Source organism: Nocardia sp. NPDC051900, assembly GCF_044452545.1.
Classification (GTDB): Bacteria; Actinomycetota; Actinomycetes; order Mycobacteriales; family Mycobacteriaceae; genus Nocardia; species Nocardia sichangensis.
On sequence record NZ_JBITBU010000002.1, the window covers coordinates 348,186 to 559,344 of the forward strand.

158 protein-coding genes and 2 pseudogenes (1 of these 160 running past the window's edge) are annotated in these 211,159 nt (G+C 68.3%); 46 read left to right on the top strand and 114 right to left on the bottom strand.

The genetic code is table 11. From position 1 onward, the window contains the following. Together ACIA5H_RS04150 and eccCa (ACIA5H_RS04155) are read right to left on the bottom strand one after the other, a co-directional pair. On the bottom strand, positions 1-446 hold the start of the coding sequence (locus ACIA5H_RS04150) for a type VII secretion-associated protein (protein ID WP_397073789.1). 982 nt of this gene lie to the left of the window's left edge; 446 of the gene's 1,428 nt are visible here — the first part of the coding sequence; the start codon lies at positions 444-446; the stop codon falls past the left edge of the window. Continuing rightward, positions 446-4,477 (bottom strand): type VII secretion protein EccCa, encoded by a 4,032-nt coding sequence (eccCa, locus tag ACIA5H_RS04155; protein ID WP_397073791.1) that lies wholly within the window; start codon positions 4,475-4,477, stop codon positions 446-448. Before eccCa (ACIA5H_RS04155) ends, ACIA5H_RS04150 begins: the two co-directional genes overlap by 1 nt. Positions 4,478-4,647: 170 nt before the next feature. Here eccCa (ACIA5H_RS04155) and eccD (ACIA5H_RS04160) point away from each other — a divergent pair, with 170 nt between their 5' ends. Together eccD (ACIA5H_RS04160) and mycP (ACIA5H_RS04165) are read left to right on the top strand one after the other, a co-directional pair. Then, the gene (gene eccD / locus ACIA5H_RS04160; protein ID WP_379252017.1) at positions 4,648-6,114 is read left to right on the top strand and encodes a type VII secretion integral membrane protein EccD; all 1,467 of its coding nucleotides are present in this window, start codon (positions 4,648-4,650) and stop codon (positions 6,112-6,114) included. A gap of 112 nt (positions 6,115-6,226) precedes the next feature. Continuing rightward, positions 6,227-7,594, top strand: coding sequence for a type VII secretion-associated serine protease mycosin (gene mycP, locus ACIA5H_RS04165; protein WP_379252177.1), 1,368 nt, complete (start codon positions 6,227-6,229; stop codon positions 7,592-7,594). 114 nt (positions 7,595-7,708) lie between these two features. Here mycP (ACIA5H_RS04165) and ACIA5H_RS04170 read toward each other — a convergent pair whose 3' ends face one another. Both ACIA5H_RS04170 and eccB (ACIA5H_RS04175) read right to left on the bottom strand, forming a co-directional pair. After that, entirely contained in the window at positions 7,709-7,942 is a 234-nt protein-coding gene (locus ACIA5H_RS04170) for a hypothetical protein (protein WP_379252016.1), read from the bottom strand. Between the two features lie 96 nt (positions 7,943-8,038). Beyond that, entirely contained in the window at positions 8,039-9,520 is a 1,482-nt protein-coding gene (eccB, locus tag ACIA5H_RS04175; RefSeq protein WP_379252015.1) for a type VII secretion protein EccB, read from the bottom strand. Between the two features lie 112 nt (positions 9,521-9,632). On the opposite strand from eccB (ACIA5H_RS04175), the gene eccE (ACIA5H_RS04180) reads away from it, so the two are divergent. Then, entirely contained in the window at positions 9,633-11,276 is a 1,644-nt protein-coding gene (gene eccE / locus ACIA5H_RS04180; RefSeq protein WP_397073795.1) for a type VII secretion protein EccE, read from the top strand. Positions 11,277-11,291: 15 nt separating this feature from the next. Here eccE (ACIA5H_RS04180) and ACIA5H_RS04185 read toward each other — a convergent pair whose 3' ends face one another. From ACIA5H_RS04185 to ACIA5H_RS04195, 3 genes are all read right to left on the bottom strand, one after another. Next, positions 11,292-11,852 (bottom strand): NADPH-dependent FMN reductase, encoded by a 561-nt coding sequence (locus ACIA5H_RS04185; RefSeq protein ID WP_379252013.1) that lies wholly within the window; start codon positions 11,850-11,852, stop codon positions 11,292-11,294. 224 nt (positions 11,853-12,076) lie between these two features. Beyond that, positions 12,077-13,066 (bottom strand): NAD-dependent epimerase/dehydratase family protein, encoded by a 990-nt coding sequence (locus ACIA5H_RS04190; protein WP_397073797.1) that lies wholly within the window; start codon positions 13,064-13,066, stop codon positions 12,077-12,079. Positions 13,067-13,071: 5 nt separating this feature from the next. Next, a complete protein-coding gene (locus tag ACIA5H_RS04195; RefSeq protein ID WP_379252010.1) occupies positions 13,072-13,881 on the bottom strand; it encodes an S-methyl-5'-thioadenosine phosphorylase in 810 nt (269 codons plus the stop codon). A gap of 197 nt (positions 13,882-14,078) precedes the next feature. On the opposite strand from ACIA5H_RS04195, the gene ACIA5H_RS04200 reads away from it, so the two are divergent. Both ACIA5H_RS04200 and ACIA5H_RS04205 read left to right on the top strand, forming a co-directional pair. Beyond that, complete coding sequence (locus tag ACIA5H_RS04200; RefSeq protein ID WP_355076219.1) at positions 14,079-14,402, top strand: metal-sensitive transcriptional regulator; 324 nt, start codon at positions 14,079-14,081, stop codon at positions 14,400-14,402. 249 nt (positions 14,403-14,651) lie between these two features. After that, positions 14,652-14,978 (top strand): hypothetical protein, encoded by a 327-nt coding sequence (locus ACIA5H_RS04205; protein WP_397073800.1) that lies wholly within the window; start codon positions 14,652-14,654, stop codon positions 14,976-14,978. Between the two features lie 86 nt (positions 14,979-15,064). Here ACIA5H_RS04205 and ACIA5H_RS04210 read toward each other — a convergent pair whose 3' ends face one another. From ACIA5H_RS04210 to ACIA5H_RS04230, 5 genes are all read right to left on the bottom strand, one after another. After that, a complete protein-coding gene (locus tag ACIA5H_RS04210) occupies positions 15,065-16,000 on the bottom strand; it encodes a TAXI family TRAP transporter solute-binding subunit (protein ID WP_397073802.1) in 936 nt (311 codons plus the stop codon). Continuing rightward, positions 15,997-17,418 (bottom strand): sensor histidine kinase, encoded by a 1,422-nt coding sequence (locus ACIA5H_RS04215; protein ID WP_397073804.1) that lies wholly within the window; start codon positions 17,416-17,418, stop codon positions 15,997-15,999. The genes ACIA5H_RS04210 and ACIA5H_RS04215 overlap by 4 nt, the downstream gene beginning before the upstream one ends. A 28-nt stretch (positions 17,419-17,446) precedes the next feature. Next, complete coding sequence (locus ACIA5H_RS04220; RefSeq protein WP_195084845.1) at positions 17,447-18,106, bottom strand: response regulator transcription factor; 660 nt, start codon at positions 18,104-18,106, stop codon at positions 17,447-17,449. 46 nt (positions 18,107-18,152) lie between these two features. Beyond that, positions 18,153-19,532 carry an MFS transporter gene (locus tag ACIA5H_RS04225; RefSeq protein ID WP_397073807.1) on the bottom strand — a complete coding sequence of 460 codons (1,380 nt, stop codon included), beginning with the start codon at positions 19,530-19,532 and terminating at the stop codon, positions 18,153-18,155. Between the two features lie 222 nt (positions 19,533-19,754). Then, entirely contained in the window at positions 19,755-20,588 is an 834-nt protein-coding gene (locus ACIA5H_RS04230; RefSeq protein ID WP_355076209.1) for an LLM class F420-dependent oxidoreductase, read from the bottom strand. Positions 20,589-20,761: 173 nt separating this feature from the next. Here ACIA5H_RS04230 and ACIA5H_RS04235 point away from each other — a divergent pair. After that, positions 20,762-21,199: pseudogene (locus ACIA5H_RS04235) on the top strand (Hsp20/alpha crystallin family protein); the annotation flags it as partial. 142 nt (positions 21,200-21,341) lie between these two features. On the opposite strand, the gene truA reads toward ACIA5H_RS04235, so the two are convergent. The 8 genes from truA to infA form a co-directional block, all read right to left on the bottom strand. Then, positions 21,342-22,217, bottom strand: a complete 876-nt coding sequence (gene truA / locus ACIA5H_RS04240) for a tRNA pseudouridine(38-40) synthase TruA (RefSeq protein ID WP_355076320.1) — start codon at positions 22,215-22,217, stop codon at positions 21,342-21,344. 106 nt (positions 22,218-22,323) lie between these two features. Then, complete coding sequence (gene rplQ, locus ACIA5H_RS04245; RefSeq protein WP_355076207.1) at positions 22,324-22,845, bottom strand: 50S ribosomal protein L17; 522 nt, start codon at positions 22,843-22,845, stop codon at positions 22,324-22,326. Positions 22,846-22,895: 50 nt separating this feature from the next. Next, a complete protein-coding gene (locus ACIA5H_RS04250; protein ID WP_039796155.1) occupies positions 22,896-23,954 on the bottom strand; it encodes a DNA-directed RNA polymerase subunit alpha in 1,059 nt (352 codons plus the stop codon). Positions 23,955-24,062: 108 nt separating this feature from the next. After that, entirely contained in the window at positions 24,063-24,668 is a 606-nt protein-coding gene (gene rpsD / locus ACIA5H_RS04255) for a 30S ribosomal protein S4 (protein ID WP_356964759.1), read from the bottom strand. A 20-nt stretch (positions 24,669-24,688) separates the two neighbouring features. Next, positions 24,689-25,102 carry a 30S ribosomal protein S11 gene (rpsK, locus tag ACIA5H_RS04260; RefSeq protein ID WP_039795647.1) on the bottom strand — a complete coding sequence of 138 codons (414 nt, stop codon included), beginning with the start codon at positions 25,100-25,102 and terminating at the stop codon, positions 24,689-24,691. Between the two features lie 9 nt (positions 25,103-25,111). Further along, entirely contained in the window at positions 25,112-25,483 is a 372-nt protein-coding gene (gene rpsM, locus ACIA5H_RS04265; RefSeq protein WP_039795645.1) for a 30S ribosomal protein S13, read from the bottom strand. A 248-nt stretch (positions 25,484-25,731) separates the two neighbouring features. Beyond that, positions 25,732-25,845, bottom strand: coding sequence for a 50S ribosomal protein L36 (gene rpmJ, locus ACIA5H_RS04270; RefSeq protein WP_011207363.1), 114 nt, complete (start codon positions 25,843-25,845; stop codon positions 25,732-25,734). 150 nt (positions 25,846-25,995) lie between these two features. Beyond that, positions 25,996-26,217 carry a translation initiation factor IF-1 gene (gene infA / locus ACIA5H_RS04275; RefSeq protein ID WP_003418601.1) on the bottom strand — a complete coding sequence of 74 codons (222 nt, stop codon included), beginning with the start codon at positions 26,215-26,217 and terminating at the stop codon, positions 25,996-25,998. A gap of 512 nt (positions 26,218-26,729) precedes the next feature. Here infA and ACIA5H_RS04280 point away from each other — a divergent pair. Further along, a complete protein-coding gene (locus ACIA5H_RS04280; protein WP_379252005.1) occupies positions 26,730-30,254 on the top strand; it encodes an AAA family ATPase in 3,525 nt (1,174 codons plus the stop codon). 50 nt (positions 30,255-30,304) lie between these two features. Here ACIA5H_RS04280 and ACIA5H_RS04285 read toward each other — a convergent pair whose 3' ends face one another. Beyond that, complete coding sequence (locus ACIA5H_RS04285; RefSeq protein ID WP_355076200.1) at positions 30,305-30,616, bottom strand: DUF4254 domain-containing protein; 312 nt, start codon at positions 30,614-30,616, stop codon at positions 30,305-30,307. A gap of 358 nt (positions 30,617-30,974) precedes the next feature. Between ACIA5H_RS04285 and ACIA5H_RS04290 the strand changes: the two genes are divergently transcribed. After that, positions 30,975-31,778, top strand: a complete 804-nt coding sequence (locus ACIA5H_RS04290) for a GntR family transcriptional regulator (protein ID WP_355076198.1) — start codon at positions 30,975-30,977, stop codon at positions 31,776-31,778. 3 nt (positions 31,779-31,781) lie between these two features. Next, a complete protein-coding gene (locus ACIA5H_RS04295) occupies positions 31,782-32,387 on the top strand; it encodes a GNAT family N-acetyltransferase (protein WP_379252004.1) in 606 nt (201 codons plus the stop codon). A 165-nt stretch (positions 32,388-32,552) separates the two neighbouring features. On the opposite strand, the gene eccCa (ACIA5H_RS04300) is transcribed toward ACIA5H_RS04295, so the two are convergent. From eccCa (ACIA5H_RS04300) to eccD (ACIA5H_RS04310), 3 genes are read right to left on the bottom strand one after another with little or no spacing between them, the layout of a single operon-like run. Next, on the bottom strand, positions 32,553-36,632 hold the full coding sequence (eccCa, locus tag ACIA5H_RS04300; protein ID WP_397073813.1) for a type VII secretion protein EccCa: 4,080 nt from the start codon (positions 36,630-36,632) through the stop codon (positions 32,553-32,555). A gap of 45 nt (positions 36,633-36,677) precedes the next feature. Next, on the bottom strand, positions 36,678-38,093 hold the full coding sequence (gene mycP / locus ACIA5H_RS04305) for a type VII secretion-associated serine protease mycosin (RefSeq protein ID WP_397073815.1): 1,416 nt from the start codon (positions 38,091-38,093) through the stop codon (positions 36,678-36,680). Then, positions 38,090-39,568 (bottom strand): type VII secretion integral membrane protein EccD, encoded by a 1,479-nt coding sequence (gene eccD / locus ACIA5H_RS04310; RefSeq protein ID WP_397073817.1) that lies wholly within the window; start codon positions 39,566-39,568, stop codon positions 38,090-38,092. The genes mycP (ACIA5H_RS04305) and eccD (ACIA5H_RS04310) overlap by 4 nt, the downstream gene beginning before the upstream one ends. Before the next feature lie 237 nt (positions 39,569-39,805). Here eccD (ACIA5H_RS04310) and eccA point away from each other — a divergent pair, with 237 nt between their 5' ends. Then, positions 39,806-41,638, top strand: a complete 1,833-nt coding sequence (gene eccA / locus ACIA5H_RS04315) for a type VII secretion AAA-ATPase EccA (protein ID WP_397073819.1) — start codon at positions 39,806-39,808, stop codon at positions 41,636-41,638. 25 nt (positions 41,639-41,663) lie between these two features. On the opposite strand, the gene eccB (ACIA5H_RS04320) is transcribed toward eccA, so the two are convergent. Next, a complete protein-coding gene (gene eccB, locus ACIA5H_RS04320) occupies positions 41,664-43,172 on the bottom strand; it encodes a type VII secretion protein EccB (protein ID WP_397073821.1) in 1,509 nt (502 codons plus the stop codon). Between the two features lie 265 nt (positions 43,173-43,437). Between eccB (ACIA5H_RS04320) and eccE (ACIA5H_RS04325) the strand changes: the two genes are divergently transcribed. Further along, complete coding sequence (gene eccE / locus ACIA5H_RS04325; RefSeq protein ID WP_397073823.1) at positions 43,438-45,090, top strand: type VII secretion protein EccE; 1,653 nt, start codon at positions 43,438-43,440, stop codon at positions 45,088-45,090. 67 nt (positions 45,091-45,157) lie between these two features. On the opposite strand, the gene ACIA5H_RS04330 is transcribed toward eccE (ACIA5H_RS04325), so the two are convergent. From ACIA5H_RS04330 to dtd, 19 genes are all read right to left on the bottom strand, one after another. Beyond that, positions 45,158-45,451: a type VII secretion protein EsxR gene (locus tag ACIA5H_RS04330; RefSeq protein WP_356964767.1), complete on the bottom strand. Its 294-nt coding sequence runs from the start codon at positions 45,449-45,451 to the stop codon at positions 45,158-45,160. A gap of 59 nt (positions 45,452-45,510) precedes the next feature. Further along, positions 45,511-45,819 carry a WXG100 family type VII secretion target gene (locus tag ACIA5H_RS04335; RefSeq protein ID WP_355076182.1) on the bottom strand — a complete coding sequence of 103 codons (309 nt, stop codon included), beginning with the start codon at positions 45,817-45,819 and terminating at the stop codon, positions 45,511-45,513. A 62-nt stretch (positions 45,820-45,881) separates the two neighbouring features. Next, positions 45,882-46,673 carry an ESX secretion-associated protein EspG gene (locus ACIA5H_RS04340; protein ID WP_397073826.1) on the bottom strand — a complete coding sequence of 264 codons (792 nt, stop codon included), beginning with the start codon at positions 46,671-46,673 and terminating at the stop codon, positions 45,882-45,884. After that, on the bottom strand, positions 46,670-47,671 hold the full coding sequence (locus tag ACIA5H_RS04345) for a PPE domain-containing protein (RefSeq protein WP_379251997.1): 1,002 nt from the start codon (positions 47,669-47,671) through the stop codon (positions 46,670-46,672). The genes ACIA5H_RS04340 and ACIA5H_RS04345 overlap by 4 nt, the downstream gene beginning before the upstream one ends. 34 nt (positions 47,672-47,705) lie before the next feature. Continuing rightward, on the bottom strand, positions 47,706-48,047 hold the full coding sequence (locus tag ACIA5H_RS04350) for a PE family protein (RefSeq protein WP_379251996.1): 342 nt from the start codon (positions 48,045-48,047) through the stop codon (positions 47,706-47,708). Positions 48,048-48,079: 32 nt separating this feature from the next. Further along, positions 48,080-49,453, bottom strand: a complete 1,374-nt coding sequence (locus tag ACIA5H_RS04355) for a hypothetical protein (protein ID WP_397073829.1) — start codon at positions 49,451-49,453, stop codon at positions 48,080-48,082. Then, entirely contained in the window at positions 49,450-49,767 is a 318-nt protein-coding gene (locus ACIA5H_RS04360; protein ID WP_397073831.1) for a type VII secretion target, read from the bottom strand. Before ACIA5H_RS04360 ends, ACIA5H_RS04355 begins: the two co-directional genes overlap by 4 nt. Positions 49,768-49,866: 99 nt before the next feature. Beyond that, positions 49,867-50,154: a YbaB/EbfC family nucleoid-associated protein gene (locus ACIA5H_RS04365; RefSeq protein ID WP_397073833.1), complete on the bottom strand. Its 288-nt coding sequence runs from the start codon at positions 50,152-50,154 to the stop codon at positions 49,867-49,869. Positions 50,155-50,192: 38 nt separating this feature from the next. Beyond that, positions 50,193-50,549: a hypothetical protein gene (locus ACIA5H_RS04370; protein WP_379251992.1), complete on the bottom strand. Its 357-nt coding sequence runs from the start codon at positions 50,547-50,549 to the stop codon at positions 50,193-50,195. A gap of 55 nt (positions 50,550-50,604) precedes the next feature. After that, positions 50,605-51,378 carry an ESX secretion-associated protein EspG gene (locus tag ACIA5H_RS04375; protein WP_355076166.1) on the bottom strand — a complete coding sequence of 258 codons (774 nt, stop codon included), beginning with the start codon at positions 51,376-51,378 and terminating at the stop codon, positions 50,605-50,607. Continuing rightward, positions 51,375-53,201 carry a hypothetical protein gene (locus ACIA5H_RS04380; RefSeq protein WP_397073836.1) on the bottom strand — a complete coding sequence of 609 codons (1,827 nt, stop codon included), beginning with the start codon at positions 53,199-53,201 and terminating at the stop codon, positions 51,375-51,377. Before ACIA5H_RS04380 ends, ACIA5H_RS04375 begins: the two co-directional genes overlap by 4 nt. A 473-nt stretch (positions 53,202-53,674) precedes the next feature. After that, a complete protein-coding gene (locus tag ACIA5H_RS04385; RefSeq protein WP_397073838.1) occupies positions 53,675-55,273 on the bottom strand; it encodes a hypothetical protein in 1,599 nt (532 codons plus the stop codon). A 105-nt stretch (positions 55,274-55,378) separates the two neighbouring features. After that, the gene (locus tag ACIA5H_RS04390; RefSeq protein WP_355076160.1) at positions 55,379-55,822 is read right to left on the bottom strand and encodes a TY-Chap domain-containing protein; all 444 of its coding nucleotides are present in this window, start codon (positions 55,820-55,822) and stop codon (positions 55,379-55,381) included. Further along, complete coding sequence (locus tag ACIA5H_RS04395) at positions 55,819-56,310, bottom strand: DUF6301 family protein (RefSeq protein ID WP_355076159.1); 492 nt, start codon at positions 56,308-56,310, stop codon at positions 55,819-55,821. The genes ACIA5H_RS04390 and ACIA5H_RS04395 overlap by 4 nt, the downstream gene beginning before the upstream one ends. A 29-nt stretch (positions 56,311-56,339) precedes the next feature. Further along, the gene (locus ACIA5H_RS04400; protein ID WP_039795825.1) at positions 56,340-56,624 is read right to left on the bottom strand and encodes a hypothetical protein; all 285 of its coding nucleotides are present in this window, start codon (positions 56,622-56,624) and stop codon (positions 56,340-56,342) included. Positions 56,625-56,669: 45 nt separating this feature from the next. Then, positions 56,670-88,484 carry a hypothetical protein gene (locus ACIA5H_RS04405; RefSeq protein WP_397073842.1) on the bottom strand — a complete coding sequence of 10,605 codons (31,815 nt, stop codon included), beginning with the start codon at positions 88,482-88,484 and terminating at the stop codon, positions 56,670-56,672. Between the two features lie 37 nt (positions 88,485-88,521). Beyond that, positions 88,522-89,022: a YbaB/EbfC family nucleoid-associated protein gene (locus ACIA5H_RS04410; protein ID WP_379251988.1), complete on the bottom strand. Its 501-nt coding sequence runs from the start codon at positions 89,020-89,022 to the stop codon at positions 88,522-88,524. Between the two features lie 18 nt (positions 89,023-89,040). Continuing rightward, positions 89,041-89,364 (bottom strand): hypothetical protein, encoded by a 324-nt coding sequence (locus ACIA5H_RS04415; protein ID WP_356964778.1) that lies wholly within the window; start codon positions 89,362-89,364, stop codon positions 89,041-89,043. A 184-nt stretch (positions 89,365-89,548) separates the two neighbouring features. Further along, positions 89,549-89,992: a D-aminoacyl-tRNA deacylase gene (dtd, locus tag ACIA5H_RS04420; RefSeq protein WP_397073846.1), complete on the bottom strand. Its 444-nt coding sequence runs from the start codon at positions 89,990-89,992 to the stop codon at positions 89,549-89,551. Between the two features lie 166 nt (positions 89,993-90,158). On the opposite strand from dtd, the gene ACIA5H_RS04425 reads away from it, so the two are divergent. From ACIA5H_RS04425 to ACIA5H_RS04440, 4 genes are all read left to right on the top strand, one after another. Beyond that, on the top strand, positions 90,159-91,682 hold the full coding sequence (locus ACIA5H_RS04425) for a hypothetical protein (protein ID WP_397073848.1): 1,524 nt from the start codon (positions 90,159-90,161) through the stop codon (positions 91,680-91,682). A gap of 348 nt (positions 91,683-92,030) precedes the next feature. After that, on the top strand, positions 92,031-92,489 hold the full coding sequence (locus ACIA5H_RS04430) for a DNA-directed RNA polymerase subunit beta (protein ID WP_356964781.1): 459 nt from the start codon (positions 92,031-92,033) through the stop codon (positions 92,487-92,489). Positions 92,490-92,545: 56 nt separating this feature from the next. Then, the gene (locus tag ACIA5H_RS04435) at positions 92,546-92,917 is read left to right on the top strand and encodes a DUF4254 domain-containing protein (RefSeq protein WP_379251985.1); all 372 of its coding nucleotides are present in this window, start codon (positions 92,546-92,548) and stop codon (positions 92,915-92,917) included. A gap of 35 nt (positions 92,918-92,952) precedes the next feature. Then, entirely contained in the window at positions 92,953-93,750 is a 798-nt protein-coding gene (locus ACIA5H_RS04440; protein ID WP_397073852.1) for a class I SAM-dependent methyltransferase, read from the top strand. Positions 93,751-94,183: 433 nt separating this feature from the next. Here ACIA5H_RS04440 and map read toward each other — a convergent pair whose 3' ends face one another. The 9 genes from map to rpsH form a co-directional block, all read right to left on the bottom strand. After that, complete coding sequence (map, locus tag ACIA5H_RS04445) at positions 94,184-94,981, bottom strand: type I methionyl aminopeptidase (RefSeq protein WP_355076141.1); 798 nt, start codon at positions 94,979-94,981, stop codon at positions 94,184-94,186. Between the two features lie 29 nt (positions 94,982-95,010). Next, entirely contained in the window at positions 95,011-95,556 is a 546-nt protein-coding gene (locus ACIA5H_RS04450; RefSeq protein WP_379251983.1) for an adenylate kinase, read from the bottom strand. Beyond that, entirely contained in the window at positions 95,553-96,875 is a 1,323-nt protein-coding gene (gene secY, locus ACIA5H_RS04455; protein ID WP_355076137.1) for a preprotein translocase subunit SecY, read from the bottom strand. Before secY ends, ACIA5H_RS04450 begins: the two co-directional genes overlap by 4 nt. A 172-nt stretch (positions 96,876-97,047) precedes the next feature. Continuing rightward, entirely contained in the window at positions 97,048-97,491 is a 444-nt protein-coding gene (gene rplO, locus ACIA5H_RS04460) for a 50S ribosomal protein L15 (protein WP_039795561.1), read from the bottom strand. A gap of 1 nt (position 97,492) precedes the next feature. Then, entirely contained in the window at positions 97,493-97,672 is a 180-nt protein-coding gene (gene rpmD / locus ACIA5H_RS04465) for a 50S ribosomal protein L30 (protein ID WP_039795559.1), read from the bottom strand. Beyond that, positions 97,672-98,331, bottom strand: a complete 660-nt coding sequence (rpsE, locus tag ACIA5H_RS04470) for a 30S ribosomal protein S5 (protein ID WP_039795557.1) — start codon at positions 98,329-98,331, stop codon at positions 97,672-97,674. The genes rpmD and rpsE overlap by 1 nt, the downstream gene beginning before the upstream one ends. A gap of 31 nt (positions 98,332-98,362) precedes the next feature. Next, positions 98,363-98,770 (bottom strand): 50S ribosomal protein L18, encoded by a 408-nt coding sequence (gene rplR, locus ACIA5H_RS04475; protein ID WP_355076134.1) that lies wholly within the window; start codon positions 98,768-98,770, stop codon positions 98,363-98,365. Between the two features lie 2 nt (positions 98,771-98,772). Then, the gene (rplF, locus tag ACIA5H_RS04480; protein ID WP_356964784.1) at positions 98,773-99,312 is read right to left on the bottom strand and encodes a 50S ribosomal protein L6; all 540 of its coding nucleotides are present in this window, start codon (positions 99,310-99,312) and stop codon (positions 98,773-98,775) included. Positions 99,313-99,326: 14 nt separating this feature from the next. Further along, complete coding sequence (gene rpsH, locus ACIA5H_RS04485) at positions 99,327-99,725, bottom strand: 30S ribosomal protein S8 (protein ID WP_039795549.1); 399 nt, start codon at positions 99,723-99,725, stop codon at positions 99,327-99,329. A 283-nt stretch (positions 99,726-100,008) separates the two neighbouring features. On the opposite strand from rpsH, the gene ACIA5H_RS04490 reads away from it, so the two are divergent. From ACIA5H_RS04490 to ACIA5H_RS04500, 3 genes are all read left to right on the top strand, one after another. Next, on the top strand, positions 100,009-100,665 hold the full coding sequence (locus ACIA5H_RS04490; protein ID WP_397073857.1) for a Uma2 family endonuclease: 657 nt from the start codon (positions 100,009-100,011) through the stop codon (positions 100,663-100,665). A 123-nt stretch (positions 100,666-100,788) separates the two neighbouring features. After that, positions 100,789-101,115, top strand: a complete 327-nt coding sequence (locus ACIA5H_RS04495) for a helix-turn-helix domain-containing protein (protein ID WP_397073859.1) — start codon at positions 100,789-100,791, stop codon at positions 101,113-101,115. 151 nt (positions 101,116-101,266) lie between these two features. Beyond that, complete coding sequence (locus ACIA5H_RS04500; RefSeq protein WP_397073861.1) at positions 101,267-101,470, top strand: hypothetical protein; 204 nt, start codon at positions 101,267-101,269, stop codon at positions 101,468-101,470. Positions 101,471-101,608: 138 nt separating this feature from the next. On the opposite strand, the gene ACIA5H_RS04505 is transcribed toward ACIA5H_RS04500, so the two are convergent. After that, the gene (locus ACIA5H_RS04505; RefSeq protein WP_397073863.1) at positions 101,609-101,818 is read right to left on the bottom strand and encodes a hypothetical protein; all 210 of its coding nucleotides are present in this window, start codon (positions 101,816-101,818) and stop codon (positions 101,609-101,611) included. Then, positions 101,815-102,354 (bottom strand): hypothetical protein, encoded by a 540-nt coding sequence (locus ACIA5H_RS04510; protein ID WP_397073864.1) that lies wholly within the window; start codon positions 102,352-102,354, stop codon positions 101,815-101,817. The genes ACIA5H_RS04505 and ACIA5H_RS04510 overlap by 4 nt, the downstream gene beginning before the upstream one ends. Before the next feature lie 755 nt (positions 102,355-103,109). On the opposite strand from ACIA5H_RS04510, the gene ACIA5H_RS04515 reads away from it, so the two are divergent. Both ACIA5H_RS04515 and ACIA5H_RS04520 read left to right on the top strand, forming a co-directional pair. Then, positions 103,110-104,009: a helix-turn-helix domain-containing protein gene (locus tag ACIA5H_RS04515; RefSeq protein ID WP_397073866.1), complete on the top strand. Its 900-nt coding sequence runs from the start codon at positions 103,110-103,112 to the stop codon at positions 104,007-104,009. Further along, positions 103,993-104,205 (top strand): DUF397 domain-containing protein, encoded by a 213-nt coding sequence (locus ACIA5H_RS04520; protein ID WP_397073868.1) that lies wholly within the window; start codon positions 103,993-103,995, stop codon positions 104,203-104,205. The genes ACIA5H_RS04515 and ACIA5H_RS04520 overlap by 17 nt, the downstream gene beginning before the upstream one ends. 157 nt (positions 104,206-104,362) lie before the next feature. Here the strand turns inward: ACIA5H_RS04520 and ACIA5H_RS04525 are convergent, their stop codons facing one another. The 6 genes and pseudogenes from ACIA5H_RS04525 to rpsN all read right to left on the bottom strand — a co-directional run. After that, positions 104,363-105,652: a Fic family protein gene (locus ACIA5H_RS04525; RefSeq protein WP_397073870.1), complete on the bottom strand. Its 1,290-nt coding sequence runs from the start codon at positions 105,650-105,652 to the stop codon at positions 104,363-104,365. A 324-nt stretch (positions 105,653-105,976) separates the two neighbouring features. Next, positions 105,977-106,390, bottom strand: coding sequence for a hypothetical protein (locus ACIA5H_RS04530; protein ID WP_397073872.1), 414 nt, complete (start codon positions 106,388-106,390; stop codon positions 105,977-105,979). Further along, positions 106,387-107,667: a hypothetical protein gene (locus ACIA5H_RS04535; RefSeq protein WP_397073874.1), complete on the bottom strand. Its 1,281-nt coding sequence runs from the start codon at positions 107,665-107,667 to the stop codon at positions 106,387-106,389. Before ACIA5H_RS04535 ends, ACIA5H_RS04530 begins: the two co-directional genes overlap by 4 nt. Further along, positions 107,664-107,963 carry a WXG100 family type VII secretion target gene (locus tag ACIA5H_RS04540; RefSeq protein WP_397073876.1) on the bottom strand — a complete coding sequence of 100 codons (300 nt, stop codon included), beginning with the start codon at positions 107,961-107,963 and terminating at the stop codon, positions 107,664-107,666. Before ACIA5H_RS04540 ends, ACIA5H_RS04535 begins: the two co-directional genes overlap by 4 nt. Before the next feature lie 10 nt (positions 107,964-107,973). After that, complete coding sequence (locus ACIA5H_RS04545) at positions 107,974-108,321, bottom strand: WXG100 family type VII secretion target (protein WP_397073878.1); 348 nt, start codon at positions 108,319-108,321, stop codon at positions 107,974-107,976. Positions 108,322-108,506: 185 nt separating this feature from the next. Continuing rightward, positions 108,507-108,605, bottom strand: a pseudogene (gene rpsN, locus ACIA5H_RS04550) (30S ribosomal protein S14); the annotation flags it as partial. 116 nt (positions 108,606-108,721) lie between these two features. Here rpsN and ACIA5H_RS04555 point away from each other — a divergent pair. Beyond that, complete coding sequence (locus tag ACIA5H_RS04555; RefSeq protein ID WP_379251974.1) at positions 108,722-109,540, top strand: alpha/beta fold hydrolase; 819 nt, start codon at positions 108,722-108,724, stop codon at positions 109,538-109,540. Positions 109,541-109,625: 85 nt separating this feature from the next. Here the strand turns inward: ACIA5H_RS04555 and ACIA5H_RS04560 are convergent, their stop codons facing one another. Together ACIA5H_RS04560 and ACIA5H_RS04565 are read right to left on the bottom strand one after the other, a co-directional pair. Further along, positions 109,626-109,757, bottom strand: a complete 132-nt coding sequence (locus ACIA5H_RS04560) for a hypothetical protein (protein ID WP_379251973.1) — start codon at positions 109,755-109,757, stop codon at positions 109,626-109,628. A 77-nt stretch (positions 109,758-109,834) separates the two neighbouring features. Next, positions 109,835-110,773 carry an AraC family transcriptional regulator gene (locus tag ACIA5H_RS04565; RefSeq protein ID WP_397073881.1) on the bottom strand — a complete coding sequence of 313 codons (939 nt, stop codon included), beginning with the start codon at positions 110,771-110,773 and terminating at the stop codon, positions 109,835-109,837. Between the two features lie 132 nt (positions 110,774-110,905). Here ACIA5H_RS04565 and ACIA5H_RS04570 point away from each other — a divergent pair, with 132 nt between their 5' ends. Beyond that, complete coding sequence (locus tag ACIA5H_RS04570) at positions 110,906-111,598, top strand: NAD(P)H oxidoreductase (protein ID WP_397073883.1); 693 nt, start codon at positions 110,906-110,908, stop codon at positions 111,596-111,598. Positions 111,599-111,867: 269 nt separating this feature from the next. Here the strand turns inward: ACIA5H_RS04570 and ACIA5H_RS04575 are convergent, their stop codons facing one another. The 5 genes from ACIA5H_RS04575 to rplN all read right to left on the bottom strand — a co-directional run bounded on the left by ACIA5H_RS04575 (position 111,868) and on the right by rplN (position 114,013). Beyond that, positions 111,868-112,449 (bottom strand): Uma2 family endonuclease, encoded by a 582-nt coding sequence (locus ACIA5H_RS04575; protein ID WP_379251970.1) that lies wholly within the window; start codon positions 112,447-112,449, stop codon positions 111,868-111,870. Positions 112,450-112,570: 121 nt separating this feature from the next. Beyond that, on the bottom strand, positions 112,571-112,756 hold the full coding sequence (locus ACIA5H_RS04580; RefSeq protein ID WP_014981705.1) for a type Z 30S ribosomal protein S14: 186 nt from the start codon (positions 112,754-112,756) through the stop codon (positions 112,571-112,573). A gap of 4 nt (positions 112,757-112,760) precedes the next feature. Next, a complete protein-coding gene (rplE, locus tag ACIA5H_RS04585) occupies positions 112,761-113,324 on the bottom strand; it encodes a 50S ribosomal protein L5 (RefSeq protein WP_355076098.1) in 564 nt (187 codons plus the stop codon). Position 113,325: 1 nt separating this feature from the next. Beyond that, positions 113,326-113,643, bottom strand: a complete 318-nt coding sequence (gene rplX / locus ACIA5H_RS04590) for a 50S ribosomal protein L24 (protein ID WP_039795507.1) — start codon at positions 113,641-113,643, stop codon at positions 113,326-113,328. Position 113,644: 1 nt separating this feature from the next. After that, positions 113,645-114,013 carry a 50S ribosomal protein L14 gene (gene rplN, locus ACIA5H_RS04595; protein WP_039795505.1) on the bottom strand — a complete coding sequence of 123 codons (369 nt, stop codon included), beginning with the start codon at positions 114,011-114,013 and terminating at the stop codon, positions 113,645-113,647. Between the two features lie 347 nt (positions 114,014-114,360). Here rplN and ACIA5H_RS04600 point away from each other — a divergent pair, with 347 nt between their 5' ends. Further along, entirely contained in the window at positions 114,361-116,409 is a 2,049-nt protein-coding gene (locus ACIA5H_RS04600) for a M13 family metallopeptidase (protein WP_397073886.1), read from the top strand. Between the two features lie 79 nt (positions 116,410-116,488). On the opposite strand, the gene ACIA5H_RS04605 is transcribed toward ACIA5H_RS04600, so the two are convergent. The 3 genes from ACIA5H_RS04605 to ACIA5H_RS04615 form a co-directional block, all read right to left on the bottom strand. Continuing rightward, positions 116,489-118,141: an ATP-binding cassette domain-containing protein gene (locus ACIA5H_RS04605; RefSeq protein ID WP_397073888.1), complete on the bottom strand. Its 1,653-nt coding sequence runs from the start codon at positions 118,139-118,141 to the stop codon at positions 116,489-116,491. 304 nt (positions 118,142-118,445) lie between these two features. Further along, positions 118,446-121,004: a class III lanthionine synthetase LanKC gene (lanKC, locus tag ACIA5H_RS04610; RefSeq protein WP_397073890.1), complete on the bottom strand. Its 2,559-nt coding sequence runs from the start codon at positions 121,002-121,004 to the stop codon at positions 118,446-118,448. A gap of 107 nt (positions 121,005-121,111) precedes the next feature. Further along, a complete protein-coding gene (locus ACIA5H_RS04615) occupies positions 121,112-121,468 on the bottom strand; it encodes a DUF6968 family protein (protein ID WP_397073892.1) in 357 nt (118 codons plus the stop codon). A gap of 1,129 nt (positions 121,469-122,597) precedes the next feature. Between ACIA5H_RS04615 and ACIA5H_RS04620 the strand changes: the two genes are divergently transcribed. Then, positions 122,598-124,664: a M13 family metallopeptidase gene (locus tag ACIA5H_RS04620; protein WP_397073894.1), complete on the top strand. Its 2,067-nt coding sequence runs from the start codon at positions 122,598-122,600 to the stop codon at positions 124,662-124,664. 58 nt (positions 124,665-124,722) lie between these two features. Here ACIA5H_RS04620 and ACIA5H_RS04625 read toward each other — a convergent pair whose 3' ends face one another. Beyond that, a complete protein-coding gene (locus tag ACIA5H_RS04625) occupies positions 124,723-125,385 on the bottom strand; it encodes a TetR/AcrR family transcriptional regulator (protein ID WP_397073896.1) in 663 nt (220 codons plus the stop codon). A gap of 69 nt (positions 125,386-125,454) precedes the next feature. On the opposite strand from ACIA5H_RS04625, the gene ACIA5H_RS04630 reads away from it, so the two are divergent. Together ACIA5H_RS04630 and ACIA5H_RS04635 are read left to right on the top strand one after the other, a co-directional pair. Further along, entirely contained in the window at positions 125,455-126,915 is a 1,461-nt protein-coding gene (locus ACIA5H_RS04630; protein WP_397073898.1) for an MFS transporter, read from the top strand. A 230-nt stretch (positions 126,916-127,145) separates the two neighbouring features. Further along, positions 127,146-127,535 (top strand): cupin domain-containing protein, encoded by a 390-nt coding sequence (locus ACIA5H_RS04635; protein ID WP_397073900.1) that lies wholly within the window; start codon positions 127,146-127,148, stop codon positions 127,533-127,535. A gap of 216 nt (positions 127,536-127,751) precedes the next feature. On the opposite strand, the gene ACIA5H_RS04640 is transcribed toward ACIA5H_RS04635, so the two are convergent. Further along, a complete protein-coding gene (locus ACIA5H_RS04640) occupies positions 127,752-128,882 on the bottom strand; it encodes an MAB_1171c family putative transporter (RefSeq protein ID WP_397073902.1) in 1,131 nt (376 codons plus the stop codon). Positions 128,883-128,946: 64 nt separating this feature from the next. Further along, positions 128,947-130,737 carry an MFS transporter gene (locus ACIA5H_RS04645; RefSeq protein WP_397073904.1) on the bottom strand — a complete coding sequence of 597 codons (1,791 nt, stop codon included), beginning with the start codon at positions 130,735-130,737 and terminating at the stop codon, positions 128,947-128,949. Positions 130,738-130,886: 149 nt separating this feature from the next. Here ACIA5H_RS04645 and ACIA5H_RS04650 point away from each other — a divergent pair, with 149 nt between their 5' ends. Continuing rightward, entirely contained in the window at positions 130,887-131,867 is a 981-nt protein-coding gene (locus ACIA5H_RS04650; protein WP_397073906.1) for an ABC transporter substrate-binding protein, read from the top strand. 49 nt (positions 131,868-131,916) lie between these two features. On the opposite strand, the gene ACIA5H_RS04655 is transcribed toward ACIA5H_RS04650, so the two are convergent. The 7 genes from ACIA5H_RS04655 to ACIA5H_RS04685 all read right to left on the bottom strand — a co-directional run bounded on the left by ACIA5H_RS04655 (position 131,917) and on the right by ACIA5H_RS04685 (position 151,432). Further along, the gene (locus ACIA5H_RS04655; RefSeq protein WP_397073908.1) at positions 131,917-135,417 is read right to left on the bottom strand and encodes an amino acid adenylation domain-containing protein; all 3,501 of its coding nucleotides are present in this window, start codon (positions 135,415-135,417) and stop codon (positions 131,917-131,919) included. A gap of 82 nt (positions 135,418-135,499) precedes the next feature. Beyond that, positions 135,500-136,561 carry an MAB_1171c family putative transporter gene (locus tag ACIA5H_RS04660; protein ID WP_397073910.1) on the bottom strand — a complete coding sequence of 354 codons (1,062 nt, stop codon included), beginning with the start codon at positions 136,559-136,561 and terminating at the stop codon, positions 135,500-135,502. Between the two features lie 109 nt (positions 136,562-136,670). Then, positions 136,671-141,680 carry an amino acid adenylation domain-containing protein gene (locus ACIA5H_RS04665; protein ID WP_397073912.1) on the bottom strand — a complete coding sequence of 1,670 codons (5,010 nt, stop codon included), beginning with the start codon at positions 141,678-141,680 and terminating at the stop codon, positions 136,671-136,673. Positions 141,681-141,732: 52 nt separating this feature from the next. Then, the gene (locus ACIA5H_RS04670; RefSeq protein ID WP_397073914.1) at positions 141,733-146,262 is read right to left on the bottom strand and encodes an amino acid adenylation domain-containing protein; all 4,530 of its coding nucleotides are present in this window, start codon (positions 146,260-146,262) and stop codon (positions 141,733-141,735) included. A gap of 35 nt (positions 146,263-146,297) precedes the next feature. Beyond that, entirely contained in the window at positions 146,298-149,330 is a 3,033-nt protein-coding gene (nbtC, locus tag ACIA5H_RS04675) for a nocobactin polyketide synthase NbtC (protein ID WP_397073916.1), read from the bottom strand. Beyond that, entirely contained in the window at positions 149,323-150,651 is a 1,329-nt protein-coding gene (locus ACIA5H_RS04680) for a polyketide synthase (RefSeq protein WP_397073918.1), read from the bottom strand. Before ACIA5H_RS04680 ends, nbtC begins: the two co-directional genes overlap by 8 nt. A gap of 7 nt (positions 150,652-150,658) precedes the next feature. Next, positions 150,659-151,432 (bottom strand): thioesterase II family protein, encoded by a 774-nt coding sequence (locus ACIA5H_RS04685; RefSeq protein ID WP_379251956.1) that lies wholly within the window; start codon positions 151,430-151,432, stop codon positions 150,659-150,661. 144 nt (positions 151,433-151,576) lie between these two features. On the opposite strand from ACIA5H_RS04685, the gene ACIA5H_RS04690 reads away from it, so the two are divergent. Further along, positions 151,577-152,242, top strand: coding sequence for a GNAT family N-acetyltransferase (locus ACIA5H_RS04690; RefSeq protein ID WP_379251955.1), 666 nt, complete (start codon positions 151,577-151,579; stop codon positions 152,240-152,242). A gap of 44 nt (positions 152,243-152,286) precedes the next feature. Here the strand turns inward: ACIA5H_RS04690 and ACIA5H_RS04695 are convergent, their stop codons facing one another. Continuing rightward, entirely contained in the window at positions 152,287-153,573 is a 1,287-nt protein-coding gene (locus ACIA5H_RS04695) for a SidA/IucD/PvdA family monooxygenase (protein ID WP_397073921.1), read from the bottom strand. A 171-nt stretch (positions 153,574-153,744) separates the two neighbouring features. On the opposite strand from ACIA5H_RS04695, the gene ACIA5H_RS04700 reads away from it, so the two are divergent. After that, complete coding sequence (locus tag ACIA5H_RS04700) at positions 153,745-154,215, top strand: hypothetical protein (RefSeq protein WP_397073923.1); 471 nt, start codon at positions 153,745-153,747, stop codon at positions 154,213-154,215. Between the two features lie 107 nt (positions 154,216-154,322). Then, positions 154,323-155,030, top strand: coding sequence for a siderophore-interacting protein (locus ACIA5H_RS04705; protein ID WP_379251952.1), 708 nt, complete (start codon positions 154,323-154,325; stop codon positions 155,028-155,030). 219 nt (positions 155,031-155,249) lie between these two features. On the opposite strand, the gene ACIA5H_RS04710 is transcribed toward ACIA5H_RS04705, so the two are convergent. After that, positions 155,250-156,986: an ABC transporter ATP-binding protein gene (locus ACIA5H_RS04710; RefSeq protein ID WP_397073925.1), complete on the bottom strand. Its 1,737-nt coding sequence runs from the start codon at positions 156,984-156,986 to the stop codon at positions 155,250-155,252. Next, positions 156,983-158,842: an ABC transporter ATP-binding protein gene (locus tag ACIA5H_RS04715; RefSeq protein ID WP_379251950.1), complete on the bottom strand. Its 1,860-nt coding sequence runs from the start codon at positions 158,840-158,842 to the stop codon at positions 156,983-156,985. Before ACIA5H_RS04715 ends, ACIA5H_RS04710 begins: the two co-directional genes overlap by 4 nt. Before the next feature lie 414 nt (positions 158,843-159,256). On the opposite strand from ACIA5H_RS04715, the gene ACIA5H_RS04720 reads away from it, so the two are divergent. From ACIA5H_RS04720 to ACIA5H_RS04740, 5 genes are all read left to right on the top strand, one after another. Then, positions 159,257-159,436, top strand: coding sequence for a hypothetical protein (locus tag ACIA5H_RS04720; protein ID WP_355076057.1), 180 nt, complete (start codon positions 159,257-159,259; stop codon positions 159,434-159,436). An 82-nt stretch (positions 159,437-159,518) separates the two neighbouring features. Continuing rightward, positions 159,519-159,962: a TIGR03667 family PPOX class F420-dependent oxidoreductase gene (locus ACIA5H_RS04725; protein ID WP_397073928.1), complete on the top strand. Its 444-nt coding sequence runs from the start codon at positions 159,519-159,521 to the stop codon at positions 159,960-159,962. Positions 159,963-159,967: 5 nt separating this feature from the next. Beyond that, positions 159,968-160,549, top strand: a complete 582-nt coding sequence (locus tag ACIA5H_RS04730; RefSeq protein ID WP_397073931.1) for a putative glycolipid-binding domain-containing protein — start codon at positions 159,968-159,970, stop codon at positions 160,547-160,549. A 182-nt stretch (positions 160,550-160,731) separates the two neighbouring features. Next, positions 160,732-161,661 (top strand): RluA family pseudouridine synthase, encoded by a 930-nt coding sequence (locus ACIA5H_RS04735; protein WP_397073933.1) that lies wholly within the window; start codon positions 160,732-160,734, stop codon positions 161,659-161,661. A 218-nt stretch (positions 161,662-161,879) separates the two neighbouring features. Next, positions 161,880-162,623: a lysostaphin resistance A-like protein gene (locus ACIA5H_RS04740; RefSeq protein WP_397073935.1), complete on the top strand. Its 744-nt coding sequence runs from the start codon at positions 161,880-161,882 to the stop codon at positions 162,621-162,623. Between the two features lie 46 nt (positions 162,624-162,669). Here ACIA5H_RS04740 and ACIA5H_RS04745 read toward each other — a convergent pair whose 3' ends face one another. Then, on the bottom strand, positions 162,670-164,025 hold the full coding sequence (locus tag ACIA5H_RS04745) for a flavin monoamine oxidase family protein (RefSeq protein ID WP_397073938.1): 1,356 nt from the start codon (positions 164,023-164,025) through the stop codon (positions 162,670-162,672). A 112-nt stretch (positions 164,026-164,137) separates the two neighbouring features. Here ACIA5H_RS04745 and ACIA5H_RS04750 point away from each other — a divergent pair, with 112 nt between their 5' ends. The 3 genes from ACIA5H_RS04750 to ACIA5H_RS04760 all read left to right on the top strand — a co-directional run bounded on the left by ACIA5H_RS04750 (position 164,138) and on the right by ACIA5H_RS04760 (position 169,530). Continuing rightward, entirely contained in the window at positions 164,138-164,791 is a 654-nt protein-coding gene (locus tag ACIA5H_RS04750; protein WP_379251945.1) for a TetR/AcrR family transcriptional regulator, read from the top strand. Positions 164,792-165,027: 236 nt separating this feature from the next. After that, the gene (locus ACIA5H_RS04755) at positions 165,028-166,392 is read left to right on the top strand and encodes a flavin monoamine oxidase family protein (RefSeq protein ID WP_397073941.1); all 1,365 of its coding nucleotides are present in this window, start codon (positions 165,028-165,030) and stop codon (positions 166,390-166,392) included. Between the two features lie 429 nt (positions 166,393-166,821). After that, positions 166,822-169,530, top strand: coding sequence for a hypothetical protein (locus tag ACIA5H_RS04760; protein ID WP_397073943.1), 2,709 nt, complete (start codon positions 166,822-166,824; stop codon positions 169,528-169,530). A 129-nt stretch (positions 169,531-169,659) separates the two neighbouring features. Here ACIA5H_RS04760 and ACIA5H_RS04765 read toward each other — a convergent pair whose 3' ends face one another. After that, entirely contained in the window at positions 169,660-170,301 is a 642-nt protein-coding gene (locus tag ACIA5H_RS04765; RefSeq protein WP_379251942.1) for a TetR/AcrR family transcriptional regulator, read from the bottom strand. Between the two features lie 105 nt (positions 170,302-170,406). On the opposite strand from ACIA5H_RS04765, the gene ACIA5H_RS04770 reads away from it, so the two are divergent. Then, entirely contained in the window at positions 170,407-171,516 is a 1,110-nt protein-coding gene (locus ACIA5H_RS04770) for an FAD-dependent oxidoreductase (RefSeq protein WP_397073946.1), read from the top strand. A 207-nt stretch (positions 171,517-171,723) separates the two neighbouring features. Here ACIA5H_RS04770 and ACIA5H_RS04775 read toward each other — a convergent pair whose 3' ends face one another. Next, entirely contained in the window at positions 171,724-171,888 is a 165-nt protein-coding gene (locus tag ACIA5H_RS04775; protein ID WP_379251940.1) for a hypothetical protein, read from the bottom strand. Between the two features lie 142 nt (positions 171,889-172,030). Between ACIA5H_RS04775 and ACIA5H_RS04780 the strand changes: the two genes are divergently transcribed. Further along, positions 172,031-173,218 carry a helix-turn-helix domain-containing protein gene (locus ACIA5H_RS04780; RefSeq protein WP_379251939.1) on the top strand — a complete coding sequence of 396 codons (1,188 nt, stop codon included), beginning with the start codon at positions 172,031-172,033 and terminating at the stop codon, positions 173,216-173,218. A 387-nt stretch (positions 173,219-173,605) separates the two neighbouring features. Here ACIA5H_RS04780 and ACIA5H_RS04785 read toward each other — a convergent pair whose 3' ends face one another. From ACIA5H_RS04785 to ACIA5H_RS04805, 5 genes are all read right to left on the bottom strand, one after another. Beyond that, complete coding sequence (locus ACIA5H_RS04785) at positions 173,606-175,756, bottom strand: MMPL family transporter (RefSeq protein WP_379251938.1); 2,151 nt, start codon at positions 175,754-175,756, stop codon at positions 173,606-173,608. A gap of 42 nt (positions 175,757-175,798) precedes the next feature. Then, the gene (locus ACIA5H_RS04790; RefSeq protein ID WP_397073950.1) at positions 175,799-176,278 is read right to left on the bottom strand and encodes an EXLDI protein; all 480 of its coding nucleotides are present in this window, start codon (positions 176,276-176,278) and stop codon (positions 175,799-175,801) included. A gap of 200 nt (positions 176,279-176,478) precedes the next feature. Next, on the bottom strand, positions 176,479-176,937 hold the full coding sequence (locus tag ACIA5H_RS04795; RefSeq protein ID WP_379252174.1) for an NUDIX domain-containing protein: 459 nt from the start codon (positions 176,935-176,937) through the stop codon (positions 176,479-176,481). Positions 176,938-177,017: 80 nt separating this feature from the next. Further along, positions 177,018-177,464, bottom strand: coding sequence for a type II toxin-antitoxin system VapC family toxin (locus tag ACIA5H_RS04800; RefSeq protein WP_397073953.1), 447 nt, complete (start codon positions 177,462-177,464; stop codon positions 177,018-177,020). Next, positions 177,461-177,685 carry a CopG family transcriptional regulator gene (locus ACIA5H_RS04805; RefSeq protein ID WP_051046219.1) on the bottom strand — a complete coding sequence of 75 codons (225 nt, stop codon included), beginning with the start codon at positions 177,683-177,685 and terminating at the stop codon, positions 177,461-177,463. The genes ACIA5H_RS04800 and ACIA5H_RS04805 overlap by 4 nt, the downstream gene beginning before the upstream one ends. Positions 177,686-177,764: 79 nt before the next feature. Here ACIA5H_RS04805 and ACIA5H_RS04810 point away from each other — a divergent pair, with 79 nt between their 5' ends. Then, positions 177,765-178,673 carry an NAD-dependent epimerase/dehydratase family protein gene (locus tag ACIA5H_RS04810; RefSeq protein WP_397073955.1) on the top strand — a complete coding sequence of 303 codons (909 nt, stop codon included), beginning with the start codon at positions 177,765-177,767 and terminating at the stop codon, positions 178,671-178,673. Here ACIA5H_RS04810 and ACIA5H_RS04815 read toward each other — a convergent pair. The 12 genes from ACIA5H_RS04815 to rpsJ all read right to left on the bottom strand — a co-directional run bounded on the left by ACIA5H_RS04815 (position 178,663) and on the right by rpsJ (position 184,944). Continuing rightward, a complete protein-coding gene (locus ACIA5H_RS04815) occupies positions 178,663-179,475 on the bottom strand; it encodes a phosphatase (protein WP_397073957.1) in 813 nt (270 codons plus the stop codon). The two genes, ACIA5H_RS04810 and ACIA5H_RS04815, sit on opposite strands and share 11 nt — an antisense overlap. Positions 179,476-179,694: 219 nt before the next feature. Further along, positions 179,695-179,967: a 30S ribosomal protein S17 gene (gene rpsQ, locus ACIA5H_RS04820; protein ID WP_355076029.1), complete on the bottom strand. Its 273-nt coding sequence runs from the start codon at positions 179,965-179,967 to the stop codon at positions 179,695-179,697. Further along, positions 179,964-180,203: a 50S ribosomal protein L29 gene (rpmC, locus tag ACIA5H_RS04825; RefSeq protein WP_040864843.1), complete on the bottom strand. Its 240-nt coding sequence runs from the start codon at positions 180,201-180,203 to the stop codon at positions 179,964-179,966. The genes rpsQ and rpmC overlap by 4 nt, the downstream gene beginning before the upstream one ends. After that, on the bottom strand, positions 180,203-180,619 hold the full coding sequence (rplP, locus tag ACIA5H_RS04830; protein WP_063021258.1) for a 50S ribosomal protein L16: 417 nt from the start codon (positions 180,617-180,619) through the stop codon (positions 180,203-180,205). Before rplP ends, rpmC begins: the two co-directional genes overlap by 1 nt. A 3-nt stretch (positions 180,620-180,622) precedes the next feature. Then, a complete protein-coding gene (rpsC, locus tag ACIA5H_RS04835) occupies positions 180,623-181,417 on the bottom strand; it encodes a 30S ribosomal protein S3 (RefSeq protein ID WP_379251934.1) in 795 nt (264 codons plus the stop codon). Then, complete coding sequence (rplV, locus tag ACIA5H_RS04840; RefSeq protein ID WP_039795443.1) at positions 181,418-181,822, bottom strand: 50S ribosomal protein L22; 405 nt, start codon at positions 181,820-181,822, stop codon at positions 181,418-181,420. It abuts the gene before it with no gap. Then, positions 181,819-182,100 carry a 30S ribosomal protein S19 gene (gene rpsS / locus ACIA5H_RS04845; protein WP_014981659.1) on the bottom strand — a complete coding sequence of 94 codons (282 nt, stop codon included), beginning with the start codon at positions 182,098-182,100 and terminating at the stop codon, positions 181,819-181,821. Before rpsS ends, rplV begins: the two co-directional genes overlap by 4 nt. A gap of 15 nt (positions 182,101-182,115) precedes the next feature. After that, positions 182,116-182,952, bottom strand: coding sequence for a 50S ribosomal protein L2 (gene rplB, locus ACIA5H_RS04850; RefSeq protein WP_039795441.1), 837 nt, complete (start codon positions 182,950-182,952; stop codon positions 182,116-182,118). Positions 182,953-182,985: 33 nt separating this feature from the next. Further along, complete coding sequence (gene rplW / locus ACIA5H_RS04855) at positions 182,986-183,291, bottom strand: 50S ribosomal protein L23 (RefSeq protein ID WP_011207266.1); 306 nt, start codon at positions 183,289-183,291, stop codon at positions 182,986-182,988. After that, positions 183,288-183,962, bottom strand: a complete 675-nt coding sequence (gene rplD / locus ACIA5H_RS04860) for a 50S ribosomal protein L4 (protein WP_039795438.1) — start codon at positions 183,960-183,962, stop codon at positions 183,288-183,290. The genes rplW and rplD overlap by 4 nt, the downstream gene beginning before the upstream one ends. Further along, the gene (gene rplC, locus ACIA5H_RS04865; protein ID WP_355076024.1) at positions 183,959-184,624 is read right to left on the bottom strand and encodes a 50S ribosomal protein L3; all 666 of its coding nucleotides are present in this window, start codon (positions 184,622-184,624) and stop codon (positions 183,959-183,961) included. The genes rplD and rplC overlap by 4 nt, the downstream gene beginning before the upstream one ends. Positions 184,625-184,638: 14 nt before the next feature. Continuing rightward, the gene (rpsJ, locus tag ACIA5H_RS04870) at positions 184,639-184,944 is read right to left on the bottom strand and encodes a 30S ribosomal protein S10 (protein WP_003938093.1); all 306 of its coding nucleotides are present in this window, start codon (positions 184,942-184,944) and stop codon (positions 184,639-184,641) included. Between the two features lie 435 nt (positions 184,945-185,379). On the opposite strand from rpsJ, the gene ACIA5H_RS04875 reads away from it, so the two are divergent. After that, positions 185,380-185,856, top strand: coding sequence for a hotdog fold domain-containing protein (locus ACIA5H_RS04875; RefSeq protein ID WP_379251933.1), 477 nt, complete (start codon positions 185,380-185,382; stop codon positions 185,854-185,856). Here the strand turns inward: ACIA5H_RS04875 and ACIA5H_RS04880 are convergent. From ACIA5H_RS04880 to ACIA5H_RS04890, 3 genes are read right to left on the bottom strand one after another with little or no spacing between them, the layout of a single operon-like run. Continuing rightward, positions 185,843-186,580 (bottom strand): ATP-binding cassette domain-containing protein, encoded by a 738-nt coding sequence (locus tag ACIA5H_RS04880; RefSeq protein WP_397073962.1) that lies wholly within the window; start codon positions 186,578-186,580, stop codon positions 185,843-185,845. The genes ACIA5H_RS04875 and ACIA5H_RS04880 overlap by 14 nt on opposite strands. 42 nt (positions 186,581-186,622) lie before the next feature. Continuing rightward, entirely contained in the window at positions 186,623-187,558 is a 936-nt protein-coding gene (locus tag ACIA5H_RS04885; RefSeq protein ID WP_397073964.1) for a lipase family alpha/beta hydrolase, read from the bottom strand. 16 nt (positions 187,559-187,574) lie between these two features. Beyond that, positions 187,575-188,582 (bottom strand): alpha/beta hydrolase, encoded by a 1,008-nt coding sequence (locus ACIA5H_RS04890; protein WP_379251930.1) that lies wholly within the window; start codon positions 188,580-188,582, stop codon positions 187,575-187,577. Positions 188,583-188,816: 234 nt separating this feature from the next. Here ACIA5H_RS04890 and ACIA5H_RS04895 point away from each other — a divergent pair, with 234 nt between their 5' ends. Beyond that, complete coding sequence (locus ACIA5H_RS04895) at positions 188,817-190,013, top strand: lycopene cyclase family protein (RefSeq protein WP_397073967.1); 1,197 nt, start codon at positions 188,817-188,819, stop codon at positions 190,011-190,013. Positions 190,014-190,044: 31 nt separating this feature from the next. Here ACIA5H_RS04895 and ACIA5H_RS04900 read toward each other — a convergent pair whose 3' ends face one another. The 3 genes from ACIA5H_RS04900 to ACIA5H_RS04910 are packed head-to-tail and all read right to left on the bottom strand — an operon-like array spanning position 190,045 to position 192,724. After that, positions 190,045-190,923 carry an ABC transporter permease gene (locus ACIA5H_RS04900; protein WP_356964876.1) on the bottom strand — a complete coding sequence of 293 codons (879 nt, stop codon included), beginning with the start codon at positions 190,921-190,923 and terminating at the stop codon, positions 190,045-190,047. Beyond that, the gene (locus ACIA5H_RS04905) at positions 190,920-191,705 is read right to left on the bottom strand and encodes an ABC transporter permease (RefSeq protein ID WP_355076316.1); all 786 of its coding nucleotides are present in this window, start codon (positions 191,703-191,705) and stop codon (positions 190,920-190,922) included. The genes ACIA5H_RS04900 and ACIA5H_RS04905 overlap by 4 nt, the downstream gene beginning before the upstream one ends. A 35-nt stretch (positions 191,706-191,740) precedes the next feature. After that, complete coding sequence (locus tag ACIA5H_RS04910) at positions 191,741-192,724, bottom strand: ATP-binding cassette domain-containing protein (protein ID WP_355076010.1); 984 nt, start codon at positions 192,722-192,724, stop codon at positions 191,741-191,743. 365 nt (positions 192,725-193,089) lie between these two features. On the opposite strand from ACIA5H_RS04910, the gene ACIA5H_RS04915 reads away from it, so the two are divergent. Then, entirely contained in the window at positions 193,090-194,616 is a 1,527-nt protein-coding gene (locus tag ACIA5H_RS04915) for an aldehyde dehydrogenase family protein (protein ID WP_356964898.1), read from the top strand. A gap of 185 nt (positions 194,617-194,801) precedes the next feature. Here the strand turns inward: ACIA5H_RS04915 and ACIA5H_RS04920 are convergent, their stop codons facing one another. Next, entirely contained in the window at positions 194,802-196,070 is a 1,269-nt protein-coding gene (locus tag ACIA5H_RS04920; protein WP_397073970.1) for a TetR/AcrR family transcriptional regulator, read from the bottom strand. A gap of 127 nt (positions 196,071-196,197) precedes the next feature. Here ACIA5H_RS04920 and ACIA5H_RS04925 point away from each other — a divergent pair, with 127 nt between their 5' ends. Both ACIA5H_RS04925 and ACIA5H_RS04930 read left to right on the top strand, forming a co-directional pair. Further along, positions 196,198-197,013, top strand: a complete 816-nt coding sequence (locus tag ACIA5H_RS04925) for an enoyl-CoA hydratase-related protein (RefSeq protein WP_397073972.1) — start codon at positions 196,198-196,200, stop codon at positions 197,011-197,013. 48 nt (positions 197,014-197,061) lie between these two features. Continuing rightward, positions 197,062-198,087, top strand: coding sequence for an SDR family oxidoreductase (locus ACIA5H_RS04930; RefSeq protein ID WP_356964880.1), 1,026 nt, complete (start codon positions 197,062-197,064; stop codon positions 198,085-198,087). Positions 198,088-198,109: 22 nt separating this feature from the next. Here the strand turns inward: ACIA5H_RS04930 and ACIA5H_RS04935 are convergent, their stop codons facing one another. The 3 genes from ACIA5H_RS04935 to ACIA5H_RS04945 form a co-directional block, all read right to left on the bottom strand. Then, positions 198,110-199,351 carry an Nramp family divalent metal transporter gene (locus tag ACIA5H_RS04935; RefSeq protein WP_355076312.1) on the bottom strand — a complete coding sequence of 414 codons (1,242 nt, stop codon included), beginning with the start codon at positions 199,349-199,351 and terminating at the stop codon, positions 198,110-198,112. A gap of 134 nt (positions 199,352-199,485) precedes the next feature. Continuing rightward, positions 199,486-200,475: an alpha/beta hydrolase family protein gene (locus ACIA5H_RS04940; RefSeq protein ID WP_355076310.1), complete on the bottom strand. Its 990-nt coding sequence runs from the start codon at positions 200,473-200,475 to the stop codon at positions 199,486-199,488. A gap of 238 nt (positions 200,476-200,713) precedes the next feature. Beyond that, positions 200,714-211,159, bottom strand: a 10,446-nt coding sequence (locus ACIA5H_RS04945) for an amino acid adenylation domain-containing protein (RefSeq protein WP_397073974.1), incomplete at its 5' end; no start/stop codon positions are given.

The window sequence follows — 211,159 nt, forward strand, 5'->3', positions numbered from 1 at the left end:
CCGAACTCCAGTACCAGCGTTCGCCGACTGTGGCTGGTGCCCTCGTCCGACCCGACCGAACGGACCGCGATGTCCTCGAACACGACATCCGAGGCCACGCGGCGCGCCGCCTGAGCGAGCACGCCACGACGGGCCGCGCCCCATTCGGTCGGGCAGACCAACGTCATCCGGGCACACGGAGTCTCGACACGAAGATGCTCGAGCACACTCGCGAAAACGGCGCTCATCGCGTCCACCACCGAGGGTGTGCGGGGTGGCAAAGCTATGGCATCGGCGGGCACGAATTGCACCACCGAACCGACGTGGGTAGGCGGACTCAGCGATTGCCCCACGACGAGGTCGAAGCCATTGCTGCCCAAAACCACCGACGGCGGCGCGTCCCAGTGCGTGTCGGCGCCACGCGCCCAGATACGCGCCTCGGTGACGACGAGCTCGACCTCGGACATCAGGGCAACGGCATCCACGCCGTCTGGACCAGGCCCTCGACATTACGGGTGACGTAGGTGCCTCGGCCCGGCGGCATCGGGCTCGGTCGCTTGGTGCCCATCAGGACGCCCTCGTCCTTGCTGCAGCTCAGGATCAGGCCCGCCGAGCCCAGATCACGCATTCGAGCCAACGTCGCCTCGAACATCGCCCTGCTCGCACCACCCGAGCGCCGGGCGATGACCACGTGGAAGCCGAGGTCTCGGGCGTGTGGCAGATGTTCGAGCAGCGCTTGGACCGGGTTGCCCGCGGAGGTGGCGACCAGATCGTAATCGTCGATGATGACGTACAACTCCGGTCCGCTCCACCACGACCGATCCCGCAACTGCTGCGGCGTGACATCCGAGCCCGGCGTGCGCTTGCCGACATACGCGGCCAGGTCGTTCATGTTCTGGGTGAACTGCGGCGCCGTGGAACCATAGCCCGCGAGATAGCCCTCCGGAACCAGTCCGAGCATGCCGCGGCGGTAGTCGCCGATGATGAAGCGAGCCTGATCGGGGGTGTTCGACGCGGCGATGCCCTCGATCAGCGAACGCAGCAGCGTCGTCTTTCCCGATTCGGTGTCGCCGATGATGATGAAGTGCGGGCTCTCCACGAAGTCGATGTAGACCGGCGCGAGCTCGGACTCATTGATGCCGAACGGGATTCGCAGGCACTTCGCATTCGGGTCGACCTGGGCGGGCCAATCGCCCGCCAGATACAGCAGCTGCTCGCGCGGCAGCTGTTCGGGCAGCATGCGGACCTGCGGCGCGTGCCGGCCCGGCGTCAGCCTGGCGATGGCGGCGACCGCGTCCGCGACGGCCTGGGTGAGGTCGGTCGGGTCGGAGCTGCCGTCGATGCGGGGCAAGCCGGTCAGCATGTGCAGGCACTCCGGGGTCATACCGCGGCCCGGCCGCCCCTGGGGAACCAGTGAGGCGAACTTGCGGCCCAGATCGGAGTCCATCGGATCACCGAGGCGCAACTCGATCCTGGTGCCGATCTGATCCTTGAGCGCGGGCCGCGCCTCCGCCCAGCGGTTCAGCGCGATGACCACGTGCACACCGTAGGACAGACCCTGCACGGCGAGGTTCATGATGGTCTGCTCGAGCATCTCGAAGTCCTGGCGGATCGAGCTGAAACCGTCGATCACCAGGAAGACGTCGCCGAACGGATCCTCGTGCGCGCCCGCGGCGCCCGGGCTGGCGGCCGGGTCCATCGCGCGCAGCCTGCGGAAATCGGTCATCGATTCGATGCCGAGCTGGCGGAAGCGCGCCTCGCGCTGCCGGACGATGGTGGTCATCTCCGCGATGGTGCGGCGGACCTGGTCCTCGTCCAACCGGCTGGCCACCGAGCCGACGTGCGGCAGCCCTTGCAGGCTCGCCAGGGTGCCGCCACCGAAGTCGAGGCAGTAGAACTGCACCTGTTCGGCGGTGTGCGTCAACGACATCGCCATGATGAGTGTGCGCAGCGCCGTCGACTTGCCGGACTGCGGGCCACCGACGATGGCGACATTGCCGCGGGCGCCGGACAGGTCGATGACCATCGGGTCGCGACGCTGGTCGTAGGGTCGGTCGACGATGCCGATCGGCGCACGCAGCGTGGACACCGGGGAGTATTCGCCGGTGAGAACGGAGCGCGGGACGAGCTGGTCGAGCGTCGGCGCCTCGTCCAGCGGCGGCAGCCAGATCTCGTGCGCCGGGCGGCCGTGGCCGCGGATCCGGGCGACCAGCATGTTCAGGTTGGACAGCTGCTCGCCGTCCTCGTCCTGTTCCGGTTCCAGGCTCGGTTCGGGCGGCAGCGGAACGCGGTCCGCCGCCCGGAAGTCGACATGGGTAGCGGTGAACGCGCGTGCCCTGACATCGATTTCACCGGACTGCGTGGCGACGGTCATGTCGCGCTGCGAGCCACCGCCGACATACGCGCCGGAGACATAGGAAGCCTGGAAGCGCTGGATCTCTCCGGAGTCGGCCTTCAAGTAGCCGCCACCGGGATTGTTCGGCAGGTTGTAGGCGTCCGGCACACCGAGCACCTGACGAGATTCGTTGGCGGAGAACGTTTTCAGGCCGATCCGATAGGACAGGTGGGATTCCAGGCCCTTGAGCTTGCCTTCCTCCAGTCGCTGCGAGGCGAGCAGCAGATGCACGTGCAGCGAGCGGCCGAGGCGGCCGATCATCACGAACAACTCCGCGAAATCCGGGTGCTGAGTGAGCAGTTCGGAGAACTCGTCGAGCACCACGAACAGTGCGGGCAGCGGGTCCAGGTCGGCGCCCGCGGCCCTGGCCTTCTCGTACTCCAAGACATTGGCGAAGTTGCCCGCCGCGCGCAGCACTTCCTGGCGGCGGTTCATCTCACCGGCCAGGGCGTCCTTCATGCGGTCGACGAGATCGGCCTCTTCCTCCAAGTTGGTGATGACGGCGGCGACGTGCGGAACGCCCTCCAAACCGAGGAACGTCGCGCCGCCTTTGAAGTCGACCAGCACCAGGTTCAGCTGGTCTGGCGAGTGCGTGGCCAGCAAGCTGAGCACGAGGGTGCGCAGGAACTCCGACTTACCGGAGCCGGTGGCGCCGATGCACAGGCCGTGCGGGCCCATGCCGTTCTCGGCGGCCTCCTTGATGTCCAGTTCCACCGGAAGGCCATCGGCGCCCACACCGAACGGGACGCGCAGGCGTTCCCTTCCGTAGCGCGGCCGCCACGCGTGCTCCGGGTTGAAAGTGCCGATGTCACCGAGGCCCATCAGCTGCGCCCACGTCGAGATCACGTCGGCGTCATCGGTTTCCACGTCGCTGCTGCGCTGCGTGGCGGCACGGTACGGGGCCAGCCTGCGCGCAACCTGCTGCGCCTGCTCGGGGCTGATCCGGTCGATCAGCGCGAACCGCTCCTGATTGCCGGTCGCGCCGCGGCCGACGCACTCGCCGTTCTCGACGATCATCTTGATGCCGCGCGACACCGCCAGGCGCGGCGCGTAGCCGCACAGGTCGATGATGGTGACGCCCTCGTAGCCGGATTCGCGCAACTGATCGTCCTCGGCCTCGAGCAGACCGCCGTCGACCACGATGACGATATGCACCATGTTCGCGTTGGCGGGCTGGTTGCGCGAATATCGGACCCGGTTGCCGAGCAACGGATGCAACCCCGCCATCGCCTCCCGGATCGAGCCGTAGAACATGCGCTGGGTACCGATGCCGTCCTGCGCGTCGGGGTGCTGGGTGTGCGGGAGCCACTTGGTCCACTCCCACTCCGGCGCGGTGTCCGGCCCGCAGACGACCGCGACGAGCACCTGGTCGGGAGCCTGGAACATGCACAGCTGCACCAGCATCGCGCGGGTCATGTCGCGCGCCTGGCCGCGGTCGCCGTCCAGCGCGATGGTGGCGAAGCCCTTGACCGCGATGGCGGTCGGCAGATCGGGCACGGTCGAATGAGCGCGCACGAAGCGGCGCAGCGAGACCGCGGCGATCGGCTCGAGCTCCTCGACCGGACCGGTCTCAGGAGCGACCAGTCTGGTGGCAAGGCGCTGGCCGCCGAGACCGATGCGCGCGTGGCAGAAGTCCTTGTCCCCCGCGCGGCGTTCCCACATGCGGCTGGTGCCCGCGAGCATCCAGACCAGTTCCGGCTCCGGGTGGCTCCATTCGACGGAAGCGCGCTGCTGAGCGGCGGTCTCGTCGACGTCCTTGCGCACTTGGTCGAGGTAGCGCAGATAGTCCTTGCGATCCTCGTTGGCCTCGGCGGCCTTCTGCCCCTTGCCCCCGCCCTGGCCCGCGAACATGCCGACCATCGAGAACACCATCATGAGCGGGAACATCATGCTCATCGGGTTGGAGGCGATGCCGCCGCCCTGGGTGAACATCAGGGCCATCATGCCGACCATGCCGATCACCATCACGGCGGGCATGAGCTTCAGGACGAGGTTTCCCGGTGTGACCCGGGGGATTTCGGGCGGGGGTTGCAGCGTGACCTCGCCGCCGGGCGTCCTTGGCATCTCGCGGCGCGCACGGCGCTGGAAGCGGACAGTGCTCATCGACGAGATTCCCCCTTCGGCCAGCTGTGATTCGGCCTCAGTGTAGAGGTCACAGCCGACATGTCGTACAGTTCGACCAGCATTCTGCTGCCCGGACCGAGGGTTCGCAAGCTCGCCCCCGGCCCGCCGAGTCGTGGAATCACGAGGTAGAAGACCGAGTTGGGGGAAGCTTGACGCACGCGCGACTTGACCACATCGACGAAGAATCCTCGCGCGGGATCGTCCGCGCCCCCGACCTCGCCCGGGTGACGATTCTGGCCAAGCACACTCAGGTCGACATGGCCATACCGGTCGACGTGCCGGTCGCGCTGGTGATTCCGAGCGTGGTCGACATGGTCGCCCAGCACAGCCGCTCCAACGACTTCGACAACGAGGGCGAGCGTTACGAGCCCGCGGAGTGGGTGCTCGCCCGGATCGGCCATCCGCCGTTCTCCAACTCGCTCAGCCTCGGCGAGCACGGCGTCCGCGACGGCGAACTGCTGATGCTGGAGAGCGCTTCGCACACCGCGCCGACACCGCTGTTCGACGACATCATGTACAACGTCGCGATCGCCGACGCCGACCATTACCGCAGCTGGACTCCTCGGGTCGCGCGGATCACCGGCTCGGTGCTCGCGGCGCTCACCATGATCGTCGGCTGTCTCGGGCTGCTGCTGTCCCCCGGCTCGCTGCCGATCGGGGTCGGCGGCTCGATCGCGCTGGTGGTCGCGATCCTGCTCGTCGTCACCGCGATGGTGCTGAGCAGGATGTACGGCGACAACGGCACCGCGCTTGTGCTCGGCGGCTGCGCGCTGCCCGCGGCGTTCAGCGCGGGAATGCTCTACGTGCCGGACGATTACGGCTGGGCGCACATCCTGCTCGGATCGGTCCTGGCCGGGGCGACGGCGATTCTGGCGTGGCGGGTCACCGGCGTCGGGCTCGCGTTGTTCATCGGCGGGGCCGCGCTCGCCACCTACGCGGTGCCCGCGGCGCTGGTCGGCCTGCTCACCGACCAGCCGGAGCGGGCGATCGGCGCCGGCGCGGCGGCGCTCGGGCTCGGCGGCCTGTCCCTGGCCCCGCGAGTCTCCATGCTGCTGGCGAAATTGCCACTGCCACCGGTGCCTTCGCCGGGCACACCCATCGATCCGACCGAGGACGACCCGGACGATCACCGCGCGCTGCCGACCATGGAGGTGCTGCGGGTGAAGTCGGAACGCGCCCGCATGTACCTCGCGGGCCTGGTGGCGGCGACCACGCTGGTCACCGTCGTCGGCGCGCTCGGCGCCACCGACCCGGCCTCCGCCGACCCGTACTGGCCGGGCATAGCGCTCGCCCTGGTCTGCGCCGTGGTGCTGATGTTCCGCAGCCGCACCTACGCGGGCGCGGAACAGGCCGTCGTGCTCATCTCCGGTGGCGCGGGCATCGTGCTGATCATGTTGGTCGGCGCCGGTTTCGCGATGCACCAGCCGTTGGCCGTGTTCGGCGCGGCGATGGTGGTCCTGATCGCTGCGCTGATCCTCGGCATCATCATCCCGAACCAGTCGGCCACCCCACCGATGCGTCGCGGCGTCGAACTGCTCGAGTACACATTCGTCGCCACGGTCCTGCCATTGGTCTTCTGGGTGGCGGACCTCTACGCACTCGTTCGCGGGCTGTGAGCTCGGAGCGATGAGTTCGAAACAGCGGGTCGACAGTTGTTTCCGAGCGGTTCGGTTGAGCACGGCGGTCTGCGTGCTGGCGCTCAGCGTCTCCGTCGGGCTCGGAGCAACCATGGGAATCCCTCCTGCGCAAGCGGAGAAGCCCACCGTGAGCCCGAACACGGCACCGCCACCGGGCGAGCCGGCCGCTCCGCCGGACAAGACCGAGCGGGCGTCCAATACTCCGTGCGTCAGTACCGGTTCGGGAGGCAACGGACCCTCGACGCCGGACGCACAACGCTCCCTCGACTTGCAGCACGCCTGGCGATTCTCCAAGGGCGCAGGTCAACTCGTGGCAGTCATCGACACCGGTGTCGCACGCCATCCGCGCCTGCCGGGGTTGATCGCGGGCGGCGACTATGTGAGCAATAGCGACGGAACCGAGGATTGCGATGCACATGGGACGTTGGTCGCGGGGCTGATCGCCGCGACAGAGGTCGACGGTCAGGGTTTCTCCGGGGTAGCCCCGCAGGCTCGAATACTTACCATCCGCCAGACCAGCAAGCTGTACCAGAAGGAAGGAGCAAATCGGGACAAAGGGCCCGATGCGCTACCCCAGGGATACGGCACCACTCGCACCATGGCGTCGGCGATCCGTCGCGCGGCGGACATGGGAGCTACCGTCATCAATATCTCCGAGGTCGCGTGCAGGCCGACTTCTGCGCCTTTCGAAGATACCGAGCTGGGTGCCGCGGTCCGGTACGCCGCGATCGAGAAGGACGTGGTCGTGGTGGTCGCAGCAGGCAACCTCGATGAGAGTACAGACTGCAAGGGCACCAATCCGGTGATCGACCCGCTCGACCCAGCGGCCGACCCATGGAGCAAGGTGAACCTGAACGTATCACCGGCCCGCTATGACGATTATGTGCTCTCTGTCGGTTCCATCAACGGAAACGGCCAGCCATCTACGTTCACCGTGCCCGGGCCATGGCTCGGCGTGGCGGCTCCCGGCGAGAACATCACTTCCCTCGATCCACTCTTCAATGACCCGAACAGCAAAGGAACCGCGGTCCAACTCGGCAGCGTCCAACAAGCGGGAAAGCTCGGGCCGATTCAAGGCACCAGTTTCGCCACCCCGCTGGTTTCAGGGGTAGCCGCCCTCGTGCGAGCCCGTTTCCCGGAGCTGAGCGCCCTGGAGGTCATCAAGCGCATCGAGGCCACCGCCCATGCCCCGGCGGAGGGGTGGAACCCTTACATCGGCTACGGTGCCGTCGATCCGATCGCCGCCCTGACCGCCGAAGTGCCGAAAACGCTGCCGCCCAAGCGGCCCTCGGCAGCCTCGAGGGTGCAATTGCAGGTTCCGGCACCGGCCCCACCACCCGACAATCGGGCGCGAAACGTAGCGCTGATCGGCAGCGGCAGCGTCGCGATACTACTGGTGTTGGGCATGCTCGCCTCGTTCCCGATCCGCCGCAGATTCGGCGTCCGCGAGGACCAGTGAGAAAGACTCGATATACCGCACGACGAAACAATTGTGGCCCGTCGAACGACGGGCCACAATTATCAGTTCTCCACCATGCTTCAACGATCTCGAAAACGAGATGACGCCGCGGAGTTACTGACCGCGCGCGGGCTCCAGTTTGTAGTACCCGTAGCCGTCTTCGACGCAGACCGCTTCCTTGCCGTACATCCGCCGGAAACTGTCCTTGCCGGTGGTCATGCATTCCTTGTAGGTCATGCCGTGTTTGGTACGCATCGGTTCAGCGGTTGCGGCAGTCGACGCGGCGACGGTGCCGACCACGAATGCGGCAGTGATAGCGATCGCCAGTTTGTATGCGACGTGTTTCATTCCAGTGAATCCCTCCCTTTCTGCGGCGAGACTCCCTCTCGCCGGATCGGAGAGTACCGGAAGCGACATCAATAGCAAACTCAGGCGCGCCCGAACTCAATTCGCATTTTTGACAAGCTCTTTCGCCGGGTTGGCGTCCGGCGCGACGCCGTCGTGGGCCACCATCGCGTCTTGACGGCTGAGAGTCGGCCCGGAGGCAAGCAGGCCGACGATGGGCCATGGCGCCGGTTCGGGTTGCCGCACGCCGGAATCCGAACTCATGCCGAGCGCTTTGACCGCCTCCGCATCCTTGATGCCGTAGCGGACGCCGGTATCGGCGACGTAGAACATGCTGTCCTTGCGCTGACTGTCCGGCTCGATGCCGGTGCCCTGAACGAAGGCGCCGGAACCTGGCTTGAAGTAGACCGAGTCCACGTTGGGGCCGTCACCGTCGGCTTGGGCCAGCGGCACCAGGCGAGCGTCCTCCCGCATCGGCAGACTCACGCCGGTGATCAGCGAAAGCTCGGCATGATTGCCACCACCGCCCTCCGCGGCAGCGATCGGCTTCCACGACAGACAGCTGACCGGCCGATCCTTGATCTGCACGAGCGCGGGCGCGGTGGCCGGATAGTCCTTCACCGGCAGCGTCGTCGATATGGGCGAATAGGTCTTCTCGTACGGGACGATCGTCGGATTGCGGCCCGCCGCCGGGTCGGAGTTGAGAATGATATTGGCGGTCAGCTGCGAGATTTCCTGCCTGCCATCGTGCAGCACCACGAAATACTGCTTCGTCGCGGCATCTTGCACCACCTCGCCGATCCGATGATCACCGATGGTGTATGTCGGCTGCGCGCCTCGATCGTCGATGTGCGGCACTTCGATTCGCTGCACCTCGGGTATCGCATTGAGCAAGCCTTCGCTGATCGGCCGCGGTGCCACATTGCGAATGCCCAGCGCCTCGGTCACCGCGTTGTTGTTCATGTCGACGCGGGCGCGCTTGTTGTCGTAAACGAGGTAGGTGGCGTCCTTGCCCTTGACGAGCAGAGCGTTACCCGACTCCATTGCGGAAGCCTTGGCGCCGAGTTCCAGGTCCCCGATGAGCACCGAAGTGGTTGCCTTGTTGGTGCCGTCGAGCTGCAGGGTGTCGCACACCGTCCACGCGCGCCCCTTCCCCTCCTTGTCGAAGGGCAGCGAGCCGGGAGCGCCCGGGATGCCGATCAATTGGCCGCGCGGCTTCTTCCCGAGTTCGGAATCCTTTACGGTGGCCGGCTTGGCGGCTTCGCCCGCGGCCAGGCGGGCGGAGGCGAGGTTGAGGGCCGGGTGCACCACGTCGTCGATTCGCACGTAGACCGCGCCGGAGTCCTTGCCGATCAGGATCTTGGCGTCACCGATCTTGTCCTGCGGGCGCAGCAACGCGAGCACGCCGCATCCGGCCAGTGCGACACACGCCAGGATCAGACCGGCCGCGTACGCGCGGGACTGGGAACGCATGGGGTCGTGCAGCATTCGCACATCCCTGCGCACCAAGGCGTGCTCCATCCGCCGGACCAGAAAGCGGTAACCGCTGACCTGCCAGCGAGTGGTGGGTTTCGAAGCCATTATTCCTCCCCCGAACAGTGCTCGCGTTCGCCGAACACAGTACAGTTCCCGGGGACTGTTGTTCAGATCGGCCGCGGCGAACCGGCCGATATCGGGTACTTGGGGGACGACGATGGCGGAACCGGCCGGTGCGGGACCACGACCGCTTTTCGGGCGCGTCTCGATGCGGAACCTGTTGATCGCCCAGATCATCGGGCTGATCGCCGCGGTCGTCGCACTGTTCGCCGGTTTGCCGGGGCTCCCCACGCTCGGCGTGGCGGTGGTCGTCGCGCTTATTCCGCTGATTCCGGTCGCCGGACGCACTGTGCTGGACTGGATCGCGACCTGGTGGCGCTATCTCACGCACCGGGACTACGAACTCGGCGACACCGTCGATTTCCGCGGCACCGATGGTCGCTCGCTCGGCCTGTACTGGGACGGCAGCCGCGTGGTGACGGTGGTGGAGGTACTGCCTCCCCCCGGCGGGCTGACCAGGATCGCCCGCACCACGGTGCACGCCTCGCACCTGCTTCCGCTGGCGGAGCTGGCGAAATGCTTGAACCAGCACGACATCCTGCTCAGCGGCATCGACATCATCAGCCACGGGCATCGCAGCCGTTCCGGCACGCCCGCGGGCAAGATCTACGAATCGCTGCTGGGCCCGCTGCCCGCCACCGCGCACCGCACGGTGTGGCTGGCGATCGGTTTCGACGCGGTGGCCTGCCCGGAGGCCACCGACCGGCGCGGCGGCGGAGCCGAAGGCGCGTCGCGCGCGGTCACCATCGCCACCCAGCGCATCATGCGCACGCTCGAGGATGCCGACTGCAACGCGCGCATCCTCACCGCGCCCGAGATCCGCAAGGCGGTCCTGCAGATCACCGGCGGCTACGATCCGCGCACGCTCGAACACGGCTGGCGCTACGCGGAAATCGGCAACAGCGTGAACATCGGCAGCGCCTTGGATCCCAAGCGACTCGAATCGGACCTGCTCGCCCAGCTCTGGGTGGCCCCATCACGCGGCACGACGGTGGCGGTTCGGCTGCGCCCCGGCAGTTCCGCCGACTCGGTGAGCATCGGCGCCGCCTGGCGGCTGACCGCACGGGAACTGCCCGAACGCTCCGAGCTGCCGGGCATGATCTCGATGAACGGACGCCACCGCGACGGGCTGCTGGCCCACCTGCCGCTCGCGGTTCCCGGCGTGGACGACACCATTCCGATGATCGAGCACCTGATCGACATCGTCGACGATCTGCACCTGCCCTCCTCCGGCTGCGGCCAGCTGATCGGTTCCGATGACGAAGGCAACGGCGTGGCGGCTCGCATCGTCGGCGCGGGCATCTCCACGGTGTATGTCGCCGGCGAGCTGTACCTGGCGCAACAGCTGGTTTTCCGGGCGCTCGCGGTAGGAGAACGGATCCTCATCCGCACCGACCGAGCACGGGCCTGGGAGAACCTGGTCACCACCATCGGCAATCCGGAGCGCCTGACCATCGCGATCGAAACCCACCAGTCCGACGCGGGATTCAGCGCCACGGTGGTGGACGGGGTGCTCGCGCCTGCCCCGCACGCGGGCGTCACCACCATCTACGTCACGGGCGATCCGATGGGCTGGCCCGCCGCCCGCCCCGACCTCGCCATCCACCAGCCCGGCGCGATCGGCAACCACGTGGTGCTGCGCACCGGCACGGCACAGGTCGACCTGACGCTGGTGTCCATCCCGAGCGAGGCGACCTACATCGGTCAGCCGCGCGGCCGACGCGCAATGCAACCGCAGTAAGCGAGCGCGATAGCGCTAACCGGGGTACGGATCGGTCGTACGCGCTGCTCGCAAAGTACGTGCCCACCAGGCCAATTGACGCAACATTCGTTCCGCGGCGTCGATGGCGGCCCCGTCGCGGGTGTCGCCTGTCTCGTCGAACCGCTTCTTGGCCTGGTGGAAACTGACCGTCTCGCGAACCGACACCATATGGATCTCGGCGACCACTTGCCGCAACTGCTCCACCGCACGCAAGCCACCGGAAAGGCCGCCGTAGGAGACGAAAGCGATGGGCTTCGCGCGCCACTCGTGCTTCGCGGTGTCGAACGCCGTCTTCAGTGACGCCGGATAACCGTGGTTGTACTCCGAAGTGACGACGACGAACGCGTCCGCGTCCCGCAATCGCGTGCGATAGGCCGCGGTCTCCTCGTTGTCGGTGAGTTCGACCGGCAACGGTGTATGCGCGAGATCGATCACGCCGACGTCGAATTCGGGACGAGCGCGCACGGTGCGTAGAAACCAGTCCGCGACCACCGGCGCGAACCGCTCCGGACGCACACTGGCCACGATGACCTCGAGCCGCAACGGGGTATCCACCGCGCGAGCCTAACTCGGGCTCCTCCCGCCCCCGCGTACCGGCGCGCTCCAGAGCATCTCCCGCCGTTGACGAGTGCCGGATACCAGGCTGGACGATGCGACGCTCTATCCGACCGTCGAGCAGGTGACCGGCTGATCTCCGCGCACCTTCGAGCAATGGGCGACCGCCCACGCGGAGGCATTCGCGCCGCACCGAGCCGCATCCGGCGATCCGGATGCCTGATTCAGTCGGTGACCGCGAACTCGGCCAGACCCTGCGCCGGCGCCACCGAGGCAGTGAAATCCAATACCCGTCTCGCCTTATCCGGGTCCGCGGCGAGATGCCGGACGTCGCCGATGCGGTATCGGCCGGTTACCACCGGCGCGGGGCCACTGCGGGCGCGCGACATGATCGAGGCCACTTCCCACACCGTGATCGGCTGCCCCGAGGCGATGTTCAGAGCGACGAAACCGGGCAGCGCACGCTCGACCGCCGCGACGGTGGCCGCGACCGCGTCGCGCACGTGCACGAAATCCCGGATCTGTCCGCCGTCTTCGAACACCTGTGGCGCGCGGCCCTGTACCAGCTCGGCGTGCAACCACCCCACCAGCCCGGCCCGCGCTCCCGCGCCGTACACGTTGTGCATTCGCAGGGCGGTCACCGCACCACCGGTCGCCAATCCCCAGGCGAGCGCGTAATTCTCTTGCGCGACTTTGCTCGCCGCATAGGAACCGCGCGGACGCAGCGGCGCGTCCTCGCCGACCGGCTCCCACGTCAAGATCTCGCCGGTGTGCGGAGCGCGGTGATCGAACATGCCTCGGTCGAGGTCGGCCCTGCGACGCAGGTTGGGGAAGAACGGGCCGCTCCGCACGCCGCGATAGCGGCCTTCGCCGTAGACCGCGACGGACGAGGCGAGCACCAAGCGGCCGACTCGCGCCCGCTCCATGGCACCGAGCAGCACGGCGGTCCCGACATCGTTGTGCGAGGCGAAGTCGGCGGCCCGCGCGCCCGCGGTGACACCCGCGAAGTGGCAGACCACGTCCACTCCGTCCAAGAGGGGTGCGAGCCCTTCGGCGTCGCGCACGTCCACCCGCTCGATCCCTTCCGGTGCTCGTGCGTCCGGCCCGTGGTCGCGTAGCAGGTCCACCCCGGTCACCTGGTGTCCCGCGGCGAGCAGCGCACGGCGCAGGTGCCCGCCGAGGAACCCGGCCGCTCCGGTGACCAGCACCCGCATCGGACTCAGGGCAATTCGAATGGCAGCGACACGTCCGCGTGGACACGGCACCGGTCGCAGGTGTCGGTGCCGTCCACCGCGGCAACCGCGCGACGGACGAGCTCCTTGAAGGGCACGAGGTTACGCTTGAACTCGGCGAAGACGTCGACGGCGCGCACTCCCTCGCCCTCCTCCAGACCGGCGTCCAGATCGGTGACGAGGGCGACGGCGGCGTAGCACATCTCGAGTTCGCGGGCGAGCACCGCCTCCGGGTGGCCGGTCATGTTCACCAGCTCCCAGCCCTGGGCGGCGAACCACCGGCTCTCGGCGCGGGTGGAGAAGCGCGGTCCCTCGACCACGACCATCGTGGCCGCGTGCATCATGTGCAGTTCGTCGGACTCGGCCTTGATGGCCGCGGCCCGCAGTTCCTCGCAGTACGGGTCGGCGAAGGACACGTGGATGCCGCCGCCGTCGAAGTAGGTCTGCGGACGACCGGAGGTCCGGTCGACCAGCTGATCGGGCACCGCGACCGTGCCGGGGCCCCAGTCCGCCCGCAGGCTGCCGACGGCACAAGGCGCGAAGATACGGCGCACGCCCAGCGAACGCAGGGCCCACAGATTGGCCCGGTAGGGCAAGGTGTGCGGCGCGAATTCGTGGTTCTTGCCGTGGCGCGGCAGGAACGCCACCGGCCGCCCCTCCACCTCTCCGACGGCGATGCCCGCGCTCGGTGCACCATAGGGGGTGTCGACCTCGACGATGGTCGCCTCGTTGTCGAAGAAATCGTAGAAGCCGCTGCCGCCGATGACGGCGAGCGCGGGCCGGGGGTGCGAACTCATAACTCAATTGTCTCGTCCCTGGGTGGCCGTCGCGCGCCGGGATCCGCGTTACCCTGCTTTCCTGCGGAACACGGACCGTTCCGACCGAGCGGGGTCTGCCGCACCATGCGGCCCGACCTGACAAGACGCCCCAGGAACTGTACCCTAGGGGGGTATTGATCCGGTTCCGGCGACCGGCAGGCAGCGAGGAGACATCGGTGGCAGCTTCCCCCCACGACCACACGGCGGCCGACCACGCCGCGCACGGCTACATCACCGCCAAGGACGACTACCTCAAGCGGCTGCGGCGCATCGAGGGTCAAGCGCGCGGCCTGCAGCGGATGGTCGAGGAGGAGAAGTACTGCATCGACATCCTCACTCAGGTGTCCGCCATGACCAAAGCCCTGCAAGCGGTCGCGATGGGCCTGCTGGAGGATCACATCAGCCACTGCGTCGTGGACGCGGCCGTCGCGGGTGGCCCGGAGGCCGAGGCCAAGATCAAGGAAGCGACCGACGCCATCGCCCGCTTGGTCAGGTCCTGAGGCCGCCGAAGCGACCAGCAGCTCCTCCGATCGCGGCGAACGTGATGCTCGATCGTCAAGCAACTCTGTTGACCAGTTCGCGACGGATTGCAATACTGAACGCGCTCAACAGCTTTCATATTCGGATGGAGGAGGTTGGGCCGAGCCGCGCGGGCGGTGACTCGGGGGGTTTCAGATGAGCCGCCGAAGTTGCCACATCATCGAACCGCGCCCGCACACCATGTTCGTGAGCAAGGGGAGGGATCCATCATGCAGAATCGCCTACGACTGACGGTGGCTGTCAGCGCCGCAATGGGCGCACTCATCGTTCCTGTATCATCGGCTGCCGCCGCACCGGCCACCGGCTATCAGGCGACGTCCACACCATGTGGGTTCCGAGAAGAAGCTGGCATCCCGACAGCACTGTGGTGGAAGAACTGCAGCGACCAGAGCGAGTTGATCGAAATCCACCGTCCCGCGTCGCCAAACGGACAGTACTGCGTGCCCGCGCACAAGGACGAGTGGGTGGCCAGCTTCGATTACGACAACCCTCTTGGCAGCGCCACCAAGTTGACTCTCATCCGTAAGGGTTGCTGAACGAGTTCATCTACCCTTCGGCCAAGCCGTCTGTCCGACCGTGGCCAGACGGCCCTAGGCAATCCCAAAGCAGCATCGCCAGCTGGTCACCCGTGCCAGCGGCGGTAGACCGCCGCTGCGCCCGGGTGCAGCGGAATCGGGCCGGTGCTGATCAGCGACCGGCCGTCGAGGAATTGGGTGCCCGCCGCCTCGGTGGGCACCAGCGCGTCGGCGTGCCACACCAGTAGTTCGACGATGGCCGCGGCCACCTCCTCAGGCATGCTGCCCGCGGCCAGCAAGAGATTCGCCACGCCGATGGTGTGCACCGAGACGCCGCCCGGATAGGCGTCCGCGGGGATCGCGACCCGGTCGTACACCGGCCCGAACCGGTCCCGCATCGGCGCGGCCAGGTCGCCCATGTCCACCAGCCGCATCCGGCTCGGCACGGCCAGCCGCGCCGTCGGCACGCCGCCCGCCCACAACAGAGCATCCGCCTCGCCCGCGGTCAAGGCGGCCACCGCCTGGGCCAACGGGCGATGGGCGATCGTCACGTCGACGGTCGGGTCGAGTCCCACGACGCGCAGTATCCGTTCGCCGGTCAGGGCCGCGCCCGATCCCTCCGCGCCCAGACTCACCCGCGTTCCGCGCAGACCCGCGACCGAACCGATCGGGCTGTCCGCGCGCACGACCAACTGCAGGTAGTTCTCGTACACCCGGCCCAGCGCGAACACCTGATCGGCGCTGTCGCGCACCGAATCCGCGAGCGCGAGCGCGGCATCGACCTCACCGCGCGCCAGCAACGCCAGATTGTCCTGCGAACCCGAGGTGGTGACCCGCTCGATTCGCACCTCCCCGACGTCCTCGGCGGCCAGGCCGAGCAACCCCGCGAAGGCGTGATAGAAGCCGCCGACCTCGCCGGACGCCAGCCGCGCGGTGGCGCCCCGGCCGCCCGGCCCACAAGCCGCGAGCCCCGCCGCGACGGCCAGCGCGAGGAAGCCGCGCCGACCGACGCCGCGCCGGACGATCGGCTCCCGGCCGGTCATCGGGCCTCCGCCTCGGGTAGGCGCACCGAGACCGCCAAACCATGCGGACGCACCGCGGCCACGGTGAGCACGCCGCCGCGCGCCTGCGCCAATGCGGCGGCGATCGGCAGGCCCAGCCCGGAGCCACCGGCCCGCGCGGCCGAACCGCGGAAGAAACGGGTGGTCAGCTTGTCGAGCTCAGCGGGAGGAACACCGCTGCCGTCGTCGCGGACGGTCACCGTGACCCAGCCCCGCTCGGTCGCGACGACCAGATCGATGTGCGCGCCCGCGCCCGCATAGCGCGTCGCGTTGCTCAGCGGTACGTCGAGTATCTGCGCGAGCACGTCGGCCGGAACCGCGACATCGGCGTGCCCCGCCACCGGCGTCACGCGCAACTCCTGTCCGGCCGCCTCGAATGCCGAGCACCAGGCGTCGAATCGGTCGGCGATCACTTGCACGGCGTCGCACTGGTCGTCGCCCTCGGCCGTGCGGGCGACGTCGAAGGCCGCCGGGGTCTCGGCGACGGCCAAGCTGAGCAGGCCGTCGAGCAACGCGGTGAGCCGCTCCACCTCGGCGCCCGCGTTGTGGAAGATGCTCGCCGCGCTCGCCGGGATCGCTGGTTCCAGGGAATCGAGGCGAATGGTCAGAGCGGCCAGTGGATTGCGCATCGCGTGTGCGGTGTCGGCGACCAGCTGACGCTGCGCGTCCGCCGAATCGGCCACGGCCAGCGCCATCGCGTCGAACGACTCGGCCAGCGCCCGCATCTCCGGCGGCCCGCCGTAGCGGCCCGCGATCGATACCGGCGCGACGGTGTCGGCGCGCGGCTTGGGCAGCGTCGCGGTCAACTCGGCCACACCGTGCGACAGCGCCGCGAGCGGCCGCAGCACCCAGCGGCCGATCGTCACCGCCAGCAGCACGAACAGCGCCATCGCGACCACGCCGCCCAGCACGATCACCGCCCAGTCCCGCGCGATGTCACCGCGAGCACGGGCCGTCGACGCCTCGATCACCACGGCCCCGTTCACCTGCACGCCGGTGCCGACCGGCCGCGCGACCAACATGCTCGGCGCGCCCCACGGCGTCAGCTTGTCCACCGCGTGCGGACGCTGATTGCGGCGCGCGGCCGCCACCGCCGCGACGATGCCGGGATCGTCCATGTCCGCGCCCGCGTTCACCGTCGGCGCACCCCTGGCGTCGACCACGAGCACGTTCTCGCCGTACAGCTCGTGATAGCGCAGCACCTCGTCGGCCAGCGCACGGCTGTCCCCCGCGGTGACCGCGTCGTCGGCGAGGGTGGCGAAGCGGTCGGCGTCCCCCGAGCGCGCGAGCACGAGCTGCTGGGTGCGGCTGGTGGCGATGGTCAGCGACAGCGGCACCGCGAACGCCAGCACCGCGATGGCCGCGAACAGCGTCAGCGCGACCAGCAAGCGACGCCGCATGGCACACCTCCGGCCCGCCGGTCCGCGCTCACTGCCCCCACCGATACCCGTACCCGCGGATGGTGGTGATCAGGCCGGGCCGGTTGAGTTTCGCTCGCAGGCCCGTCATGTGCACGTCCAGCGAACGCGAGACCGCGACGAAGGCGTCACCCCAGATGCGGTCCATCAACTGCTGACGGCTCACCGCGGCCCCCGGCCGTTCCACCAGCGCCTCGACCAGCTCGAATTCCTTCTGGGTCAGCGACACGGGCTCCCCGGCCACCTCGACAACGCGGGCGCCGAGATCGACCCGCACGTCACCGGTGACGATCACCGACTGCGCCTGTCGCGCCGCCGCGGCCGCCCGCCTGGTGACCGTCTCCAGCCGCGCGACGAGTTCCGCGATGCGCGGCGGCTTCACCAGATAGTCGTCGGCGCCACCGCGCAAGCCTCGCACGATCGAGCGTTCGTCACTGCGCGCGGTCAGGATCAGCACCGGAACCGAACTCACCTCGCGCAGTCGCCGCAACACCTGCAGACCATCGCCGTCGGGCAGTCCGAGATCCAGAATCACCGCGTCGTAGTCGCGGTGTGCGATCAGCAGATCCGCGCCGCGGCGCTTGCGTTCGGCGCGGTAGCCACGGGCGTTGAGCGCCTCGACCAGCGCGTCTCCCACGCCGTCGTCGTCCTCGACCACCGCAAGCCGCACGCGCCGATCCTCCCACAGTGGGCGGACCGGCGCGTGTGCCGGTCGGTCAGTCACGCACGGTGACCATCGGCCGACCCGGCTCGGCCCCCGCGGCGCCGGACCCGGTGTCGGCGCTCGCGGTGGGCTCGGCCGCGTCGATCGTCGACGAGGCCGAGGTCTCCCGCATGAAGTAGTAGGTGATCAGCGAGACGGCGATGCAGCCAGCGACATAGAAGAAGAACACCGCCTCCATGTCCGCCTTCTTCAGCGCGAGCGCGATCAGTTCTGCAGTACCGCCGAAAATAGCGACAGTCAGCGCATATGGCAGCCCGACGCCGAGTGCGCGAATATTCGTCGGAAACAGCTCTGCTTTTACGATCGCATTGATCGACGTGTATCCGGTGACGATCACCAACGCCGTCATCATCAGGCCCCAAGCGGCGATCGGATTGGTTGTGTGCGCGAGCAGCCCCATGATCGGCACCGTCAGCAAAGTTCCTGTCACACCAAAGAAGATCAGCAACTTGCGGCGGCCGATGCGGTCGGACAAGGCCCCCGACAGCGGCTGCAGCACCACGAAGACCAACAGGGCGAGGAAGTTGATCCACGCCACCGTCGGCTTGGCGATGCCACTGGTGTAGACCATGAACTTTTGAATGTAGGTAGTGAAGGTATAGAACGCCACGGTCCCCCCGAGGGTCAGCCCGACAACCAACAGGCACTCGCGGGGATACTGCAGCAGAACGCGGAACGAGCCACGTGTTTCACCAGCCGTCTCTCCACGCGCTGCCTGTGCACGGAACGATTCCGACTCGTCCATACTCCGTCGCAGCACCATGACCACGATCGCGCCGCCCGCACCGATCAAGAACGGGATCCGCCATCCCCAAGCGTGCATCTGGTCCGAGGTCAGCACGAGTTGCAAGACGATCTGTACGCCGAGGGCGGTGAGCTGCCCAGCTACCAGCGTCACGTACTGGAAACTGGAATAGAACCCGCGCCGTCCCGCCGAAGCCACTTCGGATAGATAGGTGGCGCTGGTCGCGTACTCGCCGCCGACCGACAGCCCCTGTAGCAATCGCGCGACCAACAGGACGATCGGCGCCGCCAAACCGATCGTTTGATATCCGGGTGTCGCGGCGATCAGCAGCGACCCAGCCGCCATCACTGTCACCGAAAGCGTCAGCGCTGAGCGCCGCCCGCACCGGTCCGCGTACCATCCGAGTGCCCACCCGCCGAGGGGGCGCATCAGGAAGCCGACCGAGAACACCGCCGCAGTCGACAACAATTGCGCTACCGGATCCCCTTTCGGAAAGAACACTTGGGCGAAATACACGCCGAACGCCGTGTAGACATACCAGTCGTACCACTCGACGAGATTGCCGATGGATCCGCGCAGAACATTCGCGACCACCCGGCGCTCGCCGACGGGCTGTGTCGTAGTCACAACATCTCCTTCTCCGACGCCTCATCACGTCGTCGCAGATCAGTGTGTCGACAGTCACACACGCGCGAAATGGCTCTCGAAGCTTCCTAACAGTCCCTTAGGACGATCGCCGGAAACAAAACCGGCCCCCGGCGCAGCGCCAGGGGCCGGAGACGGGCGGTCAGGAGCCCGCGGCCAACAGCGCAGCAAAGGTGTGCAGCGCCGGGGGCCGGAGACGGGCGGTCAGGATCGCCCGGTGAGCAGCGGAGCGAGGGTGCGCAGCGCCGGGAGGTAGTTGTCGCCGAGGATCTGCACCGCGACGTGGTCGGCGCCCGCGTCGGCGTGTTCGGACAGCTGGGCGGCGATCCGCTCGGGCGTGCCGTGCGCGATGACGGCGTCGAACAGCGCCTCGCTCGGCGGCACGGTGAGGTCGGCGTCGGTGAAACCGAATCGGCGCAGGTTCGACGCGTAGTTGGTCAGGCCGACATAGAACTTGACGGTCTCATCGGCGACCGCGTGCGCCGTGCCTGCGTCGTCGGTCAGCACCACCTTGTGCTCGGTCGCCAGCAGCGCGTCCGGGCCGACGATCTCGCGGGCCTTCGCGGTGTGCGCCGCGGGCACGAAATAGGGCAGCGCGCCCAGCGACCGCTCGGCGGCCAGCTTCAGCACGCGCGGGCCCAGTGCGGCCACCGCGCGACGTTCGGCGGGTACTCCCGCGGCGTCGAGGTCGTCGAGATACTCGACAAGCGCGTCGTACGGCTTGCGGTACTCACCGGTGTGCTCCGGGTGTCCCGCACCGATGCCGAGCAGGAACCGGCCCGGGAAGCGGGCCTCGATCCGGTGGAACGAGTCGGCCACCTCCTTCGCGGGCGCCGCCCAGATGTTCACGATGCTGGTGGCGACGGTGATCGTTTCGGTCGCCTCCAGCAGCGGTTCGACCGTCGCCAGATCCGCCGGAGGCGAAGCCCCCAACCAGAGCGCGCCGTATCCGAGCCGCTCCAATTCTCGCGCGTCTTCCGGGCTGAACCCGTTGTACGCCCGCCACACTCCGAACCGTCCGAGACTGTCGAATGCCATGTCCCGACCCAACACACGCCCGGAGGGCGCTATTCCGGCCGGGCCCGTGCACTGCCAGGACGGCCCCGTCGGGTCGATGCCGTCCCGATTACAGAGGGCTACTGTGGCTATTGCACAGCTATCGGCGCCCGGCGCCTGGCCGGCGCCACCACTAGGAGATGGAGGTGATTGCTGTGCTTCGATTCGATCCATTCCATGACATCGACACCGTTGCCCGCCAACTGCTCGGTGAGACTGCCGGAACCGGTCGCGCACCGCGATTCATGCCGATGGATCTGTTCAAAGCGGGAGATCACTACGTTCTGAACGCGGATCTGCCCGGCGTCGACCCCGGCTCGATCGACGTCAGCGTCGACAACGGCACGCTCACCTTGCGGGCGCAACGCACCGTGCCGAGCGAAGAAGGCGTCCAGTGGATCGCCTCGGAACGTTTCGCGGGCACCTTCATGCGCCAGATGTCCCTCGGCGAGAACGTCGACGTCGAGAACATCAGCGCGACCTACAACAACGGCGTGCTGTCGGTGACGATCCCCATCGCGGAGCGCGCGAAGCCGCGCCGCATCCAGATTTCCGGGGCGTCCCACGAGCCGAGGACCATCGAAGCGCAATCCGGCCGGTCCACACCGATGTCGCCGACCCAGCAGGAGCAGGCTCAGCAGTCGGCACAGTCGCAGCAGCAATACCCGCGGTCATCGAAGTGACCGCGTCCGCTACCCGCACCCGAGCACGGGTGCGGGTAGTGCGCGGACATTCTCACTCGCCGCAGCAGCCTCCGCCAGGTACCGGGACCGACCGCATCTCCCGCGTCTGCGCGTTGCGGGCCGCGAGTTCCTCGTCGGCCGGGTAGTCCACGCCTATCAAGCTCAAACCATGTGCGGGAGCGACGGTGACCGAACTGGAGCGCTCGGTCTCCCGCAACAGATCGGCCACCCATTCCGGCGTCCGCCGCCCTTCGCCGACGGCGAGGACCGCACCGACCAGACTGCGGACCATCGACCAGCAGAACGCGTCCGCGCTGACGTAGGCGATCAGCAGGTCACCATCGCGCACCCAGTCGAACCGCTGCAGCTCCCGTACCGTCGTCGCACCCTCCCTGCGGCGGCAGAAGGCGGCGAAGTTGTGCAGTCCGAGCAACTTTCGCGAAGCCGCCCGCATCGCGTCGACATCGACGTCGGATCGGCAGGCGACCACGCTGCGGGCCTGGAGCGGCTCCGCACCGTACGGCGCGGTGGTCAGCCGGTAGGCGTAATGGCGGCGGATGGCGGAGAACCGGGCGTCGAACTCCGGTGCGGCCGGGCGCGCGTGCCTGATCCGCACGTCCTTCGGCAGGAAGCGCGCCATCCGGTGCACCAGTTTCGCCGCGTCCAGTTCACCGGCGGTGTCGAAATGCGTGACCTGTCCCTCGGCGTGCACGCCCGCGTCCGTACGGCCCGCCACGGTCAGCTGGATCGGCTCGCGGAACACCTTGCTCAGCGCGTCCTCCAGCACCCCCTGCACGGTGCGCAGACCAGGCTGACGCGCCCAGCCGACGAAATCCGTGCCGTCGTAGGCGATGTCCAACCGGACCCGGGTACGTGGCACGTCGATACCGGGCACGCCCGGTGCGTCCTCGCCCGGTCGACCCGACAACGATCCCACCGATTCCTCCACGGTCACATGATCCTCTGGTCGAAACGAACGAGCCCGCCGACCCAGTGCGGGTGGCGGGCTCGTGCGCGAACTCCGACGCGAAGCGTCAGGCGTCCTTCTTGTCCTCGGCGGCCTCGTCGGCAGCCGGAGCCTCGGCGGTCTCGGCGACGGCCTCGTCGGCCTCCTCCTCGACGACCTCGGCGGCCGGAGCCTCCTCCGCCTTCTTCGAGGCGGCCACGCGACGGGCGCGATCGGCCTCGTTGGTCACGGTCTTCTCGCGAACCAGCTCGATGATCGCCATCGGCGCGTTGTCACCCTTGCGCGGCAGCGTCTTGGTGATGCGGGTGTAGCCACCCTCGCGCCCCTCGAACGACGGGCCGATCTCCGCGAAGAGCTCGTGCACGACATCCTTGTTGCGGATCACCTTCAGCACCTCGCGACGGTCGGCCAGGGTGCCGCCCTTCGCCTTGGTGATCAGCTTCTCCGCGTAGGGACGCACGGCCTTGGCCTTGGCCTCGGTGGTGGTGATCCGGCCGTGCTCGAAGAGCGCCGTGGCCAGATTGGCGAAGATCGCCTTCTGGTGCGACGCCGACCCGCCGAAGCGGGCACCCTTCTTGGGCTTGGGCATTGTGGTGTTCTCCTTGTATGAGGCCGGGCCGGGGCGCCTACCCCGGCGGCCTAGAGCTGTTCGGTCTCGGCGTAGTCCTGCTCGCCGCCGTCGGTGTCGCTGAACGTGCCGCTGTCGCTCCACGTGCCGGTGCTCGCGTCGTAGCCGACCACGCTGGACGGATCGAACGACGCGGGGCTGTCCTTCAGCGAGAGGCCGAGCGCGTGCAGCTTGACCTTGACCTCGTCGATGGACTTCTGACCGAAGTTGCGAATGTCCAGCAGATCCGACTCGGTGCGGGCGACCAGCTCGCCCACGGTGTGCACACCCTCGCGCTTGAGGCAGTTGTAGGACCGGACGGTGAGGTCCAGATCCTCGATCGGCAGGCCGAACGAGGCGATGTGATCCGCCTCGGCCGGCGAGGGGCCGATCTCGATGCCCTCTGCTTCGACGTTCAGCTCACGGGCCAGGCCGAAGAGCTCGACCAGGGTCTTGCCCGCCGAGGCGAGCGCGTCCCGCGCGCTGATGGAGTTCTTGGTCTCCACGTCCAGGATCAGCCGGTCGAAGTCGGTGCGCTGCTCGACGCGGGTCGCCTCGACCTTGTAGGTCACCTTCAGCACCGGCGAGTAGATCGAATCCACCGGAATCCGGCCGATTTCCGCGCCGGACGCCTTGTTCTGCACGGCGGGGACGTAGCCGCGACCGCGCTCGACGACGAGCTCGATCTCCAGCTTGCCCTTGTCGTTCAGGGTCGCGATGTGCATGTCCGGGTTGTGCACCACCACGCCGCTGGGCGGGACGATGTCACCGGCGGTTACGGTGCCCGGACCCTGCTTGCGCACGTACATCGTGACCGGCTCGTCCTCCTCAGAGGACACGACCAGGCCCTTGAGGTTCAGGATGATGTCGGTGACATCCTCCTTCACGCCCGGAACGGTGGTGAACTCGTGCAGGACGCCGTCGATGCGGATGCTCGTGACCGCCGCCCCCGGAATCGAGGACAGCAGGGTACGCCGCAGCGAGTTGCCGAGGGTGTAACCGAAGCCCGGCTCGAGCGGTTCGATGGTGAACTTCGAGCGGTTCTCGGCGACGACCTCTTCGGTCAGCGTCGGACGCTGTGAAATCAGCATGTGGATCATCCTCCTTTTTGGGCGCCCGCTATTTGACGCCTCGTCTCAGGGGTTGTGCCTGGCCGCCCATCGGGGCGGCCACGCACCAGCGGCACGTAGTGCCAAGTGTTACTTCGAGTAGTACTCGACGATCAGCTGTTCCTGCAGCGGCACATCGATCTGGGCGCGCTCGGGCAACTGGTGGACCAGGATCCGCAGCCGGCCGGGGAGCACCTGCAGCCAGCCCGGAACCGGACGGTCGCCGAGGGTCTCACGCGCCACCTGGAACGGCAGGGTGCCCAGCGACTTCTCCTTGACATCGATGATGTCGTACTGGGTGACCTGGAAGCTGGGAACGTCGACCTTCTTGTTGTTCACCAGGAAGTGGCCGTGCGAGACCAGCTGGCGAGCCTGGCGGCGGGTACGGGCCAGGCCGGCGCGGTACACGACGTTGTCCAGGCGGGTCTCGAGCAGACGCAGCAGGTTGTCACCGGTCTTGCCCTTGAGGCGGTTGGCCTCTTCGTAGTACCGGCGGAACTGCTTCTCCATGACGCCGTAGGAGAAGCGGGCCTTCTGCTTCTCCTGCAGCTGGAGCAGGTACTCGCTCTCCTTGATCCGCGCGCGGCCGTGCTGGCCGGGCGGGTAGGGGCGACGCTCGAACGCCTGGTCGCCGCCGACGAGGTCGACGCGCAGACGACGCGACTTGCGGGTGATAGGGCCTGTGTAACGAGCCATTGTTCGTTATTCCTTTCCCGCTAGACGCGACGCCGCTTGGGCGGACGGCAGCCGTTGTGCGGCTGCGGGGTGACATCGGAGATCGTGCCCACCTCGAGGCCGGCGGCCTGCAGCGAGCGGATCGCGGTCTCGCGGCCCGAACCGGGGCCCTTCACGAACACGTCGACCTTCTTGACACCGTGTTCCTGCGCCTTGCGGGCGGCGTTCTCGGCGGCGAGCTGCGCGGCGAACGGGGTCGACTTGCGCGAGCCCTTGAAGCCGACGTGACCCGACGACGCCCAGGAGATGACGTTGCCGTTCGGGTCGGTGATCGACACGATCGTGTTGTTGAACGTGCTCTTGATGTGCGCGTTGCCGTGCGGGACGTTCTTCTTGTCCCTGCGACGCGACTTCTGGGTCTTCTTCGGGCCCGCGGCCCGACTCTTCGGAGGCATCGGTTATCCCTACTTCTTCTTGCCGGCGACGGTGCGCTTCGGGCCCTTGCGGGTGCGCGCGTTGGTCTTGGTGCGCTGGCCACGCACGGGCAGGCCACGACGGTGGCGCAGGCCCTGGTAGCAGCCGATCTCGATCTTGCGGCGAATATCGGCCTGCACCTCGCGGCGCAGGTCACCCTCGACCTTGAACTCCGAAGCCTCGATGTAGTCACGCAGCTTCGTCAGATCGTCGTCGCTGAGATCCTTCGAGCGCAGGTCCGGGCTGACGCCGGTGGCCTCGAGGATCTCCTTGGAGCGGGTACGGCCAATGCCGAAAATGTAGGTCAGTGCGATCTCCATGCGCTTCTCGCGCGGGAGGTCGACGCCCATGAGACGTGCCATCTGGCAGTTTCCTTAATCGTTGCGGAGGTCTGCTCCCTGTCCGTCCCCTCGTCTTGGCGGGGCACCGGCCTCCGAACCGGTGGTAGGCGCGCACGCCCAGGGCGAACCCTGATTTCCGCAGCGTGCGGCTGGTGCTGGGAGTTCTTCTTGCCAATCCGAACTGCGGTTCGGTGCTTGGCTGGTGTCGCGTCGAGCGTTCGCCGTCGGCAAGCCTCGGGCGGGTGGTGCGAGGTCTCCCTCGCCTCCGCTCAGCCCTGGCGCTGCTTGTGGCGCAGGTTGTCGCAGATCACCATGACCCGGCCGTGACGGCGGATCACCTTGCACTTCTCGCAGATCTTCTTGACGCTCGGCTGAACCTTCACGTCCGTCCAATCTGTTGTGGTTCACAGGGGTGTGAACACAGTTTTTCCCCAGTCGGCGACTGGGGAAGCTCTGGTGTGAGTCTTTCGACTCGGCCCCGGCTCACGCCGGGACTGCCGGCTCGCAACCGACGCCGATCGCGCCGGGCACGATCACTTGTAGCGGTATACGATCCGGCCACGCGACAGGTCGTAGGGCGAGAGCTCGACGACCACACGGTCCTCGGGGAGGATGCGAATGTAGTGCTGCCGCATCTTCCCGCTGATGTGCGCGAGAACCTTGTGTCCGTTCTCGAGCTCGATCCGGAACATCGCATTGGGCAGCGGTTCGACAACTCGACCCTCGACCTCGATGGCCCCGTCTTTCTTCGCCATGTCCTCCGCGATCCCGGTTACGCTCAACCTGGTTTGTTTGCTGGTTCTGCTCGAATGGGACCGATCGCCGGAGCGAACCGCTCGCACACAAACAGGCGGCGCCTAGGTGCACCGCCGCTCCAGCTTACCGATCCGTTCCGGATCGGGCAAAAATGCCTCCCTGTATACCCGTGTCGCCAGCGGTTTCGCAGCCGTCTTCCCACTCGTGGCGGGCCTCGGACGCTGCGCCGCGACGGGACCGGGTTGTCGCGTAAACTGGCCGCTGTCCAGGTATTTGGGTCGAACGGATCGAGGGGGACGCGTGAGCCGGCGCAGCGTGCGAGCCACCGGCGTGGGCGCTCTCGGTCGCGGCCGAAGCGAGCGGCAGGGAGGCGAGGCCGTGAGTAATCGTAGCGAGCGAGTCAACGGCAGAGCGTCCCTGGCCACGACCGAGCCGAGCGGGCAGCGAGGGCAGTCGTGACCGAGCGCAGCGAGCGAGAGATCGGCACGCCGAACATCGGCGAGGCGCAGTCGTGAGCCGTAGCAATGACGGCCTGCCCATGCTGCCGCCGTGGCTGTCGGAGAGCGACGTCAGCCAGAGCGGCTACGAAGCGCCGGTACAGAACCTTCCGCACGACGACCTCATCGAGGACTCCCCCAGCCGCAGGCGCGGCCGTCTGCGCAACCGCGCGCCCGAGGCGGAACGCCCGGATGCCGCACGGCCGGAGAAGCGCCGTAAGGGCTGGCGCCGCGACAAGCACGAGGGGAATGCCGAGGAGGAGCAGCGGCAGGGCGACGCGAGTCGCGCGCCCGCGCCGGTTCCGGAGGAGCCCGCACCGGCTCGTGCCCCGCACGAGTCGTGGCAGCAGCCGCAAGAGTCGTGGAAACAGCCACAGGAGTCCCGGCAACAGCCGCAAGATTCTCGGCAGCAGCCGCAAGATTCTCTGCAGCAGCCACAGGAGTCCCGGCAACAGCCTCCGCAAGAGTCCCTCCGGCAACAGGCATACGAGGCCTGGCAGCAGCCGCAAGAGTCTCGGCAACAGCCATACGAGGCCTGGCAGCAACCGCACGAGTCGTGGCAGCAGTCGCAAGAGTCTCGGCAACAGCCACAGGAGTCCCGGCAACAGCCGCAAGAGTCTTGGCCCCACCCACAGGAGTCCCAGCAGCCGCAGGAGTCCTGGCAGCAGCCGGGCTACGACCGCACTCCACCGGCGCAGGACAATTCGTGGCAAGCGCCGCCGGAGCGCACCGGCGTTCCGCAGCACAGCCTGCCCACGCGCAATCCGTCGCAGCCCTCACCCGGTTTCCAGCCGCTGGGGAGCAGGTCCGCGAACCCGCCCGCGCCGAACGAACAGCAGGCGCACCGGTCGGAGCTCCCGCCGCCGCCCCGGCAATCAGCCGACGAGCGGCCCGCTCCGCCCGGGAACGACGAGCATGCCCCGCCATCGCACGGCCAGAGCTCGCCGGGCCAGGCCGTCGGCGGCCGACCTCCGCTCGGGCCGCAGCACGGTGGATGGCCGTCCACCGGCAACCCTCGCCTCGATGCCGCCCTGTCGGCCGTGGCTCCGAGCCTGTGGCCGAACTCGGCTCCGCCCAATCGGACCATCCCTCCGATCGGCCCGAGCCCGACCGGAAACGAGGCGACTCAGCGCGGCGAGCCTCGCGAGACCCCACCCGCCGGTCCGAACCAGAGCTGGCCTACCTCGACATCGACCGGCCGCGAACCGGCCGCGCAACCGCCCCAAGCCGGATATCCCGCCGCGCCTCCGTCCGCTCCGGACCAGGCGGCGTGGCAGGACGGACACTCCTCGACACCGACCAGCACACAACCCGCACCGCAGCAGCCCATCGACCCGGCGACGTCGCCTCCCGACCGAAGCACGGCCGACCACACGGCGCGGCAGAACGCTCAGGCACCGACCGGCGTGCCATCCGCTCCACCGTCGGCAGGCCCGACCAGCGGCGGGACCTCGGCCGTAACCGGCCCGGAGGACGCGTCGCGGCAGGGCGGACACCCGTCGGCCCCGATCGCCACGCCAGTATCCAGCGCGTGGCAGGCCCCCGACCCGCTGAGCGAAAATGCGCAGTCACCGCACGGCGAGCAATCCGGGCCGTCAGCGGACGAGCACGCAGGCGCTCCGACAGCGGCACGTTCCGCTGAGGATCCCGTTTCCGGGAGAGCGGACGCTGTTCGGCAGGCCGAGAGCCGAGAAGCGACGCCGACCGGCGCCGACACCGGCACGTCATCCACCGGCGCAAGCCCGGCCGAACCGCACAGCGCGAACACCACTGCCGGGGTGAACCGGAGCGCGGCAGCGGCTCAGGCCCTGACAACGTCGGCAGGTGCGGGATCCGAGCATGGCTCCACGCCGAGCACCGGCGACATCACGCCGTCGAGCGATGCCCACCGGACACCGCCCATTACCGAGCATCCGGCGCAAGCCCCGCAGACCGCCGCACCCGCTCCCACGGCGGTGATTCCCGATGGTCCGCCGCCGTGGCTCGCGGCTCCTCGGCCCGAGCAGGCCGCCGCGCCCGCGACCGACGCGCCGCGCCGACTCCCACCGCTGCCCGACCCGCCCGCGCCGCACAACAGTGCATCCGGTACCGCGCCGGAGGCCCCCGTGCAGCCCGACTCGGCGGAGTCGGTCGATGCGACTCGCGCACAAAGGGACTCGAGCGCACCGGCGTCGAACCGCGCTGGCGCGACCGACATCGGCCCGGTGGCGGCGCGACCTGTCGCCGGTGGCGGACGCCACCGGCTGTCCGCGGAGCCGAACGAACCTTCGGCGTCCCAGCCGCCGGTCGGACAGGCGCCGAACTCCGACCAGCAGCCTGCACCTCAGCCCCGTCCGGACGCGGCTTACGACGCGGGCGCGCCACAGCCGCACCCCTACGCCTCGAGCGGCGTACCCGCCGGTCACCCGACGCAGTCCGCGGGCGATCAGGCAGCGGGCAGCGCACCGCAGGTCCCCGTCGACCAGTGGCGCAATGCTGCCGCGCCCGAATCCGGCCCGGCATCACCGCATTCCGTGCCGCCGCACCAAGCCACTGGTCACCCCGCCCCGCAGTGGGGCACGCCTCCCGGCTACCCACAGCCGCCCGCCCGGCAGCAGGGCGCCCCGTTCCAGCAGCCTTCACTCGACGACGTGCCGCTGCGCCGGGCCAAGAAAGCTCCGGGAACCGGGTGGCGCAAGGCCGTGCACCACGTGTCCGGCGGCGCGATCAACCCCGGTATGTCCGCCGAGGAACGCAGGTTGCAGGAACTGGTCGCGCGGATCAGGCAGCCCGTCCGCGGCGACTACCGGATCGCGGTGCTGTCGCTCAAGGGCGGTGTCGGAAAGACCACCACCACAATGGGTCTCGGCTCCACCTTCGCCTCGATCCGGGGCGACCGGGTGATCGCCGTCGACGCCAATCCTGACTTCGGCACGCTCTCGCAGCGGGTGCCCCTGCAGACCAGGTCCACCGTGCGCGACCTGCTCCTCGATTCGACCATCCAGCGCTATTCGGATGTGCGCAGGCACACCTCGCAGGCGACGAGCCGCCTGGAAGTGCTCGCCAGCGAACGTGATCCGGCCGCGTCGGAGGCGTTCAGCGAAGAGGAGTACCGCGCGGTCGCCCGAATCCTGCAGCGGTTCTACAACATCATCCTCACCGACTGCGGTACCGGGCTCATGCATTCGGCCATGTCCGGTGTGCTCGACCTGGCGCACTCGCTGGTACTGATCTCCTCCCCCGCGATCGACGGAGCCCGCAGTGCCGCAGCCACATTGGACTGGTTGTCGCTGCACGGCCACGACCATTTGGTGCGCAACGCGGTGGTGGTGATCAACTCCCCGCGGGCCGGATCGCCGAACGTCGGTATCCAGCAGCTACGGGAGTACTTCCTGTCCCGGTGCCGCGCCGTGCACATCATCCCGTTCGACGCGCACATGTCCGAGGGTGCCGAAATCGATTTGCACCGCTTGCACAAGCAGACCAAACGGGCCTATGTCGAGCTGGCCGCGACCGTCGCGGACGACTTCGCCACCGATCATCGTCGTTACCACCCGTGACACCCGCCGGGCGGTGGCCCGGCGGGGCGAAGGGCGAACGGATCAGCCGCTCACCACTCGGGCAGACGCCGCCTGCCCGCCATGACGTCGCGCACCAGATCGTCATAGGCGTCCGCGAGTTCGGCGAGATGATGCCACGCGTTGTGCAGCAAATCGTCGTGCGCGTTCAGAGTCATCAACGCGTGGTGTGCGCGCACCGACGACTCGGCGAGGCGATCGATCACCGCACCCACCGTTTCGGTGTGCAGAGTGGCGCCGAGCCGATGCTGCGGCACACTTCGCATCACCCAGTCGTCGATGGCCATCACCAATTCGACTCTGCGACGCTCGATTTCGCGAACCACCGCCACGGAGGTGTCCACCGAACCACCGCGGCCGACCAGGCGGCGCTCATGTAGCACTGCCAGATCACGAGCGAACCACAAGAGCGGACCACCGACCACGCGGTGTCCGCGACACGCCCGAACCAATAGGTCGGACGTGGGAAGCAATCCCGGTGCCGAAGAGCGCACCGAAGGATCGACACACCTAGGTGTGCCAGGGAGGGCCATTACGACCGTTGTATCCGAACCTGCCACGTTGCCTCGCCGTCATCGCCGCACAACACCGGATCAGGACTTCATTACAATAAACCTCTGAAGGCACCTGTCAAGCGTTAACGGGCCGTAGGGAGTCACGGAGAGTACACTTCGTTACCTGCATGACCAACCGAGGAGCAAGATGGCGGACGGTCCGACGTATCACCGGATCGCAGACCTCCTCCGCGAGGAGATCCGCGCAGCCAAGTGGAAACCGGGCGATCGACTGCCCAGTCACTCGGAGCTTGCCGATCAAATGCAGGTCTCGATTACCACGGCCCGCAACGCGATCCAGGTGCTGGTGACCGAAAATCTCGTCTATACAGCTACTTCCCGCGGAACGATCGTTCGAAACCAGGAAATCCTGGAATCCGTTGTCACCGATTCCATCCGCCCCGACCGGCCGCAGACCCCGCACGACATCTTCGAGGAGATCGCGCGGGCCGCGCACCGGGAGCCGTCGAAGGAGTTCAGCGCGAAGATGGAGCCCGCCAGCCCCGAAGTCGCGTCTTGGTTGGGGATACCGCCGGATTCGTGGGTGCTGGCCAGGACGGTGGTCCAGTATCTCGACCATGAGCCGTGGTCGTGGGAGGTCAGCTTCTATCCCCGTGATCTGGCGGAGGCCACCGGAATCGATTCACCGCACGATATTCCGGAGGGCACCACCCGCCGCCTCGCCGACCGGGGCCATGCCGAGACCGCGCACCGCGACACGCTCGTCGCCCGGCCTGCCACCGCGGAGGAAGCCTTGGTGCTCGGCGTCGCCACCGGCACCATCCTGCTCGACCACCTGCGCATCGGCGCCAACCACGAGCGCGTCACCCGTGCCACGCGGCAACGTTCGCTCGCCTCCGGCAATCGGCTCGCCTACGAGCTCGGCGACGCCGAAGGCACCGCAGTCATCCGGACCACGCTTGCCGATTCGCACGGGACCGGCCGGGCCTAGCCCATGACGATCGCGCTGCGCCAGGCGACATGGGGCGATCTCGGCATGATCTGCCGCCTGCGCGTACAGCGCACGGCGTGGCTCACCGCGCGCGGCTCCGACCAGTGGACGGTCGCCGGACGCGGCCTGCCCATCGAGATCTTCGCTCGCGCCGTGGGACGGTCGCTGGACGCGGGCGAGACCTGGATCGCCGAGGTCGCGGGCGAACCGGCGGGAACAATCACGGTCAACGACCGCGCCGACGCCGGTCTGTGGTCGGCGTGGGAACTCGACGACGCGGTGATCGCCCATTACATGATCGTGGATCTGCGTTTCGCGGGCCGCCGCGTGGGCCATCACCTGCTGGCGCACGCGGGACTGCTCGCCCGCTCGCAGGGCCGCGCCTGGGTCCGGCTCGACGCGTGGACCACCAATACCCACCTGCACGCCTACTACCGTTCGGCGGGATTCCGTTTGGTGCGCATCGCGGGCCCGCTCGCGCTGGGACCGTCGCGCGCGCTGTTCGAGCGAAGAGCCGATAGCTGGGATCCCGCACTTCCCGTGCCGGTCCCCGCTGTCGGGCGAGTGGCCGCGCCTGCGCTTTTGCGCCCACCGCCGCCGAACAACTGATCCCACGCGGCGACAACTGAACGATCCGCGCTGTCCGGGGCTGCCCGCCGCGCGCGACGGGCACGGTGTAACCGAATATCGCAGGACGCCTTGTGCGCGATCGTGCCGCGCACTCACGAGCCGCTCCGCGCACGCCGGAATATCCGGCGCACGACGGCGAACCGATCAGATGGGCGGCAAGTGCGCGATGTGCACCATCTCGATACCCCTGCTGCGCGAGACCAGTGTTCCACGGCCGGGCGGCAGCTTGCTCGGCCGCACGTCGCCGATCAGCTTGCCCTCGTCACGCGACCCGCTCATGATCAGCGTCTCCACCGAAAGGTTCTTCATGGTGCCCAGAATCGGGTCGTACAGCGCACGGGACACACCGCCGCTGCGGCGGGTTACCACGAAATGCATGCCGATATCCCGCGCCTGGGGCAGGTATTCCAACAGCGGCGCGAACGGATTCATGCCGGTACCGGCCGCCACCATGTCGTAGTCGTCGACCACGATGTAGATCTCCGGGCCGCTCCACCAACTGCGTTCGCGCAGTTGCTGCGGTGTGATGTCCGAGCCGGGAATCCGCTTGGCGAGATACCCGGCCACCTCTTGGATCATCGGACCGCAGGTCTGCGACGACGTCGAGTATCCGGCCAGGTGGTCGCCCTCGACCACGCCGAGCATGGTCCGGCGGTAGTCCACCATGATGATCCGGGCCTGCTCGGTGGTCGACTGTTCCACCACGCCCATCACGATGTTGCGCAACAGGGTGGTCTTGCCGCATTCCACGTCCGCGAAGGCCATGAAGTGCGGTTCTACGCCGAAATCCAGCACCAGCGGCTGCAATTCGGACTCGCCGCGACCGACGACCACCCGGGTGGGGCTGAGCTCGACGCCTTCCGCCTTCGCCGAGGCCATCAGCTCGTCCCTGCCGAAGCGCAGCGGCAGCATGCGCACTTCGGGCGCGCGGCGGTTCGGGTACTGCTGTTCGAGTCCGGCCCGCGCCTGCGCGACACCGTCGGCCAGGCTGCCCTGGTCGGAGTCGGAGTCCAGGCGCGGCAGGGCGATCAGCATGTGCAGCTGGTCCGCGGTCAGACCGCGCCCCGGGCGTCCGACCGGAACCTGGTGCGCGGTGCGCCTGCCCATCTCCGAGTCGGACGGATCGCCGAGCCGCAGCTCGACGCGGGTGCCGATCTGGTCCTTGACCACCGGGCGGATCTCGGCCCAGCGCGCGGCGCCGATCATCAGGTGGATGCCGAACGACAAGCCCTGCGCCGCGATGGCGTTGATCTGCGGCTCCAGCAGGTCGAACTCTTCGCGGATCGCGGCCCAGCCGTCGATCACCAGGAACACGTCGCCGAACTTGTCGTCGGCCAAGGGGTCGGCGGGACCGGCTGTGCCATCCGGAACGCGACGGCCCTCGCCGAACTTGCGGCGCCGGAACTCGGCCATCGATTCGATGCCCAGCGCGGCGAACCGCTCCTCGCGCTGACGCATCAGCGTGGTGAGCTCGGCGACGGTGCGGCGCACCCGATCGCCGTCGAGGCGACCGGCCACCGAGCCCACGTGCGGCACGCCGGACAAGCCCGCCATGCTGCCGCCGCCGAAGTCGAGGCAGTAGAACTGCGCCTGTTCGGGAGTGTGCGTGGCCGCGGTCGCCATGATGATGGTGCGCAGGGTCGTCGACTTGCCCGACTGCGGGCCGCCGACGACCGCGACATTGCCCTGGGCGCCAGCCAGATTGATGGTGAGCACATCGCGGCGCTGCTCGTAGGGCTTGTCGATGACGCCGATCGGCATCCACAGTTGGCCGTGCCGGTTGACCGGCGAACGCCAGTCCGGGTCCGGCAGCAGCATGTCCACCGTCGGGGATTCGTCCAGCGGCGGCAACCACACCTCGTGCGCCGGTCGGCCGTGCCCGGTGAGCCGCTTGACGACCACGTCGAGCAACGTGTCCGGGATGCCCTCGTCGGCGCCGGGCACGGCCCCAGCGGCCGACGGTGGCGGCGGCAGCTCCAGCAGCGGGTTCGACGGCGCGACCGGTTCCACTTCGGTATCCGCATCGATCGGGTCGGGTATCTCCACCGGCACGGCGGTGAACAACGCGGGCCGCCTGCCCGCGACCGGGCTGCCGTCCTCGCCGGTCACCGCGCCCTGCGGCGCGACGTACGGACCGGACACGTAACTGGCGTTGAACCGCAACGGATCCGACGCGTCGCTCTTCAGATATCCCGATCCGGGCACGCTCGGCAGATGATAGGCGTCGGTGATGCCGAGCACCGCACGCGACTCGTTCGCCGAGAACGTGCGCAGGCCGATGCGATAGGACAGATGCGATTCCAGTCCGCGCAGCTTGTTCTCCTCCAGGCGCTGCGACGCCAGCAGCAGGTGCACGTGCAGCGACCGGCCGAGGCGGCCGATCATCACGAACAGCTCCGCGAAATCCGGCTTCTGCGAGAGCAGTTCGGAGAACTCGTCGACCACGATGAACAGCGCGGGCAGCGGATCGAGCGGCACTCCCGCGGCGCGCGCCTTCTCGTAGTCGGTGACGTTGGCGTAGTTGCCCGCCGAACGCAGCAGCTCCTGGCGGCGGTTCATCTCGCCCGCGAGCGCGTCCTTCATGCGATCGACCAGCGAGAGTTCCTCTTCCAGGTTGGTGATCACGGCGGCGACGTGCGGCAGCGAGTCGAGGCCGAGGAAGGTCGCGCCGCCCTTGAAGTCGACGAGCACCAGGTTCAGCGCGTCCGGCGAATGCGTGGTGACCAGCGAGAGCACCAGAGTGCGCAGGAATTCCGACTTTCCGGAGCCGGTGGCGCCGATGCACAGGCCGTGCGGGCCCATGCCGTTCTCGGCCGACTCCTTGATGTCGATCTCCACCGGAGTGCCGTCGGGGGTGATGCCGATCGGCACCCGCAGCCGCTCCCTGCCGGTGCGCGGACGCCACACTCGCGCCGGATCGATCTGGGCCGCGTCCGGGATCTTCAGTAGCGCCATCAGTCCCGGATCGGCCGTGGTTCCCTCACCGAGACTCACGATCTGCGCGGCCGTCGCGAGCCGGTACCTGGCCAGCGCCCGAGCGAAGGACTCGGACTCCGCCGTGCTCACCTCGTCGGCGGTGGCGAACTTCTCCACGCCGGCCGCACTGCGCGCGGCCACCTCGCCGTCGCCGACGACCAGTTGCAGTCCGCGCCGCGCCGCGAGCCCGCCTTCCGGCGCGGTGAGGTCGAGCACCGTCACCGAATCCAGGCCCGATTCGCTGACCAGCCGTTCGCTGCCGCTGACGTAGCCGTCGTCGATGACGACGACCAGATGTAGTCGCCCCTGGGTCGGCTGTGGGTTGCGCATGAACCGGCCGCGCTCGAGCAGCTCGGCCGCAAGCGCCGTTTCCAGTTCACCGAGCGAGTGGTACATCATCCGGGCCGAGCCCATGCCGTCGCGCTGGGTCGGATGCTGCAGTTGCGGTAGCCATTTCGCCCAGGACCAGGCCTGGCCGTCCGGGTCCGAGCAGACGATCGCGATGGCGAGATGGTCGGGACCGTGGAATGCGGCCAGCTCCATCAGCATCGCCCGCGCCAGCATGCGCGCGTCCTCGACCGGGCCGCCGATGTTGATCGCGGGGAACGCGCGCAGCGACACGGCGGTCGGCAGGCGGTGCACCACCGAATGGGTGCGCACGAATCGGCGCAGGGCCACGGTGGACACCGGTTCCAGATCCTCCAGCGGCCCCGTCTCGGGGCGCGCCAGTTTGGTCGCCAGCCGGTGGCTGCCGACCCCGACGCGCACGTGTCCGAAGTCCGGGTCGTTGGGCCTGCGCTCCCACATTCGCCTCGTCCCGATCAGGGACGGCAGGTCGGCGGGTTCGGGGTGACTCCACCGGAGCGTCTCCAGCTGCTTGCCGCCGGTGCGGCGCACCTCGTTGCGGACCTGGTCCAGATAGCGGAAGTAGTCCTTGCGCTCCTCGTTGAGTTCCACCGCGCGCTTGGGGCCGCCGCCACGGAAGCCCGCCATCATGCCGACCATCGACATGAGCATCATCATCGGGAACATCATCATGAACGGATTGGCCAGCAGGTTGCGGCCCATCATCGCCATCATGGCGATCATGCCGACCACCGCGACCACCATGACGACCGGCATCAGCTTCATCATCAGCGGCGCGGGCAGGGCGCGCGCGATCTCCGGCGGAGCGGTCAGCGCCACCTCACCACCGGGCGCCCGGGGCGGCGCGATACGGGGGCGGCGCACAAAGCCTTCGGTAGCCATGATTCCTTCGTTCGGTCGGCGGCGAGCGGTCGAGCTGCGCCCGCGCTACGGATCGAATTCCGCGTTCAGGTCCTGCCTGGTCCGCCGGAACGGGAACGCCACGGCCACACCGATGGCGAGGCAGGCCAGGGAGACGATGGAGCCGATCACCGCGATCCGGCGCGGCCGCGGGTCGGGGCCCGGCGGGATCACCGGCGCGGCGACGGCTCGTGCGGCGTCGGCGCCCGCGCTCACGGGTTTCTCCGGCAGCTGCGCGGTGAGCGCGGCGAGCGGATCGATCAGGCCGTGGCCGATCCGGTCGTCGCGGCCGGTGCCCGGTCCGTGTGCGGTGCGGATGATGCGGTCCATAACCTGCTGCGCGCTGAGTTCCGGAAAGCGGGCCCGCACCAGCGCGGCCAGCCCGGCCACGTAGGGGGCCGCGAAGCTGGTGCCCTCCACGGCCCGGATTCCATCGGTGGTCTGGACGCCGTCGACCAGGCCGGTGGCGCCCGGTTTGCTGTCCAGCGACACGATATTGCGGCCGATCGCGGCGACGCCCACCCATGGGCCGTGCAGCGACAGCTCCGACACCTGGCCCGTCGAGTCCACCGAGCCCACCGAGAGCACGTAGGGCGTGAACCAGGCCGGACTCGCGACCGTGGCCACCGAACTCCAGCCGGAACCCTCGTTCTGTTTCGAGCAGGCGCCGTCGGGCTGCAGATTGCCCGCGGCCGCGACCACGACGACATTGCGGTCGTAGGCGTACTTCACCGCCGCGCCGAGCGAGGCGTCGGCGGTGTCCGAACCGGCTGCGGTGCAAGCTACTTCGGAGATGTTGATGACGGTGGCGCCGAGATCGACGGCGCGGACCACGGCCGCCGCCAGGGTGAGCACGCTGCCGTAGCCGTCGCTGCTGATCTTGCCCGGCGGATCGCCACGGCCGCCGCGGTCCTTCGGCTCGTAGGCCAGGCTCAGCTGCCGGATGGTGAGCAGGTCCGCGTCGGGCGCGACGCCTGCGAAGGCGTCGCCGGGGCTGGGCTGGGCCGCGATGATTCCGGCGACCAGGGTGCCGTGGCCGTCGCAATCGACTGTGCCGTCGCTGTCGGAGACGAAGTCACCGCCAGGTTGCAAAGACCGTAACCGCGGGTGCGGATTCACCCCGGTATCGATGACGGCCACCTTCTGCCCTGCGCCGCGGCTGAACTGCCACGCCGACGGCAGATCCAGCACGCGCTGGGCCATCGGAGGCTCGCCCGGCGGCGCGCCGGTGAGCAGGGGTTCGGCGCAGACGGCGCGCTGTTCGGTCGGCTCCAACGGCGCGGGCCGCGCGCTCAAACCTTGTGCGGCGCCGAGGGCGCCGGGGTCGATGCCGGGTGGGGCGATCGCCTGGGCACTCGGCCACGGCACGCCGATTCCGGCGCCGGCAACCGTTGCCGCGCAGGCCATCCGCATGACGATCCGGCGGAAGGCGCTGCCGGTCATATGTTCCGGGCCATCGAGTAGATGTTCATCACCCACAGCACGAGCGGAATCACCGCCACGATCAGCAAGTACTCGAAGATCTCGATCATCCGCCGGGTCACCGGGGTGACCTCGATGTGCGGACCGATCACCCCGAACCCGACCACGCCCGCGGCGAACGCGAGCAGGATGCCTGCCGCGAGCAAGGTGTAATCCGAATCCCCGACGGCGAATCCGACGGCCAGGGCCACGACAGTCAGGCACCCACCGCCGATCATCGTCGCGGCTTGGGTGAGATCGGCGAACGAGCGGCCGCGCAGCGCGAGGATGATCGCGGTCACGACCGCCAGCGTGATGCCCTGCCAGCGTCCGGAACCCAGCGGATCGGCCACGCCGAACGCGCCGACGACCGCGCTCGCGGTGCACGCTGCGACCAGGCCGGACTGGAACCGGTTGGCCGTTCGTGCCCGTACCCCTAGTCCCGCGGCCGAGGGCAGTGCGCTGGCGCCGATGGCGCCGATGCCCTCGATGGTCGGTCGCGGCTCGTGGTCGGCCGGGTCGATCGCGCCGCCCGCGGTGGGAACCGGCGGAATCGGCAGCCGCGCGAGCACGGCCGCCAGCCGCGGCACCGCCGAGATGATCACGATGCCCGCCACCAGCAGACCGGCCGACAATTTCGGCAGGCCCGGATGCCAGATCAGGTGGATCGCCGCGGCGACGCCCGCGATCACGGCGAGCGCGGCGGCGCAGGAGAACAGCGTCGCGCCGGTGCCGGTTATCCGGTAGCCCAGCAGCGCCGCGATCAGCAGCACCGAACTGCCCAGCAGCAGATGGGGACTGCCGAGCGTGCCCGGCACCAGCAGCGCGGCGCCGCCGAAGAGCAGTAGCAGTCCGTCCAGGGACAACCAGGTCGCGGTCGCCGTGTCGGCGTATCTGTGCGCGGCGATACCCGCTGTGACGAATCCCGCTGTGCCACAGCCGAGCAGCGCGAGAGCGGGTGCGACCGGATCGCCGTGCCCGCGCGAGATCACCAGCACGACCAGCGTGATCAGCACGCTGAGCGCCGACACGACCAGGCCCATCCAGCGCGCGGCTGCCCCGGACCAGCTCAGGAATTCCTCGGCGGTCAGCCGTGATACCGCGTCGATGACGTCATCGAACAGCGCGGGCGCTTCCTTCGCGGCCACCGACCGCAGCACCAGCAACTCACCGTCGTAGACCTCGGCCTCGGTGAGCGTGCGGCTCGGCGCGATCGCCTCCCGGCCGAGCCGGGCCAGGGTCCAGTGCCGCGCGTCCAGCGGCGCCGACTCCTCCTCGGCCTCGGTCCGCTCCGGGTTACGCGATTCGATGAGCGCCACCAGATCACCGATGAATGTGGCGATCGGCACGGTGGCCGGCAATCCGACATCGACCTGAGTGTTCCCACCGATGACCGAAACACGACTCAATACGGGTTCGGTGGCACGTATACCGCTCGCCGACTCGATCAACGGCAACCTTCCCCAGCCCTCATCCGGAACAATGATTCACGCATCGACAACATTTGCTGGAACCCGTCCCGAGTGCCCGACTTCACCACATCGAGCACTCGCACACATAGCCGACTCTTGCGTTGCGACCTCCCGGCAGCTGAACCTAATGTAACGGACGAACCGGGCCACGCGCGATCGGTAGTCTGGTATCCAGATGAACGTCTCTACTACGAGAAACGAAGATTTCGGGGTTCGACAGCAATGACCGGCAACCGTCAAGCACAACGCGCATTCGATGCCGGAATCCTGTCGCTCGGATTGTCCATCGAGGGGCAAGAATCCGCACGTGATCTCGACTACGCGAAACTGGCTTTTCAACGCGCCACGGAGTGGGATCCCACGATGTGCGACGCGTGGCTCGGCCGCGCCGCCGCGGGCGAGCTGACCAAGGACGTTCTGTTCAATCTGCACAAGACCAGCGCGAGCACGCTCTACCGCGAGCAGCGCAGGCTCGGATTGCGTCCACGCGAACTCGCGGGCCGCTTCCTGCCCGGTCTGTACATCGACTACCCGCTGGCCAACCACACCGAGGTCACGCTGGCCTGGGCGGCACAGCTGATCGCCGACAAGGAGTACGACGAGGCCGAGCGGGTGCTCGACGAACTCGACACGTTCCGCGGTGGACAGCTGAGCAACCCCGAAGGCGAGATCGACAGCCGCATCTGCGCGTACGTCCGTGGCGTGCTGCACTACAACACCCAGCGCTGGCCCGACGTGATGGCGGTGCTCGCCGGTTCGGCGGACTGGGAGGATCCGTACCTGGCGGCGGGCGCGCACGTGATGGTCGGCACCGCGTGCGCCCAGCTCGGCTTGTTCGGCGAGGCGATCCGGCGGATGCAGCAGGCCGAGGCGGGCCCGATCCCGGCGGCGCGGTCGACCGCGATGTTCTGCCGCGGCTTGTGCCTGCGGGAATCGGGCAACGAGGAGGAAGCCCAAGCCCTGTTCGAGAAGGTGTACTCGCAGGCACCGGATTTCGAGGCGAACGCGGCCGCGATGCGTGACCGCACCTACCGGATCACCGTCACCAGCCGCGAGGTGATCGATGCGCGCACCGACAAGTGGGACCCGGCGTCCTCGCCGTCGATGGAGCAGATGGAACAGGCCGAGAGCCAGGACCGGGCGAAGAAGATCCTGGTCGAGGCCAGAGCCGAACTGGACTCGCAGATCGGCTTGGCCTCGGTGAAAACCCAGGTGGCGAAGCTCCAGTCGTCGGCGCAACTGGCGAAGATCCGGGCCGAGAAGGGCTTGGCGAGTCAGCCGCGCGGCCAGCACCTGGCCTTCACCGGGCCGCCCGGCACCGGTAAGACGACCATCGCGCGGGTGGTCGCGAAGATCTACTGCGGCGTCGGCCTGTTGAAGACCGACAAGGTGGTCGAAGCCAAGCGCGTCGACTTCGTCAGCCAGAACCTGGGCGGCACCGCGATCAAGACCGAGAAGCTGATCGACACCGCCATGGACGGCGTGCTGTTCATCGACGAGGCGTACACGCTGATCCAGACCGGTCTGCAAGGCGGCGACGCGTTCGGCCGGGAAGCGGTGGACACGCTGCTGGCGCGCATGGAGAACGACCGTGATCGCCTCGTGGTGATCATCGCGGGCTACGACGGCGAGATCGACCGGCTGCTCACCGCCAACGACGGCCTGGCCTCGCGCTTTTCGAAGCGGTTGCAGTTCCCGTCCTACACGGCGGACGAACTGGGGCGGATCGGCCAGGTGATCGCCAGGAAACGCGATTCGGACCTGTCCGAAGAAGCGCTCGAGCAGCTGGTCCGGGCCTGCGAGCGCCTGTACGCGATGCAGAGCACCGACCAGAGCGGTCAGCCGCGCCGCGGCGTCGACCTCGCTGGCAACGGTCGGTTCGTCCGCAACGTGATCGAAGCGGCCGAGGAAGAGCGCGAATTCCGGCTGGCCAACGACGAATCGCTGGACCTGACCGACATCGATGAGGCGGTGCTGCGCCGCATCGAGGCGTCGGACATGGAGCTGGCCTTGTCCAGCCTGCTCACCTCGCTGAACGTCGGCTGGACGGACTGAGTCCGGTCGGGCGGCCCGGCGAGCGCTATTTCGTGGGCAGCGAATCGTGGCTGACCAGCGCTTCTCGCGCCGACAGCGTGGGCCCGGGGACCATCTGACCGACGATCGCCCATGGCGCGAGGCGCGAGGCGCCGCCCAGTCCGAGCACGTTCGCGGTGGCCGCGTCCGGAATGCCGTAGCGCACGCCGGTATCGGCGATGTAGAACAGGCTGTCGCGGCGCGGGCTACCCGGCTCCATGCCGGTCACCTGCACGAACTCTCCTGAACCCGGCGGGATGTAGGCCGCGTCGACCCGGTCGCCCGCGCCGTCGGAGGTGGACACCTCGACGGGTTTCGCGGACTCCGCGATCGGCAAACGGGTGCCGACCAGCAGGCTGACCGCCGCGCGCTCGCCGGGGCCGTCGCCCGTGTTGTCCTGGCCCTGCCCTGGAGCGGCGCCCGGCGACTTCGCCCAGGCCACGCAGGCGACGGGCGCGTCCTCGGCGGGCAGAATCCTCGGGGCACGCACCGGGAAGTCGTCGACCGGCAGTTGCCGGACCACCGGAACCCGTTCCAGCACATCGGGAGGCATGGTCGCGATCTCCCGCATGCCGTGCGAATCGGCGTACCTGATCACCTGCGCGGTGAACGGCGACACCGGCTGCAAACCGTCGGCGAGCACGACGTACAGCGCGGCACCGCCGTCCGGCCCCACGCCGGACACCGAGATGACGCCGCCGACCGGGATCTCCGACAGCGGGCCCGGCCCCCGCTCCCCCGCCCGGGGGATCTGCGGCGGAGCCAGCGCGGGAACCTGCGTCGTCGCGCCGAGCAACCCGGTGCCGACCGGACGGGGCCGCTGGGGGCGCAGGTCCAATGCCCTCGCCATCACCGAATTGGCGGGGTCCACCTCGGCGCGTTTGCCGTCGTAGACCAGGTAGGTCTTGTTGTCGCGCCGGACGAGCAGCGCCTCGTCGTGATTCGAGGTCCGGATGCGGTCCGCGAGCGCGGGGTGGCCTGCGATCACCGTCGTCGTGCCACCCGATGATGCGGCGGCGCTACCGCCTTCGGACAACGGAATGGTCTCGCACAGCGACCACTCCGAATTCTTGCCCTGCGTGGAACCGGGCAGCGCGCTCGGCGCGCCGGGAATGCCGAGCAGCGGCCCGCGCGGCAGATCGCCGAGCTTGTCGTCCTTCACCGCGTGCGGCTCGGCGTCGGCGCCGGTGATCAACCGCGCGGACGCGAGATTCAGCACCGGGTGCAGGGTCTTGTTGCCGTCCTGGCCCTGTACCACCACGTACAGCGCGCCGCTCTGCTTCCCGGAGACGATCACGGCGTCGCCGATCGCGCCCTGCGGACGCAGGAAGGCCAGGATCGCGGCGCCCGCCACCACGAGCACGCCGAGCACCGCGCCGACGAACAGCGAGCGGATCTGCGAACGCATCGGATCGTGCAACATGCGCACGTCGCGACGGACCAGCGCGTGATCGAGCCTGCGCAACAGGAATCGGTATCCATTGACCTGAGCGCGGGTGGTCAGCTGTGCAGGCACATGGTCTCCATCGAGCTATCGATCACCATTCTCTTCGACACGGTACCGTAATTCACCGACGGCCCTGAACCGATGGAATCCGAAGCCGATCAACGGCGGCCGTACCGAGGCGAAGCAGGGACAAACAACTGTGCACGAAACGATGAACGGCGAGGCAACCGATAGTGAAATAACGGATGCGCCTGCGCCGAGAAATCAACGCCGATCGGACTATGACACACTGCGCGATCCGGAATTCTGGTTGTTTCGCATTTTTCCCTTGCGCGTGACAGTTCCCGTCTCGATATCGGCCGCCGCGGTCGCGTGGATCGTTCTCGCCGTCAGCCATTCGATCTGGGGTGCGATCGCCGCGGGCGCGGTGGTCGCGCTGGCCGTTCTCGCGCCGCTGCGCGGACACACGCCCGCCGAACGCCTCGGTAGCGCGATCGCCCGCAGACGTCCCGGACTGCGCCCGGCCGAACGCCTCACACAGGCTCCCGCCCTCGACGTTCCGCTCGCCGAGGGCGGCGGTTACGGCGTGCGCTGGGACGGCGATCTGCTGCTCACCATGCTCCGGATCGATCCGCCGCCGGACACGCTGACGCTGCTGGACCGTGGTTCGCTCAGCACCGACCAACTGCTCCCGCTCGCCGAGATCGCCCGCTGCCTCGATCAATTCGATCTGACCCTGGCCGGCATCGACGTGGTGAGCACGGGCGCGCGCACGGCGGGCACCGGCGTAGCCGCGCAACTCTACGACCGCATCCTCGGCCCTCTGCCCGCCATCGCGCACCGCACTTGCTGGCTGGTGCTGCGGATGGATCCGCTGGCCAACGCCGAGGCGGTCGACAATCGCGGCGGCGGTGGCAGCGGCGCGCTGCGCACCGCGATCATCGCCACCCGCCGGGTCGCCAACCGGCTCGCCGCACACGACATCGCCGCGTCCGTGCTGACCGCCACCGAGATGAACACAGCCGTGCGCCAGCTCACCCACGGCTTCGACGTCGACCAACTCGCCGAGTCCCCGAAAACGTTGGAGTACCAAGGCCGTTACCTCACCCAGTACCAGATCGCGGCCGACATGATCGGCCCACGCGGACTGGCCGACATCTGGGCGGTGCCCAGCTTGTCCACCACGGTGACGTTGCGCTTGCGGCCGGGAGCGGGCCGCCACGATCGGCGCACCGATTTCGCCGACACCGTTGTGCTCAACGCCGTCGTCCGCTTCGACACCGTCGCACCGCCCGAGCAACCACCCCTGCCAGGGTTGCGCGAGCTGATCGGCAACCAGCTGCGAATCCTGTTGGACACCTTGCCCATCGGTTACGCAGGCCGTTGGGGCAGCGACATCGCCTATCGCGGCACGCTGGCCGCGCTCACCGAGTTCGCGGTGCCGACGGCGGGCTGCGGCCAGCTCATCGGCGCCGACGAGCGCGGGCAGGGCATCGCGGTGCCGTTGATCGGCGAGGGCACCAGGCACCTGGAGGTGATCGGCAACCTGGATCTCGCTCAGCAGGTGATCCTGCGCGCCACCGCGCTCGGCGCGCATGCCATCGTGCACACCGCCAGGCCCGAGGCGTGGCACACCATGGTGGCGAATCTCGGTGCACCGCATGTGCTCTCGATCGCTCCGCGGGCCGCGGGCGCCAGCTACCATCCCCCCGCTCCCCCGCCGCCTCCCGCCGCTCCCTATCCGAGCACGACGGTGCTGGTGTTCGACGGAATTCCGCCGATCGCACACGCGGGCGGCGCGACGATCGTGCACGTGCGGCGGCCGGACGATACCGGCAGGTCGGTCGACGCGGACGTCACGCTCATCCAGGATCCGGACGCGCCCAATCGGATCACGGTGCGCACCGCCGCGCGCAGCGCGACCGTGCTGATGGTCACCACACCGGACGAGATGCACTACATCGGCGAGTCGCTCGCGGCCCGCTGACCGCACACGAAACGGCCGGCTGGAACCCTTACCGTTCCAGCCGGCCGCTGTTCGTCGCTACCCGCGATCAGAAGGCGGCGAAACCGTCGCCGACCTTGCCGTCGGCCTCGATGGCGCGGTTCAGCGCGTTCTCCACCTTGACGCCCAGGTTGTCCAGCTTCTGGAGGGTGTCCTCCAGCTCGCCGGTCAGATCCTTGTGCGCCTTGGTGAAGTTCGCGACCGCCTGCTCACCCTGCAGGTTCTGCTGGAACGCGGCTGCGGCGCCGTTGAGTTCGTCGATCTGCGCCTTCATGTTGGAACCGTACTGGTTCAGGTCACTGACCATCTCGGTGATGGCCGGGGAGTTGTACTTGATGGTCATGGTTGTCTCCTTCTGCTGAGAGGTTGGTGATCCGGCTGGACGGCATCACCGTCCAGCGGTCACGCCAGACCGGCCTGGTCGGAGCCGACGATGGTGTTCTTGCCGGAGGTCACGGCCTGCGAGAGCCGGTCCAGCTTGCCGTTGAGCGCGGTGACCTCGTCGTGCCAGTCGTGGGCCGCGGTGTTGAACTCGCGGTGGGCGTCGCCCTGCCAGCCGCGCGCGACGGCCTGCACCGACTCGTCGATCTGGTTGATCGAGGTGCGCAGCGTCGAGATCGAGTCCTCCATGCGGCTGACGACGCTGTCGATGCCGCCTGCCTCGACACCGTAGGTGTTCCCCGAGCCGTCGCCGAGAGATGTGTAAGCCATTTCGTTGATCCTTTCGTCAGAACTTGTATGGGTGCGGAGATCCGGACGATCTCACCGAGCAGCTACTGAGGCAGCCACCTCCCCCCGGGCAGCCCTTCCAGCAACGTGGCGACCGCCTGAGTCACCCGGTGGTCGGTGCCCGTCGTGACCGTCGACCAGAGCTGCTGATCCGGCGCGACCATCGGGGCGACGACGATGCGGCCGCGGCCGGTGTCGTACACCACCACCGCGCCGGGCGCCCGGCTGGTCAGCCCGTCTCGATGGGCGTAGGCCACGATCTCGGCGTAGGCGCGGCAGGAGCCGAAGGCGAGGCCGAGCACGGCGGCGTCGCGCTCACCGACGCCAAGGGCGTACACCGCGTCGGCGTAATCGCCGGAGCCCTCGGCCGCGTCCATCCGGTCGGCCAATTCGCTCGCGAGCGTACTGAATCCGGCGATCTGCGCGGGTTCGCACGAGCCGAGCGCGGCAAGCAGTGGACGAGTCAGTGCGGCGTCCGAGCCGTCGGCCCAGGTCGACGTCACCTCGAAGCTGTCGCCCGAGCGGACGGCGAGCGCGTGCTGTTCGCCCCGGCGCGCCAGGCAGAAGCGGCGAGCGCCGTCCTCGGTGTAGACGCGGGCGACGAGTTCGCGGTCCGGCTGCGCCAGGACGAACAGCGCACCGGCCAGGTCGGATTCGACTTCCCCCTCGGCGTCGAGCAGGCCGTCACCGATCAGGCCGGACAGCGCACGCTCCCGCGCGGCGCGATACTCCTCGATCGAATCCTGTTGCGGCCCGACCGAAAGCACCAACGGCAAGGTTTGCACACCGAGCCGCTCGGCGACGACGAGCAGCGCGTCGTTCGTCAGCGACGTCACGGCGCACCTCCCGTCTCGGCACCGGTCTCGCTCGGCGCGACGGCGTGCGTCGCGGGTTCGGCGCCACCAAGTACCGCGGGCGCGGCTTGGATGCCACCCTCGAAGCCGATCTGATCGCTCGTCTCCGTGGGAAGGCCGGCGCGCGGGAATCGTGCCGCGTCTTGTGCGGGCCCGGCTTGCCCCAGCGCACCGGGAACGAGCGGAGCGGGCTGCCCACCCGCGTTCACCGTGGCCGGGGTGGCGCGCGGGACGACCTCGGCCGTGGCGGCCGACTGCGCGTACACCGGCGCCTGGTACGCGGTGGGCACCCGCGGCATCGCCGGGATGGGCGCCGTCCCGATCGGCATCGCACCGATCGGCGCCGCACCGCGCGGCATCCTGGCCGAATTCGCGGCCTCGGCCGATCCCGCGGCCTGTTCGGCGGCCAGCGCCTGCTCCGACGCCACGACGGGCGGTTCCTGGTGCTGCCACGGCAAGGCCAGTGGCTCGGTGGCCATCTCGTAGTTCCGCATGACCCGCGAGGCCATCGCCTTCGCCGCGTCCTGCTCGGCGTCGGTGTCCGCCGCGATCGCGCGGATCGGCGTACCGAGCATCCCGGTCATCGACTCCAGCATCCGTTGGACCTGCTGAAGGGTTTCCAAATCGGCGGTGTTCGGCATCGCCAGCCGGGCGATCTCGTACGCGGCGACCTGGGCCTGGAACCGCGTGGCGTTGGCCGCCGCCGCGGCGGCGGCGTCGGACAGCCAGTCCCGCAGAGTCGTGATCTGTCGCAGCACTTCGTCGCTGCGTCCCGACTGCCAGGCCCCGCGCACGTCCGCGAGAACCTTCTCGTACTCGACCACAGCGGCGCCGAACGACGCGGCGAGGCGCGACCACGCGGCGACGGCCTCGGCCATCGGCACGGCGCCCGGCCCCGTGGTGAGGTCGCGCGCGAGCCGCTCGGGCGGGCGCGCGGTCCACACCACGCCGGTGAAACCTGGCTGCGGTGGTTCGATCATTGCCGCGGAAGACCTTTCGGTTGCTCGACGACGGTCAGGCCGACCGGCCGCCCGTGGTGTCGAAATCGGCCGTGTTGGCCGATTCCATGCCGTCGAACTGGTTCGAGTGCAGCCGCAACGTGGCCGCCAGCTTGCGCAGTTCGTGCACGCTGGCCTGTGCGCCGGCCAGGTACGACGACGCCACGTCGTTCGCCGTCCGCGCGGCCCGGCCGGACACCTCGTCGGCGCCGGCGGGGACGACGGTCAGCGCTTCCTCCGCGGAGCGCAGATCCGACGCCAACCGGTCGGCCAGCGCGTCCAGCCCGGACGACGCCTTGGCCGCCGTGACCGAGTCGAATCGCACGCTGTCGTACACCTGACCCCGCCCGTCACTCATAAGACCCTCCTGTGTACTGCTCGGCACTCGCGTCAGAGCGTGAGTTCCTTATCCGGCGGTGGTTCCGATGTCGCGTCGGCCGCGCCGACCACCGGCAGCGAGACCCCCTCGATCCGGCCGACCACTTCGTCGCCGTGCTGACCGGTGACCATCTGGCCGCGCAGCGCGTCGGTGGTCGATTCGCCGTCGCGGGCCAGGCCCGCTCCCGCCATGCCCGCGCCGCCCATCGGCATATATCCGGCCCCGGTTCCGGTCCCCGCCGCGGCGGTACCCGCGACGGTGGTCGACACCTCGGACGACGTTCCGGTACCAGCGGCGCTCGCACCGCCGATGCTGCCGAGCGACCCACCGGCCACCCGGGTCCCCGGCCAGGGGTTCAGCGGGGCGGCGGCCGCGGCGATCGCACCCGGGCCGCCACCGCCGATGCCACCCGCGCCGCCTGCGTGCTCGCCTTCCTCGCCTTCCTTGCCTTCCCCGGGTTCACCCGCGCCTTCGCGCGCGCCGGGGGCGCTGATCGGTTTCGGCGCCAGCAGCGAAGGATTGGCGGCCGCCAACTGCCCGAGCGACTGCGCTACCTGACCGGCCGTGCTGACCAGCGGCGTGATCATGCTCATAAGCTGGGTCAGCTGTTCGGTCGACTTCACTCCCGTCGGCGCGTTCGTGATCGGCACCTTCTGACCGGCCTGCGTCATGCTCGCACTGTGGCCGACCATCTCGGCCTTGGTCTTGGCGGTGATCGCCAGCGCCTCGGTCATCGCCTCGATCGCGGACGCGACGAGGAAACCCTGCCCGCCCGGCGAAGCCGCGAGCAGCGGCGCGAAGGCCATGGTGGTGGAGAACTTCGCCAGCACCGCCGACATCAGGCCCGCGCCGGTGAAGACGCTGCCCGCCGCGCTGCCGAGCACCGACTTCTCCTGGGTGCTCTGCGCCGCGAGCTCGTTCGCGTCGGTCTGCGCCGCACCGGCCTTCTTCGCTGCCTCCATCGCCGCCATGCCCTGCCAGACCGACATCAAGGTCTGCACCAGCGACGAGCCGACCTGCATCACCGTCTGCATCACGGTGGACACGTTCTGCAGCAACTGCGTCGGGTCGGCCGGAGGCGCGGGCGCGGCGGTGGCACCGGCCGGTGCGGGCGCGGGCGCGCCGAGTTGACCGGTGCCGAACGCGGAGGCGAGATCGGTCAGCGGGCGCATGAGCGCGCCGAGATCGATCGTCGGCAGCGGCGGCAGCTCCGGCAGCTGCACGAAGGCAGGCATCTCCGGCAGATTCGGTAAACCCATGCTGCGCAGAACGTCGTTCACCGGCAGGTCGAGCATGGGCGCGAGAGCGCTGCCCCGCAGCAATTCCAGGATCGTGGGATCCAGTGGATCGGCGCCGGATGGCGGAATGGCTCCCGGCGTGGTCATGACTGCGTGCGGATGGCTCCGATGGCCGCGCCCGACGCAGTGTCCGTGCCCTCGTAGGTGGCGGCGGCCTGATGCGCCGTCAACGCCGTACCCGCGTGCACGGCGGCGAGCTGCGCCACCGACGACAGGTGGTTGGCCTGGGCGAAAGCGTACGAGACAAGGAACTCCTGGCCGATCAGGCCGAACACCGGGACCACCGCGGCGACCGTCGCGGCTTGGTCGGTCGCGGCGATCGCCCCTACTCCGGCGGCCATGGCCGCCGATTCGCTTCCGTACACACGCAGCGCATCCGGGACTACTTCAATGTGGCTCATGATCATCGTCCAATCCCGAAACATCCCCCGACGTTTCGTATTCAACTTTACCTAGCGAAGACCGCGTATCACGATCCCGTCGTGGTTAACATCCGGTGACTACCCGGTGGCCTCCTCATTGAATGCGGTGATAAGTGCGCCGCGCTTCGCAAAAGCCTTGTGCGCGGCCGCTCGCGCGGTGTCGACGACCGTTTTCTCGAACTCATCCGGTGAAAGTTTCGACACCGCGGCGGAAAAGCTGAGTCCGATCAACGCGGCGTTGCCGTCCACCTCCGCGGTCACCGCGCCGTCGGGCGATGTCTCTGCTACCCGGATCCCATTCATGGCGTCATTGAGATCGGTGAGCCGGTAGAGCTGATTCTGTACCCGAGCGATGAGCTCGTCCATTGTTTCGACCATGCCGACCTCACGAATTCCGTTGCCGCTCAAACCGATCGCAGCCAGCTCTGCGGTTCGGTGTCGTACTCTTGCTCGTCGATGATCTCCTGCGTCGCCACCTGCTGTTCGGTGGGCAACCCGGTCAGCGCCAGCATCTCCGAGGTGAATCCCAGTTGCCGCAATTGCGCCCGCCGCGCCAGGCCCGCGCGGTTCGCCGCCTGTTTGCACAATCGCAGGACCTCGCCCGCCAGCGCCTCCGGGTCGCGGCGCAATTGATCGGCGTCGACCTTGACGCCCAGCGGCAGACCCATTTCGGTGGTGCGCACCGAAATCGAGCCGGTGAGCGAAGTAGCCACGAATTCGGCAGGAAAATCGCCCGGGTTCCCCTGCTGCGATGCGGTCATCGAAAACCCCCTCGGAGAATCGAGATCGAAAACGGAACGGCGCGCATACGACCGATCACATCCGCTCGTCTTTGATGGCTTGGACGACTTCGGCGATCCGCGCGTTGATCAATTCGGTCAGTCGCCGGACGTCCGCCGCGAGCACTGTCGGCGGGCTGCCCGGCACGATCGCGTAACGCCCGTCGTCGACGAGATCGCGCCAGGCCAGGTGCGCCCGGGTGATACCGCGCGGACCGAACCGTGAATGCCCTTGCTCCACCACGATGGTGCCCACCGTGGCGGCGGGCGCGCGATCGAAGGACTCGCTGCGGCCAGCCGTGCGGTCTTCGACGTCGTTCACCAGGGACCGGCCATAGGAATAGTCCAGCCCGTCGCCGCCCGGCTCGATGAGATCGAAGGCGGACCCGCGCCCGGCGTCGACCTTCGGCAATGCCTCGGCCACGCTGTGGCCGAGCGACAGGACGTCGTGTTCGGCGACCGTGAATCCCTCGGTTCGGCGTTCCGTTCCCGGCTTCTGGGTCACCAGGAACGCGCGATCGCCCTTGCGGCCGGCGAGCATGCGGATGGCGCCCTTCGGGTTCCGCGCGTCCCGGCCGTCGATCCCGCGGATCACCAGCCGGATGTCGGGAACCGTGAGCACGTCCATCAACTCCTCCAGCGCCCGGCCCCAGCGGGCCTGGATCCGCTGCCACGCTTCGGCTTTCTGCCTGCGCGCGTCGTCGTAATATGTCGTGCCGCTGAGGTAGAAGAACGGATCCGGCAGGCTCTCCTTCGCCGCGTGCCATGCCGCGGCGAATTCGAGACCGGAGAACTCCCACGTGTCGTTCATTGCTCGACAACGGGTTTCGCTACCACGGGCGCGTCGCCGAGCGCCTCTTCCAGATGCTCGGTGGAATCCAGGTAGTCGGCGCGCTTGTGCTCCTTCTGCTGGCCGCCCTGGGCGGCGCCGGGACCGCCCATCGGCATGCCGGGGCCGCCCATCATGCCCTGGCCCGCCGCCAGACCCGCGCGCCCAGTGGCCGCCGCGGCGACCGCGTTCGTCGCCCGCGGGAACAACTTCGAGGCCTTCTCCAGGTTCTGGTTCGCGGCCGACTTCGGTGCGCCGGGACCGCCCGCCGAACCACCGGGGCCGCCCGCACCCTTCGCCAGGGCCGACTCGAGTTTCTTCGTCGCGTCGGACAGATTCGGCATGCCCGGCAGGCCCGCCAGCGCAGCCTGTTGCGCCGCTTGCTGCGCGGCGCCGGCAGCCTGCTGCCCCATCTGCTGCGCCTGTTGCGCGATCTGCTGGGCTGCCTGCTGCGCCTGTTGCGCCAGCTGCTGGGCGGCCTGCTGGGCGGCTTGCTGCGCGGCCTGCTGTTGCTGTTGTTGTTGCTGTTGCTGCTGTTCGGCGGCGCGGCGCTGAGCGTCCAATTGCGCTTGACGCTGCGCGTCTTCCAGTGCCTTCTGCTGCTGTTCGGCCTGCCGTTGCGCGTTCTGCATCGACGCCAGTTGCGCGGCGCTGGTCCCCGGCCCCGGTGCGGCGCCCGGCCCGGGACCGCCCGGTCCTGGCCCCGGCCCCGGCACTCGGCCGGTGGTCGGCGGGATCGGATCCGGCAGTACCGCGATGACCTTGTCGGTCTCCTCTACGCCGGGGACGTAGGCCGCTTGCATCGCCCTGACGTAATTCCGGACCGCGGCCTCTTCCTTCCGCTGCCGGTACGCGTCGTCGGTCTCACCCGAGGTTCGTGTGGGCGGATAGTCGTCACCCTGCTGGAGCAGCACCCCGGTGGTATACAGCCATTCCGACACGTATTCGAGGCTGTCGCCGATCAGCTTCATATTCGTATTCAGCTGATCCGTGCCGGTGCCATAGGCGGTGATCGCTTGGCGCGCTCGGTCCGCACCGCCATTGTTGTTCGGACTCGTCCAGCTCGACCTACTGGTCGTCATCTGGTTGGTGAGGATGTCGAACGTTTCCTTGAGTTCTCCGGCCAGCCACCGCCAATCCGACGCGGCTTGAGCGACCTTGATCGGCATGGTCGGACTGCCCCCGGTGATCGACGAAATGATCGTCTGATATTGGGAATACGTGAAGTTCTCCGGGTCGTCCGCACGCACGCCCCGCGGTTCGAATTTCACATCGCCCGGATCGGCCAGACTCGTCGGCAATCCGTGGTTCTCCTCGGGCTTTCGGTTCCCGACCTCATTCCAATCCGGATGCGCGTAGGTGTTTCCGCTGCCGTCGCCAGCGGTGGTCAAACCGGCGGGATCCCAGCGCTTCGAGAGGTTTTCGGTGATTCCCCTGTGTTCACCCACGCGGCGCTCCAGCGCGGCGAAATCGACCCTGTTGTCTTCCTCGGTGCCCCGGTAGTGCCTGGCCGCCGCGAAGAAGGTATCGGTCAGATCGTCGAGGATGGTGATGTGGTCGTCCAGAATGCTGCCGAGTTCTTTTCCCTTTTCCGAGAAGCGAGAGGCGAGCGCCTGGGCCGATAGCAACACATCGGCGAACGGCGGCAGCGAATCGATCTTGGATAGCTCCTTTTTCACCGAGGCGACGCGGACGCGAACTCCGTTCGCCGCGTTGATCAGAGCTTCGAGTGTGCCGGGCCGCAGCTCCAAGGTGCCGTTCTGTGCCTCGCGGGACAGGCTGCTCCATGGATTCGTCTCAGACATGCCGCGCTCTTTCCGTCTCGACGATTCGGAAGGCTCCCGCACCTGTTGTCATCGCTGGGAAGCGCACTGGATGAGCGCCGACGCTCCCGGGAGATACGATGCCGAAGTCCGATCCCGGAGGCAGAGACTCCGACCCGCACAACTGAATACCTCCCCGACGTGGGCGTCGACGATATGCGCGCCACGGCGCGGCGTCCCGTTCGCCCCCGCGTACGGGATCACTCTCCTGCGCCCGGCAACTCATACGCTGACGACCCTCCTCATCGCTGGCGTGCCGTGAACGGCTGTGCGCCACACGTCAATATGGCAGCCGGTTCTTACGGCAGACCGAATATTGTCTTACGACGCACCAACGATTCTATGGTGAGTCGGTTCGCCGACGCATGTACAGACCCGAATCCTGGTGGCCCCTTCGCGCCGCTCCCCGCCCCGGACCAGCCGGTTTCCGCTGCGGCGCAGACGAGACACGAAGATCAGGACGCTCCGACCGCGCCGTGCCGATTCCGGAACCGCCGCTCGAACTCCGCGCGGTAGACCGATGGCGCCACCGAGGACGAAGACCGTTCCAGCACACCGTCGTCGGCGATGTAGTAGATCGCCCGGCCGATCGCGATCTCACCCGGCTCGACCGGGACGTACACCATCCAGCCCACGCTGATCCGATCGGCGCGCAGGTCCTCCAGCGAATAGTTCGCGAGATCGGCCCCGCTGTCCCGGATGAACCGCTCGACCCGGGCGAGCGCGTCCTCTCGCGACATCGGCCCCGGCGCCGTCATGGTCACCCCGGCCATGGTCAGCTGGAAGAAAGCGCCGTCCACGTCGAATCGTTCGTCGTCATCGAAGACACCGGCGAGGGTGTCCCGCGTGACCACACCGGCCTCCGCGGCGGACACCAGCGCGCCGACGGCCGCGCGCCGACGCGCGTTCGCGTCGTCGCCGAGCAGGCTGCCGACGATGTCCACGACCGTCTCCGAACTCCACACACCCGGCATCGCCTCGGCGAACCGGGCGGGTCCCGGTGACGCACCGCGGTACCAGCGGCCGTTCTCCCACCAGTAGCAGAACGACAGCAGACCGCTGGTGCAGCGGTGGTTCAACACCTGTCCCGCCACCCATTCCGGCGCGCCCGCGTACAGATCGGGCAACTGGAGGCCGTCGTTGTAGGCCGCCGCCAGTTCCGGGGCATTCCACACCCCGCCGGACAGCACGGCCCGCCCGCCGGGCAGCGCGTACAGCGAACAACCGCTGCGCTTGGCTCCCTCGAACCAGCTCACGGAAGGTAGCAGCCTTGGGCCCCATGGTGATTCGGCCGCGACGAACGCCGCGGCGAGCACGGCCCACCGGGCGGCCATGATGGGGAACGGAGGCAGCTCGTCCTCGGACGGCACAGCCCGCACGCCCGCCTCCCGATCCGCCCGCGCCTGCGCCGCCGCCACCTGCGGCGGTCGCGACTGACGGTCACCGTGACCGACGTAGGCGCCGAGCCAGACCGGCAGCGAATCCCGGGGAAACGCCGTGAGATCAGCGAGATAGACCTCCGGGGGGAACAACTGCTCGTCCGGAAACGGCTCGTCGCCGTAGTCGTAGTCGACCTCCATCCGGCCGTCGCTGGTCAGCGTGAAGAGCAAACGCCACCAGGGCCCGTCCTCGAGCCCGGCCGCCAGCTCCCGATGCTCGCGGACCAGCGCCACGATCCCGGGTTCGGGAGTCACCCGCGCGGCGCGCTCTCGATCGTCGGAGTAGACGGCCAGCGCGACCTCCGCGGCCACCGTCAGCGCGAACACCGCGTCGACCCGCCGCCAGCCCTGCGGACCGCCCGCGGCCAGCTCCCGGGCGACCTGGTGCATGAGCGCCTTGGCCCGTTCGGCGACATCTTCGACCGGCGCCGCCTCGGAGAGGGTGAAGCCGACATCGGGCTCCTCCGTAGCGACCTCGTGGCCCTCCGTGGACTGGTGGGCTACCGCTTCGGCCGGCACCTCGACCGCGGACGGCGACAGGTGCGGCTCGTCAGCACCGTGTTCTGGAGCAGCACCGAGCTCGTCGCCGGTCGCCTGGCCGCCTGGTCTGGTCACGTCGCGGAAATCCCCTCATCCACCGCATCGGAGCCGGCGTACACGCCGCGATGCCTGCTCTGCTCGTCGTTCATCCTCATACAGCGCCGGTCCGCGCGGTGCTCGTCACGGCTCCTGCCGCAGGCCCAGTAGCGGCAGGTCGAGCTTGCGATTCCCCGAACGCTCGTTCCACCCCGTATAGGCCAGGGCAGTGGGGGCGTCGATGCCGAACCCGTCGCGCAACCCGGTGACGACCATGTCCGCCAGGCGGCGGTATTCGGTCGTGGGACTCGGCCACGGCAGCTCGGTCCACCAGTTGTTGTGGCTCGTGTCGCGTTCGCGCCAACCCGATTCGGCGATCAACGCACGTCCCGCGGCGCCCGCGCGCAAGGCGGGGTCGAGCCATTCGTCATCGACCAATTCGGCCTCGAGCGCGTCATCGAGCTGGAGGAACTGGGCGTATCGCCGCCGCGGTCCGGTATCGGACTCGACCAGCTTCACGATGGAACCGGCGCGCAGCGCGGCCAGTTCCACGGCCAGACCAGCGGCGAAATCTCCCCACCCGGTCAACTCTGCTCCTGCTGCTCCAGCTCGACGGCCTGATCGTGCAGTTCGAGCCAGGAATTGGCGGTCGAGGACAGCTGAACCGAGCGGCCCAGGTCCGCCACCACCAGTGTCGTTTCCGGCCCCGCCCAGCGGACCTCCGCCGTGGCGCCAGGAACCCGGGTGGTCGGTTCGCCCAGTGCGCCGGTCAGCGCCGCGACCATCGCCACGAACGCGTCCCTCGACCGTGCCCTTCCGTCCGCGTCGTCCGGGGCGAAATCGGTGACGCGCAGCTTGATGTCGACGATCAGGCCGGCACGTCCGTGAATCTTTCCGCTGGCCATCCCGAATCCGGCGTCCAGCATCGCCCGGTCCGGATGGGCGGTCAGCACTTTCCAGCCGAACGCCTCGGCCAGCCGCGGCACCGCGTCCATCGGCTGGGAGCCGTCCAGCGACCGCAGGCCGGTCGCCAGGTCGACGATCTCGCTGTCGGTCAGCGCGCGCCATTCGGTCATGGGCCCACCTTAGGTCGTGACATCGGTGCTCACCGGGCCGACCGCCGACGATTGATCTCCTCGATCTTGCGGGCCAGCGCCTCCTTCCGCTCGCGCGCGTTGGAGCCGTCGAGCTGGCCCGCGAACGCCGAGCGGGCCGCGTCGACCAGCGCGTCCGGCACGTCGGGATAGGCGCGGGCGATCGCCCACAGCGCGTCCTCGGTCTTCATGTCGAGGCCCGTCTCCGTGCGGATGCCACCGCCGGTCAGCACGGAGCGGAGCATCTCGTCGAAGTTCTCTCGCAGTTCGTCATCGGTCGGATGGTCGATCCGCATCACTACTCCTCACGTCGATGGTTACCTTGTCGCATCGCCGTCCGGTCATCCGGCGAAGATCTCGGCGCGGCGCACCGGGTCGTCGACCACGGCTCGGACCAGCGCGCCGATGTCCATCTCCTCCGGCACCGAGCGATAGGTCAGCTCGCAGAAGACGGCACCGCCGATGGCCACCGCGAACCGGGTGGTACGCCATCCCACCGTGCCCCATTCGACGCCGACGGGCCCGTCGAGCTCGACCTTGCGGTCACCGACACGAAGGACGAGTCTGCCGTCGTGTCGATAGAACACCACCGAGACTCCACCGAGCTCACCGTAGACGCCGTCGTGCGTGGCCGCCTCGGACGGGTTGGCGCGCAGCGCGCCGGTGATCGGGTCGAACTCCGCGGGTACCCCGAAGCCTGCGAACGGGCGGACGAAGATACCGCGTTCCGGGTCCTGGCCGCGGCGCCCGTTCCCCTGCGGCCCGCGGCCGTTGGTCCGTGCGCCACCGTTCACCGCTGGCGCCATCGGCATGCCGGGCGGCATCGGGGGCATGGGCATACCCGGCGGGACCGTGCCGTCGGGGCGGCCGGGGTCGTTCGTGTTGCCAGGCCACGTCGGTGACGTGGGTGGATACGGTACGGACGGTCCCGCGTATGGCGGTGCGGACGGTCCGGGGGTCGGCATAGTCGGGTATGAGGGTGGAGTCGACGGGTATGGGGGCAGTGTTCCCGGTGGCGTCGACGGGTACGGAGGCGTCGGCTGGCCGGGTGTCGGCCCGCCGGGCGGGAAGGGAGGCGTCGGCGGGTACGGAGGTTGCGTGGGCGGAACCGTAGGTGTGGGCGGCTCCGGGGGTGTCGGCGGAACCGGCGGCTCCGTGGGTGTCGGCGGAACCGGCGGCTCCGTGGGTATGGGCGGCTCTGTGGGTATAGGCGGAACCGGCGGCGTGGGAGGAACCGGCGGTGGCGTCGGCGGAACCGGAGTCGGCGGTGGCGTCGGCGGAACCGGAGTCGGCGGAGTCGGCGGGAGCGGCGGAACCGGTGGCGTCGGCGGAACCGGCGGTGCCGGTGGCGTCGGCGGAACCGGCGGTGTCGGCGGTGCCGGTGGCTTCGGCGGAACCGGCGGTGCCGGCGGGAGCGGCGGAACCGGCGGCGTGGGTGGCTGGGGTGGGTTCGGCGGCTTCGGGGGTTCCGGTTGCGGCATAGGGACGGGCCACCGCTCCACTTCGTTCAGGAACGGCCCCGGCATTTCGAACTCGTAGTCCCTCGGCGGATGCGGAATGTGCGAGCGCAGCGCCCAGTTCGGCGGCATCCGGCGGGAACGCACCGGCCCCGGACCCGACGGACCCGCGGGCGGCTCCGAATCACCGTCGCGGTTCGAGCGAGCACCGCCCGACGACTCGTCAGCACCGTCGCGGTGAAGGCGAGTTCCGCTCTCCGGCGAATCCTCGCCACCGTCACGCTCCCGGCGCGACGTCTCCCCATTCCTCTCCCCGCCACCGCGCGCAACCCGAGAAGCGGATGCACCCTCCTGGGGGGAACGATGCGCGGAGCGCTCCGAATGATGCTGGCGCACAGTGTCTTCGGCCCGCGCGAGCTCGTCCTCGGCATCGATCACACGCCGAGCCGCATCCTCGAGCCGCGCAACCCGCTCCTGCCACGGGCCCTGCTCATCCACCCGCATGGTCCGCCCGCGTAGACCATCGAGCGCGTCATCCAACGCATCCCGCGTCAGATCCTCGTCATTCACCGGAAGACCACGCCGCGCATCCGCGAGACCGGCCTGCGCATCAGCCAACTCCCGCTCCGCCGCAGCACGCTGCGCGGACAGACGCGCCCGCTCCGCTTCCGCCTCGGCACGAGCGGACTCTTCCGCTGCCCGCGAAACCGATTCTTCCGGTCCGTCGGGCGAGAGCGGCTCGATGGCTCCAGCGGCCTGCTCGAGTGTCTCGTCCAACCGCGCGAGCTCGTCTTCGGCGTCGAATACGCGGCGGGCCGCACGCTCCAACTCCGTGACTCGGTCCTGCCACGGGCCCTGCTCATCCACCCGCATGGTCCGCCCACGCAGACCATCAAGCGCGTCATCCAACGCATCCCGCGTCAGATCCTCGTCGTTCACCGGCAGTCCGCGACGAGCATCCGCGAGTACGGCTTGTGCATCGGTCAACTCACGGGCGGCCGCAGCACGCTGCGCGGACAGACGCTCGCGCTCGGTATCCGCCTCGGCACGGGCCGATTTCGCTGCCGCGTCTGGAGCTGGTTCTTCTGCTGGAACGTTCGGCGACCGGTCGGATGGCTGGGGTGTCTGGGCGAGAGCGTCGTCCAGGCGGGCCACCTCCGCTTCGGCGTCGAAGACGTGGCGGGCGGCCTGCTCGAGTCCGGTCAGCCGGTCCTGCCACTGCTGTTGCTCGTCCACTCGCATCGTCCGCGAGCGCAGGTTTTCCAGTGCGTCATCCAGGGCTTGCGGCGTCAGATCCGCGTCGTCGACCGGTAATCCACGGCGAGCCGCCGCGAGATCGGCCCGGGCGTCCGCCAATTCCCGCGCCGCCGCGTCCCGCTGGTCGGACAGCCGCGCCCGCTCGGTATCGGCACGTGGGCTTTCGACCGCGTGACCGCTGTCCGGCGCCTCCGGCTGATGCGCTCGGTCGTGCGAGGTCGCCTCGGCCGCTCGATCGGCCTGCTCGAGGGCGTCGTCCAAACGGGCCAGTTCCGCATCGGCGTCGAAGACGCGGCGTGCCGCGCGCTCCAACGCTCCGACCCGCTCCTGCCACGGGCCCTGCTCCTCCACCCGCAACGTGCGCCCACGCAGGTTGTCGAGCGCATCGTCCAACGCATCGCGCGTCAGATCCTCGTCATTCACCGGAAGACCGCGGCGGGCATCCGAAAGATCGGCCTGCGCGTCCGCCAACTCCCGAACCACCGCGGCGCGCTGCGCGGACAGGCGTTCCACATCGGTGCGCGCGGCACGTTGGACGAGATCGGAGAGGGCGGCGATGTCGTCGGCGCGCCCGACGACCTCGGCGCGCAGCTCGGCCTGCACTTCGGCGAGCTGACCGGGGGTCAGTCGCTCGTTCTGGTCGAGCTTGCCGTCGCGGTAGACCTCGTAGACCTCGGCCCACCGTTCCGGACCCGCGTCGGTCAGGTCCACGCCGACCAGGCGCGCGAAGTCCCGCCCGGCCCCGCGATCGGGGCCGGGCGCGGCGCTGGTGTCGCCGTCCAGCATGCCGAGCCGGCCGGGAGCCTCGGTGAGGTGGGCGACGTCGCCGATGACCTCCAGCAGGTGGCGAACGGCTTTGTCGTGCACCGGGAACTCGACATCGGACACGCGGGGATCGAGCGCTCGGTCACCGTGGGCGCGCGGGTCGAATACATCGACCGCGGCGAGCGCGTCGGCGTAGTCGGTGAGCGCGTCGACCAGGTCGGGGTGCAGGTTCGGCCGATGTGACTGGTTGGCGATCACCTCGCCCAGCTGCTCGAGGCCGGTGATCCGCACTGTTCCCGGCAAGGCGTCGAGACGCCGGACCAGCCGGTCGTTGGCCGCATCGATCGCGGCCGGGTCCATGCCGCGCAACAGCTTCGCGTATTTGACCAGCGCCTCGGCCCGTTGCTGCCGCAAGGCGTTGCGGATATCCGGGTCCGCCATCGCCTCGGCCAGGCGCCGCGGTGTCATGTCCGCGGCGTCCAGGCCGAGCCGGTGGGCCAGCACATGCCGCGCGTCGCCGACCTCGTGATAGGTGTCGATGTCCCAGGCGGTGCGCGCGTAGTCGATGATCGCCTCGATCTGTCCCGCGCGAATGGCGTTCTCGTCGCGCAGCACCGCGAGCCGCTCGGCGAGCAGTTCCGGGGAAGCCAGCTCCGCTTCGGTGATGGCGAGGCGCTGCGCGAGTTCGCTGATGGCCTCGCCGATTTCCTCCCGCGACAACGGTTCCGGCGCCTCGTCCGCGACAGGAAGCGTGTCGGAGTTCACGACAGCGTCCGGCACGACACGCCAGCCGTCGCCGTCGTTCACCACGGTGACGTCGAGGCTGCGTCCCTCGACCTCGCCGGTGAAGTGACGCACCTGCGTCGCCCCGCCGTCGGCGATCGCGATCCGGTCCGGACGCACGTCGGTGACCAGGTAGTGGACCTCGACTATGCCCTCGTTGACGGCCTCGGCGAGCCTCGGGTGCGCCGCGAGGGCGTCGGCGAGGACGCGGTCGTGGCCGAGCGTGCCGTCCACGACCACCAACCGCATCGGCCCGCCGGGCTCGCCGGGGACCAGACCGAGACCGGTGCCGTCTTCCAGCATCGCGCCGCCCCGCGCGAGTACCCAGTCCCGCCCGGCCATGTCGCCGATCAGGTCCGTGAGTTCGTCGGCCGCGGCATCGGCCCGCAGGAACTCGTCGGCGTCGGCGCGGAAGGCCGTCATGCCGCGCGCGTGCTCGCGGATCCGGTCCATCTCGTCGGCGAGCGCGTTCGCGAGCTGATGCGCGTCGAGCGCGTGCAGATCGGTGCCGAGCAGCTGCGCCCACACGGAACGCTCGTCCTTGATCTGGTCGCGGCGCAGCGCATTCTCGAAGAAGGAGCGCAGGCCCTGGTCCTGGCCCGGCTGGTCGGTGTCGTAGAGGTCACCCCACTCGCGGCTCGGCTCACCGCCGTTGTTGACGCCCTGCCAGTCCAACAGAGTGGGGTTGCCGCCGAAGGCGCGCACTACCTCACCGAGGAAACGGTTCATCGGGTTGGCGTCGAAGAAGCCGACCTCGTCGCTGTACGGGATCCGCTCGTGCTCGGCGTTGTACCGGCGGGACGCCTCGGCGAGGCCGGTGAGCGCGCCGATCCGACGGATCTGCTGATACCGCAGCAGATCGACGACCCGACGGACGTTCTCGGGGGTCGGTTCACCGAGGTCGACGCCCAGCGCATCGGCCGCGGCCACCAGGGCGTCGGCCAGTTCCTGCCGCCGGACCGTCGCCTCGGACAACTCGTGCAGCCAGTCGGCGAGTTCACCGGTGCTCGCGGGCAGCTCCTCGCCCGACCGCAGGGCCGGTTCCGGTGTGGCGTCGGGCGTCTCGCCGTCGGTCGGCTCCGGCCTGGACTCCGGCGCGGCGATCGCGCGGGCGGCGTCCTCGGCCTGTCGCTTCAGCTCCTCGAGTTCCACCCCGAGTTCCCTGCGCACCAGCTCCGGATCGGCCTCCTCCAGCCAGTACCGGTACTCCTCGCCGTCGCGGGCGACCGGTGTGCCGTATTCGGCCGCCGAGTCGGCGACCCGGGAGGTCAGGCGTTTCAGGAACGGGACGAGTTCCCGCTTGCGCCACATGGTGACGGCTTCTTTGAGGATGCGGACCGGACTGAACTTGGTCTGCATCACCTCGTATTCGTCGCCGGGCGCGGGAGTCGGGTCATAGTGCTTGGTGAGCGGCAGCCCCGCTTCGTGCGCGATCAGCGATTGGCCCGCGCTGTCGATGCCGGAGCCGGACGGGTACTTCGGGCTCTCGCCGAGGTATCCCGCCGTCAGTGCCTCCCACAGGCGACGCAGCCGCGACTTCGGCCGCTCCGGTTGCCGCGGTGCGGGCACGTCGGTGTCCGCCGGTCCGGGTGCGTCGAGACGTTCGGGTGTCTCCACCCGCCAGCCGCCGTTCTCGTCGGCGACCAGCCGCGCTGGCACGCGCTCACCATCGACCTCGAGGGTGTACCGGCGGGTCTCCCCAGGCTGGGGCTCGGCGCCGGTCTGGCCGCGGGCCGCTTGGACGGCGTCGGCGAGGTCTGCGATGGCTTGCGCGTCGCGGCGCACCGCGGCACGGGCCTGCTCCACCGTCCCGGCCGGATCGCGATCGAGATCGGCCGGATCGATGCGGAGCCGCCGTGCCCAGGCGTCGCGGGTCTCGCACACCTGCGCGCGCAAGTCCGGATGACGCGTGCCGCGCGCCCGCTCGGTCGCTGCCGCGAGCGCCTCGACCATGCCCGCCTGCAACAGGTTTCGGTAACGCAGGTCGGCGATGGTGGCGCCGAGATGCTCCGGGGACAGATCGTCCTCGTCGAGGGCGAATCGGCGTGCGAGCCGATCGCGAGTCCGGTCGATCGGTTCAGGACGCGGAGCGCGGGACGACTCGTGCGCATCCCCGGCACGCTCTCGGTTCGCATCATTCGAGTGCGGCTCGGCTGCCCGAGTGGCCTGTGCGCGGGCATCGTCCAGCCGAGCGACTTCCGCTTCGGCATCGAAGACACGGCGGGCAGCGCGCTCCAACTCCGTGACACGGTCCTGCCACGGACCTTGTTCGTCCAACCGCAGCGTGCGTCCGCGCAGTCCGTCGAGCGCGTCGTCCAATGCGTCCCGTGTCAGATCCTCGTCATCGACCGGAAGACCACGCCGCGCATCCGCGAGACCGGCGCGCGCGTCGGCCAATTCGCGGACCGCCGCGTCCCGCTGCGCGGACAGGCGTTCCGAGTCGGCGACCGTGCGGCCCGGGTCGGCAGGTGGCAGGGCATCCGGGCTCGTGGCAGCCGCGGGCAGTCGCGGCTGCTCGATCGGCAGGCCCGCGCGGCGCAAGTCGTCCTGTACGTCGCGCAGACCGTCGTCGGGCGCCTCGGCCAGCCAGAACTGCTCGTCTCCGTAGCGTTCCGCGCTGGTGAGCGGCTCGAAATCGTCCGGGTAGCGCATGCGCGGGCCGTCGGCATCGTCGAGGAAGCCCCGCGCCCGCGCGATTTCGGCGAGTTCGGCCAGAGCGGCCAGCGGATCGCGCAGCGCGGCGAATCTCTCGTCGAGACCCAATGCCTCGGCGAGCAGGCGAACGTGCTCGGCCTCGGCATCGGTGAGCGGGTCGGCATCGCGCTGATCGGTCCAATCACGCTGTTCGCGAAGGAATTCGAGCACGTCGCGGACGGGATTGCCGGTGCGACGAGCACCATCCGGACGGCCATCGGCCGGTGGCTCGGCATTCGTGGGCGGCGTCGGCGGCCCGGATGGCGGCTCACCATTCGCACCTGCGGCCCCCGCCCGCGGTTCGGCGGCGTCAGGCAGCCCAGCGACCGGGCGATCCTGGTCGGCGTCGGCACGCACCGGTTCTTCGGCCTCGACCTCACGTGTGACCGGCTCTGCGCCTGAGTCTTCCGATGTCGATCCGGTGTCGGCAGCCCGAGCCGCTTGTGCGCGAGCGTATTCGGCCCGCGCCAATTCGTCCTCGGCGTCGAACACGCGCCGCGCGGCACGCTCCAACTCCGCAATCCGCTCGTGCCACGGCCCCTGCTCGTCCACCCGCGATGTGCGGCCACGCAAGGCTTCGAGCGTATCGTCCAACGCATCCCGCGTCAGATCCTCGTCGTTCACCGGCAACCCACGGCGAGCATCCGCGAGGTCGGCCCGCGCATCCGCCAACTTCTGTGCCGCCGCATCACGCTCAGCCGACAGATGCTCGGCGTCAACACCCGTATGCCTTTCGCCGCCAGGCGCACCTAGGTCGTCGGCTCGTGTTTTCCGCGCGACAGGCCCTCTGGTTTCCCGAGCTTCTCCGGGTGAAGCCGGGTCGCCGACGCGCGCACTTCCCGCGACGGGTCTCCTGGGAGACCGGTCGCCGTCACCCGGAGCCCGATCGCCCACGCGCGTAGTTCCCGCCACTGGTTCCCCCGGCGCGGGCGGTGGCGTGGGCTCTGTGCCCGAGGGGAATCCGTCGAGCTCGCGTTCGAGTGCTTCGAGGCGGTCCATGGCGCGGCGATGGATCTCGTCCAGTTCGTCCAGCAGGCGCGTGTGCGACTCGTCCAGCGCCTGGGCCTCCGGAGACGGGTGTACCGCCTCGTCCGGTCCGCCCGCGAGCCGGTCGAGCCGGGCGACGGCGGCGTCGAAGTGCTGATCGAGGTCCGCCGCGATCCCGTCGAGCTGGGCGAAGGTGTCGCGAAGGAGCTCGTCGAATCGTTCGTCGGTGCGCCGGGCCGCGTCGTCGAACTCCGCGCGGATGCGCTCCAGCGCCGCCTCGGCCGAGTTCTCCGCGCCCGGGCGGGCCGTGGGCGCTATGAGCGGCGGGACCTCGGCGGCGGCCGGGACGCCCTGGTCGGGCCGAGCGGACAGCTCGTCGAACCGTGCGGCGATCTCGGCTTCGATGTCGGCCAGGCGGTCGAGAGCGCGCTGCTCGATCCGGTCCAGATCCGTACTCGCGCGGCGCAACAGGTCGTCGAGCTGCTGGTCGATTCGGCGGTGCAGCTCGTCGAGGTCGGCGAGCGCTCGGTGCGCATCCTCGCGCGCGGTGACGGATGGGGAGTGCGGCGCGGCGTTCCGCGGGTCGTCCGACGCACTTTCACCGGACTCATCCGGACGCACGGTGCGCGGCGACGCCGCATCCGGCTCGCTCCCGGGACGGTCGGTCGACGGCACGGCTAGTTCACCGTCACCCGAATCATCGGACGCGCCCAGACGCGTGGTGCGCGACGTCTCCGCCGCATCCGGTTCGCGCTCAGGACGGTCGGTCCGCGGCACACCCTGCCCACCGTCACCCGAACCATCGGACTCATCCGGACGAGCGGTGCGTGGCGACGCCGCATCCGGTTCGTCCTCGGGACTATCGGTCCGCGGCGCACCCTGCTCACCGTCACCCGAACCATCGGGCTCGTCGGGCTCGTCCGGACGCGCGGGTGCGGGTGGATCCTCCGGGGGCTTCTGCGCACCGCCGTCGGCGTTCGGCGCCGACGATTCGTCCTCTTCGCGTGGACGCGACGGCTCGTCTCCGGCGGGCGGGCGGCGATCGCCGCCTCGGGGTCCTTCGCCGGGGCCGTCGGTCGGGCCGTGAGGCCGCGACGGCGTCGCACCCGATGCGGGCGGCAGGTAGCCCGGGTCCGGTGCGAGCGGAGCGGGAGCGTACGGGATGCCCGCGCGCCAATCGGTCAACGGCGGGCGGTCGGCGTCCCAGTGATAACCGAGCGTGATCGCGTGCGCGTTGGCCTGCTGCCAGGTCGAAAGCGGATTTTCATCCAGGAATCGCGCTTCGGCCAGCATGTCGTTGAGCAGCACGAAGTCTTGTGACAGCGGGACGCCGTCGATCAGTCGCTGCCACGCCTCCGCTACATCGGCGAGGCGGTCCATCTTCTCGTCGGTGTACCGGCCGGCCGGATCGCTGTGTTCGCGTACCCGATGCTCGTCGACCATCAGGTGGTCCTTGATGCGCGCCAGTTCCTGGCGGGTGAACACGGGAACGTCGTCGCGCATGTGCTCGGCGAGCGCGGTGGCGATGTCGTCGGGATCGCCACCGCCCGCGAGCAGCTCGCGGATGTCCTCCACCGTGTCGCGAATCGCGTCGGGGTCCTCGGCGGCGAACCGGTCCGCGAGGTCGGCCGCCATCCGGTCGATCTCGTCGTGGATGCGTCCGAGTTGCGCGTCGACGTCGCCGAGCGGATCGATACCCGGCTGCCGCCGGACCAGCCGTGCGACGGCGTCCACCACCTCACGCGCCCGGGTTTCCTGCTCGGCGCGCCGATGCCGGTCCAGGCCGTCGGCGATCCGGTCGATGTCGGTGTCGTCGGCGAGGAAGCGCTGGTATTCCCCGTCCGCCCAGTCCTGGACCCGCTGCCAGGCAGCGACGTCACGATCCCACTCGCGCCGCAGGCCCTCCGGGATGTCGACCCGGTCGCCCGGCGGCACATGGTCGGCCGCATTCCACGGCCGGTGCATCGGCTGGATGTTGCGCTGCGGCGGGGCGAACCATTCGTAGTTGCGGAACACCGTGCCGAACGGCGGCACATGCCGCAGCCACGGCCGCGCCTGCACCCACTCGCCGATCTCCGGATGACGCTGGATCCACGCCTTCACCGCCGGATGCTTGGGCACCTGCGCCGCCATCAGCAGCAGGCGCACCACGTTGTACGAATCGCCGCCCCAGTGCTGGGTGTACACGTCGTGCTCGTCGACGCCCGAGGTGTCGTACCGCGAAGGCGCCTGCGGCATGTGCAGCGGAAGGGTGCTCTCCGGGATCATCCCCGGCGGGACGTCGTCGGTCGGCAGGGTGATGTCGTTGACGACGTCCTCCATCGCCCACCCGCTGACACCGTCCGGCAGTTCCTTCCGCGAGTACTTCTTCGGCAGTTCGCTGCGATCGCGCCCGAATTCCCAGTCCGGACGGGTCGGATCGACGCGGTGCCAGACGCCGTCGGCGTCGCGCCACGAGGTGATGTCCAGGCGGCGGCCGCCGATCCACCCGGTGCTCAACCGCTCGATCTCGGGCGGGTCCATGTGCTGCGTCCGCACGTTGTCTTCGCGGTCGGCGAGCACGTGACGGTAGTCGACCGTGGTCTCCGGGCGCACGATCGCCTGTGCCACATCGGAACTGCGACGCAGGGCGTCGGTCAGAGCGGCGTCGTGATCGGCGCGCGGGGCGGACGGGTCGGGCCGGGCGCCGAACACAATGATGCGCGGGCGCTCGCCGTCGATGATGCCGACCCGGTCGGTCACCATCCGGCCGCCGACGCGTTCGATGAAATCCCGATACGCGCCCGCAACCCTGGCCATGTCGTCCTGGATGCGGCCGATCGCGTTGTGCGCGTCGTTCACCTCGCGTGCGACGGCGTCGAGCGCGTCGATGTCCCGGCGGCGAGCGTCGGCCTCCGCCTCGGAGAGCGTGCCGTCGGCGAGCCCGTCCCGGACCGCCGCGCGCAGGTCGGCCACGGTCCGGTCCAGCCGCTCCGGCTCGCAGGCCGCCTGATCGACTCGGCCTTCGGGATCCAGCAGGCCCAGGCGCGCCGCCAGGTCGTCGCGCTCGTGCCGCAGCGGCTTGACCCCGCGCAGCGCGTCGGCCCGCTGTTGGGCCAGCCCTTCCAGCGCGTCGATCACGTCCTGCGGCCGGGACCGCTGCGCTCCGACGCCTGCCCTGCGCAACTCATCGATTCGGCGGTCCACCTGCTGGATCCGCTCGTCGAGCTGGTTGACCTGCTCGGCGGCCGCGGCGAGCTTCTCGATCGTCCGCCTGCGATGCTCGAGTTCCAGCGGCTCCGGCGCGACCCGGTCGGTGTGCGGCGCGTCGTCGGGGCCGCCGACGTCGTCGACCGTCCGGACGTTCGCGGCCTCGTACAGCCGCAGCACAGTGGTCTCCAGCTGATCCCCGCGCAACGCCGACTCGTCCAGAACGACGCTGTCACCCCAGGATTCGCAGCGCGCGGCGCGGTCCTCACGTTTGGCCCGCCAGAACTCGCGTTCACGGGTCAGGGCCTGGCGCTGCTGGACGAGCCGGTCGTATTCGCCCACCGGAGTGGTGGACAGTTCGAGATCCGCGAGTTGCGTCTCCAGGCGAGCGGTTTCCACGTCGGCGTCGGCGAAGTCCCGCGCGGTCTGTTCCAGTTCGTCGATCCGGGCGAGACGTTCCGGCATCTCGCTGACCGGCATGGTCCGTCCGCGCAGCTCCTCCAGCGTCCGGTCCAGGCCTTCCGGTCCGGGTCGCAGGGCCGCCCAGTCGTCGGCGTCATCGATCGGCAGCCGTCCCGCCAGTTCGTCGCGCCGCGAGCGTAATTCGTCGCGCCGGTCTCGCGCCTGCTCGAGTTCGGTTGCGAGTCGGTCGTATTCCGCCCGCGTCTCGGGTGACATCCGAGCGCGCGGGTCGTCATCGGCGCCACCGGTCCGCGACTCGACCGCGCCGAGCGGTGGTGTGTCCGTCTCCGGAGTAGCGGCGGACGGCGGCGCGGAGTCGGTCCGTGTCGACGCCGCCGAGTCCGGTGTGGCCGAATCGGCGTGTGGTTCGCTCCCGATCGGCGCGTAGAGCCTGCGCAACCACTGCGCCCGGTCCTCCGCCATCCGGGCGTTCCATTCCGCTTGTTGCGCGTGGAGTTCCGCCCATGGGTCGTCCGGATCGGCGTCGGCGATGCGCCGCATCCGGTCCGCTTGGAGCGTGGCGGACGAGGCCTCGTTTTCCGCCTGCTCCAGTCGCAACCAGGCCGCGCGGTCGGCGGCCATGCGGGCGTTCCATTCCGCCTGTTCGGCGCGCAACCGTGCCCAGCGGTCGTCCGGGTTCGCGTCGGCCAGCTCGCGCAACCAAGCGGCGTGGTCGGCGGCCATGTCCGCCTCCCAGTCGGCCTGCTCGATCCGCATCCGGAAGTACCAGTCGGATGGCGGGCCGGGCTCGTCGCCGGGTTCGTCCGCGGAGCGCGGTGTGGTCGGCGGCTTTTCGGCACCGCCGTCACCCGAAGCGGGCTGCGCGGGACCGGCATCGCCGTCGCCGGAGCCGGGCTTCACTGAATCAGCATCACCCTCGCCCGGGCCGGGCTTCACTGAATCAGCATCACCCTCGCCCGGGCCGGACTTCACGGAATCAGCATCACCCTCGCCCGCGCCAGGCTTCACGGAATCAGCATCGCCATCGCCCGGGCCGGACTTCACATCGGCGTCACCCTCGCCGGAGCCGAGCCGCACGGTCTCGCCATCGCCATCGCCGAGGTTGGCGGAATCGGCTCCATCCTCGCCGGAATCGGGTTTCGCGGTTCCGGATTCACCCGGCTCGGCCGGGTCATCGGATCGCTGCCCGGCCACGCTGTGCCGCGACTCTCCGCCTGCGGCCACATCCGCGCGAGGGGCGATCGGCACGACCCGGATGGTGCCGTCGGGGTCGACCCGCAGCTCGCGCGGCCGTGCGCCTCGCGCGAGGGCGTCCGCCACCTCGGGATACCCTGCGGCCGTTTCGGCCAGCGCGTGAGCCGGATCCGTCCCGCCGAGATTCACCACCAGAACCAGCGGAGGCTCGCCCGCCAGGATGCCGACGCGATCGGTGACCGGCCGGGCATCCGCGCGCAGCAACGCGTCACGTTCCAGGGCGGTCGCCATCGCCCGGTCCAGGCGCTCGACGCGCTCCTCGGCCCTTGCGAGCCGTTCCGGATCGTCCGCCGCCCGCGCGGCGTCGCGTTCGCGCACCGCGTCGTGGTTCTGCGCGGCAAGCCGGTCCAGCACCGCCTGCCGCCGGTCGGCCTCGGCGCGGCGGTCCTGATCCGGGTCGGGCGTGCGCGGCCGGTCGAATTGCGGCGGGTTGTGCTCGGTCTCGCCCGCGTCGATCGAGCGCGGGGCGTCGTCGCGCGATACGAAGGACAGCCGGTCGGCCATGCGCCGCAGCGCTCCCCTTGGTTCGCGCCGGACCAGATCGGACCCGCCGTCGCCGAGCAACCGGGAGATCCGCTTGACCAGCTTCTTGACACTGCCGTCGGACATGCCGTGGAAGAGCCTGCCGAAGGCGTCGTCCAAACCACCGTCGCCGGTCGGGGCCGGCACACGCCACCCGCCGTTGCCATCGGCCTCCAGCACGATGCCGAACGAGTAATCGGCGATCTCGATGCTGCCGACCGTGGTCCGCGGCCACGACACGCCCGGTCCGCTCCCCGGCTCGGGCAGCGGCACCTGCCTGGTGGCCAGCCGGTGGGCCACCACCGCCGGATGCGGTTCGCCGACCTCCGGTTCCGTACGGAAGTTCGTCAGCGCGTCGTGGCGCAGCGAGCCCTTGTTCTGGCGGCCCTCGTAGGCTTCGTGTGCGTCCGCTTCCCGCTGATGCTGCTTGGTGTGGAACATTTCCGGACCGAGCTGACGCAGCCACGCCTCGAAGCCGAGACCGGTGCGGCCTGCCTCGCGATAGCGCAGATAGTGCGCCAAGAACTGTTGCATCGTCTCGTAGCGGTCGGGCGCGCGATACGGCCCCTCCGCCACCCCCGCGGGCAGCCAGCGGGTGCCACCGTCGTCCGGCGAGACGGCGAGGTAGTCGAGGCGATGCGTTCCGCTCCACAACACCTCGGCATATGCCGAATTCCGCACCGCCAGTTCACGCAACGCGTCGATATGCCCGCCGGGCTGCGCCACGATGACCAGGCGGTGCACACCCCGCTCACCGGTGAACAGCGCGATGCGTTCGGTCAGGCGGACACCGGCGGGATCCCGGTCGAGCAGGGCGTTGACCGTGCGCCGCGCCACCGCCGAGTCGTCGGCCTCGACGGGAGCGTGCCGCGCCGGCTCCGCCGCATCATCGGCCATCGGCCACGGCTGGTAGCGGCCGTGGTTGTCCGCGGCGGAACGGGCGACTTCCATCGTGATCTCGGCCTCGGGCAGCCCCACCTTGTCGACGTACTTGCGCAGCGCCGTCAGCCCGGCGTCCAGCGCGCGACGCTCGGGCGGCACGCCGTCGTCGGCGTGCGACGCCTTCCGGTAGGCCCGATCGTAGGCCTGCGTGTAGGCGGTCTCGGCGGGGCCGACGGGCACGAAGCGTCCCGATTCCCGCAGCACGCGCAGGGTTTCGATCTCGACAGCGAAGTCACCGGTGCGCATCCGCCGAAGTTCGGGCGAGTCCGCCTTGTGCGGGCTGGGCGCGTGGTCGAGGTCGGCGGCGGTGAATCCGTTGGCCCGGTCCCATTCCGCGGCGTAGTGCGTGGCGTAGTCGACGCCGTCGATCAGCGGCCCGCGTTCGACCAGCGCGGCGCGCACCTCGCGCACCGCCGCCCGGTAGGCCGCCGCGTCGAGCATCGATGGCCGGACCGACGAGTTGTCGCGATACGCGCGTGCGGCGATCTTGCGTGCCTTCTTGCGTGCCTCGTCGAACGTCTCGCGCAGTCGGTCGTCGTGTTCGACGGTGCGCGGTTCGTCCGGGGTGCGTTCCCGCTCGCTCTGGTACTTCGCGCGTTCCTCGCGGACCCGGGCGAACTCGAAGGCCCTGGCGTGCGCCTCGGCCTGGCGGTCGAGCATCGTGCCGACGTACTCGTCACGCGACAGCGTGAGCCGTTCCAGCGGACCGTCGCCCACCCGCGTCTGCTCGGCCATGGCGGCGGCGTGCACCCACGCTTCGGCGAGCTCGAGCGCCGACGAATTCAGGTGCAGCACAATGCTGTCGGCCGACGGCACGTAGCCGCTGTCGGACCGCAGCTGCTGCCTGCCGTCACGCGCGGCCGGTGGGTCGTCGAACGTGAACCGGATATCGACGCCGAGCCGGTCGACGGTGCTCATGGCCCACCGGCCGACGGAATTGCCGTCGCCGCGCACCCGCTCCCCGCGCATGTTCTGGTAGACGCGCAGGTTGTCGCCGTCCAGCTCGCGCATCACGCGGTCGAGCCGGTTGGCCAGGTGGTCGGCCGGTACCGGCTCCTCGGCCGCGGGCCGCTCCGATCGAGCGACATCGTCGGGCGGATTCGGCGTCCGCTCGCGCATCCAGTGGCCGTCGTCCCCGGACCGGACCGCGGAAGGATCGGTCTGCTCGTGCCGCAACCGCACCGCGCCGGAGTCGTCGACGTCCACCCACACCCGGTCCGCGACGACATCCTCCACCACCAATGTGTGCCGCAGTGACGTGTCGGGCGCCTCGTCGCCGGTCACCCTGGTGAACCGGTCACCGTTCTCCGCGACGAACACCTTCGGCGGCCGTCCGGGCAGCCACGCCACCCGGTCGGTGAGCCAGCTGCCACCGGCCTCGCGAACCTGCCGATCCATCAGGTCGTGCCCGACTCGCGCCGCGAGTTCGAGGGCGACGTCGTCCCGGGCCGCTACCGCGCGCACGCGATCGGCGGCGAGTTCGCTGAGGATCCGCAGCTGAGCGTCGAAGTCGGCCAGCTGGTCGTCGCCGAGCTCGCGCCGCGTGCGGGCGAGTTCGCGCAGGTGGGCGAGCACATCCGCCCGATCCTGTGCCAGCGCGCTGCGGTCGAGCGCGTTGTGCTCGGGATCGAATCCGTCGAGCTTGCGTACCAGTTCATCCCGCATCGCGTCGATGCGGCCGATCTCCCTGGTGTGAGCCGCGTGCCTGCGCACGAGGTCCTGCGTCTCGCGCGCGGCCTCCGCTGTCGCCGGCCGGTATTCAGCGGCCGAGCGCTCGTGGTGCTGGGCGGCGTCCCAGTCCCGGCCGTGCGTGCTGCGGGCACTGGCGCTCTCCTCGGCGGACCACGGCGGGTCGAACAGGTCACCGGCGAGCAGCGCCTCGACGCCCGCCTCTCGTCCCCGTTCGCGCAACCGGTCGGCATCCATCGCCGGGTCGGCCTCTTGCGCCCGGGCCACGGCCGCGTCGTAGGCGTCGAGGTACTGCCTGCGTACCGCGCGCTGGTACTCGACCTCGACCGGCGCCAGCGCGGTGGGCCGGCCGGGATACCCGGCGTTCTCCAGTTCGCGCAGGAATTCCGCCTGCCTGCCGGTCGCGACGGCATCGGCGCGCAATTGCGCCGTGACGTAGTCCTCCCGTGACATGCCCCGGATCCGGGACGGCGTGACCTCCACCTGCCCTGCTCGGATCGCCTCGGTCAGCGCGGCCACACGCACGAGTTCGCCGGCCAGCTCCACCTGTCCGCGGTCATGGGTGTCGAGCCGGATGTCCATGGTGCGGCGGTCGAAGGCGTCGGCCGCGCCGATCTCGTCGCCGAGGTCGGCGAACCGCACCCGGGCGCCCTCCGCGCGGAGCAGTTCCGCCGCCTCGCGACCGACGGCGGACTCTTCGAGCACCTGCCACACTTGGGCCGATTCGGCGTCGACCCGGCTCAGCTGCCACAGGTCGTCGGCGCGGACTTCGCTGTCGGCGCGCTCCGGCTGGTCGGCCGCGTCGTCCGCCGCCGGTTCCCGCTGGTTGTCGTCGACCCGCTCGCGCGATCCGGTGGCGTCCGGCGTCGAGTGCGTGTCCGCGTCGGCGAACTCCGGCTCGCTGAAACGCACTGTCGGCGCGGGATCGCCTGCTTCGACACGTATTTCGGTGAAGCCGTGCTCGGCCGCCAGCTCGCCGAGGAGGGAGTCGCGCATCGTTTCCTCTGGCGTCCGGTAGAGGTCCGGGTCGTGGCCCGGGCCACCGTCCCGGTGCCATTCGCCCCGGATCTCGGTCACCAGGTGCCCGAATTCGGACATCGCGCTGCGGAAAAGGCCCGCGCCGTCGGCCGGTCTGGTGGCGGGCTGTATATGGACGCGCAGCACCCCCTCGGTGTCGACGGTGACGTGGATGCCGCCTTTGCCGTTGGGGTAGAGCCAGGTGTTGCGTCGGTCGTATTCGCGGACCACGGTGTGGTCGTCGCCGACCGGCGTGATGGCGTCGGGCGGCGGCACAGGGGCGATGTCGCGCGCGTGCTCGCGTACCCGCGCCAGCCGCTGCATGGCCAGGTCGTGCCAGTCGGTGCGGCCGTAGCGCTCGAACTGCGGCCGCAGCGCGGCGACCCGTTCGATGAGGATGTCGACGGCCTCGCGGGTCAGCTCGTTGTCGCGGTAGCGGACGCTTCCGTCGGCGTCGCGGGCGAGGAATCCTTCGGCGAACGGGCTCACCGCGTCGCGGGCCTCGGCGCTGTTCTCGAAGGCACGGCTGTGGTCGATGCCCGCGAGTTGCCGGTCCGGCCCGGCGAGCCAGCCGAAACGATCCCGGTCCGGGGGCCGGACCACGGTGTCGAGCAGGCCGAGGGCGCGGCCGGGAATCGAATCGGCGTAGCCGAGTTCGTGCGGATCGGTGAAATCGCGGTGCCGGTCCCCGGCCGGTTCACCTGGCATCACCTGCTGGTAGACGACGTTGGGCTCGTGCAGTACCGACTCGGGCACGGGGGCGTCGACGGCCCGGCCGAGCGCCCCGGTGAGTACCTCGGCGACGGCGTGCCGCGGATTGACGACGATCTTGCGGATCAGTTCGGTGCCGTTGGCGAACCGGACCAACTCGACGCTCCGGGCGCTGTGCGCCGAATCGCCCTCGCGCAGTATCGTCGCGCCGATCTCGCCGGAAGCCAGCGCATCCGCCACGACCTGGTCGAACGAGCGGGTGCCGTGCGCGGCGTCCCAGGCGTCGCCGTAGAAATCGGCGTGGGTCCGGTCCGGGCCGACGGTCTCGGCGTCCATCAGCGGGCGCAGCGCCTCGAACGCGGCCTCGCGGGCCTTGTCCTGCAGATCCTCGGGCCAGGCGTCCGGCTCCGCCGCCCGCGCGGCCGCGTGCGCGGCGTCGTACGCCTGGATGTACACCCGCTCGAGTTCGGTCTCGGGGATCTCGTGCCGCGCCGCGCGCAGTTCGCCGATCGCCGCGAATTGCATGATGCGCGCGGCCGTCTCCAGGTCGAGCATCGCGCCGACGTACGCGCGGCGCGACGACTGCGTCCGGAGCCGGGCGGCGTCGGGCATGTCCGGCGCGTGGGCCAGATCGGCGAGCGTGCCGCCGCGCACCAGGGCGAGTATCTGCTGGGTGTCGGTCAGGCCCGGATCGAGAACCAATCGCCGTTGCGCGGGGTAGTAGCGATCCGGCGCGCCCGATTCGTACTCGACCCGCACCTTGTGCTCGGTCAGCGCCCGATCGATCTGCCTGCCGATCTCGGTCCGGGCCAGTTCCGCACGGAGACGGGCGGTCCGCTCCGCTGCCGCGGTCCCGGCGAGATCGCGCGGCGTGACCGCACCGACCGGGTCGCTCGGCGCGATCGGCCCTGGCTCGTCGACGGATCGGACGCGCACGCGGCCGAAGTCGTCGATCTCCACTTCGAGGAACCGGCGGTCGACATCGTCGCGGCCGAGCAGCGCGGCCGCGAACGGGTCGCGCTCGGCTTCCCGCATGACTCGCTCGTGGTCACCGGCTTCCGCGGCGATCACCAGCCGGTCCGGCTCGCCCGGCACATGAGCGACGTGATCGGTGAGCACCCGGGCGCCCGACTCACCGCGGATGGCCGCGCCGAGCACGCCCCGCGCGGCCGATGCGGCGAGACTGTGCTGTTGCCCTTCGAGCCGGGTCCCGGCCTGGTCCCGCAGATCCGCCGCGTCGCTCAGCACACGCAGATCGTCCTGCCTGCGCAGCGATTCGGCATCGTGGTCCGACCGGGTGGCCGCGTCCTCCGCCTCCCGCAGCGCCCGATCGATCGTCGATCGGGAGACGTCGCGGGTGCCGAAGAGCGCCTCCGCCCGGCGGGCGAATTCCGCGGCGGCCTCCCGCGCCCGCAGCCTGGCGTCCTGGCGGGTCAGCGCGCCGTGCCACAGTTCGTCCGCGGTGGTCGGCGAGAACGGATGGTGCCTGCCCGCCTCCGCCGCGCCGTCGCGGCCGACGTTGGCCTCGTCCCAGATGTTTCCGTAGTAGTCGGCGTAGTTGCGCCCGTTGTTCCATTCCGTCCGGCGCAGCGGCTCGCGCAGCGCCGCGACGCCGAGATCGTGGGCCTCGGTGCGGGTTCCCGCGTTGTCCCAGCGCCGCCGGGACAGCTCGCGGTCGAACGCTGCCCGGTAGTGCTCTTCGAGCGGATGTTCGGCGATCTCGTAGCCGAGCGCGCGCAGTTCGGCCGCGAGCCGGAAGTGCCTGCCGCTGGCGGCGGCTTCCTCGTCGACCATCGCGTCGACGAATTCATCGCGCGACATCGCGCGGATGCGCTCGGGTGTGTTCGCTGTGGTGCGCTGGAGATGACGTTGCGCGTGCAGCGATTCGTGCGCCAGAGCCAGCGCCTGGCGCACGTGCGAATTGCCCGCGGTGAACGCCAGCGCCGACAGTTCGCGACGCCGGAACTCGCCGGTCCGCCCGTCCGGCGCGGTGTCTTCGTAGCCGGTGCGGATCGGGCCGCTGTCCAAGCTCGCCAGAATCTGTTTGCCGTAGTCGGTCTGCCGGAGCAGGGCGCGGACCTGGTCGTCGTGGGTGTCGAGAACCAGGCGGTCGTTCGTCGGCGCGTCGACGGCACGGCCGATTCCGCCCTGCTCCGCGTGGTGCAGCAACAGATCGTGCAGCGCGCGTACGGGTTTGCTCGCCGGACCGAGATCGCCGAAGTGGTCGCGCAGCACGACTTCGGCGAAAGCTTCGGCCACCGCCTCGTGGTCATCGAGCAGGCCGTCCTCGTCGAGGCTGTACCCGCTGAGTTCCCGCAGCCACTCGCCGAAATCACCGTCGGGGTCCGCGGCGGCCAGCTCGAGCAGATGGCGCTCCGCCCGCATCCGCGCGGCGAGACCACCGGCGTGGTCGAGCACGTGACCGTATTCGTGCACCGCGACGGCGAAAACGGGCCGCCGCGACATCATCGGCTTCAGTTGGTCGTTGCCTACGGCGTTGTGCACCGCCGCACGGAAGTCGCGTGCGCTCGTAGCGTGCTCGTGACTGAGGACGATCGCCTTGGTGAAGACCTTCTTGGTGACGTCGTCGATCTGACCGTCGGCCCACCCGAGCTCGCCCCGCTTCAACTCGCCGATGCCGACGCCGCGCAGGTCGACGTGCGGGAACCGCTGGTGCATTTCGACCACGGCCCTGGCGTATTCGCGCACCACCTCGGGGTTCAGGCCCGGCCGGTCGAACCCGAACACCTCGAACCCTGGGTTGCCCGTGGCCTCGCGCAGCCGGTCCCGCAACAGCTCGCCGACCTCGTGCGGACTCAGCTGCGACCACTCGTCCGCGGTCGCGGCGCCGAGCACCTCCGTATCGGGCGCGTCCGCCGCGATGTCCTCGGGCGGATGGGAACCGCGCGGGGACTCGTCCGCCATGCGGTCCCGATCGACGTGCGGATCGTCATTCCCGGACCGCTCGACGCGGTGCGGCTGTTCGCCTTCCGGCGTGCTCGCCCTGCCCGGCGTCAACCGATCGATGAACCGGCCGAACCTGCCGCGCGGCGCGGCGCGATCCGCCAAGTCGGTGGAGCCGTCGCCGAGCAGCTCGATGATCCGCGCGACCAGCTTCTTCCGGTCGGGCGCGGACAGGCCCCGCAGATGCGTGGACAGAACATCGGATTCCGATCGGTTCGACAGCGGAGCGGGCACCCGCCAGCCGCCGTTGCCGTCGGGTTCCAGATGGATGCTCAGCACCGTCGACCCGACTCGGAAGATTTCCAGTTCGTGATGCGACGGGCGTGGTATTCCCGAGTCGCTGGGCAGCGCTATCCGGCGGGTGTACAACCGGTGCGCTACCTCGGCCGGATGCGGCGGCGTCAACGGCGGATCGGCGGCGGCAGCGGTGCGGTGCCCCGCCTCGTGGAAGCCCTCGGTCAGCCTGCCCGGCACGTGGAAACCCTGGCGGCTGGTACCGCGGGCCTTCTCGGCGTCTTCGGCGGTGTAGAACGCGTCGGGTCCGAGTTGTCTCAGCCACTCCTCGAACCCGAGATGCGTGCGGCCCTCCGCCCGGTAGCGCAGATAGTGCGCCAGCATCTCCGTGAGCGCTTCGGTCCTGCTGGGGTGACGGTACGGCCCCTCCGCCGCCGTGACGGTGATGTGGTGCATGGTCGGCAGGCCGCCTGCCCCGCGCACCGCCTCGCGGTAGTCGAGATAGTGCGACCGGTCCCAGAGCACGTCGGCGAGTTCCGGGTGGGTCGCCGCCAGTTCGCGCAGGGCGTCGATGTGCTGTCCGGGTTCTGCGACGACCACCAGGCGCGGCCGCCTCCCCGGCTCGGAATCGGCCGGGTAGCGCGCGACGCGATCGGTGAGCCGCTCCGGATGCGGCTCACCGTCGAATTCCTGATCCAGAACGCGCCGGGCGAGTTCGGCGTCGTCGTCGCGCCCGATCTCGCGCGTCGCGGGGTCTTCGGAGCGCGGCGCGATCCCGTCCTCGCGCGCCTGCGGATGACCCCACCGCGACTCGTCCTCGTTGCCCGCCGCGCGGACGACGTCGAGGGCGATCTCGGCCCGGTCCAAGCCGACCCGGTCGAGATAGCGCCGTACCGCCTCGCGTCCCGCCCGGTGGGCGGCCTGCTCCGGCGGCGGAGCCTCGGGGTTGCGGCGATGCGCCTTCTCCGCCTTGGGGTACGCCTTGTCGTAGGCCTCGGTGTACGCGCGTTCGGCCGGGCTTACCGGGACGTATTCGCCCAGATCGCGCAGCATGCGCAGGCTTTCGATCTCCAGCGCGACATGCGTGGCGCGCTCCCCGACCCTGGCACGGCTGTCGCGCGCCTGCGCGTCGGCATCGACGACGCGTTCGGTCGGCGCGATGCCGTGCGCCCGATCCCATGCCGCCCCGAAGTGATCGCCGTAGTCGCGCCAGTCGACGTGCGGCCCGAGGTGGTTCAGGTGCTCACGCACGGCGCGCACACCGGCGCGGAAGGCGGCCCGGTGGTATAGCGGGAAGGACCGGACGACGCCGGACTTCCAGTACGTCTTCTCGGCGTACCGCAGCGCGTCGTCGTAGGCCTTGCCGTAGGCGCGTTCCAGGTCGTCGACGCCGATCCGGTTCGGATCGATCATGCCGGTGTCGTCGGCGTTGCCCGCGTACATCAGGGCGTACGCCTCGGCCATCCGGTCCAGCATCAGGTCGACGTATTCGTCGCGGGAGAGCGTCAGCCGCGCCAGCGGTTCGCCCGCTGCCTCGTTCACTTGCTCGGCCAGCCGCGCCGCGCGCACCAATTCCGCTGCGTGCCGCCGAGATCCGGCGTCGGATTCCAGCACGACGGTATTGGTGACCGGGTTGTAGCCCGCGTCCGGCCGCAGTCCGTAGCGCCCGCTGTCCATGCGACGGATGCTCGCCTCGGACTCGGCGCTGAACCGGATGTCCACCCCGAGCCGCTCGAGCACGGCCGCCGCCCATCTGCCCTGTCGACTGCCGCTGAGTTCGACCAGTGCCTCGTTCCGCAATGCGGCCGCGTGCTCGGTGATCGTCCGCTGGTGCGTCCCCTCGTCCACCCGGTGCCGGGGCGGATCGGCCGGCGCGGGCGCGTCGGCGGCGTCTCGGAGGACGTGCAGGTCACCGGATTCGTCGAGGTGCACCCGGATGTCACTGGGTGGCGGTTCTCCGGCCAGGGCGGCGCGGTCGGACAGGTCCCGCCGCACGATGTCGGTGATCTCGCCCAGTACGCGGGCATGCTCCGTGGTCGCCCGCGTGTGCTGCGCGGTCAGATCCGCGAGCAGCAGCACGTAGCTGGTGCCATTCCAGATGTCGATACGCTCGGACCGTTCCCGGACCAGGTCGAACTTCTCCTGCCGGGTGGACGGGATCTCGTCGTCGGGAAGGTTGAATCCGTCCTGCAGCCGCCGGAACGCGCGATCCCAATCCGCCTCGATGCGCGCCAGCTCGCGCCTGGCCGCCGCCTCCGTCCGCTGGAGCCGATCCAGTTCGCGGGCCGTCGCGAGATCGGAGGGAGCGTATTCCGCCGCCCCCTCGGGTGAGCGGTGCGCGGCGTCCCACTCCTCGCCCGCCTCGTGCCGTCCGCTGACGCCCTTGCGTGGATCCTCCGGTGCGTCGAATCGCGGATCGGCCAGCAACTCGGCCACGCCCGCCGCGCGCCGTCGCTCGCTGTCCACGCCCGAATCCGATCGCGGTTCCCTGGCATCCAGGTCCAGCACCTGACGCAGGTCCGCGTCGGCGCGGTTGCGCACCTCCTCGAGATCGATCACCCGCAGCGACGCCCGCTCCAGTTCCGACAACCGGTCTCGCCAGGCGCTCGCCTGGTCGATCCGGATCCTCCGGCCGTGCAACTGCTCCATGGTGTCGGCCAGTGCGACGCGAGTGCTCAGTTGCCCGTCGTCCGCCAGGCCGCGAGCCGCCTCCGCGCGCAGCGCCCGCGCCGCGTCGACCGCCGCGGCCGCGGCGTCACGCCGGGCGGTCAGCCGAGCCGCCTCCGCATCCCGGATCGCCCGGCGCGCCGGGTCGTCCACGAGGCCATCCGGCTCGACGGCCCGGTCGAAGACATCCAGATAGGCCGATTCCAGCGCGCTGCGCTGCGCGGCATCGATCACATCGCGCACCGGCCCGCCGTACGGGTCGTAACCGGCCTCGCGCATCTCCCGGTGGAATTCGGCTTGGCGGCCGAGCGCTTCGGCCTCCACCCGCACCCGCGCGGCGACGTGATCGGCGCGGTCCAGCGCGCGGATCCGGGCCGGGTTCACCTCGAGTCTGCCCTCGGCGACCGCACCGGCCAGCTCCGCCGCCCGCACGACCGCCGCCGCCTGCGCCAGCTGGTCGCGGCCACGGGTGCCGACGAACACTTCCATCGTCCGCCCGTCGAACCCGTCCGGCTGTCCGGGACCGTCGCCGGGTTCCTCGAACCGGATGGCGGCGCCGAGGTCGCGCAGCCGGGTGAGCGCTTGCCTGCCGATCTCGCTGCGCACCAGCACTTCACGTACTTCCGTCGCGGCCACATCGGTCGGGCGATGGTGCCAGCCTGCCGGTTGCGCCTCGTCCGGGCGGACCAGATCACGCGCGCCGTTCGCGTCGCTACCGGCGGTGACGGGTTCGGTGAGGTCGGCGGGCTGTGCATCGGTTCGGCGGCGCGGCTCGTCCCCGTCCCGGGGGTCCTCTGCCCGAACCGCGTGTCGCTCGGAGTTCTGCGGCGCTTCGACGGCGTCGCGTTCGAACCCGCCCGGCTCATCGCGCGAGATGAACCGCTCCAGCCGCAGCCCGTCCATGAACCGGCCGAGCCACCCGCGGCGGCCACCGCGGTCGACCGCTTCGTGCAGCAGGCTGTAGGCCACCCGCGTTGGCTCGCTGACCTGGAACAGGCCACGCGACTGCACTTCGGCGAACGCCTCGGCCAGCGCCTCCGCCGGGTTGAGCTGCCCGGTCTTGTCGAAGCTGTATCCGCTGAGGTTGTCCTTCAGCCACGCCAGGTAGCCCTCGGTCGTCGGTTCGCCCAGATGCTTGGACATGTAGTGGTTCAGCAACGCGGCGTCGAGCTTGCGCCGGGCGTAGCCACCGCTGCTGATGTCGAGGATGTGGCCGAACTCGTGGACCGCCAGCGCATGGACGGGCCTGCGGGTGGCGCTCGAATGCAACCATCCCGATTCGACGCTCTCTTCGACGGCCTTCCGGAACTCCGTCGCGCTCGCGGCATAGCGCTCGTTGATCAGCAGGTCGTCCGCGTATACCCGCCGGGTGCCGTGCTCGATCAACTGCCCGGTTTCGGCGAAGACGCCGCGCGGCAGCTCGCCGACGACGATTCGGCGCAGGTTCGCCTGCGGGTTCCGCTCGAACATCTCGACCATCGACCGGGCGTATTCCCGCAGCACCTCCCCGTTGAGGCCGGCCCGGTCGAAGCCCGTCACCTCGAACTCGGCATTGCCCGTGATCCGCCGCATCGTGTCGCGCAGCTTCTCCCCGACCTCCGCCGGACCCAGCCGCGACCACTCGTCGTCGAACGGCGCACCGAGCAGCTTCGCATCGCCCTCGACCGCATCGATCAACCGGTCGTACAGCATCCGGACCGGCTCGGCCACGTTGTCGCGGCCGTGGGCGACCACCTGGACCAACGCCTCGGCCATCGCCTCCGACGGTTCGATCCCTTGGGACGTCAGGCTGTAGCCGCTGAGGTTGTCGCGCAACCATTCCGTGAAGCCGTCCATCGTCCGGTTGTCCGGATGGTTGTCCATGTAGTGGTCGAGCAGCTGGTCCTCGGCTCCGCGCCTGGCGGCGTTGTCACCCGCGAATTCCAGCGCGTGCCCGAACTCGTGCACGGCGATCGAATACGCGGGCCGCCGCAGCACCGCCCGGTCGTACAACCCGTCGCCGACCCGGTCGGTCATCGTCTGCCGCAGGTCCCGCGCGCTCGCGACGTATTTCGGGCTCACCGTGATCGACTCGGTGTAGTGGTGCCCGTCCTCGTACCCGGAACGCGCCTCCGCGATCGCCTTGTCCGGCAAGTCGCCGATGCCGATGCGGCGGATGTCGACCTGCGGGAAGCGCGAGTGCAGGTCGACCATCGCGCGGGCGATCTCGCGCACCGCCTCCGGGTTGAGACCGTCGCGGTCGAAGCCGAACACCTCGAACTGCGGGTTGTCCGTCATCCGGCGCAGGTCATCGCGTAGTTTCTCGCCGACCTCCGCCGGGCTCAGGCGCGACCATTCGTCATCGGTCGGTGCGCTGAGCAGTTCGGTGTCGAGAGCATGCGCCGCAGGCTCGTCATCCGGCGTGCGTGGCGGCGTCGGGTCGCCCGCCGGTTGCCCCGGGTGCTCCCCGACCGCGAGATCGGGATGCGCGTCCGCGGCGACGAACCTGGTCGCGCGCGCGTCGTGCAGCGTCCCCTGGATCAGCACCTGGGAGAACTGGTCCGGCAGATCGAAGATCGGCTTGTACTTCCAGGACGCGCCCTCCGGCGGCGCCCCGGTCCGCCATTCCAGGATCACCCCGTCGCCGTCGGCGAATGCCTCGGCGGCACTGCGCGTACGCGACCACGACGTGGTGTCGCTCTCGGCGGCGCGGCGCTGGGAGATGTGCTCTTCGGCGGACAAGTCCACGGTTCCGCGTGGCACCGCGCGTCCCGAAATCGCCTCGCGATACGACGGATTCGCCGACCCGTCGGGCAGCAACCGGGGGATGCCGCGATACAGCGGCGTCCCGTCCTCCGGCAGGTCGCCCTCGAATAGGACGTCCCCGTCGCGACCGAACGAGTCGTCGGGGTCACGCGCTCGCGAACCGTCGTTCGGAAGGTCGATGTGGTCGGCGTCGAGCGAGAGCGGCGCGTCGCTGTTCTCCGGCGGCTCGGCGGCCAGCCGGGTCAGCAGGTCGTGCAGCGCTCGGGCGGGCGCGCTGACCGGTTCGTCGTCGCCACGGAGCACGTGATCGGCGAACGCCTCGGGCAGCGCCTCTTCCGGCCGCAGGTTGCCGTCGCGGTCGAAGCTGTGGCCGCTGAGCTGGTGCAGCCAATCCTCGAAAGCGAGACCGGGGTCGCGGGTGTCGTCGTCGAGATAGCGCTCGTACAGGTGTTCCTCGGCGCGATGGCGTGCGCTCTGCTGGCTCGCGTGGTCGAGCGCGTGCCCGTATTCGTGCGCCACGACGGCACGGACGGGACGGCCCAGAACTTCCGCGGAGAACCGGCCGTTGTCCACACCGATCCGCATCCGGTCCCGGAAGGTCTGCGCACCGGTCGCGTGGTCGTAACTGAGGACGATCGATTCGGTGAACATGCGGCCGGACGCGTCCAGCCGTGGCTGCGCCATGCCGATCACCTCGGGCGGCAGCCCGCCGATACCGATGCTGCGCAGGTCGGCGGACGGGAACCGATCGACCAGATCGACCATTGCCCTGGCGTATTCCCGCACCACCTCGGGGTTCAGACCGTCGAGGTCGAACCCGAAGACTTCGAAGTCGGGATTCCGCATGGCGTCGCGCAGATGCTCCTGCAGCCGCTCGCCGACCTCCTCCGGACTCAGGTGCGACCATTCGTCCTCGCCCGGAACGCCGAGCAGCTCCGCATCGCGGGCGGCGGCCACGTCGCTGTCGCCGTCCTGCGGAGGGACCGACGAATCGTCGGCGTCCCGCGCCGGAGTGCCGGTGTCGCGCGCCGAGGCGCCGGTATCGCGTACCGGAGCGCCGGCATCAGGTACCGAGGCGTCGGCGAGCGGCGCTCGAGCCGGTGTTCGCGCCAGCGCGGGCGATTCGATGCCGCCGATGACATCGACCCGCACCAGCGCGCCGTCCCGATGAAGGTTGAACTCGCGCGAGGTGACAACGCCATTCTTGGTGGCGTGCACCAGGTGGTACTCGACCTCCAGCGTCCCGTTCCGGTGCGCCTCCAGCAGTTGCTCGCGCGCCTTCGACAGCGCCCGCCCCGCAGCGCTGTCCGGGTCGACGCCGCGCGCCGCCATCTCCTCGGGCGTCTCGGTCAGAATCCGCCGCAAGTTCTTGTCGATCGCGGCCGTGCGGCGCAGATACTCCGGCGAACCCTGTTGCGCTTCAGCTACTTTCGAACCGCCAAGGTCCCAGTGGACACCTTTGGCCTCGATCACCACCAGTTTCGGCGGACCACCGTCGGCGCCGGGAACCAGCACCGCTATGTCGACGGTATCGGCGCCATCGATCGCGCCATCGAACGGCGACAGCAGTATCGCCCCCGGCCGCGCTTCCGAGTCGAGCCCGAACGCCCTGCCCGTCAGTTCGCCGAGCGTCTTGGACGCCTTCACCAGCAACGGACCCAGCCGGTTGAACTCCGCGGCGTTGCGCTCCATCTCGCCGAGGCGATCCAGCTTCGCCTGCTTCTCCTCGTCGGAGAGGTCGGACTCGAGAATCTCGATCTCGAGTTTCTCCACGCGCCCGGGGAGCTTCTCCTCGGCCAGATCGCTGATCTTCTTGATCTCGAACTCCGCCATGTGCCGCTTGACCGCGTCATTGGCCTTGTTGCGCTGCGCCTCCACCGTCGCCCGCTCGGTGACCGTTTCCGCGATCTGGGCTGCGATCTTCGCGTCGACCACGGTGTACGGCTGCTTGTCGCCGGGATCGGCCATGAACCGGTAGGGGCGGTTCGTCAGCGGATCGCTGAGATATTCCTTGGTCAGCTCGTCGTGCAACCGGAAGCTGTCGTCGCGGTAGGTGCCCGCAGCGTCGTCTTCGTGATGCCACGTTCCGTCCGGATCCCGGTAGGAGTCGGGCCGATCACCGAACTTGTGCAGCACCCCGTCGGCGTCGCGGTACATACCGGTGGGCACATCGTCGTCGCCGTGCTCCGACCGGTGCTCGGCGTCGTCGGATTCACCGAGGAAGTCGGGCGACTCGTCGAGCGCCGGAGTGCGGTCGCGTGTGGGCCGCGCGCCGTCGCCCTCCGCATCACCACGATCCAGCGGCGCCACCTTCCGATCACCCGGTTCCGGCACTCCCTCGCTGTCGCGCGGCGGACCCGCCAGATCGGATGGCCGATTCGCTTCGTCAGTGGTGTCCGGGTCGCGGTTGCCCGGCGGAACACGCTCCGGGTCAGATGCATTCGAGTCGTTGCGCGAGCGCGCCGGGTCCGGCATCGGGTTCGATGCCGAGCGCGGCGGTATCGGGGCATCGTCCGCGGGACGCCCACCGGCGACCCTCCACCAAGTGTCGGCGTTCTTGCGGAACTCGCGGGCATGCCATTCGGCCTGTCCCGCCTTGATCCGCAGCGAGCGTTTCGTCACCCCTTCGGGCAGATCCGCCTCATCGATTCGGTCGATCAGGTCACGCAGCCGCCGCGCTTGCTCGGCGGCCCGCCTGGAGTGCATGTCGGCCATCTCGGCGCGCAACCGCGCGCGGAACTGCTTCGGCGTCTCGCCATCGCGCTGACCCGCGATCTCGCCCTCGGGACCATAGATCGGCCGTTCGTCGGCCGGTCGCACCCGCGGGTCGGAACCGCTCGGCGGCACCACCTTTCCCGCACCGTCGAACAGGATCGCCGAAACCGAGCGGAGGTCCGACGGCACGTCCGGCGGGAACCCCTTGCGGCTCTCCGCTCCCGGGTCGGACACCTCGATGCGGAACTCGCCGGTGTCCGGATGCATGCGCACGGTCAAGGTGTAGGCGTGCGCGCCGACCCCGTGCTCGTCGACCGGACCGGTGTATTCGTCCACCACGAGGGCGCGCGGTCCACGGCCTTCGGCGACATCGCGCGGGTCCATCCCCGCCGCCATCCGCAGCAATTCGTCGGCGATGCCCTGGTGACGAGACTCGTCCGGCCCGCCGTCCGGGTAGTCCCAGAGACGCCCGCCCGCGGCCTCCTCGATTTCACGCAGGGACATGCCGCGCTCGCCGACCGGCTCGTCCGGAGGCCGGATGGTATCGCTACCGGTGGCCTCCTGGAGTTCCGCGAGCGACAGCCTGGCGCACTCCCCGCGATTCTTCGGATGATTTTGTTGCGCATCGGAATCCGGATCGTCCCGCGTCGTCTCGTCGGTGTCCCGGCGAGCCTGGCCGTCGGTGTCCGCACTCCGGCGGCGGGTCGGGCCATCAGCATCCCCGCCCGGGCGGCGGGCCGGGCCATCGGTATTCCCGCCGGGGCGGCGCGCCGGTCTGGACTCACCTGCGTCACCGGCGAGCGGCAGCACAACCGGTTCCGCGGTATCGCGCCTGCCGTGGTCGGATTCCGAGGTATCGCGTGATCGCGACGCCTCGCCCGGTCGATCCGCATTCGCCTGACGCGTCTCTCCGGCCGGGCGCGTCCCGCCGTCCTGGCGCGTCTCCCCGACCTGACGGGTCGCCCCCGCCTCCCGCCTGGCTTCGGCTCGCGGCGCCTCGGAGTCGGCCTTGCCCGCACGCACCCCGGCCTCGTCGCGACCGGAACCGGCGGCGCGATCGGCCACACCGGCCCGGCCCCTGTCGGCGGCCGCCCTGCTGTCCGGGTCGGCGGCCTGGGCGCGCGAATCGGCGGACGACGCGGGCCGTGCGTCGCTCGATCCCGGCGAAGCAGGAGACGCGTGCGTCGCGCCCGGCGCGACACCAGTGGACGGCGGCGTGCTCGCGATACTCGGTCCGGCGTGTGGCGACGCCGGGTGGCCGGTCAGCGGAGCGCCCACGACCGGTGCCGCGCCCGTCGGCGCCGTGTCCGATACCGATCGCGTCTCCGTGTTCTGCACGCCGTCGACGGTGCCGCGCTGGGCGACCCCCGGTTCGGTAGCCCTATCATGCTGACCAGCGGCGATATTCGGCTCTTCGGACCGACCGGCTCCGGCGCCGCGGTCCTGTCTTCCTTCGTCGGCGAGCCCCGCGCCGGTGTCGGACGCCGACCGCTCACCGGTGGACCGTTCCCCCGACGACGAGTGCTCGCCCGACGTAGACCGCTCACCCGACGACGACTGTTCACCCGACGTGGACCGCTCACCCGACGACGACTGTTCACCCGACGTAGTCCGCTCACCAGCCGACGACTGCTCGCCCGACGTAGTCCGCTCACCAGCCGACGACTGTTCACCCGACGTGGACCGCTCACCAGCCGAAGACTGCTCACCAGCCGACGACTGCTCCCCCGACGACGCGCGCTCTCCAGACGACGCGCGCTCGCCGGACGTGCCCTGCGCCCCGGTCTGCGCCGGAGTGCCGGGCTCACCACTCCGCCCGGCGTCGTTGCCCTCCGACCTCGCGCCATCGGAGGCCGCGCCCGAAACCCGATCTCCCCCGGACGCGGTGGCGCGCGACGTATCCGTGCCGCCGGAGTTCGATGAACTATTGCCGGCCGCGGGCATTCCGGCGCGCGGTGCGCCCGCACCGTTCGTCGCCCCGGACGTGTCCGACGCACCGGAAGTGTTCCCAGCGCCTGGAGCCAGACTGCCGTCGCCCGCGCCGGTCGTTCCCGCGCCGTCGGGCCGGTAGCCCACCCGCGCCCCGCCCGCGTCGGCGAAGAGATTGTTCAGGCGGGTTCCCAAGTCGGGACGACTCATCGTGGTCGGCATCATCTTGTTCCATATGTGCGCGGAACCGACCTTCGCGACGCTGGTCATCGCGCCGTTGGAGGCGCCCGCGGTGAACATCCGCCAGTCGACCGGCGTGTTCCCCAGGTTCTGTAGCGCCTGGTCCAACCCGTCGGTCGCGACATCGAAGCCGAACTGCGTCGCGGTCGCGCCGACGAAACCCGCACCCGCGCCGACCAATCCCGCCGTCGTCCCGGTGATGATGCCGTGCAGGAACGGATTGAACTCCGGGCCGAACCGCCGGGTCAGCGCGTGGCCGAGTCTCTCGCCCAACGGCCCCGCCGCGGCGCCGCCCGCCGCGGAGCTGACGGCGGTGACGACGACCTGTTCGGCGTTGATGTTCTTGCGGTGCCCCTGCTCGACCTGATAGGCCTGCACGCCGAGTTCCTGCATGGTGCCGAGGATCGTGTCGATCGCGATGTGCCGGAGCAGGAAACTCACGAACCGGTTCGCCACGATCCGGCCCACGCGCTGGATCACCGCCTGCACCAACCGCTGACCGATGATGCGGACCGCGATCCGGGTGGCCGCGATCGCCGCCGCGTCCACCGCGGGCTTGAACGGGCCGGACGCGAACGACGCCGCCAGTTCCCCCGCCAGCAACGCCAGCGACGACCAGTACATCAGCTTGCCGTACTCGATCTCGGTGCCGACGTCGTAAGCGGAGTCGCCGATCTCCTTGAAGTAGTCGGCCAGCTTCGACAGCGTCTGGTCGTCCTGCGGGTTGCCGCCGCCGAATGTCAGGAAGCTGTCGAAGGCCTTGACCATCTCCTCGTAGCCGTCGCCCGAGGGATAGGCGGTCATCGACGCGCTCTTGGCCGCCACGATGTCGGGGATGACCGAGCGCAACTCGGACGCGGCGGTCCGCCAGTCCCCGCCCAAGGCCCACATCTGATCCTCGTTGCCCTCGGGCCACTCCATGCCGACGATCGGCTCGAGGTATTTCAGCGCGCCGGGCAGCTCGATGGCCATGCTCAGCTACCTCGACGGCCCGGTGCGGCCACCGAGCTCACCAGCTGGAATCGGTGACCGATCCACCACGATCGCGTTCTACCGTCTCGGTATCGGTGAAGCGCATGCCGCTGCCGTCGGAGAACTCCCTGCGCTCCCGCGCGTTCGGCGGCGCCGTCGGAGCCGGGACGGGTTCCGGAGCGCGCACCTCGGGCATGCCCTCGACCAGATCGGACAGCTTCGGCATCCGGGCCCGATGAGTGTCCAAAGGGGCCATGAGATCTCGTGTCTTGCGGGCCACATCGGCGCTGGCCTGCTGCGCGGCCTCGGTGACCGCTTTGGCGATCTCGGCATGGCTGAGATCCTCGATATTCGGCCCGAACTGGGTATCGATCACCGTGTTGTCGGCGTTCACGACCACCGTCACCCGCTTGCCGCGCACCGTCGCGCGGCCGGTCAGTTCGGCGCGCTCCTGCTGCAACCGTGCGATGATCCGCATCTGTTCTTGGACGCCGTCGAGGATGTCGGCCAAGTCCGCCTTGGCTTGCTCGTTCGTCATCGGTCGGTGAACCCCGGGTCAGCGGATGCCGTCGCGGTTGCCGTGCTCCATGTCGCGCAGCAGATTCGCGGTCTTCGTCTGTCCTTTGCTGAAGTTCTCGAACGTGCCCGCCATGTTTCGCGCGCCCTTGATCAGGTTGTCCCTGGTCGTGGTGTAACCGCCCGAGCCGTCCGGGCCGTTGGCGAAGTTACGGCCGATACTGTCGTTGCCCCAGCAGTTCCCCCGCGCCGCGATCGACGTGCTCAATCTGTCTATGATGCCGGTGATCCGGTCCTGGACATGCCCCGTCTTCTGGGCCGCCTTGCGGAACAGATGCTCATCGAATTCGACATTGTCCGCCATCGCGTCCGCTCCTCCACCCTCGAGTCCTTCCCACCCACGGTAACAGCGGATGACTAATCACCAGTGACGTCAACGTGAACGGGAAATTCCTCGATGTTTGCGGGCAGACTCCGCGCCCAGGTCGAGCGAGGCGCGGATCACCAGATACGCTCGGAGCCCCCGATTTTCGGGGCAAGACAACAGCTCACAGCTCCACCATAAGGGTGACCGGACCGTCGTTCACCAGGTCGATGTGCATGTGCGCGCCGAACCGCCCGGTGGCCACGGTTGCGCCGAGTTCGCGCAACGCCTCCGCGAAGTGCTCGATGAGTGGTTCGGCGACAGCGCCGGGCGCGGCCGCCGACCACGACGGACGCCTGCCCTTCTTCGTGTCCGCGTACAGCGTGAACTGGCTGACCACCAGAATCGGCGCGCCCAGGTCCGCCGCCGAGCGCTCCCCGTCGAGGATTCGCAACCGCCATACTTTGTCGGCCAATGCCCGCGCGGTCGCCTCGGTGTCGGAGTGCGTCACGCCGACCAGGGCGACCAGGCCGTGCGGGAGGCCGTCGACCACCGGATCGATGCTTCCGACGACCTGCTCGCCGAGCGTCACCCGGGCCGATCTCACGCGCTGTAGAAGGGCTCGCACAACCCTCGATCATGCCTTCCGCCATCGCGTCGGCCGCCGGGCGGGTCGCCGACCGCCGAACGACCCGGTCTGCCTGGCGGGATACAGGTGCGCGCGGGCGGCAAGCGTGACAAACTCGGTGCGCAGAAGAATGTGTTGCGCGGTTGCCGCGCGTTGGCGGAGGATCATGCTGGAAACGAGGAGCGCGATGGATCTGGACGCGATGGAGCGTCAGATCGCGGCGGATCGGTATGCGGCCCTCGACCGGACGGTCGAATCCGAATTGCGCTTGGCCACCTCGCTCGGCGAACTCGCCAAGGGGCTGATCGCCACCAAGAACAACGGCTCGACGCGCGACCGCACGAGGGAAGCGCTGGCGCCCGCCGAAGAAGCGGTGGCGATCCGCCTGCGCCTGCTGTCCAGGGGCCAAGTGCTCACCGCCCGTCTGGCCGGGGAACTGAACGACGCGCTGCGCTCCTTCGAGCAGGCGGCACGGCACAGCGGGCGCAGGGAACTGGCCACCACGACGATCCGGCGCGCCTGTGATGTCTACCGGCAAGTGGCGCGGGCGCATCCGGAAGTCGCGGGCCCGTGCGCCGACGGCCTGTCCAAGTGCGGTGTCTGGCTGGGCAGGCTCGACCAGGACGCCGCCGTGGCCGCGACCGAGGAGGCGGCCCGCATCCGCGCCGGCCTGGCCGCGGCGAACCCGGAGTTGTCCGGCAAGTACCTGGCCAGCTTGAGCACGCTGCTGCGCACGCTCATGGTCGGCCGGTCGCGCAAGCAGGCCATCGCCATGTACCGGGAGCGGTACGCCGCGTTCACCTCCACCAGCATGTCCATCCGGTTGCGCGCCTGCGGCATCCAGGACCTGGATCTCACTCCCAAGTCGCACCGGGCGCTGGTCGAACTGGGCTGCCGCACCCTGGAGGGAGCCGGACGGCTCACCCAGCAGCAGATCATGTTCAAATCCTCCGGCGACCTGTCGACCGTCGAGGAGATCAACTGGAAGCTGGCCCTCGTCGGCCTGCGACCGCTCGCGCCGGGCACCGAGCAGGATCAGCCGTCGACGCCCGTCCAGATCGGCTCCACCTTCGGCGCGCTCAGCGTCTACGTGCCGGAACGGGACGCCATCGCCCAGGTGCGCGCCGCGATCATCGCGGCCTACGCCGTCGACGACGCCTATCCCCTCGACCGCGAGAGCTATCTCGGTACGCCCGAGTCGAAGTGGAAGATCCGCGAGCCGAAGCTGAACACCTCCGCCACCCTCGGCGACGACATCGTGCTGATCGACCAGCCCTACGGCGGCTGGGTGACGGTCATGAGCCTGAACTGGGAACTCACCCCGGTGGCGAAACATCCGCTGGCACTGCGCCTCTCCCAGGACTGGCCGGTCGCGGCGATCACGGTCACGGAGGACGTGGCCTACGAGTTGTGCTGGTACGAGCGCGGTACGGCCACCCAGTACGCCGCGCTCGGCCGTCCTGCCGGGCAGGCTCCCCTCGACAAACCGCTCGCGCCACTCGATTTCGAGACGCTGGCCTTGTACAACCCCGACCGGGCGACGGAGAGCAAGCTGCGCGCGGCCTTCGGCAACACGAAGGTGTTCGCCAACCTCACCTACCTGCCGGATTGCGGCCTGCGCCAGATCAGTGTCGACACGCCGTTGTCCGAGCACGGCGACCGCGTGCTGTACTTCCGCACGACACCCTGAGGCGCGCTGCCGCGGTATCGATTTGCGGCAAGGTAGCGCACCCGTCAGCGACGGCGCTGAACAAAACTCCCCGCGTTCTCGCCCCGCATCTGCACAGGTCGTTCGACCAGGAATTACGTACGCCGAGTTGAACGCGGGGCGTCCCCGCGCACCCTACCGGTAACCGCACCCGCCGGTAACCGGCGGGCGAACGAATTTCTCGAGAACTAATTGAACGGAATGTTTGATCCGCTCCATGGAGTGCTCTACTGAGACAACGCCCGCACGATGAACCGGATCACAAGCACTGGTGCCGCAGCGCCGTCCGGGCGGCTTGGAAAAAGTCACACGAAGCTACCCGAGGGCCCTATGGACCAACTGGCGTTGGCGGATACCCCGACCGCCCGATGCGCCTACTATCGACACACCTGCGACCTGCCCGCCGGAGTCCATCCGGAGATAGGCCGAATCGTCCTCCGCGCCGGATTCGTCGGCGCGATCACGATGCCCGCCGCGTTGGGGCAGAAAGTTCGCGACGATCTCACCCATCGCCGAATAGCGTTGGGCCCGATCGTTTCTCACGTTCGGTCCAAACGGTGGACCTTCCTCACCCGCCCCGACTTACCCGACGACGTCCGGCTGTTCGCGGAACTGTTCCGTCTCAACGTCTCCATCGTGCCCTCCGGCGGTGAGATCGCACTGCCGTCTCCCGCCGTGGCCGACGCCGACTATCGGCACTGGATCGTGGCTCCCGAGAACGGTTTCCGCCCCTCCGGCTCGTCCATCATCGACACCGTACGGTCCTGCACGAGAACGGCCGGGCGATGACCACCGGGGCGGTTCTTCCAGCGAAACATCAAGTGCTGCAGGCCTGCCGAGGCGAGATGCACGAGAGCAACCCGATGCTGCGCTGCGCACACGAACTCACCACGTTGCACGAACGTAGGCTCAGCGCGGGACCCGAATCACTCGGCGAGATAGACGCGTTGCGTGCGAGCCTGATTCACGACATCGATCGCTGGATCACCACGCAATTGCCGCCAGCCCACGGCGCGGCGCACGTGCACACCGAGACCGTCGGCGCCGTGATCGATCGCCTGGCCCAGTTCACCGCGAACGCCTACGCGGCGCTGGCCAGCAGTTCGGAATGGGATCTGTGGGACGCCTGGCAGCGCCTGGCCGAACTGGCCGTCGGTTACGACGACCTGGCCGCCGAGGTCTGCGCGGGCGTGCGGAGACTTCCCGGCGCATCTTAGGTCCGTCGCGGCTCCCCATCCGTAGAGTGAAACGGATGGGGAGTCCGGACGACTACGAAGAAAAGCTCGCCTTGCACACCAGAAGGGCGAGTTCGTTCGGCGCACATGCCGCCGCGTACGCCGAACACCGTCCCGATTATCCCGCCGCGGCCATCCGCTGGGCGCTGGCCTCCGTCGCCCACCGGCGACCGTTGACCGTCCTCGATCTCGGCGCCGGAACCGGCAAGCTGACCGAGGGTCTGCTCGAAGCAGGCGCCACCGTGATCGCCGTCGAACCGGACGAGCACATGCGCGCCGAACTCGCCCGCCGATTCCCGGACGTCGCCGCCCATGCCGGTACGGCCGAAGCCATTCCGCTCGCAGACGATTCGGTGGACGCGATCTTCGCGGGGCAGGCTTTCCACTGGTTCGACTTGGACCGTGCCTATCCGGAGTTCCTCCGAGTGCTGCGGCCCGGCGGCGTTCTCGCTGCCTTGTGGAACACCGACGACAGCTCCGTGGAGTGGGTCGCGGGGCTGAAAAAGGTGGCCGGATCCAGCGTATCCACGCCCCCGCCGCCGAGCGGACAAGTGGCGCTACCCGACCACCCGCTGTTCCGCCGGCACGTGTTCGAGCGGTCGACCTTCCCGCACCGACATCGGCGCACCGCAGAGTCCCTGACCGCGACCATCGGTACGCAATCGCACACGGTGGTGGTCTCCCCCGACGAGCGGACCGAGGTGCTCGCCCGGATCAGGGCCTATCTGCTGGCGAGGCCGGAGACGGCCGAAGGCGAATTCGATCTGCCGATAGTCACTTTGGTGCTGCGAACGACTCTGCGCCGCGCGGATTGAACGGCTACTTACGCACACGGAATAGCCAGGCCACAGCGTTGTCCGCCCCGTCGCGGTGTCCACGGAGCAGGCCGGATAGCGGCGAACTGCGGAGTGCGCCAAGCCGATTCGAGTAGCGGTCTACTCAGGTCACCGGCTACTGCCTCGCCATACGCTGACGGCATCGTTCAGAACAGTTCGAAACCAAGGAGAAAGTAACCGTTCCACCCCGCACGGGCACCGACCGGCCCACCGCTTCGGCTCGACGCGAAGGACGCGGGTGCAAGGAACGACGTCACCGATCCAGCGAACGCTGGGTATCGCCGGGTGGCGTGTCGGCGCATGGTGCCCGCACGCGGAGAAGCGGCGAGATCGACCAGGAATCCTGGCGTCGGTGCGGCTCGTTTCCTCGCCGCGCAGTGTCACCGAACCGGACCCGTCCGACGGCCGCGCACTACTCCGGACGCAACGTCAGGATCCGGGGTCCGTCCTCCGTGACGGCGACCGTGTGCTCCCAATGTGCCGCACGACTGCCGTCCACGGTGACCACGGTCCAGTCGTCGTCGAGCACCTTCGTCTGGGTGGTGCCGAGCGTGAGCATGGGCTCGATCGCGAGCACCGATCCCACCACGAGCTTCGGGCCCTTACCCGGCTCGCCCTCGTTGGCGAGGAACGGATCGAGGTGCATCTCGCGCCCGATGGCATGTCCACCGTAGCCGTCGACGATGCCGTAGCCGCGCCCGTGCTCCTTCTCGGCCGCCCGGGTGCCCAGCTCGATGGCGTGCGAGACGTCGGTCAGCCGGTTACCGGGCAACATCGCCGCGATGCCGGCCTCCATCGACGACTTGGTCGCCTCGCTGAGCAACCGATCGGCCTCGATGATGGTGCCGACGCCGAACGTCCAGGCCGAATCGCCGTGCCAGCCGTCGAGAATCGCGCCGCAGTCGATGGACACCAGGTCGCCCTCGGCGAGAATCTCCCCCGCCGTCGGAATCCCGTGCACCACGCGGTCGTTCACCGATGCGCAGATGGACGCCGGGAAGCCGTGGTAGCCCTTGAAGGAGGGCACCGCGCCCGCGTCCCGGATCACCTGCTCGGCGACCTCGTCCAGTTCCGCGGTGGACACCCCGGGCTTGGCGGCCGCGCGCACGGCCACCAAAGCGCGGCCGACGATCGCGCCCGCCGCCGCCATGGCGTCCAGTTCGCCTGCCGTCCGGAACGGCACGACCTTCTTCTTGCGGTTGAAGACCATCCGCCCTCAGCGCTCCATCGCGAGTCGGCTCAGTGGCCCAGCGCGCGCAGCGCCCGCGCATTGACGTCGTCGACCTCGCCGACGCCGTCCACCGAGACGACCAGGCCGTCGTAGTGGTCCAGCAGCGGCTCGGTCTCCTCGCGGTACACCCGCAGCCGGTTGCGGATCACGCTCTCGTTGTCGTCGGCGCGGCCGCGCGCGAGCATCCGCTCGACCACGGTGTCCTCGGGGACGACGAAGCGCAGCACCGCGTCGAGCGAGGTGTTCATGTGCTTGAGGATCTTCTCCAGCGCGTCGGCCTGGTCGACCGTGCGCGGGTAGCCGTCGAGGACGAAGCCGTTGGCGGCGTCGGGCTCGTTGACCCGCGCCTCCACCATGCGATTGGTCACGTCGCTGGGCACCAGGTCGCCCGCGTCCATGTACTTCTGCGCCTCGCGACCCAGCGGGGTCTGCTGGCTGATATTCGCGCGGAACAGGTCCCCGGTGGAGATGTGCGGAACGCCCAGCTTCTCCGACAGCAGGACGGCCTGGGTGCCTTTACCGGCGCCCGGCGGACCGAGCAGTACAACTCTCACTTGAGGAACCCTTCGTAATTTCGATTCATCAGCTGGCTCTCGATCTGCTTCACGGTGTCCAAACCGACGCTCACCATGATCAGCACCGCGGTACCGCCGAACGGAAGGTTCTGGGTACCGCCGGAGGCGCCGATGTCGAGGAACAGGTTCGGCAGCACCGCTACCAGACCGAGATAGATCGAGCCGGGGAGGGTGATACGGCTCAGGACGAAGTTGAGGTAGTCGGCCGTCGGCTTGCCGGGCCGGTAGCCCGGAATGAAGCCGCCGAACTTCTTCATCTCGTCGGCGCGCTCCTCCGGGTTGAAGGTGATCGCGACGTAGAAGTAGGTGAAGAACACGATCAAGCTGAAGTAGATCGCGATGTACACCGGGTTGCCGGGATTCACCAGGTATTTCTGGATGATCTCCTGCCACCAGCTCGGATTCTGGTTGTTCTGCGACCCCGTCAGCTGCGCCACCAGGTTCGGCAGGTACAGCAGCGACGAGGCGAAGATGACCGGGATCACGCCCGCCTGGTTCACCTTCAACGGCAGGTAGGTCGAGGAGCCGCCGTACATCTTCCGGCCGACCACGCGCTTGGCGTATTGGACCGGGATCCGGCGCTGGCCCTGCTCGACGAAGATCACGGCAGTGATGATCGCCAGCGCGGCGACACACACCAGCCCGAAGACCAGACCGCCCCGGCTGTCCAGGATCGCCTTGCCCTCGCTCGGGATGCGGGCGGCGATACCCGAGAAGATCAGCAGGGACATACCGTTGCCGATGCCGCGCTCGGTGATCTGCTCGCCGAACCACATCACCAGCGCCGCGCCCGCGGTCATCACGAGCACGATGATGATCATGCCGAAGATGCTGGTGTCGGCCAGGATGTCCTTCTGGCAGCCCTGCAGCAGCTGGCGGCGGGCCGCGAGCGCGACCAGGCCGGTGGCCTGCAGGATCGCGAGGGCGATCGACAGGTATCTGGTGTACTGCGTCATCTTGGTCTGGCCGGATTGGCCTTCCTTGCGCAGTTCCTCGAACCGCGGGATGACGACCGTGAGCAGCTGGATGATGATGCTCGCGGTGATGTAGGGCATGATGCCGATCGCGAAGACCGACAGCTGCAACAGCGCACCACCGGAGAACAGGTTGATCAGCTGGTAGATGCCGCCGGACTCACCGCCCGAGACCAGGTCGATGCACTCCTGGACCGCCTTGTAGTCGACACCGGGGGACGGCAGCGAGGCACCCAGCCGGTACAACGCGATCAACCCCAGCGTGAAGAGAATCTTCCGCCGTAAGTCCGGAGTCCGGAAGGCCGATACGAAGGCGGAAAGCACTGATCCTCCTGGCGAACGACATGGTCATGACATGGATGTTCAGCGATGTCCCTGCTCGACATAGAAGGGACGCCGAAAACCACGACGAGGCTTGGCAGACAACAATTGAACTCTAACAGTGGCACCGGACGAGCTCTCCACTCGTCCGGCGCCGCTGTAATGCAGAGTACCGTCAGCCCAGCTCGGTGACGGTGCCACCGGCGGCGGTGATCTTCTCCTTCGCCGCGCCGGTGACCTTGTCCGCGGTCACCTGGACCGCGACGCCGATCTCACCATCGCCCAGGACCTTGACCAGCTGGTTCTTGCGAACCGCACCGGCCGCCACGAGCTCGGCCTTGCCGACCTCGCCGCCCTCGGGGAACAGCTTCGCGATCTTGCCGACGTTCACGACCTGGTATTCCGTGCGGAACGGGTTCGTGAAGCCCTTGAGCTTGGGCAGCCGCATGTGGATCGGCATCTGCCCACCCTCGAAGGCGGCCGGGACGTTCTTACGCGCCTTGGTGCCCTTGGTACCACGGCCCGCCGTCTTGCCCTTGGAGCCCTCACCGCGACCCACACGGATCTTCTCGGTCTTGGCGCCGGGAGCCGGACGCAGGTGATGCAACTTGATGGTCATGTCAGACCTCCTCAACGGTCACGAGGTGGCGCACGACATTGATCAGCCCGCGGTTCTGGGCGTTGTCCTCGCGGACCACGGTCTTGCGGATACCGCGCAGACCGAGGGTCCGAAGACTGTCCCGCTGATTCTTCTTGGCGCCGATCGAACTCTTGATCTGGGTCACCTTGAGATCTGCCATTACTTGACACCTCCGGCAGCCTGAGCGCGCGCACGCAGCATGCCGGCAGGGGCGACGTCCTCGAGCGGCAGGCCACGGCGGGCCGCGACCTCTTCCGGACGCTGCAGCTGCTTGAGGGCAGTGACAGTCGCGTGCACGACGTTGATGGCGTTGTCGCTACCGAGCGACTTCGCCAGAATGTCGTGGATACCGGCGCACTCCAGCACGGCACGAGCCGCGCCACCGGCGATCACACCGGTACCCGGCGAGGCCGGACGCAGCATGACCACACCGGCGGCCGCCTCACCCTGAACCGGGTGCGTGATGGTGGAGCCGATCATCGGGACGCGGAAGAAGTTCTTGCGAGCCTCTTCGACACCCTTCTGGATGGCCGCGGGAACTTCCTTGGCCTTGCCGTAGCCGACGCCGACCAGGCCGTTGCCGTCACCGACGATCACGAGGGCGGTGAAGCTGAAGCGCCGACCACCCTTCACGACCTTGGAGACGCGGTTGATCGCGACGACCCGCTCGAGCTGGTTCTTCTCCGCGGCGTTGTCGCGACGGTCGCCACCGCCCCGACGGTCGCCGCCACCGCGACGATCGCCGCGGCCGCCCTCGGGGGCGCTGCCATTCTGTCCGGCGGGTCCGCTTCCGCCGTCACGCCTCTGACGTCCCGGCATCAGACGTTCCTTCCGTTCTTGTTATCGATCATCAGAATTTCAACCCACCTTCGCGAGCGGCATCGGCCAGTGCGGCGATCCGGCCGTGGTAGTCGTGCCCACCACGGTCGAACACGACGGCCTCGACACCGGCGGCCTTGGCACGCTCGGCCAGCAGGGCGCCGACCTTCTTGCTCTTGGCCGACTTGTCGCCGTCCACCGCGCGCACGTCGGCCTCGATGGTCGAGGCGGCGGCGATGGTCTTGCCGACCGAGTCGTCGACCAGCTGCGCGTGCAGGTGGCGCGAGGAGCGGTTGACCACCAGGCGCGGACGCTCGGTGGTACCCGCGAGCTTCTTGCGCAGGCGGAAGTGACGGCGCGTCTTCGACAGACGGCGCTGCGTCGACACGTCCTTGCCCAGGGGGATGCGCTTGGCCTTCTGGTTTTCGGTTTGCGCCATGATCACTTACCCGTCTTTCCGACCTTGCGGCGAACGACCTCGCCGGCGTAGCGGATGCCCTTGCCCTTGTACGGGTCAGGCTTGCGCAGGCCGTGGATGACCGCCGAAATCTGGCCGACCTTCTGCTTGTCGATTCCGGACACGGAGAACTTGGTGGGCGACTCCACCGCGAACGTGATCCCCTCGGGGGCCTCGATCGGCACCGGGTGGCTGTAGCCGAGGGCGAACTCGAGGTTCTGGCCCTTCAGCGCCACGCGGTAACCGACGCCGAAGATTTCCATCTTCTTCTCGTAGCCCTGGGTCACGCCGACGACCATGTTCGACACCAGAGTGCGGGTCAGGCCGTGCAGCGCGCGGCTGCGGCGCTCGTCGTCCGGACGGGCGACCTCGAGCTGGCCGTCCTCGCCCTTGGCGACGGTGATCGGCTCGGCGACGGTGAGCGACAGGGTGCCCTTGGGCCCCTTCACCGAGATGTCCTGGCCGTCGATGGTGATGTCGACGCCAGCGGGGATTGCGATGGGCTTCTTACCAATACGCGACATTGTCCTGACCTCCCTTACCAGACGTAAGCGAGGACTTCGCCGCCCACGCCCTGCTTGGCCGCCTGCTTGTCGGTCAGCAGGCCGGAGGACGTGGAGATGATCGCCACGCCGAGGCCGCCGAGCACCTTGGGCAGGTTGGTGGATTTCGCGTACACGCGCAGACCGGGCTTGGAGACGCGGCGCACGCCGGCGAGGCTGCGCTCACGGCTCGGGCCGTACTTGAGGTCGACGATGAGCGTCTTGCCCACCTGTGCGTCCTCGGTCCGGTAGTCGGCGATGTAACCCTCGCGCTTGAGGATCTCGGCGATGTTCGCCTTGAGCTTCGAGTGCGGAGCCTTCACCTGATCGTGGTACGCCGAGTTGGCGTTGCGCAGACGTGTCAGGAAGTCTGCGATCGGATCAGTCATGGTCATGGTTCGACCTAGACACCTTTCTCGCCGCGGTTCCCATACAGCGCAGCCATGCACATCGGCATGCCCAGCGGTGGGCCTACGACAATTCGGATGGTCCGGCCGACCCTTGCCGACCGGAGGAGGTTCGATCGCCCGAGCGCACGCATGCGGACATGGAGGTGCCCAGGCAACCGCTCTAGTGTAGGCAAGGGGTTCACCTGGGCAAAATCGGGGTGTGTGAGGTGCCCGCTTCGCTGGACTCATGACCAGCGGAAACAGCCCGTGACCGGGCTAACATGAACCCATGGCAAGTCCGCGCACCGAACGACCGGACCTCCCCGAGTACATGACGTGGGAGGAGCTCGAACAGCTGCCCGAAGAAATCGCCGGGCAGATCGAACTGTGGGATGGGCGTGTCGTCTGGCTACGACGGGGGCCTGCCGAACATCAGGCGTTCACATTCGCGCTGACCAGCGCCCTGAAGCGAAGCGCTCGCGAAGGCATGGCGAAGCAGCCCGAGCGCTGCTGGCGCGTCGACTTCGAAACCAATGTGTTCTTCGGCCAGGCCGGAAAATCCGACTTCGTGACACCCGATTTTCTCGTCTATCGCTGCCTGGATGCTCCTTATCAAGACATCCGAGCAGACGACGTCCTGCTGGTCGGCGAGGTCCTTTCTCCGTCGAACACCCAGACCGACATGTACGCCAAGCAGGCGCGTTATGCCAGGGCAGGCATCCCCATGTACTGGGAGGTGACGCTGGAACGCGAGAGGAGTGCCATCGAGATGGTTCGCGCTTTCGCGCTGGAGACGACCCACGGCAAGCTGCTTCCGCCCGGCGTGCACCCCTTGCGCACGGCCAACTACCTCGTAACGGACGAGTGGTCCCCGAAGAACTCCGATGCCATCACCATCGACTTCCCGTTCCCGATCCACATCCCCTGGTCGGAGTTGGAGTTCTGACCGCGCCGCCTACCGCGAGGAGGCCGAGGGCAAACCCGCTATCGAGATGCGAAGAACATGCGAGGCCGAACACGGCCCCACCCACGACGAGTTCCTTCGCACTATCGAGAAGGAAGAGCTGTGATGCCCCACAGTCGATGGCAGACGGGTAGCGACCAAGGGCTGACCGAGCCCGAGGCCGTCAGCGAAGTGCTTCATGAAATCAGACTGGCCATGGAACTCGCCGCCGCCGTATACAACCGTCGCACGGAGCTCGGACTCACCCAAGCCGAACTCGCCGACCGGGCGGGACTGACGCAGGCGAAGATCTCCCGGATCGAGGGATCCGACGCCGTCCCCACCCTTCCGCTGCTGACAAAGCTGGCACGAGCCCTGGACGCTTCGCTGCACATCACCATCGACGCCGACGACGCACGCGTCAGCTTCACACCGCACACCAGCGCGGCGTAGCGCTCGCTGCGCCCGGCTTCCGGCGTTCGTCCCCTCGCACAGAGCCGAAATGAACCGCCTCCCATATGGCTCGCGACAGCTTCGCGCACACCTCTGCCACAGTGTGCATATGCCTCTCGAGCGAATCACGGTCCACGCTGATACTGCCGACTTGGCCGTCATCGAGGACGCGGCAATGCGGACGGGCGTCAGCAGTGCGGATATCCTTCGCGACGCTATTCACCTGGCCGCGATGCGGGTCCGCCGATCGCGGCCGCTACGCCTGAATCGTTTCGCCAGCGGCGATCCCACACTCGCCGAACGCGTCGACGACATCCTCGCCGGTGACCTCAATTGCAACCCGGACCGCCGATGACACGCGGCGTCCGCGAGTGGCACACCACTGCGCCATCGGCCGAGTAAGCCTCTCGACGGTGTGCCACTCGCGGCCCCGTCGCACGGGGTGATTATGCCCGAGTCGAAGATTCGTCCGCGGCTTGTGGCGCGAGCGTCTTCACGGCTGCAAGTAGAGGCGCTCGCACGGCAAACGTGGCAGGCCTGCGGTATCACCAGGAACAACGATGAGGTCGGCAGCAGCGCGCACCGCACGCCACTCCTTGATGAACCGCACGGCTGCGGTATGGCAAGCGGCGAAGTCGAGACTCAGGCCGCCGATCAGTACGCGCAGGTGGACATCGGGCTCCTCCGGGCGCGGGGTTGTCACGCCCTCTCCTGCGGCTCGGCGGCGGCAGGCGCGGGTCCCGCGTTGCGCGGAATCTTCGGTCGCAGTCGCCCGGCGGCTACCGCTTCCACCATGGCGTTGAACCCGTCCCAGTGCCGGACGTGGTGGAGAATCTGATCCTCGGTGATGCCGCCGGGTTGCTGTTCCTCTCGGCGGCAGCGCACGAAATCCGCGGTGAGCAGGCTGACCAGCTCGCCGTAGGAGTAATGCATCTCCTGGGCGTCCGCAGCAGGCCGGTAACCCTCTCGGCTCGCCGTTTCGAGCAGGTCTTCCACATATCGGTCGATCGCCCAGATATGCAGGTCCATCAGATAGGCGGGCTGGTGGCTCATCGGGCGAGCAGGCGTGCGGCTCTCGTAGTGGCGGACCCACACGCCGAGCAGTCCGACGGCCGACACCATCAGCGCGTCCGCCGGTTCGATGCGGCCGTTGAAGATATCGAAGAATGCACGGGTGCCGGGCAGGCGCAGCTCACGAATTTGCTTCTCATCCGGGTCAATTCGCCGACCGGTTGTCACCGAACTCCCCTGGTCGGCGTTGAAGTTCCGGTAAAACCGAGCGCGGACAGGTTGGTCGCTCGCGGCGGAAGGCATCGGCTGATCGCCGCGACCACCACCATCGCCGAGGGACGAAAACCGTCCCGAGGCGGCTCGACCCAATGCCGCACCGCAGGAGGGCGATCGGCCGGCGACGGCAAGGCGATCGCCCGGCCGTGGCCGTAAACCGTGACACCAGCCCGATACAACTGGGCGCACGCAGCGGTCGAGTCCGGGAGATCGGGACGCACGAGAAAGACCCAGCAGCCCGATCTCGGGTACGACACGATCGGCCCGATAGCGCTTCCTCGCCGCCGGAGTTCCTCGCGGACCTCGTGGCCGAGATACGCCGCCATCCCCAGTCCCCATACGCTGCCAGCCGGGACCGTGATGCGGCCGGTGTGCGGGTCCACACCTGCGGCGAGTCCGCCGATACGGCGATAGAACGCGCACCTGGTGGTGGGAGTGTCTCGAAAGGAGCCTTCCTGCATGGTGTTCCCCTGCCATCGAGTGAGTCGGAAGCGCGCCCTATCGCGGAATGCTCGCCGCTTGGAATCGAGAAAGTCCTGTTCAGCGGTCTGGCGCACGCACAGCACACCAGCCGGGCACCGCCCACTTCGACCTGATTCGCGTATTCCCGGCAACTTCTTCGAAAGCCCTGGACAGCATCGAATTCTGCGGTATCAATGGATGCAGTTCAGACCGCGTGCTGGATTCATTCACCTGGGGGAAAGCCGATGACCGAAGTCGAGTCGCCGACGCTGCTGCGCCGCCAGCTCGGCAGATTTCTGCGCGAGGCGCGTGAAGGCCGGGGCCTCACGATCGCCATCGCCGCGAGGGAAGTTCAACTCAGCTTCAACGGGCTACAACGCCTGGAAACCGGACGAGCGGTGAAGCCACGCCGCCAAGACGTACGCGAGCTGTGCATGCTGTACGAGGTGAACGCCGAACAGACCGAACAAGCGGTGGGGCTGGCGTCGCGCGCGGCTACGGCGCGCGACGAGGACGGTGTCACGCCGCTCGGCGGACTGTTCTCGGATGCGTTCAACATGTACGTCGGCATGGAGCGGTCCGCCCAGCGGCTGACGTCTTACGAGGTCCAAGTGCCTGGACTGCTACAGACCGCTGACTACGCCCGCGCCTTGATCGGCGCGTTTCTGCACGACGGCTCTCCCGAGGAAATCGAACACCGCGTGCGGGTCCGCCTCAATAGGCAGGTGGCTGTCACCCGAAAGACCCGCCCCGTCGACCTTCACGTGCTTCTAGATGAAGCAGCGTTGTACCGGATGGTCGGCGGACCGAAGGTGATGGCCAACCAACATCGCTACCTGGCCGATGTCAGCACTCGGCCCAACGTCACGCTGCGCATCCACCCATATTCGGCCGGATACACCCGCGGCATCCTGCATGGCTCGTTTGTTCTCTTGGACTTCGGCACCAACAGCAAGGGATCGCCGATCGAACCCCCAGTCGTCTATCTAGACGGCGGGATGAGTAGCGATCTCTATCTCGAAAGACCAGAAATAGTCCAGCGTTACACTGAAATGGCCGAAGCCATCCGCCAGACGGCGCTGGACGAGAAGACCTCGCGAGACCTGCTCCGCCGGGTAGCAAGGAGTTATGACGGTGACCGCTGACCTATCCGAAGCACGCTGGTTCAAGAGCAGCCACAGCGCCTCCAACGGCCAGTGCGTAGAGATCGCCCATCTGAACGACGGCACGGTCGGCATGCGCGACTCCAAGAACCCGACCGGCCCGGCCCTGACGTTCACCCCCACCGCCTGGGACACCTTCATGTCCGCAACCAAAGACGGCGAATTCAACCGCCGCTGAACGTCTTCCGTGCCCTAGGATCGTCCCCTGAGCCCCGGATGATAGCCCAACAGCAGCCAACTCCATATCGAACGACGAGCCGTCCGCGATGACACTGGCGTCCCGAGAGCATGCGGGCGCTCGAATCGGGAGAGCCGGTGCCCTCGTCGGCCGCAGGTCAACCGCCAGACTGCATCTTCTTCGACGGCACCGGGCGTGCCGGGTCCGATGTTCGAGTGTCGCCCTCCGGGCTGGCAAGACGTCGTTCCAAGGCGGTGAAAGCGCTGATCGCCTCGGGCGACTCGAAGGCCCTGTTGCGTCGTCCGACGGTGAGCTGGCGCAGGATTCCGGCTTCGGCCAGGCGCTGTACGGCCGCGTTCGCGGCTGGAAAGCTGCGGCCGGTCAGCGTCGCCGCTGTGGCGACGGTGAGGATGGGAGCTCCCACCAGCTTGCCGAGCAGCAGATCCAGCGCGGAGTTCGCCCGTACCGGCGCCACTCGATCTCGCCACGATCTCTGCAAATCCGCAGCTTTCATCTCGAAAGCGGTCGCATCCTGCGCCGCGCGAGTACAGGCGGCGGCGAAGCGCGCCACCCAGATGTTCAAGTCGTCGGTGGCCTGTTGGGAATCGGGCGCACCGACGTACCGGAAGCGAGTCAGACCGTCGATATAGCTATCGCCCCACGTGGCGAGGATGAGCGAGACAGGCGCGACGACGCGTTCGGCCACGCCACGGCGGCGCAGGATCAAGTGGATCAATGCTCGACCGGTTCGGCCGTTGCCGTCGATGAATGGGTGGATCGTCTCGAACTGCGCGTGGGCGACGGCGGCTTGCGCGACAGCGGGCGGATCGTCGCTATTACAAAACACGATCAAGTCCTTCATCAGTTCGGGGACAAGCTCTGGTGGCGGCGGAACGAATACGGCCGAGCAGGGATTGAAGGAGCTGCCGCCGATCCAGTTCTGCGCGTCTCGAAAACACCCGCCATGCTGTGCGAGTCTGGTGCCGGTGAGCAGCCGCCGATGGACTTCGAGCAGAACTTCCTCGGTGATCGGCTCACCACGGCCGACCGCACTGGTGGCCAGTGCCATAGCGTCGATATTCGCCAGAACCTCGGCGGCCGTCACGTCCGATGATTCGCCCTCGAGCTGGCGCGCCGCCTCCGCGCGCAATAGCCGACGTGCGCCGACCACCAGCCCCTCGATCCGTGACGATGCGATGGCCTCGGCGCGCAGCAGCAACCGAGACAACGCTTCGGTCTCGACAAGCGCTACCGCCTCGGTATCGAGACGGGTGATCGCCACCTCAGCGTCGACGACATCGGCGGCGGTCTCGCTGGTCAAGACGATGCGGCGACCAGCAAGCAGATCGGGCAGGTACACCTGGTATGTGCCGGAGCCACGGTCTCGTCTGGACAGGCCGCCGCCATCCAGGTTGCCAGCCCACCGCCGTCGCGCAAACTTTGCCATGCCACCTCCTTATTAAAGGTTAACAGATAACCTTTAATAAGACCGGCTCGACTTTAAGGTTCCCCGCGAGACGGCAGTGCGGGACTGCATCCGGGCGGGCACGCTCCGGCCAGATCGCCGGGAGCCTCTCCAATCGCCACATCGCAGACGCTGCGCACCGGATACGGCAAGCCTGGCGTCACCACGCGGGAAGCGGCACCAGGATCGAAAGCCCAGGCCCTATAAGGAGATCACGATCCCATTCCGAACGGCCGAGCCTTCCCCTTCAACAGCAAGGACTGCGAACAACGCCACCTCAACTGTGATGGCAAGGGCATGGCCTTCTTACGCATGCAAGTAGGGATCGTCCGCCCAAGGATCACCATAGTTCTCGTACGGATCGCCCAGCTCCCGCAACCGCCGTCTGCCGCTTTCGGTTATCCGCGCCCTGAAGATCTCGCTGGAGCCGATCTCGCTATCAGCAATACTCAGATACCCCGGAACCCCGTTATAGCCATCCGAAATCCGCCTGATCGCTTCCTTTGTACCGACATTCCAGGGCTCCCACCCCCTGCCGCCTCCGGGGAAGGCGCCGAACTCGATATATCCCTCGTTCGCCAATTCTTCGACAACCCGCAGCACATACGTGCGCGAATATTCTTCCGCTGCGATTCTCTCGATCGTCCCGTCGAACTCGCCGATCGGAGCCCAATCGTCCGCTATGTTGTATAGAAGGAAGTTCTCCAGCTTCTCGATCATGGCAGATGCACCTTTACTGGCCTCTTACTTCCCGGATAAAGGATGTCGATAGTAACGCCACCCGATTCGCTTTTGTCTCTGATTCTTATCTCTGTACCGTCTTCCAAGCGAGCGCCCCTGCCGGGATAGCCACCGACATCCAGAGTATCAGCGCCCCTGGTCAAGTCCTCGTACAGCTGCCTGATTTCAGCATCGGAGTCCAATTGCCTATTCGGCTTATTTCTACCGGGCGTCGTTCTGGCATCGAGTTCGTTCCTTACTTCGTCCGCATTCTTGGGGCCCACCTTCGGTGGCGCCTTCTCGACGTTGTCAATCCTTTTCCGCAGTCGATCGCGCAGGTCGGTGACGACTTTCCTGGCCTTGACGGCGGCATCCTTCGCCTCCTGGCGGATCCCCGCGATCTGGAGGGCCTTGCGCGCACGCCAGGCGATGATGCCGTCTTTGATCTTCCCGGCCCATTTCCGCACCGAGTCCAGAGCCTTGGCGGCGGTGACCGCTCCCGCTCCGAAGCTGATCAGCGACAGGCCCACGGTGATCGCAGCGTCGATGGCGAGCTCTTGGACGAGAGAATCCAAGAAGCCCTTGATCTCATTGCGGAGTTCCGTCAGCGCGTCCTTGTATGCGAGGCAGGATTGGCTGATCTGGGTGCACGCGGTCAGCAGTTGATCGATGGAGCTCGCAAGGGATTTGAGGTCGTCTCGGATGTGGCCCGCGTCGTCGGCGGTGACGCTGTCGAACAGGCTCGCCGCGATCGTGATCTTGTCGCGGGCGTTCGTGTTCTGGTAGATCGTGCCGAGGCGATCCCAGGCGTCGGCTGCCTTGGCGAGTTTTCCAGTGTCGCCGTCGGGAACGGGGATGCCGATGTGGCTGATGATATTGATGCCCCTGTCGACGATCCCTTGGCCAGGGCCACCAGCGGAAGCCGGGACCGAGAAGGGGCCGAACACAGGCATTCCCGGGTCTGTCGGCCGGTCCGGCTGCGGCGCGCCCTTCATGGTGGCGTCGGCTTGCGCGTGCGTGAAGCCGATGTCGTTGAGGGCGCTGCCGTATGCGTACAGCGTGGAGTGGACGTCCTGGAAGAATCCCACCGCTTCGTAGGCGGAGGTGTTGTACGAACGCGCCCACTCCTGGCCGTTCTCGTCTACGCCCGCCATCGATCCGCATTCGGACAGCTCCGCGAAGATGTACAGAAAGCTGTCCCGCAGCGCGGAGGCCGCGTCGAAGCAGTTGGTGGCCGCTTGGTAGTAAGCCTTCGGATCGACAGCCAAAGCCGTCATACCCCGAGGATCCTCAAGCCCTCGGCAACAGCTCCGGTATAGCCGTCGTGGGCGAGTTTCACGGCCTCCTCCAAAGCCGTGAGCCCTTCGGCGATGTCGGTGGCTCCCGCCAACCACTCGTCGTGCGCTTCCCGGTAGGCCACCATCGCCGCACCGGCCGACGCGGCGTCGACTTCCTTGACTTTCTGGTCGATCGCCGCCAGCTGATCGGCAAGCAACCCCGCGAAGCCTCGGATCCGGGCGGCCAAGTTCTCGAGTTTCTCGAGCTCGACCGAGAAGGCCTCTGCGTCGGACATGCGGTCCCCCTCAGGGCAGATCGAGCGAGCTGACGCCCGCCGCGAATGATTGATCGGCGCCGCGCACGGTGTCCGCGGTGATTCCCAGCTTCTCCGCCAGCTCGAACAGCGCATCCCACACCTGCACCGCCCCTTGATGGAACTCTTCCCACCCGGCCGCGAAAGCGCCTGCGTTGCTACCAGTCCAGCTCTCCAGCAAGTCGCGGACATCGGTCTCCAATGCCGAATACCCGTCCCGGCACTGAGTGGCGACATCGAAGGCCAAGCGCCCCAAGGCTTTGACTGCATCGGTATCGACCGACAGCGATGGCTGCTCCCCGACCAACCCTCTGCCCCCTCTGTCATCGAACAGTCCCACCGACAAAGTACTCCGGCCATAGCGACGGGAAAAGCGCTGCCCGACAATGCCGAACGCGAAACGGCGCTCACCCGGCCTCGGAACACCGAGCGACCGCTGCCCCAAACGCAAGCGAGGGCACGGACTCGTATGGAGTCCGTGCCCTCGCTCGCGATGCAGTTGATGACGCTCAGCCGAGCGCCAGCTCACCAGGAGCTCTTGTGCACGCCCGGCAGCTCGTCGCGGCAGACGCGGAACAGGCCGAACTTGCGGTAGACCGTATGGCGGCGGCAGCGCTGGCAGCGACCACATCGAGAAATCGGCGCTCCCCGTCGTGAAGTAGGGCACTTACCCGAGAGGTAATCGACTTCATTATCAAGACCCGAGATGATGATCAGGTACCCGAGGATTGGAGAAAACGATGCCCTACTTCGAATCGCACGACGGCACCACCCTGCACTACCAGGACTGGGGTACCGGACAGCCGGTGCTCTTCCTGGCCGGTGGCTGGTTGAGCAGCACTTCGTGGGAGCTGCAAATGCTGCCGCTGTCCAAGCAGGGCCTGCGGTGCCTGTCGTACGACCGGCGTGGACACGGCAAGTCGGACTGGGTCGGGCACGGGTACGACTACGACACACTGGCCGCGGATCTGGCCGCATTCCTGGACCATCTCGATCTGCGCGACGTCACCGTGGTCGCGCATTCGATGGCAGGCGGTGAGATCGTCCGGTATCTGACCCGGTACGGCAGCGATCGGATCAGCCGGGTCGCGCTGGTATCGGTGACGATGCCGTATTTCGCGCAGGCCGAGGACAATCCGAACGGCGTGCCGAAGGCGGTCTTCGATGCGGTGAACGCGGCTCGAGCCGCGGATCGGCCGCTGTGGATGGAACAGAACGCGCAGGCATTCTTCGCGACGCACCTGGGCAACCAGGTGTCTTCGGCGCGGATCGCGTGGATGGTGCAGAAGTGCATGGACTGTTCACTTCTCGCCGCGGACGAGATCATGAATACGATCTACCACGCCGACTTCCGCGACGAGTTGCGCGCACTCACCGTGCCCACGCTGGTCATCCACGGTGACGCCGATGCCTCGGCTCCCATCGACCTCTGCGGTCGGGTGATCAAGGATCTGATTCCCAGCAACACCTACAAGGAATACCCCGCGACCGGACACGGCATCATGATCTCGCACGCCACGCAGCTCAACGCCGACATCCTCGATTTCATCAAGGCATGAGGCCGGTGCGGTAGCGGCGGATACTTGTCCTACCCCGCCGCTACCACCAGTGCTTTCGGTACCGGCAGGTTGGCCGAGCCAGCGACTACCGAACCAGGTCGGCGAAGCTGATGTCGCCGAGCACCACGTGTTCCAGGCGGACGAATCCGTCACGGTGCGGGCGGTACTCGGCGGCGTGGGCGTCGAGGCGAAATTCCCGCACCTCTTCGATGTGCATCGACGATATCGGAAGTCTTCACTCGGCTCTGCCGATCAAGAACGCGCTGGAGTCGGTCTCGAAGCGGCGGAACCGATTCACGCTCCGAGACCGGTGGTGGCAGCGCGGAAATCAGTGGGGCGGATACCTCGAAGTCGCTTGAACGCCGCGCTGAAACCGAAAGCGTCCGCATAGCCGACGGCCTTCGCCACCTGCGCCACGGTGAGACTCCGGTCAGCCAGCAGTTCCTCCGCCTCATCCATCCGGCATTCGGTGAGGTACGCCAGGGGCGACTGGCCCATGACCTCGGAGAACCGCCGTGCGAACAGCGCCCGGGATACCCCCGCCTCGGCGGCCAGCGACGCGACTGTCCAACCGGCGGAGGGCTTTCCGTGCATGGCCTCCAACGCCGGCCCGACCACCGGATCGGCCGGCCCTCGATACCACCCCGGCGCGTCAGCGTCCAGTTCGTCGAACCAGTCGCGCAGCGTGCAGACCAGCGCCCAGTCGAGCAGCCGGTCCATCATCGCCTGCGCTCCGGCCGGACGCCGGGCGGCATCGGCGGCGATCGACTCCATCCACGCGCACACCTCCACGTCGTCGGTCACCACCAGGACGGGCGGTAGCGCACGCAGCAGACGTCCGTGGCGTCGGCTGGAAGCCCGATAGGCGCCGACGATCAGAGCGGTCGCACCGGTGAGGTCGTTCTCCCAGCGACCGCGATCGAGCGCGGGATCGCATTTCGCGTCCGGCGCGAAGCAGGCGACCTCGTATTCCTCGTGCGGCAGGCCGACAGTATCGGCGCGGTCGACGAGAACGAACGGTTGCGGGCCGCGCACGATCGCGGTGTCCCCCATTGTGATCCGACGTTCCAGACCGCCCGGCAGTAGTAGTGTCCCCGCACCGCGCAGCACGGTCACCATGGTCAACGGCGCCTCGTCGGCGAACCGGATGCTCCACGGTGCTTCCAAGACCGCGGTAGTGAGCACAGCTCCCTCGGCACGTATACCGCCCAGCAGTTTGCTCAGAGGATCCACACCATCGAGATTAGACGAACTCCTATCAGATGTAGATCTTCACCCATAGATCGTCCACTGCTCGAGGTATGGAATGGAAACCGGACCGAACAACCGATCGTCCGAAACTCCGGACCAACAGTGGAGGCCACCTTGCCGCACAACCCGACCGTGGACACCGCGATCACCCGCACCGCGCTGGTCGTCGTCGCCCATCCCCGGCCCGATTCGCTGACCGCCCATATCGCCGAACTGGCCATCCGGCGGCTCACTACGGACGGCTACCGGATCGACCTGCTGGACCTGCACGCCGAGAACTTCGATCCCCGGATGACCGCCGCCGACCTTCCGGAATGGGGCAACCGGGAGAAGGCCTACTCCCCCGAGGTCGAGAGCCATATGCGGCGCATCCTCGCTGCCGACGTAATCGTCGCAGTGTTCCCGGTGTACTGGATGCAGGTCCCGGCGATTCTGAAGGGCTGGATCGATCGGGTGTGGAACTACGGATTCGCATACGGCCGCAGCAAATCCCGGCTCGCGGGCAAGCGGATGCTGTGGCTGGGACTGGCGGGCGTGGCAGACGACGACGCGCTCGTCGGACCCATGCAGGATGCGCTCAGCGCACAACTCGACGACGGCATCGCCTACTACTGCGGGCTCGCGCAGTCATCGGTGGGATTGTTGCCCGGCGCGGAAGAGAAGCGGCAGCGCCTGGATGCCGCGGGCAACCTGCTATTCGACGAAGCCCTCACCGGCGCGGCGCGCGAAGCGCACTACGCGGAGTTGGACAACCGGGCGCTGGGCTTCGTCGACGAATTCCTCGCCGCCGACCGAGTTTCGGCCTGACCCGGAGCCCGTCCGTAAACGCGGAGGCAGACATCTGCCCTCGTTGCTTCGAATGGCGGGCTTATCGACCCAACGGATGATCGCCGTCGGTAATCACGCGGACCGAGGGAGCCTTTTCCGGCGTCCCGGCGGCGGTCCCTGGAGGGAAGATTCACGCCTGGCTTCCACGAATGGCCTGTCGCCGCTGCATCCACGGGATTGTCCGCGTGTTGCCACCCGGACGGTCCTGATAGGGCTCGAGGGACTAGGGCATCGAAATGAGCCAGCGACTACCGAACCAGGTCGGCGAAGCTGATGTCGCCGAGCACGACGTGTTCCAGGCGGACGAATCCGTCACGGTGCAGACGGTGCAGACGGTACTCGGCGGCGTGGGCGTCGAGGCGGAATTCCCGCACCTCTTCGATGTCGAACTTGGTGTCGAGGACAACGACCAAGTAGAGCGGAATGCCTGCGCGCGCGTACTGAACCTTTTTATCCAGTAGGTCTTCGGCGGCGGTGGACGGTGAAGACACCTCGACGACGATCAGCGCGTCACCGGCTTCCGGCTTCGCTCCGCGCTCGGGCAAGCAGCGGTACACCGTCACGTCCGGTCGGCGGAACGTGAACTTCGGTATCCGCCAGAGGACGACATCGATATCCGTCTCGACGCGGATGCACGGTTCGGTGCTCGGTAATTCCTCCATCGAGCCTGCCAAACGGCGTGCCACGCGATTGTGCTCAGGAACCGGAGACTCGCAGACGATCACGTGTCCGTGCACAACCTCGATTTCACGCGCGACGCCCTCCGGCAGTTGGCGGTACTGCTCCTCGGTCATCTCGTGCGGCAAGTCGTCCGGTGACTGGATCGTCATGCCCGAAGCCTACCTAGTCAACCGTGGCGAAATCATGATCAAGGATGCGAGCGAGGGCACGGACTCGCATGGAGTCCGTGCCCTCGTTCAGTTTTCAGTTGGTGACGCGCAGAGCGTCAGCTCACCAGGAGCTCTTGTGCACGCCCGGGAGCTCGCCGCGGTGCGCCATTTCGCGCAGGCACACGCGGCAGAGGCCGAACTTGCGGTAGACCGCGTGGGGGCGGCCGCAGCGCTGGCAGCGGGTGTAGGCGCGGACAGCGAACTTCGGCTTGGCGTTGGCCTTGTTGACCAGTGCTTTCTTAGCCATGTGCTCAGTTCTCCTTGAACGGGAAGCCGAGGTGCTTGAGCAGGGCACGGCCTTCTTCGTTGTTGGTCGCGGTGGTCACCACGGTGATGTCCATACCACGCGGACGGTCGATCCGGTCCACGTCGATCTCGTGGAACATCGACTGCTCGCTCAGGCCGAACGTGTAGTTGCCGTTGCCGTCGAACTGCTTCGGCGACAGGCCGCGGAAGTCGCGGATACGCGGCAGCGCGATGGAGACCAGGCGGTCGAGGAACTCCCACATGCGGTCGCCGCGCAGGGTCACCTTCGCGCCGATCGGCATGCCCTCACGCAGCTTGAACTGCGCGATGGACTTGGTCGCCTTGCGGATCTGCGGCTTCTGACCGGTGATCAGGGCCAGGTCCTCGACGGCGCCGTTGATCAGCTTCGCGTCGCGGGCGGCGTCGCCGACACCCATGTTGACGACGACCTTCACCACGCCCGGGATCTGCATCACGTTGGCGTAGGAGAATTCCTTGTTCAGCGCGTCCTTGATCTCTTCGCGGTAGCGCTGCTTCAGCCGGGGCTGCACTTTTTCGGTCGTGGTCATGTCAGATGTCCTTCCCGTTCTTACGGGAGATCCGGACCCGCTTGCCGCTCTCCTCGTCGGTCCGGTAGCCGACGCGGGCCGGCTTGCCGTCGGAGTCGACGACCATCACGTTGGAGACGTGGATGGGGGCTTCCTGGGTCACGATGCCGCCCGAGGAGGCGCCGCGCTGGTTGGCGGAGTTCGCGACGTGCTTCTTGATGCGGTTCACGCCCTCGACGAGAACCCGGTTCTCCTTCGGGTAGGCCTGGATGACCTTGCCCTTGGCACCCTTGTCCTTGCCCGAGATGACGAGCACGGTGTCGCCCTTGTGCACCTTCATGTCAGAGCACCTCCGGGGCCAGCGAGACGATCTTCATGAACTTCTTGTCGCGCAGCTCGCGGCCCACCGGGCCGAAGATGCGGGTGCCGCGCGGGTCGTTGTCCGCCTTGATGAGCACGGCCGCGTTCTCGTCGAACTTGATGTAGGAACCGTCCGGACGACGGCGCTCCTTGGTGGTGCGCACGACGACGGCCTTGACGACGTCACCCCGCTTCACGTTGCCGCCGGGGATGGCGTCCTTCACGGTAGCGACGATGATGTCGCCGATACCGGCATAGCGACGCGACGAACCGCCGAGAACGCGGATGCAAAGGATCTCCTTCGCGCCCGTGTTGTCGGCGACGCGCAGTCGCGACTCCTGCTGAATCACTTCAGCGTCCTCCTTGACCTGGACGTATGTGCACGCCGGATTGCCGACCCGACGGGCATGGTCGGTCGCCCTCCGGACGCGCGCCTGCCAGCGGTTTTCTCGGTTCGAGCCAGAAACGCGGAACCAACCACTGGGGGTTCACTGCCGGATTGCGGGCACAGCTCCCGCAGGCAACCGGTCTAGTGTATGGGAATCCGCAGGTCGTTCCCAAATCGGGGGTGGTCGCCGGCCCGCACGACGACGCTCGTCCCCAATCCGGGCCGGACCGGCGCCGCGCCGGTAGCCTCGTGTCCTGCAAGGCTGCCTTCGTACACCAGCGGCACCGCCGCGTCGGGGAGAGGATTCTCGTGACATCTACCGGTCGGCCAGCGAAGCTGGATCGTCGTGCCTTCCTGATCGCCCTCGGAGCCGTCCCGGCCGCCGCCGCGCTGGTCGCCTGTTCGGACGACACCGAACCCGCGAGCAGGACGCTGACCGGCGTCGATCTCAGCGGAGCGGACGAGACGATACGGCCGCAGGACGACCTGTACCGGCACGTCAACGGGAAATGGCTGCGGGAGTACCAGCTGCCGCCGGACAAGGTCAGCTACGGCTCGGGCAGCGAGGCGGGCGAGCGCACCGAGCAGCAGTTGCGCGAGATCATCGACGGTATCCACGACCCGAAGCCCGGCTCGGAAGAACAGCAGATCAGGGATCTCTACGACGCCAGGGTGGACTGGGACGAGATCGAGCGGCTCGGCATGACGCCGCTGGCGCCGCTGTTCGCGAAGATCGATGGGGCCGCCACCAAGCCGGAGCTGGCCAAGGTGATGGCCGAGTTGCCGATCGGCGGGCTGATCGGCATCAGCATCGCGATCGACCGGAAGAATTCCAGCGCATACCTGCCTTGGGTCGGCCAGTCCGGCCTCGGACTCGGCGAGCAGTACTACCGGAAGCCGGAGTACGCGCAGGTGCTCGCGCAGTACCGGGTCTTCCTCGAACGCATCGCGGCCGGCGCCGGCATCGCCGATCCGGCCGACATGGCTCAGCGGGTGTTCGAACTGGAGAAAAGGATCGCTCCCGGGCACTGGGACAACGTCCGCACCCGCGATGTCGACGCGACCTACAACGTGTACAGCTGGGCGGACATGACCGCACTCGCGCCGGGGTTCGACTGGGACCCGTGGCTGGCCGGTAACACCGATCGTCCCCGCGAGCTGTTCGCGACCATGGTGGTCGGACAGCCGTCCTACGTCACGGCGGCTGGACAGTTGTGGTCGGAAGTCGATATCGCCACGTGGCGTGACTACCTCAAACTCAGTGTGTTGCGTGAGTTCGCGCCTTACTTGCCCAGGGCCGTCAACGACGCAAATTTCGAATTCAAAGGCAGGATTCTCAACGGGCAGGACGAGCGCCCGGAACGCTGGAAGTACGGCGTGAGCATCGTCGACGAGAAGCTGGGCGAGCAGCTCGGCAAACTGTATGTGGCCAAGCACTTTCCGCCGGAGGCCAAGGAACGGGCCAAGGAAATGCTCGACGATGTCATCGCGGCCTACCGGGAGAACTTCACCAATTCGACCTGGATGTCGCCCGCCACCAGGGCGGCATCGCTGGCGAAGCTAGACAAGATCGATCCGAAGATCGGCTATCCGGACAAGTGGGTCGACTACTCGCGACTGAAGATCACCAAGGGCAAGCTCGTCGAGTCGCTGCTCGCCATCAACCAATTCGAAGCCAAGCGCGCTTTCGCCAAACTCGGCAACCCGGTCGACAAGACCGAATGGGGAATGTCGCCTCAGACGGTGAACGCCTACTACTTGGCGACTTCCAATCAGATCGTCTTCCCCGCCGCCTACCTCCAGCCGCCGTTCTTCGACAAGGACGCCATGCCCGCCGTCAACTACGGCGCGGTCGGGTCCACCATCGGGCACGAGATCGGCCACGGCTTCGACGACCAGGGCTCCAAGTACGACGGCGACGGCAACCGCCGCGACTGGTGGACACCAGAGGATCGCGCGGCGTTCGACGCCAAGGCGAAACAGCTGGTCGACCAGTACAACGCGCTCGTCCCGGAGGGGCTCGAGCCGAGCCAGCACGTCAACGGCGAACTCACCGTGGGCGAGAATCTCGCCGATCTGCGCGGACTGCAGATCACACTGGCCGCCTTCCGCATCGCCGAAAAGCGCAGGGGCATAGACAATCCCGACTACCGCACCATGTTCCTGTCCTGGGCCCGCAGCTGGCGTGAGAAGCAGACGAAAGAACTCACCGTCCGCTATCTCAGCATTGATACGCACTCCCCCAACGAATTCCGTTGCAACCAGGTCGTGCGCAATCTAGACGAGTTCTACAAGACTTTCGACCTGAAGGAAGGCGACAAGTTGTACATGCCGCAGGATCAGCGGGTAACATTCTGATTTCCGACGCCGCGTGGGCCGGCCGGATGGCCTACGCGGCCACGGTCGGCCGAGCCGCAACGGGTACCGAACTCTGGATTCATCGGACTACCTGCGCACGCTCCCTGACCAATTCACCATCTCGGAGCTCGATCACCGAATCATAGAAGTCGAGAGTGCTCAGCCGATGGGTAACCGCGATAATTGTGCTGTTCGGCAAAAGCGCTCTGATCCGAACGAGGATCTGCTTCTCACTAGCCATGTCAAGATTCGACATGGCCTCGTCCATGATCAGCAACGCCGGGCGGCGCAGAATCGCTCGCGCGATGGCTACACGCTGCTTCTCGCCGCCGGACAGGTTGGTGTTGGAGTCGCTCAGGACACGGTCCATATCGACCGATCGCCGTCCGGCTCCACACAAACCGACAGCCCTGGCGGCTGCGATGACCTGGGATTCGTCCGCACATGGAGAGCCCAACATCAGATTCTCTTTGACCCGACCCGGGATGGTCACGGAGCCTTGCGATACCGCCATGACCAAAAGCGGTAGGTGCTGGAATTCGATGTTCCCGTAACCATCCGCATGCCACACTATATTTCCCATGCCGGGCGCGTCACCTTCCAATCCAGCCAATATATTGACAAGTGTCGTCTTGCCCGCACCGGACGGACCGATCACTGCGACATGGCTGCCCGCGGCTATATCGACAGATACGGACTTCAAAACACGATGCCCCGAAATGGCGAAACATATATCAGTCGCAGCGACTCCGATCGGCCGATTCTCGAGCGCACCAGGAAGCCGAGCATCCGACGCGGCGACACCGCCTCTTTGGCCTACACTTCCCACCATCTCGTCGATTCGGTCCCAGGCCGCCCGTCCTTCGTTCAATTGGATGATCGACCGCACGATCGCCGACGAATACGGCGTGAGATAGCCGAAGTACATCAACAGAGTCACGTACTCCGCCAAGGACACAACTCCGGATCCCACTCGCACGCCACCCACCACCGCCACGCTGACGAATGCCATTTGCAGGAGAGCATCACCGATCGGGCTGACCATGGCGACTCTGCGCGAGAAGTTTTTCGAGGATATCAGGAGAGTATCGTTTTGCTCGTGCACGGCACCGAAATACTGCTGCGTCGAATGCGTAGACGTCAGGATTCGGAAGTTACTCAGAGCGCGAGTCAATAGGGTCGAGAGTTCCGCCGTTTCAGCCTGCACTTCCGTCCGCCCCCGCGCAATCCTTCGCCCGACCAGCATGGCGAAAAATATCGCACCGAACGACAACAATATACCCACAGTTACGGTGACCCAATCCAGACACAGCAGCACGACGACAACCGCCGCCAAAACGAGCGACGAGAAGAGTATTGTCGAATGCGATGCCGCGAACAACGGCTTCACCAAACCGACGTCGGAAATCAAGGAAGACACAACAGCACCCTTATGCAATTCTTCGACCTGCCGCGTTTCCCCACCTGCTACGGTATCGATCAATTTCCTACGTAAATCGGCCGCCCCGGACTCGCCAGCCATATCGAAGATATATTTACGCAAACCCCCTAAGACGGAAAGAGTGAAACCCGCGATGAAGAGGCAGGCCAAAGCAATCGATAAACCGCCACCTGCACCTGCGGCATCGATCACCATGTTCACCAGAAATGGCTGCGCGAGCAGCAGCGCCGTCGTGAGTGCCGAACACAGTATACCCAATCCGATAGCCCGGCGGTTCTTCGAGAAATTCAACTATGCACCTCTTCGCCTAAGGCAATAGATCCCGGGGACGACGATTACGAGATCGCCGCCCCCGGTCGACCAGATGCTAGAAGCACCCAGTGCTCGCCGTGCTAAGGGTTTCGTGACAACCGGAACTCCATGTGGACCACGCTTCCTGCACGGTCTGGTCCACGCCGCCGCCATCGCCGCGCGCGTCCAGTTTCTGAAGATCTAGAACGTTTTTCATTTCACCTCCTTCCAGTTCGATCAACCGGTCCTACAACCAACGAGGTATATCGCCGGTCGAGCTTGCCGTTCTGACGATGCAGGATCGTCAAAGCCGATTCGGGTAGGCGACGGGTAGCCAACTCTGCGATGAGAGATCTTCGGTAAGCGCCGGAAGTATGCCCGCCGAACCCGTCGAGTAGTCCGCCACCAAACGGCGCGACCCGTAACCCGATGTCATTGCTCCCCCGTGCGGAGAAAGAAACGTGAAGATCTGCAATTTCGCGGGAGAGGGACGTTCGGGGAACCGCCCCTCCGATACCGCAATATGCCTTTCCGCGAGCACCAGACCCGCCATCCCATCGAACAGTCCAGGGTAGAGACAAGTGCGAACAGCACATGCCCGCCGAATCTTGGCCAGCACGGACACGAAAGATTCCTTGCACGCGATACCCGAAGACTGGCACATCGCAATGGCGAGCGCGACACCCGCCGACCCTGAGCCCAGGTAGGGGTACAGATTGCCGTGCTCACGGACTTGCAAGGAGCCGTCCGGCGCCTCGGCCAGTTGCTCCACCGCCGCATCCAGCAGCCGCGCTGTCAGGCCGCCGTGGTCCCTCTTCGCTCCGGCCGCACCCTTCGTGACGTACGCGAGAGCGATCGCCGCCCCCGCAAGTCCGTCGAGCAGCCCCGGCCGCGGCGCGGCGCTTTCGAGGGCGCGTTCGCTGGAGACCGCGAGATGCTCCACAGCCTCTGATGTCAGCGTTTTCAGCCTGTCCAGACCCGATCCTTCCATAGAGTGAAGACCGAGCACGATTCCCGCCAACCCAGCGCCCAGCCCGACATCCGACGAATCGAAAGCGATCTCCACCCCATCGAGGAGATCATCGACAAGGTCCGGGAAACGTGCCATTTCATGAAGCGCGCACGCCATGCCGACACGTCCCGACAACAGGCTGTAGTCCGATGACGCCAGGGACCCCGACACGGCCTCGCGGGATACGCGTACCGGCCCGACTCCCGTCCGTGCATGACGACTCACCATGAGCTCGACCCCCAGCGAGCCGGTCGCGATGTTGACTCCGCCGTTCTCCAAGTATTGATCCGGGCTTCCCGGGTATATACGAGCGGCATCCCGCTTCACATTGGCGGACTTGCGGATCCCCTCGATCAACGAGGCCTCCAGGTGTTCGACGGAAGGCGACTCATCGGGGGTCGAGACTGCCGAAAACAGTTGATCATGGGCGACGGACATCCGCACTGGACCACCGAGCTCATCGTCCAGCTCCTCTATCCAGTCCAGAACGGCCGCACCGAATTCCTTGGCAATATAGGTTCGCTGCCGAAGCCACATTTCGTCGGTTATCGATGGCAACGGCGTGAGCGGACTGAATACATGTATGATAGTGCGCATCAAGGCATATCTATCCTGCTGCACTCTCGCACAACGCATACGCGGCATGAAGCCCGGCGTACCCATCGTGCGGATGTTTCTTTCCCCCAAAGGGCGGGCCAACTCCAGATCGATCAAGGTGACAGAATGATCGGCGCCGATGATGATGTTCCTAGGTTGCAGATCGTTGATCGATACGCCCGCGGTGTGTACCCCCAGCACGATGTGCACCAACTGCTCGCAAATCGCCTTCGCCCGAGTCGCGTAATCGTCCGCACTCACCACTTCGGAGTACGGATAGTTGCCTGCGACCCACTTATACAGTGATGTGCCGCGCACATAGTCCATTTCCATATATCGATGACCCGCGACGGAGAACAGTCGCGATGCTCGGACCACACCGGCGACGGTACTGAGCGACCGCAGGGTTTTGTACTCGTTCTCGAGCCTCGAAATCGCATCTTCGCCGTTGACATCGAACGCTACATAGGGACGTGCCTCCTTCAATACGACCTCGAAGCGGTCGGACTCACGGAGTGCCACATAAACTCCACCACAATTGGAGAAATGCAACGCACGGTCCACAACGAATGGAAGTGGCTCGCCGCCTGAGTCCGATCTGTCCCGGATCGACCTCCGCAAGAACTCTGGAATCCGACTCTCTGCGGGAGGAACGAAGTACGGTAGGCGCTCGTCCGGTACCGATTCGCCATCCAGGTCGACGATCGACGGCACCATTCGGCCGTCGATCAGCGAGGTCCGCGGTGCGAATCCGCCGTAGCGGAGAAATACCGGAGCAGTGCGCCATCTGATGTCGGACAACACGTACGGCCCGTCGTACTCCCGCAGCCTTGCTTCGAGATCTTCGAGAGTGGCCTGCAATGACGACGAATGTGGATAGATCGTGATGAATTTACCCGATGCGCTTCTCGCCGCATACTTTGTATTGGCTCTGGAGAATGCCAAACGGCCGCGAAGATACTTGAAATAGAGGCCGTGCGTACAGCAGTATCGCGAAACTATCCGCAGAACCTCCTCACAGTGTGCGGGTACCGAGCTGATATGAATTTTCCAGCCCTGCTCCGGCGGAGGGAGAGTCCGGCCCGGCGGGGGATTGCAATACGTCCAGCTCGCCGAGTGAACTACATCCCAATCCTGGCCGACTTCGGCGGAGAACTCGATCTCGGCATCTTCCACACCGGGATTCGAGTAGTGAACCGGGTCCTGGTCCGCGCAGTAGATTTCGATATTTTGCAGATGACTTCTATTCCGCATTCCATATCCTCCCCCGGCAGCGACGGCCTCGATATGCGGATTTTTCGGTGCAGCAAGCCGGTGGCCGAATGCTCAAAGGAGAGCCCGGGCCACCGGCTACCCCTGCATCAATACTGTGGCGCCGGTAGCGTGAAGACGGACTGGAGATCTCCGTTTGGGGTCTTTGTCGTCCTCAGCAGTCCTATATCGCGGCTCCCATGAAAACTGATACCCGACAGCGCCGGGGAATCATAGAAGAACATGGATGCTGCGACCATCGCCAACATGAATGCCTCGAGAGAATCTCTACCAGAGGACGATGACTCGATGTCTTTCCTATCCGGCACGCCTTCTATCCGAAACCGGCAGTGCCAGGATGTCCCCGATGTAGTCGGCTTGAAGAAGACGAGACGCACCGAACCGGAATCTGTCTCGATGATTCGTTCGGCAACGACATCTTCACCGGCACGATCCTCTTCCGGCATAGTTCACCCTCTCAGACAGGCCTGCAGGTTTCCGAGCGCGGCGTGGTAGCACGGCGCTGGGTCTTCCCCGCGAGCGGCGATCGAATCACATGTCGCCAGCGTGCTTTCATAGAGAGAATAGCAGTGGTCTTCACGCGGTCCGGCGTAGGCCGCAGGCGCCGAGACCAATAATGCGGTAGACGCCCCGAGCGCTACTGCGATGACGCCGAGCAGTATAAACAAGGAGCTTTTGATCTTCTGGTAATACATTGCTTTTCGATTCCGATCCGTGTGCAGGGCCAGCGTTGTCGACATTGCAAATCACTATTTCGGCTGCGCCGGCCCACATCTCGCATCGATACATGCCATCATCGGATCCCTCCCTTACAGACATCCGCTCGCGCGAGCTCATGGTGTTGCAAACGTAGGATCAGCTGGTTGCGATCACAGAAGCCAACACCTCGGGCTCGGCTTTACTTCGGCGAGCGACTGGATGAATTACGTCGACGCCACTTGTCGAAATCAGATGGAACCCCCCACGGATTATGTGGCTTCCAGCCACCCCACGTGGTGCCCACGTTACCACAGCGGGCCCAATTGACAAGAGCACCAATGGATCCGAATCCCGTCTGGCGGAAGCGTGATTCTCCGGCGGGTGCCCGGCGAGGAGCCACCGGTCTCGAAGCACCTCGCGCACAGAGCCGTCCGGCTCCTACCTTCACACTCTTGCATTCTCAGGTCGCGGCGGTATGCTGCCCATGACGAAGGGGGCGGCGCGAAGCTATCTGGGGACCGCGCCGTACCGGCAATCAATCGATCACGTTGAGATGAGTCGTTCGATGGAGTCGCTCTATCGAACGGACACAACTCGGGCGCGGCGTGAAATCGGGGAGGGAAGTATGCGACGGGTCGCACACGCCATCATCGTTTCCGGTCTGGTTGGCACAGCGGCATTGCTGACCATGACTTCAGCCGATTCCGCATCGGGAGTCACACCGCACATCTGCACCAGCAACGGCGGTGAAGTGGTTCCTGGCGCGATGGGGACCCCAGGGCACTGTTCCGGCGGCGTGTACGACGGTTCGCCGATCGTTCGGGACGTCGAAGCCCTCTGAGGCGGCAAAGGACGCTTTCCACTCATGGAGGATCCATGACCGGAGTTTCTCTGTCGTGCAGCATCGATCGGCGCACCTTGCTGATCGCACTCGGCGTTGTTCCCGCCACGATCTCGATCGCAAGCGGATGCTCTGGTTCCGAGGCTGCGCTACCTGGGCCCGATCTCACCGGAGCGGATCAGCTGATACGGCCGCAGGACGACCTGTACCGTCACGTGAACGGAACGTGGCTGCGCGAGTTCCCATTACCGCCCGACAAACCTTATGTCTCGACGGACTCCGAGCTGGCGGATCGCGTGCGGCAACAGCTCCGAACGGTCCTCGAGAAGATCAGGGATCCGGCGTACGGCTCCGATGAGCAGAAACTCCAAGACTTCTACGAGGCCTGCCTGGACGTGCAGGCGATCGAGCGACTGGGCCTAGCTCCGATCGCCGACATGCTCGACGCCATCGCCAATGCCGGAACGAAGGCCCAACTCGCCGAGGTCATGGGGTCGATCTCGCTGGAGCTGCCATCGGCTGATGTGATCGGTGCGTGCGGTCTTTTCGCCTTGGTGGTCTTCCCCGACGGCAAGGACTCCGCGACCTACCGTCCACAACTCGGGCAAGCGGGCCTTCGATTCAAGGCATCCTTCTATCACCGAGCCGGCTTCGCCGAGCAACGCGATGCCTACCGCGGCTTCCTGGCACGAATCGCGACGCTGGCGGGGTTCTCCGACCCATTGCTCATGGCCGATCGCGTCCTGGGCCTGGAGAGCCGGATCGCTGCCGCCCACTGGGAGGAAGAGCGGACTCGGGATGCCGACGCTGTCTACAATCCCTACCGGTGGAGTCAGATGCCTGAACTGGCCCCGGGGTTCGACTGGGACTCCTGGCTGACTGCCTACTCCGACGACCGACGGCTGTTCGACACCGTCATAGTCGCGCAGCCCTCGTATGTTACGTCCGCGGCGCGCTTGTGGTCCGAGGTCGATATCGCGGACTGGCGTGACTATCTGCGGCTGGGGGTCATTCGGGAGCTAGCCGCTCTGTTGCCACGAGATTTCGCCGATGCGAACTTCGATTTCTTCGATCGGATTCGGAACGGACAGCAAAACCCTCCGGCGCGCATCGAGTTCACGCTCGATATGGTCAGCACCTATCTCGACGAACTGCTCGGACGGAAGTACGTGGAGGAGTACTTTTCCGCGGCGGACAAAGCTCGAGCGGAGGGCCTGGTCGCGGACATTGTCACCGCGTATCGCGAAAGTTTCGCGAAATCTGAGTGGATGTCGCCGACCACGAGAGCGGCCGCGATCGCGAAAATCGACAAGCTGGTCGTGAAGATAGGGTATCCCGCCAAGTGGCACGACCATACCGGTCTGTCGATCTCCGCAGGGCGATGCGTCGCGAACCTGCGAGCGGCGGTCCGGGACCGGTGGATGAAGATGTTCGCCAAGCTGGGTCGCCAGGTGGACCGATTCGAATGGCGCATGTCGCCACAAACCGTCAACGCCTCCTATGACGCATCCGACAACACCGTCGTGATTCCGGCGGCGATCCTGCAGCCACCGTACTTCAACGTCGACGGCTCACCTGCCGTCGACTACGGCGGTATCGGTGCGATCATCGCGCACGAGATCGGACACGGATTCGATGACCAGGGCGCGAAGTTCGATGGCGACGGGAACCTGCGGCAGTGGTGGACGGCAGAAGATCGCGCCCGGTTCGAAATACGGATCGACGCACTTATCGCACAGTACGATGCTCTGGTGCCGGAAGGGTTCGACCCCACCGATCACGTCAACGGCGCACTCACTGTCGGTGAGAATCTAGCCGATCTGCGTGGACTCTCGATGGCGCTGGCAGCCTACCGTCTCGCTGCACGCAGGCTCGGCAAGGGCAGTCCAGATCACCGGGACGTGTTCTTGTCCTACAGTCGCGTGAAGCGTGCGAAATTCCGGCCGGAACTGGTGGCCCGCCAACTGGTCGGTGAGGCGCACGCACCGGCGGAGTTCCGCTGTAACCAAGTGGTGCGAAATCTGGACGAGTTCTACGACAGTTTCGATGTACGGGCAGGCGACCAACTCTTCCTACCTGCCGACCGGCGCGTCAGACTCTGAAGCGATATACACCGCCTGCCGCACCGACGGAGCACCACGGCCGCGATTCGGTCTCCGCTCAGCGCGCCGCAAGCAGACCGTCGATGAGCGCGGCGAGGCCCAGGTCGTAGGTGTCCTGAGCGGCCAGGGACAGATAGTCGGAACCGAGGGCGGCCAAGCGGGGGAAGCTGTCGGCGTCGAGGTCGGCGAAGACTTGTGCGCGGAAGGTGGGGCGGTCCTCCGCGGCCCTGCGGGCGGATCGGGCGCGCACGATGAGGTCGCCCGCCGTGTAATGCCAGATGACGCGGTACGCCTGGGCGGCGCGGTCCAGCGGTAGGCCTCCCGCGACGAATCCGTCCACGATGGATTCGCTGACCCAGAGCGCCGAGACGCCCAAAAGGTCGTCGGCGGTGAGGATTTCGACGATCCACGGCCGTGCGGCGAGCACGTCGTGCATGGCGCGCGCCGCGACGCGGACGCGCTCGCGCGGCTCCTCCGGCAAATCCGGCCACGCCACCTGGTCGGCGTACTCGTTGAGCAGTAGGCGCAGCAGGTCTTCCTTGTCCCGGACGTGGTGGTAGAGCGCCATCGGCGTGCAGCCGAGTTCGGTGGCGAGGCGGCGCATGGTCAGCTTCGCCACGCCCTCGGCCTCGATCACCGAGTTGGCCGCCGCGAGGATCTCCGCTCGGGAGATACGCGCAGGTCGACCGGTGCGTTGTGGCTGCGACGACGAACTCGGCATCCGTCCATCTTCGCCCATCCGCAGAACCGGGTGTGGACACGGGGCGACTCGCGCGGTTACTTTCTATACATGTATAAAAACTCTCGCGGGCGGCCCGGCGTCGCTCTGACGGCGGTGGCCGTCGCGCAGTTCATGGTCGCGTTGGACATGGCGGTGGTGAACGTGGCGCTGCCGGCCATCCGCGCCGATCTGGGCTTCGCGCCGGTCGATCTGTCCTGGGTGGTGCACGTCTACGCGCTGACTTTCGGCGGGTTCCTGCTGTTGGGCGGAAAGGCGTGCGACCTGTTCGGGCGGCGCAGGTTGTTCACCGGCGGGCTCGTGCTGTTCGGCATCGCCTCGCTGGCGGGCGGATTCGCGCAGGAGCCATGGCAACTCGTCGCCGCGCGGGCCGTCCAGGGACTCGCGGCGGCGGCCGTGGCGCCCGCCGCCTTGGCCACGTTGACCACGACATTTCCGGAAGGTCCCGCCCGGGTGCGAGCGCTCGGCGTGTGGAGCGCGGTGAACGCGGCGGGCGGCGCGATCGGCGTGCTGGTGGGCGGATTGCTGACCGAGTACGCCAACTGGCGCTGGGTGATGCTCGTCAACGTCCCGATCGTGGCGATCGCATCGGTCGCGGCGGTGGCCGGTGTGGCGGCCGATCGAGTGAGCGGGCGAGCGCGGGTCGATGTGCCGGGCGCCGTCCTGGCCACCGGCGGAATAGGTTTGCTGGTGGTCGGCGTGGTGCGGACCGAACACCACGGTTGGTTCTCCGCCGCCACAGCCCTCACGCTCGGGGCGGGTGCGATGCTGCTCGCGGCTTTTCTCGCGGTCGAGGCGCGTACGTCGACACCATTGGTTCGGCTCGGACTGTTCGGCAACCGCTGGGTGGCCGGAGCGAACGTGTTCGTGTTCTTGGCCGCGGCGGGCCAATTCAGCGCGTTCTATCTGCTGTCGCTGTACCAGCAGCAGGTCCTGGGCATGAGCGCGGGCGCGGCGGGTACGGCTTTCGTACCGTTCTCGCTCAGTGTCATCGCCGGGACGGTGGTGGCCACTCGCGTGGGCGGCCGCCGGTCCCCGAAAGCGGCACTCGTCATCGGCGGTGTGCTCACCACGGCGGGTATCGGCTGGTTCGCTTTCATCAGCGCCGACGGCAGTTTCCTCGCCGATGTTCTAGGACCCTCGCTGCTGGGCGGCTTCGGCCTCGGATTATGCCTGGCTCCCGTGGCCGCCGCCGCGAACATGGGCGTCGCGCCCCACGAAGCGGGAATGGCTTCCGGGGCCTTCAACAGCGCGCGGCAGCTGGGTGGATGTGTCGGGGTGGCCGCACTCGCCACCGTCGCGGCGGCGCGCACCGGAGACAGCGTCGCGCCCGCGGCGCTGAACGACGGTTACGCCCTCGCGCTGTGCTGCGCGGCGGGATTCTTCGCCGTGGCGACCGTCGTCGCCGCGACTGTGCTGCCGAGGACGCACCGCACGATTTCCAGACCCAGAGCAGACGTGGTTCGACCAAAAGCCGAACTATCCGAGAAATTTTCCGCCGCGCGACCATAAGACAGCGCAACCGCCCCGAGAGCCAGACGGGTCGGATTGCGCCGAGTGCTCTGCACTGACCGCGCACCGAGCCGCTACCACCGGACCTCGCTGCTGCCGATCCACATTGGTGCGGCATGGATCCGATGCCGGAATCCATGCCGCGCCTGGCGATCCACTCCCCCACTTCGTTCCGGCACCGCCCTTGATCGGCCCGGAAAGTCTCAGCCAATCCGACGAGAGGAAGCATCATGAACCAGGCCCCGATCGATTTGTTCGGCCGCGCCATTCATTTCGGCCATGACGGCCACGTAGCAGCCGGCGAACGCCGGATGAGCACCGGCGACGGCGACTGGCAGCTCGCGACATTCCACGTCGAATCCGATGCCGACGTGCACGCAGACCACTGGGAAGTCCATCCCGGCAGCGACGAAGCGGTGTGCTGCCTGACCGGCGCGTTGCGTCTCTACCTGCGACCGGAGCACGCGGGCGACGACGAGACGATGGTGCGCCTCACCGCGGGCACCGCGTTCGTCGTCCCCCGCAACCGCTGGCACCGCATCGAACTCGACGAACCGTCCGACATCATGTCCGTCGGCCTGCGCAACGAGACCCGCCAGGAGCCCGTCACCGCACGGTGATCCGCACCATCGGTGCTCGCGCATGGATCGCGTGTGCGAGCACCGCGGGGTCTGATCACCGCCGGCCTTGCCCGCACCCGGCGGTCGGGCCGCGCGAGCGACCGATCCATGACGTACCGACCGGGATACATACGGTAGGAGCCGAATCCGGGAGCCGAGTGACCCGGGCGGAACGATCATGTCCGTCGATTCGCCGTGTCGCCGAGACACGTCCGGCTATCGGGACACCGCCGCGATTGTGGAAAACCGCGCCGTGTCCGACCGATATCCCACGGCCGCGACGGCTTCCGGCCATACACGCGCCAATTCGAGCAGGAACCGGAACTCCGCCGCGCGATCGCGAGCCTCCCCATGCGCCGCGCCCGCAGCCATGGAGCCGGGAGTCGGTGTGTCACCGTCGCGTTTGGCTCGCACGGCCAGCGCGACCTGGAGGGCAGAGCGACGCGCATCGTCGCGACCGGCGGGCGAGCCGGCCTCGGACAAAGCGGGTACATACGGTCTCAGGTGTAGCAGCGCATCCCAGATCTCGACGGTCATCCGATAGAGCCGGGACGTGGCTTCCCTCGGCGCGGAACCGTCCTCCGCCAGAACCACTTCCGGCACCACGGCGGTGAGATCTCGCCACAGCGGCCGCAACCTACGGCAGTCACGGCCGGTCCGATCCAAGCCCGTTCGCGCCAGCAGCGCTGTGACCAGGGGGATCATGGTCAACAGGGTGACGGCGGAGAACGTGAGAACCGCCGCGACGGCCCACACCTTGCCCGGCTGGCTCGGAGGCGTACCGGTGAGCGCGCGACCTACCATGATCGTCATCGAGATCAGCCAATAGGTCGCGAACGCCAGCAGTACCGCGAACGTCAGCTTCTCTCTGATCGAAACGCCTCCGGCGCGCAGTTCGCGAACGCAGGCGCGGGCGAAGAGCAGCCCACAGAGACCTCCAGGGAGCGCGGACATCGTCCATACGATTTCGACATAGTCCAACTGCCAGGCCCACCGCAGGATCGGCGTGGCGACGATCAGCGAAACAACGGCAGCGACCGCCGTCGCATCGTATCGCCGCTGACGCAGGTGGACGCTTGCCGCATCGGCGCCGTCGACAAGCCTGGCCAGCCCGTAGAAACTGCCGAGCGCCAGGAGACCGCAGCCGAGGTAGAGGCGCGGCCCGAACTCGGGACGGCCCACCGCGACGGTCACCTCGTACAGCAGCAGACCTAGCAGGTTCCAGCTGAACGTGCGGTTGATCAGCCGATCGGTAGCCGTCTCGTCGACGAGCACCCACCGCCCGGCGGTCATGAGCGCGACGAATACGACAACCGACAGCACCACTGGAGTCGGAACAGCGTTCATCGCGATCGACCGTATGCCGTCGCTCGGCGTGGGGCCAGCCCGGCCGCGAAACCGCCGCGGTGTTTCAGCGCACGGGCACCGCGGCGGACGCGTCCTGCGTGTCCCGATCGGCTTCGGCGAGTTCGGCGGCCTCGTCGTAGACATACTTCTCGCCGATGAACCACGACGCCACGGCCGCCAGGAGCATCATCACCGCCGCCGAGACGAACACCACGAGCAATCCGGAGTGGAACGGGCCGGTGAGCAGGTTCGGGAAGAACTCCTGGCCCGTGAGGGTTTCGGCGTTGACGCCTGGCTTGTCGAGTTCACCCGACGGTCCGAGCAGCTCCTGGATCGGGTTGTAGCCGAGGAACGCGGCGAACATGCTCGCCACCGGCGGCATGCCGGCGAGTTCGGCGGCGGCTCCGGCGGAGACGCCCTGTGCGCGCAGACCGGAGTCCAGCGCCGATGGCAGGCTCGCCGCCAGTCCGAGGACCATCAGGGAGAAGAAGATTCCCATGGACAGCGCGTTGCCGCCGTTGAAGAGGGTGCCGCGCATCCCGGAGGCCGCGCCGCGCTGGGCGGCGGGAACGCTGGACATGATGGCGGCGGTGTTCGGCGAGAAGAACAGCCCGCTGCCGATGCCGTTGAGCACGGTGATCGACGCGAACAGCCAGTAGTCGAAGTTCACCGGGATGACCAGCAGCAAGATGAAGGTCGCGCCGGTCAGCAACGCGCCTCCGGTGGTGAACAGCCGGGGCCCGTAGCGATCGGACAGCCAGCCCGAAATCGGGCCTGCGGCGAGGAAGCCGATGGTCAACGGCAGCAGGTAGATGCCTGCCCACAGCGGGGTGGACTCGAAGTCGTACCCGTGCAGCGGAAGCCAGATGCCCTGTAGCCAGATGATGAGCATGAACTGCATGCCGCCACGTCCGATCGAGACCATCAGATTGGCGAAGTTGCCGAGACCGAAGGCGCGGTGGCGGAACAGGCCCAGGTGGAACATCGGATCGGGGACCCTCGTCTCCACCACGCAGAACACGGCCAGCAGGAGAAGGCCGCCCAGTACAGCGGCCAGCACCCACGGGCTCGTCCAGCCGGTCGCGTGGCCGCCGTAGGGCTGGATGCCGTAGGTGATGCCGGTGAGCAGCGCCGTGAGTCCGAGACCGAAGGTGATGGTGCCCGCCCAGTCCAGTTTGCCCGAGGTCCGGATGCCGACCTCGTGCAGCGAACGATAGGACCAGACCGCGCCGAGAACGGCGATCGGGACACTGACCCAGAACACCGCACGCCAATCCCATTCCGACAGCACGCCACCGATGAGCAGGCCGAAGAACGAACCGGCCACCGCGGCGACCATGTTGATGCCGAGCGCGGTGCCGCGCTGGCTCGCGGGGAAGGCATCGGTGAGGATCGCCGAGGAGTTGGCCGTCAGCATCGCGCCGCCGACACCCTGGACGACGCGCCAGACGATGATCCACAACGCGCCCGCGCCCCCGTGCCACGGATCGAAGGACAAGGCGACCGCCGACAGCGCGAAGATGGTGAAGCCCAGGTTGTACACCCGCACCCGGCCGAAGATGTCGCCGAGCCGCCCGAACATCACCACCAGCACGGCGGTGGCGAGCAGGTAACCCATCAGCATCCACAGCAGGTACCCGACATTGCCCGCCTCGAGTGGGTTGAGCCCGACGCCGCGGAAGATCGCGGGCAGTGAGATCAGCACGATCGAGGAATTGATCGCCGTGAGCAGGACACCCAGCGTGGTGTTGGTCAGAACGATCCACTTGTAGCGCGGATGGTCCCGGTCGTAGCGCAACCGGCGCCGGATGGTTCGGACATCACCCGGATCGACTTCGATGGATGGATTCGTCACGGACAGCCCCTCACCAGATAGTTATCACGGCAAACTATATAGTTAGCCGATGTAACCATCAAACGGAGCCGCATCCACCGAGCACCGACACCACCTCGGAGCTACATAGGTTAGCCTTGGCTAGCTTGCTCGGAAGGAAGGTGCGGCAGATGAACTCTGTTCGGACGCGCGGCCGTTGGTCGCGGGCGGCGCTGACGGTGCTGACGGGAGTCCTCGCCCTCGGCCTGGCCGCGTGCGGATCGGCAAAGGACGACTCGGCGTCCGGCGGCGAACAGGTGACCATCCACCACGCCCGCGGCGAGACGACCGTAGAAGGCACTCCGAACAAGATCGTCGCCCTCGGCAACCAGTGGCTGGACACCACGCTCGCGCTCGGCGTAGTGCCGGTCGGATACCTCGACAATGTCGCGATCGCCTCCAAGAGCACCCCGCCGTGGGAGCCGGAGAGCCTCGCATCGGCGAAGGCGCTCACCAGCACTGGGAACCTCGCCGAACAGGTCGCCGCGCTGGAGCCGGACCTGATCCTGGTCGATCCGTTCATCGCCGACCAGAAGACCTACGACGAACTCTCCCGCGTCGCGCCCACGTTGCCCGCCCTGAGCAAAGCGGCGGTAGCGCCCTGGCAGGACCAGATCACCACCCTCGGCAAGGTGCTGCACAAGCCGGACGAGGCGAGCAAGGTGATCGCGAAGGTGGATGACAAGGTCGCCGCGATCGCCGCCGCGAACCCCGGATTGAAGGGCAAGACGTTCGCCAGTACCTGGCTGGCCGGTCCGGCACAGCTCATGGTGTTGACCGACCCCGACGACGGATCGTCGAAGGTCTTCACTCAATTGGGTCTGGGCATTCCGAAGAACCTCACCGGCCTGCCCGCCAATCAGGGCAGGCTGGCCCTGTCCCCCGAGCGGGTCGACGAATTGACCGCCGATCTCTTGCTGGCCGGCTACGCCTCCGGCTTGGACGAGAAGTTCCGGCAGCTACCCGGCTACGCCGACCTGCCCGCGGTCAAGAAGGGCTCGGTCGTGTTCCTCACCACCCAGGAGATCAGCGCCGTGAACACGCCGACGGCGCTCTCGGTGCCGTACATCCTCGACAAGCTGGAACCCGCCTTCGCCGCCGCGGCGAAATAGACGCCGCGTCAGTCGACTCGTGGACAACCGCGCTGCCGGGCAACCGCTTTCACGTCTGCGCGAGGATCTCCTCGTCCGTCATCGCGGCGACCTCGAGGTAGAGCCGGGCCACCGCGGACAGCCTGCCGTCCGCGCCGTGCCGAATCTCGCGTTCCCGCAGGCACTCGGCCAGCCGGGCGACGGTGCGTGCGGCGAACAGGTCCGCGACCAGCGCGTGCTCGGCTTGCAACCACTCGCGCACGCGGGCGATGACGGTCGTGGCGAGCACGGAATCGCCGCCGCGGCCGAAGAAGTCGTCGTGCACGCCGATCGCATCGATGCCGAGGACGGTCGCGACGATGTCGGCGAGCGCGGCCTCCACGTCGTCGCGTGGGGCGGTCTCCCGGTCCTCCCCCACCCCTGGCTCGAGCAGGGCGACCACGGCGCGGCGGTCCAATTTCCCATTGGCGGTCAACGGCATCTGCTCGAGGAGTTCGATCCGAACGGGGATCATGTAGCCGGGCAACAGGTCCGCGAGCGCCGTAGCGATGTCGCCGGTCTCGTCCAGGTCACCCGCGACGGCGGCGACCAGCTTGGGTGCGCCCGCACCGGCGACCGCCGCGACGGCGTGCCGGACGCCGGGCACCGTGCGCAACGCGGTCTCGACCTCGCCGAGTTCGACCCGGTATCCGCGGATCTGGACCTGATGGTCGGCACGGCCGAGGAATTCGATCGTGCCGTCGGGCCAGTACCTGGCCATATCGCCGGTCTTGTACCAGCGGATGCCGTCGTGTTCGACGAAGCGTTCCGCGGTGCGCTCCGGGTCGTTGCGGTAGCCGGCGGCGACACCGACGCCGCCGACCCACAGTTCGCCTGGCACCCAGTCCGGGCAGTCGCGGCCCGCGGGAGAGACGACGCGGCATCGGACGTTGCGCAACGGAACGCCGAACGGCACGGTCGCCCAGTGTGCGGGCGGTTCACCCGTCACCTCGCAGATGGTGGTGTGGATGGAGGTCTCGGTCGCGCCGCCGAGTCCGGCGAATCGGCAACCCGGCGCCTGCGCCGACAGCCTGCGAGCGAGATCGGCGCCGACCCAGTCCCCGCCGAGGATGGCCGCGCGCAGCGAATCGCCCAGCTGATCACCGCCGATCTCCAGGATCATGTCCAGCATGCTCGGCACGCAGTTGAGAATCGAGACCCGATGCGTGCGCAGCAGTTCCACCCAGCTGGACGGGTCCGCGCGCTGCTCCGGATCGACGGTCACGACCGCGCCGCCCACCGCGAACAAGCCGAAGATGTCGTAGACCGAGAGGTCGAATTCCAGGGCGGACAGGCCAAGCGAGCGGTCGGCGCCGCCGACGCCGAACCACTCGTTCAACGCGTCGATGGTGTTCATCGCGCCACGGTGTGGGATCTCGACACCCTTGGGCACGCCGGTCGATCCGGAGGTGAACAGCACATAGGCGATTTCGCCGGTGTCCGGGCAGACGGGGGCCGCGAGCGGCTCCGCATAGGCACTGGCCGCGTCGATGGACAGGCACGTGATCGGTGCGCCCAAGTCCGCGCCCTCGACCGTCAGCGCCGCGTGGACACCGCCGGTGCGGAGGATCTCCGCCCGGCGGCCTGCAGGCTGATCGAATCCGATGGGCACGTAGGTCGCCCCGGCGGCGAGCACACCGAGCACGGCGGTGACCTGGTCCGGCCCCTTCGGCAGCGCGACGGCGACCGCGTCGCCCGGCTCCACGCCCTCGGCGCGCAAGGCCCCCGCCACCGCCAGCGCGCGAGCGGCCAACTCCCCGTAGCTCCAGGCGCCTCGGCCGTCGCCCAGGCCCCAGACCACGGCGGGCGCTTCGGGATTCGCCGCCGCGTTGTCGAAGAACCCCTGGTGCAGGGACCGCCCGCTGACCGGGCCGTCGGTGGCGTTGACCGCGGCGCGCACCGCGGCCTGGTCGACCGGCAGCCGCACGGCGGCCTCCGCGTTCCACCCTGCCGCCCCGTCACCGAGCCGCCCGATCGCCGCGCGGTACCAGGCGAACATGGCGTCGATCATGCCGTCCGGGAAGGCCGACGCGCGCACGTCCCAGTTCAACAGCAGCCCGCCGCGGACCTCGGTGACCTGCGCGTCGAGCAGTACCTGCGGGCCCTGCGAGATGATCCACACGGGCTCGCCGAAGGTCTCGGTGACCGTGTCGGCGAACAGCTCGCCCAAGTTCAGCGCGCTGGTGTAGACGACCGGGGCCAGCACGGGTTCACCGCGATGCCTACCCAGATCCCGCAGCACTTCGAGCCCGGAATACGCGGTATGCGCACCGCTTTCGTGCATGCCGCGCTGTAACGTGCGGGCGCGCTCGGTGACCGACATGCTGTCGGTGACGTCCACCTCCAGCATGATCGAGGACGTGAAGTCGCCGATCACCCGATCGATGTCGGGGTGCACGGGATCCCGGTGGAACAGTGGCACGTTCAGCAGGAACCGGCTCTGTGCTGACCAACCGCCGATGGTCTCGGCGAATACCGCGGCCAGCGCCATGGCCGGTGTGATGCCGCGCTCGTGTGCGGCGGCGAGCAACCGCTGCTTGGCTTCCGGCGCCAGCCAGTGGTCGTAGCGCACGGTGCGATTCGGGTCGGTGCGCTCACTCACCGGCACGGTGGGAAGTTCCGGCGCGCCCGGCAGTTCGGGCAGCCGCTCCTGCCACCACTGCCGGTCGCGCTCGCGAGCCGTGTCGTCCCCCTGGTGCTCGGTGCGGTGCCGGCGATAGGTGTAGCCGGGGACCGGCACGGCCTTCCCGTGATACAGCTCGGCCAGATCGGCGATCAGGACCCGGTAGCTCATGGCGTCGCCCGCGAGCATGTCGACATCCAGGTGCAGTCGGCTGCGGTCCGCGTCGCGCAAGGTGAGCGTGACATCGATGACCTGACCGTCTTCGATGGCCAGACGCTGGTGGGTCTTGCGGTCACGCAGCTCGGCGAGCGCGGCCTCGGCCGCCTCGGGCGACCGATCACGCAGGTCGACGACCTCGAACACCGGCCTCCCGGGTGCGGTCATGGTCTGCTGGGTGCCATCCGGCAGGAACCTGGTGCGCAGCATGGGATGGGTGGCGACCAGATCGGCCACCGCGCGCTCCAGCCGCTCCGGATCGATACGACCGCCGTCGAATTCGATGTACAGGTGCGCCGCGACGCCGCCGAGCTCTTGTTCGTCTGAGCGGCCGATCCAGTACGCGTGCTGCATGGTGGCCAAGGGGAAGGGCGCCGCCTCGTCGTCCGCGCTCGCCACCGGCACGACGGTCACCGGGCCTGCCGCCCGCCCGACCTCACTCGCGCCGAGCAGACCGTGCCAGGAAGCCACCGTAGGGCTGGCTGCCAGCTGAGCGAAGTTGATGTCGGCGCCGCGTTTGCGCCAGCCGCCCGCGAGCTTCATGGTGCGAATCGAGTCCAGCCCCAGTTGGATGAGGTCGTCGTGATCGGCGATCTCCCTGGCGGCGAGGCCCAGTTGGTCGGCCACCGCGGACCGGATCTCCTCCCGGCCGATGTCCACCGTTCCTTCTGCCCGACGCTGTGTCGACTCCATCGCGCTGCCACTCCTTGTCTGCCGCCGGAACCGGCGGTCTGGACTGCTGGGGCACAGCTTAGCCGACCCTAAATAGGTATGCCTAACCTACATCGGCGCGCGCTTTCGGCCATTCCCGCGCCAATTCGAGTAATTGCCGCAAGCCGTTGGCACGATCGTGACCACCGGTCGCCACGGCGGCGAACGGAGCGGTCGGTGTGACCGGACGCAGCCCGGCGGCTCGGGACCGGATGGCGTGGGCGATCTGACGGGCGTAATCGCCGACGCCACGACCCGCGTCGGCGGCCTCCCGCCCCGGCGCGGGCGACGGCATATACGGCTTCAAATGCAAAAGCGCGTCTTGGATCTCCACCGTCATCCGATAGAGCCGGGACGCCGCACCGCCGTCTCCGTCGTCGGACCGACTCAACACGACTTCCGGGACGGCGGCGGTCAGGTCACACCACAGCGGACGCAGGCGGCGGCAGCGCCGACCGGTCTCATCCAGCCCCGCGCGCGTCAGCACAGCGGTGAAAAGCGGTATCGCCGTGAGCGTCGCGATGATCAATACACAGAAGAAGGACGAGTTCGCCAGCACGTTCCCCGGATGGCTCGGCGGGACGCCGAAGAGCGCGCGGACCACGGTGACCACTGCCGCCGCGGCCCAGTAGACCGCGAGGAACAGCAGCGCCGAATACGTCAGCTTCTCCTTCGTCGTCCGCGCGGCGGTGCGCAACTCTCGGAGACTGGCCTGTGCGACCAGATATCCGCTGGCCACCATGGGCAACTCCGACAACGTCCACACGATCTCGTCCAAACCGACGTGCAGCACGCTCCGTGCGACGGGCGAAAAGATCAGTGTCGAAATCGAACTCACGGCGGCGACGGCGGCGTAGATCTTCTGCCGTCGCAGCATGACCTCGGGATCAGCACCCGACGCCAGTTGCGCGAGCACCAGGACGACGGCGGTGGTCATCAGTCCGCAGCACAGGAACAGTCGCTGCCCGAGTTGCGCGGACCCCGCCGCCGCGGCGGCGACATAGAGCGCCAGACCGCACAGATTCCACGCCCACGCATGGTTGATCATGCGATCGGTGACACTGTCCGCGACCAGGAACCACCGGCCGACCGTGATCGCCGCGATAGTCAGAATGACCGGGAACATGATCCAAACAGACACCGAATCCATCGAGGTGCAACCCTAATCGTCGCTGCCCCCAGGTCCAACGGCAGTGCGCCGGTCGCGGTGCGCGACCGTGACCGGCTCACCCGAATCAGCGTTGCGCGGACCAGGATTCGCGCAGCATGGCCAACGCGTCACCGGACAGGCCCGAGGCCGACATCGGCTCGTACCGGTGCTCCTCCGGCGCAGGCGCGCCCGCCGCCTGATCGGCGGCCGCGTCGACGGCCGCCGCCAGTTCGTGCAGCGTGAAGTGCTCGAAGATCAGCTGCGGGGTGAGCGCCAGGCCCGCCTCGCCCGCTCGCGCGGCCCACTGGATCGCGATGACGCTGTCTCCGCCGAGCGCGAAGAATCCGTCCGTGCGGTCCACGTCGGTGATCTCCAGCAGTTCCTCCAACAGCGCCGCCAGAGCGCGCTCGGTCTCGGTCTGCGGCGGGCCCGCCTCGGCCTCGCCGACCGTGGCCTCGGACGCCGCGTGGCGCACAACGGTACGCGCGGTGTCCCAGCCCTGCGGCGCGAGGTTCGATTCCCGCACCGCGGTATCGGGTTTCGTGGCGAACGCGGTCAAGATCCGCACCAGCGTGTCGGCGAATTCCTCGCCGGAGGCCGGGTCGTACAGCTCCGAGTTGACCACCACCCGCACCAGTAACTCGCCATCGGGTTCCACCAGGAAATCCAGGTGGAAGTCCATGAACGCGGCGTCGTACTGCGGCGTGAGCGGGGTCAGCGTGGTCTCGGCGGTGAAGCCGACGGTCGGCGCGGTGTGCCCGAACTGCATGATCACCTGGAACAGCGGATTGCGGCCGAGTACCCGGGGCGGGTTGAGCGTTTCCACGATCCGCTCGAACGGCACGTCCTGGTGGCCGAGAGCGCCGAGCGCCGATTCGCGCACCCGCTGGAGCACGGTTCGCGGCGACGGGTCGCCCGAAAGATCGTTGCGCAGCACCATCATGTCGGCGAACAGGCCGATCAGCCGGTCCACCGACCGCCAGGGCCGATTGGCGACCGTCGCGCCGATCGGCACGTCGTCACCGCCGCCGAGGGTGTGCACCAGCACCGCGGCCGCTGCCTGGCACAGCATGAACTCGGTCGCGCCGGTCGTCTCCGCCAGCGATCGCAGTGCCTGCCACGTCTCGGCCGCGACGATCCGGGTCGCGCTGACACCCGCATGGCCCAGCCGCACGGGACGCGGGCGGTCGTGGCCGACCGCGATCTCCACCGGAAGGCCCGCCAAGGCCGCGCGCCAGTAGTCGAGTCGCGCTTTGCCGTATTCGCTCAGATCGTCGCGGCCGGGGGCGTGGTCGAAGGTATCGCGTTGCCACACCGCGAAGTCGGCGAAGTGCAGCGCCGGTTCCGGCCAGGACGGAGCCGTGCCGCTCACCCGCGCGCGGTAGGCGACGGTGAGGTCCTCGAGGAAGACCCGGCACGATTCCCGGTCGGTGACCATGTGATGGGTCAGCACCGACAGCACGTGGGTGCGCTCGTCCAGGACGAACAGGCGCAAGCGGAGCAGCGACTCCCCGGCCAGGTCGAACACATGGTTCGCCTCGGCCGCCAGCGCCTCGTCCAGGCGAGCGCCGTCGAGCGCGGTGCGGGGCAACTTCACCGGTCCCGCCGGGGCCACCCGCTGGTACGGCGTGCCCTCGTGTTCCGGGAAGCTGGTGCGCAACGACTCGTGACGGGCGATGACGTCGCCGAGCGCCGCGGTGAGCGAGGCGATGTCGAGTTCGCCGTCGAAGCGGATGGCGAACCGGAAGTTCTCCCACCCGAACGGGCCTTCCAGCTTGCGCCGCAGCCACAGCGCCCGCTGCGAGTACGACAGCGGAATACGTTCGGGGCGCGGTCGTTTCGTCGGCATCGCGGCGTTGTCACCGGAGGGTAGGCCGGTGGGAACGACCTCGTCGAGATTCTCGCCGAACCGATCGTGGTACCGGGCGACCAGATGCGCGGCGAGCCCGGCGACCGTCGGAGTGTCGAACGCCGCGCGCACGTCGATATCGATCCCGAACGTGTCGCGCACCAGGGCGACCAGCCGGGCCGCGAGCAGGGAGTGGCCGCCGAGTTCGAAGAACGAGTCGTCGGCGCCAACTCGCTCGGTGTCGAACAGCTCGCCGTACAGCGCGGCGAGCCGGATCTCGGTGGGCGATTCGGGCGCCCGGTACGTGCGTGTCTGCGTCAGCTCCGACTCCGGGAGCGCGCGGCGATCGAGCTTGCCGTGGGCGCTCAACGGCACTTCATCGATCACGGCGAAGGCCGCGGGGACCATGTGCTCGGGCAGCGTCGCCGCGACCGTCGCGCGCACCTGCTGGAGGTCGATCTCGCTTCCCGGCGCGGGCACCAGGTACGCGGCCAGGATCGGGCCGAGCCGCTCGTGCTCGGTGACGATCGCGACGCACTGCGCGACGCCGGGGTGATCGGCCACCGCGGCCTCCACCTCACCGAGTTCGATGCGGAACCCGCGCACCTTCACCTGTTCGTCGGCGCGGCCGACGAATTCGATCTCGCCGTCGGCGGTGCGCCGGGCGAGATCGCCGGTGCGGTACAGCCTTCCGCCGGGTAGGAAGGGGTCGGCGACGAACCGCTCCGCGGTCAGGGCGGGCCGATCGAGGTAACCGCGCGCGAGCTGGCGTCCGCCGAGATAGATCTCGCCGATCACGCCCGGCGGGACCAGCCGCAGCGAGTCGTCGAGCAGGTAGACGTAGACGTTGCGGTTCGGGAATCCGATCGGCACGATCCTGGTGCCCTGCGGCCCGTCGACCGGCATGGACGTCGAGCACACCACCGCTTCCGTCGGCCCGTAGTGGTTGCGCAGGTCGGCGTCGAATTGCGCGGCGAACCGGTCGGCGATCTCGCCGGGCAGCGCCTCGCCGCCGACCGGCACGTGCCGCAACGCCCGCCAGTCGTTCGCCTCGGGAAGCATGAGGAAAGTGGCCAGCAGCGAGGGCACCATGTGCAGCACGGTGATCCCGTGACGAGCGATCAGCTCGGCGACGTACGGAATATCGCGGTAGGCGTTCGGTTTCGGGACGACGATGCTCGCGCCCGCGATCAGCGGTAGGAAGATGTCGGCCAGCGACGCGTCGAAGCTCACCGAGGTGGCCTGCAACACCCGCTCCGGGACGCTGGCGTCCCAGTCGGCGGCGAAGTTCACCAGGTGATCGGCGATCGCGTCGTGCGGCACTGGCACGCCCTTGGGCTGTCCGGTGGAGCCCGAGGTGTAGATCACGTAGGCGATGTTCGACGGGCGCAGCGGCGACTCGCGTTCGGCGTCGGTGGGATTCGTGTCCGGCGCGTCGACCGCCTCGGTCATCGCCGCCGCGATCGTTTCGGCGTCGAACGACAGCGCCGGACGCGCGTCCGACAGCAGATAGTCGATGCGGTCCGGTGGATAGGCCGGATCGATCGGCAGGTACGCGCCACCCGACTTGAGTACCGCGAGACTCGCGATGATGAATTCGATGGAGTTCGCCATGCGCAGCGCGACGAGCTGCTCGGCGCCGACGCCGCGCCGGATCAGCCAGTGCGCCAATCGATTCGCCCGCCGGTTCAACTCGCCGTAGGTGAGTTCGGCTTCGTCGGATACCACCGCGACGCGATCGGGGGTCGCCGCGGCCTGCCGCTGCACCAACTCGACGAGCGTTGTCGCGGGCGCGTCGACGAGCGGACCGTGCGATGCCGCGACGATGTCCGCTCGGTCGGCGGCGCCGAGCATATCGATCGCGCGGACCGGCTGCCGTGGATCGCGCACCGCGTCGGTGAGCAATTCCAGGTAGTGGCGCAGCAATTGCGCCACCACCGACCGGTCCAGCTCGTCGACGAGGTAGGTGGCCTCCACGCGCGCGCCCGCGTCGTCGAGGACGACCATCAGCCCCAGCGGCTCCTGCGCGACCGTGCTCCCCCACGGCAGCTCGGTGGAGCGGACCCCGGCGAGATCGAACCCGTTCGCCCCGCCGCGCACGCTGAAGCTCAGCTGCACGAGCTGGGCCAGGCCGTCGCTGCCCGCGATCCGGTCCGAACTCACCTCGCGGACGACCCGTTCGACGCCGATCCCTTGATGCGCGAACGCGTCGCGGGCGGCGTCCCTCGTCACGTCGACCAGCTCGGCGAAGCTGCGCCCCGGACGGATTCGGGCGCGCAACAGCAGCGTGTTGCCGAAATAGCCGATCAGCGCCTCGGCGTCGCTACCGCGGCGGTCGGTCACCGGCACCGCGACGAGGAAGTCCGTCGCCGCGGTGTACCGCTGGACCAGCGCCTGGAAGGCGGCCAGCAACACCATGAACGGGGTGGCCGAACGGTCGCGCGCGACCTCGGTGACCCGGTCCAGCAGTTCCTGGGGCAAGGGCAGCACGCACTTGTCGGCGTTGCGGGTAGCCGCGCCACCGGCGAGCGTTCCGGGCAACTCGAGTCGCTCCGGGAGCGGAGTCAACCGCTCGCGCCAGTACGCCAGGTCGGCGTCGTCTTCGGCGGGCCGCTCGGCGAGCGACACGTCCACGTACTGCGCACGGATCTCCGCCTGCGGGTCACCGCGGTAGGCGGCATTGAGCTCGGCGAAGAAGACCGACCAGGAGTCGTCGTCCCAGGCGATGTGGTGGATCGTCAGCACGAGCACGTGTTCGGCCGGACCGGTGCGCGCCAACGTCACCCGCAGCGGCGACTCGGAGCTCAGGTCGAACGGACGCGCGAACTCCCGTCTCGCCAGAACCTCGAGTCGCCTGCCTCGGCCTTCCTCGGAGAGATCCGTGAGATCGTGCTGCTGCCACACCGGCCCCAGTTCGGCGTGTGCCGTTTGATACGGCTCGCCGTCCGCGCCGACGTGATAGGTGGTGCGCAGGATCTCGTGCCGCGCCACGACGGTGTCGAAGGCGGCGCGCAACCGTGCGCTGTCCAACGGACCGTCGAGTCGGTAGCCGACGCAGACGTTGAGCGTGGTGTCCTCCGGCGCGACCGTCTGCACGAACCACATCCGCTGCTGCGCGGACGAGAGCGGAGCCGGATCGCCAGGGCGCCTGCCGCGCGCGGGTCGCGCGGGCGCGGGCGCGAGTTGCTGTTCGCGCAGTCGCTGCTGCAGCAGCCGCTTGCGCCGCTCGAGAATCTCGTCTGACATGGTGGGTCCTTCGGACTGGGTTCGGATGGGCTGAGTGGCTCGGCGATCGCGGTCAGTCGGCGCCGACGGTCACCACGGAGATCGCGCGCGCGAGGGCCACGACGGCGTCGTGCCATAGCTCGGCGAGCCGGTCGACGTCCGCGACCGTGAACACCGCCTCGCTCCAGCGGAGCATGGTGACCAGCTGCGGCCCCTCGGTGGTGGTCCGCACCGCCGAGACGACGTCGAGCGCATAGCGCAGCGGGAAGTCGGGCTCCGCCACGAGCGGAAGGCATTCGTGCAACGCCAGATCCGGGATCGGCGCCCACGGCCGTCCCGCACCGGCCAGGTCGAACCGGCCCAGGTAGTCGAAGAGCACCTGCGGCTGCGGCGCATCGACCAGTTCGGGGGTTCGCGCGAGGTAGCGCAGCACTCCGAAGTCCACGCCGCCGTTCGGCTGTTCGGCCAGATGTGCCGCGACGTGTTCGAGCAGTGCGGCGGCGCGAACCGGATCGGTCAGCGCGGTGGCCACATCCACGCTCTCGGCGCCCGCTGCGAGCCGGGCGGGCACGATGCTGGTGAACCAGCCCACCGTGTGCGCGCTGTCGACGTCGGCGCCGAGCACCGCGTCCTCTCTGCCGTGTCCTTCCAGCGCGAGATACGCGCCCGCGGTGGGGTCCTGACCGCGTTCCAGACGCCAGCTCGCCAGCGTCATCGTCAAAGCGGCGAGCAGGAATTCGCGGACTCCCGCCGCGCCGCCGCCGAGGCTGTCCAGGATGGCCGCGCTCGTCTCGGCCGGGGTGGGCACGGGATGGACCCGGTAGGAAGCCCAGGTGTCGGTCCTGGGATCGGGCAGCCGCGCGCCCAGCACCGGGTCCGGCGCGGTGACCTGGCGCGTCCAGTAGTCGCGCTGAGCCGTGACCGCCTCGGCGCCCGCGCGTTCGCGCAACAGCCGGGCCCACTGCCGGTAGCCGGTGTGCTCGACCGCCGGGACGGGCGTCCGTCCCGCGAGCACCTCGGCCCAGTACGCGGCGAGGTCGGCGGAGATGACGTACCAGGAGACCGGGTCGACGGCCAGGTGGTGGATGGTGAGCAGCAGCACGTCCGGAGCGCCGGACCTGGTGAACCACACCGCGCGCACCAGATCTCCGGTGGACGGGTCGATCTCGTCGGTGGCCGCACGGCCGTGTGCGGCCAGCGTCGCGTAGAAGTCGTCGCCTTCCTCGACCCGGGACAGGATGTCCCGCGCTCGGACGCTGCCCGGGGCGCGCGTGTGCAGGTCGTATCCCTCGGGTGTGGTGACGAAGCGGGCCCGCAGCATGTCGTGTCCGTCGAGCAACGCCTGCAGCACCGCCGTCAGGCCGCCCTGGTCGACGCCGTCGGGCAACTCGAGCAGATTGCTGAGCGTGAGTCTGCGGTAGCCCCCGTACTCGTGCATCCACGACACGATCGGGGTCGGGCCGACCGGCCCGTAGCCCTCCGAACTCGTCGCGCGTTCGCGAACGGCTTCCGCGTCGATCCGCGCGGCGAGTTCCCGGATCGTGGCGGCGCCGAGGACCGCCTTCGGGCTGATCGAGAGGCCGTCCCGCCGCAGCCGGTTCACCAGGGAGATCGCCACGATGCTGTCCATGCCGAGGCCGATCAGGTCGTCATCGATGCTCGGGACCGGACCGCCGGACAGTTCGGCGATCGCGGCGCACAGACGGTGCTCGGTGCCGGTGCGCGCCGTCTCCGCTCCCGGTCCGGCGGCCCGGTCCTCGGCGAGCATCGCGAGCCGTTTCGCATCGAGTTTTCCGTTGCTGGTCACCGGCAACCGCTCGACGACCACGATCCGGTTCGGCACCATGTAACCGGGCAGCCGATCGGCCAGCGCGGCGCGCAGCCGCACCGCGTCGAGACCGTCGCCCACCGCGAACGCCGCCAGGCTCGGACCACCCGTACGGCGCACCACGACGACCGCCGCGGCCCGCACCCCGGGCAAGGCGAGCAGAGCTGTCTCGATATCGCCGATCTCGATCCGGTAGCCGCGAATCTTCACCTGATCGTCCGCCCGGCCGACGTAGGCGAGATCGCCCGAGGGCAAGCGGCGCACGAGATCACCCGTCCGATACATCCTTTCACCGGCACGGTGTGGATCTGCGACGAATCGGCCAACGGTGGTTCCCGGCATGCCGACGTAACCACGCGCGACCTGAGCGCCCGAGAGGTACAACTCGCCCACGACGCCGATCGGCACCTGGCGCAGCCGCGAATCCAGCACGTAGCCGGTCATTCCGGTGACCGGCGCCCCGATGGCCGGTTCGGCATCGCCATCGCGCACCGCCGCGACCACCGCCTCCACCGTCGTCTCGGTGGGGCCGTAGCAGTTGTGCACGGCGGTGCCGGGCAGGGCGCACAACTGTTTCCACAGCGGCACACCGATGGCCTCGCCGCCGAGCGCCAGCACGGACAGCGGCGTGACGCCCGCCTCGACCAGTCCGGCCGCCGCCAGCTGAGTGAACATCGACGGGGTCGTGTCGATCATGTCCAGTCCGTGCCGGACGATGCCGTCGACCAGGCGTCGCGCGTCGCGCATCTCCTCGGCGTCGAACAGGTGGATTGCATGTCCGTCGAACAGTCCGATCAGCGGCTGCCAGGAGGCGTCGAAGCTGAGCGACCAGGCGTGCGCGATCCGTAGCGGCCGCCCGAGCCGCGCCACCGCGGGCCGATACACCCGGTCGCGGTGGTCGGCGAAATACGCGGCCAGCGCGGCATGGGTGCCGACGACGCCTTTCGGTTCGCCGGTGGAGCCGGAGGTGAAGATCAGATAGGCGGCCTGGTCGGGGTGGCCGGGCGCGGGCGCGAGCTCCGGAAGCCCGTCGGAGAGACCGTTCACTACCAGCACTTCCGGGCGCTCGGCGATCTCGTCGAGCGCGGACAGCCCCGAGCTGTCGATCAGGATCGAGCGCGGCCGGGACCGGCGCACGATCGATTCGATACGGGCCGCGGGCAGCGTGACATCCACGGGCACATACGCCGCACCGGTCGCCAGCACGGCGAGAATCGCCACGATCGACTGCGCCGAACGCGGCAGCGCCAAGGCGACGACCTCTTCCGGACCGGCCCCGTGTGCGACCAGCGCGCTCGCCAATCGGCCTGCGGCATCGAAGAGTTCGCGGTAGGTGTAGCGATCGTTTTCGGTGCTGAGGGCGAGCGCGTCCGGCGTGGCGGCGACCTGGCGCGCGAACAGCTCCCACACGGTCACACCGCGCACGTCGGCGGCGATCGGCGCCGGTGGCGGAGCGGTCTCGCCCGGCAGCAGGACATCGAGCGCGTCGGGCCCCCGCTCGCCGATCGCGGGCAGTTGCCGCAGCACCGAGAGCAACCGCGCCCCGATGCCGGGTCCGGACAGGCCGCGCAGTGCCGCCTGCACCGCCTCGACCGTCACCACCAGCTGCCCTTCGTACAGGAACGAGGTCACCGCGAGCGGATAGTGCGTCAAACTCTCCGAGGTCATCGGCCGCACCCGAACGCCGTCCGCCATGTCGATGGGGCGCAGGATGTCGGACATCGGCGCGTTCTCGAACACGAACAGGGTGTCGAACAGCGTGCCGGAGCCTACCGACCGCTGGATCGCCGACAGGCTGACGTAGGCGAGATCACGCATCGGAGCCGACTCGCGCTGCGTTCGCCTGCAGTCCCGCACCACGTTCTCGGCCCCGACCGCCACCCGGACGGGGACGGTGTTGATGAACAGCCCGATCATCGTCTCGACCCCGGACAACTCGTCGGGCCGCCCCGAGACGGTGCTGCCGAAGACCACGTCGCGCCGGTCGGTCAAGCTGCCGAGGACAACGGCCCAGGCGTACTGCACGACGGTGTTCATCGTCAGGCCGTTCGACCGCGCCCACGCCGTCAACCGGCTGGTGTCGGCCGCGTCCAGGGTGACCGTGTCGACGCTGGGCACGATCGTGTTGACCGCCGAATCGCCACGGTCGGCGAGGATCAGCGGATCGACATCGCCGAGGTATCCGCGCCAGGAGCGCAACGCGGCATCGCTGTCGCGGGCCGACAGCCAGCCGATGTAGTCCCGGTAGGGTCGGGGTTCGGGCAGCGCCTCCGCCGCGCCGCCTGCCTGGTACAGGGCGAACAGTTCCCGGAAGAACACGCCGAGCGACCAGCCGTCCAGCAGGATGTGGTGCGCGGTCAGCACCAGGCGCCGAGTGCCGTCCGGCAATCTCAGCAGCAGCACGCGCAGCAGCGGGCCGCGGGTCAGGTCGAACGGCGCCCGCGTCTCGGCCGTGATGACGGCGTCGAGGTCGCCCGGGTCGACTTCGCGTTCGGCCCAGGGCAACTCGGCAGCGGTGGGGACGATCTGCACCGGCCGCGGCAGGTCGCGGTCCCAGAACGACGCGCGCAGATTCGGATGCCGCCGCAGGATGGCCGCGACGCTGCGCCGCAGCAATGCCACATCGACGGGACCGGCGATCTCGTACACGAACCGCAGTGCGTACAGATCGCCCTCGCCGGCCAGCCTGGCCAGCGAGAACAACCCCTCCTGCAACGGGCTCAATGCCAGTACGTCCTCGATCTCCGGGGTGGGCGCCTGCGTGTTCTCCGGCATCGAGCGGCCTCCTGAGCCTGTGTTCTCGGGCATCATCAGCCTCGGTTCTCGGACATGAGCAGAACGACGTCGTCCAGGGACGCGCCGCCGAGGATCGCCGCGACCGGCAACTCGCGGCGCAACATCGTCTTCAGCCGCGCGCGCAGATCCACCGCCTGCAATGAATCGAACCCGAGCGCGACCAGCGGGACGGAGCCGTCGATGTGGTCGGGGCCGTCGAGAAGCATCACCTGCCCCAGTTCGCGCCGGATGATCTCCGCGACGCTCCCCGTGGCATCGGCTTCCGGCTCGGCGGCGGCCGACTTCGGTGCGGACGGTGCGGACGGCGCGGCCGCGGACTCCGGGACCGCCGACGCGGGCGCGAAAACCCTCGCCAAGCCGACGATCTCGGCCGTATCCCGCAAGCGCTCCCAGTCCGCCGACAGCACCGCGCTGTTCCCGGTACGGTCGGCGAAACCCGCCGCGATGGCGGGCGCGGCGGGCATGGGTCGTAGACCAGCGCCGAGGATCCTGGCTTCCACGTCGGCGTGCTCCGCGCCGGGCAGACCCCACAGCCCCCATTGCACCGACACGCAATCCCTGCCCTGCGCCCGCAGCCGCACGGCGAGGCTGTCGAGCATGCGATTCGTGCCCGCGTACAGTGCCTGACCACGCCCGCCGAGGGTGGCCACGAACGAGGAGCACAACAGCACGGCGCAGTCGGCGGTCTGCGGCACCGCGCGCAGCACCTCGCCGAGCCCGAGCACCTTCGCGGCGGCCGCTTCGGTTACCGCCTCCGGTTCGAACCGCGCCCACGCGTACTGGACCGCGGCGTGCACGACCACGCTCACGGGGCGCTCGGCGAAGCGCCCCGCCAGCTCGGCGACCGCGTCGGCGTCGGTGATGTCACAGGCCACCACGTCGATTTCGGTGGAACCCGAGGCGCGGATCGCGCGCAACCGCTCCGCGAGCACGCTCGTCTCCCCGGTGCGATTCACCAGGGTGACGCGCCGTGCGCCGTCGCGGGCGAGCTGCGCGCAGAATTCCAGGCCGACGTACCCCGTGCCACCGAGAATGAGGACCTCGCGCAGATCCGGGGGCGCCGAAGTGCCCAGCGACTCGGCGCGAACGAGACGCTTGGCGTGCAATTTGCCGCCCCGCAGCGCGAGTTCCGGCTCGCCCGGCACGTGAACGGCCTCGAGGATCTTGTCCGCCAGCACCGTCGGATCCTGCTCGGCGGCATCCGAGGGCAAGTCCAGGTGCCGGAACGCGATGCCGAGATGGTCGAGGCCGAGACTGCGGTACGCGGCACTGACCGCCGAATGACTTAGGGACGGCGCATCGTCCGGGGACACCGCCTCAGCACCGGTTGTCACCAGCCAGCATTCCGTGACACCGGAGACTTCCGTGGTCAAACTTTCCGCGGCTCGCGCGAACTCGGCGAGTTCGGCCACCGCGCCTTGCTCGTCCGTGGCCGTATTCGACGGAAGCAGCAGCACCATGGTGTCGGCCTCGGTCGCGGTGTCGGCGATCGCGGCACCGTGGCGCGCGGCCCGCGCGCACAGCGCCGCTGCGAGGTCGTCCGCGCCGTCGTGCTCGGCGAGCAGTACGGTGCGGGGCGCGGCCAGCTCGAACCGGGACAACCTGGTCCACTCCTCGCGCAACCGCGCGGGGGGCACGGCGACCGGGATCGGCGCCTCGGCACCCGATTGATACGGCGCCCACAACCTCTTGGAGTTCATCACCGTGGCGGGAAAGTCACGCAGCGGCAGCGCCGGAGTGCGGTCGCCGGAGTACGTGCGGAGCGCTTGCCAGTCGTAATGCAAATCGTGCACCGCGACTTCGACCAGATTGCGGGTGAATTCACCCAACCCGTTCGCGGTGCGCAGCGATGTCCCCACGACCCGGAAGTCGCGGGCATCCCGCGCGACCGGGGACAGATTCTCCCGCAGCGCGGGCTGTAACGTCGGGTGCTCGGCGATCTCGACGAAGGTGTCCACGTCCGCGGTAGCCGCCGCCACCGCGCGATCGAAGCGCACCCGGTTGCGCAGGTTCCAGTACCAGTAGTCGTGGTGGGTCAACTCGGGAGTGATCGCCGCGCCGAGCGTCCCGCCATAACAGGTGACGTCGCCGAGCGTGAAGGTCTTGCTGCTCAATTCGCCCAGCGACGATTGGAATTCGTCGCGCAATCGCGTCATCGCGGAGGTGTGCGACGGAAACGACATCTGAATCTGCTTGGCGAACAAACCTTTCGCGGTGGCGGTCGCCACCAGCTCCGCGATCGCGGCCTCGTCGCCGGAGACACCGGTCAACTCGGGTGAGTTGACCAAGGAGACCTCCGCCCAGCCCGAATTGCGGGCCAGCAGCGCCTCGCATTCGTCGCGCCCCGCGCCGAGCACGGCCACCGCGTAGCCGTCCGAAAGGTCGCGCTCCAGAAGCCGGGCCCGGTGCGTGACGATCGACACGGCATCGCGCAGCGTGAGCACACCGGCGACCACGCAGGCCGCGAGTTCACCCTGGCTGTGACCGATGGTCGCGGTGGGGCGCACGCCCGCCGCCTGCCACATGGCGGCCAAGCCGATCAGGTGGAACATTCTGGCCGGTTGCACTTCCCACAGCGTCTCGCCGAACCCGGCGTCGGCGCCGAGCAGATAGTGCACCGGCCGTGCATGGCCGTACCGCTCCTCGTGCACCGCCGCGCACTCGTCGACGGCGGCCCGGTAGGCCGGGGAGAAGTCGTAATACGGCTTGCCCATACCCGCGTGCTGGCTGCCTTGTCCGGGAAAGACGAAGCCGACGCGACCCGCCGCGACGGCGCCGCCGGACGTCACCACCGCCGGGTGCGCGGAACCCGCCGCGATCGACCGCAACGCGTCCGTCAACTCCTCGCGCGTGACGACCATGGCCAGGGCGCGATACCTGCGGGCGATCCTGGTGCGGAAGAGCTGGCTCGCCAGTCGATCCGAGTCCAACCGAGGGTGGTCGTGCACGTAGGCCAGTATCGCCGCGGCCTCCGCACGCAAGCCTTCGGCGCTGTCCGAGGAGAGCAGGACGGGGACGGTGCCGTCCGGCAGCAGATATTCAGACATCGCTGTCCTCCTCCAGGACGGGCATCCCGACGACCGCGTGCGCGTTGGTCCCCGCGACTCCGAATGCCGACACCGCTCCGTAGCGAATGCCGTCGATCGGCTCCCATGGAACGAATTTCGTGGCCAGCCGCAGACTGGTGGCTTCCCAGTCGACCGCCTCGGTCGGGTGTTCTGCCCAGAGACTCGGCGCGACATGCCCGTGCGCGCCGCACAGCAGCATCTTGATCAGGCCGAGCATGCCCGCCGCCGCCTGCGTGTGACCGATATTCGACTTGACCGATCCCAGCAGCGCGCCCCGGACGCGCTCCGGCGCGCCGTAGGTCCGGATGAGAGCGGACAGTTCGATGGGATCGCCCACCGCCGTGCCGGTGCCGTGCCCCTCGACCAGCCCGATCTGTTCCGGGTCGACGCGGGCCGCGGTGAGCGCGGCGCGAATCAGCCGCTCCTGCGCGTCGGCGCTGGGCACGGCCAACGGGCCGCTCTTGCCGTTGTGGTTGACCCGGGAGCCGAGCAGCCGAGCGTAGATCCGATGACCGAGCCGGCGCGCTCGCGACTCGCGCTCCAGCACAACCACTCCCGCGCCCTCGCCCCACAGGGTCCCGGTGGTGCCCGCGGAATACGCGCGGCAGTGGCCGTCGGTGGAGAGCGCGTTGTTCTTCGCGAACTCCACGAACATGCCGGGTGAGCCCATCACGCACACACCACCTGCCAGGGCCCAGTCGCACTCGCCCGCGCGGACGGCCGCCGCGGCTTGATGGAGGGCGGTCAAACCCGCCGCACAGGAGGTGTCCACACTGATCGAAGGCCCGATCAGCCCGAGACTGTGCGAAATACGGCCGGATACCGCGCCGAGGGTAGTGCCGGTCATTCGATAACCGCTGTGCTCGCTGACGCTCGCCATGCGCGGGCCGTACTCCAACGGCGTGACGCCCATCCAGCACCCCGCTTCGGCACCGTCGACGGCGCCGGGATTGAGCCCGGCATCCTCGACCGCCCGCCATGCGACGCGCATCGCCACCCGCTGCTGCGGATCCATCGCGACGGCTTCGCGCGGCGTTATCCCGAAAAAGGCCGCATCGAATTCCGCTGCTTCGGTGAGGAATCCGCCCGCGTCGCGTACGTCGCTCCAGCCCTCGTTGCGGCCGAGGGTGAGCAACCCTTCGATCGGCCACTCCCGATCTCGTGGCAATGGGCCGATGAGTTCCCTGGATTCGGCCAGCGCCGTCCAGAATTCGCGTGGACTGTTTATTCCGCCGGGGGCCTCGACCCCGATTCCGACGACGACGATATGGTCTTCGTCCCCCGAAGCCGATCCTGACATGGTGAACCTAACTGGAAAGAGCGGACTGTCCGGCGTCAGCGGCGGCGGAGGCAAGCAATTCCGCGACGCCGTCGATGTGGTCGTACAAATAGAAGTGCCCGCCGTCGAAGAGCGTGACCGAGCCGCCCCGAGTGCTGTGCGCGATCCAGGGACGCAGTTCGGCGACGGTGACGAAGTCGTCGTCGGCGCCGCCGATCACCTCGATCCGCGCGCCGATCCGCACGTCCGGGTCGCACGTGTAGGCGTCGAACGCGCGATAGTCGGCCTGCAGGACGGGCAACGTCATTCGCATGATGTCGCGATCGGCCAAAACGTCCGCGCCCGTTCCGTTCAGCGCGACGAGCCGGTCGAGCAACGCCTCCTCCTCGGTCGGCAGCGGCTCGCTGTCGGCCACCAATGCGGGCGCCACCGCGCTGGAGGCGCCGAGCAGCGCTACCGGCACACCGGCGGCCTCGGCCTGACGGACGAATTCGAAGGCCACCATCGCGCCGACGCTGTGGCCGAACACAGTGATGGGAATGCCTCGGTGATAGGGCGATTCGAGGAATTCCGCAAGGGCACCCGCCGCGAGTTCGACGAGACTGTCCGGCATGGGTTCGGCGGCTCGGTCCTGGCGTCCCGGATATTGCACGAGCACGACGTCGAAATCGGCGCTGAGCCGCTTGGACATGGCGCGATAGGTGGAGGCGCCACTGCCCGCATGGGGAAACAGCACCAGGGGCGGCAGCGTTTCCGTGACGGGCTTGTGAAACTTCCGAATCCACCCGGGTCTTCTCGACATCCAACAGCTCCTACACATAACGCGGTGTGGGCGCCCGCGCGCCGTCCTTTCCGAACGGCCGGGCCTCGCCGACCACGCGAGGTTAGCATAGGGTAACCTTACATTCATCCAGCGGAGCCACTACCGAACGGAGCTCGACGACCGATGAACCCCACCCAGACGCCTCATGTCATCGCGCGCGAGCTGACCGATATCCCCGACGAACTGCGGGCCGTGCCCGCTCCGCCGCAACCGGCTCTGCCCGCCCCGTTCGACATCCGGACGGCCGACGCGGACGGTGCGGACGCGGAGCTGCTCACCGAGTGGATGAACCGGCCGCATCTGATCGAGACGTGGGAACAGCCGTGGCCCGTCGAACTGCGCAGGCAGAATCTGCGCGCGCAGCTGGACGGAAGCTATTCCCGCCCATACATCGTCGGGTACGACTTCACCGGCACCGACCGGCCGGAACTGGGCCGTCGCGACATCGCCTACCTGGAGTTGTATCGCCCCGCCAAAGACGAGATCGCCCGGATCTACCACGCCGACCCCTATGACGTGGCCTTCCACCTCGCCACCGCCGACCCGGAGGTGATCGGGCGCGGCATCATGTTCGCCTTCGTCCGCGGCCTGCTGCCCGGAATCTTCGCGGCGGAACCGAACTGCCGTCGCATCCTGATCGAACCGGATCACCGCAATGTCGCGGTGCGGCGCATGACCGAGCGGTTCGGCGTGCCCAGTCTCGGCGACTTCGACATCCGGCCGGATCGCCGGATCACGCTCTACTACCTGCCGCGCACGCCCGCGGACGTCCCGACGGCGCGGCGCTGAGGAGCGGTCCGCGCCCCCGGCCGCGACCGCGAGGGCGGGGGCGCTCACCCGAAAGCCCGCGCGACGGCGCCCGTCAACGGCACACCGGACCGTCGCGTCGCCGGTTGCAGTACCCGATCGGAAAGCTCCCCGAGGCAACTGAGATTCGGAAAACCAGGCCCCTGCGCGACCGCGGCGAGATTGGGCAGATACAGCTTGGTCTCCATCCCCGAGACCGCGAGGTCATAGCCGATCGACACTTCGATCCGCTCCTGGGACGGCCTGCCGCCGACCGCCAGTTCCAGCAGGTCGGCCGCGTCCTGATCGAAGAGGTCCAGGAACCACAGCGGCTGTCCGCCGGTGGCGTCGATGACCAGGTCGAAAGTGTGCGATTGGTCCGCGCGCCGCTCGTTGCGCAAAGTCAGCGCCACGCCGTCGCCTTGATCGACCACCCGGACGGCACGGCCCTGCAGGTGATGCACCCGGCTGTCGCCGAGCAGGCTCTCCTGCACCCGCACCGAGAAGACGCCGCGGTCGGTTCGGCGGATGACGTCACGCCGCTCCTGGACGGTGAGTCCCGCCCACTTGACCGGGTCGCTGAACAGCGAGTTCTCGAAATAACTTTCGCCGCGGGTGTAGATCGTGGCCATCGGCGAGATCACCGAAATGGACAACATGCCGTGGCGCACCAGCTCGTCCAAGGCCGAGCCCGCGGTCTCACCGCCGCCGATCACGGCGACCCGGGAGGAGACCGGCAGACTGCGCCGCCCGGCCAGATCCCAGAATTGAGCGATACTCAGCACGCGCGGATGGTCGGCGAGCGCCTTGGTGCTCGCACCGGGGCCGGTGATCATCAGCCCGGCCGCGTCCAACCGGATCGCACCACCGTCGGGATCGGTCGCGGTGACGCGCCAGCCGTCGGCGGTCGCGCCGATGGAACGCACTGTGCCGGAGACCAGTTCGAGATCGATCCGGCGAGCCACCCACTGCAGGTACTTGGCCCAGACGTGATGGGCCGGGTTCGGACGGCCCCGATCGATCCACTCCGCATAGGTGCCCTGCTCGATCAGGAAGGACGTCCAGCTGTAGGCCATCATGGCCGCGTTGATTTCCTGATTGCGCCCGCGCGCCCAGGTCGAGTGGTAAGGGAAGCCCACGTCCTTCTCCGGGCTGGTGCCCAATCGATGCCTGCCGTCGGTCCAACCGCCACTCGGCAGCCAATTGCCGCCGACCGCGTGCGCCTCGACGACGATCACCCGGGGCGCAGGAAGGTCGAGCGTGCGCAGCACATGCGCTTTCGTCGCCACCGCAAGGGCTTTCGGACCAGCTCCGATGACCAGAAGCGTTTCCACCGGTTCTCCACTCTCTCCGACATCCCGCGGCTCTCGCCGGGTGCGCGGGCCTGCCGCCGCGCCGACAACCAGAACCCGTGCGGATCATGTTTGCATAGGCTTACCTTATATTGCACACTCGTACCCGACTAGAGCGGTGACACTCACACCCTCAAAAGATTGGATGAACGAATGACCAAGACCCCGAACAAGACACTCGCCCGACTCGCCGCTACGGCGGTCGTGGTCAGCGCCGCATTCGCCGGCATGGTCGGGACGGTCACGCCCGCCGTCGCGGCGCCCTTGGTCGCGCCCTTGCACGCCCAGGCCCCGGGCGCCGGTGAGCTGACCGCCAAACTTCGCGTGGCGATCAACACCGGCGCAGCGCGCAGCACGCGAGCGGCCGAACTGGAGTCGGGCGACGCGGGCGTCGCGACGATGGACAAGATCGCTGGCCTGCTCGCGGTCTCCCCGCCGAGCCTGCGCTACAACGTGATCAACCCGTCCACGTCAGGCGACCGGGTCGACGCCCAGCTCCTGATCACCACCGAGGGCTACCCGGACTTCACCTACGACGTCTCCTGGAAGCAGATCGACGGCACCTGGAAGCTGACGCGCCAGGCGGAGTGCAGTCTCGCTTCGGCGCTCGCGCTGTCCTGCTGACCCGAAACCCCTCGCGCCCTGACCCTCTCGGACACGGTCGCCGTCGAATGTCGCGTGGTGCGTACGCACCGCGCGACATTCGACTTTCGTTAGGCTAACCTTAGTTCATGGGCAAAGGTTTGAACGGTCTGATGGTCAAGGCGTGGGGCGGCAACGACTACCGGCTGACCGTCACCTCGACCGAATACGTCACGGACAAATACGTGCGACTCGGCTTCTCCGCGGGCGGTCTGCTCGCCGATCATCCCGTACACCCCACGCAGTGGATCCGTGGCTGGTTCCCTGACGGCGACAGCGGCAAGCTGCAACAGCGCGGCTACACCCTGGTCGACCCCGACCCGGACGGCGACCGTTTCTCGATCGAGTTCGCGCTCCACGACGGGCCCGCCGCCCGATGGGCGCAGAACGCCTCGGTCGGTGACGAACTCGACGCGTCGGTGCTCGGCTCGAACTTCCAGCTGCCGGAATCCGCGCCCGGCGAATACCTCATCTTCGGCGACACCGCCTCACTGCCCGCGATCAACTCGCTGTTCGACGCCATCGGCGACACCCCGGCCCGGGTCTGGCTGGAATGGCAGTACGAGTCCGACACCACGATTCCGCTGCGCAACAAACCGCACCACCAAGTGACCTGGGTGCAGCGGATCGATGACGGCAGATTGCTGCGGGAAGCGGCCCAAGAACTCACCTGCCCGGCCGACGCCTTCGCCTGGGTCGCCTGCGATGGGCACACCACCCGCTCGGTCGTGAAGAGCTTCAAGGCGATTCACAACCTGCCCAAGACCGCGATCAAATCGCAGGCCTACTGGAAGTAGATCTTTCCCTGCTCCACGCCGCACCCGTATTCGCGCGGTGCGGCGTTTCCGGTATCGACAACGTCCCGATCGAAAACGGCGACCACAGCCGATTCGTCGGCTCCCGCCCGGCGGGACCGAGGTCATCGCCCGCGCCTGGCCGAACCACTCGCGCGAACGGATCACCGTGGGCGCCGGTTGTTCTCGGCGTCCACGGTGACCGGCTCGACGTGCGAGCCGCTAGATGGCGACCGGCTCCAGATGCCAGCCCGACGCGCGAGATCGCTCGTTCCAGAACGCGGCGTATCGGCCGTTCAGCGCGAGCAGTTCGGCGTGCGTGCCGCGCTCCACGATCCGCCCGCCGTCCACGAACAGGATCTGATCGGCGTGGGCGATGGTGGCCAGCCGGTGCGCGACCACGATCACCGTCTTGTCCTTGGTGATCTCGTGCATCCCGCGCACCACGACCGCTTCACTGTGCGGATCGAGCGCGCTGGTCACCTCGTCGAGCAGCACGATCGGCGCGTCCTTCAGCAATGCCCTGGCGATCGAGACGCGCTGCCGCTCACCGCCGGACAGCGCCGCGCCCCCCTCACCGACCCGAGTGTCGAAACCGTCCGGGAGCCGGTCGACGATCTCGTCGACGCGCGCCGCGGCCGCCGCGCGACGCACCTCGTCGTCACCGGCATCCGGCCTGCCGATCCGGATGTTGTCCGCGACCGACTGGTCGAACAGGTAGACGTTCTGGAACACCAGCGACAACTGACTCAGCAGCGTCGCCGACGGCTGATCGCGCACGTCGTGCCCGCCCACCACGACCCGGCCCGAATCCGCGTCGTAGAACCGCGCGGCCAGCCGCAGCAATGTCGTCTTACCCGCACCGCTGGGCCCGACGATGGCCGTCGTGGTGCCCGCGGGCACGCTGAACGTCACGCCCGACAGCACCGGCTCACCGGGACGGTATCCGAAACTCACGTCGTCGAAGACCACCGACGGCGCTTGCGGGGTGACGGCCGTTTCCGCCTCCGGGAGCACCGGTTCGTCGAGCAGCTCGCTGATCCGGTCCGCGGCCGCACCCGCCGAACGCAGCGCGGTGCCCAGCTGCGCGGCTTGGTTGAGCGGTTCGATGAACCGCGAGCTCACCGCGATCAGCGCGATCGCGGCGGCGGCCGAGATGGCGCCGTCGGTCACCCGCGCCACCGCGACGTACACCAGAACCAGGAACACGGCCTGCACGAACAGCGCGAACAGGATCAGGCCCGGCACGCTGGCGAACACCATGCGCGATCCGGCCGAGCGCTGCCCGGCCAACGCCGCGTCGAGCGCGCGGTTGCCCGATCCCACCGCGCCGAACGCCCGCAGCACCGGCTGCGCCTGGGCGAATTCGATGACGCGCGAATCGGCTTCGGCCGCCGCCGCGTGCATCCGCTGGTCCGCGCTGGTGTACGCGCGATCGGCCAGCCGGTTCACCAGGTAGAGCACTGGCGCGGCGAGCAGCATCGCCAGCGCGATACGCCAGTCGACCGCCAGCATGCCGACCGCGACCGCGAGCGGCACGATGACGCCGCTGAAGATCCTGGCCAGCAGATAGGCGACCAAGCCTTGCAGCTCCCGCACGTTGTCGACCATGACCCGCCCGAGCGGCCCGGCGTCATGGGTCTCGAACCAGCCGAGCGGCAGTGCGTTCAGGTGGTCGCCGAGCCGGGTCTGCAATCCACGCTGCATGCCGATGCCGACGCGCAGGCCGATCGCCGCCTGCAGGTAGCCGAAAACCACCACGCCCGCGACGGCGGCGAACATGCCGAGCGCCCAGAGCCACGCGCGGCCGAGGTCGTCGTCGAAAAGCGCCGTCAGCACCGGCACCAGCAGCAGGTACGCCACGGCCTGGCTGAGGGTCTGCGCGACTATGGCGGCGAACAGCTTCGGTGTCAGATGGGCGAATTCGCCCGGAACCAGCTCCAGCACCTTGCGAATCATCGGACACCCTCCACACTGTCGACGAGCGCCAGATCGCCGAGCGCCGCCTCGTTGATCTCCCATAGCCGCTGGTAGGCGCCGCCCGCGGTGACGAGACTCGCGTGATCGCCCTGCTCGACCAGTCGTCCCCGCTCGAGCACCAGGATTCGATCCACCGAGGTGATGGTGTGCAACCGGTGTGCGATGACCAGGACCGTGCGCCCCGCGACCAGTACGGCCAGCGCGTCCTGCACGGCCGCTTCGGATTCCGGGTCCGCGAAGGCAGTCGCTTCGTCGAGCACGAGGACCGGGGTGTCCGCGAGCAGGGCGCGCGCTATCGAGAGCCGTTGCGCCTCGCCGCCGGAGAGCGTCGCGTCGATACCGAGCTCCGAGTCGTAACCACGCGGCAGCGCCATGATGCGATCGTGGATCTGCGCGGCGCGGGCGGCCCGCTCCACCGCGGCGTCGTCGGCGTCGGGACGGGCCAGGCGCAGGTTCTCCCTGATACTGCCGCGGATCAGCCGCACATCCTGGAAGACGAACCCGACGGTGCGGTAGAGCTCGTCGCTCGGAAAGTCACGGATGTCGCGGCCGCCGATGGTGATCCGGCCCGAACCCACGTCGTAGAACCGCGGCAGCAATTTGGCCAGTGTCGATTTGCCCGATCCGCTCGGGCCGACCAGTGCCGTGATCGTGCCGGGGGCAAGCTCGAGATCGATACCTCGCAACACGTCGTGGCCGGAACGATAGCCGAAGTCGACACCTTCGAACCGGACCAGACCGGCGGGCGCGGATTCGGCTTCCGGCGCGGCGGAGGTCGGCGCACCGCCACTCAATTCGGGAGTCCGTTGCAGGTCGTGCAGGCGTTGCGCCGCCACCGCGGCGGCCCGCAGCGCCTGCGCGCCATAGCCGAGACTCAGCAATGAACTGCCCAGGCCGAGGCCGACCAGCAGGAACGGCAGCACGTCCAGCGGCTCCACCCAGTCCAGGCCCACCGCGGCCAGTCCCGCGACGACCACGACCAGCATCACGAACACCGGGGTGACGACGATGTCGGAGGCCGCCTGCACCTTGATGATCGGCGTCTTCAGCCGGTCTACGCTGCGGGCTTGGTGCTCGACGGCGTCCTGGAAGACACTGTGCGCCTTGCCCGCCTGACCGAACGCGCGCACCACCTGAATGCCGTCGACGAACTCGATGGCGGCTTGCTTGGTGGCCTGCTCGGAGCGGGTGTAGACCACGAAGCGGTCCCGTCCGTCCCGGTCCATCATCCGGCTGTAGAGCACGGCGTACGCCAGGACCGGCACCAGCAGCACCAAGGCCAGCCGCCATTCGACGGTGAGCAGATAGCCGAACGTGATCAGCGGAACGGTGACGGCGCCGACGAACTCCAGGCGGGCGTGCGCCACCAGGTAGTGCAATGCCTCCACATCGTCCTGGAGATACTTCTTCACCTCGCCGGAGGTCCGCTCGCCGAACCAGCCCAGCGGCACCCGGGTCAGCTTGGCCGCCAGCGCCCGGCGCACGGCGAGCTGATATCCGGCGTCGACCAGGTGCGTCCACGTCAACGCCGCGGCCTGGAGCAGCGCGCGGACCACCAGGACCAGCACCGCGATCGTCAGCTGACGCCACACCCGGTCGGTGTCCACCTGATCCTGGAGCAGTTCGCGGCAGGCCGCCACGATCAGCACGAAGGGCACGACCGCGCACGCCGACGCGACGGCCATGACGATGCTGGCGACGGTCAACGGGCCGCGCACGGGCGCGAGGATCTCCTTGCGCGCCTGGGCCTCCTGCTGCTTGCGTTCTTTCAGCACCGCCCTCGGCGGCCGGTTCCCCGTCTGCGCCGCAGGCAGCGGCGCGACCTCTACCGTCATCTGACCTCGTCTCTCGCGGCATCCATCACCGGAATCGCCTCATCCTCACACAGAAGCGCCCAGCAAGAAAGGTTAGCCTAAGTTATCTTTGCCTCCCGGCGCCGTGGGAGCTTCGCGAGCGGTCCATCGACCCGCGAGTACGGAGGCGGTCGTCCGGCACGGCACGGGTCGCCCGCTTCGCCGCCGAGACCACGCGTCCTGGGCGGTCCCCGCCTACCGGCCGTTGTCTTTCGTGACTCATTTCGTCAATGTTCGAAAACCGCTGCGAACTCGCTGTTTTCGAACTGTCGACGCGCTCGGGAAGCCTCCGTGAACGAACCCGCATCCTGGTCCGATAGCCCGCGTGCATCGCTAACTTCGAATGCGAGTGAAACCACCGGACCCGCAGGAGGATCGAATATGTATGGCACGGAGATGTTTTCGGTTCTGTCGAATTGCGCCAGGGATCCCGGTGAACTCACCGCGGGCCAAGCGCACCACGCCATGCAAGTGCACCTGGATTGCAGCGTCGAAATATGCCGGGTCCGGCGGCGCGCCCGCAGGACATTGGTCGAAGCCCGGCTGATGGTGCTGGACGAACGGGCCACGCCGTGACAGGAGCGCCGTGCTCGTGGCTCCCCCCGCGACGACGCGGAATCGTCACGGCGGCCGGGGTGTTGTCCCTGCCATGACCGCAATGGCATCCGATCGTTCCGCCACCCCTGTCGTCGACACCGAAACCGAATTCGGCGCCAAAGTCGCCGAACGCCTGAACCGCGAGTCCATCCTCTGGCTGACCACCGTCGGCCCCACCGGAACACCGCAGCCCAACCCCGTCTGGTTCCAGTGGCGCGACGGCGAGTTCCTGATCTTCAGCAAGCCCGGCCAACCGAAGGTGCGCAACATCCAGCGCAATCCCCGGGTCGCGCTGAACCTCAACAGCACCGCGTCCGGCGGCGACGTGGTGGTACTCACCGGCACGGCGCGGGTGGTCGAGCAACGGCCCGGTTCGACGGAGATCGACGCCTTCACCACGAAGTACGCCGACGGCCTTCGCTCGATCGGCCTGACCGACGAGCAGTTCTACGCCGAGTACTCCGTCGTGCTGCGCATCACGCCCGACCGGCTGCGCGGATTCTGAACCCGATGCAGTTCGCGCCGCCGCCGCCCACCGCCGCGTGGCGTCATCGCACCGCCCGCGAGGGGTTCGAGGTGGCGTATTTCCGGGTCACCGAGCAGGGCGTGCTGATCGACGGCTGCACGACAGCGGTCGAGGACGGCGCGGCCTGGGTGGTGGACTACCGGATCGCGCTGGACACCGAATGGCACACGCGCCGGGCACAGGTGGCCGTGCGCAGGCCAGGCGGCTGGAACACGCTGGTGCTGGAGTCCGACGGCGCGGGGTCCTGGCTGCTGGACGGCATGCCCGCGCCCCTGCTCGACGGCTGTCTGGACGTGGACCTGGAGTCCTCCGCGCTGACCAACGCGCTCCCCGTGCACCGGTCCGCGCGGGAGATCGGCGACGGCGCGGACGCGCCCGCGGCCTACGTGTACGCCTCCGGCGCCGCCGTGGCCCGGTTGGAGCAGCGCTACGTCCGCGTCGCCGACGGCTCGCACGGACCGCGGTTCCAGTACTCCGCCCCGGAGTTCGACTTCGCCTGCACGCTGGACTACGACAAGTCGGGCTTGGTGCTCGATTACCCGGGCATCGCGATCCGCGCCCACTGAGCCCGCCACCTCGGACGTCAGGCCTGCGGTCGGGCGTACCTCCGCCTTCGCTCCGGCCATGCGCGGGCTGAGGACGGACTACGCGTCCGACTGCACCTATTAGGCGTACCTCCGCCTTCGCTCCGGCCATGCGCGGGCTGAGGACGGACTACGTCCGACTGTACCTATTAGGGTCGGTATCGATGAGAAGGCGGCAACAACCGCCGTTGCCGAAACGGCACGGCTTGGACCCGGCCCGGTTGCGACTACCGGAGCAGGGGCATTGGGCGACCATCCGGGACCATCTGGTGGAGCGCCTGCCCCGGGTCTCCCCGGCGCGCATCGATGAACTGCTGCACGCGGGCGGCATCGTCGACCTGGACGGGCCGATCGCTCCGGACGCACCGTTCGTGCCCGGCGGCGCGGTCTGGTTCCATCGCGATCTGCCCGAGGAGACGGTGGTGCCGTTCGAGATCCCCGTCGTGCATCGCGACGACGACCTGCTGGTGGTGGACAAACCGCACTTCCTGGCCACGATCCCGCGCGGTCAGCACATCCTGCAGACCGCGCTGGTGCGGCTGCGCCGAGAGCTGGACCTCCCCGATCTGGTCCCGGCGCATCGGCTCGACCGCGTCACGGCGGGCCTGGTGCTTTTCGTGATCAACCCGGCTCGCCGCGGCGCGTACCAGACCATGTTCCACAAGCGCACCGTGCGCAAAGAGTACGAGGCGATCGCCCCGTTCGATCCCGGCCTCGCGCTGCCCCGCGTGGTGCGCAGCCGGATCATCAAGGAGAAGCAGGTGCTCGCGGCCCAGGAGGTCCCGGGCGAACCCAACGCGGAAACCGAGATCGAACTGCTCGAGCACCGCGACGGCCTCGGCCGCTACCGGCTGCGTCCGCACACCGGCCGGACGCACCAATTGCGCCTGCACATGAACAGCCTCGGCGTCCCGATCCTCGGCGACGATTTCTACCCGGTGCTCACCGACAAGCCGGTCGACGACTTCACCAGGCCGCTGCAACTGCTGGCCGCCGCACTCGAGTTCACCGATCCGGTCACCCACGAGCCGCGCCGTTTCGAGACCAGCCGCACGCTGCAGGCCTGGACCGACCCGCACGGGTGGGCCGGCTGACACCGCGGTCAGCGCCCGCATCGAGCAGCGTCGCCACGACACGATCACCCGGCCGAGCGCCGCGCCGTGCCTTCGCACACGGTTCCGCGACACCCGCCTCGCTTTCCGTACACACGGCGGGGACCCCGTTCGACCCCAACGGCGGCGAAAAGTGATCGATCCGGCAATAAAGCCCGCATCCGCGGCGAACGTGTTCTCGTTCCGTAGACTCGGTCGAGATGTCTGAGCCGGACCTAGCAGCACCGACCCGCCCACGCCACAAAGTGCACGCCTACGTCGACGTCGCCGTGGTGGTGATCGTCCTGGTGGGCACCAATCTCATCGCACATTTCACCACCGCGTGGGCGAGCATCGTGACGGTGCCGGTCTCGGCGCTCGTGCTGCTCGGGCTGGTCCGCAGGCGTGGTCTCGGCTGGTCGGAACTGGGCCTTTCGCCCCGGAACTGGCGGCGCGGTTCGCTCTACGCGCTCGGCGCGGTGGCGTTGGTCCTCGCGGTCGTCGCGATCGGGGCGGCACTACCGCTCACGCGGCCGTTCTTCCTAGCCGATCGCTATGCGACCATCTCCGGCGCGTTGATCGCCTCCATGATCGTCATCCCGTTGCAGACCGTGATCCCCGAGGAACTGGCCTTCCGTGGCGTGCTGTACGGCACACTCGACCGCGCGTACGGTGCGCGCGGCGTCTTCGCGGCGGGCTCCCTGCTGTTCGGCCTCTGGCACATCGCGTCGTCCCTCGGTCTCACCTCCGGCAATCGCGGCCTCAGCGCATTCGTCGGCGGCGGCGTGACCGGACAGATCGTCGGCATCCTGCTCGCCGTTCTCGCGACGGCCGCGGCGGGCGTGGTGTTCACCTGGCTGCGTCACCGCAGCGGCAGCCTGCTCGCCCCGATAGCCCTGCACTGGTCGGTCAACGGCGCGGGAGCCCTGGCCGCCGCCATCGTCTGGCACACCACGCTCAGTTGACACCTGCCGGAGAAACTGGACCGAGAGTTCGGCCAGGAATCCTTCTTCAGAAACCCAGGCAGTCGAGAACTTCGGCCGCAGCGCGATAGCCGGATCGGACGGCACCGTCCATGTAGCCGTTCCACACGTCGGATGTCTCCGCGCCTGCCCAGTGGATGCGGCCGACCGGTTCGGACAGCGCCGCTCCGAACTGTGTCCAGACACCGGCGCCCAACCGGCCGCCGTAACAGCCGCGGGTGTATTCCTCCGCCATCCAATTCTGTTCGACGTAGTCGATCGGTTCCGCGGCCTCCGGACCGAACAGCTTGGTCAGAGTCGCCACGGCGACGGTCCGGCGTTCATCCGGGCTCCAGCGCGCCGCGCTCCGAGCGTGAGCGCCTTCGAAGAAGCCGACCAGCACGCCGCACACTCCGTCGGGCGGGGAGTTGTCGAGGGTGACGCTCAGTGCGTCATCAAGGCTGAAGGCGAACCCGTTGAGACCCGAGTTCCGCCAGAACGGCGTGGGATAGGCGACCTGCACCTTGATGACCGACCCCATCGGAATCTGCTGAGTGAGTCCGTCGCGGGCAGCGGGTAAGGCCGGCTGGTAGTGCAGCCGACCCGCCAAGGTGGGCGGGATAGCCACGATCGCGTGCCCGGCGGTGAGCGTGCCGCCTGCGTAGGTCACGCTCACGCCTTCTTCATCGTGGGTGATCGAGCGCACCGGGGCGTTGAGCGTGACGACATCGTCGCCGAGTTCGGCGGCCAGCCGTTCGGAGATCTGATGGGTGCCGCCGACGACGCGCATCTCTTGTGCGCCACCGGTGACGCCCACGAGGATGTCGAGCATGCCCGCGGACTTGATATAGAACAGGAAGTGCAGCAGCGACATCTCCGAGGGCTCAGCGGAGAAGAGCGCGGGCACGACCGCGGCCCAGAACGCCAGTGCTTCGGGATTCTCCGTGTTCGCGCGCAGCCACTCGTCGACGGTCCGGCGATCGAGCTCGGCGGCGCGCGGTGACGTCCAGGGCGAGGACAGCGAAACGGTTTCGGCGATCGCTTCGAGTTCGGCCTGCAGGCGGCCCACTTCCCCGGCGGCCTCCTCGGACAAGCCGAAGGTGACGTCGCCGTAGCGTGTGACGGTGCCGTTGTAGAGCGTCACCGACTCACCGTCGTCGTAGGTCGGAACCGTCTTCAGGCCGAACTCGTCGACCAGTTTCAGGACCTCGGTCTGCGTGCGGCCGATCCATTGCCCGCCCAGCTCCACGGGAATCCCGCTCGACAGCAGGCCCCCGAGATTGCGCCCAGCCACGCGGTCTCGCGCCTCGAGCACCCGCACACTGCGCCCGGCGGCTTTGAGCGTCCTGGCCGCGGTCAAGCCGGCGAGACCGGCGCCTACCACCACAACATCGACATCGGTCATGTCCCATTCCTTACACAAAACTCGGTCGGTTGTACGACTGTAAGATAGGTCGCGCCAGTGCGGTGTGCAACAGTTGCTCGAAGTTCGTCTGCCAGCGGAGCGAGGAGAACCCGTGGTTTACGTCAAGGCGTCCGAACGCGAGGAGCAGATCGTTGCGGCGGCTATCACCGTGCTCAGCGACGTCGGCGTGCCTGCCACCACGCTGCGCGCGGTCGCCGCCGAGGCCGGCGTTCCGCTCGGCACGCTGCATTACGTGTTCCCGACCAAGGACCAGCTGCTGCGCTCGGTCATCACCACGCTCATCCGCGACATCTCCGCAGTGTTGCGAGCAGAACTCGAGCTCGACAAAGGCGTCGAGCACGCCCTGCGTCACGGCGTGACCAGTTTCTGGGAGAAGCTGGTCGACAGTCGGATCGGGCTGCAGATCATGCAGTACGAGCTGATGACCTACTCCCTGCGCAGCGAGGCCGGGGGCAACTTGGCCCAGCTGCAATACGAGCGCTACAGCTCGGTCGTCACCGAGTTCTGCGAACAGGCCGCCCAGGCCGCGGGAGAACGATGCGCCGTCGGTTTCGACACCCTCGGACGCCTTGCGCTCGCCCAGATCGACGGGCTCATCCTGCAGTACGTCGCGAAGCCCGACGCCGGTCGAGCTCGGCGAGACCTCGGCCAGGCACTGGACATGCTCGTCCTGTTCGCCGACCCGCAACCGGTCGCCCGTAGCGCGCCACGGCGGCGAAGCCCCGCACACATCGACCGCGAGTAGCCCTCCCCACCCGCCGATCGACTGCCTATTGCGCCATGGAGCGCCTTCGCCTTAACGTAATTCGTACGGTTGTCCGACTTAGTTCGATTATCTTGTTGGGGTCGCGAGGAGAAGCCCCGGCCGGTTCGGTCGCGACGGACCCGTGAAGCAGGCACCGGCACATCCACCCGGGATCGCCGAGCCGCAGGTCGTGTTTCCTCGCTCGGCCCACGATTCGCCCTCTGGAGTGAGACGAAATGATCCAGCTGAAACCCGACGACCGGCCCGACGGTCAAGACTCGCCGCGAGCGGTCACGGTCGCCGTGATAGGCGCAGGCATGGCCGGGCTCATCGCAGCGCGCGAGCTGCACTGCCGCGGCATCGACGTCATCGTGCTCGAATCCGCCGCGCGGCCGGGCGGGCGGGTCATGGCCGAGACCACCGCGCTCGGCTCGCGAGTCGACCTCGGCGGTCAATGGATCGGTCACGGGCACCGCCGCTTCGAGACGTTGGCCGCCGAACTCGGTGCGACCGTGTTCGCGATGCGCACGCCCGAACGGCCTCGGATCGTCGACGGTGACAAGACCGTCGCGAACTCGAGGATCGCCGGCGCAGTCCTGCTGGCATGCGAGGTCGTCGCTCGACTCGGCGCACCCCGGACATGGAAGACGCAGAGCGTGCGATCGTGGCTGCGCCGCGTGCCCGGCCGCCGAGGGCGTCGGCTGCTGGAAGTACTCGTCTCGGTGTCCACCACTGCCGACCTCGATCGCTACTCTGTGCACGCCTTCCTCGAGATGATCCGTTACCAGGGCGGGCTCACGGCGATGCTCTCCACGAAGGGCGGTGCGCAGGAGAGCCTGGTCGTCGAAGGGGCCGGGACGCTGATCGAACGGCTGGCCGCCGCGCTCCATGACAGAGTGGTGTTGAACAGCGCCGTCACCGCGTTACACCGCGACGAGACCGGTGTCACGATCCACTCGTCCTCTGGGACATACCGCGCGACGAAAGTGATCGTGACAGTCCCGCCACCGATGGCAGCGGGCATCGAACATCACCCCGCGCTCCCCGCCGCGCGAACCCGCCTACAGGACAACACCTACATGGGCTCGGTGTACAAAGCGATCGCGGTCTATGACCGTCCGTTCTGGCGCGACCGCACCCACGCCGAATTGATGGTGCTCACCGATCCCGGCATGGCGGTATTCGATACCTCACCCCCCGGCGGCCCCGGCCACCTATGCATTCTCATCGCCGGCCCCGAGGCCCGTGAACTCGACAGTCTCGCCGCCGACGCCCGCCGCGCAACAGTGCTGGGACCACTCGCTACGCACCTCGGCTCCGAGATCCTCGCTCCCCGAAGTTGGCACGAGAAGTCGTGGCACCAGGACCGGCATGTCGGTGGCGGCTACTCGGCTCTGCCCAGTATCGGACACGACGAGGGATATTTTCCGGCCTCCGCGGAACGAATGGGCAACGTCCATTGGGCGGGAACCGAGACCGCCTGCGAGCACGCCGGTTATATCGAGGGCGCCATCGAGTCCGGCGAACGCGCCGCACAGGAGGTCATCGAGATTCTCTGTGACGACGGGTTATCGAATTCCGCAGGCGGAACCGAACCCTGATTCGCCGCTGACCGCCCGGCATTCATCGCCGTCCGGACAGGCGCGCTCGACCACATGGCCGATGTCCGGATGCCGCACCGCCGGGCAGCCTCGGCGGCGTGCCCGCGCCGGCCCGTATCTACGCGCCTTGCCCTGGACCGGGATCGGCGCGGAGCGCAAACCGAGCAACCCGGGCGGAAAATACGGTGCACTGGATACGTGTGCATTCGAACGGAGTTTCGACACGCAGAGAGCGCCGCCGAATGCGCCGCTCATCCGGATATTCGAGGGAGGTCATGAATTTCCCGCACTCGGCGTGTCGCCTTCTGCTCGGAGAGCGCCACATTGACCACGGGCGGAGGTCGGTTTAATCTCACTCCGATCACACATATGTTCGAGCGATCATGTCACCACCACTCGACATGAGACCTGCTCTTGGGAAGGCTCGCGATGCCCGACGAATCCTCGAACGATAGTTCCGAGATTGCCGCGCTGGCACAGCAAGTCGAGACCGCGCGCGGCAAACTGCCCCTGCAGCTCGATCCGGCGCTGCTGGAGGTGCTGTCCGAACGCGAGATCGCCGCGGAGCGCGAGCTGGCGGAATGGATTCGCGCGCGCCGCCGCGAGCAGCGGCGACAGGCCATCGAGGCGGAACTGGCCACCGAACGGCGCGACCGGAAGTCGTCCGCGGCGTTGCGCCGCTCGGAGGAGGCCGACGCCCGCTGGCATCGGCGCGCGCTGGCGGCGCGGCGTCGGGCGTCGAGCCAGGACGCGCGCCTGGCGCAGCTCTACCGGCGGGCGGAGTGGTCGTCGCGCGCCTTGATCGCCGTCGTCGTGCTCGGCATGGTGTGGGCCGGTGTCAACGTGCAGCACAATCTGGTGCCCAGCGGCGACATGGCCGATCCGTTGTACTGGTTGAGCTACGGCATCGAGGCGATGATCTCGATCCCGATCATCACCATCATGGTGGCGGCGACGACCGCGGCGCGATGGGGCCGGGAGCTGGCGCGCGGCAAGGTGATCTTCTTCGAGGCGGCGCTACTCGGCACGACCGTCGCGCTGAACACGGGACCGCATCTCGCCGCGGGCGACCTCGGCCGCGCCGCCGAATACGCGATCGCTCCGGTGATGGTCGGCGTCGTCATCTGGTTGCACGCCTGGGTTTCCGCGCGGTACGCGGTGCTGATCGACGGCGCGCCGGTGATCGATCCCGACCCGCGAACGATCCGTCTCGATGCGCGACTCACCCCGGGCATGCAGGGGGAAGCGAGTAGTCACCCCTCGCTCGACGCAGCGGCGAACAGCGGCCGATTTCCCTGGGAAACCTATGCTGGCGTGACCGATTACCGCGAGGCGCACCACGACGCGAATCACGGAGCGCAGACCGGTCATCGGGGCGGTGCCGACCTCCATCACGCCGGGAGTGAAGCCTCGACCCACCACGCTGTCCCGACCGAAATGACGGGCGCTCGTCCCGCAGAACGCCCCGACGAGTTCGACTCGGCCGCACCGACCATGCCTGTCCCGGCACGCGTCGATCCCGCAAAGTCGGCGACCAATGGTCACGCGGGCGGATCGCGGATCAACGGCCACCCCATCACTGTCGACCGCGTCGCGTCCACCGCGGCGACCCCTGGCAACGGCGAAGTGCGCGAGGGCTTCAGCACTTCGGGCCTCGCCGATACTCGCACGGTCAACGGTCACGCGGTCGATACGCCGATCAACGGCCACCCCGTCGACGGTGCCCCACTCGCGGGTGCGAATCCTGTGCACAGCGAAGTGGGCGAGAACTTCACTACCTCGGGTTCCGCCGCCGAGCGCCCGGCCAACGGCCACGCGGTCGATACCGGCATGAACGGTGTCGCATTCCCGCACACGACGAACGGCCACCCCGTCGAACCCACCGTCAATGGCCACACCCGCGGCGACCTGTCCGTGAACGGCCACGTCCTGCCGATCGACGGCAAGGCCAGCCGGACACCTATCAACGGGAACGCGCACCCGCGCATCAACGGACATACCTTGCGCCCGGCCACCAACGGTCACACGGTGCCGACCCCCGCCGAGGGCACCGAGCGGCACCCGCGAGTCAATGGAAAGCCCTTCCACCCTGGCACCGACGATGACACCACCGAGTTCCCGGCGACCGGAGACGTTCGAGTCAACGGGCACGACACTGTTCCAACCGCCAATGGTCACGCCGCCGGGACGCCCACAGGCATCAACGCGCACGCGCTTCCGGTCGACCGGCACACCGCCCCCGCCAGTGAAGACCACACGGACACCGTCGCTCCCCATGGAAGCCCGGTTCCGTCTGCCACCAACAGCCGCGAGTTGACGACTTCCCCGACGCATCCGGATTCATCTGCCGCCCAGCATGTCTCGCAGGTCCAGTCGGACGGACGTTCGACCCGGTCGGCCGATCCCGAACCAGCGCAGCCTTCACCGGCCGACTTCGAGCACGGAACGCCGAGCCGAGTGCGAACGCATGCGTCCGATATCGGTGAACCGCGCCCAGAACCCGCGCAACCTGCACAACAGATTTCGCTGGACGGACTCGAGTTCGACGAACGTCCCTCCACTCAGACGAACAGCGCGACGCCGCCACTTCCGCCCGCCGGTCGAGGCGAACGCTCGGCCGATCGCGTGCATCGAGGAGACGACGCCGCCCGGCGTCCCGGCTCCACCGAACCGATGCACACCCAGTCCCCCGCAATCGCCGACACCGCCGCACAGGTGCACCCCAACGCCACCGCCCCGCGCGCGGCGAAACGCGGAAAGTCGATGTCCGCAGAGCAGAACGACCACTCCGCCGACGCGGAGAGCGAACAACTGGCCCTCGAGGAAACCCCCGAGCTTTCGCCCCTCCCCATCGCACCGATGCCGATCCTCGAGGACGACGACGAGGACGACGAATTCCCCACCGAGCCGGAGGAAGCCGACACCGACGACGACGAAATCTCCGCGATCGCACGAGCCATCACCGACCGCCACCTGTCCGACCTCCCGATCGAGGAGGTCAGAGAGATCCTGACCCTCGCCGATCAGGGCGGCTCGACCCCTGCCATCGCGAACGAACTCGGCGTCCCCCGCTCCGCGGTCACCCGCGTCCTGGACTCCGCCATCAAAGTCCACCGCCCCTACGCGACCATCGGCTGAGCACCGCCGCTCCGAGCGGCTAACGATGGCGCAAAAGCTGGGAAGGCAGGCGCGCCACCATCGAGACGCGGACAGGTCGGCGTGATCGGCCAACGGGTGCAGCGATGAAATCGGCCCGGGCGTCCTCGGTCAACTCGAGATGCGGGCTTCGATGCCGTCGAGCAGGAAGTCGAGGCCCATGCGGAAGGTTTGGTCGGCGTCGAGGTGGGCGGCGTCGCGTACGACCGTCTCCAGCGCGGGGAATCGGCCGGTCGCGAAGGCTCGCTCCAGATAAGGGCCGAAGGCGATCTGCCACTGGTGCTCGTCCATCCCGGTGGCCCGCTCGGCGCGCCGGTCGGCGATCTCCCGGCGCACCGCGCCGATCACGTACGCGTTGACCGCGGCGACCACCGGCATGGCCATGTCCACGTCGACGCCGCCCAGTGCCGCCAGCACGGCCTCCCCTCTGGCCATCGCGTGCGGCCCGAGCTGCGGCCGCCCACCGAGCAGGTCGGCGAACCATTCGTGCTGGTGAGCTGCTTGCCGGGTGGTTGCGGCAAGGGAGCTCAGCACCTCCCGCCAACCGTCTCCGGCCGGCTGGATCTCGGCGTAGACCGCGTCGACCATCAAGTCGAGCAATTCGTCCTTGGTGGCGATGTAGCCGTACAGCCGCATCGGCCCGACGTCCAGCGCGGCGGCGACCTTGCGCAGCGACACCGCCGCCAAGCCGTCCGCGTCGGCGAGCCGGATCGCCGCTCGCACGATCCGCTCCCGGCTCAACGGGGCCGGCACCGGTCGATTCGGTGGCTCCGGTCGCTCCCACACCAACATGCCGCTGACACTACATCGCATGGTTCGATACAGTGTATTGGAAAATACGGTGTATCGGAGGCAATCATGACCATCACCATCGTCGGAGCCGGACTCGGCGGCCTGGCCCTTGCCCGGGTGCTGCACGTGCACGGCATCGAGGCCGTCGTGTACGAACGCGAAGCCTCCCGCGAGGCTCGCGGCCAGGGCGGCATGCTCGACATCCACTCCGGCCAGCGGGCGCTGCGCGAGGCCGGACTGATCGACCGGTTCCACTCGATCGCCCGTGGTGAAGGCCAAGACATGCGACTGCTCGAGCCGGACGGCACCCTGCTGCTCCAGGAGGACACCCCCGACGACGCCCCGCTCGATCGACCCGAGGTCGACCGCGCCGATCTGCGCAACCTGCTGCTGGATTCCCTTCCCGAAGACGTGGTGCGCTGGGGGCACGCGTTCGAATCCGCCGACAACGGCCTACTCCACTTCGCCGACGGCAGCACTGCGACGTATGACCTGCTCGTCGGCGCGGACGGCGCGCAGTCCCGGGTCCGCGCACTCCTCACCGACGCCCGCCCGGCGCATATCGGCCAGAACGTCGTCGAGCTCGGCATTCCCGACATCGACCGCACCCATCCCGACCTCGCGGCGATGGTCGGCCGCGGCAACTACTGGGTGCTCGGCAACGGACTATCCCTGGCGGCACAGCGCAACGGCGACGGCCGCGTTCGCATCGGCCTCAGCTTCTACAACACCGGCGAGGACTGGTTCACTACCAGCGGGATCCCGTTCGACGACCCGGCCGCCGCCCGGGCGCGGCTGATCGAGCTGCTCCCCGGCTGGGACGCGCGATTCACCGCGCTGATCGCGGCCTGCGACGACACCGTCGTACCGCGGTCGATCACCAGTCTCCCGATCGGCCTGACCTGGCCGTCGAGGCCGGACGTCACGCTGCTCGGCGACGCCGCGCACCTGATGCCGCCGGTGGGCGAGGGCGCCAACATGGCGCTGCTCGACGGCGCCGTGCTCGGCCTCGCACTGGCCGCGCGCCCGGACGACTTCCCCTCCGCCGTGGAAGAATACGAACGCGAGATGTTCGAACGCACCAGCGCCGCCGCCCGGATGTCCGCACGGATACAGGAACTCCTGACATCGCCGGACGCCAGCCGGAGAATGCTCGAGTTCTTCCAACCGGGCTGAAGGTATCCGAATACGGCGCTCATGGTTTCCGCCATTCGTCCGGCGCGCGGCGCACGCCGCGCTCGCTTAGATAGCGCTCAGCGGACGCTCTACGCGGGCATGGCGGTTCACAGTTCTGGTGGATCTTCATCAGGCCGCGCGCGTGTTTCTCGTCCGCGGGCAGGTTGCCGTCCTCACAGTAGTCCTGCACCCAGGAACGCCGAGTCGTCATCGCCGCTCGTCCTCCAGCCGCGCGAAGATCTCTCGTGCCGGTACGGATTCGTCCGGTTCGTCGCCGAGCTCGAGTAGCCAGGGCAGCACCCAGAACACGAGAATCAGCAGTCCGCCGACAGCGGCTACGACGATCAGGACAGTTGCGAGCTCTGCGGTCATTCGGTGACCTTTCGGCACGTCGTGGGTGGTTGGTTGGCACGCGGCGCCGGGGATTCAGGACTCGACCCGACGCCGGGGCCTGCAGATACTTTGTCCTCGATGAACTCATGCGAAGCGGCACATCGTGTGTCACCGTGGAGGCATGGACGATGCCGGGATCGGGGAACGCACCGCCCGGGCGCGCAAGCTCACCCGGCTCACACAGCAACAGCTCGCGCAGAAGGCGAACGTGTCGTTGTCGCTGTTGCGCAAGGTCGAGCGAGGCGCCCGCCCAGCCTCGCCCGCGTTCATCGCGGCCGTGGCCGGGGCACTCGGGGTCGACATCGAGGATCTGACCGGGCAGCCCTACATCCCGGCGCGCGACGATGCCGGAACGCACGCCACGATCCGCGAGTTGCGCCGAAAAATTCTGGCGTTCAATGACGAACCACTGAATGCGCCGACCACCCTGGAAGAGCTGACCACGGCGCTGCATCGGGTACAGGAGAGCAGACGGCGTGGCCGGTACGGCGACCACACCGCCGAACTGCCGGACGTAGTCCATGGTTTGCATGCGCTCGCCGCCGACGAGGCATCCGGGCGGCGTTTGGAGAGGATCTATTCGACGCTCGCCTACGCATATAACAGTGCGTCATCGATCGCCTACCGGTACGGCTACCTCGACCTCGCCGGACTGGCCGCCGAACGATGCGTGTGGGCCGCCGAACGCAGTGGTGACCCCGCGTGGCCGATCGCGGCGGAATACCATCGCGCGCTGATCCTGCTGTACTCCGGCGCGTATGCCGGTGGACTGCGGATCATCGAGCGCGCACACGCAGCCAGTGAGCAACTACCTGCGACGCCGGAAGTACTTGCGGTGCGGGGCGCGCTACACCTGCGGGCGTCGATACTTTCCGCCCGTGCGCTCGACGCCGACACCGCCGACACTCATCTTCGAGAAGCGCGCCGGATCGGCGAGACGATCAGCTCCGACCGATACCAGGAGTATGGGACCGGGTTCCATCTGCCGAACGTCGCTATTCACTCCGTCGCCGTCCCGGTCGAGTTGTCCGATGGCACAACCGCTGTCGCACGCGCCGAGCAGATTCGGCTACCGGCATCGGTGACGCCATCCCGCGCTGGACATCACTGGATCGACGTGTCCCGCGCCTGGTTGCTTCACGGCGACAAGCAGCGTGCCCTCGCCGGCCTCGACCAGGCGCGCCGGATCGCACCGGCGCTGACACGTAACCACCCCCAAGTCCACGAGACCGTCCGCGTGCTCGCCAATACCCGGCGCGGAACCGACTCCCTGGCCCGGTTCGCGAAGTGGGCCAACGTCAAGATTTGAGTCTCGTAGGAAACCACAGCCACGGCCGACCACGCGACGTAGTGCGGTTGGTCAGCGGCTGAGGCGCGGCGGCGGCCGAGCAGGAACGTGAGGTGCGGCGTTCAGAGAGAGCTGGACGAGAAGGGCGTCTGTCGGAGGTGGCGAGACTCCTGCGGCTGGGGCGGCGGCATCACCCGTGAGCGGCGGCTATATGGCCGCCTTGGCATGAGTATCGAGCGTGGCGGCACCGGACAAGGTCTGGACCGCACGCACGGAGTTTCCCGCGCCCGGTGACCGTCCGGTCACGACGTGCGTTCTTCGTGCGGAAAAGGCTGTGCGCCCGATGAATCGGGCGCACAGCTCTATTCCGGTTCACTCATCCGCGGTGTCCGCGAGTTCCGGTCCCGCTCAGCTCTCGCCGACCGAAGTCCCGACGACCTCGCGAGACTCCGGTCCAGAGCCCTCGGGCTTCTCGTCCCCGTGCCCCGGCCACCACGCCTTGTGCCCGATGAGCGCCGTGAGCGCGGGCGTGAAGAACATCGCCATGACGAAGGCGGCGATCGCGATACCCACCGAGATGGCGAAGCCCATCTGTGCGAGAACGTTGTTGCCCGCCAGCATCATCGATGCGAAGGTGCCCGCCAGGATCACCCCGGCCGCCGCGATGGTGGGGCCGGTGTGCCGCACGGCCAGCGCCGCGGCCCGTTTCGGTTCGTTGCCCTCGCGCGCTTCTTCCCGCAACCGGGCGACCATGAGGATGTTGTAGTCGGTGCCCAGCGCGACCACGAACAGGTACATGATCACCGGCAGCGTGAAGATCAGACCGGTCTCGCCCCGGAAGTGCTGGAACACCAGCACCGCGGCACCGAGCGTGGCGGCGAAGCCGAGGAACACCGAGGCCATCAGGTACCACGGCGCGACCAGGCTACGCAGCAGCAACCCCAGCACGATCATGATCAGGATCGCCGCCACCGGGAACACGATCGCGTAGTCACGCGCCATCGCTTCCTGGAAGTCGACGAAGACCGAGGTCAGACCACCGACGGCGGCGGTGGCACCGGCGGGCGCCGCGGAATGCGCGACATCGCGCAACGGTCCCTTGACGGTGTCCAGCGCGGCGTCCGACTCGGGCGCGGCAGAGAGCGTCACCGCGAAGTCGGCGATCGACTTGTCCGCGGACAACTTCGGCTCCCCCACCTGTCCCACTCCCGGCACCGCGGCCAGCGCGGCGCGGTAGGCGGCGAGTTGATCGACCGCCAATTCACCACCGCCGGACTGCAACAGGACGTCCGAAGGCTGGGTCGTCCCCGCGGGCAGGCCCTTGACCAATTCCTTGCTGTAGACAACGGATTCGGAGGCCTCCGAAGTTTGCCCCGAGCTGAGGTCGAATGTGGGGTGGAAACCCAAGGCGAAGATCCCGAGCACGACCAGCAAACCGCCGGAGACCGCGGCGAACACAGCGGGCCGCCGGCCGAGCGCATTGCCGATCGCGGTGAATCGCGCGCCCTTCGGTTCGATGCGCCACGCCTTGGACGGCCAGAACACCTTGGTGCCCAGCAGCGAGACCACCGCAGGCACCAGCGTCAGCCCCGCCGCCAGCGCGACCGCCACCGCGATCGCCAGCGCCGGGCCCATGGCGCGGAACATGCCGAGCGTGGACAGCACCAGTGCCATGAACGCGATGATCACCGCGCCCGCCGCGGACGTGATCGCCTCACCCACCCGGGTGACGGCGTTGACCATGGCGGTCTTCGAATCCTCGCCCGCGCGCAGCCGCTCGCGGTAGCGGAACATCAGGAACAGGATGTAGTCGGTGCCGACACCGAACAGCACCACCACCAGAATGGCATTGATCGATGCGTCGATCTGCAAGTCGAAGGCCTTGGCCACCACGGCGATCAGCCCACTCACCATGCTGGAGATCGCGCCGATCACGACGATCGGCAGCAACGCGATCACCGGGCTGCGGAAGATGACCAGCAACAGCACCAGGATCAGCACGACGGTGGCGATACCGACGATGGCCAGCCCCTTGTCGCCCGATTCCCGCTGGTCCAGCACCTGCGCCGCCTGGCCGGTGATGCCCGCCTTCAGCTCGGTGTTCGCGACGCGCGCGGTCAGCTCCTTGCGCAGCGCCTTGACCGCGTCGCCTTGGGTGGTGTCGTTCGGATTCGTCACCTTCGTCATCTGCACCGCGATGATCTGGACCAGGCGGTTCTCCGACGGCGGCGTCGGTTGCATCCCGATGACGTCCTTGACCTGCGCGTCGCGCAGCTCATTGCCGATCGAGACGACCGAAGCGGCGTCCGCACCGGTCAACGGCGTGCCGTCCTTCCGGGCGAACACGATGATCGCCGCGGGAGCGGAGCTGTCCGGGAAAGCCTTCTGCTGCAACTCCAACGCCTGGATGGACTCGTAATGCGAGGGCAGGAAAGCTGATTGGTCTGTAGTGGATTTCAGTTCCGGCGCCGCGGCCACCACCGCGATGGCGAGCAGCACCCACAGGCCGATCACCTTCCACGGATTGTGGACGACCACGGCCCCCAGTCGTGCGAACATCTGCGAATAGATCCTTTCCGGATGTGGAAAAGCGGCGGTATCTCAGATCTGCAGGTCCTGCGAGTTCGGGTGCTCGGCCACGTCGACGACAGTCCGGTAGATGTGCTCCGGAATCCGGCCCCGCAACTCGGCGGGCGAGTCCACGATCTCCACCGTGTAGTCACCCCATTCGCGCTCGCCACTGCCGGGCCGCAGCAGCTCGCGCCAGTTCTTCCATTCGGTCCAGTCGATCGCGACGGACATTTCGCGCCAGTCCGATTCCCGGCGGTGCACCACGAATTTGCCTTTCCGGCTCACGTAGACCCGCACGACGTTCATCCCGACCTTGCCGTATTCGCGGGATTCGCCGAGCAGTCTGCCGAAGAACCGCTGCTGACGCCCGCCACCCGGACCCACGCGCAACACGATTTGGCGCAGGTCGTCCACGTCGCCCGGCTCGGCTGATTCCTTGACGATGGTGACGCCGCGGGCCTGCTCCTCGACAGTGTCCACGCCGCTCAGGTTGTTCGGATCAGTGGTCATGATTTCCCCGTTTCATAGATCAGTGCGCATGTAGGCATGCGTCTACCGTCGACCGGCCCACCCCGAATCCGCCTCTACCGGTGCGGATTCGATGTTCCCAGAAAGTCCGGGCCGTCGTCTCACTATAAGTAGATGTATACGTATAGCGCAAGACCCCGCACGACCGCCGGTCCGACCTGCCGCTGCGAGCCTTCGCTCAGCTAATCGACCTGCCCGACCGGATATCCGTGTTCGAGATACCGGGGACAGCCGTCGATGTATGCCAGGTGTGCTTGCCGCAGACGTCGAGCCAGACGCGGCAACACGTAGTCATGAACGCCGGCGACCGAGACCCACCGCCAGGCATCGAGTTCCGACTCCTGCAATCGGAGGACCCGCTCATCGTCGCCGAGTGCACCGCAGTCGAATATGTACAGGACCTTGTCGCCCTCACCAGGGCTCGGCGCCCAGTCGTGCACCAGCAGCCGATGAACGGAACGGCCGATCCCGAGCTCCTCCAAGAGTTCCCGCCGACAAGCCGCAGCGGGCGCCTCCCCCGGCTCCACATACCCACCCGGTAGATCCCACCCATTGCCATACGTCTTGTGCACGAGCAACACGTCATCGCCGCGCACGAACAACGCTCCCGCGGCCAACCGAGCTCGCCCGACCTCCACCACCCTACTCAACCACGGCAGTCCTCGATCACGGTTCATTCCGAGCCTGCGCCCGGTCCACCTTGCCGTGCCAGCTGGGGCATCTAGGTATCGGAACGCCAATCGTCCGGCAAGACGCGGAAAGCGGAGTAACGGCCGACGGGCCGCAAGGTTCGAAAATCGCGGCGGTCGAGCGTGAGGATCGCGTCGGTATCGAATTCGTCTGCCAGAGCTACGCATACAGCGCCCACCAGGTCCAGATTCAGATTGCCGTACTTTCCACGGATGTCGACCGCGGCGTGCAGCTGTGCCGCATCGACGCCTGAGATGACGATCCGCGTCGACGCCACCCGGTCGGCGATCAGAGCGAGGATGCCGTCGGCCGCCTCGCGTCCGGCTCGGGCGCTCGCCACATGATGCACCTCGGTCAGCGCCAGCGGACTGACAACGATGGCGCTCGCCGAATCGGCAGCTCGGCGCACCGCAAAGTGCTCAGGGTCCGAGCGATTGAAGAGCGCGAGGATTCCTGAGGTATCTGCGATTACGATCATGCCGGCCGGTTCATCGCATTACGGATGTCATCCTTACCAATGGGCCCACCTAGATCGAAAGTCTCGTCATCACTGAGCAGTGGCGACTCCCACCTGCGATGTCGCATGAGGTAAGCCCGGACAGCATCACGAGTGATCTCGTGTTTCGAGCGCCCCTCGGCATCCGCTTGCGCATTCAGCGCCGCCTCTTCGTCCTCCGGCAACCGCATGGTCCAAGCCATACACTCATGGTATCAGATCTGATACCAATAGGCTCTTTGTTTATTCCGCCTTCTCAGGCAACAGCAGTGACAAAATCGCATGGTGCGCGTTCTCGTCACCGGAGCGAACGGCTATCTGGGCCAGGCGGTCGTAAGACTGCTGGCTGGAGCCGGGCACGAGCCGATCGCGATGGTTCGCGACTGCGGTTCGCCTCTGCGGGTGCCGACTCGGGTCGCCGACCTGCTGGATGAGGACGGGCTTCGGAAAGCTGTGGACGGCGTGGAGGCGGTGTGCCATCTCGGTGGGCTTACTCGGGCGCGCGAGTCGGCGGCCGATCCGCTGCGGTACTTCCGCGTCAATACCGGCGGGACCGTCGCGTTGCTGGACGCCATGGCCGCCGCCGGAATATCGCGGCTCGTCTTCGCTTCGACCGGCTCGATATACGGAACTCCCGCACGACAGCCGATGACAGAGCGTCTACCCGACGCGCCCCCGCACCCGTACGCGGCGAGCAAGCTGGCCGCCGAGTGGGCGATCAGCGCGCAGGCGGGCACCGGTCGCTTGTCCGCTACCGTGCTGCGCTTGATGAACGTGGCCGGCGGCGCGGATCCCGATCCGACGCGCTTGATTCCCCGAGCATTCGCCGCCGCGAGGAAGGGCTCGGCTCTGGAAGTCAACGGCGACGGCAGCGCTGTCCGCGACTATCTGCATATCGACGACGCCGCAGCGGCTTTCGTCGCGTGTATCGAGAACATACCGCCGAAAGGCGAATTCAGGCGCTTTCTCATCGGCAGCGGCCGCGGCAGCAGCATTCTCGACGTCGTGGCCGCGGTCGAGCGGCGGACCGGACGTCGAATTCAGCTGATCCATCGACCACCGGCGCCAGAACCGGCCGCCCTGATCAGCGACCCAGCCAAGGCTATGGCCGAATTACCTTGGCGCCCAGCGCAGTCGGATCTGGAAACCATCGTGTGCGACACACGGCACCGGGGTGTCCTCAGCCGGTGAGTCCGGCCTGGCCGAGCAGATAAGCGGTCAGCGGACCGTAGTAGTCGGGATGGACTCCGTCATCGAGAGGCACCGTGACCGCGATCTTCCCCTCCGCTTGCCCGGCGAACAGTGCGGGGTCGTTGCTGTCGGCGAATCCCACGGTCTCGATGCCCGCCTCCCCTGCCGCACCGGCCCAGCCGTGGTCGGCGACGACCAGGTCGGGCCATTGGCCGGTTTCGGCCTCGCGCAACTCCCGCAGGGCCGCCCGCATCGGATGCGGGTCATGAGTGTGTCGCAGCGTGCCGTCGGTGCCCAGCGCGGCAACTCCCGAGGTGTAGAGGATCTCGCGATGCTGCGGGCCCCATGGCGTGGTGACCCGATAGGACCACCCGGCAGCTGGCACGAGCACCACGCATCCTGCCGCGCGTAACGCGTCCTCGACAGCGCGATACACGCCCATGAGTGTGTCCGGATGCCCGGTCGCCAGGATCACCGTCTCGCGACGACGAGCGGCGAGCCCGATCCGCGCTCCCATCGCGTCGAGCGCGTCGAGCGTCAGGTCGACGTCGATGGTGTCCGGACCCCGCACATGCCGCGGGTCGGGGCTGACCCCGCACAGACGCGCCATCATCTCCAGCGTCTCGGCGAAGGTCCAATCCTTCAGCGTCAGCCCGAACTGATACCCAGGATCCTTCGACACCATCTTGCGATAGTTCGCGAGATTCCCCTCCCGAGGCGTCGCGACATCACCCGCTATCCGCGTTTTCAGCAGATGTTCCCGCAGCAGCGCTCGATCATAGGTCTGTTCGGATCGACTCACATTCCCCACCGCTCATCCTCCGCATCGGCCGTCGGCGCCACCTATCGCAGTTCCGGTCAGGCCAGGAGTCCGCCGGTTTGCTCGATCGCCACCCGCAACACGACAGTACCCACGCAGGGTGGACGGCAAGAGAATTCCTCGGACGCGACCGGATACGGCGAAGGCCCGCCTCCGAGAACGGGAAGCGGGCCTTCGGGTTTCACGCCGTGCCGGAGAGGCTTACTTGGCCTTCTCCAGGACCTCGACCAGACGCCAGCGCTTGGTGGCCGACAGCGGACGGGTCTCCATCAGCTGAACGCGGTCGCCGATGCCCGCGACCTCGTTCTCGTCGTGCGCCTTCACCTTCGAGGTGGTGCGAATGATCTTGCCGTAGAGCGGGTGCCGGTTGCGGTCTTCCAGCTCGACGACGATCGTCTTGTTCATCTTGTCCGAGACAACGTAGCCGACCCGCACCTTACGGGTGCCGCGCTGCCCTTCTGCTTTGTCGCTCATGCGGCATCTCCCTTGCCAGCGGGTCCGGTGGCCAGACCGAGCTCGCGCTCACGCATGACCGTGTAGATGCGCGCGATCTCGTGACGGACGACGCGCAGACGACGGTTGTTGTCCAGCTGACCCGTCGCCATCTGGAAGCGCAGGTTGAACAGCTCTTCCTTGGAGTCGCGCAGCTTGGCCACCAACTCCTCTTCGGTGAGCTCGCGGAGCTCTGCGGCCGGTGTTCCGGTAGCCATCAGAACTGCTCCTCCCTGGTCACGATCCTGCACTTCATCGGGAGCTTGTGCATCGCGCGGCGCAGGGCCTCACGAGCGGTCTCCTCGTTCGGGTAGCTCATCTCGAACATCACGCGACCGGGCTTGACGTTCGCGACCCACCACTCCGGCGAACCCTTACCGGAACCCATGCGGGTCTCGGCGGGCTTCTTGGTCAGCGGGCGATCCGGGTAGATGTTGATCCAGATCTTGCCGCCACGGCGGATATGGCGAGTCATCGCGATACGCGCCGACTCGATCTGCCGGTTGGTGACGTACGCCGGCTCCAGCGCCTGGATGCCGAAATCGCCGAACGCCACCGAGGTGCCGCCCTTGGCCGTACCGGAACGGCCCGGGTGGTGCTGCTTGCGGTGCTTCACCTTGCGAGGCATCAGCATGCGTCAGCCCTCCTGTGTCTCTGCCGGGGCGTCGGCCACCGCGGTGGCGGCGCGCCCGGCCTCGGTGCTGGTCGCGGTGGTGCCGGTGGAACCGGACCGACGCGGGCGGCTCGGCCGCTCCCGGCGCGGACGCTCGGGCGCGGCGGCAGCGGCGGCCAGCTCACGCTTGCCACCGACGATGTCGCCCTTGTAGATCCAGACCTTCACGCCGATGCGACCGAAGGTGGTCCTGGCCTCGTAGAGGCCGTAGTCGACGTCGGCGCGCAGCGTGTGCAGCGGCACCCGACCCTCGCGGTAGAACTCCGAGCGCGACATTTCGGCGCCGCCGAGGCGGCCCGAGCACTGCACACGGATGCCCTTGACGTTCGGCGAACGCATGGCCGACTGGATGGCCTTGCGCATCGCGCGACGGAACGCCACACGGTTGGACAGCTGCTCGGCCACGGCCTGAGCGACCAGCTGCGCATCCGACTCGGGGTTCTTCACCTCGAGGATGTTCAGCTGCACCTGCTTGCCGGTCAGCTTCTCCAGCTCGGCGCGGATGCGGTCGGCCTCGGCGCCGCGGCGGCCGATCACGATGCCCGGACGCGCGGTGTGGATGTCCACTCGCACGCGGTCACGGGTGCGCTCGATCTCGACCTTGGCGATGCCCGCCCGCTCCATGCCGGTGGCCAGCAGCTTGCGGATCGCGACGTCTTCCTTCACGTAGTCCGCGTACTGCTTGTCCGCGTACCAACGTGACTTCCAGTCGGTGGTGATACCGAGGCGGAAGCCGTGGGGGTTGATCTTCTGTCCCATTTACTTTGCCCCTCCCTTCCGGCGGTTACGAGTGGCTCCACCGGCGGTGGGGATGCTCTCGACCTCGATGGTGATGTGGCTGGTGCGCTTGCGGATGCGGAACGCACGGCCCTGGGCACGCGGCTGGAACCGCTTCAGGGTGGCGCCCTCGTCGACGTAGGCGGTCGAGATCACCAGCGTGGCCGGGTTCAGGCCGAGGTTGTTCTCGGCGTTGGCCGCGGCGCTCGCGACGACCTTGGCGACCGGCTCGCTCGCGGCCTGGGGCGCGAACTTCAGCAGGGCGAGGGCGTCCTCGACGCGCTTGCCGCGGACCAGGTCCACGACACGGCGTGCCTTCATCGGGGTCACGCGAACGTGCTTGGCGGTCGCGCGCGCGGTCGGGTTCTGAGTCTCAGTCGTCGTCATCGCCGCTTGCTCTTCCGGTCTTCCTTGACGTGGCTCTTGAACGTCCTGGTCGGCGCGAACTCACCGAGCTTGTGCCCGACCATGTTGTCCGAGATGAACACCGGCACGTGCTTGCGGCCGTCGTGCACCGCGAACGTGTGACCGATGAAATCGGGGATGATGGTCGAACGACGCGACCAGGTCTTGATGACCTGCTTGGTGCCCTTCTCGTTCTGCACGTCCACCTTCGCGAGGAGGTGGTCGTCGACGAACGGGCCTTTCTTGAGGCTGCGTGGCATTTCTTACCTCCTCCTTCAGCGCTTCTTGCCGGTCTTGCGACGGCGGACGATGAGCTTGTCGCTCGGACGGTTGGGCTTGCGGGTGCGGCCTTCCGGCTGACCCCAGGGCGAGACCGGGTGGCGACCACCGGAGGTCTTGCCCTCACCACCACCATGCGGGTGGTCGACCGGGTTCATGACGACACCACGGACCGTGGGGCGGCGGCCCTTCCAGCGCATGCGGCCGGCCTTGCCCCAGTTGATGTTCGACTGCTCGGCGTTGCCGACCTCGCCGACGGTGGCGCGGCAGCGCACGTCGACGCGACGGATCTCACCGGAGGGCATACGCAGCGTGGCGTAGGGGCCTTCCTTACCCAGCAGCTGGATGCTCATGCCCGCCGAGCGGGCCAGCTTGGCGCCGCCGCCCGGACGCAGCTCCACGGCGTGGATCGTGGTACCGGTCGGGATGTTGCGCAGCGGCAGGTTGTTGCCCGGCTTGATGTCGGCCGTCGGGCCGGACTCGATGCGGGTGCCCTGCGTCACGCCCTTGGGGGCGATGATGTAGCGCTTCTCGCCGTCCACGAAGTGCAGCAGCGCGATGTTCGCGGTGCGGTTCGGGTCGTACTCGATGTGCGCGACCTTGGCCGGGATCCCGTCCTTGTCCAGACGACGGAAGTCGATCAGACGGTAGGCGCGCTTGTGCCCGCCACCGCGGTGCCGGGTGGTGATCCGGCCGTGGGCGTTGCGGCCGCCGGACTTGGTCAGCGGGCGCAGCAGCGACTTCTCCGGGGTCGACCGGGTGATCTCGGCGAAGTCCGAGACGCTGGAGCCGCGGCGGCCCGGCGTAGTCGGCTTGTACTTACGGATTGCCATGAGTTCTTCTCTGCTTTCTGGATTCCCGGGCGCTTACGCGACCGGGCCTCCGAAGATCTCGATGGGCTTGCTGTCGGCCGAGATGGTCACGAGCGCGCGCTTGGTGTTCTTGCGCTTGCCGTAACCGAAGCGGGTCCGCTTGCGCTTGCCCTGACGGTTGGCGGTGTTGACGCTGGTCACCTTCACACCGAAGACCTTCTCCACGGCGATCTTGATCTGCGTCTTGTTCGAGTCCGGGTGCACCAGGAAGGTGTAGGTGCCTTCCTCGATCAGTCCGTAGGACTTCTCGGAGATGACCGGCGCCAGCAGAATGTCGCGGGGGTCGGCGATGGTGGTCACTTGCTCTCCTCCTGTGCAGCCTCGGCCGGGCCGTGCACGAACGCGTTGAGCGCCTCGACGCTGAACACCACGTCGTCGCTGTTGAGCACGTCGTAGGTGTTGAGCTGGTCCGGGGCGATCGGGTGCACGTTCTGCAGGTTCGCCACGCTCTTCCACGCGGCGACGTCCTCGCGGCCGACCACGACCAGGAGCTTCTTGCGGTCCGACAGCTCGGCCAGGAAGCTCTTGGCGGTCTTGGTGGACGGGGTCTGGCCCGCCACCAGTTCGGTGATCACGTGGATGCGCTCGTTGCGCGCCCGGTCGGACAGGGCGCCACGCAGGGCGGCGACCTTCATCTTCTTGGGCAGGCGCTGGGTGTAGTCGCGCGGCTGCGGGCCGTGCACGGTGCCACCGCCGGTGAACTGCGGCGCGCGGGTCGAACCCTGGCGGGCGCGACCGGTGCCCTTCTGCCGGTACGGCTTCTTGCCGCCGCCGGAGACCTGGCCACGGGTCTTGGTCGCGTGCGTGCCCTGGCGGGCCGCGGCCTGCTGGGCCACGACGACCTGGTGCATCAGCGCGATGTTGGCGGTCACGTCGAAGATCTCCGCGGGGAGGTCGACGGTGCCGTTGGTCTTGCCGCCGATCTCCTTGACCGGCAACGTCAGGTTGGCCTTCTTCTCGAGGCTCGTCATGCGTGCGCACCACCCTTCACGGCGCTCTTGACGATCACGACGCCGCCCTTGCGACCCGGGATCGCTCCCTTGATCAGCAGCAGGCCGTTCTCGGCGTCGACCTTGTGCACCGACAGGTTCTGCGTGGTGACGCGGTCGTTACCCATCCGGCCCGACATGCGCATGCCCTTGAACACGCGGCCGGGGGTGGCGCAGCCACCGATCGAGCCCGGACGGCGGTGCACGGCCTGCGCACCGTGCGAGGCGCCCTGGCCACGGAAGCCGTGGCGCTTCATGGTGCCCGCGAAGCCCTTGCCCTTGCTGGTGCCGGTGACGTCGACGTAGCTGCCCTCTTCGAACACCTCGGCGCTGATCTCCTGGCCGACCTCGAAGGTGGAGGCGTCCGCGACGCGGATCTCGGCGACGTGGCGGCGCGGCGTGACACCGGCCTTGGTGAACTGGCCGGAGACCGGCTTGGTCACCTTGCGCGGATCGATGGCGCCGAAGGCGACCTGGACGGCGCTGTAGCCGTCGCGCTCCACGGTGCGAATCTGGGTGACGACGTTCGGCCCGGCCTTGATGACGGTCACGGGAACGACGCGGTTGTTGTCGTCGAAGACCTGGGTCATACCGAGCTTGGTGCCCAGGATGCCGGCGGCCGGCCTGTTCTTGTTGTCAGTCATGTCTCGAGTCCCCGTCACTGAATGTTGACGTCGACGCTGGCCGGCAGGTCGATGCGCATGAGCGCGTCCACCGTCTTCGGCGTCGGGTCGAGGATGTCGATAAGCCGCTTGTGCGTGCGCATCTCGAAGTGCTCGCGCGAGTCCTTGTACTTGTGCGGCGAACGGATGACGCAGTACACGTTCTTCTCGGTCGGCAACGGCACCGGGCCGACGACGCGTGCCCCGGTGCGGGTCACCGTCTCCACGATCTTGCGCGCCGATGCGTCGATCGCCTCGTGGTCATAGGCCTTGAGCCTGATGCGGATCTTTTGTCCCGCCACGCTAAGTGTCCTTTTCTCCGCTTTCCTTCGTGGTCCGGAAGCCCGGCTATACCAGTCCTCTGGACCACCCTCATTTGCACAGCCCGAACACACGAAGACGTCTCAGTGGAGACCCTGACCGGGCACGCCCGATCCTCGCCGCTGTTCATCTGTCATGGTTCTCCGGTACACGCGGTCGGGCGTGTCGCCCGTCCGCTCATTCCTCGGCCTCGGATCGCGATGCATCTCAGGCCTGGAACACTGTCCCGGACGTACCCACGCCAGAAACCCGGCGAGGTACTCGATGGGGTACTGCTCGCCCCGCCCGACCAGCTGTTTCACCTGGAAACAGACACGGCCCGGTGCAAGGCAACCCGAACAGTATGCACGATCCCCGCGAGTCACTTCAAATCGGTGGGGCTGGCCACGAACTTACTTTTGAGTAAGATACGCCGCATGGCAAAAGAGACCGTGACCTATCGCGGCTGGAAGAAGCTGCCGGACAACCGGCTGGGGCATGCCCTGTTCTCGCTCGGGATGGTGGCGCGGGTGCCCTACTTCGGCACCGTGTTGCCGAACGTGGTCCGGCTCGAACCGGGGTTGTGCGAGGTCACCTCCCCGAAGTGGTTCGGCATCCACAACCATCTGGGCACCTTCCACGCGATCGCGGCGTGCAATCTGGCCGAGGTCGCGATGGGCATGCTCAGCGAGGCGACCGTGCCCGCCACGCACCGATGGATCCCCAAGGCGATGAACGTGCGATATCTGGCGAAAGCCGAGACCGGGCTGCGGGCCGTCGCGCGGCTGGCCGAGATCCCCGACTTCGCGAGCATCACCGAGGGGCGCGAGCTGGTGGTACCGGTGTCGATCTACGACAAGCACGGCCTGGAAGTGGTGCACGCGGACATCACCACCTGGGTCACACCGAAGTAGCCGGCCTCCGCGAGCCGCGCGCGTCCGGTCCCGCGAAAGCTGTCCGAGGTTCGACCGGGGCCGGAACCGATGCGTCGCCCGCGACGAGTCGCCCATGATCGATGTGCAGGATGTTCTCCGCGCATCCGGCGAGATCGTCGGCGAGACAAGCAGAAACGACGATCGTCATGTCCTGGCGCGCGAGAGCTCGCAGCATTCCGGCCAGATAGCGACGCCCGTCGTGGTCCAAGTCGGCCATCGGGTTGTCCAGTACGAGTGCCGTCGTACCCGCGGCCAGCGCTCTGGCCAGGCCGAGCCACTTCTTGTCACTCCGGGACAGACGGAGAACGGGCGTGGAAGCGGAGCCCGCCAAACGCGCGAGATGCATTGCCCGATCGACCAGTTCATCGGCCGCGTCCGCGCTGTGGCCCGCGATCTTCGCGGAGAACCGCACGACCTCCGCGACCGACCAGGTCTCGCTGCTCTCGTACACGTCGGGGACCCAGCCGACCCGGGAGCGGACCACCCATGGCTCTGCGCTCGGATCCGCGTCCTCCACGCGGAGCCACCCTCGGTGTGGCCGCAACCGACCGGCGAGCATCGACAACAGCGTCGTCTTGCCCGCGCCGTTCGGCCCGACGACCGCGGTGACCCGGCCCGCGGGGGCGCGGAAGGTCACGTCGTCGACCACCGCGACTCCGGCGAATTCGCGGCGCAGCCCGCTACAAGTAATGCCGAGACTCACCGAGGTTCTCCATCTTCGTGATCCGGTCCGGCCAGGGTGCGCTCAGCAGGGCAACGTTCGCCGATCCCCGGCGAGCGCGGAGAGAACGGCGGCGGTGGCGCGTGGGTCTTCCAGCATGCCGCTGTGGTCGGCCGCGTCGGCAGGACATCCGTCCTGCAGCCACACGTTGCGGTCGGCTGGGTCGGGCGCAGCGAGCAGGGCGGTGTCCTGCGGCGTGATCACCTGGTCGGCGCGGGAGGCGATGGCCGTGTACCGGAGACCGGGCACGGTCTCGCCTCCCGCGTTCAGCCGGTTCAGCAGCGGTGACCCGGCCACCTGCTGCTGGCCCGGAGTCCCGAAGACCTGGGCCGCGATCTGCGCGTCGCCCAGGCCGAGCGCGGCCAGGTCCGGATAGCTGCCGCGCAACCCGGCCCAGGTCGAGCCGCGATACGGCGTGCCGAGAGTCACCACTTGGGACACCGCCTCCGCGCCGCGGGCGCGCAGATACTGCCGGATCACCGTGCCGCCGGTGGAGTGGCCGACCAGCGCCACCCGCCTCGCGCCCGTCGTCTCCCGCACCGCCCGCACGACTTCGGCGAGCTCGCCCGCCATCCGGTCGATGTCGGCCACGCCGTAGACGACACGTCCCAGCAGTGCGGCGCCGATCGGCCCGACGCCGGTGGAACTGGAGCCGGTCTGCCCGCTCACAGCGTCCACGACGCCCGGCGCGGCGCCGAGATTCGCGGCGAACACGCAATGACCCTCGGCCCGGATGGCCGGCGCGAGCAGGGGGAAGCTGCGGCCGATATCGGTGCCCGAGCCGTGCACGAGCACCACCGGCTCCGGTCGCGCCGGTGTCGGCTTGCAGGCCCAGTCGTTGGCGCCGTCCAGCGCCGGTGTCTCCGGGGCGGCGGCCGCGGTCGGCGCATGGCACAGCGCCACACAGGCAGCGGCCATCATGAGGCCGACGACGCGCGCGGCCCGAGTGCGAACAGTCATTTCGAATTCCCGCGGATCAGATTCCCAATGGAGCGGCCAGCGTCGGCCACGAATCCTTCAGCGCGTCCTCCCAATAGCCCCAGGAATGGGTGCCTTCCGGGCGGAAGTTGTATCGCGCGGGGATTCCGAGGCTGTCCAGCCGGTCTTTCATGTTGTGCGAGCAGTAATTGGTGGCCGCTTCGATCACACCGCCGACGACGAGCTGATTCGCGAAACCCCACGGACCGTTCAGCGAATATTTCCCGCCGTATCGGTCGTAGACGCCGGGGATGCCATTTCCACTGGCGATGTAGATGGATTTGCCACGCAATCCCTCCGCCTGCACGTAGGGATCATTGGCCACCCATTGCGGGTCGCCCGCGGGCCCCCACATGTTGTCCAGTTCCGCGAGACCCCATTCCTCGACGGTCAGCCGGACGAACTCACGGCCGACCGGATCGCTGGTCTGCGCGCAACCGCTGTATGCGGCGACGCCGGAGTACAGGTCACCCGTGGTCGCGGCGAGCGCGAGTGTCGTGGTCCCCGACATCGAGAACCCCGCGAGGGCATTGCGCCCGCTGGTCCCGAGATACGAGTCGATCAGCGGAGGCAGTTCGCGGCTCAGGAAGGTCCGCCACTTCTGGCGCCCCAACCTGGCGTCGTCCTTCTCCCAGTCCGCGTAGTAGCTGAACATGCCGCCGATCGGCGTGACCGCGTGCACGTTCTTGTCCGCGAGGAATTGCATCGCGTCGGTCTTCGTGGCCCAGGTCGAGCCGTCGATGCCACCGGCCGCGCCGAGCAGCAGATACAGCACCGGCCGGGGAACGCTGGTGTCCGCGGCGCGCTGCACTTCCACCGGAATATCGAGATCCATGGCAGCGGAATGCACCGTCAATGTCAGGTTCCGCGCACTGTGCTCCTGCACGGAAACAATAGAAGACTCCGCGGGCGCGGCCTGGGCCTGCACCGAGACCATTGCCGATGCGGCCGCAGCGCCGGCGACGACCGCCGACAGCAGCAACCGGCGGAGGTGGCTCCCTCTCATGACTCCCCTTATCCCGAATCCCGAAACGCCTCGCGTTCCGAGCTCAGGCTATGGCCTGTCCCGAGCCGTTTCACGACTGAAGTTGCTGGGCCACCGATTCTGGGGGCATGCCGGTGCACCGGAATTCGCACCGTTTCGAACCGATCCGATTCCGAAATAGCGAGACCCGAATTCCTTGGGCTCGCAGGCGTGGAATAGTTGCGCTTCCGTCGGCCCACCGGATTGAATGCCCCTATGGGTGTCAGCGCGGACCGGGAAGTCGATGTGTGCGTGGTCGGGCTCGGTCCCACCGGACGGGCGCTCGCGCACCGCGCCATGATCGCGGGGCTGTCGGTGACCGCGATCGACCCCCGCCCCGAACGGCTGTGGCCGCCCACCTTCTCCTGCTGGGTGGACGAGCTGCCGCAATGGCTGCCGTCCACGGCTGTCGCGACGACCATCCCGGCGCCCAGAGTGTGGACGAAGACCGAGCATCGCATCGACCGTCCCTACTGCGTGCTGTCCAAACCCGGCCTGCGCGCGGTGCTACCGCTCGATGACGCCACCGTCGTCGCGGGCCGCGCCACGCGGGTGGACGCGCACGAGGTCGAACTCGCCGACGGCACGGTGCACCGGGCGGCGGCGGTGTTCGACGCCCGTGGGCTGCCCCCGCTGGGACGCCGCCGCGGGGCGAGCGCGCACGGCATCTTCGTCGACGCCGAGGCGGCCGCGCCGATGATCGCCGAAGGCGAGGGCCTGCTGCTGGACTGGCGGCCGGAGAACGGCGCGGGCCCGGACGAGCCGCCGTCGTTCCTCTACGCGGTGCCGCTCGGCGACGGCACGGTGATCTTCGAGGAGACCAGTCTCGGCCTCCGGGGCGGCATGCCGCAGCACGAACTGCGCAAGCGCACACTCGCGCGCCTCGCCGCGCACGGCATCCGGCTCACCGGCGACGAACCGAGCGAGGCGGCGCACTATCCACTCGACCAGCCGCCGCCACGCACCGGCAAGGCGCGCGCGATTGCGTTCGGCTCGCGCGGCGGCATGATGCACCCGTGCACCGGGTACAGCGTCGCCGACTCACTGGCACTGGTCGACACCGCGATCACCGCGCTGTTGGAAGGGCGCGACCCCATCGCCGCGCTGTGGCCGCCGCGCGCACGGCTGGTGTATTGGATGCGGATGCGCGGCCTCTACGGCCTCGGCAGACTCACCACCGAGCAGTCCATCGCCATGTTCGACGCGTTCTTCAGCGCCACCCCGCGTGGTCAGCGCGCCCTGCTGTCCGCGCACGACGACTACACGGCGCTGGGCGCTGTGCTGTTCGGCACGGTCGCGCACACCTGGCCGTTCCGCTGGCGTTACGACCTGGTCGGCTGGGCCAATCGGAACCGCTGGCTGGATTACGAGTTCGCCGAACCGCGCGAAGACGCCGAACGCCGGGTCCGATGATCGGAACCCGGCGCACGGTGACGACTGGTGGCTACGGCCCCGTTTCCGCGGCCCGCCGGTATCCCCTGATCGCCGGGTAGGCGAAGACGACGATCATCCCGAGCGTCCAGGCGAGCGTCTCGAGCAGCGGGTCGGCGACCGCACCGCCGTAGGACAACCCGCGCATCGCATCGATCGCGCAACTCATCGGCTGATGCGCCACCACGTCCTGCAACCAGATCGGGTAGGCGAAAACCGGAACGAAACCCGAGTTGAAGAACATCAGCAAGGTGCTGATCATGCCGATGATGTTCACCAGCATCACGCCCTCGGACACGGTGGCAAGCGCGGTGACCAGGACGGCGAACGCCACCCCGAACAGCACCGGGATGCCGATCAACGCCAGCGCCGCGACCGGTCCCTGATCGAAGCGGAAACCGAGCAGCAGACCGACCGCGACGACGAACACCGTGGTCACCAGGACACGGATCGCCTCGGCGAGCAGCCGCCCGGTGAATCCGGCCGCACGGTGCACCGGCATCGTCCAGAACCGGCCGAGCAGCCCGGTCATCTTCTCGGTCTTGAAGCCGAGGGCGCTGACCACCGCGCCGGACATCGCCGCGACCAACGTCAACAACGGGACCGTGCCGTACACGGCGGGCATGCCGGTGGCCCCGGAGACGGGCTTGTTCAGCACGATGTAGAACATCACCAAGGTGAGCGCGGGATACACCAGCGTCTGGATGGTCGTCGCCGGATCACGCGCCCAGACCAGCAGCAGCCGCTTGCACTGGATCAGGCTCTGCACCACCCAGGTGACCAGCGAGCCTTCCGGCCTCGTCCGGACGACGGGCAGGGGTTCGGCCGGGCGTCCCTCGAACACCTCGGTCTGCGGCGCGGTGCGCTCCACGGTCGATTCCACCGAACTCATGACCGCCTCACACTCGCCCAGATCGCCAACGGGGTGAACACCGCCGCCAGCCCGATCAACCACACCAGCGGAACCCACAGCACGTGCCAGGTCACGCCGTCGGCCGCCATGTCGCGCAGCGCGAAGGAGAACTGGGAGATCGGCTGATTGCGCACGAACGGGCGAATCCATTCCGGGAAGTTGCGTTCCGGCACGAACCCGCAGGAGAGCATGCCGAAGATCAGCGTCGGCAGCGTCAGCGCCTGACTCAGCGACTCCGGGCTCTTGGTCAGACTGCCGAGCCCGTCGGCGCCGACCGCGAGCACCGTGCCGACCGCGAGAGAGAACGCGCAGAACAGCACGGCCTGCCCGACGCCTGCGACGAAGCGGAAACCGATCAAGTACCCGAACAGCACCGCGGCGGTCAGCGAGGTCACCGACCGGACCAGCCCGGCGCAGATGCGCGAGGTGAACGGCACCAGCGTGCCGATCGGCATGGTCTGCAGTCGGGTACTCAGGCCGGTCATCGCCTCGAACGCGGCCAGCTGCGCGTTCGACATCATGGTGAAGGCCATGGTCTGCAACACAATGATCGGCATGACGTACTGGGCGTAGTCGACGCCCTGGATCTTCATCACGTAGCGCAACGGCAGATAGAAACCGAGGGTGAAGATCAGCGGCGTGACCGCGGCGACGATCAGCTCGCCCTTGGTCGCCATGGTGCGGACGATGCGGCCGGTCAGCGCGCGCCACTGCGCGAACGACGACAGCCGCGCCGCGGGCAACTCGGCGAACAGCGTCACCTCGGCCTCGGTGTGCTCCGGGGCGGTCGCAGCGGTCACGCTCGCCCGCCCGAGTGGCCGGTGATGGACAGGAACACGTCGTCGAGCGAGGGGCGGCGCAGCGCGATGTCGGCCAGCTCGACACCGGCGCTGTCGAGCCTGCGCAGCGCCTCGGTCAGCGTGGCTGCGCCTTCCGGCGCCGGGATGGACAGCCGGTCGCCGCCGTCGATGTCGGCCAGCACCGCGGGCGGCACCAGGTCGCCAAGGGCGTACGCGGCGGTGCGCAGTTTCTTCTGATCCAGCGGGACGACCTCGCAGTAGCTGCCGCCGGTCTTCTCCTTGAGTTCGTCGGCGGTGCCCTCGGCGATCACCGTGCCCTTGTCGATCACGATGATGTTGTCGCTGAGCACGTCGGCTTCCTCCAGGTACTGCGTGGTCAGCAGCACCGTGATGCCCTGTGTCTTCAGCGCGGTCACCAGGTCCCAGACGCCCTGCCTGCTGCGCGGGTCCAGGCCGGTGGTCGGCTCGTCCAGGAACACCACCTCGGGACGCACCACCAGCCCGCAGGCGATGTCCACGCGGCGGCGCATGCCGCCCGAGTAGTGGCGCACGGCCCGGCGGCCCGCGCTCACCAGATCGAATTCCTCGAGCAAGGTGTCGGCGCGCTTGCGGGCCGTGGACTTGCCCAGGCCCATCAGTCTGCCGAACAGCTCGAGGTTCTCCCGGCCGGAGAGGTTCTCGTCCAGCGCCGCGTACTGGCCGGTCATCATGATCGAGCGGCGCACGCCCGCCGGGTCCTTCGACACGTCGTACCCGGCCACGACGGCGGTGCCGGAGTCGGCACGCAGCAGCGTGGAGAGGACCTTCACCATGGTCGTCTTGCCCGCGCCGTTCGGCCCGAGGATGCCGAGGACGGAAGCGCGTTCGGCGACGAAGCTGACGCCCTGCAGTGCGTGCACATCGCCGAACGACTTGCGAACGTCCGTTACCCGGACCGCAGGCTCACTCGCATGCGAATCCGCTTGGTTGGAACTCGGCATCAACTCTCCACTATCGGCCGGTACGGCGACCAGGTCGCCCGAGCGCGGGCGCACGCTCGGATTGGTGATCCGTCGCGCTCGGCGTGATGTTACCGGCCCGATCGCCCGGGCTGCCGCGTCGCGTGAGGTACCCGCACCAGCGTGCGCCCATTGTGTCCTTACTCACATTTTCCGCTGCCCGTTCGCCGTGCGGAGAATCGGCGCTGGTGAGCGCGATCCGATCCGGACACCGAGGCCGCGGCCGAGCCTTGTCGGCCCGCTGCGCCAGACCATAGTCTGCTTTGCGGGGGAAAACACTCACTCGTCCACGGATGTGGCCCCGCTGAGCGGTCCGCACGCCGGTTTCGACACTGCGAGAGGTGATCATGGCCGAGTCCGCGCAGTCACGGTTGGCGGCGCGTCCGGGAGGAACGGGCCGAACGAATGTCCTGACGTCCTATGACCCGCGCACCGGCGAGGTCGTCGGCAACTACGCCGTGATGAGCGCGGGCGAACTGAATCGCGCCGTGCGAGCGGCTCGCTCCGCCGAAAAATGGTGGGCCGAACTCGGATTCAGCAGCCGGAAGCGGTGGCTGCTGGACTGGAAACGCGAGATCGCCCGGCGCTCGGGCGAATTGGTCTCACTGCTGTGCGAGGAGACCGGGAAGCCGGTAGCCGACGCCGCGATCGAGGTGATGCTCGCGGTGGAGAACCTCGACTGGGCCGCGCGCAACGCGGGCCGCGCACTCGACCGGCGGCGCATCGGTTCCAACTGGCTCACCCGCAATCAGCGGGCCTCCGTCGGGTATCTGCCGCTGGGCGTCGTCGGCGTGCTCGGCCCGTGGAACAACCCGGTGTTCACCCCGATGGGTTCGATCGCCTACGCGATGGCGGCGGGCAACGCCGTGGTGTTCAAGCCGCACGAGCTGACCACCGGCGTCGGCGTGTGGCTGGCCGACAGCTGGTCCCGGCTCGCACCGAACCAGCCGGTGCTGCAAGTGGTTACGGGAGACAAGGCCACCGGCACCGCGCTGTGCCGCGCGAAGGTCGACAAGATCGCCTACGCCGGCTCCGAAGCCGGTGCGCGCGAGGTGATCTCGGTGTGCGCCCAGACCATGACGCCGGTCGTCGTGGAGCGCAGCGGCAAGGGCAGCATGGTCGTGCACGTCGACGCGAAACTCGACGACGCCGCCGAGGCCGCCGTGTTCGGCGCGATGGCCAACGCCGGGCAGAACGCCACCGGCATCCAACGGGCCTACGTCGCCCAATCCGTCTACGACCGCTTCCTGGAGTTGGTCGCGGATCAGGCCCGCAAGCTGCGGCCGGGCGCGGACCGGAAGGCGTCCTACGGCCCGATGATCATGGAGTCACAGATCGAAGTGGTGCGCAGGCAGGTGCGCGACGCGGTGGCCCGCGGCGGCCGCGCGGTCGTCGGCGGGCTGGACTCCATCCGCGATCCCTACATCGAGCCGATCGTGCTGGCCGAAGTGCCGGAGGAGAGCACCGCGATCACCGGCGAGGGCATCGGCCCGGTGCTCATCGTGAACAAGGTGGCGAGCATGGACGAGGCCGCCGAGCGGATCAACGCGGTGGGCACCGACGTCGCGGTGTCGGTGTTCACCAGGGACGTGCACGAGATCGAGGCGTTCGCCGAGCAACTGCGCGCCGGGGTGGTGACCATCAACTCCTCGACCGCGTACGCGGGCATTCCCGCGCTGCCTTTCGGCGGTGTGGGCGAATACGGCCAGGGCCACAGCCACGGCGACCAGGGACTACGAGAGTTCAGCCGGACCCTGGCCATCACCCGCAAGCGGTATCAGGCGCCGGTGAATCTGTCCACGTTCGACCGGCACCCGCGCCATCTCCGCCTGGCCAGAACGATCTTCCGGATCCGGCACGGCCGCCGCCCCTGAGCGGCGCGCCCACGCGTACCTCCGCCTTCGCTGCGGCGATGCGCGGATCAACCACGGACACTGCCCGGCCGCGCCCCATCGGCGTACCTCCGGCCTCCCCCGCGGCCATACGCGGATCAACCACGGACACTGCCCGGCCGCGCCCCATCGGCGTACCTCCGGCCTCCCCCGCGGCCATGCGCGGGCTAACGGCGGGCGTCGTCCGGGCGCGCCTTGTCGGCGAGCAGCACCGCGTCCATCAGCGCGGTGACCCGGGCCAGTTGCTCGGGCCGGGAATCGAATCGGATCAGCCTGCCCACATCGATCACCTGACTGATGGCGGCGTGCACCCGGAAACGCGCTTCCACCGGGTCGCCGTCCAGCAGGTTGGCCCATTCCAGCACGTTCTGCCGCTGGATGGCGCGCAGCTTGTGCTGCTCGGCCTGCGGCAGGTTGCCGAACTCGGCGTAGTACACCGCCATGATCTCGGGCATGGCGAAACTCAATTTGGCGTAGCGGTCGGCCACGTTGCGCGCGGCGTCCGCCCGGCTCGTGGCTTCGGCCAGCGCCTCGGTGATCGCGATGGCCAGCCGGTCGCCGGTGCGGTGGAACGCCGCGGCGAGCAGGTCGGCCTTACTCGCGAAGTACCGGTACACGCTGGAAGCGTTGATGCCGACGGCGGCGCCGATCTCCTCGATGCTCGCCTCGTGATACCCCTGCCTGCCGAAGATCCGGATGGCCTCGGTGAGCAATTGTTCGCGCTTGGAGGTCACCGGGATGCCGCGCACGGGCGGGCCGGGATCCGGCTCGGCCGGCGCGGGAGGCAGTTCGGTGCGCAGAATGGCCCAGGACATCTGGCGCAACAGCGGAAGCAGCCGAGCGCTCGACAGTGCGGTGCGGTGCGCGGCGATGCTGGCGATCGCGCTGAGCACGCCCGCGGCCAGCATCGCCACGTCCGCGGGCGGCGCCTCGGGTCGCAGCAGCGCGATCGGCGCCGCGAGGGTGTTGTTCAGGTCGTCGTAGATCTTCTTGATCCGGACGCGGTCGTCCCGCTCGAGATAGCGCCGCTCCCAGCGGTAGAGCCCGGCCTCGCGGCGGATGTCGACGGTGTGCTCGCTGATCGCGCGGATCAGCGCGTCGGCGCGCCGCACCGGGTCCAGCCGAGTGTCGTCGGCCCCCTCGGCGACGTTCAGCAGGTGTTGCGCGCCCTCCTCCGCGGCGGCGACCAGCAACGCGTACTTGTTCGTGAAATGCCGGTAGAGGGCGGGACCGGAGATGCCGACCTCGGCGGCGATCTCGTCCACGCCGACCGGGTAGTACCCGCGTTCGCTGAACGCGCGGGCGGCCGCCCGGATGATCTGTACCTTGCGGTCCTTCGGACGGCGGCGCACCGACGGTGCGCCCTCAGCGCTCGCCCGCCTGCCCGGTTCGGGGCGCGCGGGAGCGAGATCGACCTCGCTGCGATCCGCGACCATGCACCTCTCCGTTCTCCGGCGGCGCTGGTTGACAGCGCCCGACAATGGAACCTAAGTTAACCACAATTCGCAAAGTTAACCACTATTCACGGCCTGGCGTCCGGCGAATTGCAGCTTAGGAGCAAACGTGAGCAACAACGATTCCGCGGCCCCGGCCGCCCCCTCCGCCGCGAAGTTCACCGCGGTCCAGGACGGCAGGGTGCTCCGGATCACGATCACCAACCCGAAGCGGAAGAACGCCATCGACTACGACACCATGGTCGCGCTCGGGGACGCCTTCCGCTCGGCGGCGGACGACCGCGCGGTGCGGGCGATCGTACTGACCGGCGAGGGCGGCGATTTCTGCACCGGCGCCGATCTCTCGGCGAGCGCGGACGAGGCGCGGCGGGGCATCACCTCGGACATGGTGATGGACGCGGCGAACCGGCTGGTGCGGGCCATCGTCGACGCGCCGGTCCTGGTGATCGTGCGCATCCGCGGCGCCGCCGCGGGCGTCGGCGTAGGCATCGCGCTGGCCGCCGACCTGGTCTACGCGAGCGAGGACTCCTACCTGCTGCTGGCCTTCATCAACATCGGCTTGATGCCCGACGGCGGGGCGGCCGCGCTGGTGGCCGCGGCGGCGGGCCGCCCGCTGGCGGCGCGGATGGCACTGCTCGGCGAACGGCTGCCCGCCCGGGAAGCCGCGGCCGCCGGTCTGTTCACCGCCGTCGTGCCCGACGACGAACTCGACGCCGCGGTCGAGGCCGGGGTCGAGAAGATCGCCACGGGTCCGCGCCGGGCGCTGGAACTCACCAAGCACGCGCTGAACCAGGCCACGCTGACGGCGCTGGACGCGGCCCTGGCCGCCGAGAAGGCGGGGCAGACCGAGCTGCTGCGCTCCCCCGATTTCATCGAGGGCGCGACCGCGATGCTCAGCAAGCGCAAGCCCGTCTTCGCCGACTGATCAGCCCGCCGGAACGTAGCTACCGACAGGCGACTATGTTCATCGGCTATGACTTACCTGGTTACCGGGGCAACTGGGTTCATCGGTCGTTTTCTCATCCCTGAGCTCCTGAAACGCGAGGGTGACATTCACGTGCTGGTTCGGCCGGGCGACGCCTCGGCCGACCGGTTCGCCTGCTGCGCGCAGGAATGGGCGGGCGGCGACCGCGTCCGTCCGGTGCGCGGCGATCTGGGCGCCCCGGGACTCGGCATCGATCCGACCTGGCTGGCCCGGCATCGCGGCGCCATCGAGCACGTCTTCCATCTGGCCGGGGGCTACGACCTGACCGAGCGCGGCGGCGGGACCAGGCACCTGGTCGACGTCGCCGAGGAGCTGGGCGTCGGCTTGCTGCACCACGTCTCGACCGTGGAGGTGGCCGGGTCCACCGAGGGCCTGTTCACCGAGGACATGTTCGATCACGGGCAGGCGCTGGCCACCCCGATGCAGCGAGCGAAGTTCGAGGGCGAGCGGATCGTCCGGGAATCGTCGCTGCGCTGGCGGATCTATCGCCCGTCGATCGTGATCGGGCATTCCAGGACCGGCGAGATCGATCGGATCGACGGCCCGTACTACTTCTTCCGCCTACTGCGCATGGGCGCGCAGCTGCCGAGGCTGCTGCCGGTCCTGGTGCCCAAACTGGGCGAGACGAACATGGTCCCGGTGGATTTCGTGGCTCGCGCCCTCGATCACATCGCGCATCGCGCCGGCTCGGACAAGATCACCTATCACCTGGTGGATCCGCGCAGGCAGAGCGCGGTCGACGCGCTGAACCTGTTCGCCGACGAGGCGGGCGCGCCGCATCTGGTCGAGGTGATGCCCAAGCGCACGTTGGACATGATGTTGCGGGTCCCCGGCGCGAACTGGCTGCTGCCCCGGGTCGGTGTACCGCTGGACGTGCTGGAGCACAGTGAATTCGCCTGCTGGTTCGACTGCAGGCACACCAGCGCGGCCCTGGCGGGCACCGACATCAGGGTTCCGCCGTTGGACGCCTACGCACCACGGATCTGGAAGTACTGGATCGAGAACTGGGTCTGATCGGCGCGCCGCGCCGGGCGGCCTACCGCCCGGTGACGGTGAGATAGATCAGGGCGGCATTGAGCACGGAGATGATCGCCGCGACCGTCCAGGCCAACGCGGTGGTCACGCGATGGTTGACGTCCGCGCCCATCAGCGTGGGGTCACTCGTGAAGCGCACCAAGGGAATCAGCGCGAACGGGATGCCGAACGACAGCACCACCTGGGAGATGATGAGCGCGCGGGTCGGGTCGATCCCCAGCGCCAGGACCGCGATGGCGGGGATCAACGTGATCAGCCTGCGTGTGATCAGTGGGATTCGCCGGTGCAACAGGCCCTGCATGATCATCGCGCCCGCGTAGGCGCCGACCGACGTCGAGGCCAGGCCGGAGGCGAGCAGGCCGATCGCGAGCAGCAGCGCGGCGGCCGGGCCGAGCACGTCGCCGACGGCCGCGTGCGCGTCCTCGATGGTCTCGACGTTTCGGCCCCGCAGGGTGTTGGCCGCCATGAGCAGCATGGCCAGATTCACCGTGCCCGCCAAGATCATGGCCAGCCCGACGTCGACCTTGGTGATCCGCAGCAGCCTCGCGCGAAGCGGCCCCGGCGCCGGTTGCCCGTGCCGGTCGCGGGCCAGGCCGGAGTGCAAGTAGACCGCGTGCGGCATGACCGTGGCGCCGATCATGGCGGCGGCGAGCAGCACGCTCTCGGTGCCCTGGAAGCGCGGCAGGAGACCGCCCACCGTGCCCCCGGCCGACGGCGGGGCGATGACCACGCTCGCCAGGAATCCGATCGCGATGATCGCGAGCATCCCGGTGATCACCCGCTCGAACGGTTGCTGGCCGCGACGGTCCTGCACCAGCAGCAGAACCATCGACACCGCGCCGGTGATCACGCCGCCGACCAGCAGGGGCAGGCCGAACAGCAGATGGAGCGCGATGGCGCCGCCGACCACCTCGGCCAGGTCGGTGGCGATCGCGACCGTCTCCGCCTGGCCCCAGTAGGCCAGCCGGACCGGACCGCTCGCCTTCGCGCGCACCGCCTCCGGCAGCGACCACCCGGTGACCAGGCCGAGCTTGGCCGAGAGGAACTGGACCAGCCCCGCCATCACGTTGGCCAGCACGATGACCCAGACCAGGAGGTAGCCGAACTGCGCGCCCGCGCTGATGTTGGACGCGACGTTGCCGGGATCGACGTACGCGATGGCCGCGACGAACGCGGGCCCCAGCAGAACGGTCGCGGCACGCGCGCGCCCGGTGACGGACTTGGTCGACTCGACCAACGTAATACCCACGAACTGAATTTTACGGGTTCCCGAACTTTTTTGTGAAGGCTACCCCATAAAGACGACAGCCTGGTCGCGCGACAGCGGCGACCAGGCGGTCGGAGGAATCTTGCCGGGCGGTCCCGGCTCGATTCGGATCAGATACCGAGCCCCTTCGCGAGCACGGGCCACGACAGCTGGAACTCGTCGCGCCAGTAGCCCCACGAGTGGGTGCCCGAGTCGCGGAAGTTGTAGGTGGCCGGGATGCCCAGCTGGTCCAGCTTGTTCTTCAGGTTGTGCGTGCAGTAGTTGGTGCCCGCCTCGATCACGCCTCCGATGACGATCTGGTTGGCCAGACCGTATGCGCCGGGCAGCGCGTACGGACCGTTGAGCGTGTCGTACTGGCCGGGCAGGCCGTTGCCGGTGGAGATGTAGAGGTCGAGCCCGCGCAACCCCTCGGCGTTCACGTACGGGTCGTTGGCCACCCAGTCCGGCGAGCCTTCCGGACCCCACATGTTGTCGGTGTTGCCGCCGCCCCAGGTCTCGACGGTCAGCTTGACGAACTCGGAGCCGACCGGGTCACTGGTCTGCGCGCAACCGCTGTAGGCCGCGGCCGCCCGGTACAGGCCCGGCTTGGCGATCGGCAGCGCGAGCACCGTGGTGCCCGAGGTGGACAGGCCCGCGATGGCGTTCACGCCGTTGGTGCCCAGCGCGCCGTCGACCAGCGGGGGCAGCTCCTCGGTGAAGAAGGTCTTCCACTTGTTGCGGCCGAGTACCGGGTCGTCCTTGATCCAGTCGGTGTAATAGCTCCACTTGCCGCCGATCGGCTGGATCACGTTGACGTTCTTGTCCGACAGGAACTGCAGCGCGTCGGTCTTCGCCTGCCACGAGGCTTCGTCCTCGCCGCCGCCCGCGCCGTTGAGCAGGTACAGCGTCGGACGCGGCACGGAGGCGTCGGCCGGGCGCTGGACGTCGATGATGACCTTCTCGTCCATCGCCGCCGAGTACACGTACAGCCGGATGCTGCGCGCGTCCTTGTACTCGGCCTTGGTGATACGCGAACCGTCCGGGGCGACCGGGTTGCCCAACAGAGTCTTGGAATCGATGATCGGATCAGCTGTCGCGCTGGACGCGCCGAGACCGGTCATCATCCCCGCGAGCACCGCGGTTGCCGCGATGGCGGCCGCGGCCCGCAGGCCACCGCGCCGGCTCTGTCGACGTATCAATTTCGCACCTTCGCTTCGTCTCGAGATTCGCTCTGCATGCCCCACACGCCGGGGTGGATGCCCAGGCATCCCGCCCGACCATACGGCCTATGTAGTCGTCACAACAGTGGACTTCGTTACCGCACCGTTGCCCTATCATGCCGGAACGGTGTCGGCTCGATCATGACCGCCCCATGTTCCGTGTCGCTTCCCACCCCGGGGGATCGAGCAACTCGGACAATCTGGGACCTATCTGCGCGAGCGCTTCCGGCGATGTCATCTGATCGTGCGAGACACCGACGGGATGATCGTCCACCCGGCCGTCGACATAAGGTTGCCAGCCGGCCGCCGCGGTGTCGTGACCGGCCGCGCTGAAGTAGTCCAATCGGCCCCGGAAGACGTCCGGCCGGTGCTCGGCGATCAACTCGGCCGAGCGCACCGCGCTGCGGTAGATCCGGCGCACCCGGTCCGGGGTGAGCACCGCCATGTCCGGCGGGATGGTGGCGTGCAGCGCGGCCAGCGCGTCCTCGCTCAGATCGTGGACGTCGCCCTCGCCGGGCAGCAGGGCGTCCGCGCCGATGCCGAGTTCGGCCAGCGCCTCGCGGATCGCCGCCCGGAAATCCGTGACGTCGATGTCGGGGTGACTGTCGAGCATGGTCAGCAGGCCGATCTCTTCGCCCGCGGCCTGGAGCTCGGTCGCCACCGCGTGCGCCAGCACACCACCGAGCGACCAGCCGAGCAGCCGGTAGGGCCCGTGCGGCTGCACCGCGCGGATCTCGGCCACGTAGCGGTGCGCCATCTCGAACAGCGACTCCGGCAGGTAGCCCTCTTCGGTGAGCGCGGGGGACTGCAGGCCGAAGATCGGCGTGCCTGCGGGCACGTAGCGCGCGAGGCCCGCGTAGCACCAGGACAACCCGTACATCGGATGCAGGCAGAACAGCGGCTCGGCGGCGGCCACGTCGTGCGGCACCATGGTGCGGATCGGCAGCAGCACGCCGAGCGCCGCGTTCGAGTCCTGGTCGTAGTCGTGATCGTCGGCCAGCGCGGCCATGATCCGGGCCGCCAGCGCCGCCGGGGTCGGGTCGGTGAAGAACCACTGCACCCGCACCTCGGCGCCGGTGAGCGTGCGCAGCCTGCTGACCGCCCGCGTGGCGACCAGCGAGGTGCCGCCGAGGCCGAAGAAGTCGTCGTCCATCCCGACCCGATGCACCGGGCCGGGTTCGAGGACCTCGTCGAACACCTCGAGCACGGTCCGCTCCAGCGGCGTGCCCGGCGCGCGGTACGGACGCGCCACCAACGGCGGCGCGGGCAGCGCCTTGCGGTCGAGTTTGCCGCTGGCGTTGAGCGGAAGCTCGGCGAGCGCGACGACAGCCGAGGGCACCATGTACGACGGCAGCGCGGCGCGGGCGTGCGCCGCCAACGCGGCTTCGTCGAGGGTCGTCCCCGGCGCGCCGACGACGTACGCGACCAGCCGATCGCCGGCGGCGCCACGCACCACCGAGACCGCGGCGTGCCGCACCTGCGGATGACTCGTCAGCACGGCCTCGATCTCACCGAGTTCCACGCGCTGGCCGCGCAGTTTGACCTGGAAGTCGCTGCGGCCCAGGTATTCCAGCGCGCCGTCGTGCCAGCGCACGATATCCCCGGTGCGATAGAGCCGGGTGCCGCCCGCATGGGCGACGAAACGCTCGGCCGTCAGGGCCGGGGCTCCGAGATAGCCGCGCGACAATTGCGCACCCGCGACGTACAACTCGCCCGCCGCGCCCGGCGGCACCGGCTGCAACTGCCGGTCGAGCACGTGCACGCGGGTATTGGCCGCCGGGACGCCGATCGGAACCGCCGCCGCGGCGGTGTCGCGCACGCGATGGCCGGTGACCACGGTGGCCTCGGCGGGGCCGTACCAGTTGATCAGCTCGGCGCCCGGCACGGCCGCGGCGAACTTCCTCGCGGTCGCCCCGGACAACGCCTCGCCCGCGGCGAACACCCGGCGCAGCGAGGGGTACGCCACGGTCGGGCCTGCCACCGGATCCGAGAACGCGTCCAGCATCGATGGCACGAAATGCGCCGTGGTCACCGCGTTGTCGACGATGACGCGGGCCAGATAGGCCGGGTCGTGATGCCCGTCGGGCGCGGCGACCACGATCGACGCCCCGGTCTGCAACGGCCAGAACAACTCCCAGGCGGAGATGTCGAACGTGATCGGCGTCTTGTGCAGCACCACGTCGTCGCCGTGCGGGTAGGCCGACTGCGCCCAGCGGAACTGATTCACCATCTGCCGGTGCGTGATCATCACGCCTTTGGGGTGGCCGGTGGAGCCGGAGGTGTAGATGACGTAGGCGACGGTGTCCGGACGCACCTCCTCCTGCGGCCAAGGGCCCTCGTACGGAAGCAGATACAGCGTGTCCACGGCGACCACCGGCACACCGGTCGCGGTGTCGAACGCGTCCGCGGTGGTGGTCAGAACGCAGATCGGGGCGGCGCTGCCGAGGACGTACTCGTTGCGTTCGGCCGGGTGGTCCGGGTCGATCGGGACGTAACCGCCACCGGCGCGCAGCACCGCGTAGATCGCGACGACCAGGTCGATGCCGCGCCGCATGGCCACGGCGACCAGCGTCTCCGGGCCGACGCCCCAGCGCATCAGCTCGACGGCCAACGACCGGGCGCGCGAGTCGAGTTCGGCGTAGGTGAGCGTGGTGTCGCCGAAGCGGACCGCCGGCGCGTCCGGCGTGCGCGCCACCTGCGCGTCGAACAGCGAGGTCAACGTCGCGCCGTCGAGCAGTTCCGGCACGTCGGTGGCGTTGTGCGCGGCCAGCTCGGCGCGCTCGGCGTCCAGCAGCACGTCGATATCGCCGACGCGCGCCTGAGGAGTGGTCACGAAGCGGCCGATCAGCGCCGAGAGCCGCTGTGCGAGCGCGAGCGCCGCCGGTTCGTCGATGACGTCGCGCAGGTACTTCACCGAGACGCGCAATTGGTTGTCCAGCACCACCATGACCGTGAACGGGTAATGGGTTCCGTTGACCGCGCCGACGCCGGTGACGCTCATACCGTCGATGGCGCCCGCCCGGTCCAGGCCCTCCCGGTCCACCGGGAACGACTCGAACACGACGAGCGAGTCGAACAGCCCCTCCACGCCGACGGCTTCCTGAATGTCGCTCAGCCCCAGGTAGTGATAGTCCAGCAGGGCGGCCTGCTCGGCCTGTAGCTGCCGCAGCAGCCCGCCCAGCGTGCCGGTCGGGTCGAGCCGCACCCGCACCGGGATCGCGTTGAGGAACAGGCCGACCATCGCCTCGACACCGTCCAGCTGAGGCGGCCTGCCGGACACGGTGGCGCCGAAGACAACGTCGTCACGGTCGGCGGTGCGACCGATCAACAGCCCCCAGGCCGCCTGCACCACGGTGTTCACCGTGACGCCCAGCCCCGACGCGAGCCGGGTCAGCGCGGTGGTGTCGGCCGGGGACAACTCGAACCCGACTTCGCCCACGCCCGAGGCGATCTCGCGGCCGGGATCGACCGGCGCCAGCGGCGTCGGCTCGGTGACACCGGCCAGCGCGGCGCGCCACGCGGAACGGGCCGCTTCCGCGTCCTGAGCGACCAGCCAGGCCAGATAGTCGCGGTAGGACGGCACCGAGGGCAGGTGCCGGGATTTGCCGCCGAACGCGTACAGGGTGAGCAGATCCTTCATCAACAGCGGCATGGACCAGCCGTCGACGAGGATGTGGTGACTGGTCACCAGCAGGTGGTAGCGGGCCGCGGCGGAGCGGATCAGCGCGAACCGCAGCAGCGGCGCGGTCCGCATGTCGAAGTGGTCGGCCAGATCCGCCGCCTTGATCCGCTCCAGTTCGGCTCGGGCCGCTTCGGGTTCCAGCTGACCCAGATCGATCAGCCGCCACGGCACCTCCAGCGAATCCTGCACGATCTGTACGGGCTTGCCCTCGCTGTCGTCGGCGAAGGCGACGCGCAGGTTGTCGTGCCGGTCCAGCACCGCTTGCGCGGCCGCGCGCATCCGGCGGGCGTCCACCGCGCCGCTGAGATCGAGCACGAACTGGGTGGTGTAGACGTCCACCGAGCGCTCCGCGAGCAGGGCGTGGAACAACATGCCCGATTGCAGCGGGGTGAGCGGCCAGGCGTCGGACAGGTCGGGGTAGGCGCGGGCGAAGCGGTCGATGTCGGGCTGTTTGAGCCGCACCAGCGGAAAATCGGAGGGGGTGTAGCCGCCCGCGTCCGGGCGCAGTCCGTGCTCGGCGAGGCCGCCGAGCGCGCGGATCCAGTGCTCGGCGAACGTTTTCGCGTCCTCACCGCGGAACGCGGCGGCGGCGAAGTCGAACCGGGCGAGCAGGCCGTCGTCGGTGGCGTCGACGGTCAGTACGAGCAGCAGGTCGTCGGACGGGATGTCGGTGTGCACCCGCGCCGGACGCAGATCCCGGTAGCGCAGCGCGAACCGGCCACGCCCGAGGCCACGCAGCTCGGCGGCGGTCTCGGCATTGAGATGGCGCAACAGGCCGTAGCCGACACCGCGCGAGGGCACCGACCGACGCAACTCCTTGATCTGCGCGATCGCGATGCCCGCCGCCGGTCCGCCGATCAGGGCCTCATCGATGTCGATCCGGCTCAACCGCAACGGCAGCGGATATTCGGTGACGAAGCCGCCCACCGTGCTCGCCCCATCGGCGTCGGTGGCCGCGCGACCGTCGGCGGACAGCCGGACGACCGAACCGATGGCGCGTGTGACGGTCTCTCCCGCGGAGGTCTGCAGTGCCAGCGCCAGCGCGGTGAGCAGGATGTCCTCCACCCCGGCGTGGTAGGCCTCGGCGGCCGCGGCGACGGCCGCCGCACCCTCCGCGGTGATGGTGAGCGATACCCGGCTGCGTGCGTGCAGATCCCGTCCCTCGGTTCCCGCGCCCTCCGGGACGGAGCCGAGCGCTGGTCGCCACCAATCCATTTCGGCGACGGTGACCGGATCGTGCGCCTTGGCCGACAGGGCACGGATGAGCACGCCGAGGTCGGCTTCGGCGCTCGCGGGCGCGGCGTGGCGCGCCCGCTCCCATCGTGCGGTGAGCTGGTCGACGACCGCCCGCCAGGAAACGTCGTCGATGACGAGGCTGCTGGCCACGACGATCAGTGTGGAGCGAGCCTCGGGTCCGCCGGTGAGCACGAAGTAGATGTTGCGGCCCTGTTCGGGGTCGAGGGCGGCCGCGACCGCCTGCACAACGTCGTCGATGGGCAGCGAAGTCTCGCCGCGCTGCGGGTCCAGCCTGCGGAACGCCTCGCCGGTGCGTTCGGCGGCGGCGGGAATGCGCAGCACCGGCGTGCCGTCCTCGCCGTAGCGCAGCTGTACCCACAACATCGGATGCCGCTCGAGCACGGCGGCGACCGCGCCGTGCACCGTCTCCACGGAGCAGGTCTCGGGGATGTCGAGCGCGATGGCCCGCACTTCGATGCCTTCGTCCAGCATCCGCGCGGCGTCCGGCGTCAGCGGTAGTTCGCCCGCCTCGTCACCGGGGCCGCCGCCCTCCACCGCGGCGGCGCGGGCCAGCGCGGCGACGGTCCGGCATTCGAAGACGTCCCGCGGCGCGAAGGTCATACCTCGTGCGCGCGAGCGGGAGACCACTTGGATGGACACGATGCTGTCGCCGCCGAGGGCGAAGAAGTCGTCATCGATCCCGACCCGTTCGAGACCGAGCACCTCGCCGATCACCTCGGCGATCACCAGTTCGGCGGGGGTTCGCGGCGCGCGGTAGGCGCGGAGGGCCGGCTCGGGCGCGGGCAGCGCCTTGCGGTCCAGTTTGCCCGCTGGGGTCAGCGGAATCGCGTCGAGCACGACGATCGCCGCCGGAACCATGTACTCCGGCAGTCTGCGTCCGATCCGTTCGGTCAGCACGGACGGGTCGGCCGTCGCCCCCTCGGCGGGTAGCACGTACGAGACCAGCATGGTGGCGCCCGAACCGGTTTCGCGGCCGAGTGTCACGGCGAAGTCGACTTCGGGCTGGGCTGTGAGCGCGGCGTCGATCTCGCCGAGTTCGATGCGGAAGCCGCGCACCTTGACCTGGAAGTCGTTGCGGCCCAGGTACTCCAGGACCGGCGCACCGCTGCCGCGGCGCCAGCGCACCAGATCGCCGGTGCGGTAGAGACGCTCGCCGGGCACGCCGTACGGGTCCGCCACGAAGCGAGCGGCGGTCAGTGCCGAGCGCGCGTGATAGCCGCGCGCGAGCTGGATGCCGCCCAGATACAACTCGCCCGTGACGCCCTCGGGCACCGGGCGCAGCCTGCTGTCGAGCACCAACGACCGCATCCCGCGGATCGGGCCGCCGATCGTGACCGGTTCGCCGGGCCGGAGCGGGTCGCTGACGTTGGTCATGATGGTGGTTTCGGTCGGCCCGTAACCATTGTGGAAATCGCGTTCGGACATGGTCGTCCACTTGGCCGCCAGATCGGCGGGCACCGCTTCGCCGCCCGCCACGACGACCCGCATTCCCGGCAACGCGTCCGGATCGAGCGAGGCGAGCACCGACGGCGTGAGGAAGGCGTGCGTGACGCCTCCGGCGCGGATCAGCTCGGCCAGTTCCGCGCCACCGAAGGTCGATGGCGGCGCAACCACGAGCACGCCCGCGGAACCCAGGGCGAGCAGCAGTTCCAGCACCGACGCGTCGAACGAAGGCGACGCGAACGCCAGGGCACGGGTGGAACTGTCGAGCCGATAGCGCTCCACCTGTTCGGCGCTGAAATTCGCCAGGCCTTCGTGGGTCACCACGACGCCCTTCGGCACGCCGGTGGAGCCGGATGTGTAGATCACATACGCGGCGTTGCTCGCGCGCAGCGGTCCGCGCAGCTCGTCGGGCCGCAATGGCTTATCCGAGCGCACTGCGACGTCGAGGGTGAAGTCCTGATCGTCCAAGGCGAGCCAGCCGCCGGGCAGGGGCAGGTTGTCCAGTTCGGCGGTGAGCGTCACGCCGAGTGCTACGCCGGAGTCCGCGACCATGCGCGCGACGCGGTCGGCCGGATAGGTCGGGTCGATCGGAACGAACGCCGCCCCGGTCTTGGTCACCGCCCACAATGCCAGCACGGATTCCACCGAACGACGGATCGCGATGGCGACCGGCACTTCCGGTCCCGCGCCGCGGTCGATCAGCGCCCGCGCCAATTGCGCCGAAGCCGCGTCGAGTTCTGCGTAACTGAAGGTGCGGTCGTCCGCGACCACGGCGATTCCGGCCGGATTCCCGGCGACGGCCGCGGCCATCAGTTCCGGCAGCGTGCGCGGCGGCACGGCGGGTGCGCCGGTACGGGCGATCAGCTCCGCGCGCTCGGAGTCGTCCAGGATCTCCAGATCCCCGACGGCGGTGTCCGGGCGCTGGGCGACCGCGGACAGGATGCGACGGAACCTGCGGCCGAACTCGACCACGGTCGCTTCGTCGAACAGGTCACGAGCGTAGGTGAATTCGGCGGCCAGGCCGGCTTCCGCACCGGATTCGGCGCGCTGCTCGCGCACGGTCAGCAGCAGGTCGAACTTGGCGGTGTCGGCGGCCGGGTCGAGCGCGGTGAGGCTCAGACCGGGTAGCTCGAAGCCGGTCGCGGACAGGTTCTCGAACGACAGCGCCACCTGGAACAGCGGATGGCGACCGGCCGAGCGTTCGGGGGCGAGCACTTCGACCAGTCGCTCGAACGGGATGTCGGCGTTGGCGAAGGCGCGCAGGTCCGTTTCCCGCGTGCGGGCCAGCAGTTCGGTGAAGCCGAGACCGGGCGTGACCCGGCTGCGCAGCACCAGCGTGTTGACGAACATGCCGATCAGGTCGTCCAGTTCGGCTTCGCCGCGGCCCGCGACGGGCGTGCCGATGGCGATGTCCTCGGTGCCGGACAGACGAGCCGATAACACCGCGAACGCGGCGTGTACCACCATGAACAGCGTGGCGTTGTGCCGCCGCGCGAGATCGGCCAGCGCGGCGTGCACGTCGGCCTCGACGACGAAATCCGTTCTGCCGCCCGCGAAGGACTGGGCGGGCGGGCGCGGCCGGTCTGCGGGCAGGTTCAGCTCGTCGGGCAGGTCGGCGAGTTCGGTGGTCCAGTAATCCAATTGCTCGCCCGCCGGCGACTCGGGGTCGTCGTCGGGGCCGAGCGCGTCGCGCTGCCAGAGCGCGTAGTCGGCGTACTGGATGGGCAGCGGGGCCCAGGACGGCTCCTGGCCGCCGGTGCGCGCCACGTAGGCCAGCATCAGGTCCCTGGTCAGCGGGCCCATCGACCAGCCGTCGGCGCTGATGTGGTGGGCGACGAAGACCAGCACGTATTCGGTGCCCGCGAGCTGGAACAGCTTCGCGCGCAACGGCGCCTCGACCGTCACGTCGAAGCCCGCGGCGACGACCCGCTGAATCTCGCCCGCGACGTGCTCGTCGCCGATCTGCACGGGAGCCAGATCCACCGCAACCTCGTGCGGAGCGAGGACCCGCTGTACCGGGCCGTCCGGCGTCTGCGGGTAGATCGTGCGCAGGATCTCGTGACGGGCGACGAGGTCGGCGACGGCAAGCCGCAACGCGGCCACGTCCAGGTCGCCGGACAAGCGGATAGCGGCCGAGATGTTGTAGACCGAGGCCGAGGTGTCGAACTGGTTGAGGAACCACATGCGCTGTTGCGCGAACGACAGCGGGATGCGGTCCGGACGCGGACCCGCGACGAGCGGGATGCGTTTGCGTTCACCGGAGCCCCGCTCGACCTTGATCGCGAGTGCGGCGACGGTCGCTGCCTCGAAGATCGCGCGGACCGGCACCCGGGCATCCAGTGCCGCGCCGATCCGCGCCGCCACCTGCGTCGCCAACAGCGAATTACCACCCAAAGCGAAGAAATCGTCATCCGCACCGACACGCTCCGCACCCAGCACCTCGGCGAACACCGACGCCACGATCTCCTCGATCGGAGTCGACGGTGCCCGGAACGCCTGGACCTCGAACTCCGGCTCCGGCAACGCCTTACGATCCAACTTGCCATTGACGTTCAACGGCAGAGCATCCAACACGACGAACGCCGACGGCACCATGTATGACGGCAGGTTGGCGGTGAGCTCCGACTTCACCTGCGCCACATCCACACCGGCCTCGGCGTCACTCGCCACCAGGTAAGCCACCAACCGGTCACCCGTCCTGGGGTCGGACTTCGCGATCACCGCCGTCTGCGCGATCTGCGGCAGCGCGAGCAGCGCGGCTTCGATCTCACCGAGTTCGATACGGAAACCACGGATCTTCACCTGGAAATCCGTACGACCCCGATACTCGAGCTCACCCGTACCGGTCCAAGCGACCAAATCACCCGTGCGATACATCCGCGCACCCGGCTCGAACGGATTCGCCACGAACCGATCCGCCGTCAGATCCGCACGACCGAAATAGCCACGCGCCAACTGCGCACCAGCCAAATACAACTCACCCGACACACCCACCGGAACCGGACGCAAACGCCCATCCAGCACAAACACCCGACTGTTCCACACCGGCGCACCAATGGGAACCGAAACCCGGTCGGTATCACCGACCCGATGGCTGGTGATGGACACCGCCGCCTCGGTCGGACCATACAAATTGAACAATTCCGTACGCGGATTCTCACGCAAGAACCGCTGAGCCAACGCACCCGGCAACGCTTCACCGATCGCCAACACCCGCCGTGGCGACCAGTCGTCCGCCGCAGGCCGGTGTGCCGACAGCGCCTCCAGCATCGACGGCACCGCGTGCAGGGTGGTGACCGATTCCCGCACCATAAGCTCGTGCAGATACGCGGGGTCCCGATGACCATCCGGCGCGGCGATCACCAGACGGCCACCGCAGACCGCGGCCGACCAGAACTCCCACACCGACAAGTCGAACGTGGCCGCCGTCTTCAGCAGCACCGAGTCGTCCTGCGTCAGCTCGAACTCGGCCGTCTTCCATAGCAACTGGTTCACGACCGCCGCGTGTGGCACCGCGACGCCCTTCGGGCGTCCTGTCGAACCCGACGTGAAGATGACATAGGCCGTGTTCTCCGGCCGTAGGGGCACGCCCCGCTCGGAGTCGGTGAGCGGCACGCTCGCGACCGCGGTCAGTTCCAGGTCTTCGAGCCGCACCACCGGAGCGACATCGGTATCGAAGTCCGACTCCGCGTTGCTCAGCACACACACCGGGGCGGAGACGGAGAGGATGTAGTCGGTCCGGTCCGCGGCTTGGTCGGGGTCGACCGGTACATACGCCCCACCGGCTTCGGCCACCGCGTACATCGCCACGACCAGATCCACCGATCGGCGGAACGCGAGCGCGACCCGGGTTTCGGGGCCGACGCCCACCGAGATCAGGTAACGGGCTAGGCGGTTCACCCGGGCGGCCAGCTCGGCGTAGCTGAGCTCGACGCGGTCGCCGCCGGATAGGTCCGCGACCAGCGCGACGGCTCCCGGCGTCGCCGCGACGGTCCGGCGCAGTAGCGATGCCAATGTGGCGGGTTCCACCGGATGGGTGGTGTCGTTCCACGCGGTGAGCACGTCGGTGCGCTCGGTGTCGGCGAGTAGGTCTATATCCCCGACCGGGACGGTGGGATCGGCGACCACGGCGGCGAGGATGCGCGAGAGCCGATCAGCGAACCCTTCGACCGTCGCCCGATCGAAAAGATCGGTCGCATACGT

Coding starts and splice junctions, on each gene's coding strand:
- eccCa (WP_397073791.1), bottom strand. CDS start 4,477: ATGAGCACTGTCCGCTTCCAGCGCCGTGCGCGCCGCGAGATGCCAAGG.
- mycP (WP_379252177.1), top strand. CDS start 6,227: ATGGGAATCCCTCCTGCGCAAGCGGAGAAGCCCACCGTGAGCCCGAAC.
- ACIA5H_RS04170 (WP_379252016.1), bottom strand. CDS start 7,942: ATGAAACACGTCGCATACAAACTGGCGATCGCTATCACTGCCGCATTC.
- eccB (WP_379252015.1), bottom strand. CDS start 9,520: ATGGCTTCGAAACCCACCACTCGCTGGCAGGTCAGCGGTTACCGCTTT.
- eccE (WP_397073795.1), top strand. CDS start 9,633: ATGGCGGAACCGGCCGGTGCGGGACCACGACCGCTTTTCGGGCGCGTC.
- ACIA5H_RS04190 (WP_397073797.1), bottom strand. CDS start 13,066: ATGCGGGTGCTGGTCACCGGAGCGGCCGGGTTCCTCGGCGGGCACCTG.
- ACIA5H_RS04195 (WP_379252010.1), bottom strand. CDS start 13,881: ATGAGTTCGCACCCCCGGCCCGCGCTCGCCGTCATCGGCGGCAGCGGC.
- ACIA5H_RS04205 (WP_397073800.1), top strand. CDS start 14,652: ATGCAGAATCGCCTACGACTGACGGTGGCTGTCAGCGCCGCAATGGGC.
- ACIA5H_RS04210 (WP_397073802.1), bottom strand. CDS start 16,000: ATGACCGGCCGGGAGCCGATCGTCCGGCGCGGCGTCGGTCGGCGCGGC.
- ACIA5H_RS04215 (WP_397073804.1), bottom strand. CDS start 17,418: ATGCGGCGTCGCTTGCTGGTCGCGCTGACGCTGTTCGCGGCCATCGCG.
- ACIA5H_RS04230 (WP_355076209.1), bottom strand. CDS start 20,588: ATGGCATTCGACAGTCTCGGACGGTTCGGAGTGTGGCGGGCGTACAAC.
- rplQ (WP_355076207.1), bottom strand. CDS start 22,845: ATGCCCAAGCCCAAGAAGGGTGCCCGCTTCGGCGGGTCGGCGTCGCAC.
- ACIA5H_RS04250 (WP_039796155.1), bottom strand. CDS start 23,954: ATGCTGATTTCACAGCGTCCGACGCTGACCGAAGAGGTCGTCGCCGAG.
- rpsD (WP_356964759.1), bottom strand. CDS start 24,668: ATGGCTCGTTACACAGGCCCTATCACCCGCAAGTCGCGTCGTCTGCGC.
- rpsK (WP_039795647.1), bottom strand. CDS start 25,102: ATGCCTCCGAAGAGTCGGGCCGCGGGCCCGAAGAAGACCCAGAAGTCG.
- rpsM (WP_039795645.1), bottom strand. CDS start 25,483: ATGGCACGTCTCATGGGCGTCGACCTCCCGCGCGAGAAGCGCATGGAG.
- infA (WP_003418601.1), bottom strand. CDS start 26,217: ATGGCGAAGAAAGACGGGGCCATCGAGGTCGAGGGTCGAGTTGTCGAA.
- ACIA5H_RS04290 (WP_355076198.1), top strand. CDS start 30,975: ATGGCGGACGGTCCGACGTATCACCGGATCGCAGACCTCCTCCGCGAG.
- ACIA5H_RS04295 (WP_379252004.1), top strand. CDS start 31,782: ATGACGATCGCGCTGCGCCAGGCGACATGGGGCGATCTCGGCATGATC.
- eccCa (WP_397073813.1), bottom strand. CDS start 36,632: ATGGCTACCGAAGGCTTTGTGCGCCGCCCCCGTATCGCGCCGCCCCGG.
- mycP (WP_397073815.1), bottom strand. CDS start 38,093: ATGACCGGCAGCGCCTTCCGCCGGATCGTCATGCGGATGGCCTGCGCG.
- eccA (WP_397073819.1), top strand. CDS start 39,806: ATGACCGGCAACCGTCAAGCACAACGCGCATTCGATGCCGGAATCCTG.
- ACIA5H_RS04330 (WP_356964767.1), bottom strand. CDS start 45,451: ATGACCATCAAGTACAACTCCCCGGCCATCACCGAGATGGTCAGTGAC.
- ACIA5H_RS04335 (WP_355076182.1), bottom strand. CDS start 45,819: ATGGCTTACACATCTCTCGGCGACGGCTCGGGGAACACCTACGGTGTC.
- ACIA5H_RS04345 (WP_379251997.1), bottom strand. CDS start 47,671: ATGATCGAACCACCGCAGCCAGGTTTCACCGGCGTGGTGTGGACCGCG.
- ACIA5H_RS04350 (WP_379251996.1), bottom strand. CDS start 48,047: ATGAGTGACGGGCGGGGTCAGGTGTACGACAGCGTGCGATTCGACTCG.
- ACIA5H_RS04355 (WP_397073829.1), bottom strand. CDS start 49,453: ATGACCACGCCGGGAGCCATTCCGCCATCCGGCGCCGATCCACTGGAT.
- ACIA5H_RS04360 (WP_397073831.1), bottom strand. CDS start 49,767: ATGAGCCACATTGAAGTAGTCCCGGATGCGCTGCGTGTGTACGGAAGC.
- ACIA5H_RS04365 (WP_397073833.1), bottom strand. CDS start 50,154: ATGGACGAGCTCATCGCTCGGGTACAGAATCAGCTCTACCGGCTCACC.
- ACIA5H_RS04370 (WP_379251992.1), bottom strand. CDS start 50,549: ATGACCGCATCGCAGCAGGGGAACCCGGGCGATTTTCCTGCCGAATTC.
- ACIA5H_RS04375 (WP_355076166.1), bottom strand. CDS start 51,378: ATGAACGACACGTGGGAGTTCTCCGGTCTCGAATTCGCCGCGGCATGG.
- ACIA5H_RS04380 (WP_397073836.1), bottom strand. CDS start 53,201: ATGTCTGAGACGAATCCATGGAGCAGCCTGTCCCGCGAGGCACAGAAC.
- ACIA5H_RS04395 (WP_355076159.1), bottom strand. CDS start 56,310: ATGACCGAATGGCGCGCGCTGACCGACAGCGAGATCGTCGACCTGGCG.
- ACIA5H_RS04400 (WP_039795825.1), bottom strand. CDS start 56,624: ATGCGGATCGACCATCCGACCGATGACGAACTGCGAGAGAACTTCGAC.
- ACIA5H_RS04405 (WP_397073842.1), bottom strand. CDS start 88,484: ATGGCCATCGAGCTGCCCGGCGCGCTGAAATACCTCGAGCCGATCGTC.
- ACIA5H_RS04410 (WP_379251988.1), bottom strand. CDS start 89,022: ATGACGAACGAGCAAGCCAAGGCGGACTTGGCCGACATCCTCGACGGC.
- ACIA5H_RS04415 (WP_356964778.1), bottom strand. CDS start 89,364: ATGGCGGACAATGTCGAATTCGATGAGCATCTGTTCCGCAAGGCGGCC.
- ACIA5H_RS04425 (WP_397073848.1), top strand. CDS start 90,159: ATGCTGGAAACGAGGAGCGCGATGGATCTGGACGCGATGGAGCGTCAG.
- ACIA5H_RS04430 (WP_356964781.1), top strand. CDS start 92,031: ATGGACCAACTGGCGTTGGCGGATACCCCGACCGCCCGATGCGCCTAC.
- ACIA5H_RS04435 (WP_379251985.1), top strand. CDS start 92,546: ATGCACGAGAGCAACCCGATGCTGCGCTGCGCACACGAACTCACCACG.
- ACIA5H_RS04440 (WP_397073852.1), top strand. CDS start 92,953: ATGGGGAGTCCGGACGACTACGAAGAAAAGCTCGCCTTGCACACCAGA.
- map (WP_355076141.1), bottom strand. CDS start 94,981: ATGGTCTTCAACCGCAAGAAGAAGGTCGTGCCGTTCCGGACGGCAGGC.
- rplO (WP_039795561.1), bottom strand. CDS start 97,491: ATGACCATCAAGTTGCATCACCTGCGTCCGGCTCCCGGCGCCAAGACC.
- rpmD (WP_039795559.1), bottom strand. CDS start 97,672: ATGGCAGATCTCAAGGTGACCCAGATCAAGAGTTCGATCGGCGCCAAG.
- rpsE (WP_039795557.1), bottom strand. CDS start 98,331: ATGCCGGGACGTCAGAGGCGTGACGGCGGAAGCGGACCCGCCGGACAG.
- rplR (WP_355076134.1), bottom strand. CDS start 98,770: ATGGCGCAAACCGAAAACCAGAAGGCCAAGCGCATCCCCCTGGGCAAG.
- rplF (WP_356964784.1), bottom strand. CDS start 99,312: ATGTCGCGTATTGGTAAGAAGCCCATCGCAATCCCCGCTGGCGTCGAC.
- rpsH (WP_039795549.1), bottom strand. CDS start 99,725: ATGACCATGACTGATCCGATCGCAGACTTCCTGACACGTCTGCGCAAC.
- ACIA5H_RS04490 (WP_397073857.1), top strand. CDS start 100,009: ATGGCAAGTCCGCGCACCGAACGACCGGACCTCCCCGAGTACATGACG.
- ACIA5H_RS04495 (WP_397073859.1), top strand. CDS start 100,789: ATGCCCCACAGTCGATGGCAGACGGGTAGCGACCAAGGGCTGACCGAG.
- ACIA5H_RS04515 (WP_397073866.1), top strand. CDS start 103,110: ATGACCGAAGTCGAGTCGCCGACGCTGCTGCGCCGCCAGCTCGGCAGA.
- ACIA5H_RS04520 (WP_397073868.1), top strand. CDS start 103,993: ATGACGGTGACCGCTGACCTATCCGAAGCACGCTGGTTCAAGAGCAGC.
- ACIA5H_RS04525 (WP_397073870.1), bottom strand. CDS start 105,652: ATGGCAAAGTTTGCGCGACGGCGGTGGGCTGGCAACCTGGATGGCGGC.
- ACIA5H_RS04530 (WP_397073872.1), bottom strand. CDS start 106,390: ATGATCGAGAAGCTGGAGAACTTCCTTCTATACAACATAGCGGACGAT.
- ACIA5H_RS04535 (WP_397073874.1), bottom strand. CDS start 107,667: ATGACGGCTTTGGCTGTCGATCCGAAGGCTTACTACCAAGCGGCCACC.
- ACIA5H_RS04540 (WP_397073876.1), bottom strand. CDS start 107,963: ATGTCCGACGCAGAGGCCTTCTCGGTCGAGCTCGAGAAACTCGAGAAC.
- ACIA5H_RS04555 (WP_379251974.1), top strand. CDS start 108,722: ATGCCCTACTTCGAATCGCACGACGGCACCACCCTGCACTACCAGGAC.
- ACIA5H_RS04560 (WP_379251973.1), bottom strand. CDS start 109,757: ATGCACATCGAAGAGGTGCGGGAATTTCGCCTCGACGCCCACGCCGCC.
- ACIA5H_RS04575 (WP_379251970.1), bottom strand. CDS start 112,449: ATGACGATCCAGTCACCGGACGACTTGCCGCACGAGATGACCGAGGAG.
- ACIA5H_RS04580 (WP_014981705.1), bottom strand. CDS start 112,756: ATGGCTAAGAAAGCACTGGTCAACAAGGCCAACGCCAAGCCGAAGTTC.
- rplE (WP_355076098.1), bottom strand. CDS start 113,324: ATGACCACGACCGAAAAAGTGCAGCCCCGGCTGAAGCAGCGCTACCGC.
- rplX (WP_039795507.1), bottom strand. CDS start 113,643: ATGAAGGTGCACAAGGGCGACACCGTGCTCGTCATCTCGGGCAAGGAC.
- lanKC (WP_397073890.1), bottom strand. CDS start 121,004: ATGCGGAATAGAAGTCATCTGCAAAATATCGAAATCTACTGCGCGGAC.
- ACIA5H_RS04615 (WP_397073892.1), bottom strand. CDS start 121,468: ATGCCGGAAGAGGATCGTGCCGGTGAAGATGTCGTTGCCGAACGAATC.
- ACIA5H_RS04620 (WP_397073894.1), top strand. CDS start 122,598: ATGACCGGAGTTTCTCTGTCGTGCAGCATCGATCGGCGCACCTTGCTG.
- ACIA5H_RS04625 (WP_397073896.1), bottom strand. CDS start 125,385: ATGCCGAGTTCGTCGTCGCAGCCACAACGCACCGGTCGACCTGCGCGT.
- ACIA5H_RS04630 (WP_397073898.1), top strand. CDS start 125,455: ATGTATAAAAACTCTCGCGGGCGGCCCGGCGTCGCTCTGACGGCGGTG.
- ACIA5H_RS04635 (WP_397073900.1), top strand. CDS start 127,146: ATGAACCAGGCCCCGATCGATTTGTTCGGCCGCGCCATTCATTTCGGC.
- ACIA5H_RS04640 (WP_397073902.1), bottom strand. CDS start 128,882: ATGAACGCTGTTCCGACTCCAGTGGTGCTGTCGGTTGTCGTATTCGTC.
- ACIA5H_RS04650 (WP_397073906.1), top strand. CDS start 130,887: ATGAACTCTGTTCGGACGCGCGGCCGTTGGTCGCGGGCGGCGCTGACG.
- ACIA5H_RS04655 (WP_397073908.1), bottom strand. CDS start 135,417: ATGGAGTCGACACAGCGTCGGGCAGAAGGAACGGTGGACATCGGCCGG.
- ACIA5H_RS04660 (WP_397073910.1), bottom strand. CDS start 136,561: ATGTTCCCGGTCATTCTGACTATCGCGGCGATCACGGTCGGCCGGTGG.
- ACIA5H_RS04665 (WP_397073912.1), bottom strand. CDS start 141,680: ATGTCAGACGAGATTCTCGAGCGGCGCAAGCGGCTGCTGCAGCAGCGA.
- ACIA5H_RS04670 (WP_397073914.1), bottom strand. CDS start 146,262: ATGCCGGAGAACACGCAGGCGCCCACCCCGGAGATCGAGGACGTACTG.
- nbtC (WP_397073916.1), bottom strand. CDS start 149,330: ATGTCTGAATATCTGCTGCCGGACGGCACCGTCCCCGTCCTGCTCTCC.
- ACIA5H_RS04680 (WP_397073918.1), bottom strand. CDS start 150,651: ATGTCAGGATCGGCTTCGGGGGACGAAGACCATATCGTCGTCGTCGGA.
- ACIA5H_RS04685 (WP_379251956.1), bottom strand. CDS start 151,432: ATGTCGAGAAGACCCGGGTGGATTCGGAAGTTTCACAAGCCCGTCACG.
- ACIA5H_RS04690 (WP_379251955.1), top strand. CDS start 151,577: ATGAACCCCACCCAGACGCCTCATGTCATCGCGCGCGAGCTGACCGAT.
- ACIA5H_RS04700 (WP_397073923.1), top strand. CDS start 153,745: ATGACCAAGACCCCGAACAAGACACTCGCCCGACTCGCCGCTACGGCG.
- ACIA5H_RS04705 (WP_379251952.1), top strand. CDS start 154,323: ATGGGCAAAGGTTTGAACGGTCTGATGGTCAAGGCGTGGGGCGGCAAC.
- ACIA5H_RS04710 (WP_397073925.1), bottom strand. CDS start 156,986: ATGATTCGCAAGGTGCTGGAGCTGGTTCCGGGCGAATTCGCCCATCTG.
- ACIA5H_RS04715 (WP_379251950.1), bottom strand. CDS start 158,842: ATGACGGTAGAGGTCGCGCCGCTGCCTGCGGCGCAGACGGGGAACCGG.
- ACIA5H_RS04720 (WP_355076057.1), top strand. CDS start 159,257: ATGTTTTCGGTTCTGTCGAATTGCGCCAGGGATCCCGGTGAACTCACC.
- ACIA5H_RS04725 (WP_397073928.1), top strand. CDS start 159,519: ATGGCATCCGATCGTTCCGCCACCCCTGTCGTCGACACCGAAACCGAA.
- ACIA5H_RS04730 (WP_397073931.1), top strand. CDS start 159,968: ATGCAGTTCGCGCCGCCGCCGCCCACCGCCGCGTGGCGTCATCGCACC.
- ACIA5H_RS04735 (WP_397073933.1), top strand. CDS start 160,732: ATGAGAAGGCGGCAACAACCGCCGTTGCCGAAACGGCACGGCTTGGAC.
- ACIA5H_RS04740 (WP_397073935.1), top strand. CDS start 161,880: ATGTCTGAGCCGGACCTAGCAGCACCGACCCGCCCACGCCACAAAGTG.
- ACIA5H_RS04745 (WP_397073938.1), bottom strand. CDS start 164,025: ATGACCGATGTCGATGTTGTGGTGGTAGGCGCCGGTCTCGCCGGCTTG.
- ACIA5H_RS04755 (WP_397073941.1), top strand. CDS start 165,028: ATGATCCAGCTGAAACCCGACGACCGGCCCGACGGTCAAGACTCGCCG.
- ACIA5H_RS04760 (WP_397073943.1), top strand. CDS start 166,822: ATGCCCGACGAATCCTCGAACGATAGTTCCGAGATTGCCGCGCTGGCA.
- ACIA5H_RS04770 (WP_397073946.1), top strand. CDS start 170,407: ATGACCATCACCATCGTCGGAGCCGGACTCGGCGGCCTGGCCCTTGCC.
- ACIA5H_RS04775 (WP_379251940.1), bottom strand. CDS start 171,888: ATGACCGCAGAGCTCGCAACTGTCCTGATCGTCGTAGCCGCTGTCGGC.
- ACIA5H_RS04780 (WP_379251939.1), top strand. CDS start 172,031: ATGGACGATGCCGGGATCGGGGAACGCACCGCCCGGGCGCGCAAGCTC.
- ACIA5H_RS04785 (WP_379251938.1), bottom strand. CDS start 175,756: ATGTTCGCACGACTGGGGGCCGTGGTCGTCCACAATCCGTGGAAGGTG.
- ACIA5H_RS04790 (WP_397073950.1), bottom strand. CDS start 176,278: ATGACCACTGATCCGAACAACCTGAGCGGCGTGGACACTGTCGAGGAG.
- ACIA5H_RS04800 (WP_397073953.1), bottom strand. CDS start 177,464: ATGATCGTAATCGCAGATACCTCAGGAATCCTCGCGCTCTTCAATCGC.
- ACIA5H_RS04805 (WP_051046219.1), bottom strand. CDS start 177,685: ATGGCTTGGACCATGCGGTTGCCGGAGGACGAAGAGGCGGCGCTGAAT.
- ACIA5H_RS04810 (WP_397073955.1), top strand. CDS start 177,765: ATGGTGCGCGTTCTCGTCACCGGAGCGAACGGCTATCTGGGCCAGGCG.
- rpsQ (WP_355076029.1), bottom strand. CDS start 179,967: ATGAGCGACAAAGCAGAAGGGCAGCGCGGCACCCGTAAGGTGCGGGTC.
- rpmC (WP_040864843.1), bottom strand. CDS start 180,203: ATGGCTACCGGAACACCGGCCGCAGAGCTCCGCGAGCTCACCGAAGAG.
- rplP (WP_063021258.1), bottom strand. CDS start 180,619: ATGCTGATGCCTCGCAAGGTGAAGCACCGCAAGCAGCACCACCCGGGC.
- rpsC (WP_379251934.1), bottom strand. CDS start 181,417: ATGGGACAGAAGATCAACCCCCACGGCTTCCGCCTCGGTATCACCACC.
- rplV (WP_039795443.1), bottom strand. CDS start 181,822: ATGACGACGACTGAGACTCAGAACCCGACCGCGCGCGCGACCGCCAAG.
- rpsS (WP_014981659.1), bottom strand. CDS start 182,100: ATGCCACGCAGCCTCAAGAAAGGCCCGTTCGTCGACGACCACCTCCTC.
- rplB (WP_039795441.1), bottom strand. CDS start 182,952: ATGGCAATCCGTAAGTACAAGCCGACTACGCCGGGCCGCCGCGGCTCC.
- rplD (WP_039795438.1), bottom strand. CDS start 183,962: ATGACGAGCCTCGAGAAGAAGGCCAACCTGACGTTGCCGGTCAAGGAG.
- rplC (WP_355076024.1), bottom strand. CDS start 184,624: ATGACTGACAACAAGAACAGGCCGGCCGCCGGCATCCTGGGCACCAAG.
- ACIA5H_RS04875 (WP_379251933.1), top strand. CDS start 185,380: ATGGCAAAAGAGACCGTGACCTATCGCGGCTGGAAGAAGCTGCCGGAC.
- ACIA5H_RS04885 (WP_397073964.1), bottom strand. CDS start 187,558: ATGACTGTTCGCACTCGGGCCGCGCGCGTCGTCGGCCTCATGATGGCC.
- ACIA5H_RS04890 (WP_379251930.1), bottom strand. CDS start 188,582: ATGAGAGGGAGCCACCTCCGCCGGTTGCTGCTGTCGGCGGTCGTCGCC.
- ACIA5H_RS04895 (WP_397073967.1), top strand. CDS start 188,817: ATGGGTGTCAGCGCGGACCGGGAAGTCGATGTGTGCGTGGTCGGGCTC.
- ACIA5H_RS04900 (WP_356964876.1), bottom strand. CDS start 190,923: ATGAGTTCGGTGGAATCGACCGTGGAGCGCACCGCGCCGCAGACCGAG.
- ACIA5H_RS04910 (WP_355076010.1), bottom strand. CDS start 192,724: ATGCCGAGTTCCAACCAAGCGGATTCGCATGCGAGTGAGCCTGCGGTC.
- ACIA5H_RS04915 (WP_356964898.1), top strand. CDS start 193,090: ATGGCCGAGTCCGCGCAGTCACGGTTGGCGGCGCGTCCGGGAGGAACG.
- ACIA5H_RS04920 (WP_397073970.1), bottom strand. CDS start 196,070: ATGGTCGCGGATCGCAGCGAGGTCGATCTCGCTCCCGCGCGCCCCGAA.
- ACIA5H_RS04930 (WP_356964880.1), top strand. CDS start 197,062: ATGACTTACCTGGTTACCGGGGCAACTGGGTTCATCGGTCGTTTTCTC.
- ACIA5H_RS04940 (WP_355076310.1), bottom strand. CDS start 200,475: ATGACCGGTCTCGGCGCGTCCAGCGCGACAGCTGATCCGATCATCGAT.